This is a genomic window from Streptomyces mutabilis (assembly GCF_014649815.1).
In the GTDB taxonomy this organism is placed as follows: Bacteria; Actinomycetota; Actinomycetes; order Streptomycetales; family Streptomycetaceae; genus Streptomyces; species Streptomyces mutabilis.
This window is the reverse complement of sequence record NZ_BMTT01000001.1, coordinates 1-225,312: the sequence shown is the minus strand read 5'-3', so window position 1 is coordinate 225,312 and position 225,312 is coordinate 1. Positions and strand designations below refer to the sequence as shown.

Below are 225,312 nucleotides of genomic sequence, written 5' to 3'. Positions count from 1 at the left end.
GCCTCCCGCAGGCCGTCCGGCAGCCGGAAACGGGCCGTGGCGGTCCACGTGCCCCGCCCGTCGCCCTCGTCGTCCACACGGTGCGTGCCCAGCGGCTCTCCGTCCAGCCAGGCCATCAGGAGCCCTCGCGCGCCCGTGCCGCAGGACAGGGAGACCGACTCCAGGCCCGCGGCGCCGGTGAGCCGGCCCCGGTACCAGACGTCGCCGTAGTGGAAGCCGTAGTCGTCGGCGAAGAGCACGGGCTGCCCGTCGGGCACGGGGGTCGTGCTGAACGACGTCTTCCGGTCGGCGGCCGTCCACCCCGAGTCGTCGTAGCCGGGCCTGGACTCGGGGTTCTCGGCGCGGCGTCGCCAGCCGTCCAGCGCGGGCAGGACCAGCTCGGGCACACCGGGCAGGGACCGGGCGGCGTACAAGCTGTGGGCCCGGCCGAGCGACGTGCTCAACCGGCTGCCGTTCCAGGTGACGTCCGTGATGCCGGGCGGCGCCCACACCTCCAGCCCGCACTCCTCGACGGTGTCCCCGGTCAGCCGGATCGTGTGACCGTCCAGGGCGGCGTCGCGCAGCAGCGCCGGGCCGTGCACGAGCACCCGGCCCGACGGGGTCTCGTACGGCCACAGCCGCAGGGAGGCGGCGTCGTCGGCGAGGAGCAGGATCATGGTGCGGTCGGTCTTGCCGCTGCGGATCCGGAGCCGGGTCAGCCTGTCCTCGGCGAGTTCCACCGTGACGTGCAGCTTCCCGCGGTCGTACGCCCAGGCTGCCTCCTCGTCCAGCCGGGTCGGCCAGGGCTCGTGCGGGCAGTCCAGCACCAGGTGCGCCATCTCCCCGGCCCGGCCCACGAAGGCGGCGATGTCCAGCTTGCCGACGCTCATGGAGAGCATGGGCTGCATGTTGGAGTACGCCAGTTTCCGGCCCGCGCCCAGGTGCAGCCCGGTGGCGAACAGTTTGGCGTCCCGGCCGGGGACGGTGACCTCCACGTCGGTCCCGCCCATCGGGAGTTTCGAGGTGACGTCGGCGGTGGAGTCGTTGCGCACCACGTACGCGTGTGTGCCGGTGTCCGGGTTGACGAGGTGCCGAACCCGCAGGCGGGCGTCGGCGGCCCTGACCCCGGCGGCCTCGTCCAGCCGCGTGAAGTCGGGCACGTTGCGCAGGAGCTGCCCGAGCTGGTGGAGCGGTGCCGTCCTGTCCGTGGGCCGGCGTGCCTCGTCGATCCCGGCGGTGGGGTCGTAGGCCGGGTCGGGCGCGGACGGCGCGGGCAGCCAGCCCCAGGAGGTGCCGCCGAACGCGGTGTGCACTTGGTGCAGCGTGACCCCGTCCGCGAGGTGCGCGAGGTGGACCCGCCGTGCCTCCGCGGCGTCCCGGGTCCGCTCTGCCTCGCCGCGGGCGACGGGGCCGTCGGAGGGCAGCAGGGGTACGTCGATCCCGTCGGCGCGGAGCTTCTCGCGCAGGTGGGCCCGCTGGGCGCGGTGCGGGGCGTCGAGGCGGTAGAGCAGGAGGGTGCCGGTGCCGCGGGTGTACTGGTGCCGGGCGGCGACCGCGTTGACGTGGCTCAGCCACTCGTCGGCGTGGCGCAGGTAGGCGGGGTCGGCGGTCCGGGCGTCGGCCCCGGTGGCCGTCAGCCAGCCGGGCAGGCCGCCGGCGTCCACGTCCGCGCCGATGTACGGGCCGGGGTCCAGGACGACGTACATCCGGGTCTCGGCGGCCGTGCGCAGGAACAGGTCCAGGTCGCGGACGCCGGTGAAGTCGTACGCGCCCGGCGCGGGGGAGTGCAGGTTCCAGGCGAGGCGGGCGCTGACCGCGTTGTAGCCGTACGCCCGCATCTTCTGCAGGACGTCCCGCCACAGGGACGGGCTCGGCAGCCGGAAGGGGTGCATCTCGCCGGACCACAGGGCCAGGCGCCTGCCGTCGACCAGCAGGGAGTACCGGTCCAGCGTGACGTGGTGGCGCTGTCCGTCGGCGCCGGGCGGGCCGGGCGGCGGGCCGGTGGGTACGGTGCCGCGGGCGCCGGAGCGGGGCAGTGCCTGGCTGCTCACGCTGCCGCCGAGCGCGAGACCGAGGACGGTGGTGCCCGTGAGGGTGCTGAACGCTCGTCTGCTGAGCCTGCTGAGCTCCAAGGGAGCCTCTCCTGTTGCCGTGCTTGCGGTGCTTCGCTGCCGGGCCATTCTGCACAACCGGAGCGGTGCTGCGGTAAATGGCCAAAGTGTGACCTGTTCGCGTCCGGCGGCCGAACATACGATGCGACCGCATCATGAATGACATGTGCACAACAGGTGTGCAGGGCATTCAACTACCTCCGGGCGGCCATCGCCGGCCGCATCCACCCCCCACTGACCGGGATGGGAGACCCATGGCCACCGGCCTGCTCCTGAGCGGCACGATCGCCGCGCTCCTCACTTCCGCGCTGCCCGCGCAGCACCAGCCCTCCGGCGGGTTCGAGGACCCGCCGCCGGACAAGATCGTCATCAAGGTCGCCACGGTGAACGGCTCCGGCTGCCCGCAGGGCACGGCGGCGGTCGCCGTCTCGGAGGACAACACCGCCTTCACCGTGACCTACAGCGACTACCTCGCCCAGGCCGGCGGCGACTCGCCGCCCACGGCCTTCCGCAAGAACTGCCAGCTCAACCTGCTCGTGCACGTCCCGCAGGGCTTCACCTACGCCGTGGCCAGCGCGGACTACCGCGGTTTCGCCGCCCTCCAGGACGGCGCGAAGGGTACCCAGCGGGCCTCGTACTACTTCCAGGGCTCCCCGAACACGGAGTACCGCACCCACCCCTTCGACGGCCCCCTCAACGACAACTGGCAGGCCACCGACAGCACCGACTGGGCCCAGCTGGTCTGGGCGCCCTGCGGAGTCCAGCGCAACTTCAACATCAACACGGAGCTGCGGGTGAGCACGGGGACCTCCGACCCCGCCGAGGTGAGCTTCATGACGATGGACTCGACGGACGGGGACATCAGCACGGTGTACCACCTGGCGTGGAAGGAGTGCCCCGAGTCCTGACCGCCCGCGGACAGGTGTCGCCTCCCCCGACGGGGGAGGCGGCATGGGTCCGGCGCGACCGCGGTGAAGTACGGCCGGTCCGGAGCCGACGGGCTGAAGCAGCCCCGCGGCATCATGGAGCCCAACGGCTTCAGTAGTCGACGGCCACGTGGTGACCCTCGTGAACGAGGTGGAGGGCCACGTCGACGAGACCTGCTTCCACTGGCTCGGCGGGACGCGTGGGTGGCGGCGCCCCCACGCATGAGCACTTCCACACCGAGTCCGCACCCCCGACGGCAACGACTACGGCGTGGACCCGCTCAGGCAGCACCGGAAGAACGAACCACTGACCCGGCCGCCGACGCGGTCACGACCCGCTCGGCCGGCACACGAGCGGCTTGTCCAGTTCGGCGCACGGGCGGTGGCCCTTGGAGCGGATGATGTCCTTGCCGACCTCGTTGGCGAGGTAGCGCAGGAAGCCCGCGGCGATCGAGTCCGCCGGCGGCTCGCCGTACGTGTAGGCGATCTCGGTCTCCCAGAAGGGGTACGCACCCTGGTCGGCGCCCTCCAGTGTCGCCGGGTAGCCGTCGATGCGGACCTGCCGCACGTCGTCGCGGGCGACGGCGGAGCCGACCTCGCTGTGACCGAGGGCGCCGGGGGTCGAGGCGACGGCGTCCAGCAGTTGCGGTGTGCCGCCGACCTCGCAGCGGCCGGGCCTGCCGGTGTCCAGGCTCCGGCAGTCGTTCGTGGTGACCGCGGGCAGGGGCCGACCGTCCAGCACCCGCTGCTCCAGGGCGGTGCGGGTGCCGGAGCCCGGGTGGCGGCTGACCAACTGGATCGGCAGGTTCTCGCCCTTCACCTGCCGCCAGTTGGTGATCTTCCCCGCGTAGATGTCCCGCACCTGCTTCAGGGACAGGTCCCGCACTCCGGTGTCCTCGCTCACCACCAGGGTGAACAGCGACAGGGCGACCGGTCTGGGCAGCAGTTGCGGGCGGCCGTCGGACTTGGGGCCGTCGCTGAAGGCGAGCCGGTCGCCGAGCCCGCCGTCCTCGCCGAGCTCGGCGTCGTCGCCCGCCGTGGCGAGGGAGTCCAGGCCGGGGACGCTGCCCCTGAACGAGTCGTCGGTCAGCGGTATCCGGGCTTCGGGGCAGGTCTTCGTGTACTGCTGGGCGGCGAGTTCCAGCACGGGCTTGAAGGCCGTGGAGCCCGACAGGTGCAGCGTGCCCTCGGCGCAGTCCAGCGGGGCGGCGACCGCTTCGTCGCCGCGGGCGAAGGTGGACACGGACTGGGCGACGCTCACCAGTACGAGGAGGGCGAGCAGCCAGCGGACCGGCCGTGAGGCGAAGGGGTAGTACTCGGTCCTCTTGATGGTCCCGCCGCGCACCCCGCCGACGACGCCCGCGGTGATCTCCGGGCCGGTGAGGTCGTCCCTGGAGGTGTTGGGCAGGCGGTCCAGGACCGCCAGCACCTTGTAGTGCGCACGGCGGTTGAGCTTCACCTTGGGGAGCGTGATGACGCCGTCCGTGGCGCCCAGGCCCGCGGTGCCCGGTTCGAAGAAGTCACGCAGCATGGGGTGGCTGCACTCGGTCACGACCATGCCGACCACGCGGCGGCCCGGGAACGCCGCGCGTATGCCCACCGGGTCGTCGACGCGAGCGACGTAGTCCTCCTCGACGATCGGGGACCAGCCGACGTTCTCGATGCGCAGCAGGACGACCGACGGATCCTCCAGGTCGACGCCGTCCCACTGCATGCGCTGGAGCACTCCGGCCTGCGGCCCGGTGGAGGTGCCCGAGTCCCGGGCGCTGGTGTCCATCTGGACGCGGTAGCCGAGCCGTTTGCGTCCCGCGAGGAAGAACTCCCACAGGGCGGCGATCACGGGCACGGCGAGGCCCAGCACGGCGATCACCGACTCCCACGGGACACCGCTCATGACCGACTCCCCCCGGCGTCGCACTTGGCTGGAGAGGCCATGTTGTACGGGCGCGCCTCGGACGGGGAGTCCCGGTGCTGACCATCCGTCAGGAATTCACCGGTGTGTCACCTGTGGCACGGGGTGTTTTCCGGACGTTGGTTGCCGTTGCTGCGCGGGCCATTGACGCGCACGGGGTTCGACCCTACGTTCCCGTCCGAAAAGGCGATCGCTGTTCGAAATCCAGAACAACTTCCTGCAGGAGTCCGTACAGGAAGCAGATCCAGTCCGTACAGGAACCGGAACAGGAGCGTCCCTCACATGAGTCGCAGACGAACCGCCCTACTCGCCCTCCCCGCAGCCGCCCTGCTCGCGCTCGTCCCCACCACGGCGTCGGCCTACCCCGGCCCGGGCGTGGTGACCGGATCCGTCGTCACCCACGACCCGACGATGATCCGCACGTCCTCCGGCCAGTACCTGCTCTACGCCACCGACGACGGCATCACCAGCAAGACCTCCAGTGACCGCACCGCCTTCGCCGCCGGAGCGGACGCGTTCCCCACGCGGCCGAGCTGGTGGAGGAACTACTCCAGCGTGATGGAGGCCTGGGCGCCCGACATCTCGCACCACGGCGGCAGGTACCTGATGTACTACTCCGTCTCGAAGTTCGGCGAGAACACCTCCGCCATCGGGCTGGCCGTCTCCACCACCGGACTGCCGGGCAGCTGGGCCGACCACGGCATCGTCTACACGTCGAACACGTCCAGCGACTACAACGCCATCGACCCCAATCTCTTCGTCGACGACGACGGCAAGTGGTGGCTGTCCTTCGGGAGTTGGTGGACCGGCATCAAGATGATCCGGATCGACCCGTCCACCGGCAAGCAGCTCGCCTCCGACACCGCCCGGCGCTCCCTCGCCTCCCGGCCGTCCGGCACCAAGGCCGTCGAGGCGCCGTACATCGTCAAGCGGAACGGGTACTACTACCTCTTCGCCTCGTACGACACCTGCTGCGCCGGCACCAGCTCCACGTACAAGATCAAGGTGGGCCGGGCGACCAGCGTCACCGGGCCGTACTACGACCGCAACGGAGTCTCGATGATGAACAACGGCGGTACCCCCGTGCTCGAGTCGCACGGCAGCGTCATCGGCCCCGGTGGGCAGTCGATCATGAACGACGTCGACGGCGACCTGCTCGTCTACCACTACTACGACGCCAACGACAACGGCGCGCCCAAGCTCGGCCTCAACCTCCTGGACTGGAGCAGCGGCTGGCCCGTCGCCTACTGAGCGCCGGGGCGGCGGCGGTCAGCCCGTGCGGCCCATGCTCGCCGGGCCCGGCCGGCTCCGCGAGGCCGGCCCGCCCGCCGCCGGCACCGACTCCAGGCCGTCGGTGCCCCGGACCTGGGCGGCCGTCAGGCCACCGCGGGCCGGGACACCGGGCGGGGTGGGGCCGGCGGGCACGGAGTGCGGGGCGGCGGCAGCCGGGGCCGTGGCGGGCGCGGGCTGCGGGACCGGTACCGGTATCGGCACCGGGCCGACGGCCGCCGCCGGGCCGACGGGCACCGCGGCGGGGGGCGGTGTGCCGGTGCCGGCGGCGGGGGCGGCGGCGAGCCCCGCAGGACCGGCGGGCTGAGCGGCGAGCGCCCGCATCCCGGCCCCGTTGGTCTCGCTCACCAGACGGTCCACCGCCGCCGTGCCCGAGCTGTAGCCGGTCCCGGTGGCGGGCTCGGGCACGGCGGCTCCCCTCCTGGACCCGTAGAGCACCTGTTCCAGGCCGGACACCAGGCGACGCACGTCCACCTGGGGGCGCACCACGAGACGCAGGAAGCGGCTGGACGAACCGATCTTGTTGCCGCATTCACGGACCAGGACCCGGTGCTCGGTGAGCATCCGGTCCCGGACGACGGTGCCCTCGGCGCCCACGGGGAGGCGCACGAAGAGGAAGTTGCCCTGGGAGGGATAGACGGTCAGACCGGGAAGCGCGGACAGGTGACCGGCCATCTCCAGGCGGTCGCGGCGCACCTGGTGCAGGCTCAGCGCGTACTCCGGCCCGTGGTCGCGCAGCATGAACACCACGTGCTCCGCGAAGGAGTTGAGGTTCCACTTCGGCAGCATGGCGCGCACCCGGCCCGCCAGCGCCGGGTTGGCGACCAGGTAGCCGAAGCGGATGCCGTGCAGGCCGAAGTTCTTGCCGAGGCTGCGAAGGACGACGACGTTGGGGCGCAGCATCGCCTCCTGCACGACGCTGGGTTCCGCCTCCGCGTCGGCGAACATCAGGAAGGACTCGTCGATCACGACGAGGTCCCGGTCGGCCATCGCGTCCATGAACTGCACCAGCGCATGCTTGCGCAGATAGCCGCCGTCGGGGTTGTTGGGGTTGCAGATCACCACTGCCCGCGTCCCCCGGGCCCGGATGAACTCGGCGTACCGCGCGAGGTCGAGGGCGAAGCCACCGGACTCCTGGAGCGGGAACATGTCGACCCGCTTGCCGGTCCCCATCGGCTGGTCGGTCCAGCGTCCGAAGGTGGGGACGGGCACGGCGAGGGACTCGCGGACCAGCAGATGGTCGATCCAGGTGATCAGCTCGGTGGACCCGTTGCCCATCGCCACGCACTGCGGGGGCAGTCGCAGCAGGCCGCACAGCTCGGCGGTGATGGTGTCGGCGCCGCTCGGGTAGTACGTGATGATGTCGCGCAGCCGGCCGGCCATCTCGTCGAACATGGCCGGGGTGGGGAAGTACGGGTTGCAGGGGATGCAGAAGTCCACCGGCCCCGCGCCCGCCTCGCCACCGCTCTCCCGCGTCAGCGCCGCCATCGACGGGCTGTGCGCCGCGGTGCTGCGGAACAACGAGGTGACGTTGCCGGACAAGTGGACCTCCGTCTGCGGGCGGCCCGCGCGGGGGAGCGCGGGCCGCCCTTACATACGGAGGAGCGGCGCAGGGTGTTCAACGCGTGTGAAGAAGGTGTGCCCTCACGCGTCGAACGAGTGGACCGTCGTCGTCCGGTAGGTCTGCCCGGGCCGCAGCACGGTCGACGGGAACGACGGCTGGTTCGGCGAGTCCGGGAAGTGCTGCGTCTCCAGGCACAGGGCGTCACCCTGCCGGTAGAGCGAGCCGCCGGTGCCGGTCAGGGTGCCGTCGAGGAAGTTGCCCGAGTAGAACTGCAGACCGGGCTGGTCGGTGGCGATGCGCAGGGTGCGGCCCGAGGCGCCGTCGCGCAGGGTGGCGATGTGCTCGGGGCGCTCGGTGATGCCCTTGTCCAGCACCCAGTTGTGGTCGAAGCCCTTGGCGGTGACCAGCTGCGGGTGGGCGTCGCGGATGTCCCGGCCGATCGGCTTGGCCCGGCGGAAGTCGAAGGGCGTGCCGGACACCTTCGCCAGCTCGCCCGTCGGGATGAGGCCCGCGTCGGTGGGCGTGTAGCGGGACGCCGCGATCGACAGCTCGTGGTCCTCGACGGTGCCGCTGCCCTCGCCGGCCAGGTTCCAGTAGACGTGGCTGGTGAGGTTGACGACGGTGGCCTTGTCGGTGGTGGCCTCGTAGTCGATGCGCCACTCGCCGCGCCGCGTGAGGGTGTACGTCACCTTCGCCTTCAGCGTGCCGGGGTAGCCCATCTCGCCGTCGACGCTGGTGTAGTGCAGGACCAGGCCGACGTCGGAGCCCTCGGTGAACGGTTCGACGTCCCACACCCGGTAGTCGAAGCCCAGGGCGCCGCCGTGCAGGGAGTTCTCGCCGTCGTTGACGGAGAGCTGGTACTCCTTGCCGTCCAGGGTGAAGCGGCCCTCGGCGATGCGGTTGCCGTACCGCCCGATCAGGGCGCCGAAGTGCGGGCTGCGGGCCACGTAGTCGTCGAGGTTGTCGAAGCCCAGCGAGACGTTGGCGTAGCGGCCCCGGCGGTCGGGGACCTCCAGGGACTGGACGACGCCGCCGTACGACAGCACCTTCATCCGCGTGCCGCCGTTCTCCAGCGACCAGCGGTACACCTTCGTGCCGTCGGCGAGCTTGCCGAAGAGCTCCTTCACCGGCTTCCTGCCTCCCGTGGCGTGTGCCGTGCCGCCGAGCGTGGTGGCGGCGATGCCCGCGGCCGCGGCGGATGCCATGACCGTGCGTCTGCTCAGTTCCATGTGCGGCTCCTCTGCTCCCGTGAGAAGAAGCGGGCCCCGCCTCTCGATCAGGCGGGGCCCGGGGTGACCTACGAACCGACCCTGCGCTTGTTCCACACGTCGAACCCGACCGCCGCCAGCAGCACCGCGCCCTTGATGACCTGCTGCCAGTCGGTGCCGATGCCGACGAGGTTCATGCCGTTGTTCAGCACACCCAGGACCAGACCGCCGATGATCGCGCCGAGGACCGTGCCGACACCGCCGCTCATCGACGCGCCGCCGATGAACGAGGCGGCGATGGCCTCCAGCTCGAAGTTGAGGCCGGCCTTGGGGGAGGCCGCGTTGAAGCGGGCGGCGAAGACCAGACCCGCCAGGGCCGCGAGCATGCCCATGTTCAGGAAGACCAGGAAGGTGACCTTCTTGTCCTTCACGCCCGACAGCTTGGCCGCGGGCAGGTTGCCGCCGATGGCGTAGATGTGACGGCCGATGATCGCGTTGCGCATCAGGTAGCCGAAACCGACGACCAGCACACCCAGGATGAGCAGCACGATCGGCGCGCCCTTGTAGCTGGCCAGCAGCAGCGTGACGACGAGGACGGCGGAGACCAGCGCGACCAGCCTGAGCAGGAACAACTTGGCCGGCAGCACCTCCAGCGCGAACTCCTGCTGACGCTTGCGGTCGCGGACCTCCTGGTAGACCACGAAGGCGATCAGCGCGAAGCCCAGCAGCAGGGTGAGGTTGTGGTAGTTGGTGTCGGGGCCGACCTCGGGCAGGAAGCCGTTGGCGATCTTCTGGAGGTCCTTGGGGAACGGGCCGAGGGTCTGGCCCTCCAGGAAGATCTCGGTCAGCCCGCGGAAGAGCAGCATGCCCGCGAGAGTCACGATGAACGACGGTATGCCGAGATAGGCGATGAAGAACCCTTGCACCGCCCCCGCGGCGGCGCCGATGGCCAGGCACAGCACCACCGCGAGCGGCCAGGGCAGATCGTTCTCCACCATCAGTACGGCGGCCATCGCGCCGATGAACGCGGTCAGCGAGCCCACCGACAGGTCGATGTGGCCCGCGATGATGACCAGCATCATGCCGATCGCGAGGATCAGGATGTAACTGTTCTGCAGCACCAGGTTGGAGACGTTGCGCGGCAGCAGCAGGTCACCGTCCGACCAGACGGCGAACAGCGCCACGATCAGGCCGAGGGCGATCAGCATGCCGTACTGCCGCATGTTGCGGCGCATGCCGTCGAGCATCAACTGCCACAGGCCGCCGCCGGCGGCCGAACCACCCTTTCCGGGCGGCGCCGGGGCCGGGGTCTTGGCGGTCACGTCCGTGCTCATCGGGATACCTCTTTGTCCTTCGTCATCTGACGCATCAGCGCTTCCTGCGAGGCCTCGGCCCGCGAGAACTCACCCGTCAGCCGCCCCGCGGCCATCGTGTAGATGCGGTCGCACATACCGAGCAGCTCCGGCAGCTCGGAGGAGATGAAGACGACCGCCTTGCCCTGTGCGGCCAGCTGGTCGATGACCGTGTAGATCTCGTACTTGGCGCCCACGTCGATGCCGCGGGTGGGCTCGTCCAGGATCAGCACCTCGGGACCCGCGAAGATCCACTTGCTGAGGACGACCTTCTGCTGGTTGCCGCCGGACAGCTTGCCGACCGGTTCGAAGACGGTCGGCGCCTTGATGTTCATGGACTTGCGGAAGTCCTCGGCGACCTGCCGCTCCCCGTGCTCGTCGACCACACCCCGCTTGGCGACCTTGCCCAGGGCGGTCAGCGAGATGTTCCGGTTGATGGTGTCGATGAGGTTGAGGCCGTAGTGCTTGCGGTCCTCGGTGACGTAGGCGATGCCGTGCCTCACCGCCTCGGGGACGGACTTGGTGCGGATCTCCACCCCGTCCTTCAGGACGGTGCCGCCCGCGTACCGGCCGTATGTGCGGCCGAAGACGCTCATCGCCAGTTCGGTGCGGCCGGCGCCCATGAGCCCGGCGATGCCGACGATCTCGCCGCGCCGGACCTCGATCGACACGCCGTCGACGACCTTGCGCTGCTGGTCGATGGGGTGGTGCACGGTCCAGTCGCGGATCTCCAGGGCGGGTGCCGCACCCTCCTCAGGGTGGTGCGGGGTCCGGTCCGGGAAGCGGTTCTCCAGGTCCCGGCCGACCATCCCGGAGATGATCCGGTCCTCGGTGGTCTCCGCGGCCTTCACGTCCAGCGTCTCGATGGACCGGCCGTCGCGGATGATCGTGACCGAGTCGGCCACCCGGCGGATCTCGTTCAGCTTGTGCGAGATGATGATCGAGGTCATGCCCTGTTCCTTCAGCTGAAGGATCAGGTCGAGGAGCTTGCCGCTGTCCTCGTCGTTGAGCGCCGCCGTCGGCTCGTCGAGGATGAGCAGCTTCACCTTCTTCGACAGCGCCTTGGCGATCTCCACCAACTGCTGCTTGCCCACGCCGATGTCCGCGACGCGGGTCTCCGGGTGCTCGTCGAGACCGACCCGGCGCAGCAGTTCGGTGGCGTGCCTGAGCGTCTCGTTCCAGTCGATCAGGCCGCGCTTGGCGTGCTCGTTGCCGAGGAAGATGTTCTCGGCGATGGACAGGTACGGCACCAGCGCCAGCTCCTGGTGGATGATCACGATGCCGTGCTGCTCGCTCGCCCGGATGTCCCTGAACCGGCAGGTCTCGCCCTCGAAGAGGATGTCCCCCTCGTAACTGCCGTGCGGATGGACGCCGGAGAGCACCTTCATCAGGGTCGACTTGCCGGCGCCGTTCTCCCCGCAGATGGCGTGGACCTCGCCCTGGCGGACGGTCAGCGTGACGTCCGACAGCGCTTTGACACCGGGAAAGGTCTTGACGATCGAGCGCATTTCCAGGACGGGTCCCGCCATGGTCGTGCCTTCCAATCCTTGTGGGGGCCCGGTTACTTGAGGTCGTCCGCGGTGTAGTAGCCGCCCTCGACGAGGACCTTCTCGTAGTTGGACTTGTCGACGCTGACCGGCTGGAGCAGGTAGGCGGGCACGACCTTGGCACCGTTGTCATAGGACTTGGTGTCGTTGACCTCGGGCTCCTTGTCGTTCAGGACCGCGTCGACCATGTTCGAGGCGACCTTGGCGAGCTCGCGCAGGTCCTTGTATACGGTCTGGGTCTGCTGGCCCGCGATGATCGACTTCACCGAGGCGACCTCGGCGTCCTGGCCGGTGACGACCGGCATGGACTTGTCGCCGGAGCCGTAACCGTCCGACTTCAGGGCGGAGAGGATGCCGATGGAGATGCCGTCGTAGGGCGAGAGCACCGCGTCGACGCGTGCGCTGCGGTAGCTGGAGGTGAGCAGGTCGTCCATGCGCTTCTGCGCGGTGCCGCCGTCCCAGCGCAGCGTGGTGACCTGGTTGAGGTCGGTCTGCTTGGAGCGGACGACGAGCCGGCCGTCGTCCATGTACGGCTTCAGGGCTTTCATCGCGCCGTTGAAGAAGTACTTGGTGTTGTTGTCGTCGTTGGAGCCGGCGAACAGCTCGATGTTGAAGGGGCCCTTCTTGCCCGCCTTCAGGCCGAGCTTGTCCACGATGTACGAGCCCTGCAGCTCGCCGACCTTCTCGTTGTCGAACGAGGCGTAGTAGTCGACGTTCTCCGTGCCGAGGATCAGCCGGTCGTAGGAGATGACCGGGATGTCGGCGTCCTTGGCCTGCTGGAGGACGTTGCCCAGGGACTTGTTGTCGATCGCGGCGATGATCAGGGCGTCCACCCCCTGCGTGATCATGTTCTCGATCTGCGAGACCTGCTGGTCCGGGTCGTCCTCGCCGTAGACGAGCTTCGTCTCGTAGCCCTTGGACTTCAGTTCCTTCTCGACGTTGGCGCCGTCGGCGATCCAGCGCTCGGAGGACTTGGTCGGCATCGCGATGCCGACGGTGGCGCCTTCGGCGCCGCCCTTGTCCTCCTCGCTGCCGCCCTCGCTGTTCTGGCCGCAGGCGGTCAACGTGAGGGCGAGGGAGGCGGCGGAGGCTATGGCAGCGAGTGCGGCTCTGCGGTTGCGCATGGTCATCATCCTTGATGTGGGTGCAGGGCTCGGTCTGGTGGTGCCAGAACGCAAAATCACTGAGGAGGGGAACGACCGAAAGAGATGTGTGGGATTGTGCGCGGTCGTGTCTTCTTCTGAGAAGGGAGTTTCCGGAATGTTATGACGAGATCTCGAACCGGTTGAGCGGGCCGGGCAGCCGCGAGCCGAGCGGGGCCATGTCGCCGCCCGCCCCGTGCCGGGCGAGCAGGTCGAGGGCGAGCCGGCCGCGCCGCACCCGCTCCTTCGCGGTGGCCAGCGTCAGTTCCCGCAGGTGATGGCCGTACGGATAGATCCCGGGCGCCTTGGAGAGGCCGAACTTCAGGTACAGCGGGGCGCCGCGCCGGATCAGCTCGGCGATCTCGTACATCCGGACGTAGCCGCCGAGGTCGTCGGGAGCCTCGATGTACATGTCCATCGGCGCGGCCGAAACCCGCCGTATTTCGGTCAGGTGGTCCGGCGTCAGGTCACTGGGCACGTTGATGGAGTCGGCGCCGAGGCGCTCGTACACCGCGTACGAGGCCGGGTTGACCGGCCCGACCAGCGCCGAGAGCTTCAGCGTGGTGTCGGCGGGGATGATGCCGGCCGTCCGCGCCCGGTGCAGCGTCCACAGCACGCCCTCGTCGGCGATGAGCAGGCACTTGACGCCCAGTTCCGTGGCGCGGACGGCGTCCTCGACGCACCCCGCGACCGCGTCGTGGCCGCGGGCGCGCAGACCCGCGCCGCCCGAGTCGGTCCGGGTGGAGCCGCCGATGTCCCAGGTGCCGCGCGGGCCGGTGAACAGGCAGAGCTCGATGTCGCGTTCTGCGGTGGCCTCGACCATCTCGGTGATCTCGGCGTCGGTCAGCATCCACACGCCGCTGCCCTGGCTGATCCGGTGGATCGGCACGTCCAGTCGTGAGGACTCCTTCAGTACCACCCCCAGCGCCTCCGGCCCCTCACAGGAGGGGATCTCGGTGCGCCAGCGGCCGCCGCCCGGGAAGGAGTGCGGGGAGGCGTCGGTGGGATCGAGGGCGGGCGCGGCCAGGCCGAGTGCGGTGAGCGCCTGCTCACCGGGCCTGCGTGCGGCGGCCTTGGCGGAAGCGTCGGTCACAAGCGTTCCTTAGGTTCGGTACGCCGGAGTCCGCGTCCGTACGTCGTGTTCGACATGTCGGACAGGGTTCGCGGCGTGAGGTACGAAAAGCCTCGAAGTGGATGTACGCCGGTACGGAGGCCGTCAGGTCGCCCCCGTACCGGCGTACGGCTCAGGGACGGCGTCAGGGATGCAGCAGCACCTTGCCGACCTTCGGATCGCCGGAGCCCACCAGGTCGATGGCCTGGGGGAACTCGGCGAGCGACAGTTCGTGCGTCACCAGTGGCCGCGGGTCGAGCAGACCGGCCGCGAAGACCCGCACCGTGTGCGCCCACGCGTCCGGCGGCGCCCCGAAGACGGTGTGCACCTCCAGTTGACGCACCACCAGGTCGGTGGGGTCGAGCCCGTCGGCGCCCGGCGCCGGGATGCCGGTCAGGACCAGCCGCCCGCCCCGGCGCAGCAGCGAGGCGGCGGTCCGGGCGGCACCGGCCGAACCGGCGGTCTCGATGACGACGTCGAAGTCGTCCGGAAGGAGCTGGTCCTTGGTCCGGAAGCCGGTCGCGCCGTACTGCCGCGACAGCGCCTCCCGGTCCCCCCGCGTGCCGACGACCAGCAGTTCGCCGGGGGAGGCGGCGCGCAGGAACTGCACGGCGAACATGCCGAGCGTCCCGGTGCCGACGACGGCCACCCGCTCTCCTGGACGGGCGTTCGCCTTGAGCGCGGCGGCGGCGATGCAGGCGGCGGGCTCCAGCAGTGCGGCGGCGGTGAGGTCGGCGTCGTCCGGCAGGACGTGCAGCAGACGGGCGGGCAGGGTCAGCGTGGGTGCCATGGCGCCGGGCTGGGTGAAGCCCGTCTCCTCGTAGCCGGCCGTGCACAGCGTCGTCTCGCCCGCGTGACAGCGGTCGCACACCTGGCAGTTGCGGAAGCCCTCGCCGACCACCTTGCGCCCGGCGAGGGACGCCGGCACCCCGGCGCCCACCCGCTCCACGGTCCCGGACCACTCGTGCCCCGGGGTGAGCGGGTAACGCACGTACCCCTCGGGCCGGTTGCCCTGCCAGACCTCGCGGTCGCTGCCGCAGATCCCGGCCGCGTGCACACGCACCAACGCCTCGCCGGGGCCGGGTTCGCGCGGCTCGTGGGGGACGATCCGGTGCTCGCCCGGCGCCTCGACGAGGACCGCGCCGCTCACGCCCCGGTCCCCTTGGGCTTGCGCTGCTCCCAGCCCTCGGCCCACAGGTCGAATCGCGCCTGCTGCTGCGGGAACTCGGCCGCCGCATCGGTGTCCAGCTCGACCCCGAGGCCGGGCGCGTCGGACAGGTGGAAGCACCCGTCCTCCGGGTCCACCTGCGGCGCGCCCTTCACGACCTTCTTGATCTCCGCGTCCGCGAAGTCGTTGAAGTGCTCCAGGATCTTGAAGTTGGGGGAGGTGAAGCCGACCTGGAGGGAGGCGGCGGTGAGGACGGAACCGCCCACGTTGTGGGGCGCGACGAGCATGTAGTGCGTCTCGGCGGTGGCGGCGAGCTTGCGCGTCTCCCAGATGCCGCCGATGTGACCGACGTCGGGCTGGATGATGTCCACGGACTGGTCCTCGAACAGCTCGCGGAACTCGATCCGGTCGTGGATGCGCTCCCCGGTGGCGACCGGGATGTCGACCTTCCCGGCGACCTTCCGCAGCGCCTTGAGGTTCTCCGGCGGGACCGGCTCCTCCAGCCAGGCAGGCTTGAAGGGCGCGAGCTCACGCGCGAGCCGGACGGCGGTGGAGGGCGAGAAGCGGCCGTGCATCTCCAGCATCAGTTCGGCGTCCGGCCCGATCGCGTCCCGCACGGCCTCGATGAGGGAGACGGCGTACAGGGTCTGCTCGTGGTCGAGCTCGAAGTGACCGGTGCCGAACGGGTCGATCTTCAGCGCCCGGTACCCGCGATCCATGACGCCCTGCGCGGCCTTGTGGTACGCCTCCGGGGTCCGCTCGGTGGTGTACCAGCCGTTGGCGTACGCCTTGACCTTGTCGGTGACCTTGCCGCCCAGCAGCTGCCAGACCGGGACGCCGAGGGCCTTGCCCTTGATGTCCCAGCACGCCATCTCGACGACCGCGATGCCGGACATCACGATCTCGCCGGCGCGGCCGTAGTCGCCGTACTTCATCCGGCGGACCAGGTCCTCGACAGCGAACGGGTCGGAGCCGAGAATGTGGTTGGCCTCGGCCTCCTTCAGGTATCCGAGGAGCGCGTCGGTGTGCCCCAACATCCGGGTCTCGCCGACTCCAGTGATCCCCTCGTCGGTGTGCACCTGGACGTACGTCAGGTTGCGCCACGGCGTCCCGACCACGTGTGTGCTGATTCCGGTGATGCGCACGGCAGTTGCCCTCCGGTCTGTTCGATATTTCGACACTCGTTCGAAATGCTGGCGTGACAGTAAGGAGAGTGCGGTCGGAGTGTCAATGGGTCGGACACATAACGGTTTCGGCAGTTTCGAAAGCGCGGTGCGGAGTGCCTTCGGCCGCTTTCCCACACAACCTTCACAGCCACGTCTAGGAACGCGCCCACCCCGGAACTTAACCTTCCCGCGTCATGGACTACTGCCACCCGTGCCGACGGCACCTCAACGGCGCCCTCGCCTGCCCGGGGTGCGGCACACCCGTCGAGGAACCCCGCGCCGCCGAGCCGCACTTGACGGAGGCCGAGGAGGCGCCGCCGTCGCGCGTCGAGGAGGCGCGGGCGGCCGACGGGCGCCCTTCCGGCGGGCGGGGCAGTCGCCGCGACCGCAAGGCCGCCGCACACCGCCGGCGCCGCCGCCGGGTCCTGTTCGTCACCGCCGGTTTCGTCCTGGCCGCCGGCGGACTCAGCCTCGCGGAACTCGGCCTGGACGCCCCGGGCTCCCCGCCGAGGCCGGCGGCGGGCGGCGAGTCCACGGACGGCGAGGCGACGCGGGAGGTGGGGGAGACGTCCGCCGTACCGGCCGACGCGACCTCGGGTACGGCCACCGCGACCACCGCCTCGGGCACACCGTCACCGGACGCCTCGGCGTCGGGCTCGGCTTCGGCATCGGCGTCGGCTTCGAAGTCCCCGTCGGCGACGGAGCCGGAGACGGCCGAGGAGACGGACGGCCCGTCGCAGCCCCCGGCCTCCGCACCCGACGCGCCCGGCACCCCGGACCGCCCGACGGCACCCCCGGACGACCCGCCCCCGACCACGGCCCCCACCCCGTCGACCTCACCGGACCCGACCCCGACGGAAACCTGCGACCGCTTCCTGTGGTGGTGCACGTAAGCGTTCCGCGTGCCCTGTCATCGGTGCGACCCCGGGCGATGGTGTGTCCCGACGCTTTGGACGAGGCCGTGGCTCGCCGGCGGCGGACGGCGCCATGACTACGCCAGTACGAGCGAGCCGGTCCGTCCGGACCTCCTCGCCGGCCGCTGATCGGACCCACGGGGTGCCGGTCAGTCGAGGCTGAACGGCTGCTCGGGCTCCCATTCGTTCTCCAGCCATCCGTCGGGAGCCGGCTCCAGAGGCAGTGGCCCGGGCATCCGGTGGCCGTCGCGGCACTCACGGAACGGGCCGTGCACGGGGTCGAGCAGTGCCCGCCAATGCGGGTCGAGGTGGTGGAGGCGCCAATGGGACATGCCGGTCCCCGGTTCCCACCGCAGGACCTCCCAGGTGTGCCAGATGGCCTGCAGGCGACTCACCGCGTCGGCATGGGCCCACCAGCGCGGGCACCAGATCTGCCCGGACTCCTCGGACGGGTGCAGGAGCCGGGGCGCCAAGAGCCCCGTGACGAACTGCTCGAGGTTCTGGAAGACGGGAGTGTCGCCCCGCGGCTCGTCGGCCGTGGCTCCTTCCCCGTCCTGCCCGTCGGCGGGCCGGTGGTCCGGCGCTGTGGTCATGCGGCTTCCCTTTCCGTGTGCGCTGTCGTCAGACCGCTCCGCGGTGCCACGCCGTCGCGGCCTCCACAGGGCGGCCGAGCCGGATGTGGACGTCGGTCAGCACCTTCAGAGCCGTGTGGAGGCCGCCGATCCCTTCCGGCCAGTTCTCCTGGGCCGCCAGCCGGGCGACCCGCACCGCTTCCCTGGCGGGTGCGAGGGCGCGGACGTTGTCCCGGTACGGGCGTCCGCGCGCACAGACCAGGAACATGAGGGCCTGCCGGCGCAGCAGTTCGGCACGCGTGGCGGCGGAGCGGTCGGTCCACCCGGCCAGGGAGCTGAAGACCTCCTCCGCCTCCAGCGCCGTCCGCCAGGCCGAAGCCCTGTGGCCCGCTCTGCTGCGGGCCATGGCGAGCTGGCGGAGGTCGCCGAGCAGTTCCGTCTCCTGCGCCGCCCGGTCGGTCTCGAGGAGCGGACGCCTGACGGCGACGGCGCGTTCGGCTGCCCGCACGGCCCGGGACCAGTCGCCGATCCGGTGCGCCGCGCGTGCCAGCCGGGAGCAGATGTCGGCGAGCATGGCGCGGTGCGGCTCGGGGTCGGAGCGTACGAGCTGTTCGTACAGTTCGCGGCCTTCTTCCAGCAGGGGAATCGCGTGGCGCGGGAGAGCGTTGCGCTCGTAGCTCACGCCGAGGTCGTACAGGCACAGGGCGAGGTCCGTGCGGGAGTCGGTGCGCCGGGTGAGGTCGAGCGCCTCCCGCAGCAGGATGCGCCGGGTGATGTTCTTCTCGATGGCGCCGTACAGGTCTCCGTAGCGTTTGAGCGCCCGGGCGAGGCCGGGGGTGAAGCGGTCGGGGTTCTCCCGGACCAGTTGCCGGCGGATCCGCACCGCGTCTCGCTGGACCTGAATGGCGACTTTCGTACGGTCCAGCTTCTCCAGGGCCCAGCCGAGGTTCTCCAATGTCCAAGCCTGGTCGGACCGGTTGCTCCGGGTGAGGGGGCGGGCGGTCCGCTCGTACGCCGAGAGGGCCTGCTCGTAGTGGTCGACGGCGACTTCAGTGTGGTCCAGGACCTCGTACAGGTAGGCCAGGGCCCCCAGTGAGCTGCCCAACTCGGGAAGGAAGACGCCGGGCCTGCGCGCGGTCAGCCGTCTGCGCAGCTCGACGGCCTCGCGGAGCGGCGGGAGCGCGTCGGACGGCCTGTCCAGCGCCCGCAGGTCCCAGGCGAGGTTGTGCAGCAACTGCGCCAGGTGGGGTCCGTGGACCTCGAGGAGGCCGTCGGCGAGCGGACGCAGCAGACCGATGGCCTCTCGCTCCAGGTCCATCGACTCCTCGTACCTGTCGAGGTCGCTGAGGTCGACCGCCAGCGAGAGCAGGCAGTCGGCGAGGTCGGCGGTGTGGGCGTCGGGGTTGCCCCGCGTGAGTGCGCGGAGCGTCGCGACGGCCTCCTCGTCGTGGGCCCGCGCGGCCTCGTACTGGCCCATGCGCCAGAAGCTGAGCGCGTGGTCGCGCAGGTTCCTGGCATGGAACGCGGAGTGCAGGTCGGGGCGCCTGCGCACCAGCCTCCGGCTGAGCCCGAGCGCCTCGCCGGCGAGCCGGTCGGACTCCTCGAGCCGGTCCAGGTTCCAGAGCACGGCGGACTGCAGCCGGACCGCCTCCGCACGGTCGCGTTCGGAGGCGTCGCCGTTCTCCCAGGAGGTCAGCGCGTCGAGGAGACCGTGCGCCGTGTTCACCGCGTCCAGCGCCTCGTCCAGGTGACCGGTGGCCAAGGCGCACCGGGCCAGTTCCAGCCAGGACCGCGCGAGGTCGGACCGGGCTGCGGGGGGCACCGGCCCGTCTTCGCCCGCCGAAGCCCGACGCAGGGCCACGGCTGCGCTCGCGGCCTTGTAGGCCCGCTCCCACTGGCCCACGCCCCGGCACCGCAGCGCGAGGTTCTGCCAGGCCCAGGCGCGGTCGCCGCGTGCCACGGGGTCGTTCAGCGCGGACAGCGGCTGGTTCACGAACTGGCAGGCGCGGTGGAGGTCCTCCGCGACGCGCAAGGCGTAGCGGCTGAGCACATGAGAGGTCTCGGGGAGGGCGTCCGAGTGCGCCCGCAGCACCGGTGCCGGTACGGACGCCGCGTCCAGCACCTCCTCCAGGCGGCGCAGTACGGCGCCGGCCTCGCCCCTGCGCCCGGCGTTGGCGTGCAGCACGGCCGAGCGGGCCAGGACGTCCAGGGTCCGTACGCGTTGGGCCTGCGAGGCACGGGCGAACAGCGCGGGCAGCAGCCGTTCGTTCTCGAGAACCCGGCGCGCGGCCTGGTACTCCGCCAGCCGGTCCGGGTGCAGTTGCCCCCAGAACTGGCCGTCCGAGGCCGGATAGAGGCGACGCAGCCAGCGGGACAGCTCGGCCGCGATCCCGGCGCCTTCGGCCCCGGCCGCCGCGAGTGCGGGCAGGGCCAGCACCGTGGCCAGGGCCTCCTCCTCGTGCGCCGCACCGCACAAGGTCGCCACGGCCACCGCGTCGCGCAGCAGGGACAGACGGCCGCCGTCGCCGTGCGGGCCCGCCCCCAGCGGCAGCCCGGAGGCCGTGCTCTCCCAGTAGCGCTCCTCGTGGCGCAGGAGGAGCGGCAGCGGCTGTTCGGCGTCCTCCAGGGGCGCGGGCCCGTGCTGGAGCAGCGCGGTCAGCACGTCCATCTGCACGGTCAGCGCCGAGTCGTGGCCCGGGCCGGGCGGGCCCAGTGGCCGTGCGGCCGCGGCCGCTGCCCGCCAGTCGACGGCGCCGGACTCGGGCATCTGGCCGAGCATGCGTGAGAAGTCCCGCACGGCCGCGTCGACGGCCCGCTCCCGGGCGTCCGCGCTGTCGCTCAGCGCGGTCAGCTTGATCTCTTTCGCCGTGGCGAGCAGTTCGTGTCCGTGATGGCCGGCGCCGTGCGCCTCCGTCAGCCAGGTGCCGACGGACCGGGACAGGAGCAGCACCCGCGCCCTGCGCCGGGACTGCTGCAACTGCTCCAGCACGCGGTGGATCAGCCGGGGCTGGGTCTCGGCGTAGTCGATGACCAGCAGCAGGTGGTGCGGCGACTGGACATCGCGCAGGACCTCGAACCCGGGGCCCACCGCGTCCCCGGGCCGGTCGGGCGGCTCGCGCAGCAGCTGGCCCGCGACCCAGCCGCGGGCGCGCGTCCGTTCCATCAGCTCACGCGCCAGCCGGGTCTTGCCCTGCCCGGCGGGCCCGGTCAGCACGCGGACCTCCAGCCGTCTGCCGCCCTCGCGTGCACACCAGTCGAGCAGTTCGGCCAGCTCCTTCTCACGGCCGTGGAAGGCGACCGCTTCGGCGTCCGCGCGCAGCAGCATGGACGGTGAGCGCAGGTCGCGCTCCGGAGGGGCCGGGTGCAGCAGCGGGGCCAGTTCCACGGCCTCCAGCTGGGGCACGATCGAGGTCGCGTCCCGGACGGCGGTCCGGAAGGCCTCGTCCGCGAGCAGGTCCTGGCTGCGGGTGGCGGTCAGCCGGCTGCCGCCGCCCTCGGCCTGCCGGTCGGCGCACACGACGCCGAGCAGCAGGCGGTCGCTGAAGACGGCGGCGCCGGACATGCCGGACCAGGGCGAAGGGCCGCCGGATCGGGCCGCGGTCCCGGGCAGGGGCTCGTTGCTGAGCAGTTCGTAGCGGCGTGTGGTCCCGCCGGTCAGTGGAGGGACACGGGCGCTCAGCTGCTCGGCGGCACGGCCCGCCGGGCCCCGTTGCGCCCGGGGGAAGCCGAGGGCCGTGACCTGAACGGGCCTCGCCGTGACGCATCGGCCCCAGCGCTGCGGATGGGGGTCCTTGCCGTCCTGGAAGGACCCGGGGGGCGCCCAGCCCGGGCCTGTGGTGCCGTCCTCGGCGTCCTCGATGTCGAGGAGCGCCGCGTCCACCACGTCGTCCAGCCGGAACCATCGCACGCGTGCCCGGTGTTCCGCGGGCGCCGCCTCGGGCAGCCGCACCCCGATCCGCGCCGAGTCCCAGGGGCCGTCCGCGTCACCCAGCAGGTGGGCGGCGGTCAGCGCGAGCCGCGGGGCGACGAGGTAACCGGTGCCGAAGGCCGACCTCTCGTGTCCGGCCCGCCGGGTGCGGATCTGCACCACGCGATCAAGCTCCACGGCGCGTCTCCGCCCAGGTCAGTCCTCGTCGCCGATGGAGACGTCTCCGGGGCCGTCCTGCCCGCGCAGCTCGGGGGTGAGGTGCAGCGTCACCCGCTGGGCCGTCCGTGCCGACCGCTCGCGTCGCGCATCGGCCTCGGCGACGCCGAAGCGCAGCCTGCCGGAGCCGTCCTTGGTGCGGACCAGCTCCACCTCAAACTCCGCGGTGATCTCTCCCAGGACGAACCGCAGCTGTGATCCCCGGGCCCGCTGCTGGGCCTCGGTCAGCTGTCCGCGCAGCAGCTCGATGGCGTCGGCCAGGTCCAGCCACTCCCCGTCGGTGCCGTAGCCGTCGCCCGCCATGTCACTGCCCCCCGCGTGGCCGCGTCCGTGGTCCGTCCCAACACCATAGATCAGCACAGGAGTTGCAGGAAGGGGAGCATGGGACGTGGCGCGTCCGCCGGTACCTGCCGGGAGAGCCTCCCGGCCACCGGGCTCCCCGTCTCACCGGCAGTACCCAGTCCTGCGCACCCTCCGGGTCGTCCACGGTGACGGGGGCGGTCCGGTCGAGGTGACGGTCATGGTGAAGGCCGGGCCCCTCTACGAGTTGCGGTACGAATCCGAAGCGGGCTGAGGGTCAGCTCTCCGCCGAGTCCTCCCCGAGCATCCTCCGCAGCGCGTCCCGCAGGGCGACCCGCTCCTCCTCCGACAGCCCCGCCAGCGGCTCCCGCGCGAACCGCAGTGACTCCCGCAGGCCCCGGGCCACCCGCCGCCCCTCGTCCGTCGCCGCCGCCACCTTCACCCGCCGGTCGCCGGGATCGGGCCGCCGCTCGACCAGGCCCCGCGCCTCCAGCCGGTCCACGATCCCGGTCACGTTCGACGGCTCGCACTTCAGCTTCTGCGCCAGCTTCCGCATCGGCAGCGGCTCCAGCGACAGCAGGCTGAGCAGCTTGGCCTGCGCCCCGGTCAGGGCGAGTTCCGCGGCGGCCCCCTCGTAGTCGGCGTGGAAACGGGCCACGACCTCGCCGATCAGCTCGACGACTTCGAGGGTGAGTGCGTCGGGTCGACGGGACGTGTCGCGTGGTGTGGCCATGGAATCCAGGGTACCCATTTGTTTGACAACCTGAAATGTTCAGTCGCATGGTTGTTTCAGGACCTGAAACAACTGCGTCGACCGCCAGACCCCCTTCCCGCCCCAGGAAAGGCCCACCATGACCGACTCCCCCTCCCTCCCCACCGTCAACCGCGAATGGCACCTGGACAGCCGCCCGGTCGGCTGGCCCGAGCCCGAGGACTTCTCCCTCGTCGAGGCGGAGCTCCCCACCCCGGGCGAGGGGCAGGTCCTCGTGCGCAACCTGTACGTCTCCGTCGACCCCTACATGCGCGGCCGCATGAGCGCCGCCAAGTCCTACGTCGCCCCCTATGAGCTGGGCAAGCCGATGCAGGGCGGTGCGGTCGGCGAGGTCGTCGCCTCCAACACCGAGGGCATCGCCGTCGGCGATCACGTCCTGCACTTCTTCGGCTGGCGCGAGTACGCCGCCGTGGACGCGAAGAACGCCGTCAAGGTCGACCCGGACGCGGCGCCGCTCTCGACGTACCTGGGCGTGCTCGGCATGACGGGGCTGACCGCCTACGCCGGTCTGCTGCGCACCGCCGCCTTCAAGGAGGGCGACTCCGTCTTCGTCTCCGGCGCCGCGGGCGCCGTCGGCAGCCAGGTCGGGCAGATCGCGAAGCTCAAGGGCGCCTCCCGTGTCATCGGCTCGGCCGGCTCGGACGAGAAGGTCAAGCTGCTCGTCGACGAGTACGGCTTCGACGCCGCCTTCAACTACAAGAACGGCCCGGTGAGCGAGCAGCTGCGCGCCGCCGCCCCGGACGGCGTCGACGTCTACTTCGACAACGTGGGCGGCGACCACCTGGAGGCCGCCATCGGCTCCCTCAACCGGGACGGCCGCATCGCGATCTGTGGCGCGATCTCCGTCTACAACAACACCGAGCCCGCCCCCGGCCCGAAGAACCTCGCCCGCCTGATCCAGACCCGCGGCCGCATCGAGGGCTTCCTCGTCGGCGACCACTACGACCTGCAGCCGCAGTTCGTCCAGGAGGTCGGCCCCTGGGTCCGCTCCGGCGAGCTGAAGTACCGCGAGACGGTCGTCGAGGGCATCGAGAACAACCTGGAGGCGTTCCTCGGGGTCCTGCGCGGCGACAACACCGGCAAGATGATCGTCAAGCTGTGAGACCCCTGCGGGGGAGGAGCGGCCTTCACGGAGTTTCCGGCATGCGGTAGCGTCTTTCCGAAATCCGTCGTGGTCGTGGGCGCGAGTCACGGCGGACCGAGGAGGAAGACAACCGCATGCCCATTCAGCAGTCCGAGGTCCTCTACACCGCCGTCGCCACCGCCGAGAACGGCCGCGACGGCCGGGTCGCCACCGATGACGGCAAGCTCGACGTCGTCGTGAACCCGCCCGAGGAGATGGGCGGCAGCGGGGCCGGCACCAACCCGGAGCAGCTGTTCGCCGCCGGGTACAGCGCCTGCTTCCAGGGCGCGCTCGCCGTCGTGGCCCGCCAGGAGGGCGCCGACGTCTCCGGCTCGACCGTCACCGCGAAGGTCGGCATCGGCAAGAACGACGACGGCTTCGGCATCATCGTCGAGATCTCCGCCGAGATCCCGACGGTGGACGCCGCCACCGCGCGGTCGCTGGTGGAGAAGGCGCACCAGGTGTGCCCGTACTCGAAGGCCACCCGCGGCAACATCACCGTGACGCTCGCCTGACCGCCGGCCCGTCGCGCAGGACTCACCGGAGGCCGCACCCGCAGACACCGGGCGCGGCCTCCGGCGCGATCCTGCGGCCCCCGCCCGGCCGGTAGAGTTCCGCCCATGCGCGATCTTGGGGCGGGATTCGGTCATCTCCTGAAGGGCCAGCGCTGGGTGGCCCGGCACGGCAAGAGCTACGGCTTCGGGCTCGTCCCGGGTCTCATCACCCTGGTCCTGTACGTGGCGGCGCTGGTGTCGCTGGCGCTGTGGGGCACCGACTTCGTCGCCTGGGCGACCCCCTTCGCCGACGACTGGTCCACCCCCTGGTCCGGCCTCTTCCGCGGCTTCCTCACCGCCGTCCTCTTCGCCCTCGCCCTGCTCCTGGCCGTCCTCACCTTCACGGCGGTCACGCTGCTGATCGGCCAGCCCTTCTACGAGAGCCTCTCCGAGCGCGTCGACCGGGACGTCTCCCCGGACGGCACCGCTCCCGAGTCGGACCTGCCGCTCATGCGCGAGCTGTGGATCTCGGGCCGCGACAGTCTCCGCGTCCTCCTGCGCGCAGCCGTATGGGGCGTACTGCTCTTCGCCCTCGGCTTCATCCCGGTCGCCGGCCAGACGGTGGTCCCGGTGGTCGGCTTCTTCGTCACCGGCTTCTTCCTCACCGAGGAGCTGACCTCGGTCGCCCTCCAGCGCCGGGGGGTCGAAGTGCGCGACCGGCTCGCCCTCCTGCGCTCCCGCAAGCTGCTGGTCTGGGGCTACGGCACCCCGCTGGCCGTGGCCTTCCTCGTCCCCTTCGTCGCGGTGTTCCTGATGCCGGGAGCGGTCGCCGGCGCCACCCTCCTCGCCCGCGAACTGCTGGGCGAGGAGACCCGGGACGGCGGCGACGACCGGTCCGACGGCGGCTCCGCCGACCCGGCGGTCAGCTCCGGCCCGGCCGCTCCGCCTCCGATGCGCTGACCGCCACGGCCACGATCGACCGCACCTGCGCCACGATCTCCAGCCGATTCCGCACGAACGCGGGGTCGGTGACCGCCCCCGTCGCGGGGTCGGTGTTCCCGTCCCCGAACTGCAGCACCGGCGTGTGCACGTGCCCGCCCGGCAGCGTGCCGTGGAGCCCGAGGCGGTCCCGCAGCAGGGTCGCCCGGTAGGCGATCTCGTTCGACAGGTAGTCCCCGCCGCCGCCCGCACGGGCCGTCGACCCCGGCGTCGGTCCCTGCGGCCGCACGACCGGCTCGGTGCCGCCCGCCGGGATCTCCGTCACGCTCGTGTTGTCGTACACGGGGAACCGGCCCGTGTCCGCGGCGGTGATCGCCTCGTACGGCAGGGTCGTGGTCGTCCACTGCGGCTGCGAGGCCGGGTCGGCCACCGGCACCGCCTCCGTGCGGGAGACGTTCTCGTTGTCCGGGAAGCCGCCCCGCCAGGCCCCGTTGGTCCGCTCCACGTCGAACCGCCCGACCCGCCCCTGGCTCACCGTCGTGAACAGGTCCACGCGAGGCAGAAGCGGCCTCAGCGCCTCCTCCACCGCCCCTTGCGTGAAGTCCCGCCAGCGCACCGGGAACACGGCCGTCTCCACCCGCGCGGGACCCGCCTCCGTCTGGATCACGGTGCCGTCCAGCGCGAGCGCGGCGGCGCCGGACGGGTTCGATATCCGGATGTCGCGGTCCAGGGTGAACGGGTCGAAACCGGTGAGCAGGACCCGCTCCAGGCCCTTGCCCCGCTGCCCGTCGCCGGGCAGGTCGATGTCGGTCTGGCCGCGCGAGGTGCCCTCCAGCACCGTGAGCAGCGCGTCCCGCTGCCGCTCGGTCAGCCGGAACTGCGGGTCCCAGGTGCGCAGTTCGCGGGTCATCCCGAGCCGGGCCCAGTACAGCGGCCGGTCGTCGTCCCGGCTGAGGTCCCCGCCGGCGGGCCCGCGTCCCTGCACCCGGTCCACCGCCCGCCGCCACAGCGCCGAGCCCTCGCGCGCGACGAGACGGCGGGCCTCCCGGTAGGAGTCGGCCCGCCCGAGTCCGCGGGCGAACGCCGGTGCCACCCCGGTGAATCCGGAACGCCGCAGGATCTCCTGGGGCACTTCGCCGTCGAGCCGTCGCTCCTCGACGGTGGGAGCGGGGGCGGTGACGGCGGCCGGGGGAGCCGCCGTGGCCGTCGCGGGGGTGACGAGTCCCGCCACCAGGGCCAGTCCGAGTACGCCGGTCCGAACGCGTATGTCTGTCAAGGGAGTCCAGGCCTTCCGTCGCCGTGGAGTGCGCTGCGGTCGCGGCAGTATCGCGTGACGGAGGGGACGCGCGCTACGGCGACCGGCGCATGGGCGTTTGTGAAGGGTTCGTACGAACTCCGGTTCGGACGCTCGATCACCGGCCACCGGATCCCGGCGGCGATTAACGTCTGGGACGGGCCGCCGCGCGACGGCGTGCCCCCCGCGCACAGCCCCGGCCCGGGACCTGACGGCCGGGCCGGGGCGCAGTACCTCTTCGCAGGCCCCGCCGCGGCGGCTACCGTACCGAGAAGCCGTACACCGTCTCCGAGCGGAACACCTCACCCGGCCGCAGCACCGTGCTGGGGAACTCCGGCCGGTTCGGGGAGTCCGGGAAGTGCTGCGTCTCCAGCGCGACGCCGTCGCCGGGGGCGAAGGGCTCGCCCAGGTGGTCGGCGGTGTACAGCTGGAGGCCCGGCTCGGTCGTCGCCACCGTCAGCACCCGCCCCGATGCCGGGTCGTACAGCTCGGCGACCTCCACGGCGGTGTCCGTCACGCCCTTGTCCAGGACGAAGTTGTGGTCGTAGCCCGAGCCGACCTTCCGTGCCCGCCGGAAGTCGAAGCGGGTGTCCGCCACGTCCTCCAGAGCGCCCGTCGGGATCAGGTCGGCGTCGACCGGTGTGATCCGGGAGGCGGCCAGCCGCAGCTCGTGCCCGCCCGCGTGCCCGGACCCGGGGCCGCCGAGGTTGAAGTAGCTGTGATTGGTCGGGTTCAGCACGGTCGGCGCGTCGGTGACCGCCTCGTACACGATCCGCAGCGCGCCCGTCGCGCCCAGCGTGTACGTCGCCGACATCTCCACCCGGCCCGGGAAACCCTCCTCGCCGTGCGGGCTGACCCGGCTCAGCCGGACGCCGTCCGCGACCGGCGCCACGTCCCACACCCGCTTGTCGAAGCCGCGCTCGCCGCCGTGCAACGAGTTCGGCCCGTTGTTGAGCGCCAGCGCGTACGTCCGCCCGTCCAGCGGGAAGCGCCCGCCCGCGATGCGGTTGGCGTACCGTCCGACGAGCGCGCCGAAGTAGGGCTCCGGGTGCGTCACATAGCCGTCCAGCTCGGTGAACCCCAGCACCACGTCGGCGCTGTTCCCGTCCCGGTCCGGGACCTCGGCCGACTGCACGATCCCGCCGTACGACAGGACCCGCACCCGTACGCCGGCCCGCTGAAGGGTCCAGCGGTGGACGGGCGTGCCGTCGGAAAGTGTGCCGAAGAGTTCGTTCATGTGCGGAACTCTAGGACACCGCCCAGGTGGGACCGGGTCAAGGCTTCTTCGCGGTCACCGCGCGGTAGGCGATCTCCGCCAGCCGTGCCTGGCCGTCCACACTCGGATGGAACCAGTCCCAGTGGCTCAACTGGTCGGTGCCGAACCGGAACTCGTGCACCGCCCCGCCGTCGGTGCGGCACCGCCGGTCCTTCGCGCAGACGTCCCGCAGCACCGCGTTGTAGTCCTCCACCCGGCCCCGCACGGTGTTGCGCCGCAGGGTCGCCGCCGAGTCCAGCGCGTCCGCGTCGCCCAGCATCGACGGGCAGATGCCCAGCTTCCACACCTGCTTGCCCAGCGGATTGGTGCGTCCCTGGGACCACAGCCGCTTCAGGTCCGGGATGCTCGCCACGAACACCTGCGCCTTCGGCAGCTTCTCGCGCAGGGTGCCCATGGCCTCCTCGAACTGGGCACGGAAGTCGGCCACCGACGTCATCGCCGAGGTCGTCGCCCGGCAGGCGTCGTTGGCCCCGACCATCACCGCGACCAGCTCCGGCTTCCGCGCCGCCGCCCGCTCCATCTGCGCCGTCAGATCGGCCATCCGGGCCCCGGTGACGGCGTAGTTCCAACTGTGCTCGGCCGCCTCCGCCTTCCCCAGGAGCCGTACGGCGAGGCTGTCGACCTCGGCGCTGCTCCCGGTGGCCCACGAGACCTCGGGGCAGTCCGACAGCACCGTGCACGCGTCGAAGCCGCGCGTGATGGAGTCGCCCACGGCGGCGACCGACTCCGGGCTGGTGTCCCACACCGGAGCGGGCTTCGTGCGCTTCGAAGCGGAGCCGGACGGGTCGGGGGCGCCGCCCACCGCGTCGCAGCCGGTCACGCCCACGACGGCCGCGGTCAGCACCGCGGCGGCGCGCACGGTGAGTGCGGCACGCGAACGGCGGCGGACGCGCCGCGTCGCCACCTCCCGCTCCGGGCCCTGCCCCATGTCGGTCCCACCCCTCGCCTCGTGCCACCAGTGTGCTCAACCCATGACACCGCGCGAGGGTTCCCGGGGGCGGCGATGCAACGTCTCACACCCGCACAAGCGTCCTGCCGGGTGAATGGCGGAGGTTTGTCGGCACCGGGACCGACGGTACGTCACACTCCACGTCCCGGCGCACGGTAGCCTCGCCATCAACGTGGCCCGACCGGCCGCGGGCCGTTCCACCTGTTCCGAGATGTCCCGCTCAGCCCGGAGGTTCCGGTGACGACACGTGGAGTCCTGTACGTGCACTCCGCGCCGCGCGCGCTGTGCCCGCACGTCGAGTGGGCCGTCGCCGGGGTGCTCGGCACGCGCGTCAGCCTGGACTGGATCCGGCAGCCGGCCGCGCCCGGCACCTGGCGTTCGGAGTTCTCGTGGCAGGGCCAGGCCGGCACCGCCTCCAAGCTCGCCTCCGCGCTGCGCGGCTGGCAACTGCTGCGCTTCGAGGTCACCGCGGAGCCGTCCGCGAACGCCGAGGGCGAACGCTACAGCTGCACCCCCCACCTCGGCATCTTCCACGCCGTCACCGGCATTCACGGCGACATCCTCGTCCCCGAGGACCGGCTGCGCGCAGCCCTGACCCGCTCCCGGCACGGCGAGAGCGACCTTGAGTCCGACATCGCCAAGCTCCTCGGCAAGCCCTGGGACGACGAGCTGGAGCCCTTCCGCTACGCCGGCGAGGGCGCCCCGGTGCGCTGGCTGCACCAGGTGGTCTGATCCGGGACGCCGTAGGAGTCATGGGAAAGGGCCCCACCGGTCGGTGGGGCCCTTTCAGGTACGTGCGATGGTGGCTCAGAACGTCCGGAACGCCAGCACCACGTTGTGGCCGCCGAAGCCGAACGAGTCGTTCAGCGCGGCGATCCGGCCCTCGACCGGCAGCTTCCGGGCCTCGCCGCGCACGATGTCGGCGTTGGCCTCGGCCTCCGGGTCGAGGTTGTCGACGTTGATCGTCGGCGGCGCCACCCGGTGGTACAGGGCGAGGACCGTCGCGACCGACTCCACGCCGCCCGCGCCACCGAGGAGGTGACCGGTCATCGACTTGGTGGCGGAGACCGCCATGTGGTCGACGTCGTCGCCGAGGACCTTGCGCAGCGCCTTCAGCTCGGCGATGTCACCGGCCGGCGTCGAGGTGGCGTGCGCGTTGACGTGCACGATCTCGGCCGGGTCCAGGTCGGAGCGGTCCAGCAGGTTCTGCAGGGCGTGCGAGATGCCGCGGCCCTCCGGTTCCGGCTGCACGATGTCGTGGCTGTCGGCGGAGACTCCCTGACCGACCGCCTCCGCGTAGACGCGGGCACCGCGCGCGGCGGCGTGCTCGGCGGACTCCAGGACGAGGACGCCGGCGCCCTCACCGAGGACGAAGCCGTCACGGCCCGTGTCGAAGGGACGCGAGGCGCCCTGCGGGTCGTCGTTGTTCTTGGACATCGCCATCATGTTGCCGAACGCGGCGATGGGCAGCGGGTGGATCGCCGCCTCCGTGCCACCCGCGACGACGACGTCGGCGCGGCCGGTGCGGATCATCTCGATGGCGTAGCCGATGGCCTCGGCACCCGACGCGCAGGCGGAGACCGGCGTGTGCACGCCCGCGCGGGCGCCCACGGCCAGACCCACGTTGGCGGAGGGGCCGTTCGGCATCAGCATGGGGACGGTGTGCGGGGAGACGCGGCGGACGCCCTTCTCCTTGAGCACGTCGTACTGGTCGAGCAGGGTCGTCACGCCGCCGATGCCGGAGGCGATGACGGCGCCGAGCCGGTCGGGGTCGACCGTGCCGCCCCCACCGGGCTCGCCGGCCTTGCCGGTGAAACCGGCGTCCTTCCAGGCCTCCTGCGCGGCGATCAGCGCGAACTGCGCCGAGCGGTCCAGCCGGCGGGCCTGCGGACGCGGGATGACCTCGGAAGGGTCGACGGCGGCCGGTGCGGCGATGCGGACGGCCTGGTCGGCGGCCCACTCCTGCTCCAGGGGCTTGGCGCCGGACTTGCCGGCGACCAGGCCCTCCCAGGTCGAGGCTGCGTCGCCACCCAGCGGTGTGGTTGCGCCGATACCGGTGACGACCACGGTGCGCTTGGTCGAGCTCACGGGAATTCTTTCTCCAACGGGATACGGATTCGTACGGCGCCACCGCCGGGTGGCGGGGCAGTCAGCCCAGAGTCAGTGACCGCAGGTCACTTCTGGTTCTTCAGGATGTACTCGGTCGCGTCGCCGACCGTCTTGAGGTTCTTGACGTCGTCGTCCGGGATCTTGACGTCGAAGCGCTCTTCGGCGGCGACGACGACCTCGACCATGGACAGCGAGTCGACGTCCAGGTCGTCGGTGAAGGACTTGTCCAGCTGGACGTCCTCAACCGGGATGCCGGCGATCTCGTTCACGATCTCCGCGAGACCGGCGACGATCTCTTCCTGAGTGGCGGCCATGGTGGCGCTCCTTCGTTGATGTTCCAGAGGGTGTGGCTCTTGTGTTCCGCTCCGGACCGCATGATCCGGCACGGAGTGCCTAGGGGAGGGTAACGACCGTCGCGGCGTAGACGAGACCCGCCCCGAAGCCGATGACGAGTGCGGTGTCGCCGCTCTTCGCCTCGCCGGTCGCCAGGAGCCGCTCCATCGCGAGCGGAATCGAGGCGGCCGAGGTGTTGCCGGTGGTGCGGACGTCACGGGCGACCATGACGTGCTCCGGCAGCTTCAGTGTCTTCACCATCGAGTCGATGATCCGCACATTGGCCTGGTGCGGGATGAAGACGTCCAGGTCGTCCGGGCTGATCCCGGCCGCGTCCAGCGCCTGCTGGGCGACCTTCGCCATCTCGAACACGGCCCAGCGGAACACCGCCTGGCCCTCCTGCGTGATCGCAGGAAACTTGACGTTGCCCTCCCTGTCGAGGGGCAGCTCGGAGACGTCGCCGATCCGGAAGCGGTCCCAGGGGACCGTCTGCTTGATCGTCTCGGACTTGTCGCCCTCGGAGCCCCAGACGGTCGGGCCGATCGCTGGCTCCTGCGAGGGGCCGACCACGACCGCGCCCGCGCCGTCACCGAAGAGGAAGGCCGTGGCCCGGTCCTCCAGGTCGGTCAGGTCGGAGAGCCGCTCCACGCCGATGACCAGGACGTACTCCGCGGAACCCTCGACGATCATGCCCTTGGCCAGCGTCAGACCGTAGCCGAAGCCCGCGCAGCCCGCCGAGATGTCGAAGGCGGCGGCCTTGTCCGTGCCGAGCTTGTCGGCGATCTCGGTGGCGACGGCCGGGGTCTGGCTGAAGTGCGACACGGTCGACACCACCACGGCGCCGACCTGCGAGGCGTCGATCCCGGCGTCCGCGATCGCCTTGCCGGACGCCTCGATCGACATCGCGGCGACGGTCTCCTCGGGACCCGCCCAGTGGCGCGTCTCGATGCCGGAACGCGAGCGGATCCACTCGTCGGACGAGTCGATCGTCTCGAGGATCACCTCGTTCGGCACGACCCGGGTCGGGCGGTAGCCGCCGACACCGAGGATGCGCGCGTACGGGGCGCCCTTGCTGGGCTTGATCTTCGACATGCTCTCGCGCTCCTTGTCAGGCCTGCTGGGCGTGCTCGGCGACGAGCTCACGGGCCGCGTCCAGGTCGGCGGGGGTCTTCAGGGCCAGCGTCTGCACACCGGGCAGCGCACGCTTGGCCAGGCCGGTCAGGGTGCCGCCGGGGCACACCTCGATCAGCGCGGTGACGCCGAGCTCCTGGAACGTCTCCATGCACCGGTCCCAGCGGACCGGGTTGGCGACCTGCCCGACCAGGCGCTCCAGCACCTCGGTGCCGGAGGCGACGGCCTGCCCGTCCTTGTTGGAGACGTACGTCACCTTCGGGTCGGCGGGCGTGAGCGCCTTCGCGGCCTCGGCGAGCTTGTCCACCGCTGGCGCCATGTGGTGCGTGTGGAAGGCGCCGGCCACCTTCAGAGGCACGACCTTGCGCACGCCCTCGGGCTTGTCCTCGTTCAGCGCGGCCAGCTGCTCCATGGTGCCGGCCGCCACGATCTGACCGGCGCCGTTCACGTTCGCCGGGGTGAGGCCGAGCTTCTCCAGGTGGGCGACGCTCACCTCGGGGTCGCCGCCGAGCAGCGCCGACATGCCGGTCTCCGTGACCGCGGCGGCCTCCGCCATGGCCAGGCCCCGCTTGCGTACGAGGGCCAGCGCGGCGGTGTCGTCGAGGACTCCGGCGAACGCGGAGGCGGTGATCTCGCCGACGCTGTGTCCGGCGACCGCTCCGGGCGCGATCTCGGAGATGTCACCGAGTGCCGCGGCGGACAGCAGGCCCGCGGCGACCAGCAGCGGCTGCGCGACGGACGTGTCACGGATCTCGTCCGCGTCGGCCTTGGTGCCGTAGTGGGCGAGGTCGAGTCCGATGGCCTCGGACCACGCGGCGACGCGGTCGGCGGCGCCGGGCAGGGCGAGCCAGTCAGTCAGGAAGCCGGGCGTCTGGGCGCCTTGGCCGGGAGCGACGAGTACGAGCACTCTCACACTCTCTCTTGAGGACGGGCGCGGCCGCCCGTGGGGACAGGGACGAAGAACACGAGGGGGTTTTGTAGGGGTCCGACAAAAGTTTAGAGTTGCGGATCTCCATCGGCCAGACGCCCCAGGATGAGCGCGATCCGCAGTGTGAACGCAGACCGTACATCAGACGGTGACCATCCGGTGACGTCAGTCACACGTCGGAGCCGGTAGCGCACGGTGTTCGGGTGAACGAAGAGCATCCGGGCGGCCCCTTCGAGGCTGCTCGCCTGTTCGAGATAGACGCTGAGTGTCTCCAGCAGTGCCGCGCCGGCTTCCTCCAGCGGTCTGTAGATCTCCTCCACCAACTGCACGCGGGCCGAAGGGTCGGAGGCGATCGCGCGCTCCGGCAGCAGATCGTCCGCCAGCACCGGGCGCGGGGCGTCCTGCCAGGCGGTGCAGGCCTTGAGGCCGGCGGCGGCGGCCTGCGCCGACCGGGTCGCGGCCAGCAGGTCGGGCACCACGGGACCGGCCACGACGGGCCCCTGCGCGAACGGCCCGATCAGCGACTTGGCCACGGCGAGCGGGTTGTCGCTGCCGCCCGCGATCACCACCAGCCGGTCCCCGAGCACCCCCGTCAGCACCTGGAGCTTGGCGTGCCGGGCCGCGCGCCGGATGGCCTCCACGGTCAGCTCGGAGTCCCCGTCGGGCGCGGTGCCCAGCACGACGCACACGTGCTCGGGCGAGTTCCAGCCCAGCGCGGCCGCCCGGGACACGGCTCCCTCGTCGGCCTCCCCACTGAGCACGGCGTTCACCACCAGTGACTCCAGCCGCGCGTCCCAGGCACCGCGTGCCTCGGCGGCCTGCGCGTACACCTGGGCGGTCGCGAAGGCGATCTCCCGGGCGTACACGAGCAGCGCCTCGCGCAGCATCGACTCGTCACCGGGCGCGGCGACCTCGTCGATGGCGGACTCCATCACCTCGATGGTGGTCCGCACCATCTCCACGGTCTGGCGCAGGGTGATCGCCCGGGTCAGCTCGCGCGGCGCGGTGCCGAAGACGTCGGTGGAGATGGCCTGCGGAGCGTCGGGGCGCCGGAACCACTCGGTGAAGGCGGCGATGCCCGCCTGGGCGACCAGCCCGATCCAGGAACGGTTCTCCGGTGGCATGGCCCGGTACCACGGCAGTGTCTCGTCCATGCGCGCGATGGCCTGCGCGGCGAGCGATCCGGAGGACTGCTCCAGCCGCTTGAGGGTCGCGGTGTGCGGATGGACGGCGCGCGCCGCGGGCTCTGGCTTGCTGGTTTCGGGTTCGGGCACGGGACAAGACTGCCTTATCGGGACGGACGCGTGTCGCCGGGGCCGTGCTCGACGGCTCGGACCCTCCTCGGGCACGCGGCGCGCCGCGACTACGGTGGACGACGTGATGGACGTACGGCGCGCCGGCGAGCGCTACCCCGGAGGCGACGCGGCGGCGGGCATCGAGTCGCGGCACGCCTTCTCCTTCGGCCCGCACTACGACCCCGACAACCTCCGGTTCGGGTCACTGATCGCCTGCAACGAGGAGCGCCTCGCGCCCGGCGCCGGCTTCGACGAACACCCGCACAGCCACACCGAGATCGTCACGTGGGTGGTGGAGGGCGAGCTGACCCACCGGGACACCGCGGGCCACGAGACGGTCGTCCGCGCCGGTGACGTCCAGCGCCTCAGCGCGGCGGGCGGCGTGCGCCACGTCGAGCGCAACGACGGCCCACTGCCCCTGACCTTCGTCCAGATGTGGCTGGCCCCGCGCGAGCCCGGCGGCGACCCCGCCTACGAGATCGTCCGCGGCATCGCCGACTCCACCCCGTACGCCGTCCCGGAGGCCGGCGCGATGCTCCACGTACGGCGGCTGGGGGCGGGGGAGCGGACGGCGGTGCCGGACGGGGCGTGCGTGTACGTGCACGTGGTGCGGGGCGAGGTGACGCTGGACGGGGAGGACCTGCGCCCCGGCGACGCCGCCCGCCTCACGGACGCCGAGGGCGTGGACGCGGTGGCGGGGGCGGCGTCCGGCGCGGAGCTGCTGGTGTGGGAGATGGCGGCTCGCTGACGCGGCGGGGACCGCGCGTCAGGTCAGCGGGTGTGTGAACGGACCCGCCGCCCTCTCGAGGGCCGCGAGGGTGATCTCCGGCCCTCGTGCTCCACGCCCCACCTCAGCCTTCAGCCCCGTGCCTGAGCCAGCACCGCGTCCGTGAAGGGCGGCCACACCTCGACCGCCCACGGCCCGAAGGCGCGGTCGGTGAGGGCGACGCAGGCGAGCCCGGTGTCCGGGTCGACCCACAGGAACGTGCCGGACTGGCCGAAGTGACCGAAGGTCCGCGGCGAGGACGACGCGCCCGTCCAGTGCGGGGACTTGGAGTCCCGGATCTCGAAGCCGAGGCCCCAGTCGTTGGGGTTCTGGTGGCCGTAGCCCGGCAGGACGCCCTTCGTGCCCGGGTACTGGACCGTCATCGCCTCGGCGACCGTGCGCGGGTCCAGCAGGCGCGGCGCCTGCACCTCGGCGGCGAAGCGCAGCAGGTCCTGGACCGTCGAGACCCCGTCCTTCGCCGGGGAGCCGTCGAGGGTGGTGTCCGTCATGCCCAGCGGTTCCAGCACCGCCTGCCGCGCGTACTCGGCGAACGGCATGTCCGCCGCCTTCGCGATGTGGTCGCCGAGCTGCTCGAAACCGGCGTTGGAGTAGAGCCGGCGCTCCCCGGGCGGGGCGGTCACCCGGTGCTCGTCGAAGGCCAGGCCCGAGGTGTGGGCGAGCAGGTGCCGGACCGTCGCCCCGGGCGGTCCCGCGGGCTCGTCCAGCTCGATCGCGCCCTCCTCGTACGCGACGAGGGCCGCGTACGCCGCGAGCGGCTTGGTGACCGAGGCGAGCGGGAAACGCTGCCCGGCGGGGCCGTGGGTCCCCAGGACCGTGCCGTCGGCGCGTACGACGCCCGCCGCGGCGGAGGGGACCGGCCAGTTCTCGATCAGCGCGAGGCTCTGCAAGGACATGGCGTCGAGCCTAAGCGCTCAGAGCGTCAGCTCCAGCAAGGGGTCGGGCTTGAGCTCGAAGCCCATCGAGACGTACATGGACTCGGCCTGCGCGGACGCGGTGAGGCGGACCCGTCGGGCGCCGTGCTCGCGGAACCACTCCAGCAGCGCCTCCATGCAGGCGCGCGCGTACCCGCGGCGGCGCGCGTCCGGATCGGTGGCGACGCTGAACACGTAGCCGTCGGTGCCCCGCGGGTTGCCCGCGCCGCCGATGCGGTAGTCGAGCGTGCCGGCCACCAGTGCCGCGAGCGACCCCGGGCGCTCCGGATGATCCACGACGAACGCGGCGAAGTCACCGTCCGGCCGGGCCAGCCTGGCGCGCAGCACGGGCAGGGACTCGGCGTGCCAGTCGGTGGAGGGCTCGGACCTGGCCAGCGAATCGATCATCACCTGACGCAGTCGGAGCACGTCCTCCGCGTCCTCGGGCAGCGCACGGCGTACGAGGGTCGTGCCGGGCATGCTAATCAGCCACGGCCCAGGGCGGCCGCCGGTTTTCCGCCGCTCACGCTTGCTTGGAGTGCACTCCAAGGTCATAGCGTGTGGCACATGACGGTGATGCAGACCACGGCCGGGACCCTCGCGCGGAACGCCACCAGCACGGACATCTGCTCCGCCCCGCCCCGGCGTCACCCGCGCCCCGACGGGCAGGACCGCTACACCATCAGCGAGGTCGTCGCCTTCACCGGGCTGACGGCCCACACCCTGCGCTGGTACGAGCGGATCGGTCTGATGTCCCACATCGACCGCTCGCACACCGGGCAGCGCCGTTACAGCAACCGCGACCTGGACTGGCTCGACTTCGTCGGCAAGCTCCGCATGACCGGCATGCCGGTCGCCGACATGGTGCGCTACGCCGAACTGGTGCGCGAGGGCGAGAGCACCTACCCCGACCGGCGACAACTGCTGGAGTCCACGCGCCGCGACGTGCTGGCGCGGATCGCCGAACTCCAGGACACCCTCGCCGTACTCGACCGGAAGATCAGCTTCTACGGGGACGCCGGACGTGCCCGTGAAACGGAGAGCACCTGATGACCGACAGCACCATCCCGACGGCGCGGCTCGGCGACGGCGGCCCCGAGGTGGGCGTCCAGGGCCTGGGCTGCATGGGCATGAGCTTCGCCTACGGCCCCACGGACGCCGACGCCTCGCGGGCCACCCTGGAGCGGGCACTCGAACTCGGCGTCACCCTCTACGACACCGCGGACGCCTACGGAGCGGGGGAGAACGAGCGGTTCCTGTCGCCGTTCGTCAAGGCCCACCGCGACGAGGTGGTCATCGCGACGAAGTTCGCCCTGTCCATCCCGCCGGACGACCCGACGAAGCGGATCATCCGCAACGACGAGCCGTACATCCGCCAGGCCGTCGAGGCGAGCCTGCGCCGCCTGGACGTCGACGTGATCGACCTCTACTACATGCACCGCCGCGACGTGAACGTGCCGATCGAGGAGACCGTCGCCGTCATGGCCGACCTCGTGCGCGAGGGCAAGGTCAAGCACCTCGGGCTGAGCGAGGTGACCGGCGACGAGCTGCGGGCCGCACAGGCGGTGCACCCGATCGCGGCCGTGCAGTCGGAGTGGTCGCTGTTCAGCCGGGACATCGAGGCGGGCGTGGTACCGGCGGCCCGCGAACTGGGCGCGGCCCTCGTCGCGTACTCGCCGCTCGGCCGGGGGTTCCTCACGGGATCCTTCGCCGACGCGGAGCAGGATCTGACGGTCGGCGACTTCCGCCGTCAGCAACCTCGCTTCACCGGCGACAACGCGGCGGCCAACGCCGCGCTCCTCGCCCCGGTCCGCACGGTCGCCGAGGCCCACCGCGCCACCCTGGGCCAGATCGCCCTGGCCTGGGCCCAGCAGCGGGCGGAGGTGCACGGCCTGCCGGTGATCCCGATCCCGGGCACCCGGAAGCCGACGCGGGTGGAGGAGAACACGGGGGCGACGCGGATCGTCCTGACGGACGACGAGCTGTCCCTGCTGGAGCCCATCGCGGGCAAGGTCGCGGGCGACCGCTACGCGGACATGACGTTCACTTCCGCCGGACGGGAGTAGACGCGTCACAGTTCCGCCAGCAACTCAGCCTTCTTCGAAGAGAACTCCTCGTCCGTCACCAGCCCCGCCTGATGCAGCTCCCCCAGGTGCCGTATCCGCTCCGCGATGTCCGCCGGATCCCGCCGGGCCGCCGGCACCGGAACCGGCACCGGGGCGTCCGCGCCCCGTTCCCGCACCGCCGCCAGCACCGCGGCGGCGAACGGCAGCGACTCGTGCACCGGCCCGTACCCGAGCCCGAACACGACCGCCGCGGGATCCTGGTCGGCCTGCGCAACAGCCGGTGCGACCGAGGCGGACGCGTCCCGCGGCAGCAACCGCAGGTACCCCTCGAACAGCTCGGGGGAGCGCCACTCCACCCCGCCGAGGTCGGCGACCGGGAAGCTCTGGTCGCCGGCCTTCCACTTCGCCGACGACGCGCCCGTCCAGGACCACCGGAAGGACACCGACGTGCCGTCGAAGGACGCCTTCCCGTCGTACGCCTTGAAGTGCAGCGGTGCCTCGGGCGCGGCCACCAGGTACCGCTCGGTCTTGCCGGACTCGCTCAGCAGTCCCCGCAGCTCGTCGGCGTAGTACTCCGCGAGCGTCTCCCGCTCGGCGGGCAGCACCAGGCGGTACGGGTCGCCGCTCTCCTTGAGCTGCCCGGCCGCCGCCTCCATCAGCGGGTCGGCACCCGGGCGCGGCTCGGCGCGCAGCACCACGGTGCCGCGTCTGCCCGGCGTGAGCGTCACGCCGGCGAGCGCTTCCAGGGGTACGCGGCGTTCCCCCAGGGCCTGGAACAGCTTGGGTGTTCGAATCCCCCGTTCGTAGCGGATGAGCACGGAGTCGGACTCGAACTCCCAGGCGGCATGAAATCCGGCCAGTACGTCACCCATGCGGCTCATCGTATGCGGCACGAGCTCTTCCGTCCCCTCCCCGTGCAAACCGGAGTATCTGCACCTCTACGCGCGTCAGGCGGCCGCCGCTTCGGACAAACCCGCCCGGCATGTGCCGTTCTCACCGGCGCAGGCGACCGTGCGGTACGCGCCGACGCCGATTTCCGCGAAGTTCCGCAGGCTCTCCGTGCCCGGCACGAAGTAGCCGCTGTGTCCCTGGGCGCCCCGCGCGGACAGCACCCGCGCTCCGAACCCCGCGGACACCGGGTCGGCACCGTGCCCGAGGCCGCCGACCTCCATGTACGGCACCTCCTGGATCCAGTCGTCGGCGTCCCGCATCGCCCACACGCGGGCGGAGGTGCCCAGGTGGGCTGCCTTCTCGACGCGCATGCCGGGGCTGCCGGCCACCGCTATGTCGGTCACCCGGCCGGGCAGTCCGCCGGCGGCGAGGCCGCAGACCACCGATCCGTAGCTGTGGCAGAAGAGGGAGACCGGTCCCCGGCCGGGAAGCGCCCGCAGCAGGGCGTTCAGCCGGACGGCCCCGATTTCGGCGCGGGTCGCCGTGGCGGCCTCCATGCCGAGGCCGCTGGGGGAGGTGTAGTCGGCCCAGGCGATCACGGCCGTACGCGTGCCCGGGCTCGCCCTGTGCTCGGCCGCGTACAGGGACTCGCCCATGCCTGCGGGCGCCGAGTACTTGCGGACGGTGCGCTGGAAGGTGAGCAGCTCGGTGTCCACGCCGGGCACTACGACGGACACCCGGTCGGCGCGGTTCAGGTTCCCGAACACCTCGGCGACCTTGCCCGAGCCCGCCGGGTCGAAGGCGAGGATGCGGCGGTCCGGGGCCAGCAGCGAGTCGTAGCGTTGGGCGCGTCGGCCCGCCTCGCGCTGTCCGGACAAGGACAGGCGCTCGTCGTGCATCCGCAGTCGCTCCACCGCGCGCGCCTTGCGCAGCGCCGCGCGGTTGGCGAGGTAGCGCAGTTCGACGGGGGCGCCGTTCATGTTGCCGACGGCGAGGGGGTAGCGGCGGGCCAGGCTCCGCCGTTGCCAGTCCGAGAGCGAGGCGAAGAAGCGGGCCAGCCGGGCCGGGGCCGCCTGCGCGTCGGGCAGCCGGCGGCCGTCGATCCGGCCGTGCTCCCAGGCCGTGACCGACGCTTCGAGCGCCGCGGGCCCCCGCTGGTTGCGCAGGGCGGTCCAGCCGGTGGTCGCCAGCATCACGAACACCACGGCCAGGGCGAGCAGTGCGCGCCAGACGTTGAGCTGTGGGGAGGTGTCGAAGGAAGTCACTGGGAGGACACACTAGGAGAACGAGACGGTCTCGCGTGAATCCAGTGACACGGATCACGTTTCGATCTCCCGCTACGGGGATGGGTCCGTCCGTCCGGCGCCGGGGGCGCCGCGCCAGTCGCCGGTGAGCGCGGGCACCACGTGATCGAGGTAGGCGGTGGTCAGTTCGCGCAGCGCCGCGAGCCCGCCGTCGTCCCGGGTCGACCAGATCCGTTCGGTGACCCGCATGACCGCTCCGAAGACGGCCACGACCACGCGTGGCCGGGGGTCGGCGTCGACGTCGACGTTCTCGCGGTGGGCGACGACGCGGGCGATCTCCTCCTCCAGCTCCGTCGCACGCCGCAGGTGTGCGGCGAGCAGGGCCGGCGTCGACTCGATCACCCGGTAGAACCGCATGTGCAGCTCGAGCGGGACGAGCTGTTCGACGGCCTCCCCGATCGTGTCCCAGGTCTCGACGAGGGCCTGCCGCATCGCGTCCAGCGGCGCCTCCTCGGGCGGCCGACGGCGTACGGCGTCGACGAAGTGCGACTCCGCGAGCCGGGACACGAAGAAGGCCGCCTCCTCCTTGCTGGCGAAGTAGCGGAAGAAGGTGCGCTGCGAGACCTCGGCCGCCTCCGCGATGTCGTCCACGGTCGTCGCCTCGTAGCCCCGCTCGGTGAACAGCTCGAGGGCGGAGCGCAGCAGGGTGTCCCGGGTGCGCTGCTTCTTCCGCTCGCGCAGCCCCTGCGCGGGTGCCGTCTCCACCGTCTTCAAGAGGTCGCTCCTCGGGCTCGCTCCGGCGTGTCGCCGCGCGGTCGTCTCCGCAGTTCAGGCTAGCCGCAGATGACGGGTCAGTTACCGACCGGGGAAACCGTTTGTCAACTGTCAGCGGCTGTCATTAGCCTCGCCGGTATGACTAGTCAGACCACCATCGACAAGGCGGAGCCGGGGGACGGACCGTCGGCCCCGGCGCCGGCCACGGGGCTGCGCGGCCACCCATGGGTCACCCTCGTCACCGTCGCGGTCGGGGTCATGATGGTGGCCCTCGACGGCACCATCGTGGCCATCGCCAACCCGGCCATCGGCAAGGACCTGGGCGCCAGCTGGTCCGAGCTGCAGTGGATCACCAACGCCTACTTCCTCGCCCTCGCGGTCTCCCTGATCACCGCGGGCAAGCTCGGTGACCGCTTCGGCCACCGGCAGACCTTCCTCATCGGCGTGGCAGGCTTCGCCGCCTCCTCCGGTGCGATCGGGCTCTCCGACAGCATCGCCGCGGTCATCGTCTTCCGCGTCTGCCAGGGCCTGTTCGGCGCCCTGCTGATGCCGGCCGCGCTCGGCCTGCTGCGGGCCACCTTCCCGGCCGAGAAGCTCAACATGGCCATCGGCATCTGGGGCATGGTGATCGGCGCCTCCACCGCGGGCGGCCCGATCCTGGGCGGTGTGCTGGTGGAGCACGTCAACTGGCAGTCGGTGTTCTTCATCAACGTGCCGGTCGGCATCCTCGCCGTGGTGCTCGGCGTACTGATCCTCCTGGACCACCGGGCCGAGAACGCCCCGCGCTCCTTCGACGTCGTCGGCATCGTCCTGCTGTCCGCCTCGATGTTCTGCCTGGTGTGGGCGCTCATCAAGGCGCCCGAGTGGGGCTGGGGTGACGGTCGGACCTGGCTGTTCATCGCCGTGTCGGTGGTGGGCTTCGCCCTCTTCTCCTTGTGGGAGACCAAGGTGAAGGAGCCGCTGATCCCGCTGGCGATGTTCCGTTCGGTGCCGCTGTCGGCGGGTGTCGTCCTGATGGTCCTGATGGCCATCGCCTTCATGGGCGGCCTGTTCTTCGTGACGTTCTACCTCCAGAACGTGCACGGCATGAGCCCGGTCGACGCCGGCCTGCACCTGCTGCCGCTCACGGCCATGATGATCGTCGCCTCGCCGCTGGCCGGTGCGATGATCACCAAGTTCGGCCCGCGCGTGCCGCTCGCGGGAGGCATGGTGTGCACCGCGACCGCCATGTACGGCATGTCCACGCTCGGGACGGACACCGGCAGCGTGGCGATGTCCGTCTGGTTCGCGCTGCTCGGTCTCGGTCTCGCACCGGTCATGGTGGGCGCCACCGAGGTCATCGTGGGCAACGCCCCGATGGAGCTGTCGGGCGTCGCGGGCGGCCTCCAGCAGGCGGCGATGCAGATCGGCGGCAGCCTGGGTACGGCGGTCCTGGGTGCCGTGATGGCCTCCAAGGTCGACAGCGACCTCGCTGGGAACTGGACGGACGCGGGCCTGCCCGCGCTCACGCCGGCCCAGGAGGAGCTGACGGCCCAGGCCGTGCAGCAGGGGATCGCACCGGTGCCCGAGGGGACCCCGGAGCAGATCGCCGCGAAGATCACCGACGTCGCGCACGACACCTTCGTCTCCGGCATGAGCCTGGCGTCGCTCGTGGCCGCCGGTGTCGCGGCCGTGGCCGTGCTGGTCGCCTTCCTCACCAAGCGCGGTGAGAACGCCGAGGCCGGTGCGGGCGTGGGCCACATCTGAGGAAGTCCGGTCCGTTCCCGGCCGTGTTCGCCTATCCGGGTGACAGGGCCGGGGAACCCTCCCCTCCGGTCGACCTCGCAGGTCACAGTGGGTCAAGTCCTCCGCAGGGCACGGAGGGCGAGATGCTGCGGCGCGCTGCTGGAGGGGGGCAGCGCGCAGGCAGCACGTTCGCGGCAGGCGTGAGCCGCCGTTCGGGGGTACCTGAACTCCACGAGGGGTTCAGGGAGTTGATGATGGCGACCTTCGGCACCGGATCGCGCAGGCACCCCCGCTCACGTGGCCGGACGTGGTCACGGACCGGGCCGGATCGCGCGACCCTCGCCGTCGTCGGACTCGGCTGCGCGATCGCCGGCTTCTTCGCGCTGGGGATCGTCCTCGGTCCCGCCGCGATCGTCTGCGGCCGTGATCGCTCTGGTCCTGGGCGCCATCGACACGGTCCTGGCCGTCCTGTGGCTCATCGGAGCGGCGCCCTCGGGTCACGGCATCCTCTGACCTCCGTCCCCTCGGGGAGCCCCGCGCCTGCGCTACTCCCCAGTGGCGGAGGCAGAGCTTCGGGCAGGGGCGGGGCCGGGCACGGACGCGGGAGCGGGGACAAGGCCGGGGGCCGCCGTCCCCCTCAGCTCCGCGACCTCCACCCGCAAAGCCCGGACCTCCTGCGCCAGTGCCTCGATCGCCTCGGTCTGCCGCCGCTCCTCCACGTCGTCCTTCTCGAACCGCGCGATGAACCACGCCGCGATGTTCGCCGTCACCACACCGAGCAACGCGATGCCGGACAGCATCAGCCCGACGGCCAGCAACCGCCCCAGCCCGGTCGTCGGCGCGTGGTCCCCGTACCCCACGGTCGTCATCGTCGTGAACGACCACCAGACCGCGTCCCCCAGCGTGCGGATGTTCCCGCCGGGCGCGTCCCGCTCGACGGACAGCACCGCGAGCGAACCGAACATCAGCAACCCCACCACAGCCCCGGCGACATACGTCGTCAGCCGGATCTGCGTGGCCATCCGCGCGCGCCGCCCGACCAGCAGCACGGTCGAGACCAGGCGCAGCAGCCGCAGCGGCTGGAGCAGCGGCAGCAACACCGCGCACAGGTCCAGCCAGTGCGTGCGGACGAACCGCTTGCGGTCCCCGGTGAGTCTCAGCCGCACCAGGTAGTCCACCGCGAACGCTCCCCACACCAGCCACTCCGCCACCGCGCACGCGCGGGTCAGGGGGCCGCTCGCGGAGCTGTTCACGATGGGCACCGCGTACGCCACGGCGAAGAGCACGGCCAGCGCCAGCAGCGGCCGCTGGGTGCGCCGCTCCCACCGCTCCTGTGCCGTCCGCCCCTCGAGACCCTCGTCCGTGACGTCCTTCTCCGTACGCGTCATGGCCGCATCGTAAGGAGGCCGTGGAACGGCCGGGGCGGCGGAGCCGAAACCCCACCGCCCCGACCGCCGCCGTGTACGTGCCTACGCGTCGCCGCCCGCGACCCCCGGGTCGGCCGCCGCCACGTCGAGCAGCCGGTACCGGTCGATCGCCTGCTTCAGGACCGATCGGTCGACCTTTCCCTCCCGCGCCAGCTCGCTCAGCACCCCGACCACGATCGACTCCGCGTCGATGTGGAAGAAGCGCCGGGCGGCCCCGCGCGTGTCCGCGAAGCCCCAGCCGTCCGCGCCCAGCGACTGGTACGTCCCCGGCACCCAGCGCGCGATCTGGTCCGGCACCGACCGCATCCAGTCCGACACGGCCACGAACGGCCCCTGTGATCCGGCCAGTTTCCGCGTCACGTAGGGCACCTGCTGCTCCTCCTCGGGATGCAGCAGGTTGTGCTCCTCGCACGCCACCGCGTCGCGCCGCAGCTCGTTCCAGGAGGTCGCCGACCAGACGTGGGCGCGCACGTTCCACTCCTCGGCGAGGATCCGCTGCGCCTCGACCGCCCACGGCACCGCGACCCCGGAGGCCAAGATCTGTGCCGGGATCGAACCGTCCGTCGCCTCACTGAAGAGGTAGACACCCTTGAGGATGCCCTCGACGTCCACGTTCTCCGGCTCGGCCGGGTGCTGGATCGGCTCGTTGTAGACGGTGAGGTAGTAGAAGACGTCCTCGCCGTGAGGGTGCTCCTCGTCCGCGCCGTACATCCGCCGCAGCCCGTCCTTGACGATGTGCGCGATCTCGAAGCCGAAGGCGGGGTCGTACGCCACGCACGCCGGGTTGGTCGAGGCCAGCAGCTGCGAGTGGCCGTCCGCGTGCTGCAGGCCCTCGCCGGTCAGCGTCGTACGCCCCGCGGTCGCGCCCAGCACGAAACCGCGCGCCAGCTGGTCGCCCATCTGCCAGAACTGGTCGCCGGTCCGCTGGAAACCGAACATCGAGTAGAAGACGTAGACCGGGATGAGTGGTTCGCCGTGCGTGGCGTACGCCGAACCGGCCGCGATCAGCGAGGCGGCGCAGCCGGCCTCCGAGATGCCGTCGTGCAGCATCTGCCCGTTCGGCGCCTCCTTGTAGGCGAGCAGCAGGTCCCGGTCCACGGACTCGTACTGCTGCCCGAGCGGGTTGTAGATCTTCGCGCTCGGGAAGAACGAGTCCATGCCGAACGTGCGGTACTCGTCCGGCGCGATCAGCACGAACCGCTTGCCGATTTCCTTGTCCCGCAGGAGGTCCTTGAGCAGTCGCACGAACGCCATGGTCGTCGCGATGGACTGCTGGCCCGACCCCTTCTTCACGGTCGCGTACGTCCGTTCCTCCGGCATCGGGAGCGGCTTGGAGCGCACGACCCGGGTCGGCACGTAGCCGCCGAGACTCACCCGGCGGTCGTGCATGTACTGCATCTCCTCCGTGTCCCGGCCCGGGTGGTAGTACGGCGGCGGACCGGACTCCAGCTCCTTGTCGGAGATCGGCAGGTGCAGCCGGTCGCGGAAGCGCTTGAGGTCGTCGACCGTCAGCTTCTTCATCTGGTGCGTGGCGTTGCGACCCTCGAAGTTCGGCCCGAGCGTCCAGCCCTTGATCGTCTTGGCGAGGATGACGGTCGGCTGGCCCTTGTGCTCCAGCGCCGCCTTGTACGCCGCGTAGATCTTCCGGTGGTCGTGACCGCCGCGCCCCAGGTGCAGGATCTGGTCGTCGGTCATGTTCTCGACCATCGCGCGCAGTCGGTGGTCGTCGCCGAAGAAGTGCTCGCGGATGTAGGCGCCGGACTCGGTGGCGTACGTCTGGAACTGGCCGTCCGGGGTGGTGTTCATGCGGTTGACCAGCACGCCGTCGCGGTCCTGGGCGAGCAGCGGGTCCCAGGTGCGGTCCCACACCAGCTTGATGACGTTCCAGCCGGCGCCCCGGAAGACCGACTCCAGCTCCTGGATGATCTTCCCGTTGCCGCGCACCGGGCCGTCGAGGCGCTGGAGGTTGCAGTTGACCACGAAGGTCAGGTTGTCCAGGCCCTCGCGGGCGGCGATGGACAGCTGGCCCAGCGACTCGGGCTCGTCCATCTCGCCGTCGCCGAGGAACGCCCACACGTGCGACCTCGAGGTGTCCGCGATGCCGCGGGCCTGCATGTAGCGGTTCATCCGCGCCTGGTAGATCGCGCCGATCGGGCCGAGGCCCATCGACACCGTCGGGAACTCCCAGAAGTCCGGCATCGACCGCGGGTGCGGGTACGACGACAGCATGTACGGCGCCTTGGACTTCTCCTGCCGGAAGCCGTCCAGGTGCTGCTCGGTCAGCCGGTCCAGCAGGTAGGCACGGGCGTAGATGCCCGGTGAGGCGTGCCCCTGGAAGAAGACCTGGTCGCCGCCGTCGCCCCCGTCCTTGCCCCGGAAGAAGTGGTTGAAGCCCACGTCGTACAGGGACGCCGAGGAGGCGAAGGTCGCGATGTGGCCGCCGACACCGATGCCGGGCCGCTGGGCGCGCGAGACCATCACGGCGGCGTTCCACCGGGTGGCGTTGAGGATCTTGCGCTCGATCTCCTCGTTGCCGGGGAAGAACGGCTCGCTCTTGGTCGGGATGGTGTTGACGTAGTCCGTGCTGCGCATCTCGGGCACGGCCACGCGCTTCTCGCGGGCCCGCTCGATCAGCCGCAGCATCAGGTAGCGGGCCCGCTCCCGGCCGCGCTCGTCGACGGCGGCGTCGAGGGAGTCGAGCCACTCCTGCGTCTCCTCCGGGTCGAAGTCAGGGACCTGACTCGGGAGGCCGCCAATGATGATCGGACTGCGATCACTGCGATCGGATGCGGATGCCACGCTGTTCCTTCGCTGTCGGAGGGCCACTTTGCCGGATGCTGCCTGATGCCGGATGCTGCCTGTGTCTGCGCCGATTCCCCGCCGGAACCCCATCGTGTACCTCGAGGGGGCAAACGTCATCTGTACCGTGGGGTAACCGGTTCCCCCATGGGAGCCGGGGCACGTTCATTCGAGTCTCGTACCCACACATGGTTGCCAAATACGCAAACAGGGCAGATAGGTGTGGTGTACGTCACCTTCGGTCTGGACGGCATGGCTGGAGTTGCGGCGACACAGCCGGGATCGTCACCGTTTCGGCGGTCCCAGTCGCCGGGTACTTGCGCGATCCGTCCCGCCCGTGTGGACTACGGCCAAGCTTCGCGCACGCGCGTGGCTGAAGACATCTACCGAAACATGATCAGGAGGCAACCCGTGAGCGCGACCGCGGACCACGCGGAGGAGCGGACTAACCCTGCCGCCAGGCTGGGTTTCCAGCCCGGGCAGGTGGTCCAGGAGATCGGCTACGACGACGACGTCGACCAGGAGCTCCGCGAGGCCATTGAGAGCGCCGTCGAGGGCGAGCTGGTGGACGAGGACTACGAGGACGTGGCCGACGCCGTCGTGCTGTGGTTCCGTGACGACGACGGCGACCTGACGGATGCGCTGGTGGATGCCACCACGTACATCGAAGAGGGCGGGTCGATCCTCCTTCTGACGCCGAAGACCGGCCGTCCGGGGTACGTCGAGGCCAGCGACATCTCGGAGGCTTCGACGACGGCCGGACTGACGGCGTCCAAGAGCGTCAGCGTCGGAAAGGACTGGAGCGGCAGCCGGCTGGCGACGCCCAAGGCGGCCAAGTCCAAGCGGTAGCCGACCGGGCTCCGCATCACCGGGCCCCGGACGGGCCGGCCGCCGTCGGCCCGTCCGCGGGTCCGCGATGACCCCTGCGTAGGGTGTTTCCAGCGAACCACCCTTCGAAGGGACGAACAGGACATGACGATCCAGGTCGGCGACAAGGCCCCCGACTTCGAACTCAAGGACAATCACGGCGCGACCGTCCGGCTGTCCGACTTCCGCGGCCGGCAGAACGTGGTGCTGCTCTTCTACCCGTTCGCCTTCACCGGCGTGTGCACCGGCGAGCTGTGCGAGGTACGCGACAACCTGCCGCAGTTCTCCGACCGCGACACCCAGGTGCTCGCCGTCTCCAACGACTCCATCCACACCCTGCGCGTCTTCGCCGAGCAGGAGGGCCTGGAATACCCCCTGCTGTCCGACTTCTGGCCGCACGGCGACGTCTCGCGCGCCTACGGCGTCTTCGACGAGGACAAGGGCTGCGCCGTCCGCGGCACCTTCATCATCGACCGGGAGGGCGTCGTCCGCTGGACCGTCGTCAACGGCCTGCCGGACGCCCGCGACCTGACCGAGTACGTGAAGGCGCTCGACACCCTGTGACCGCCGGCCTGTGACCGGCACGGTGTGAACCGACACCTTGCGGTCTGTAGGCCGCAGGGCCTGCGGGGGGCGGGAACCCGTCACTAGGATCGAATCGTTGATCCGATATCCACGCACTACGGGGCTTCCCGCCCCTGGACACCAATGGAGGACTCGTGGGAGTCAGCCTCAGCAAGGGCGGCAACGTATCGCTGACCAAGGAGGCCCCCGGCCTCACCGCGGTCATCGTCGGTCTGGGGTGGGACATCCGCACCACGACCGGTACCGACTTCGACCTCGACGCCAGCGCCCTGCTGCTGAACAGTGGCGGCAAGGTCGCCAGCGACGCGCACTTCATCTTCTTCAACAACCTGAAGAGCCCGGACGGCTCGGTCGAGCACACCGGCGACAACCTCACCGGTGAGGGCGAGGGCGACGACGAGCAGATCAAGATCGACCTGGCCAACGTCCCCGCCGACATCGAGAAGATCGTCTTCCCGGTCTCGATCTACGACGCCGAGAACCGCCAGCAGTCCTTCGGTCAGGTCCGCAACGCGTTCATCCGCGTCGTCAACCAGGCCGGCGGCGCCGAGATCGCCCGGTACGACCTCAGCGAGGACGCCTCCACGGAGACCGCCATGGTCTTCGGCGAGCTGTACCGGCACGGCGCCGAGTGGAAGTTCCGCGCCATCGGCCAGGGCTACGCGTCCGGCCTGCGTGGCATCGCCCAGGACTTCGGCGTCAACGTCTGAGCGACCTGCACCGCCGGGGCGTGAGCCTCGACAGTCCGGCGCCGCACGGTTTACGTGCGGCGCCGGACGCGCAGGAAACCCGAGAACCATCACCCGGGGAGGGATCACCATGGGCGTCACGCTCGCCAAGGGAGGCAACGTCTCCCTGTCCAAGGCCGCACCGAACCTCACGCAGGTACTGGTCGGGCTCGGCTGGGACGCGCGTTCCACCACCGGAGCACCCTTCGACCTCGACGCCAGCGCCCTGGCGTGCGGCGGCGGCCGGGTGCTCGGCGACGAATGGTTCGTCTTCTACAACCAGCTCAAGAGCCCGGACGGCTCGATCGAGCACACCGGCGACAACCTCACCGGCGAGGGGGACGGTGACGACGAGTCGGTGCTGGTCGACCTCTCCGCGGTGCCCGACCGGTGCGACAAGATCGTCTTCCCGGTCTCGATCCACCTGGCCGACGAGCGCGGCCAGACCTTCGGCCAGGTCAGCAACGCCTTCATCCGGGTCGTCAACCAGGCCGACGGCCAGGAACTCGCCCGCTACGACCTCAGCGAGGACGCCTCCACGGAGACCGCGATGATCTTCGGAGAGCTCTACCGCCACCAGGGCGAGTGGAAGTTCCGTGCGGTCGGACAGGGGTACGCGTCGGGGCTGCGCGGCATCGCTCTAGACTTCGGAGTCAACGTTTCGTAAAGCCGCGTACGGCGCGGGGGAGCCCCGTACACACACGATTGGGTAGCCAGTGGTTCTGAAAACCTTCGGGTGGTCGTTCGCGGTCACCGCGCTCGGCCTGGTGGCCGCGATCTTCTACGGGGGGTGGGCCGCCTTCGGAGTGGTGGCGATCCTGTCCATCCTGGAGATCTCGCTGTCCTTCGACAACGCGGTGGTCAACGCCGGGATCCTGAAGAAGATGAATGCCTTCTGGCAGAAGATCTTCCTCACCATCGGCATCCTGATCGCCGTCTTCGGCATGCGCCTGGTCTTCCCGGTCGTCATCGTCGCCGTCAGCGCGTCCCTCGGCCCGATCGAGGCCGTCGACCTCGCCCTCACCGACCAGGACCGCTACCAGGAACTGGTGACCGACGCCCACCCGTCGATCGCCGCCTTCGGTGGCATGTTCCTCCTGATGATCTTCCTCGACTTCATCTTCGAGGACCGTGACATCAAGTGGCTGGGCTGGCTGGAGCGCCCGCTGGCCAAGCTGGGCAAGGTCGACATGCTGTCGGTCTGCATCGCCCTGATCGTGCTGCTGGTCTCCGCCATCACCTTCGGTGCCCACGCCCACCAGCACGGCGGCACCCACGCCGACAAGGCGGAAACGGTCCTGCTCTCCGGTATCGCCGGTCTGATCACCTATCTGGTCGTCGGCGGCCTCTCCGGCTTCTTCGAGGACAAGCTCGAGGAGGAGGAGGAGCGCGAGCACGAGGCCGAGGAGGCGGCCGAACGCGCGGGCAAGCCCAAGTCGGCCGTCAAGCTGGCCGGCAAGGCGGCGTTCTTCATGTTCCTCTACCTGGAGGTATTGGACGCGTCGTTCTCCTTCGACGGCGTCATCGGCGCCTTCGCCATCACCAACGACATCGTCCTGATGGCCCTGGGTCTGGGCATCGGCGCCATGTACGTCCGTTCGCTCACGGTCTACCTGGTCCGCGAGGGCACCCTCGACGACTACGTCTACCTGGAGCACGGCGCCCACTACGCCATCGGCGCCCTGGCGATCGTCCTCCTGGTGACCATCCGGTACGAGATCAACGAGTTCATCACCGGCATGATCGGTGTCGTCCTGATCGGCGCCTCCTTCTGGTCCTCGGTCCGCCGCAACAAGCGGCTCGCCGCGGCCGGGGGAGAAGGCGGCAAGGAGAGGGCGGAAGTCTCCTCCGGGGTGTGAAACCCTTCTGTTCCCGGGCCGGGCTCGCTCCCGGTGCGCCCGCACCTCTGGTGTGAACACGGCCCGGGTGAGGGAACGCTCTGTGCGGGGCGGCCGACGAGGACGACTCCTCGGAGCCGCCCCGTCGGCGGTCCGCGGCGGGTGCGAGTGAACGTGGGGGCGGAAATGGGCTTCTTGGACGGTCTGAGGCGCGGTCGCGAGTCCGAGTTCGACTCGGGCAGCGCGGCGACCAACTCCATCCAGCTGACCAAACGGCACAGCCAGGTCTCCCTGACCAAGCAGGGCGCGGCGACCGGCAACCTCCGCATCAACCTCTCCTGGCGGATGCGGACCTCGGACATCATGGGCACCCAGCGCGAGAGCCTGCTGCGCCACCCCTTCAAGGCGCTCAAGCCGCCCGAGGTCGTCGGCCACAGCCGAAGCATGGTCAACGTCGACCTCGACCTCGGCTGTCTCTACGAACTCCAGGACGGCACCCGCGGGGTCGTCCAGCCGCTCGGCGGCTTCCTGGGCGACGTCAACGGCCCGCCGTACGTCAAGCTCAGCGGCGACGACCGGTTCGGCTCGGCATCCGGCGAGACGATATACGTCAACCTGGACCACAAGGACGCCATCAAGCGTCTGCTGCTGTTCGCCTACATCTACGACCAGACCCCGGCCTTCGACCGCACGCACGCCATCGTGACGCTCTACCCGAGCAACGGGCCCCGCATCGAGATAGGCCTCGACGAGCGCCATCCCCAGGCCCGGTCCTGTGCAGTCCTGATGATCGAGAACGTCAAGGACGAGATCCTCGTCCGCCGCGAGGTGAAGTTCGTGTACGGCTTCCAGGGGGAGCTGGACCGGCTCTACGGGTGGGGCCTGCAATGGGGCCGTGGGCACAAGAGCAAGGCGGAGCGGTAGGACTCCGGCCGTAACCGCACGGGTTCGGCGCGGAACGCGCCGGTGCGGTGCCTACCGTCCGATGAACTGCGGCCCTTGGGGCGGCAGCCGGAAGTCCGGGTCGGGTGCCCCGGAAACCGGCGGCGGATAACCGTAGCCGGACTGCGCCCCGGTGGCCCCCGCCGAGGCGGGGGCCTGCGGGTACCCGTACGCGGGCCGACCGGCCGGTTGCGGGTACCCGTAGGCCGGCTGAGCCGCGGGCGGCTGCTGCGGGTAGCCGTACGCGGGCTGTGCCGGGACCCCCGCGGGCTGTTCCGGGGGCAGCGGGCGGGAGACCTCCGGGAGGGGCTGGACCGTCGTCGGCTCCTCGGGGCCGACCGTCGGGGCGGCGGACGGGGGAGGCGGGGCGGCAGCGGGCGGCGACGACTGGACGGGTGTGTGCGGGGGCGTCTCGGGCCGGGGTGCCGACATGGGGCCGTCCGACCCTTCCGACTCGTCCACCGAGATGCCGAAGTCGGTCGCCAGGCCCTTGAGCCCGTTCGAATATCCCTCGCCCAGCGCCCGGAACTTCCAGCCCTCCCCGCGCCGGTACAGCTCGCCGCAGATCAGCGCCGTCTCCTGGCCCGTCTCCGGCTTGACGTCGAAATACGCCAACGGCTGCGCGTCGGCGGCCGTGGCGTCGTACAGCAGGATGCGCAGGGACGTGACGCGGTCGAAGGAGGCGCCGTCCGCCGAAGCGACCAGCAGGATCCGGCCCACCGAGGCCTCGAGCCCGGTCAGGTCCGTCTGGATCGTGTCGGTCAGGCCCTCGGCGACCCGCTTCTTGCCGAGCCGCCAGACCTGGCCCGAGGGATGCCGGGGCTGGTTGTAGAAGACGAAGTCCTCGTCGGAACGCACGCGGTCGTCGGGCCCCAGCAGCAGTGCGGAGGCGTCGACGTCGGGCACCCCCTGCCCGGGAGTCCAGCGCAGCACGGCGCGTACCGTGGTGGCTTGGAGCGGGACGTTCGATCCCTTCAGCATCGCGTGCGTCATGCCGTCATCCTGCCCTCTCGGTCCTGGTCACGACAACGCGGGGGCGGGTACTCGGATCGTGTCTCCCGCCCCCCGGGTCGCCGCCGTCGACACGGCCGGGTTACCTGGTATTCATGCCCGGTGGGAACCGTCGACATGGTCACGTACGTACTATTACCGGCCACCTTGGACAGTTCACAGGTCGCCCAGAGAGCACGGGGGAGTATTCATGCGTCATTTCGGACAGATCGCCCCTGAAGTGCGGAAGCGTCTTTTCCACCAGGAGCCCTGCACCTTCACGGCGGACTCCCCGGCCCGACTGCTGTCCACGGCCCTGGGTGCGACCCTCTACAGCCCGGCCACCCGGCCCAGGCTCGCCGACGACATCCTCAAGCAGGCCGCTCGCGGTGTGGTGTCCATGGTGCTGTGCCTGGAGGACTCGATCGACGACGCCGACGTGCCGGTGGGGGAGGAGAACCTCGTCCGCCGGCTCAACGACCTGGCGAAACGTTCCGACATCGACGTCCCCCTGTTGTTCGTCCGGGTTCGCACCCCTGAGCAGATACCCGACCTCGTACGGCGCCTCGGTCCCGCGGTCCGGCTGCTGTCCGGATTCGTACTGCCGAAGTTCACCGAGACCCGCGGCATGCCCTTCCTGGAGGCGCTCTCCGCCGCCGAGGCCGCCACCGGGCACCGGCTCTTCGCCATGCCCGTGCTGGAGTCGCCCGACCTGCTGTACCGGGAGTCCCGGGTGCAGACGCTGGAGGGCATCTTCCGCGCCGTCGACAAGTACCGCGACCGCGTGCTCGCCCTGCGCCTGGGCGTGACCGACTTCTGCTCCTCCTACGGGTTGCGCAGGGGCCCCGACATGACGGCGTACGACGTCCAGATCGTCGCCTCCGTGATCGCCGACGTGGTGAACATGCTGGCCCGGGCCGACGGCACCGGATTCACGGTGACCGGCCCGGTGTGGGAGTACTTCCGCGTCCAGGAGAGGATGTTCAAGCCTCAACTTCGGCAGAGCCCCTTCCTCGAAGTGGAGGCCGTGGAACTCCGCTCCAAACTCATCGAGCACGCCATGGACGGCCTGCTGCGAGAGATCTCCCTGGACCGCGCCAACGGGCTGTTGGGCAAGACCTGCATCCACCCCTCGCACGTCCTCCCCGTGCACGCGTTGTCCGTGGTCAGCCACGAGGAGTTCACCGACGCCCAGGACATCCTGCGCCCGGAACGCGGCGGTGGGGGTGTACTGAGGTCGGCCTACACGAACAAGATGAACGAGGTGAAGCCCCACCGCGCCTGGGCCGAGCGGACGCTTCTGCGCGCCGAGGCCTTCGGTGTGGCCAACGAGGACATCGGCTTCGTGGAACTGCTCGCCGCCGGCCTGTCCGACTGAACGCCCCGCCGGACCGAACGCAAGGAATCCATGACCGACGCAAGGGCCCACACACCGGTGGACAACGGGAGGCACGAGTACATGATCGAGAGGGCGCGCGCCGACGAGCGCGCCGGAGTCTGGTCCGGCAACTGGGTCGCCGAGCGGCTCGGCGTCGAACTCGCCGGCGACGACACACTGCCCGGCCTGCTGGGACTCGCCCTGCGCCGCAACCCCAAGCGGGCGCACCTGCTCGTCTCGAACGTGCTCGGCAAGCACGTCCCGCAGTCGCCTTCCGTCGTCCACGGCCACGGCGTCGCCCTCGGCCGCCGCGTCCGCGACCTGCTCGGTGCCGAGGCCGCCGCCCGCGCCGTCGTCCTCGGCTACGCGGAGACCGCCACCGGTCTCGGCCACTCGGTCGCCGACGGCCTCGGCCCCGCCCCGTACCTGCACTCCACCCGCCGCCCGGTCGCCGGGGTGGCCCGCGCGGGCGGCTTCGAGGAGTCCCACTCGCACGCGACCTCCCACCTGCTGCTGCCCGAGGACCCGGCGCTGCTGGCCGGCGACGGGCCGCTGGTCCTCGTCGACGACGAGTTCTCCACCGGCAACACGGTGCTCAACACCGTCCGCGCCCTGCACGAGCGCTATCCCCGCAAGCGGTACGTCGTCGTGGCCCTCGTCGACATGCGCTCGCCCGCCGACGCCGGTCGCCTGGAGGACTTCGCCCGGGAGATCGGCGCCCGCGTGGACCTGGTGACGGCCGCCTCCGGCACGGTCCGGCTGCCGGACGGTGTGCTGGAGAAGGGGCAGGAACTGGTCGCCCGGTACGAGGCGCTCGCCGCCGGGCCGACCCCTGGCAGGGGGAGCGGCGAGGTGCCCGGGCCCGCGGAAACCTCCCGCGGCGTCGCCGCCGGAGCCACCGCGCCCGTCCCGGGCCGCGCGGGAGAGTCCGCGCGGCGTGCCGTCGGGCTCGAGCCGTCCACCTCGTCCGTCTCCGGCTCCGTCGCGCGCGTCGACCTGGACTGGCCCGCGGGAGTACCGGACGGCGGACGGCACGGGTTCACCGCGGACCATCGGCACAGGCTGGAGGCGGCCCTGCCCGGCATGGCCCGGCGGATAGCGGGGGCGCTGCCCGCCCAGGCCCGGCGCGTCCTCGTTCTCGGCTTCGAGGAGCTGATGTACGCCCCGCTGCGCCTGGCCCACACCCTGGAGCAGACGGTCGACGCCGAGGTGCGCTACTCCACCACGACCCGCTCTCCCGTCCTCGCGGTCGACGACCCCGGCTACGCGATACGCACCCGCCTGGTCTTCCCCGCGCACGACGAACCCGCCGACGGCCCCGGCGAGCGCTACGCGTACAACGTCGCGGGCGCCGGCTTCGACGCCGTCGTCGCCGTCGTCGACTCGGCCGCCGACACCCCCGCACTGCACGCGTCCGACGGACTGCTGGCCCGGCTCGCCGACCACACCCCGCACGTCCTGCTCGCGGTCGTGCCGTCGTACGTCCCGCAAGCCCCGCACGCCCCCGAAAGGCCACCCATGCTGTCCGAGCCCCTGCGCGGCCCCGACTTCTCCTCGTACGCCCCCGACGAGGTCGGCTGGCTGCTCCAGGACCTCTCGGACGTGACGCTGGAAGCTCCGACCGAGGAACGCGAGGAGGCCATCCAGAGCGGCGGCGCCCACTACGCGGAGTCGCTGCCCGTGGAGTACCAGCCCAGCGAGCAGTACCAGGAGCTGTTCCGCGCGGCGCTCAAGACGTCCGCCGCCCGGCTGGCCCGGGCCGTCGGCGCCGTCACCGAGATCGTGCTCACCGAGCGGTCCCCCCGCCCCGTCCTCGTGTCCCTCGCCCGAGCGGGCACACCCGTCGGCATCCTGATGCGCCGCTGGGCGCGGTTCCGTCATGGTCTCGGCCTCCCTCACTACGCGGTGTCGATCGTGCGGGGCCGCGGCATCGACGCCAACGCGCTGCGCTGGCTGGCCGACCGTCACGACCCCGCCGACGTCGTCTTCGTCGACGGCTGGACCGGCAAGGGCGCCATCACCCGCGAACTCGCCGCCGCCCTGCGCGATTTCGAGGCCACCGACGGCATCGCTGGCTTCGACCCGGAGATCGCCGTGCTGGCCGATCCAGGCTCCTGCGTACGCACCTACGGCACCCGCGACGACTTCCTCATCCCCTCCGCCTGCCTCAACTCGACCGTTTCCGGCCTGATATCCCGCACCGTGCTCCGGGCCGACCTGGTCGGTCCGCACGACTTCCACGGCGCGAAGTTCTACCGCGAACTCGCCGGTGCCGACCTGTCGACGGCCTTCCTCGACGCCGTCACCGCCCGCTTCGCGGATGTCGCCGACGCGGTCGGCGCCCAGGCCAAGAACCTTCTGTCCGTCGACCGCGCCCCCACCTGGGAGGGCTGGGCCGCCGTCGAGCGCATCAGCGAGGAGTACGGCATCGACGACGTCAACCTCGTCAAGCCCGGCGTCGGCGAGACCACGCGCGTGATGCTGCGCCGCGTCCCGTGGAAGGTGCTGGCCAGGGCCGGCGCGGGCGCCGACCTGGACCACGTGCGCCTGCTGGCCGAACAGCGGGGCGTACCCGTCGAGGAGGTCGCCGACCTCCCCTACACCTGCGTCGGACTGATCCACCCCAAGTACACGCGGGGCGCGACCGGCGCCGACGGCAAGGCGGTGGCGCTCTGATGCCGGTGCTCGTCGCGAGCGACCTCGACCGCACGCTCATCTACTCCGCCGCCGCGCTCGGGCTGACGATGCCCGACCCGCGGGCACCCCGATTGCTGTGCGTGGAAGTCTACGAGAGCAGACCCCTGTCCTACATGACCGAGACGGCCGCCGGGCTGCTGACCGACCTCGGCGACACGGCGGTCTTCGTACCGACGACCACCCGCACCCGCGAGCAGTACCAGCGCATCAACCTCCCCGGCCCGCCCGCGAAGTACGCGATCTGCGCGAACGGCGGCCACCTGCTGGTGGACGGCGTCTCCGATCCCGGCTGGCACGCGCGGGTGACCGCACGGCTGGCCGACGAGTGCGCTTCGTTGCCCGAGATCCGCGACCACCTGATGAACACCGCGGACCCCCTGTGGGTGCGCAAACACCGGGTCGCCGAGGACCTCTTCGCCTACCTCGTGGTCGAGCGCGAACTGCTGCCCGAGGACTGGGTGAAAGAACTCGCCGTGTGGGCCGAGAACCGTGGCTGGACCGTGTCCCTCCAGGGCCGCAAGCTCTACGCCGTCCCCAAGCCGCTCACCAAGAGCGCCGCCGTGCGCGAGGTCGCCCGCCGCACCGGCGCCGATCTCACACTCGCCGCCGGTGACTCCCTCCTCGACGCGGACCTGCTGCTCGCCGCCGACCGGGGATGGCGCCCCGGTCACGGTGAGCTGGCCGACTCGGACTGGACCGCTCCGGCGATCAGTGCCTTGCCCGAGCGTGGTGTGCTGGCCGGTGAGCGGATCCTCCGGGAGTTCCTGCACGCGGCGAGTCCGGCTCGCTGACCCCGCCGTCGCGGCCCCCGGCACCGTCCCCGGTACCGGGGCGGCCTTCGTCGGCCGGCGGCCGTATGCCCTGTCCATTGCCGCGTCCGCGACCCCGCCGACGTTGTCCGGCCCCCGGCCGCAGCAGACGCATGACGATGAAGGCCAGCAGCGCCAGGGCGGCGAGCGCGAGGATCACCTTCGAGTACGTGGAGGCGATGCTCGAGACCTCGGCCCAGTTGTCGCCGAGCGCGTAACCCGCGAGTACGAACACGGTGTTCCAGATCGCGCTGCCCAGCGTGGTCAGGGCGAGGAAGACGGGCAACCGCATCCTCTCCACGCCTGCCGGCACGGAGATCAGGCTCCGGAAGATGGGGATCATCCGGCCGAAGAAGACCGCCTTGGTCCCGTGCTTCTGGAACCACGCCTCCGTCTTCTCTATGTCGGACACCTTCACCAGCGGCAGCTTGCCCGCTATCGCCACCGTGCGGTCCCGGCCGAGCAGTGCGCCGACCCCGTACAGAGCGAGCGCGCCGATGACCGAACCCGCCGTCGTCCACAGCAGGACGGCGATCAGGTTCATCCGGCCGGAACTCGCCGCGAACCCCGCGAGCGGCAGGATCACTTCGCTCGGCAGGGGAGGGAAGAGATTCTCCAGCGCGATGGCCAGGCCGGCGCCCGGGGCGCCGAGCGCGTCCATGAGGTCGTTGATCCACTGCGGTGCCGCACCGCTGTCCGCGGCCGTCTGCGCTGCGATGGCTGTCATGCCGACCACGGTAGAAAATCGCAGCTGAAGGGAGCCTGAGGAAGACCGCAGGATCGACTGCGGTGAACCGCACGCGGAAATTGCGGTTTTCCGCAATGTGCGCCGGTTCGTCGCCCGGCTAGCCTCGCGATCATGCGAGACATGGCGCGACGTGTGGCGCGGTGCGGGGTGGGCCTCATCATGGGGACCGCCACGGCCGCCGTCGGGCTGCTCTTCGCCCTGCTGGCCGGTGCGGCACTCCTGCCGGTGGCGGCGTGGCCGGCCGCCCGCCGCGCCGTACTGCGCCCGGTCCTCGCGGGCGCGCGGATACTGGCGGGGCTGGAGCGGACCCGGCTGGCGATGTGGCTGGACCTCCGCATCACGCCCGCGCACGAGGACGTGCGGGCCCTGCGGTACGTGGCCTGCCGCTGGGCACTGGGCGTCCTGGGCGGCGTGGTGATGCTGACGGCAGCGATCGGCCTCGGGTACGGCACCTTCGGGATATACGGATGGCTCCTGCTGGACGGCATACGCGACCCCGGTTCGTTCGTCCTCGGCAGTCTCGGCGGCTTCTTCCTCGTGTTCCTCGCCGTGCAGGGAATACTCGGCGTGGTGGGACTGGAGGGTCAGCTGGCGCGCCACTTCCTCGGGCCGCGGCACCAGGACGAGCTGGAGCGGCGCATCGCCGAGCTGGCCGCCAGCCGCGCCGCCGTGGTCGACGCGGTGAACGACGAGCGGCGCCGCATCGAGCGTGACCTGCACGACGGCGTGCAGCAGCGCCTCGTCGCCCTCGGCATGCTGCTCGGCCGCGCCCGCCGCAGCCAGGACGCCGACCGGCACGACCGGCTCCTGGGCCAGGCCCACGACAGAGCCGCCGCGCCCTGGACGAGCTGCGCGAGGTGGCCTGGCGGGTCTACCCGACCACGCTGGACGAGGCGGGTCTGCGCGCGGCCCTGGAGACGGTCGCCGAGCGGGCGTCCGTGTCCGTCGGGGTGGAGTACGACCTGGTGGAGGAATCCGACCAGGCTGTGGCGACCGTCGCCTGCTTCGTCGTCTGCGAGGCCGTCACGAACGCGGTCAAGCACGCGGCGCCCACCCGGATAAGCGTCGCGGTCGGAGCTGAGGAGCAACGGATGTACGTGAGCGTGCGGGACGACGGCTGCGGTGGGGCGAACGCCGCCGGCAGCGGACTGTTCGGGCTCGCCCGGCGCGTCGCCGCTCTCGACGGAAGCCTCAGCGTGGTCAGCCCGCCCGGCGGGCCCACCCTCGTGGCCGCGGAGCTGCCGTGCGGCTGATCCTCGCCGAGGACTCGACCCTGCTGAGGGAGGGTCTGGTGCGGCTGCTGACGAAGGCGCAGCGCCGGGACGGGCGATGTGCCCGGGTCAGCCGCAGCATCCTCCGCCGCAGCAGCCGCCACCGCCACCGCCTCCGCCACCCGGGGCGGGAGCGGGTGCGGACCCGGAGGACGAGCCGCCGACCGCGACCGTCGACAGCAGCTTCACCGTGTCGTCGTGGCCCGCCGGGCAGGCGGCGGGGGCGGAGGACTCGGCCATGGGGCGGCTCAGTTCGAAGGTGTCGCCGCAGCTCCGGCAGCGGTACTCGTAGCGAGGCATGGGCACAGGTTAACCGGCCGGACGGCCCGTTCCGCCGGGAAGAGCCGGAGAACCGGTCGGGCACGGTCGCGTGACCGGCCACGGGCATCAGGCCGCTGGTCAGCGACCGGAAGTCGGCCGTTGATCAGTGACCGGCACCGCGCTCCTCGCGGATCCGGGAGACCACATGGACCACCGCCTGCCGGACTTCCTCGGTCTCCGTGAGGAAGTGCCAGTAGTCGGGGTGTCGGCCCTCCAGCGTGGCGATCGCCCGTTCCAGCCGCGCCACGGCGTCGTCCAGCGGGCGCGCGTGACGGGGGTCCGGGGTGTTGCGGCCGGCCATGGCCAGGCGCTGGGCGTCCCGGATGGCGAAACGGGTGCGCTCGATCTCCTGTTGGGGATCCTTCTGCACGGCGTTCAGCTGTCGCAACCGGTCGCCGGCGGCGGAGACGGCCTCGTCGGTCGCGTTCAGCAAAGCCCGCACCGTCGACAGCAGGGCGGTGGCGTCCGGCCAGCGCTGTTCGTCGCGGGCGGTCCGGGCCTCGGCCAGCTTCCGTTCGGCCTGCCGGACCGACTCGGCGGCCTGGTCCGGTACCTGCTGGAGATCCTGCCAGCAGGCGGCGGTGAACCGTCGCCGCAGCTCGCTCAGTACCGGTTCGACCTGCTCGGTACGGGTGGTGAGGGCCTGGGCGCGGGTGCGCAGGGAGACCAGCCGGTGGTCGATCTCGGCGGCGCGTTCGGGCAGCCGCTCGGCCTCCGCGCGGACCGACTCGGCCTCCCGGGTGACCCGCTCGGCCCGCTCCAGGGTCTGCGGCACGCCGTGTGCTCCGGCGCCCTGGTTCAGCCGGGTCAGTTCCGGGCCGAGGGCGGCGAGCCGGGCGGCGAGGTCGTCCGCCTTGAGCCGGGACTCGCGGGCCGCGTCCAGGGCGTTGGCGGCGGCGAGCAGAGCCTGTCGGGCGCGTTCGACGGCGGGCGCCAGGCGGGCCAGCTGGGTCTCGGCCTTGCCGAGCAGGGGGCCGAGCCCTTCGGCGAAGCGGTCCAGTTCCTGCTTGACGCGGCCGAGCTCGTTCTTGGCGGCGGTCAGTTCGGTGCGGGCGCGGGAGGCGGCCGACGCCTCCAGGTCGTCCCGGTCCAGGTCGTGGGCGTCGACGGCGTTGATGTACTGGTGGCTGACCTCGTCGATGCGCAGGCCGAGCGCCTCGAAGTCGGCGACCGCGCGCCGGGCGGCGGGGGAGGAGTCGACGGCCGCGATCGTCTCTATCGAGATCCGCAGGTCCCGCTGCGCGGTGTCCAGTTCGTAGAAGGCCGCCGCGGCGTCGTCCTTCGCGGCCTGTGCCTCGGCCCGCTGACTCTCGGCCCGCCCACCGAACCAGCGGCGCGTGCCCCCTCCGGCGAACGCGGCGGGAAGCGCGACAGCGGCGAGGAGCGGCAGGCCCACGAGGGCGAGCACGTCACGGACCACGCCCGGCTTGCGGCCGCGGGCGGAACGGTGCGGCAGGTGCCGTGCGCGCGGCACCATCGGTGAGTGCGGCTGCGATGGTGTCGCCGTCACATCCCTCTCCCGTGTCGTCCGTCCTGCCCGGGTTCATTCTCCCACCCGTTAGGGACGAACACACGGGCCGGTCAGTTCGCGGTTCGGACCGCGACTTTGCCGTCCTGGGTCCGCGCGTTCACCACGTGGGAGCTGGTGTCGTCCCGGGGCACGGACACATCGACCGCACCGTCGTCGCTCTCGGCGGACACCTTGTACGTCCCCCGGGGCAGGGCGACGCTCACGGAGCCGTCGTCGCTGCGGGTCTCCACCAGGTCCGGGACCACTCGCAGATCCAGGCGGACCGAGCCGTCCTTGGTCGAGGCCTCGACCCGGCGGGAGGAGACGTCCGCGCGCAGCGATCCGTCGTCGCTGTGCAGTTCCAGCGGTCCGGTGGAGTCGCTGACGCGCACGGACCCGTCCGCCGTACGGATCTCCAGCGCTTCCCGGAAGCCCTGGGCCCGCACGCTGCCGTCGTCGGACTTCACCTTGACGGCGATACCGCGCGGCACCTCCACGCGGTGCTTGCTGGCACAGTCGGCGACCACGCCGGAGCAGTGCGTCCGCAGCTTCAGCCGGTCGCCGTCCATGTTCCAGGTCACCTCGGGGTCGGAGCCGATGGCGACCGAGCCCTGGAACCACCGGGTCACCTCGACCTTGCCGGACGCGTTGCCGTCGGCGGCGATGATCTCCAGCCCGGAGTCGTCGGCGTCGATGGTGAGGGTGTCGCCCTGGAAGGCGAAGGTCCGGTGGTCGGGGTCCTTGTCGTCCTCCGCGGAGGCACAGGCGCCGAGGCCCGCGACGAGGACGGCGACGGTACCGGCGGCGGCGAGCACGCGGGCCGGAAGGATGTGGCGGGACATGACGATTTCCCCCAAGGACGGACGACGAGGCGCCGCCGGGTGGATCCGCGGTGCGGGGCCGGTGCGGCGAGACTCTTCGACCGTACGCAGCGGTGGGCCCCGGCGGGATCCGGGCCGCTCCCGGATCGGGGGTGGGGTTAACCCCCGCTCCTGCCCCGTCCTCGCTCCTGCCCGTCCCCGGTCCTGTCCCGCGACCGCCCCTGCCCGCACCCGTTCGCGCTCCCGCCGCGCTGCGCGGACCCCCACGTGTCGGCGCCCACCGCCCGGCCCCCCATACGCGTTGCCGCACACCGCCTGGGGCCATGTAGGCTGTCCACTCGTCCTGGGTGCGTAGCTCAGGGGTAGAGCGCCTGCCTTACAAGCAGGATGTCGGCGGTTCGAAACCGTCCGCGCCCACCAGGACCGGCGCCGCTGTCGTCGGTGTGAGGCCCCCGGAGCATCCTCCGGGGGTCTTTCGCGTGCGCCCGCTCGGTGCGGTCCTCAACGATCCGGTGATCCGCCTGCTGCCGGTGCGAAATCGTTCAGGCATCCTCGGGTGGGGTTTCGCGGTCCGGGGCGGAGTGTGCGCGTTTCAGTTCGGAACGGGCGGTCACCTGGTCGGGGCCCGTGATCTGCGACCAGTAGCGGTGGGTGGTGACGAAGACGGCCAGTTCGCGTTCGCGCTGCCGGAGCTTTTCCACCTCGGCCTGTTCGTCCGCCGACCAGCCGGGCGAGGCCGGGCGTTCGACCTTGCGCCAGCCGTTGTCGTCACTGAAGCCGTCGAGCGGTTCGACGGACCAGGGGAGTCTCCTCAGCAGGGCCGACAGCTCGGCCCGGACCTGATGCAGTTCCTCCTGGCCGGCGAGGAGGTCACTGGGGAAGTCATAGGTCGTAGCCACGAGCCAATGATACGCCTGTTCGAATTTGAGGCGTGCGTTCCCTTCAGTGGTTCACGCGAAAGGATGGCCCGCGGCCGCTTGGCGTCTTCGTCGTCGCCCTGCGCTCATCCGCCGCCGGGCCGACTGCCAGACCCCTGCCCTACCGTGAAGAACATGGACGGCGTGGAAAAGCGGGCCGGTGGGGGAGGGGACCGGGTGTGCCTGGTGCCCTGGGCGGAAGGGGACCTGTGGCTGCTGCGCAGGACCAACGTCCCCGAGATGACCGCGCACCTGGGCGGCCCGGAGACCGAGGAGCGGCTGGCGGTGCGACACCGGCGGTACGTCGAGTCGGAGCCGGGGCGGATGTATCGGATCACGCTGGCGGACGGTGGCGAGACCGTCGGCTCGATCGGGTACTGGCAGCGGACCTGGCGGGGCGCGGAGGTCTGGGAGACCGGGTGGGCGGTGCTGCCGGAGTCCCAGCGGCGCGGGCTGGCCGCGCGGGCGGCGCGTGCCGTGGCGCAGGCCGCCCGCGCCGCCGGTCCGCACCGGTATCTGCACGCGTTCCCGAGCGTCGGTCACGCCGCCTCCAACGCGGTCTGCCGCCGGGTCGGCTTCACGTTGCTCGACCAAACCGACTTCGAATATCCGAAGGGCCACTGGATCAGGTCGAACGACTGGCGGGTGGACCTGAAGAGGGGAGACTGAGGCCATGTGCCGCAGCATCAAGACACTGCGTCCGCCCGTGCTGGCCGAGGAGGCCACCGAGGACGAGATCAGGGCCGCGGCCCTGCAGTACGTCCGCAAGGTCTCCGGTTTCCGCGCGCCGGCCGCGCACAACCGGGAGGTCTTCGAACAGGCCGTGGAGGCCGTCGCGGGAGCCACGGCCGAACTGCTCGCCGGCCTGGAGATACGGGGAGGCGCCGGCGCGCGGCGTGCCTCATGACGCCTTGAGGCCCGCCCGGTCCACCCCGGTGTGCCGGTGCTACGGACACGCCACGGCTGCCACGCGGCATTGCCGGGCGGCGTGTCGCCGCGCGCCGCGCCGAGCGGCACGGTGCCGCCGGACGCCCGGACCCCCGATAGGGCCCGCTGGGGGTCAGGAGGGTTCTGTCGCCCGGGGCTGGCGGCGCATCAGGTACGCGGCCACCGCCCCCGCGCCGAAGAGTGCCGCCAGGGACACCCCGGTGGCCAGCCAGGTCGCGCCCAGCCACTGGCTGCCGAAGTAGCCGAGGGCCACGCTGTAGACGGCCCAGGCCAGTCCGGCGAGGGCGGACCAGGGGAGGAACTCGCGGATCCGGCGGTGTGCCGTACCGGCGACGAGGGAGACGACCGAGCGGCCGGCCGGAGCGAAACGGGCGAGTACGACGAGGGCGCCGCCGCCTCGGGCGAGTGCCCCGCCGAGACGGTCCTGCGCCGTGGTCAGCCGCCGGGAACGGGCGATCGCGCGGTCCAGACGCGGTCCGCCGCGCCACGCGAGACGGTAGACCGCCAGGTCGCCGAGGACGGAGGCGGTCGCCGCGCAAAGGATCAGCACCAGGATGTCGGGGACGTCCTGCGGAACACGCCCGGCGGCCGCCGCACCGGTACCCGCTGCCGCCGCCGCACCGGAGCCCGCTGCCGCCGCCGTGGCCGCAGCGATCACCAGCACGCCGCTCGGCAGCACCGGCAAGAAGATGTCGAGGAGCACGGAAGTGGCCACCAGCGCATAGATCCATGGGCTGCTGACCAGCGAACCGATACTTCCGAGACTTTCGACCACCACAACTCCCCGTTACTCCCCCGTGGGCCGGGCCATGCCGCGGAATGCGGGGACGGCAGGAGCGGCCGATGACAGCCATACAGCGTACGCCCGGGGTGTGACAGACGGTTCACAGGGGGCTTGGGTGTTGGGCACGGAACGTTCACCGGGAGGGGATGTTCACGTCGCCGTTCACGTCCCCGGGGGCTGCCCGGGGACGCGGAGACGGTTCAGGCCGCGACCGGGGTCTGCCGCTCCGCGGCTGCCTCCTCCTGCTCGGACGTGCGCCGGGCGAACAGCCGGTCCAGGCCGAGGGCGCCGGAGCCGGTGAAGGTCAGCAGCAGGAAAGCCCAGCAGAACATGGCCGACGCCTCGCCGCCGTTCTCCATCGGCCACAGGGCGTCCGGCTGGTGCACCTTGAAGTACGCGTAAGCCATGGAGCCCGAGGAGACGAGCGCGGCGGCGCGGGTGCCGAGGCCCAGCAGGACGAGGCCGCCGCCGACCAGCTGGATCACGGCGGCGTACCAGCCGGGCCAGGTGCCCGCGTCGACCGTGCCGCCGGTGCCCGACGCGCCGCCCAGGACCCCGAAGAGGGAGGCGGCGCCGTGGCAGGCGAAAAGCAGGCCGACGACGATGCGGAACAGGCCGAGGGCGTAGGGCTGGGCGCTGTCGAGGCGTCCGGACATGTGGGGGGTGCTCCTTCGGTCGGGCCGGCCGGGGACGGGCCGGTGGGGACGGAACCGAGTGGGCTGCCCACGTTAGGTGAGCCTAACGAGTACTTGCAAGTTCAACATTTGGCCATGGCATGGCAGGTGGTCACCGTCATGCCGCGTCCGCCGCAGCAGGTGGGAGCGCTCCCACGGCTGGATCGAGGCCTGTCGGCATGACTGGTTCCCTACCCGGCCCCGCCCTGGGCCCTACGCCAGCTCCCTGTCAGTGACCAGGTGCAGGGCGGTCGCCCCGTCGCGTTCCGCCCGGGCCTGCTCGAGCCGCAGCCGGGCCGACCGCCCCCGCAGGGTCAGCGTCATGATCTGGTTGCCGAACCACGGCCCGCCGGTCCTGCGCCAGCCGACCGCCGGTGCCGCGCAGCGTCCGTGCCGGGCGATGCGCCGCCCGAGGGCGCGCGCCCAGGCGCTCCAGCCGAAGCGGAAGCCGAGGCGGATGGAGAGTGGTACCGAGTTGTGCACCGGTGAGCAGGTCAGCTGCGCGACGTGGGAGTCGGGTGCGCGCCCCGGCCAGGACGGCTCGGCCACGTACGCGTGGTGGACGTCACCCGACACCACGCTCACCGTCGCGGGCGCCTCCCGCCCCGTACCGGCCTCGGCGATCAGGTCCGCGAGGGCGTCGAAGGAGGACGGGAAGGCCGCCCAGTGCTCCAGGTCGGCCCCCCGCCGGATGCGCTCCCCGACCCGTGCCCAGCGCGCACCCCGTTCGCCGGCGCACATCGCGGCGTTCCACGCCTCCACGTCGTGCACCAGGTGAGGCAGCAACCAGGGCAGGGAGGTACCGATCAGCAGGTGGTCGTACGCGCCTCCCCGCTCGCCGGCGGGCGCACCCTCCCGCCCGCCGGCGCGCGAACCCTCCGTCTCACCGTCGCCCGCGTCCACCCCCTCGCGGTCGCCCCGCCCGTCGAGGACCTGCTCGCGCAGCCAGGCGGCCTCACCCGGGTCGAGCATGGCGCGGCGGTCCTCCTTCAGAACGCGAGCCGCGCGGGAGTCCACCATCAGCAGCCGTACGCGGCCGAAGTCGCGCCGGTAGCTCCAGCGGACGGAGGCCGGGTCGGCGTCGGCCCGTGCGGCGAACGTGCGCAGCGCGTCGGTGCCGTCGGGGGCGTCGCGGACGGCGGCGTAGAGGGGATCGGTGGCCAGCTCCTTGGGGGAGAGGTTGCCCAGCTGCTGGTACACCCAGTAGGACATCAGCCCGCTCAGCAGCCGCTCCCGCCACCAGTCCGTTGCCCGCATGTCGGCGAGCCAGGCCTCGGAGGTGTTCCAGTCGTCGATGACGTCGTGGTCGTCGAAGATCATGCAGCTGGGCACGGTGGACAGCAGCCAGCGCACCTCGGGGTCGAGCCACGACTCGTAGTAGAGGTGGGTGTACTCCTCGTAGTCCGCGACCTGGTCGCCCGGGGGTTCGGCGAGGTCGCGGCGGCCGGAGATCCATCGGCGTGTGGCGTCGGAGATCTCGTCCGCGTAGACCTGGTCGCCGAGCAGGAGCAGCACGTCCGGGCGCGCGGCCTCCGGGTCGGCCGCGATGCGGGCGGAGAGGGTGTCCAGCGCGTCCGGCCCGACCGGGTCGTGACCGCCGGCCGGCGGCGCGGCCCAGCGGCAGGAGCCGAAGACGATGCGGGTGCCCTCGTCCGCCGGGGACGTGGCGATCACGGAGGGCGGGAAACGGGAGTCGGGCGGCGGCCACACGCGTGTGCCGTCGAGGAGCACTTCGTACTCCGTCGCCGTACCGGGTGTCAGGCCGCTCACCGGGATCAGTGCGTAGTGGTGGCCCGCGATGTGGAACGTGCGGCTCGTGCCCCGGGCGCCGTCGGCGCAGCGAACCTCGGCGGTGCAGGGCCGGTCGCTCTCGACCCACACGGTCGCGGACGAGCCGTCGGTGTATCTCAGCAGTGGTCCCAGGCGTAGTCCGGCCATGGTGATGCCCTCCTCCGTCGCCCCGTACGGTACGGAACGACGGAGGACGGCGGGATGGTTCCGCGCCGAACACGCCGTGACGGGCTCGCGGTGTCCGAGCACGTGGCCGCCTGCGCGGTCACCGGGGCGTCAGCAGCTCGCGAGCTGGTTCTGCAGTGCCGACTTCTCCGCGGAGTCGACCGAGAGGTCGTAGTAGTACTTCACCTGGACCCAGGCGCGGACGTACGTGCAGCGGTAGGCGCTGCGCGAGGGCATCCAGGTGGCGGGGTCCTGGTCGCCCTTGGACTGGTTGACGTTGTCGGTGACCGCGAGGAGCTGGGGGCGGGTCAGGTCGTTGGCGAAGGCCTGGCGCCGGGAGGTGGTCCAGGAGCCGGCGCCGGAGTCCCAGGCCTCGGCGAGTGGGACGAGGTGGTCGATGTCGACGTCGGAGGCGGCGGACCAGGTGGCGCCGTCGTAGGGGGAGTACCAGCTTCCGCTGGTTGCGGCGCAGGAGGAGTCGGTGACGACGCCCGAGCCGTCGCGCTTGAGGACGGTCTCGCGGGTGTTGCAGGTGCCGGACTGCGTGATCCAGTGCGGGAAGAGGTCGCGGTCGTAACCGGTGCGGCTCTCGGTCTCCACGGTGAGGGAGGCGAGGTAGGAGCGGGCGGTGGCGGCGCTGACCGGGGTGGGGAGGGCGGCGGAGGCGGCCGGGCCGTTGAGCAGCCCGGCCGAGGCTATGAGGCCGGTGAACGCGGCGAGGAAACCGAGCCGTCGACGCGCGTAGAACTTCGGCATGCGAACTCCCTTGAGATGTGGGGGTGTTGGGGCGCGAGCAGGGGAATGCTCGCGGCGCCGCATGGCGCACAGGTGTGCGGCCGGTAAGAAGTTAGTGACGTGTGCATGGCACGTCTACAGGTGCGGCAGGACTCGTGACGAACGTCCCGGGACCGTCGCCCCCTCGGCCCGCCCGCGGGGGTCGCGTACTATGGACGGCGCAGAAGGGGAGTAGCTCTTCGCCGGACCGTCGACACACTGCTCAGCTCGCCTGAGCCGGCGCCCGGAGGCGGACCTCGTGCGCGGGGCCGGCCAGCGAGACCTTCGGCAAGCAGTGCACGCCCGTGCCGTACGGCGGGGGCGTCCGTGTGCTGTCGTGCCGAGGTGTCCGCAGTGCAGGATCAGCACTCTCGGTGGGGCGGCCCCGACCGATAGAGGATTCCTTGATCAGTCTGACCGTGACGGCGCTCGTCTTCGGCGTCGTCTTCCTCGCCGAACTGCCGGACAAGACCGCGCTCGCCGGCCTCGTCCTCGGCACCCGCTACCGGGCCTCGTACGTCTTCGCCGGCGTGGCCGCCGCCTTCCTGCTGCACGTCGTGCTCGCGGTCGCGGCCGGCAGTGTGCTGACCCTGCTGCCGCAGCAGATCGTGCACGCGCTGACCGGCGTGCTGTTCCTGGGTGGCGCCGCCGTGCTGCTGATGAAGAAGGACGAGGACGACGAGGAGATCCGCAAGCCGGAGGACCAGTCCTTCTGGAAGGTCTCCGGGGCGGGTTTCATGCTCATCCTGGTCGCCGAGTTCGGCGACCTCACGCAGATCATGACCGCGAACCTCGCGGCCCGCTACGACGACCCGCTCTCCGTCGGCCTCGGCGCGGTGCTCGCGCTGTGGGCGGTGGCCGGGCTCGGCATCGTCGGCGGGAAGGCCCTGATGAAGCGGGTGCCGCTGCGGCTGATCACCAAGGTCGCGGCGCTGCTGATGCTGGGTCTCGGCGTGTGGAGCCTGTGGGAGGCGGTCGCCGGCTGAGCGGGGCGGCGGGTGCGTTCCGGACGGTGGACGGGCGGGCCGGTGGACGGGCGGGCCGGTGGCGCGCGGAGGGGGCGGCGTGCGAGCTGAACGGTTGGTGAACGTTCCGCCGGGGTGGTGGCGCGAGCCCCCAACCGTTTTGTACCGTGGAGGAACAAAGTGGCTCCCGCCCGTTCACCCTGACCGGCGGGCGGGGCCGCCTTGTTTCCTCCTCGCGCCTTGGAGTCCGCCGATGACGGCCACCGCCACCACCGTTCTCACCGCCCGTGCCCTGCTGCTGGACATGGACGGCACCCTCGTCAACTCGGACGCCGCCGTCGAGCGCGTCTGGCGGCGTTGGGCCGACCGGCACGGTCTGGACGGCGACGAGGTCATGAAGGTCGTCCACGGACGCCAGGGCTACGCCTCGATGGCGCTGCTGCTGCCGGACCGGCCGATGGAGCAGAACCACGCCGACAACGCGCGCATGCTCGCCGAAGAGACCGCCGACACCGAGGGCGTCGTCGCGATCCCGGGTGCGCCGGAGTTTCTGGCCTCGCTGCGCGGTCTGCCGCACGCCCTGGTGACCTCGGCCGACGTGCGGCTGTCCACCGCGCGGATGGCCGCCGCCGGGCTCGCCCAGCCGGACGTCAGGGTCACCGCCGAGTCGGTCGGCGCCAGCAAGCCCGACCCCGAGGGCTTCCTCAAGGGCGCCGCCGAGCTGGGCGTCGACCCCGCCGACTGCATCGCCTTCGAGGACTCCGGCGCGGGTATCGCCGCCGCCCGTGCCGCCGGGATGCGGGTCGTGGGCGTCGGTCCGCGCGCCGGCCTCCACGGGCCGGACGTGGTCGTGGAGGACCTGACGCGGGTACGGGTGGAGGCCGGCGCGGACGGCTCGCTGCGGCTGCACATCGGCTGACGGCGGAGTATGCGCCTCGGGGGCGTTGCCGGGGTGCCCGACCGGACGCCGGCCGCGGGTCGTGTGCGGGTGCGGTCGCGGTCGCGGTCGCGGTTTCCGTGTGACGGTGCCTACGGCGCTCACGGCTTGCGCAGGACGCGGGCTCACGGCCCCCGGGGCAAGGCCGCCTACGGCTCCCGCGTCTCCGACTCCAGCATGCGCCGGGTGTCCTGCCCGTAGACTCCGAGCTCGTCGGAGCGGACGCCGCGGGTCCACTGGTAGGTGCGGACCGAGTCCTCGACCTGGTGGTCGTAGTCGCCGTCGATGTCGCCGTTGTAGAGGTACAGCTGGGTCAGTCGCTGCTGGAGTTCGACCACCTCGGAGCCCTGGTCGCCGCGGTGCAGCGTGGGGCCGCCGGCACGGTCCCGGTCGCGGTCGTCGCCCTCGGACTCCTGGGTGGGCGCGCCGGGAGGGGCGGTCGCGGCGGACGGTGACGTCTCGGCCGACCGGGACGGCGAGGCGCTGGGCGCCGACTCCGACTCCGACGTCGACGTCGACGGCGAGGGTGACGGGCTCGTGCTCGTGGACTCCGAGGCGGACGGGGACGGGAGCGCGGAGGTCTCGGAGGCGGACGGCGAGTTCGATCCGGGAGCGGAGGGCACCGCACTGGTCGACGGGTCCGGCACGCTCGCCCTGACCTCCTCCGGCGGCGCGCCGTCCCGCGAGGGTGCCTCGTAGGAGAACAGACCGCTCGCGAACCCGGCGGCGCCCCCCACGACCACGACCGCTGCCACGGCACTCATCAGCACGCCCCTGCGCCGCCCGCGCGGCGGACGCCCGTCGGTGCCGTCAGCGCCGAGTTCCACGGGAGTGGCGGGGGCGGTAGGCGAGGCGGCCGAGGTTTCGAACAGGCTCAGGTCGTGCGCGCGGGGCGCACCGGTCGAGGGCGCCAGCGGCGTGGGCAGTACAGAGGTCGCCTCCGTGGCCGGGACCGGCGGCTGCCCGGCACCGACGGCGCGCAGCGTCATGGTGGCGTCGGGGTCAGGCGTGCTGGACGGGGCGGGCACGGACGGGGGTGTCGCGCCCTGCGGAGCCGTGGCGCCCGGCGATCCGCCCGCCGACGCGGCGGACGAGGGCGAGCCCGACGAATCGGCACCGGGCGAAGGAGCGCCGGGCGAAGGAGCACCCGGCGAAGGAGTACTCGCCGAAGGAGCCCCCGGTGAGTGCGCACCGGACGAGGGCGCGCCGTTCGCGGCCGCTCCTGCCGAGGGGCTCACCTTGGAGGATGCCCCGTCCGCAGTCGCCCCGTCCGCAGTCGCCCCGCCTGAAGGCGCCCCCTTCGACGGCGCCCCGCCCGCAGCACCGCCTTCCGAAGGCACCCCGTCGCCACAGACCCCCGTCTCCCGCCCCCGTGCCCCCGCGTCCCCGGTGCCGTCCAGTTCGACGTACGGACGTATACGCAGCGGGTCGAAGTCCTCGGCCGCTGCCGCCTGTGCCGTACGGGCGTCGCGAAGGGCGTCGGAGGCTCGCGTTCCGCAGGCGCAGGCGGGCGTGTTGTCCGCCTCCCGGGGGGTGCCGCACTCCGGGCACGAGTGCTCCGAGGGCCGCTCGCGCGACGTCTGTCCCCGCCGTTCCGGCTGTTCCCGCTGCTCCACGCGTTCGTCCCTCCCTTCGCGACTCCCCTCGCGAACTCCACAGATTATGCAGATCTTCTCCATACTTCCGCGCGCGCGCCCCCGGAAGCCCGGCTTCCCCCAGGACTGCCCCGGCCGTAACTGGTTGACCAGGATGAAGGGTGCGCGACCGTACCCGTGAGTGATCCATGAGACACCCGAGGAGGTCTTCATGGCCCAGGACGTGCGCGAGGCGACGGGCCCGATGCGGCCCGCGGGAAACGAGGAGGGGCGGGAGCAGGTCCCCGGCGGCGTGCTCGTCTCGATCGGAGCTCTGCTCCTCGGCATGCTGCTCGCCGCCCTCGACCAGACCACCGTGTCGACCGCGCTGCCCACCGTCGTCAGCGACCTGGGCGGCCTGGAGCACCTGTCATGGGTGGTCACCGCGTCGCGGCGGGAGCGCCCGCACGACCACCGGCGTGTGCCGACGCCGGCCGGCTGACCGCGGGCCGGGGCGGAGGCCGTCCGTTCGGCGCGAGCGGAGGTCGATCGGCGCCGTCGGCCCGGCCCGCTTCCCGTCCCGCCCCCGTCAGGCGGCGCCCGCCAGCCGCTTCGCGAACCAGTGCTCGGCATACGGCTCTTCGTTGTGCGGCTCGGTCTCGGTGTAGCCGAGGCGCGCGTACAGGGCACGGGCCTCGACGAGGTCACCGCGCGTGTCGAGCACCATCCGCGAGGCCCCGAGCGCCCGTGCAGCGTCCTCTGCGGCCCGTACGAGCAGCGCGGCGCCGCCCCGGCCGCGCATCCGCTCGTACAGGAACACCCGGGTCAACTCCGCGGTGTCGGCGTCCAGCAGCCGTACGCCCGCCGTGCCCGCCGCCTCACCGCCGTACCGGGCGACCAGCAAGCGGCCCCGGGGCGGGGCGAGGTCGGCGCCGGACTGGGCGGCGATCTCCCGCTCCAGCTCTCCGGGGTCGGTTCGCCGTCCCTCGTACAGCAGGTACCAGCGGTCACTGACCTCCGTGCAGTACGCGCGCCACAGGGCGGCGGCGACGGGGGAGTCGTACGGTTCCGGGGCGACGGTCCAGGCCATGCCCGCATTCTCGGGACGGGCGGGCGTCCTGCGCGAGCGAATTCTCCCACCGACGCGCCGTTCCCGCACCCCGTGCGCCGTTTGACCGGAATCTGAGGGGCAACCCGAACGGCGAGCCGGCCCGCCGGGAGAGCCGGTCGGGCCGATAACCCGGAAGGCACTCATGTCCACAGGCGTGATCATCGCTCTGATCGTGATTGTGGCGGCCGTGCTCGTCGTGGCGGCCGTCCTGGCCCTGCGCGCGCGGGGCCCCCAGCACGGCGGAAGCCTGAAGCGGCGCTTCGGGCCCGAGTACGACCGGGCCGTGGCCCGGCACGACGGAGACACCAAGGCGGCCGAGCGGGAGCTGGCCGACCGCGTGGAACGACACGGGTCGCTGCGCGAACGGCAGCTGGAGCCGGCCGAGCGCGAGCGCTTCGAGGCGCGCTGGACGGCGGCCCAGGAGCGTTTCGTCGACTCCCCGCGGGAGGCGGTCGGCGAGGCGGACCGGCTGCTCGCGGAGCTGGCCGCAGCCCGGGGCTTCCCGGACGGCGGACAGTACGAGGAGCAGCTCGCGGCCCTGTCCGTGCACCACGCCCACCACGTCGACGGCTACCGGCGCGTGCACCGCGTGACGCACGCGCGCGTGGACGGCGCGCAGGACGCGGGCGCGGGCACGGAGGAGATGCGCGAGGCCGTGGTCGCGGCCCGCGCGCTGTTCGAGGACCTGGTACACCCGGCCCGCCACCACGACGGAGGGCGGCACCGGGCCGGAACGGACGGCGACGGAGCGGCGCCCGCCACCCGCGCGCACCACTCCTGGTCGTTCAGCAAGAGCCGGCCGAAGGAGAGTTGAGGCACATGTCCGACGTGACCCGGCAGCCCGGCGGCACCCCCGCCGAGCAGGAGACGCAGTACCCCGGCGCACGCGGTGCGGCCGTCCCGGACACCGGCCGGGCGGCCGAGACGCCCCCGGCTCCCGGAGCCCGGGCGGACCACGCAGCGGGCGCCCGCGCCGACACCACCCCCGGCGCGCGGGCCGACGGGGCGGCACTCCCCCGGCCCACCGGCGAATCCACCACCCCGACCGGCACCCCGACCGGCGTCACGGGGGCGGTCCACGGTGGCGGCGCGCTCCTCCCGCACGAGGCGTGCGACGAGCTCGGGCAGCGGCTCCAGCACGCGGTGGCCGGCTTCGTCGACGCGCCGCGCGCCAGCGTGGAGGAGGCGGACCGCGTCCTGGAGGAGATCACCGCCCGCTTCACGGACGCCGTGGCGCACCGCCGGCGCACCCTGCGCACGTCCTGGCACGACACCGGCCCGGGCGACCGCGCGACGAGCACCGACACCGAACAACTCCGCCTCGCCCTGCGGGACTACCGCGAGCTGGCGGACCGCCTGATGCGCCTGTGACCGACGGGCGTCACCGCTCCGCCCGGCGCTCCCGCCACTGCCGTACGACCTCTTCGACGTCGTAGGGCTTGAGACCCAGCGGGGGGCCGGGCGGCGGCTTGAACATGACGTCGCGGATCTTGACGTTGATCTCCTCGACGATGCGGCGCACCACCCGTTCCGACGGGGCGTTCGCCGCCGCCTCCAGGGCGTCCTCCGCCTCCTTGCGCAGCGCGAGGGTCGGGGGCAGCACGGAGAAGCCCTCACGGGCCATCTTCCGCTTGACCCACCAGAGTTCGTCGTAGGTGCCGTCCATCTCGCCGGGCAGGGGTTCGCCCGCGCCGGGCAGGTCGGCGAACTCGCCCCGCTTGTCCGCCTCACGGATCTGTTTGTCGACCCAGGACTCGAAGTCGACGCCAGGTGGCTTTCGCTCGGTCATGACCTCATTGTGCCGGACACGGCACCGGCGGCCGACTTATCATGCGGCGGCGATACGTCAACGTGGGACGTCTCTGAAGGAGCGCACGTGCTCGAACTCACCATGGCCGCCGTCACCGCGGCGGACGCGGGCGCCACGGCCGGCATGCAGATGGCCGAGGCGCCCAGCGAGCCGGGAGCGGTGCTGCGGGTGGGCAGGGACAAGTCCGTGTGCCGGCTGTCGACGCCGGACGACTGGCTGTTCGTTTCCCGGGTCCACCTGGAGTTCCGCTGCGGAACCGGCGGCACGTGGCAGCTGACGTGGCTGCGCGGCTCCCAGCCCGACCCCTCCTCGGAGGTCCGGCTCACGTTCGGCGGCCACACGCGGCCCGTGTCCTACGGCGGCACCGTGCCGCTGCCGAGGGGCGGGAGCGGCGACATCGTCGTCCAGGACCGCACGGAACCGCGCAGCGTCAACGTCGGCTTCCACCACGAGGCCTGAGCGCGCGCCTTCCCCACGTGGCCCATGAGCGCGCGCCGCCCTCACTGCAGCACGCGGGCCAGCGCGAAACCGTCGTAGCCCTTGCTGCCGACCGTCTGGATCGCCGTACCGCTCAGCCGCGGGTGGCTGCCGATCATCTCGATCGCGGCACGGCTGCCGCGCACGTCGTCGCCGGTGTCACCGGCGTCGGCCACGCGGCCGCCGCGGACCACGTTGTCGACGACGATCAGGCTGCCGGTGCTGGTGAGCCTCAGGGCCCACTCCAGGTAGTGCGGGTTGTTGCCCTTGTCCGCGTCGATGAAGACCAGGTCGAAGGGCGACGGGTTGTCGTCGGCGAGCTTCGGCAGCGACTCCAGGGCCGGGCCCACGCGTACGTCGACGAGGGCGTCGAGGCCGGCGCGGGCGATGCTGCGGGTGGCGACCTCGGCGTGCCGGGCGCTGTACTCCAGCGTGACCAGGCGGCCGTCGGCGGGGAGGGCGCGGGCCAGCCAGATGGTGCTGTAGCCGCCGAGGGTGCCGATCTCCAGGATGGTGCGGGCGCCCTGGATCTGCGCCAGGAGCTGGAGGAGCTTGCCCTGGGTGGCGGTGACGTTCACCGGCGGCAGCCCGGCGGCGTCGCTTTCCCGCAGGGCGGCCTCCAGGGCGTCGTCGGCGGGGGAGAGCTGGGCGGTGAAGTAGGCGTCGACGTCGTCCCAGAGCTGCGAGTCGCTCATGCGGGGCCTCCCGTGTGCGTCGTTAGCTTTTCTAAGTAGGTGCGCTAACGAAGATAACCGGGGGACGGTGTGCGCCGGGGCGTTCCGACGGGCGTGTTTCGGTCGAGCGGGGTGGGCGGGTGGGCGCTGTCCGCACCCGCCACAGGTCCCGTCCTACGCGCCCTCGCGCGCGTCCACCGCCGGGGCTGAGCCCGGCAGCGGCTGTCCAGCCGACTCCGACATGAACCACACCGCCACGCCGCCGACGACGGCCGCGGCCATCATGTAGTAGGCGGGCATCATCATGTCGCCCGTCGCCCCGATCAGTGCCGTCACCACCAGCGGCGTCGTCCCGCCGAACAGGGACACGGACACGTTGAAGCCGATCGACAGCGAGCCGTACCGCACCCGCGTCGGGAAGAGCGCCGGCAGTGCGGACGGCATCGACGCGGTGAAGCAGACCAGCAGCAGGCCCAGCGCGGCCATGCCCAGCCCCACCGCCCACAGGCTGCCGTCACGGATCAGCAGCAGCGCCGGCACGGACAGCAGCAGGAACCCCGCGCAGCCCGCCGCGATCACCGGACGCCGCCCGACCCGGTCGGTCAGCGCGCCCGCGAAGGGCTGGACGACCATCATCAGCGCCATCACGGCCAGCACCACGAGCAGCCCGTGCGTCTCGTCGTACTTCAGTTCGCTCGTCAGGTAGCTCGGCATGTACGACAGCAGCATGTAGTCCGTGACGTTGAAGACCAGTACCAGGCCGACGCAGAGCAGCAGCGCCTTCCACTGCCCGGTGACCATCTCCCGCAGCGGCACCTTCACCCGGGCCGCCTCCGACTTCTCGACCTCGGCCGCGAACGCCGGCGTCTCCTCCAGCCGCATCCGCAGGTACAGCCCGATGATGCCCATCGGCCCCGCGATCAGGAACGGTATCCGCCAGCCCCACGACGTCAGGTCGCCGTCCGACAGCAGTGCCGTCATCAGCGTCACCAGACCCGCGCCGCCGATGTACCCGGCCAGCGTGCCGAACTCCAGCCAGCTCCCCAGGAACCCGCGCCGCTTGTCCGGCGCGTACTCGGCGATGAAGGTGGAAGCGCCCGCGTACTCACCCCCGGTGGAGAATCCCTGCACCAGCCGTGCGACCAGCAGCAGCACCGGCGCCCAGACGCCGATGGTCGCGTACGAGGGGATCAGGCCGATGGCGAACGTACCCGCCGCCATCATGATCATCGTCAGGGCGAGGACCTTCTGCCGCCCGACCCGGTCCCCGAGCGGACCGAAGACCATGCCGCCGAGCGGCCGGACCAGGAACGCCGCCGCGAAGGCGCCGAACGCCGACAGCAGCTGCGCCGTCGGGTTGCCCGACGGGAAGAAGACCTTGCCCAGCGTCACGGCGATGTAGCTGTAGACGCCGAAGTCGAACCACTCCATCGCGTTGCCGAGCGCCGCCGCCTTGACGGCACGCCTGACGAGCGCGGGATCGGTGGCGGTGGGCGTGCCGTCGGCACGGGAGGGGTGTGGCGCGGACGGTGCGGGGGTCGTGCGGGACGGATGAGCGACGATGGGGGCGGCCGACAACGCTTCGCTCGCCTACCTTTCGACGGGAACAGGGACGCCCCGACCCGCACGGCGGCACTGTCGCCGGGCCGGAAGGAACCCGCGGCCACTCGGCCACGGGCAGAAAGGCGACCATAGGCGCTGACGCGCCGCTTACGCCCGGTATGCACTTCGTTGCCCAATGCATCAAAAGGGTGTGCACGCAGGGACGTCCGCGCGCCACGGAGCGCTCCTTCCCTGCGTGACCTGTGATCCTTCTCGCTCCCAGAAGAGGCAACCGGCCCTCTCCCGCACTATCGTCGTTCGAACAAACGGCTGGAAGGCGGACGAAACCCGGGCAGGAGAAAAAACACGGCGAAAAGCGAACGGCGGTCAGGTTGAGTGGGGGTTACCTGCGTCTCCCCCCGGGGGGTGGTGCGAGCCTCATAGGGTTCGCAAGGACGACACATCGCGTGCACGGGCGCGATGCGAACGGGGCGGGAGGCCGACGGGGCGTGGCGAATGCGGAGCACAGTGGGCGACCGGCGGAGGCTTTCGGAGCCCGGGCCGTCGATGCGACCAGGGCGCGGATGCGCGTGGCCCGCCTCGGCCTGTGGCTGGTCGCCGCCATCCTCGCCGTCCGGCAGCTGGCCGCGGTCCTCAGCACCCCGAGCGGAGAACGGCTGACGGACCTGGAGACCTGGGTCGGGGAGCACGGTGTCCTGCACGTGGAGGGCTCGCTGTACGAGTCCACGCAGTTCACCGGCACACCCTTCGTCGGCCTGGTACTCAAACCCTTCACCCGCGCCGCCGAGCAGGCCCTCGGCTGGGGCTGGACCTTCGGCTCACTGCTGCTGGTCGTCGCGCTCGGCCTGGTCGCCGCCCGAGCCCTGCCGCGGCCGGTGGGACGCCGCACGGCGCTGCTGGCGGCGCCGGTCGCCGTGAGTCTGCTGATGCTGTCCCTGCCGGTGCGCAACGCCCTGTGGCTCGGCCAGACCAGCATCCTCCCCGTCCTGCTCGTGCTGCTGGGCTGCTTCGCCGTACGGGGGGAGCACGCCGACCGTGTCGGCGGCGTACTGATCGGCGTCGCCGCCGCCTTCCAGCCCACCGTGCTCCTCTTCGTGCCCCTCCTCTGGTTCACCGACCGCAGACGCGCCGCCGTGTCCACCGGCGTCACGTTCCTCGCCTGCACCGCCGTCGCCTGGGCGGCGATGGCGCAGGACTCGTACACCTACTGGGTCCACCACATGGCCGGCGTGGGCCTGGGCGGCGAGGCCGACGACCTCGCCAACCAGTCGCTGCACGGCGCCCTGCTGCGCCTCGGCCTGAACGGCCCGCTGGAGATCGCCCTGTTCCTCCTGCTCGGCGCGGCCGTCGCCGTCCTCGCCCTGCGCCGCGCCGTGCGCTACGCCCGCGACGGCCAGCTGCTCCTCGCCGTCGCCGTCACCGGCTGCGCGGCCGTCGTGGTGTCCCCGGCCACCTGGCAGCACCAGTTGCTGTGGGTGCTGCCCGCGCTCGTCGGCCGGGTCGGCAAGCGCGCCTCCGACCGCCTGGTGTGGCCGGTCGCCGTCGTCCTCGTGATGACGCTGCCCGCGAAGATGATGCTGCCGAACATGGCGGCCCTGTACCCGCTGCGCGACAACATCGTCCTGCTCGCGGCGCTGGCCGCGGCCGTCGCCGTGCCCTTCCTGCCGCGCACCTCGCCGTACTTCGACAACCCGGTCCCCACGAGCTACGCCCCGCCCGTCCCGGCCCGCTTCAAGCACGTCCCCCTCCTCCCCTTCCTGCGCCGGGTCCTCACCCGCCCCAACCTCCTCCTGGAACTGCTCCTCATCCGGGTCACCTACGCCGCCTACTCCCGGGTCCGCCTCGCGGCGACCGGCGGCAGCAACTCGGCGGGCCGGGCCCGCGCGGAGGAGCACGGCTGGCAGATCCTCGACATCGAGCGCTTCCTGCACCTCGACATCGAGCACGCGATCAACCACGCCGTGGTGAAGATCGGCTGGCTGCGGGACTTCTTCGACTTCTACTACACGTCGTTCCACTTCGTCGTCCCGCTGGCCGTCCTCGGAGTCCTGTACTGGCGCCGCCCGGTCGACTACCGCTGGGCCCGCGCGTCCCTCGGCTTCACCACGCTGCTGGCCCTGGTCGGCTTCTGGCTGTACCCGCTGGCGCCGCCGCGCCTGATGCCGGGATTCGGGATCATCGACACGGTGCACGGCGTGCAGGACTTCTCCAAGCCGGACTACGGCACGCTGACCCACGTCACCAACCAGTACGCGGCGATGCCGTCGCTGCACTTCGGCTGGTCGCTGTGGTGCGGGGTGGCGATCGCGGTCATCGCCCCGAAGCTGTGGATGAAGGCCCTCGGTCTCCTGCACCCCCTCTTCACCGCCGCGGCGATCGTGGCCACCGGCAACCACTGGGTGCTGGACGCGGTGGGCGGCGCGGCGGTCGTGGCGGCGGGCTTCGGCCTGGCGTACCTGTTCCAGGGCCCGAGGGCCCGGGTGACCACGGCGGCGGCCGAGGAGACGGCGGCGGCGAAGGGCGCGGCCGCCGTCGCGGACACGGTCGCAGACAAGGAGGCCGCCCCCGTCCCGTCCCCGGCCAAGGACACGGAGGACGCGGTGGACAGGGCGGACAGGGCGGACACCGAGGACGCTTCCCCGCGCGCCGAAGACCTCAGCAGCGGCGCCCCGTCCCCGGTGAAGGACCGTAACGGGAGCTGAGCCGGTACTCGCCGGGTGCCTCGACCGTCAGGCGGGTGAACTCGCCGTCCCGGGCGAGGCACCCGCCGTCGGCCCGCAGCCACGGCGACCAGGCGACCCGCACGGTCACCGAGCCGGGCCGGTCCACGCGCAGTACCAGGTCGGCACCGGAGGTGGCCACGACGGTGCCGGGCTCGGAGACGAGCGGTACGGCGTCCCGCACGCGGAACACCCGCCAGTGCTCGTCCTGCCAGACGGGTTCCAGCCAGTCGGGCCGCAGCTCCGGGTCCCGCACGAGGGCCGCCTCGGCCTTGGCGGACCCGTCCGGCTCGGCCAGCGGAAGCACCACGAAGCCGACCGCCCAGCGGTCCAGCCAGTCCCGGTAGGCGGTCGCGGAGAAGGTCCCGTCGTAGAAGAGGCGGCCGCGTTCCACGTCGAGCTGCCGGTTCCAGCCGCGGGCCAGGTTGACGTGCGGGGCGAGCCCGGCGGCCTCGCGGTGGTCGCGGGCGGGCACCACCTCTACGCGGCCGCGGTCGGCGCCGAGCCCGTCCAGCGCCCGTACGACACCGTCCGTCTCGACGGCCCAGGCGGGCACCGCGGTGTACTCCGTCAGGTCGTCGGCGGTCTTCTTCCCCGTCCACCCCACGGAGAAGACGAGGGCGACGATCAGCAGACCGCACGCGCTCCGCCGCGCCCGGTCCGTGCCGAGCAGGGCCGCGAGCAGCGCCGGGGGTGCGAAGTACTCCGCGAACCGCTCGACGTTCGTGCCGATGGGGGAGGCGACGGCGTACGTCAGCACGATGCCGGCCGCGTACACGCCCCCGCTCCACCGCGCGACCCGCCAGGCACGCGGAGCCAGCACGGTGACGGCGAGGCCGAGCGCGACCGGCGGCCATATTCGGCCCGCCGGCATCGGCTGCTCCCCGTCGAAGGGGAACAGCAGCGTGGTCAGCCCGACGACCGCGGCGGGCGGCACGAGGAGCACGAGGGCGCGCCCCCAGTCCCGTACGAGCAGGAACCCGGCCCCGACGACGGCCAGGAACAGCCCGGCCACCGGCGACGCCATGGTGGCCAGCGCCGCGTACCCGGCGGCGAGCACCAGCCGCCGCGCCCGGACCAGGAACACGCAGGCCGCCAGTCCGAAGGCGAGGCCGAGCGCGAAGGTGGTGCGCCCCGAGGCGACGTTGCACCACAGGGCGAGGGAGGCGAGCAGGGCGACCCACGGGGGCCTGCGCACGCCGGTCCGCGTGATCAGCACGGCCGCCAGCCATGCGGCGGCCAGCCCGGACAACGCGGTGACCGTGCGCACGCCGAGCGCGGCCATCAGGTACGGCGAGATGACGCTGTAGTTGGCGGTGTGCACCCCGCCGTACCAGAACAGTCCGTAGGCCGAGGATCCGTGCCGTGAGACGAAGTCGGTCCAGGCCTCCTGCGCGGCGAGGTCACCCCCGCCGGTGGCGAGAAACACCCACCACACCGCGTACAGCGGGATGGTGGGCAGCGTGACGAGCAGGGGCACGCGATGCCGGCGTCCGAAGGCACGCAGGGCATCGCTCGGGCGTCTCTCCCGGCGCCGCTCGGGGCTCGGGAGGGTCGTCAGGGCGGCAGGGGCCACGGTCGGGTTTCCGTTCGGTGTCATCGAGGTGCACGGCGGGGGCACGTGCGAAGACGATGATTCGAACGGAAACGTTGATCGGGTCCCGGCCGGATCAGTGGGCGGCGGTGGCGGCCCAGTCGACGAAGGCGGCGAACGCGGCGGGGGCCAGGGGGATGATCGGCCCCGCCGGGTTCTTGGAGTCGCGGACGGCGACGGCGGGGTGGCGGGGGAGGTCGGCGACTTCGAGGCAGTTGCCGCCCTGGTCGCCGCTGTAGCTGGACTTACGCCACTGGATCTCCGCCGCTGTCGCCTTGCTCTCCATGGCTTTCCTCCATCAAGCTCCGGATGAGCTCCGCCGATTCTCTGAGGGAGAGCGCGGAGGCCTGGAGATGATCGTATCGGAGTGAGCAGTCCTTGACGGTGTTCGGATTGGCGGTCGGATGCCCGCTTCCATATCCCTCGGTATAGACGATGGACGGGTCCCTCGCGAAACGGTAGACGTCGAACGAGCCTTGTAGCCCCGCGTGTGCTCCTGCCGAGAAGGGCAGGATCTGGATGTTGATCCGTGGGGTGCTCTCGAAGGCCAGCAGGTGGGCGAGTTGGTCCCGCATGACGCTCCGGCCGCCGATCGCCTGGCGCAGCGCGGCCTCACTGAGCACGGCCCAGAAGACCGGCGGCTCTTCCTTGTCGAAGATGTTCTGGCGGGCGATCCGGACGGCGGTGCGGTCGTCGAGGTTGCTCCGGTCCAGTGCGCCCAGGACAGCACGCGCGTAGGCCTCGGTCTGCAGCAGACCGTGGATCATGTGCGTCTCGAACGAGTAGATCTCGGTGGCTCTCGCCTGCAACTCGGCCACTTGTTGGAACCAGGCCGGCTGTTGGCTGCGCATCACGAGAGTGACCAGCCGGGACAGCAACCCGCCCGTCCCCAGCGCCGCGTCGACACGCTCGCTGAACTCCGGCGTCGGCAGTTTCCGCGCCGTCTCGATCTGACCGACGAGCGACCCGGTGTAGTTGACGATGTCGCCCAGCTGCCGCTGCGTCAGTCCGGCGGCCTCGCGGTGGCGACGCAGCTCGAAGCCGTAGTAGTCGAGCGGCGAGGCACCCGGGTCCAGGACGTTGATGTGGGTCACGCACAGCCCCCTTCGCGCACAACTCGGTCCACTGGGGCACCGGTTGTATCCGTTCCGTAGCCCACCGTAGTCGTCCGGCGTCAGGCTCGTGCCGTGAACGATTACTTTCCCTCGGTCCTCGTGGGCCACCGCCCGGCAGACCAGTACCGGATGAGTTTCACGGCCGGAGCGCACTCGGCGCGGCACGTGAGGCGCATCGTGCGTTCGTACCTGCGCCAGTGGGACCTCGCCGGGCTGGCCGACGCGGTGGAACTCGGCGTGACCGAACTGCTGGCCAACGTCGTACGTCATGTCCCGGACCGCCGCTGCACGCTGCTGTTGCAGCGGCGGGCGGACGGCGGCGGGGTCCGGGTGGAGGTGGCGGACGGGAGCCCCCGGCAGCCCGTACCGGTCGCGCCGGTGAGGGACGACTCGGAGTGCGGCCGGGGCCTGGTGCTGCTGGACGCGGTGGTGGACGAGTGGGGTGTGGCGCCCGGCCTCGGGGACGGCAAGACCGTGTGGTTCGAGTGCGGTGGGGCGTCCCCCGCCCCGGAAGCGGGGGACGTCCGGTGATCACACCGCTGCGGTGTGCCCGGTGATCGGGCAGGCGCCGGCCGATGCCGTGGCTGCCGCCGTACCGAAGGAGGCGGTCCTGGCGGTGGGCGCCGTACCGCCGATCTGCTGGAGGATCTCGTCGGAGAGCAGGTCCTCCTTGCCCTTGAGGGCGTCGGCGACCTTGAGGTCGGTGTTGAAGACCATCTCGGCGGCGATGTTGTCCTGGACGATGCGGGCCAGGTTGTCGAGGGCGACGAAGATCGGGTCCGAGGGGGTCTCCACGGTCGGCAGGTCGATGAGGTGGGTGTCCACCTTCGCCTGGTTCATGGTGCGGCGGATGATGATGGACGCCTGGTTCAGCTCGGCCGTGGTCCAGATCGACAGGACCGTGACGTAGAGGTCGCTCCACGCCTTCTCGCCGATCAGCGTGCGCCACCGCTTCATGAGACCTTCGATGCCGGTGATCTGCGCGGTGGCGGCGAAGGTCATGTTGACGCGGATGGACGGGTAGACCGCGGCGGCGAACCGGTTGAAGGACACCATGTCGAACGACTCGGCCGTGACGGAGGCGTCGATGAACTTGACGGCCTCACTGAGGATCTTGTCGCAGGAGTTCTCCAGGTCCAGGGGGAGGTTCGCGGTGCCGAGCTTGGTGTGTGCCGTCCGGAGCGTGGATGCGAAGGCGTTCAGCGGGGTGATCCAGCCCTTGTCGCCCGGCGCCTTGGTGACGACCATGTCGAGATCGTGCGGGTCGATGCGGTCCGCGTTGGGGATGTTGGGGACCTGGTCGCTGAGGTAGGCGGCGAGTACCGAGAAGACGCCCAGCGGTACGTGGGCGATCGACTTGGCCAGTTCGAAGTACTCCGGGATCGGGTCGACGGTCTCGACCTGTGTGCCGTTGTTGATGAGGGTGAAGCGTCCGCCGACCGCGTTGTTGGAAACGACGATGACGGGACTGAGTTGCGTCGTCAGTTCGCTCTTGAGCGTCGCGTAGTTGGCGCGCATCCTCGCGTTGACGGCGCGTATCGCGTCGCGTGCCGCCTTCTCGTCGGTCGCGGTGGCTCCCGCGGTGGCCGCCGAGGCGGTGGAGGCCGATTGGCCGGTGAACAGCGTTGCCGCCCCGACGGCCGACGCGGTACCCAGAAATCCTCTACGTGTTGCCATGCCCCGTCTTTCTGCTTGCTTCGTGAGTGAAAGTGCCGTTTGGCGATGTGGGGGGGCGTGGGGGGAGTTCAGGGTGGGGGGATTTCAGGGTGGGGGTGGGTCAGAGCCTGAGGCCAGGCCAGGTCAGGCCAGGGTCAGGTCAGGTCAGGGACTTCTGCGACGGCACGACGACTCCGTAGAGGTCCTGGACCGTGGCGAGTGCCGCCTCGTGGACCTGCTGTGCCGGGATGCCGTTCGGGTTGCCCTCCAGGGGCAGCGGCCGGGTGGCGGAGGCGTCGGCAACCACGGTCGGAGCGTTGCCGTTGAGGAAGGCGCCCTGAGCGGTGAACAGGGTGCACATGTTCGTCATGAACCCGGCGATGATGACGTTCTTGTTGCCGGCCTTCTTGACCTGCTCGGCGAGATCCGTTCCGTGGAACGCGTTGGGGACGCTCTTCTCCACGACGGGCTCGCCCTCGGCCGGCTTGAGCGCCGGAATGATCTGGCCCGCCTGCGACTTCAGGTCGTAGCCCTTGTCGACGATGTGGATGACCGGGGTGCCGGCCTTGCGGGCCCGCTGCAGCAGCGCTTCGGCGTTGTCCACCGCCGGCTTCCAGCCGTCGAGTTCCATCACACCGGAGGTGTAGGTGTTCTGGTAGTCGACGAGGATGAGCGTCGCGTCGGAGAGCGTGGCCGGGGTATCACCGAGTTCGTTGAGCTCGCGCAGCGTCGTCGTGTCCTTCGCGACGTTCGTCGCGGTGGTGGCGGAGGCCGACGGCTCGTCCTTGGCGGTGGCGGCCTCGGAGTCACCGCCGCACGCGGTGGCGGTGACCGAGAGGACGGCGGCGGCGGCGAGCGCGACGGCCGGACGGAGCAGCTTCATCAGGAGATCTCCTTCTGCGACGGAACGACGACCCCGTACAGGTCGGCGATGGTGGCGAGGGCGCTGAGGTGCACCTGGCGGGCGTCCAGTTCGGTGCCCGCGACCGGCAGCGCGCGGGTGGCGCAGGCGTCGGCGACGACCGTGGGGCGGTTGCCGCGCAGGAAGGCGCCCTGGGCGGTGAAGGCCACGCACATGTGCGTCATGAAGCCGGCGAGGACGAGGTCGGTGTTGCCGGCGGCGTCGACATGCTGGTCGAGGTCCGTGCCGACGAACGCGTTCGGCGCCTTCTTGACGACGACGGGCTCACCGTCGAGCGGTGCGACGCCCGGGTGGATCGAGCCGATCTCGGCGCGGATGTCGTAAGGGGTGCCCTCGCCGCCGTCGTTGACGACGTGGACGACCTTCGCGCCCTCCTGACGGGCCCGCGCCAGCAGTCGGGCACCGGCGTCGAGTGCGTCCTGCCAGCCGTCCAGCTCCATCACGCCGGTCGTGTAGGTGTTCTGGTAGTCGATCAGGACCAGGGTCGAGCCGGCGAGCTTCGCGGGGGTGTCGTCGAAACCGTTGAGCTGGCGCAGGGTCGTTCTCGGCATGCGAAACCGCCTCATGTGGCTTGTCGGGAAAGGCAGTTCACCGGCTCGGTGACCTGCGCCTATGACGCTACGGACCACCTGCGGTGTCGGCAATGTCGTCTAACATGCAGAAACCGACACCGGTGTCGCCGAGCGTGGGGGGTTCCTTGCACACCGTCAGCCGACTGATCGCCATCGTCCTCTTCGAAGACGTCGACCTGCTCGACGTCACCGGACCGCCGGAGGTGTTCTCCCTCGCGCGACGGGAGACGGACGAGGCGGCGGGCTACGACGTCGTCCTCGCCGCCGAGACCATGGACCCGGTCACCACCGGCGCGGGGGTCCGGGTCCTGCCCGACGTCACCTTCGACGAGCTGTCCGGGCGGAGCATCGACACCCTGATCGTGCCCGGCGCGGTGGAGGTCGACGGTCAGCGCGCCGTCCATCCGCGCACCGACCCCGCCGTGGTGGACCGGGTGAGGCAACTGGCCGAGCGGACCCGACGGGTCACCTCCGTCTGCGTCGGGGCCCACATCCTCGCCGCGGCCGGACTCCTCGACGGCAAGCGCGCCACCACCCACTGGTCGACGGCGCAGCAGTTGGCCGCCGATCACCCGGCCGTCGAGGTCGACGCCGACCCGATCTTCATCCGCGAGGGCGATGTCTGGACCGGCGCCGGCATCAGCGCCTGCCTGGACCTTTCCCTCGCCCTCATCGCCGACGACCTCGGGGAGGCCGTCGCGCTGCGTGTCGCCCGGCAGCTCGTGATGTATCTGAAGCGGCCCAGCGGGCAGAGCCAGTTCAGCGTTCCCCTGGAGCAGGTCTCCACGACGCGGCGCATCGAGGACCTCCGGCACCACATCATGCGCCACATCGCCGAACCGCTCACGGTCGCGGACCTCGCCGCGTGCGCCCATGTCAGCGACCGGCAGCTCACCCGGATCTTCAAGAACGAACTCGGCACGACACCGCACGCCTACATCGAGTCGGTCCGCGTCGAGGCGGCGCGCCGACAGCTCGAATCCACGGACGCCACCTTGGAACGTGTCGCCACCGCCTGCGGTTTCGGCACCGTCGACACCCTGGTGAGGGCCTTCCGCCGCCGACTCGACACGACCCCGACCGAGTACCGCCGCCGCTTCAGGACCGGCACGATCGCCCATATGTAGCCCGTTTCGTCCGGATCGGCGGGACGCGGCTCGGTGCGCCCGTTGTCAGACGCTGCCGACGGCAACACCGCCCATGGACGCCATCCGCACCACCCCGCCGCGGCCGGTCGACGTGACCGCGCTCTTCCCCCGACGGGCCGTGGCCGCAACTCGCCCGCGTACCGCCCGCGAGGAGCTCTACTGTTCCGGGCCTTGCCCGCCGTGGGCCCGGACTCGGGCAGCACGACGGCTGCCCCGCCCACGGGGTCCCCCCACTCGCGCCCAGCCGTGAGCACTCCACCTCCCGCTGTCCTCGCCGCGCTCATCCGAGCGCGTGGGTGACACTCGCCTCCTCGGTGTTCACGCCTTTCCCGTGGGGCCGTACTGCGCGGCCGTCGCCCCTGTCGCCAAGGCCCAGTCGTTAAGTGGGGCGGCTCACCTCGTCGGCCTTCTCGAACGTGACCGGCGCCTCGAACGCCGCCCGGCGGGTGGCCCGGCGCAGCGCCTTCAGGAGCGGGGTGCCGAGGGTGAGGGTCAGGGCCACCGTCACGGCGGCGCGGCCTCCGTCCCAGCCGAGGGACGTGGCCAGGCAGTACGCGAAGAAGCGGGCCAGGTTGTCGGGGATCGACGCGTCCGGGTCGAAGGCGATGTTCGAGGCGAGCGTGTTCATGAAGGTCCAGCCAGCGAGGTTCATGACCGTGCCGTAGGCGAAGGCGGCCAGGAAGCCGTACGCGGCCAGCATGAGCAGTTCCGCCCGGTCGCGCAGCCGGTCGGGGCCGGGCAACAGGCCCGCGCCCATCGTGAACCAGCCCATCGACAGCATCTGGAACGGCATCCACGGACCCACCCCGCCGGTGAGCAGCGCGGACGCGAACATCGTGACCGAGCCGAGGACGAAGCCGAAGCCGGGGCCCAGGACCCGGCCGCTGAGGACCATGAGGAAGAACATCGGCTCCAGGCCGGCCGTCCCCGCGCCGATCGGGCGCAGTGCCGCGCCCGCCGCCGCCAGGACGCCCAGCATCGCCACCGCCTTGGGGCCGAGGCCCGACTCCGAGATCGTCGCCGCCACCACGGCCACCAACAGCACCAGCAGGCCCGCGAACAGCCACGGCGCGTCCTGCGCGTGCGCGTTCAGGGAGGCGTCCGGCGGGGCCAGGAAGGGCCAGCCGAAGCCCGCCGCACCGACCGCGCTGACCAGCGCGAGCGCGGCGACGGAGCGCGGGCCGAGGCGGACCGCGCGGGCCTGGCGGTCGTGCGGTGAGGACGGCCCCGTCATGCCAACGCCTCCCGTACCTGCGCGACCGTGAGCCACTTCCGAGGCGCCAGCACCTTGGCGACCTGCGGCGCGAAGGACGGCGAGGCCACCACCACGTCCGCCGCCGGGCCGTCGGCGATCACCTCGCCCTCCGCGAGCAGCACCACGCGGTGGGCCAGCTCGGCCGTCAGCTCCACGTCGTGCGTGGCGAGCACGATCGCGTGTCCCTCGGCGGCCAGGGAGCGCAGGACGCCGGCCAGCCGGGCCTTCGCCGCGTAGTCCAGGCCGCGCGTCGGCTCGTCCAGGAGGAGGAGGGGAGGGCGGGCGGTCAGGACGACGGACAGGGCGAGCGTGAGGCGCTGGCCCTCGGACAGGTCGCGGGGGTGGGTGTCGTCGGTGACGCCGGGGAGCAGGTCGGTGAGCAGGGTGCGGCAGGTGCCGGGGGGCGCCTCCGCGTCCCGGTCGGCGGCCTGGCACTCGGCGGCGACCGTGTCGGCGTACAGCAGGTCGCGCGGCTCCTGCGGGATCAGGCCGACCCGGCGGACGAGGTCGCGGGGGGCCGTGCGGTGCGGTACCGCGCCACCGGTCCGGACGGAACCGGAGGACGGTTCGACCAGGCCGACGAGTGCGGAGAGGAGGGTCGACTTCCCGGCGCCGTTGCGGCCCATCAGGGCGACCGTCTCGCCCGGGGAGACGGTCAGGTCGACGTGGCGCAGCGCCTGGACCCGGTCGCGGCGGACGGCGAGGGAACGGACCTCGGCTGCGTACGGCGAGGCGGCGGCGGGCGTCTCCACCCGCTTTCCGCGCCGCCACCGACGGGAGGGGGCGGGCCGGAGCGCGGGGGGCGCCGGCCGCGAGGCGGCCGGTGCGGCCGGTGGGGTGCGGTCCGGGATCTCCCGGTCGGCCAGCCGGTCCCGCAGCGGGGCCGCACGGCGGCGGGCGTCCCGGATCGTCAGGGGCAGCGGGGACCAGCCCGCCAGCCTGCCCAGGTCCACCACCGGGGGGTACACCGGGGACACGGCCATCACCTCCGCCGGGGGACCGAGCAGCGGGGGCTCCCCCGGGGCCGGGAGCAGGACGACCTGGTCGGCGTACTGGATGACCCGCTCCAGTCGGTGCTCGGCCATCAGGACCGTCGTACCGAGGTCGTGGACCAGGCGCTGGAGGACCGCCAGGACCTCTTCCGCCGCCGCCGGGTCCAGGGCGGAGGTCGGCTCGTCCAGGACCAGCACCTCCGGGTGCGGGGTGAGGACCGAGCCGATGGCGACCCGCTGCTGCTGGCCGCCGGAGAGCGTGGCGATGGGGCGGGACCGGAGGTCGGAGAGGCCCAGCAGGTCCAGGGTCTCCTCGACGCGGCGGCGCATCACGTCCGGCGGCAGGCCCAGGGACTCCATGCCGTAGGCGAGTTCGTCCTCGACGGTGTCCGTCACGAAGTGGGACAGCGGGTCCTGGCCGACCGTGCCGACGACGTCGGCGAGTTCGCGCGGCTTGTGGGTGCGGGTGTCGCGGCCGGCGACCGTGACCCGGCCGCTCAACGTGCCGCCGGTGAAGTGCGGGACGAGGCCGCTGACCGCGCCGAGGACGGTGGACTTGCCGACTCCCGAGGGCCCTGCGAGCAGGACCAGTTCGCCTTCCGGGACCGCGAAGTCGATGCCCCGGACGGTGGGTTCGGTCGCACCGTCGTACGTGACCGACACGTCCTCGAAGCGGATCACGACGGCTCCTTCACAGCGGTCTCGGGCGTGGGGGTGACGAACGCGGGGAGCAGGCCGATCAGTACGGCCGCCGCCGGCCACAGGGGGAGGGACGGCGCGACCAGCGGGACCACGCCCGGGTGCAGCGCCGCCGGGTCGCGGGCGGCGGCGAGGAAGAGCAGGGCCGCGACGGCGGCGCCGGACGCGGTGACCAGCCAGGCGCGGGCGTCCCAGCGGTCCGGGCGGTAGCGGGTGCGCACGGTCCGGCGGCCACCGAGCCACAGGCCCCCGAGAGCGGCGGCGACTCCGGCCACGAGGACGGGGACGCCGTACGTGCCGCCCGCGGCCGTCAGCAGCCCGTACGTCCCCGCGCAGACGCCGAGCAGGCCCGTGAGGGTGAGCGCGGCGGTGGTGCGGCGTACGGCGGCCGGGACGTCGGCGGTACGGCCGTAGCCGCGGGCGTCCATCGCGGCGGCGAGGGCGACGGAGCGCTCCAGGGCGCCCTCCAGTACGGGCAGTCCGACCTGGAGCAGGCCGCGTACGCCCCTGTCCGGGCGGCCCCTGAGGCGGCGGGCGGCGCGCAGGCGCTGGATGTCGGCGATGAGGTGCGGGGCGAAGGTGAGGGCGACGACGACGGCCACACCCATCTCGTACAGGGCGCCGGGGAGGGACTTGAGGAGGCGGGAGGGGTTGGCGAGGGCGTTCGCGGCCCCGACGCAGATGAGGAGGGTGGCCAGCTTCATCGCGTCGTACAGGGTGAAGGCGAGGCCCTCGGCGGTGACCCGGCCTCCGAGGCGGATGCCCTGGGCCCAGTCGGGGAGGGGGACTTCGGGGAGGGTGACGAGGGTGTGCGTGCCGGGGATGGGTGAGCCGAGGACCGTGGTGAAGAGGAGGCGGATGAGGAGGACGGCGAGGGCGAGCTTGACGAAGGCGCCGTAGGAGCGGGACCACGGCGCGTGGGGGCGGCGGGTGACCACGACGTAGGCGGAGACGGCGATGAGGAGGGCGAGGAGGAGCGGGTTGGTGGTGCGGGTGGCGGCGGTGCCGAGGGCGAGCGCCCAGAGCCACCAGGCGCCGGGGTGGAGGGCCCCACGACCTCCCGCGGGCCGCGGCGCTTGTGCGGCGCCGTTGCCCGTGGGCTGAGCGGGCTGCCCGTTACGGGGCATTCCTGCGCCGCCTCGCCTGCCAGGTCGCCGCTCCGGCCAGGGCCGCCACGATCGCTGCGCCCGCATAGAGGCCTACCGACGGGCCGTCGGATTCGTCCTCCGCGGCCTTCCGGTCCGACGGCTCGGTGGGCGTCGGCTCCCTCTCCGCCGGGACCTGCTCCCCGCACCCCGACTTCGGATACCCCGCGATCGCGCAGAGCAGGGCGCTGTTGTCGTACCTGAGCGAGCCCGCCGCGGCGGCCAGGGCGTCGGCCGTCGTCGCGTCGGGGGAGACCCGGGCGCAGGCCGTGCGCGGGGCCGGCGGCGTCTCGCCGGACGGGGCGTCGGAGGCCGTACCGAAGTCGAGGACCAGGGCGACGCGCTTGGTGCCGTCCTCGGCCGGTGTACTCGCGCAGATCGACGCGAACTCCGCCGTGCCGCGGGGCTGGGCCGCGTCGCCGGAGTTCACGCTCACCGCGAAGCGGAAGCCCTGGACATCGCCGTCGGAGGGGCGGGCGAGGGACGGGCCCTGGGTGGCGTAGACCCACTTGTCGCCGTCGCGGTCCCAAGAGGACCAGTAGCGGTAACCGGCGGCCTGTACCTGGCCCGCGCTCCCGATCAGCAGGAACGCGGCCAGGAAGAGGAGTACGACGCGGCGGGTCACGGCTGCTGCTTCTTGTTGCGGCCGCTGAGCAGGAAGCCGATGCCGATGCCGAAGGCCAGGCAGACGCCGACGAACCACCAGACGCCGAAGCCGGAGTCGTCCTTCTTCTCGTCCTCGTCCGCGGCCTTGGCGCTCGCGGTGGCGGTGTCCTTAGCCGCCGCCCCCTGCGGAGCCGGCCCCGTCGCGTTCAGCTTCTCCACCAGGTCCGTGCCGCCGAAGGCGCGCGGGTCGGCGCCCGTGGCGTGCGCGGCGAGGATCAGCTGGGCGTAGGCGGCCGGGCCGCTGCCCTCGGCCCACTTCGCGGCGTTCTTCTCCAGCCAGGCCAGCGGCTTCGCCGCCTTGTCCGCGCCGCCCTGCGCGGCGAGCGCCACGACCGCGTCGGCGGTGTTGCCGTAGTCGGGCTGTTCGGCGGAGCCGCCGAGAGCCGACTTGAGGTGACCGTCCTTCGCGAGGGCGTCGGCGAGGTACGCGGCGCCGTTCGCGGCGGCCTGCTCGCGGGTGGGCTCGTCCGCGTCGGTGCAGCCGGCGCCGCCGGCCTTCTCGCCGGCCTCGGTGACCAGGCCCTTGCCGAGCGCGCCGAGGACGCCGGCGGCCGTGGCGTCCGCGTTGGCGAGCAGCTTGCCGTCCTGGTTCGGGTACCCGAAGGCGCCGCCGTCCTCGGCGCAGGGCAGGGCGGAGGCGAGCAGCGCGTCGTACGGGGACTTGCCGGCCTTCCTGACCTTCTCCGGGTCGGTCTCCGTGGCGGTCAGGGCGCCGATGACGACGGAGGTGGAGTTGGCCTCGCTGGGCCCGCCGGGGGTGTAGCCCCAGCCGCCGTCCTTGTTCTGCACGGACTTCAGCCAGGCCAGGGCGGACTCGACGACGTCACCGTGGCCGCCCACGGCCCACAACGCCTGGACGGCGGCGGCCGTGCTGTTGGTGTCGACCATGGTCTTGGCGTCGCAGGCCTTGGCCGGGTCGGCGCGGAAGGGGGCGAAGCCGCCGTTGTCGCACTGCTGGTCCGTGAGCCACTTCACGGCCTTCGGTGACGGGACCACGCCCGCCGTGTCCTGCGCGAGCAGCGCGAGGGACTGGCGCCACACGCCGTCGAACTGCGGGTCGGCCGACCCGTACAGCCCGGACGGACCGGACGCCGACGTGGACGGTGACGGATCGGCGGCGACCGCGGGCGCGGCGACGCCGATCACGGCTATGGCGGCCAGAACCGTGGCGCTGCTGCGACGGCGGACGTTCATGAGCGGCGGGTGCCTTTCCCTGTGCGGGGCCGGACAGCACGGGGCACCCCCGGCGGCTCGGCCCCGTATGCCTCGACGGTGCCCGTGCACGGCGGGCGCCGGGCACGTGAGCCGGTCACGTCCGCGCGGGGCAGTCCGGCTCACCGTCCCAGGAAGGCGGCCTCGACGGCCTCGTGGGGGCGGCTCACGGTTGCGGGTCAGCGCCGGAATTGCACCGGCTTCCCCCCGTACGGGTGTGATGACGACGCGGCCACTTTACCCGGAGGCAACCGGACCGGACCCGTGCGCTCGCTCACGCTCCTCCGCCCCCGTCGCAGGGGGCTCCCCGGCCCCCGTCACGTCGATCAGCCGGCACGCCGTCTCGATGTCCACCCCCACCTGGGCGATCGACGCGCGTCCGGAGAGCCAGGCGATGAGGGTCGAGTGCCAGGTGTGCTCGATGACGCGGACCGCCGAGAGCTGCTCGGCGGTGGGACGGTCCAGGCCGCCCATGGCGTCCAGGATGATCGCCGTGGTCCGGCGGGACACCTGGTCGACCTCTGGGGAGACGCTGCGGTCGGCGAAGGTCAGGGCGCGGGCCATCGCCTCGGCCAGCCGGGGTTCGCGCTGCAGGGCGCCGAAGGCCCGCATCAGGGTCTGCGCCACCCGGACCGCGGCCGTCTCCCCGGCCGGCGGGCTCTTGCGCAGCGTCCCGTGCAACTGCTCCAACTGGTCCTGCATGGTCGCGACCAGCAGGTGGACCTTGGACGGGAAGTAGCGGTACAGCGTGCCGAGGGCGACCTCGGAGGACTCCGCGACCTCGCGCATCTGCACCGCCTCGAAGCCGCCCCGGCAGGCGAGCCGGGCGGTCGCGTGCAGGATCCGGCGGCGACGCGCCCGCTGCCGCTCGGTGAGGGGCGGGGCGGGGGAGCGGTGCGCGGGGCCGGACCCGGCCGCTTCCGGGTTGTCCACCTCGGTCACCTTCTCCCCGCCGTCAGGCCCGGCGCCGTGTCCGGCGCGGTCTCCGGCGCCGGGGCGCGCCGTGGCGTGAATCACCTGATCCACTCGTCGCAGCGCCCCTACCTGCCGGTAGATTCGGAGCCTCTGAACGATCAAGTCTGAAACTTGTTCTAGATTAACGTCCCGGCATAGTGTCGCGGGACAGCGCAGTGAGAAGGGGGCCAGGGTGACCGCTGAGGCCAGTGGGACGGGTCCCCGTCCGGAGCCCGCCGCTGACGGCTTGCGACCGCTCCGCATCGCGCTCCTCACCTACAAGGGAAACCCGTTCTGCGGCGGCCAGGGCGTCTACGTCCGCCACCTCTCACGCGAACTGGCCCGCCTCGGCCACCGGGTCGAGGTGATCGGCGCCCAGCCCTACCCCGTGCTCGACGACGGCCCGGACCACGGCCTCGGGGACCGGCTCTCCCTCACCGAGCTGCCCAGCCTCGACCTCTACCGCCAGCCCGACCCCTTCCGCACCCCGAAGCGCGACGAGTACCGGGACTGGGTCGACGCGCTGGAGGTCGGCACCATGTGGACCGGCGGCTTCCCGGAGCCACTGACCTTCTCGCTGCGCGCCCGCCGCCACCTGCGCGCCCGCCGCGGCGACTTCGACGTCGTCCACGACAACCAGACGCTCGGCTACGGGCTGCTCGGTGACGTGGGCGCCCCCCTCGTCACCACCGTCCACCACCCCATCACCGTGGACCGGCAGCTCGAACTGGACGCCGCCGAGGGCTGGAAGCGGCGGTACTCCGTACGCCGCTGGTACGCCTTCACCCGCATGCAGAAGCGCGTGGCGCGCCGGCTGCCCTCCGTGCTCACCGTCTCCGGCACCTCACGTCAGGAGATCATGGACCACCTCGGCGTACGCGGCGACCGCATCCACGTCGTCCACATCGGCGCCGACACCGACCTCTTCTCGCCCGACCCGTCGGTGCCGAAGATGCCGGGCCGGATCGTGACCACGTCCAGCGCGGACGTGCCGCTCAAGGGCCTGGTCTTCCTCGTCGAGGCGCTGGCGAAGGTGCGCACCGAGCAGCCCGCCGCCCACCTCGTCGTCGTCGGCAAGCGGCCGGCCGAGGGGCCCGTCGCCCAGGCGATCGAGCGGTACGGCCTCGAGGACGCCGTCGAGTTCGTCAAGGGCATCTCCGACGCCGAACTGGTCGACCTGGTGCGTTCGGCCGAGGTCGCGTGCGTGCCCTCCCTGTACGAAGGGTTCTCGCTGCCCGCCGCCGAGGCCATGGCGACCGGCACGGCGCTGCTGGCCACCACCGGCGGGGCCGTCCCGGAGGTCGCCGGACCCGACGGGGAGACCTGTCTCGCGGTGCCGCCGGGCGACGCGGGCGCGCTGGCCGCCGGACTGAACCGGCTGCTCGGCGACCGGCAACTGAGGGCCCGGCTCGGCGCGGCCGGACGCGAGCGCGTGCTGCGGCACTTCACCTGGGCCCGCGCCGCCGAGGGCACGGCCGCCCGCTACCGCGAAGCCATCGGTCCCTCGGCCACCGTCCCCGCCACCACCCCCACCAGTGACACCGGCGTCTACCCCGAAAGCAGGGCCACGTGCTGACCGTCGACTTCTCCCGGTTCCCGCTCGCCCCCGGCGACCGCGTCCTGGACCTCGGCTGCGGCGCCGGCAGGCACGCCTTCGAGTGCTACCGGCGCGGCGCCCGCGTCGTCGCGCTGGACCGGAACGCGGAGGAGATCCGCGAGGTCGCCAAGTGGTTCGCCGCGATGGAGGAGGCCGGCGAGGCCCCGGCCGGCGCCACCGCCACCGCGATGGAGGGCGACGCGCTGGCCCTGCCCTTCCCGGACGAGTCCTTCGACGTCGTCATCATCTCCGAGGTGATGGAGCACATCCACGACGACAAGGGCGTCCTCGCCGAGATGGTCCGCGTCCTCAAGCCCGGCGGACGCATCGCGATCACCGTCCCGCGCTACGGCCCCGAGAAGGTCTGCTGGACGCTGTCCGACGCCTACCACGAGGTCGAGGGCGGTCACATCCGCATCTACAAGGCCGACCAGCTCCTCGCCCGCATCCGCGAGGCCGGCCTCAAGCCCTACGGCACCCACCACGCGCACGCGCTGCACTCGCCGTACTGGTGGCTGAAGTGCGCCTTCGGCGTCGACAACGACAAGGCGCTGCCGGTGCGGGCGTACCACAAGCTGCTGGTCTGGGACATCATGAAGAAGCCGCTGGCGACGCGCGTCGCCGAGCAGGCGCTGAACCCGCTGATCGGCAAGAGCTTCGTGGCGTACGCCACCAAGCCGCACCTGCCGCCGGTGGACGCCGCGTGACGACCTCGCGCACGCCTCGCACCGAACACCTCGTCCTGCCCGGCGTCCTCACCGAGGCCGAGGCCGCCGCGACCGTCCGCGGCATCCTCGCCGTACAGCGCGAGGACGGCGCGATCCCGTGGTTCCGCGGGCACCACCTCGACCCCTGGGACCACACCGAGGCGGCGATGGCCCTGGACGCGGCCGGCGAACACGACGCCGCCGAGCGGGCCTACGAGTGGCTGGCCCGGCACCAGATCCCGGACGGCTCCTGGTACGCCGCCTACGCCGACGGCGCCCACGACGACGTCACCGACCGGGGCCGCGAGACCAACTTCGTCGCCTACGTCGCCGTCGGCGCCTGGCACCACTACCTCGCCACCGGCGACGACACGTTCCTGGACCGGATGTGGCCCGTCGTCCACGCGGCGGTCGAGTTCGTGCTGGGCCTCCAGCAGCCCGGCGGACAGATCGGCTGGCGGCGCGACGACGACGGCACCGGCGCCACGGACGCGCTGCTGACCGGCAGCTCCTCCGTCCACCACGCGCTGCGCTGCGCCCTCGCCATCGCCGAACAGCGTGAAGAACCGCAGCCCGACTGGGAGTTGGCGGCCGGCGCGCTCAGGCACGCGATCCGCCGCCACCCGGAGCGGTTCCTGGACAAGGACCGCTACTCGATGGACTGGTACTACCCGGTGCTGGGCGGCGCGCTGACCGGCACGGAGGCCAGGTCCCGCATCGCGGAGAGCTGGGACCGCTTCGTGGTCCCCGGTCTCGGCGTGCGCTGCGTCGTCCCCAACCCGTGGGTGACCGGCGGCGAGTCGGCCGAACTCGCCCTCGCCCTGTGGGCGATCGGCGAGTCCGACCACGCCCTGGAGATCCTCCAGTCGATCCAGCACCTGCGGGACGCGGACAGCGGCCTGTACTGGACGGGTTACGTCTTCGACGACGACGCCGTATGGCCGCGCGAACTCACCACCTGGACGGCCGGCTCGCTGCTCCTCGCCGTCGCCGCGCTGGGCGGGCACGAGGCCACCTGCCAGGTCTTCTCCGGCGACCGGCTGCCGAGGGGGCTGGACCCGGACTGCTGCGTCTGAAGGCCGCGCCGCCGGGCGCGGCTCAGTGCCGGTGGAGGCGGTTGGCGACGGCGTGGCCGACGAAGAGGTAGACAACGGCGGCCAGTCCGTAGCCGGCGACCACGCGGGCCCAGGCCTCGTCGAACGTGAACAGGTCTCGTGACCAGCCGGCCAGCCAGTTCGCGGCGTCATGGACGAACCGCACCAGGTCGTTGGCCCGGTTCGCGTCCAACAGGTACATCAGGATCCACAGTCCGAGGATGACGGCCATGATGTCCGCGATCACCGCGACGGCCGTTCCGGCGGAGTTGGAGCCACTGCGACTTCGAGGGGACATGCCTTCCGCCTGACCCCGGATGTCCGTTCGAAACCAACGGCGACGGCCCCTCGCCCGGAAGCTCCGGTGGGCGAGGGGCCGTTGACGTCGGACGGCTGGCGGGCGCGGTCAGCCGCGCTGGATGCCCGAGGTGTCCTGCAGCACGCCCCGGCGGCCGTCCTGCGTCTGCGCGACCAGGTTGGCGCCGCGCTGCTCGACCGCCAGGTACCAGGTGCCCGGCGCGAGTTCGGCGATCGGCGTGGGGTTGCCGTCCTCCGCGAACAGCGGACGCGGCACCGGCACGGCGAACCAGAACGGCGAGAAGTCCCCGGCCGGCTGCGCCTGCTGCGGGGCCTGGGCCTGCTGCGGGGCCTGCGGCTGCGGCTGGCCGCCGCCGAAGGACTGACCCGGCTGACCCGGCTGACCGGGCTGCCCCGGCTGGGCACCGTACGGCTGCTGCTGCGCGCCCGGGTAGCCGTAACCACCCTGCGGCTGGCCGCCGTAGGGCTGCGGCGCGGCCGGACGGGCGGCGGGGATCAGGGAGCCCTTGAGGGCCGGGACCAGCGGCGTGGCGACGGCCGCGACGGCCATGACCACAGTGGCGACGAGGGCGAGGATCAGGCCCAGGCCGGCGCCGAGATCGCTGGTGAAGCCCCCGTCGCCGTCGAAGGCGCCCGCCGGGTCGAAGATGTTGCCGAGCGCGCTCCAGGCGGCGAAGAGCGTGAACGCGACACCGAACTGGCCGAGGTCCAGCCCCGCCACCTTCTTGGGCTGCGGCAGGGCGCGGGCCACGATGATGAGCGCGGTGCCGATGATGCCCGCGAGGACGACACCGAGCACGACCGCCCCACTGCCCCACAGGCTGGGAATGTCGGCGTCGTCCGGAGCGCCGTCGATCGAGTAGATGTCGAGGAACGACGCGATGAACAGCAACACCGCTGCTCCGATCACCACGCCGTCGCCTCGAGTGAGGGAGCGGATATTCACTTCAGGTCCTTCGTAGGTCGTCTCGTCGTCGGTAGAGGCGTCGCTGTCACCATGTCGCCGTCAGGGTCCGGAGTGAAGCGCGGGGGTGGCCCCTCATCGTACGGATGACACTATCGTTCAGGCGTCGGGCCTGTCCCCGGGGATCCGCGCGCTGATCACTACCCGCGCAGGAAACTCACGATTCCCTCAGACATCCCTTGCGCTGCTTTCTGCCGCCAGTCGCCGCTGGTCAGCAGCGCCGCGTCTTTGCCGTCGCGCATGTTGCCGCACTCGATGAACACCTTGGGAACCGTTGACAGATTGAGACCGCCCAGGTCCGTGCGCGTGACCAGGCCGGTGCCGCCGCCGACGTAGTTGGAGGGGGCGCTGCCCGTCACGCGGACGAAGCCGCCCGCGATGCGCTGACCCAGTTCGGCGGAGGGGGCGACGATGGCCCGGGTGTCGGCCGCGCCGTCGTGCACGGAGCCCGGCAGGATCACGTGGAAGCCTCGGTTGCCGTCCCCCGACCCGTCGGCGTGGATCGAGATCGCGGCGTCGGCCTTCGCCTCGTTGCCGATCCGGGCCCGTTCGTCCACGCAGGGGCCGTACGGACGGTCGTCGTCCTGCGTCAGTTCCACGGTCGCGCCCTGCTCCTCCAGCAGCGTGCGCAGCCGGTGGGCGACGTCCAGGGTGAACTTCGCCTCGGGCCAGCCCGCGTCGGTGGCCGTGCCCGTCGTGTCGCACTCCTTCCAGTGCGTGCCGACGTTCACCTTGCGGTTGATCTCGGACGCGTGCCGGAAGTTGCCGGGGTTGTGGCCCGGGTCGATGACGACGACCTTCCCCTTGAGGGGGCCGTTCGCCCCGGCGGGCGCGGACCTCGAGGCGGAGGGCGACGGCTTCCTCGGGGTGGGCGAAGGGGAGGTGCCCGTGGGCGCCTTGGGGCCGGCGCTCGGGGAGGCCGGACCGTCCGAGGACGGTGCCGCCGACGTTCGCGCACCGCTCGCGCGGTCCGCACCGCCGCCGCCCCCGTCGTCCGGGCCGGCGACCGCCGCGTACACCCCCCAGCCGAGCAGCGCGCCGGGGACGAGCGCGGCGATCGCCACCGTCAGCGGGCGGCGCAGCGGGGAGCGGCGGGGCTGGGGTGGTTCGAAGTCCGGGCCTGTGTACGACACGTCAGCGACTCTAAACCGCGCCCTCAGATCCCCGTGCCCGTTCGCCGCAGGACGCGCAGTGAGTCGGTCACGGAGTCCTCCGTGAACGCGCCGGACGCGAGGGCCCGGAGGTAGACGCGGTACGGGGCCTGGCCGGTGAACTCGTCGGCCGGGTCCGGGAAGACGTCGTGGATGACCAGGAGGCCGCCGTCGGCGACGTGCCGGGCCCAGCCCTCGTAGTCGGCGCCCGCGTGCTCGTCGGTGTGGCCGCCGTCGATGAACACGAGGCCGAGGGGTGAGCCCCAGACCGACGCCACCTGGGGCGAGCGGCCCACCAGGGCCACCACGTGCTCCTCCAGCCCGGCCCGGTTGAGGGTGCGGCGGAAGGTGGGGAGGGTGTCCATCACGCCCAGTTCGGGGTCGACCGTCTCCGGGTCGTGGTACTCCCAGCCCGGCTGCTGCTCCTCGCTGCCCCGGTGGTGGTCGACGGTGAGCGCGGTGACCCCGGCCCGGCGGGCTGCGTCGGCGAGCAGCACCGCGGAGCGTCCGCAGTAGGTGCCGACCTCCAGCAGCGGCAGCCCGAGCCCGCCGGCCTCCACGGCCGCCGCGTACAGCGCGAGGCCCTCGTGCGTGGGCATGAACCCCTTCGCGCCCTCGAAGGCGGCCATGATCTCCGGCGTGGGTGCTGCCGCGGGCATGCGGGTCCTCTCGGTGGTACGTCCGGCGTGCGGCCCCATGCTGCCGCACCCCCCGCCGCGCGTTGCGGCAGGGGGTGCGGGCGGACCGGTGCGGTGGGGTGCGTGCGGTGCGGGTCAGGCGGTGACCGTCTCGCCCGGCAGGGACAGGTCCAGGTCGACCGGGCGGTGACCGGTGTGGGTCGCCGAGTGGGCGAGCGGGCCGTGGCCCGCGGCACGGGCGGCCAGGACGTACGGCCCCTCGGCGGGGACCGCGAGGGCGTAGCTGCCGTCACCGGCGGAGAGCGTCGCGCCCGCCTGGCGGCCGTGCCGGTCGATCAGCGTGACCTTGGCACGGGCGACGGGGACGCCGTCGGTGGTCAGCACCCGGCCGCGGAAGCCGGCCAGCGCCTGCTCGGCACGGGCCAGGTTGGCGTCCTCCTCGCTGCTCGCGCGCAGTTGCGTGGTGGACTCCGGGCGGCGGCGGGGGAGGAAGAAGGCCAGGGCCAGGCCCACGGCGACCGCGGCGGTGGCGATCAGGAACGAGACGCGGAAGCCGTGCATGGTGGGGACGGCGACGCCGCCCACGTCGTTCGCCGTGTTGGCGAGCACCATGCCGATGACGGCGCTCGACACCGACGTACCGATGGACCGCATCAGGGTGTTGAGGCCGTTGGCCGCGCCCGTCTCCGAGGCCGGGACCGCGCCGATGATCAGCGCGGGGAGGGAGGAGTAGGCGAGGCCGATGCCGGCGCCGATCAGCACCGAGGTGACGACGGTCTGCCAGGCGGCGTTCATCAGGCCGAGGCCGCCGCCGTAGCCGACCGCGATGATCAGCAGGCCGATGATCAGGGTGGTGCGGGGGCCGTAGCGGGCGGACAGGCGGGCGTAGACCGGCGCGGTGAACATCATCGTCAGGCCCAGCGGGGCCACGCACAGGCCCGCGACGACCATCGACTGGCCGAGGCCGTAACCGGTCTCCGAGGGCAGCTGGAGGAGCTGGGGCAGGACGAGCGAGATGACGTAGAAGGAGACCCCGACCATGATCGAGGCCAGGTTCGTGAGCAGGACCTCGCGGCGGGCCGTGGTGCGCAGGTCGACCAGCGGGGCGGCGACGCGCAGCTCCATCAGGCCCCACAGGAGCAGGATCACTACCGCGGCGGCGAACAGGCCCAGCGTGGTGGGCGAGGACCAGCCCCAGTCGCTTCCCTTGGTGATCGGCAGGAGAAAGAGGACCAGGCCGGCCGACAGACCGAGCGCACCCGGCAGGTCGAAGGAGCCCTTCGCGCGCAGCGGGGACTCGGGCACGACGAGGAGGGTCAGGGCGATGGCGAGGACGCCGAGGCCGGCGGCGCCGTAGAACAAGGCGTGCCAGTCGGTGTGCTGCGCGACCAGGGCCGCGGCGGGCAGCGCCAGACCGCCGCCGACACCGATCGAGGAGCTCATCAGCGCCATCGCCGAGCCCAGCCGCTCGCGCGGCAGCATGTCGCGCATCAGGCCGATGCCGAGAGGGATCGCGCCCATCGCGAAGCCCTGGAGGGTACGGCCGACGATCATCGGGAGCAGGGCGTCGGTGAACGCGCTGACCAGCGCGCCCGCCACCATCACCGACAGGCTGAGGATCAGCATGCGGCGCTTGCCGAACAGGTCGCCGAGCCGGCCCATGATCGGCGTGGCCACGGCTCCGGACAGGAGCGTGGAGGTCAGGACCCAGGTGGCGTTGCTGGACGAAGTGTCCAGGAGTCGGGGCAGGTCCTTGATGACCGGGACGAGCAGGGTCTGCATCACCGCGACGACGATGCCCGCGAAGGCGAGCACCGGGACGGTGGCTCCGGTCGCTCGCCGGGCGGGTTCGTCGGTCGTCGTGGGGGACACGGACATTGAGTGGGGCCTCCAGGCCGGGAGTCGGCGCATGCGTCTGAATCTGGTCTGCGTCTGTCGTCTAGGTGTGTGCACACTGAACCTCGTGCGCCGGGGCAACTATTCCGTTGCTTCGAGTCCCTAACTAATTCTTGACCTTCTCTTGGGAACCCGCCTACGCGCGGTTCACCTTCCGGTCGCCTAGGACTCCGGTCCTAGGACGGGACGGGCACCAAATGCCGATGCAAGGGGCGGACTCGGGTTGAGACCATGACACCCATGCTCGAAGCCATCGGCACCTCTGCCACCGCCCGAATCTCCGCCCGCCGCAGCCCTCCTCCCACCTGGCTGGTCGTCGCGCTCGCCTGCGCCGGACAGTTCCTGGTCGTCCTCGACGTGTCCGTCGTCAACGTCGCCCTGCCGTCGATGCGGGCCGATCTCGGCCTGAGCGCGCAGGGCCTGCAGTGGGTGGTCAACGCCTACGCCATCGCCTTCGCCGGCTTCATGCTGCTCGGTGGGCGGGCCGGTGACCTCTACGGGCGCAAGCGGATGTTCCTGGTCGGGCTCGGCCTGTTCACGCTCGCCTCGCTGGGCGGCGGGCTCGCGCAGGAGGGCTGGCAGCTGCTGCTCGCACGGGCCGTGCAGGGGCTGGGCGCGGCGGTGCTGGCGCCGTCGACGCTGACGATCCTGACCGCGGCGGTGCCGGAGGGCGCGGCGCGGGCGCGGGCGATCGCGACCTGGACCGCCGTGGGCGCGGGCGGCGGCGCGGCGGGCGGTCTGGTGGGCGGCGTCCTGGTGGACGGGCTGTCGTGGCGCTGGGTGCTGCTGATCAACGTCCCGGTGGGCGCGGTGGTGCTGGCCGGCGCCGTGCTGTGGCTCACCGAGAGCCGGGCCGGTGAGCGGCGGCGCCTCGACCTGCCGGGCGCACTGCTGGTGACCGCCGGTCTGGCCGCACTGGCCTACGGCATCTCGCAGACCGAGTCCGCGGGGTGGGCGGCGACGGTCACGCTCGTGCCGCTGCTCGCCGGGCTGCTGCTGCTCGGGCTGTTCCTGCTCGTCGAGGCGCGGACGGCGGCGCCGCTGATGCCGCCGGGGCTGCTGCGGCTGCGGTCGGTGGCGTCGGCGAACGTGGCGATGCTGGTGTCCGGCTCGTCGATGTTCTCGATGTGGTTCTTCATGACCCTGTACGCGCAGAACGTGCTGGGCTACTCCCCGCTGGAGGCCGGTCTCGCCCTGGTGCCCAGTTCGCTGGCGGTGGTCCTCGGGTCGAAGCTCGCGCCGCGGTTCATGCGGCGGATCGGGGCGCGGCACGTGGCCGTGCTGGGCACGCTGGTGGCGGCGGCCGGCTTCGGCTGGCAGTCGACGATGACGGCGGACGGGGCGTACGTCACCGCGATCATGATCCCCGGGGTGCTGATGATGCTGGGCGCGGGCCTGGCGGCGACTCCGCTGGCCTCGCTGGCCATCTCCGGGGCGGCGGCCGGGGACGCCGGGCTGGTCTCCGGGCTGATCAACACGTCCCGGACGATGGGGGGGTCGCTGGGGCTCGCGGTGATGTCGACGATCGCGGCGGCCCGGACCGGGGGAGAGGAAGCGGGGCCGGCCGCGCTGACGGACGGATACGCGCTGGTGTTCCGTACGGCGGCGGTCGTGCTGGTCGCCGGGGCGGTGCTGATGTGGGCGTGGCTGCCGGCGGGGAAGCGGGAGGAGAAGGGGGCGGACACGGGGGCGGTGTGAGCGGGGCGGCCGGTCAGACCCAGCCCTGCCGGGCCTCGCGCAGGGCTCCGGCCGCGGTCTTGCCGATGGCCGCGGCGAGGTGGTTGCGGACCGTCGGCCCGGACAGGTGCGGGCTGCCGGCGATGTCGGTGACGGCCGCGCCGTCGGCACCGGTCCGCAGCGCGTCGCACTCGCGGGCGGTGAGCGGGTTCCGGCCGGCGCATGAGCGCGGCGGCGGCGAGCGCGGGGTGCGGCGCGTCGGTCCCGCAGGGGTGACGCCACGGAGACGGCCGCGGCGGGCGACAGACGCTGTCGTCCGGGGCTCGGCAGGACGGACCTCACGGGTGGCCGGCGTCTGTCACGGGTCGACGGCGTCCCGTACGGTCGGGGCAGTCCGTGATCAACCGGGTCGAACAGGAGAGCCATGCCCATCGACGCAGCCGAGGCGCTCGCCGCCGCACCCCGCGTGCGGGAGATCGTCTGGGACCACAAGGACGTCCAGCTCTACCACCTCGGCATCGGCGCCGGCCTGCCCGCCACCGACCCGGGTGAACTGCGCTACGCCCTCGAGTCCCGGCTGCACGTGCTGCCCAGCTTCGCCACGGTCGCGGGCGGCGGCGCACCCGGCGTCACCGGCGCACTGTCCGGGCCCGGCGTCGATGTCGACCTCGCCCGCGTCCTGCACGGCGGGCAGCGGCTGCGCCTGCACCGGACCGTTCCCGCGCGGGGCCGGGCTCGCGCGGCCTCACGCGTGGTCGCCGTGTACGACAAGGGCACGGCGGCCGTCCTCGTCCTGCGCACCGACGTCACCGACGCGGACGGTCCGCTGTGGACCGACGAGGCCGAGGTCTTCGTACGCGGGGAGGGCGGCTGGGGCGGTGAACGGGGACCGTCCGGCCGTCCGGGGCCGGTGCCGGACGGGGCGCCGGATCACGTGGCCGAGCGGGCCGTACGCGAGGACCAGGCCCTGCTCTACCGGCTGTCCGGCGACTGGAACCCCCTGCACGCCGACCCGGAGTTCGCCGCGCGCGCCGGCTTCGAGCGGCCCGTCCTGCACGGGCTGTGCAGCTACGGCGCCACCCTCAAGTCGGTCGTGGACACGCTGCTGGACGGCGACGTGAGCCGGGTGCGGGAGTACCGGACGCGGTTCACCGGGGTCGTGTACCCGGGGGAGACGCTGCGGGTGCGGATGTGGCGGGCGATGGCGCCGGAGGGGGGCGGGACGGTGCGGGCGGACGTGAGCGTGCGCGAACGAGGCGATGCGGTCGTGCTCGCCGACACCGTGGTGCGGTACTCGCCGACACCCTGACGCGGTGTGCGTGACGGCCAACGGCTCCGGCCCGGTCCGTCGGATGTGACGGACCGGGCCGGAGCCGCTCGCTGTACGTGTCCCGCGGCCGTCAGGCGGCCGCTTCGGACTCCTCGGCCGGCTTGCGGTGGCGGCCCCGCGGAACCTGGGCACCGTCCTGGCTGGACACCGGTCCCCGGTGCCTGCCGTGGCCGGTCCCGGTCTCGGATACGTCGGCGCCGTCGGCCTGCATGGGCTGGGTCGTGCTGGCGTCGTTCATCGGAAGGAATTCACCCCGTCAACATGATCTTTCCTACAGCCGGGCGAGTCTAACCGGCACCCCGCGGGCCGAATCCAGGCGACCGTGCCAACCGGCACTACTTCGTTACAAGCCGTGCCAGCGGGGCCTGTTGCAGCGGTACGGGGCGCGGTGGGGACGGAGCCGGGGCGTCCGGTTCCGTCACCTCCGACGCGTCCTCCACACCGGGCGCGAGTGACTGCTCGGGAGCCGGTGCGGGGGGCTCGGCAGGAGGCGACGACTCCGCCCTCCCCTCCCTCGTCCGCACGCTGCCCGCGTCAGGTGGCGCGGGCAGCCGCGCCACCCCGCACGGCGACTGCGGCGTGGCGCACGGCAGCCGCAGCTCCCCGTCCGCGGTCCACAGCCCGGCGCCGGTCAGCCACCCCGCGGGCGCCGGAAGGTGACGCACCCGCCGTTCGTCGGGCCGCCACACCGCGACCCAGCTGCCGAGCGCGCCGTCCACGCGCAACGCCACCGCGCACCGTTCCGGCGTCAGCGCCTGACCCGGCTGGATCGCGAACGGCGTCACCACGCAGTCCGGCAGCCGCAGGCACTGAGGGAAGCGCACCGGCAGGGTGCTGCCCAGCACCCCCCAGCCCAGCCGGTCCTGCCCCGGCGAGGGCGCGTCCGAGCGGATCAGCACCAGCCCGCTGTCCGGGTCGGCCAGCAGTAGCCGGTCGTCGCTGTCCGCGGCGATCTGCAGCAGCGGGGACACCTCGCCGTCCCGCTCCAGGTCCAGTACGACCGCCTTGGTGCGCCCGTCCGTCTCCCGGTCCACGGCCAGTATCCGGCCCGTGCGGTCCAGCCAGACCCCGCCCGAGCAGCGCCCGGGAATCTCGGCCAGCCGCTCGGGCCCGAACGCGCCGCCCGCCACCTGCCACAGCACCGTCGAGCGGAAGCCGGTGGCGAGGGCGTACGCACGCTCCCCGCCCGGGGCCGGGGGCAGCAGCCGCAGCACGGTGGTGTCCGCCGGGCACTCGACCGCGCCGAGCGGCAGTTCGCCGGTGCCGGGTCCGGTCGGGTACAGCAGCGAGAAGAAGTGCCGTCCGGCCGCCACGCGGTGGACCAGGACCCGCCCGTCGCCCATCGGCTGCACCTCGGTGCCGGGCTCCTCCGGCTGGTTGCCGGGCAACGGCACCGCGTACGGTTCCGGACCGTCCAGGGTCCAGCGCTCCGGGTACCAGCAGTCCCCGCGACGGGCGAGGCGTGCGGCGTAGGCGCCCTCGGCGGTGATGCTGCAGCCCGCCGGTGGCGGGCCGTCGTTCCCGGGCGCCGCAGAAGGCTCGATAGCACAGGCTGTCATCGTTCGGTCACCTCCAGCGACGAAGCTAGTTTTCGTACGCGCGGGCGGGGGACCGGCGAGAGTCCGCATCACACGTACGTGTGGCACAGGAACGATTCGCCTGAGGGGCGTGCGGGGTGTGTGCTGTGCCCGGCCGGGGCGGGAGCCGGGGAACCGCCGCGGGTACGACGGCGCAGTACAGGCAGGTAGCCTTGCACCCGTGCCCCGTCTGTCAGAAGTCATCGCCGCGCTGGAGAGCCTGTGGCCCGCCGAGCGGGCCGAGTCCTGGGACGCGGTCGGCACCGTCGTGGGCGACCCCGACCAGGAGGTCTCCCGGGTCCTGTTCGCCGTCGACCCGGTCCAGGAGATCGTCGACGAGGCGGTGGAACTGGGCGCCGACCTGCTCGTCACCCACCACCCGCTGTACCTGCGGGGGACGACGACCGTCGCGGCCTCCACCTTCAAGGGCCGCGTGGTGCACACGCTCATCAAGAACGACGTCGCGCTGCACGTCGCCCACACCAACGCCGACACCGCCGACCCGGGTGTCTCCGACGCGCTGGCCGGCGCCCTCGGCCTGCGCGTCGGAGGGCCCCTGGTGCCGGACCCGACCGACCCGCACGGGCGTCGGGGCCTCGGCCGCGTGTGCGAGCTCGAGCACCCGCTGACCGTGCGCGAGCTCGCCGCCCGCGCCGCGGAGCGGCTGCCCGCCACCGCGCAGGGCATCCGCGTCGCCGGTGACCCGGAGGCCGTAGTCCGCACGGTCGCCGTCAGCGGCGGCTCCGGCGACAGCCTCTTCGACCTCGTGCGGGCGGCCGGCGTCGACGCGTTCCTCACCGCGGACCTGCGCCACCACCCGGTCTCGGAGGCCCGCGCCCACAGTCCCCTCGCGCTGCTCGACGCGGCGCACTGGGCCACCGAATGGCCCTGGTGCGAGCTGGCCGCGGCCCAGCTCGACGAGATCTCCGACCGTGAGGGATGGGACCTGAGGGTCCACGTCTCCAGAACGGTCACCGACCCCTGGACCGCCCACGCGGCGTCCGCCCCGACCTCCGACGCAATGGGAGCCCCCAACTGAAAGCCGAGTCCGCCGACCAGATCCGACTTCTGGACGTCCAGGCCCTCGACGTCCGCCTCCAGCAGCTCGCGCACAAGCGCAGGTCCCTGCCCGAGCACGCCGAGATCGAGTCGCTGACCAAGGACCTCACGCAGTTGCGCGACCTGCTCGTGGCCGCCCAGACCGAGGAGAGCGACTGCGCCCGCGAGCAGACCAAGGCCGAGCAGGACGTGGACCAGGTGCGCCAGCGCGCCACCCGCGACCAGCAGCGCCTGGACTCGGGCGCCGTCACCTCCCCGAAGGACCTGGAGAACCTCCAGCGTGAGATCGCCTCCCTCGCCAAGCGGCAGGGCGACCTCGAGGACGTCGTCCTGGAGGTGATGGAGCGCCGCGAGTCCGCGCAGGAGCGGGTCGCCGAGCTGACCGAGCGGGTCGGTTCCGTGCAGGGCAAGCTCGACGACGCCGCCGGGCGCCGGGACACGGCCGTCGGGGAGCTGGACGCCGAGGCGGCCTCGGTGACCAAGGAACGCGAGGTCATCGCGGCCTCCGTCCCCGCCGACCTGCTGAAGCTCTACGACAAGCTGCGCGAGCAGCAGGGCGGCGTCGGCGCGGCCAAGCTGTACCAGCGCAGCTGCCAGGGCTGCCGCCAGGAGCTGGCGATCACCGAGCTGAGCGAGATCCGCTCGGCGGCGCCCGACACGGTCGTACGCTGCGAGAACTGCCGCCGCATCCTGGTGCGCACGGCGGACTCGGGCCTGTAGGGAGCCGGTTCGGTGGCAGTTCCGGTGGCGGAGGCGGGTGCCGGTCTGGTGCGGGAGTTCGTGGTCGAGGCCGACGGCGGGTCGCGGGGCAACCCGGGGCCCGCGGGCTACGGCGCGGTGGTGCTGGACGCGGCGACGGGGCAGACCCTGGTCGAGGCGGCCGAGTACCTGGGCGTCGTCACGAACAACGTGGCCGAGTACCGGGGCCTGCTGGCCGGTCTGCGCGCGGCGCGGGAACTGGACCCGGACGCGACCGTGCACGTCCGGATGGACTCCAAGCTCGTCGTCGAGCAGATGTCGGGCCGCTGGAAGATCAAGCACCCCGACATGAAGCCGCTGGCGGCCGAGGCGGCGCGGATCTTCCCCGCCGGGCGGGTGACGTACGAGTGGATCCCGCGCGCCGGCAACAAGCACGCCGACCGCCTGGCCAACGAGGCGATGGACGCGGGAGCGCGCGGCGAGCAGTGGTCGCCGTCGGCGTCGACTGCGGAACTGGACGCCGGGCGCTCCGCCGGTGCCCCTGGCGCGGGGGACGCCGACGCACGGACGCGTACCGGCGCCGCGGATGCCGCCGGTACCGGCGGCGGGCTCGCCGCGGCGGGCGCTGAGGGAGTCGCCGCCGACCCCGGGGCGGCGGGTGCTGCGGGTGCTGCCGCGGCGGGTGTAGGGGAAGCCGTCGTCGCACCTACTGCGGCGGGCGCCGGGGAAATCACCGCCGACGACCCCACCGCCGCAAGCACCGCGCCAGCCGCCGGCTCCGCGCCAGCCGCAAGCACCGCCCCAGCCGTCGGCAACGCCACCGGTCCCGCCGGTCCCGCCGGCATGGAAGCCGCCACGGCCGCCGACGTCCGGGCCGCGAAGACCGTGGCCTCACCCGGCTGGGGACCCCCCGACATGGGCGCCCCCGCCACCTTCGTCCTGCTCCGGCACGGGGAGACGCCCCTGACGCCGCAGAAGAGGTTCTCCGGGAGCGGCGGCAGCGACCCGTCCCTGTCGGCCGCCGGCCGCGAGCAGGCCGAGAAGGTCGCCGCGAGCCTCGCCCGGCGCGGCACGATCCAGGCGATCGTCACGTCCCCCCTGGCCCGCACCCGCGAGACCGCCGGCATCGTCGCCGCCCGCCTCGGCCTGGAGGTGACGGTCGAGGAGGGGCTGCGGGAGACCGACTTCGGCGCCTGGGAGGGGCTGACCTTCGGCGAGGTGCGCGAGCGTCACCCCGACGACCTGACCGCCTGGCTGTCCTCGCCGGACGCGGAGCCGACCGGCGGCGGCGAGAGCTTCGCGGCGACCGGCGCCCGTGTCGCCGCCGCCCGGGACAAGCTGGTCAGGGCGTACGCGGGCCGCACGGTCCTGCTGGTCTCCCACGTCACGCCGATCAAGACGTTCGTCCGCCTCGCCCTGGGTGCCCCGCCCGAGTCGCTGTTCCGCATGGAGCTGTCGGCGGCGTCGCTGTCGGCGGTGGCGTACTACGCGGACGGCGGCGCGAGCGTCCGCCTGTTCAACGACACGTCCCACCTGCGCTGAGCGAGGCCGCCGCACGGGCCAGCGCCTCGACCCGTCCCCAGTCCCGGCCGGTCACCGCGTCCTTGGGCAGCATCCAACTGCCCCCGACGCAGCCGACGTTGGGCAGCGCGAGGTAATCCGGCGCGGAAGCCGGCCCGATGCCCCCCGTCGGGCAGAAGCGGGCCTGCGGCAGCGGGGCGGCGAGCGCCTTGAGGTAGGCGGTGCCGCCCGCGGCCTCGGCCGGGAAGAACTTCATCTCCCGCACCCCGCGCTCCAGCAGCGCCACCACCTCCGACGTGGTCGACACCCCCGGCAGGAACGGCACCCCGGACGCCCGCATCGCCTCCAGCAGCGCATCGGTCCACCCCGGGCTCACCAGGAACCGCGCCCCGGCCGCCACGACCTCCCCCACCTGTCCCGGCGTGATGACCGTGCCCGCGCCGACCACCGCGCCCGGCACTTCTGCGGCGATCACCCGGATCGCGTCGAGCGCGACCGGCGTCCGCAGCGTCACCTCGATCGCGGGCAGCCCGCCGGCGACGAGCGCCCGGGCGAGCGGCACCGCGTCCGCGAGATCGTCGACGACCACGACCGGGACGACCGGGGCGAGGTCCAGCACGGAGGCGGGGGAGGAGGAGGGCAGCGGTGAACTCATGCCCTCATCGTGCCGTCGAGGAGTATCAGGTGCAACGCGCGTTGCGCTGCGTGCAACGGGTGCTCCGGTCCCTTCAGTGGACCTCCGCCACCAGCACGTCCAGCGCCCACGGCTTCCCCGCCTTCGCGGGAGCCTCCGCCTCCACCTCGTACCCGAGATCACGCAGCGCCTCGACCAACTCGGCGGGCCCGGCCGGAGCACTCCCGGACGTCAGCAGGCTCCGCACGATGCGCCCCTTGGTCGCCTTGTTGAAGTGGCTGACCACCTTCCGGGTGGGCGCGTGCAGCACCCGCACGGTCGCCGTCCGTCCGGCGACCTCCCCCTTCGGCTTCCAGGCCGTCGCGTACGCCGCCGAGCGCAGGTCCAGCACCAGCCCGTCACCGGCCGCGTCCGGCAGCACCTCGGCCATCGGCGCCCGCCAGTAGGCGCCCAGCGCGCCGAGCGCGGGCAGCTTCACGCCCATCGAGCACCGGTAGGAGGGAATCCGGTCGGTCACCCGCACCGCGCCCCACAGCCCGGAGAACACCAGCAGCGAACGCGCGGCCCGCTTCCGCGCCGCCGTGTCGAGCGAGGCCAGGTCCAGGGCGTCGTACAGCACACCCGTGTAGATCTCGCCGGCCGGTCGCGCCCCGGCCGTGCGCAGCTCCGCGTTCTTGGCGACCTCGCCGCGCAGCCCCTCGCTCAGTCCGAGTACCTCGCGCGCCTTCTCCTCGTCCCCGGCGCACAGCTCGACCAGCTCACCGAGGACGGTCTCCCGGGCGGGGGTCAGCCCGGGGAGCGACAGCGACTCCGGCTTCAGCGGTGCGCCCCGGCCGGACGCGGCCTTCCCCTCGGACGGCGGCAGCAGGACAAGCACACGTACTCCTTCACATCGAGCTCTGGCCCTCGGTCAGGGTACGGCGTGGCCCTCCCGTGCCTGGTCGACGGCCCGTACGAGCTCCCCGGGATCGTCGGCGTGCAAGCGCACGACACGTACCTCGTGCCGCCGCCCGAAGAAGGCGGCATGGGTGACGGGCTCGATGAGTTCGAGGGTGACGGAGGTCTGAGCCCCCACGGCGAGATCGAGCTCACCCTCCGTCCGCTCCTGCGTCGTCCGCAGCTCCCGGCGCACGGACGCGATCCGCTCCAGCGGTATCCGCAGGTCGACGTGGACGGCCCGGCGGATCCGCAGCGTGCCGCCGACGGGGTCCAGGACGTGCGGCCGGACCACGGAAGCGGCGTGCAGCCCGATCACGACGACGATGGTGTACACGTCCAGGACCAGCACCACGTGGTGCACGGTGGGCCAGTCCCGCAGCAGCACGGACATCATCATGGTCTCGATCACGCACACGAACGCGAACCCGAACATCATCGCGCCCTGCCCCCGTGCGTACCCGAAGGCCGTACCGCCGGGCACCGTCCCGTGGGTCCGCCGGCTCGCCCACAGCACCAGACTGGCCAGCAACCGCAACTCGTGCCGGACCATGAGCCAGGCAATCCTCGCGAAGCGCGGGCCGCTCACGACCGCCCCCGCGCGACGATCCCCAAGGCCAGCCGGATCGCCTCCGCCTGCCCCGGAGCGAAGTCGGCGTACATGGCGCGCAGGAAGCTGTGGCCGGAGTCGAGCTCGACGCCCTCCTCGGGCAGCATCTGGGCGGGCAGGCACTCGGCGAGCACCCGGGCCGCCTCCGCCACCCGCGGATCATCGACGTCGACGTCCGCCAGCTCGTCGAGCAGCGCGTACGCCCGATGCGCCTGTGCCACCGCCTCCGGTGTACCCAGGGCGCCACGCAGCGCGGCCAGCAGCCCCTCCCGGTCCTCCGGCGCCGTCGTGCTCTCCAGCAGCGCCAGCATCTCGCGGTCCCGTACGGCCATGGGGGAGCCGGAGACGTCCCCCATCCCCGCGAACAGCTCGGCCAGCTCCGGCGAGACCGGCCCCTCGGCCGGCAGCCCGCCCTCCGCCGCCAGCAGCGCCCGCAGCCGCGCGCGGCGCTCCCGGATCGCCGCCTCCTGCCGCGCGAGGTCCGCGTCCAGTTCCTCCAGCACCTCTGCGAGATCCTTCCCGGCCTCGTCCGCGAGCACGTCCCGCACCTCCGCGAGCCCGAGCCCCAGCTCGGTCAGCCGCCGGATCCGGGCCAGCACGACGACGTGCCGCAGGGTGTACGTCCGATAGCCGTTGGCCAGCCGTTCCGGTTCGGGCAGCAGGCGCTGGTGGTGGTAGTGCCGCACGGTCCGCGTGGTGACGCCGACGACGTCGGCGAGTTCTCCGATCCGCATGGCTCCAGTGGAGACGTTGACGTTGCGGCAGGGTCAAGCGGGACGAGGGTCCGGCTTCCGAACGGCGCCGCCGGTCCTGTGCCGCGATCGAGGGAACGGTTTCCGATCTCACGGGCAGGTGATCAGCCAGAACCCCAGCCTGGCGAGCGACCGGAGGGGGGCGTGACCTGACTGCCATGGCACACGCACCGATCACGCGGGACCTCCTGCTGGACCTTCTCTGAGCCCGTCCGCAGGTCACCCGCCCGCCCGGTACCATGGTCGACACGGCAGACGAGCCGGGCGGGCGGCCGCGTGGAGTCCCTTGCGGGACTTCCCGAGGAACGTCCGGGCTCCACAGGGCAGGGTGATGGCTAACGGCCACCCGGGGTGACCCGCGGGACAGTGCCACAGAAAGCAGACCGCCGGAGGCTTCGGTCCCCGGTAAGGGTGAAACGGTGGTGTAAGAGACCACCAGTGCCCAGGGCGACCTGGGCAGCTAGGTAAACCCCACCCGGAGCAAGGTCAAGAGGGGCGCCGTGAAAAGCGCTCTGCGCGGACGATCGAGGGCTGCCCGCCCGAGTCCGCGGGTAGACCGCACGAGGCCGGTGGCAACGCCGGTCCTAGATGGATGGCCGTCGCCGGCGGGACCGCGAGGACCCGCCGGAACAGAACCCGGCGTACAGCCCGACTCGTCTGCCCCCTCCTCCGGCGCGCGGCCGGCCCTCACTCGAACGCCGGCACGAGCCGCTCCGCGATCAGTCGCAGCCGCGTGTCCACGTCCGCCGCCTCCGGCAGGTCCCGCCCCGTGAACGCCTTCACCGGAGTCGCCGACCGCCTCTCGGTCGCGGGTACGCCCGAGGAGTGCCGGGAGAAGATCGAACGGGACATCGCCCCCAGCGGCGTGATGTCCGGGGCGGTTAGTCCGATGCCGCGGGCCAGGTCGCCGGCGGCGATCGCGTCGATGACCGGCGTGAACCCGGCACGGTCGACGCCACTGCGGAGGAGGTTGTTCCTCCGGTACTCGGCGCCCGCCCTTCCCGCGGTTGTCCAGAGGGCGGACGGTCGAAAGTTTCGGGTGAGTGGGTCGGCATTTCTGGTGCAGAGGTCGTCCTTTGTCCTGTGAGGCGACCCCGATGGTCGTTGAACTGCGCCTGAGCAGTGAAGTGGGTTGATGTGCGGTCGACGAGGGGAGGGCGAAGCTTTCGAAATATTTACCGAAACTGTTGACGCTTGACGAGTGCAGGCCAACACTGGCGCCGTTGTTCGAACCGTGCAGGACCTCCAGGAGAGGAAGCACCCCCCATGAACCTGCTCGCACAACCGGGGCGCCGCAGAAGCGGCCCCCTCACGCTGCTCGTCAGGAGCGCCTGGGCCGTCGCGCTGGCCGCCCTCGCCGCCATGATGCTGCCGGGCACCGCCCACGCCGGCACGGTCGTCACGACCAACCAGGAGGGCACCAACAACGGCTACTACTACTCGTTCTGGACCGACAGCCAGGGCACCGTCTCCATGGACATGGGCTCCGGCGGCCAGTACAGCACCTCCTGGCGCAACACCGGCAACTTCGTCGCCGGCAAGGGCTGGAGCAACGGCGGACGCCGGACCGTGCAGTACTCGGGCACCTTCAATCCGTCCGGCAACGCGTACCTGGCCCTCTACGGATGGACGTCGAACCCGCTCGTCGAGTACTACATCGTCGACAACTGGGGCACCTACCGGCCCACGGGCGAGTTCAAGGGCACCGTGACCACCGACGGCGGCACCTACGACATCTACAGGACGACGCGTTACAACGCGCCCTCCGTCGAAGGGACCCGCACCTTCGACCAGTACTGGAGCGTGCGTCAGTCCAAGCGGACCGGTGGCACCATCACCACCGGCAACCACTTCGACGCCTGGTCGCGGGCAGGGATGCCGCTGGGCAACTTCAGCTACTACATGATCATGGCCACCGAGGGCTACCAGAGCAGCGGCAGCTCCGACATCACGGTCGGGGGGACCAGTGGCGGCGGTGGCGGTGGCGGCGGTGGCGGCGGTGGGTGCACCGCGACGCTGTCCGCCGGGGAGAAGTGGGGGGACCGGTACAACCTCAACGTGTCCGTCAGCGGGTCCAGCGACTGGACCGTGACGATGAACGTGCCGGCCCCGGCGAAGGTCATGTCGACCTGGAACGTCAACGCCACGTACCCCAGTGCGCAGGTGCTCACCGCCCGTCCCAACGGCAACGGGAACAACTGGGGGGCCACCATCCAGGCCAACGGCAACTGGACCTGGCCGTCGGTCTCCTGCAGCGCGGGCTGACCCGGACACGGAGGAGAGAGGAGGAGCCGCTCCCATGAGAACGAGATCCCGTCCGCCCCTGCGGTCCCTGGTCACCGCCGTCTCCGTCGCCGCGCTGGCCGCCGCCGGCACCGTCGCCGCCGACGCCGCGCCCGCGCGGGCCGCCGCCTGCAACGGCTACGTCGGGCTGACCTTCGACGACGGCCCGTCCGGCAGCACCGGGGCGCTGCTCGACGCGCTCAGGCAGAACGGGCTGCGGGCCACGATGTTCAACCAGGGCCAGTACGCGGCCCAGAACCCGTCCCTGGTCCGGGCGCAGGTCGACGCCGGCATGTGGGTCGCCAACCACAGCTACACCCATCCGCACATGACCCGGCTGAGTCAGGCGCAGATGGATTCGGAGATCTCCCGGACGCAGCAGGCCATCGCGAACGCGGGCGGTGGCACGCCGAAGCTCTTCCGCCCGCCGTACGGCGAGACCAACGCCACGCTGCGCGCGGTCGAGGCCAAGTACGGGCTGACCGAGGTGATCTGGGACGTCGACTCGCAGGACTGGAACAACGCCAGTACCGACGCGATCGTGCAGGCCGTCTCCCGGCTGGGCGACGGCCAGGTCATCCTCATGCACGACTGGCCCGCCAACACCCTCGCGGCGATCCCGCGCATCGCGCAGGCCCTTGCGGGCAAGGGCCTGTGCTCCGGCATGATCTCGCCGCAGACCGGGCGTGCCGTGGCCCCCGACGGGGGCGGCGACGGCGGCGGAGGTGGTGGCGGAGGGGGTTGTACCGCGACCTTGTCCGCCGGGCAGCGGTGGGGGGACCGGTACAACCTCAACGTCTCGGTGAGCGGGTCCAATGACTGGACCGTGACGATGAACGTGCCGTCCCCGGCCCGGGTCATGTCGACCTGGAACGTCAACGCCAGTTACCCCAGTGCCCAGGTGCTGACAGCCAAGTCCAACGGCAGCGGCAACAACTGGGGCGCCACCATCCAGGCCAACGGCAACTGGACCTGGCCGACGGTCTCCTGCAACACGGGCTGAGCCCGGACCAGATGGGCCGAGGGGTCCGGGGGCGGGTGTGCCTCCCGGGCCCCCTTCCTCCCCGCGGGCGCGCCGGGGCGAGGGCGGGCGCCGCGTCAGCACCAGCGGGTGCCGGGGCAGTTCCAGCCATCGCCTCCGCCGGACGAGCCTCCGGAGCTGCCTGAGCCGTCCGGCAGGCCGTTCGGGAAGGTGCTACTGCGGTCCCGGTCGCCGGGGAACGGGTCGCTGTAGTCCGGGTCTCCGTCGCCGTCCCGGTCCGGCAGGTTCGGCTCGTCGCCGTCCTCACGGTCCGGATTCGGGCAGCCGTTCTCCGGATCGGTTAGTTCCAGGGTCACCCGGTCGTCGACGGTGACGTCCCCGCCCTCGGCCGGGTCCGTCGCGCACACCCGCCAGTCGTCGTACTCGCCCTCGTCGGGCAGCTGGTCGTTGAGGTACGCCGTGTCCGCGCGTACGTCCTCGGCCGGGACGATTCCGAGATCCACGACCTCCTTCTGCGCCGTCTTCCAGGTCTTCCAGATCAAGTCCGGCATCTTCGGCCAGGGGATCGCTCCGCCGTCCGTCCGGGGACACGGGGCGCCGGTCTGCACCGCGCCGAAGTCGATCGTCTTCGTGCCGGCCGACGTCCAGCCGGTCCGCTGGAAGCAGACGGTCCAGTTGAGCCGCAACATGATGCTCTTGTCCTGGTCGGACGCGTCGTGCTCGTCGACGCCGAACCCGGCTGCCTCGGCCGCCTCCCGCGCCTCGTCCAACGGCATGCCCCGGTAGTCCACGGCCTTCGGGCGGGGCTTGGGCGCCGGTTCGCTGTCATCCCCGGCCGTCGGTGAGGGTGACGCCGAGGTCAGGGCATCAGCCGCACCTCCCGTCGCCCTGCCCTTGCCGTCCGCCTCCGCCTCCGCCACCGTGCTCGGCGCCCCGTCCTTGGGCGGATCCGGTAGAACCGCGCCGAGCAGCGCCATGGCGCCGACGGTGGCCGCCACCTTCACGCCCTTCTGCCAGGGGCTGTCCGTCCAGACCAGGACGATCGCGGCGATCAGGATCACGAAGCCCAGATACTCGTTGACCAGGCCGAACAGCGGCACGGCGAGGACGGAGCCGACGCGGGCCGGAGTGGTCAGCCACCAACGAGTACCGGGAGTCGCCGGGCCGGGGAACGGCGGAGGCGTGGGAGGAGCGGGCGGGCGGTGCATGGGCGGGGCCTCCGACGGAGCAGGGTCATGACGGACCCGCGAGGTCACTCCGGCCGTCTGTCGAGCGACCGCATCGTACAGAGTCGCTGTGGCGAGGCCCGCCCTGCGCCCCCAAGGAACGGCCCGCCACCCGCGCCAGATGCCGCTCGAACACCTCCCGCGCCTCGGGCGTCAGCGTGCGCAGTGCCACCATGGCCGTGATCACGACGTCGCACAGCTCCGCCTCGACGTCGTCCCACGTGTGGGTGACTCCCTTGCGCGGGTTCTGGCCGGTCGCGCCGATCACCGCCTCGGCAACCTCGCCGACCTCCTCGGACAGCTTCAGCATCCGCAGCAGCAGGCCCTCCCTGCCGCCGACGGGCTGGTCCGCCTCCAGCCACTTCCACAGGGCGTCGATGGTGGTCCACAGGTCGGTGCGGGTGGCGGGGGCGGTGCCGAGGTCGTCGTCGCTCATGGCGGGCAGCCTGCCACGGAGGGCGGGCGGTACGTCAGTCGAACAGGGGCTCCTGCTGCCCCTCCGCCGCCTTCCGTACCCGCTTGTTCCGCGCCCCGACCACCACCGCCGTGGCCGCCGCCGTCACCGCCAGTGCGGCCGGGACCATCCAGTTCCGGTTGACCGCGTGACCGAGGGCGTGGTCGAGGGAGAGACGACCCGGACCCGAGACCGCGAGGCCCGCCGCCGTCAGGCCGAGGGACACCGCGTACTCGTAACCGCCGGCCTGGGCGAAGAAGCCGTTGGGGGCGTGGACCGCGGCGGCGCCGGCCATCGCGCCGGCCGCGGCGGCGCCCGCGGCGGGGGTGGCGAGGCCCAGGGCCAGCAGCGCCCCGCCGCCCGCCTCCGCGAGGCCCGCCGCGGTGGCACTGGCCCGGCCGGGCGCGTAGCCCATGGCCTCCATGGCCTGACCGGTCCCCTCGATGCCGCCACCGCCGAACCAGCCGAGCAGCTTCTGCGCGCCGTGCGCGGCCAGGACACCGCCGGTGCCCAGCCGGAGCAGCAGCAGGCCCAGATCACGCCGGTCATGACAGTTCACGTCGACTCCCTCGCGGACGGCGGTTGATCACACCACTCACCACCGTCGCCCGCGGGTGCCGCGCGGGCCCCTCGCGGGTGCCATTGGAGTGAAGGGCGGGAGGGCGGGGAGCCCGCGGTCGGGTGGCGGGGGATCGCCGGCGGTGTGACTCTGGCCGGCATGACGATTCAGACCACGCGACTGAGCGACCCGGCCGTCCGCGCCTTCGTCGCCGCCGTCAACGCGCACGACCGTGACGCCTTCCTGGCCACGCTCGCGCCGGACGCCACCATGGCCGACGACGGGGACGACCGGGACCTCGCCCAGTGGATCGACCAGGAGATCTTCTCCTCCAACGGGCACCTGGAGGTCGACAACGAGTCGAACGGCGGACGTGCCCTCATCGCCCGCTACCGCAACGACACCTGGGGCGAGATGCGGACTCGGTGGAGCTTCACCGTGGGTGACGACGGCCGGATCGCGCGGTTCGAGACCGGGCAGGCGTGAGGGGAGGGGGCGCGAGGGCGGCAGCCGCAAGACGCGGCAGCCGTTCCGCCCCCCCCCGCCGGCGCGTCTCCCGCCCCACGCGGGAATTCACCCCAGCCGGTGCCGCGGAACGGCTGCCGCCTCCCCCCTCGGGATGGCTCGCGGAGCCGCACGGAAGGCTTGGTCGCCAAGTGTGAAGCTCCTGTGAAGGAGAGTTGAGCATAAGTCCGCCACCGGCCGCAATAGTGCGGACTTCGATATTCCGATTGTGTGGATCGAGGGGCGACTTCCCGTGCCCCCTCCTCAGCCGCGACCCACGTACGGCATCGCCGTCGCCATGACCGTCGCGAACTGCACGTTCGCCTCCAGCGGCAGCTGCGCCATGTGCCGCACCGTGCGCGCCACGTCGGCGACGTCCATCACGGGCTCGGGTGCCGTCTCCCCGTTGGCCTGGAGCGCGCCGGTCTGCATGCCGGCCGTCATGTCGGTCGCCGCGTTGCCGATGTCGATCTGGCCGACCGCGATGCCGTAAGGCCTGCCGTCCAGCGACAGTGACTTGGTCAGACCGGTCAGCGCGTGCTTGGTCGCCGTGTACGCCACCGAGTGCGGGCGCGGGGTGTGTGCCGAGATCGAGCCGTTGTTGATGATCCGGCCGCCCGGCGGGTCCTGCTCCTTCATCTGCCGGTACGCCGCCTGCGCGCACAGGAACGCGCCGTTGAGGTTGGTGTCCACCACGTGCCGCCAGGCCTCGTAGGGCAGCTCCTCGACCGGCACCCCGCCCGGGCCGAACGTCCCTGCGTTGTTGAACAGCAGGTCCAGTCGTCCGAAGCGGTCGCGCACGGCGGCGAACAGGGCCTCGACGTCCCCGGGGCGGGACACGTCGGCGCGGACCGGGAGCACTGACGCGCCCTCCGGTGCCCGTGCCGCCGTCTCCTGCAGCCTCTCAGGGCGCCGGCCCGCCAGGGCCACCGACCAGCCGGACGCGAGCAGTTCGACGGCGACCGCCCGGCCGATGCCGGAACCGGCTCCCGTCACGAGGGCTACCTTCTGCGCGCCGGTGTTCTCCTCGGCGGCGGTTCTCACGGTGTTCATGAGTCGGCAGCGTACGCGTGGCCGAACATGCGGAACTCATGCGTCCGACATGGGATCGCCATGTTCGCGCCAAGACAATGTCGTCCCCGGCCATTCGAATGCCCCCTGCAACCACCGCAAGGGGAGGAACGGATGACACCCGCGAACCACCAGGGCCCGACCCGGTCCGGGGCCACGCCCTCGCACGCGCCCGAACTCCGCGCCGCCGCCCGGCACCTGGGCCGCCGTCGCTTCCTGACCGTCACCGGCGCCGCCGCCGCGCTCGCCTTCTCCGTGAACCTGCCGTCCGCCGGCACCGCGAGCGCCGCCGAACTCGACCCGGCGCAGCTCACCGACGACCCCTTCACCCTCGGCGTCGCCTCCGGCGACCCGCAGCCCGACTCCGTCCTGCTGTGGACGCGCCTGGCCCCCGTCCCGTACCGGGCCGACAGCGGGCTGCCCGCCAAACGCGTCGACGTGTCCTGGGAGTTGGCGCTCGACGAACGCTTCCGCCGCGTGGTCAGACGGGGCCGGGCCACCGCGCACCCCGAGTTCCACCACACCGTGCACGTCGAGGTCGACCACCTCGCGCCCGGCCACGTCTACTACTACCGCTTCCGCGCGGGACGGTACGTCAGCCCGGCCGGCCGCACCCGGACCGCGCCCGCCCAGCGCAGCCGGGTCTCCGACCTCACCTTCGGCCTGGTCTCCTGCCAGCGCTACGACCAGGGCCACTACACGGCGTACAAGCACCTGGCGCAGGAGGACGTGGACGTCGTCTTCCATCTCGGCGACTACCTCTACGAGTACGCCGTGAACTCCAGCGGCGGCTCCCGCGCCTACCCCGCGGGCACCCTGCCGGACCTCTTCAACCGCGAGACGGTGACGCTGGAGGACTACCGCCTGCGGTATGCCCTCTACAAGTCGGACCCCGACCTCAGGGCCGCGCACGCCGCGCACCCGTTCGTCGTCACCTGGGACGACCACGAGACCGAGAACAACTACGCCGACGAGACGCCCGAGAACAGCGTCCCGCCGGAGGAGTTCCTCATCCGCCGCGCCGCCGCCTACCGGGCCTACTGGGAGAACATGCCGCTGCGCCGCCCCCAGCTCCCCGACGGCCCGGACCTCAAGCTCTACCGCCGCCTCCACTGGGGCCGGCTCGCCCAGTTCGACGTCCTCGACACCCGCCAGTACCGCTCGAACCAGGCCCACCGTGACGGCTGGCAGTTCCCCGGCCCCGAGTCCGAGGACCCGAGCCGCACCCTGACCGGCGAGGCCCAGGAACGCTGGCTGATCAACGGCTGGCACCGGTCCGACGCCCTGTGGAACGTGGTGCCCCAGCAGGTCACCTTCTCCCGGCGGTTCAACTCGACCAGCACCCCGTCCAAGGTCTCCATGGACTCCTGGGACGGCTACCCGGCCTCCCGCGAGCGGGTGCTGGCCGGCGCGCAGGCCGCCGGCGTGGAGAACCTGATGGTCCTCACCGGCGACGTGCACGTCCACTACGGCTTCGACATCAAGCGGGACTTCGACGACCCCGGCTCCCGGACCCTGGGCACCGAGATCGTCACCACGTCCGTCACCAGCGGGCGCGACGGCTCCGAGAAGCCCGCCAACTGGGACACCCTCATGGCCGCCAACCCGCACCTGAGGTTCTTCAACGGGCTGCGCGGTTACACGACCGTCTCGCTCGGCCGGGAGCTGGCGCGGGCCGACTTCAAGACGGTCTCCCACGTGACCACCGAGGGCGCGCCGCTCACGACCGCCGCCTCCTTCGTGACCGAGGTCGGGGAGCAGGGGCTCAAGCCGGCGTGACCGCGCGCTCCTCGCCGGGGTAGCGGACGCCGACGCGGTCCCGGATCACGTCCAGCGTCCGCATCACGGCCAGTGTGCCGTCCAGCGGGACCAGCGGGGACTCGGCCTCACCGGCGTGCAGGGCGCGCATCACCTCCCGGGCCTCGTGCTTGAGACTGGCCCGGGGCCCGTCGGCCGGGTCCGCCCGGAATTCCTGAGGCTCCTTGCCGTCGCGGTGCAGCACGAAGTGGTCCGGGAAGAAGAAGCCGTACGGGACGTCGATGCGGCCCTCGGACCCGGTGACCGACGCCGAGTTGGGCGTGCCGCCGGTGATGGAGCAGTGCACGGAGGCGAGCGCGCCGCCGTCGTAGGAGAGCAGCGCGCCCGTCTGGAGGTCGACGCCCTCCTCGGAGAGCACCGCCCGCGCGACGACGTCCGACGGCTCGCCGAGCAGCAACTGCGCGAACGACACCGGGTACACACCCAGGTCGAGCAGCGCGCCGCCTCCCTGCGCGGGGTCGCGCAGCCGGTGTGCGGGCGGGAAGGGGCCCGCCAGCCCGAAGTCCGCCTGCACGCTGCGGACCTCGCCGATCGCGCCGTCGTCGACCAGCGCCTTCAGGCGCCGGACCAGCGGGTTGCAGTACATCCACATCGCTTCCATCAGGAAGCTGCCGCCCGCGCGGGCGAGCGCGACGAGTTCCTCCGCCTCGCGCACGTTCAGCGTGAACGGCTTCTCGCACAGCACGTTGCGCCCCGCCTCCAGGCACAGGCCGGCGGCCGCCCGGTGCGCCGAGTGCGGGGTGGCGACGTACACCACGTCGACCTCCTCGTCCCGGGCGAGCGTCTCCCAGTCGCCGTACGCCCGGGATATCCCGAACCGCTCCGCGAACGCCTTCGCCGACGCCTCCGTCCGCGAGGCCACCGCCACGACCTCCGCGTCCGGCAGATCGACCAGATCCGCCGTGAACGTCGCCGCCATCCCACCGGTCGCCAGAATCCCCCAGCGCACCTTCTGCCCGGTCACCGCTGACACCCTGCCCCACCCTCGCTCAGGTCGTTCGAGTTTGTTCGTTCAAGACCGTACGAGCTGAGAGCATAGGTGCCGGATCTGCAGAAGAGGGAGGGGCACATGCCCGAGCGCGGGCCGTCCACACCGCACGCACCGCAACCGATCACCCCACAACCGAACACGCCGCACCCGCCGCACACGGCCGGACCGGGAACGGGACCGGCCGTCGGCTCGCTGCCCGACGACCGTGGCAACCGCGGCGCGCGCCGCACCGGACTGCTCGTCACCCTCCTCCTCGGCGGGCTGACCGCGACGCCGCCGCTGGCGATGGACATGTACCTCCCCGCGCTCCCGGAGGTCACCCGGTCCCTGAGCGCGCCCGCCGCCACCGTGCAGCTCACGCTCACCGCCTGCCTGGCCGGCATGGCGCTGGGACAGCTCGTGGTCGGGCCGATGAGCGACAAGTGGGGCCGCCGGCGGCCGCTGCTGACCGGCCTCGCCGTGTACGTCGTCGCCACCGCGCTGTGCGCGCTCGCGCCGACCGTGGAACTGCTGGTCGCCTTCCGGCTGGCGCAGGGACTCGCGGGGGCCGCCGCGATCGTCATAGCCCGGGCGGTCGTGCGCGACCTCTATGACGGTGTGGCCATGGCCCGCTTCTTCTCCACCCTCATGCTGATCTCCGGGGTCGCCCCCGTCGTCGCACCGCTCATCGGCGGACAGATCCTGCGGGCGACGGACTGGCGGGGCGTCTTCGTCGTGCTCACGGTCGTCGGCATCGCGCTGGGCGCCGTCGTGTGGGCCAAGCTGCCGGAGACGCTGCCGGAGGGGGAGCGGCACGAGGGCGGCGTCGGCGACACGCTGCGCGCCATGCGCGGGCTGCTCGCCGACCGCGCCTTCACCGGCTACATGCTCGCGGGCGGGTTCGCCTTCGCCTCGCTGTTCGCCTACATCTCCGCGTCGCCGTTCGTCATCCAGGAGATCTACGGGGCGTCGCCGCAGACGTTCAGCCTGCTGTTCGGGATCAACTCGATCGGGCTGGTCGCGGTCGGGCAGATCAACGGCAAGATCCTGGTCGGGCGAGTGCGTCTGGACCGGGTACTGGTCCTCGGCCTGCTGATCGTCATCGTCGCCGCCACCGCCCTGCTGCTGATGTCCCTCGGCGTCTTCGGCGAGGTCGGGCTCGCGCCGGTCGCCGCGGCGCTGTTCGTGCTGATGTCGGCGATGGGCATCAGTCTGCCCAACACGCAGACGCTCGCGCTGATGCGGGTGAAGAAGTCGGCCGGCTCCGCCTCCGCGCTGCTCGGCACCTCCTCCTTCCTCATCGGCGCCGTCGCCTCGCCGCTGGTCGGGATCGCGGGGGAGGACACCGCCCTGCCGATGGCCGTGGTGCAGCTCGTCGCGGCGGTGGTGGCGCTCGCCTTCTTCATGGGGATGTGCCGTCGCCCTTCGGAGGGAGAAGAGAGCTGAGCACACCGAGACTGCGCAGCGGCACCCCGGAGCGGGCCGGGCTCGACCCCGAGCAACTCCGCCGTGTCGTCGAGGAGGTGCACGGCCTCACCACCGGGGAGCGGCCCTGGGCGGCGGGCGCCGTCGTCGCCGTGGGGCGGGGGCCCGTGCTCGCCGTGGAGGAGGCGGCGGGCTGGGCCGTGCGCTACTCGGCCTACGACGCGCGCGCGGACGCGGGCGTGGAACTGCCCGAGCGCTCCCGGGTGCCCATGAGCGTCGGTACCCCCTTCGACCTGGCGTCCCTGACGAAGCTGTTCACGGCGGTCGCCGCCGTGCAGCAGATCGAACGGGGCACCCTCGGCATCGACTGGGAGGTCGGGGCGTACCTGCCGGACTTCCGGGCGGCGGCCGTGCACGGGATCACGGTGCGGCAGCTGCTCACGCACACCTCCGGGCTGCGCCCCGAGCTGCCGCTGTACGACTGTGCCGACGACGAGGAGCGGATGCGGCGGCTGCGGGCGGAGCCGCCGGTGGGGGTGCCGGGGACGTACTGCTACTCGGACCTGAACATGCTGCTCCTCCAGCACGTGCTGGAGCGCATCACCGGCCGCGCCCTCGACGTCCTCGTCCGCGACGGGATCACCCGGCCGCTGGGCATGGCGGCGACGCGCTTCGGGCCGTGCCCGGGGGCGGCGGCGACGGAGGACCAGCGGCGGCCGTGGGCCAAGGCGGACCGGGGGATGCTGCGGGGGGTCGTGCACGACGAGAACGCGTGGGCGCTGGGCGGGGTGGCGGGTCATGCGGGGCTGTTCTCGACGGGGCGGGACCTGGCGGTCTTCTGCCGTGCGCTGCTGGCGGGCGGCTCGTACGGGCCGGCGCGCATCCTCGGCCCGGACTTCGTGGAACTGCTGCTGACCGGGCCGGGGCTCGGCTTCGCCCTCGACCAGCCGTGGTTCATGGGGGAGTTGGCGGGGCGGGGGGCGGCCGGGCACACCGGGTTCACGGGCACGATGCTGGTCCTCGACCGGGCGACGGACACGTTCGCGGTTCTCCTGGCCAACACGGTCCACCCACGGCGCCGGCCGCCGGACAACGGGCCGCGGGCGGGGCTGGGGACGCGGGTGGCGCGGGCCGTACGGGTCGCCTCCGGCGGTTGAGCGCCCTCCCTGGCCGCCGGCGCCGCAGGCACCCCGCCCAACCGCCGGAGGCAACCGCGCCCCATACAATGCGCCGAGTGAACGACCCCGCCGAAACCCTGCGTGCCGCCCTCGCCGAGCTGGTCGACGGGCTCCCGCCCCGCCAGGCCGCGCAGGCCGTGGAGCGGCTGATCGCCAACTACCGCGGGGCCACCCCCACCGACGCCCCCATCCTGCGCGACCGCGCGGACGTCGTCGCCTACGCCGCCTACCGCATGCCCGCCACCTTCGCCGCCGTACGCTCCGCGCTCGCCGCGTTCGCGGACGCCGTGCCCGGGTGGGTACCCGGCGGCCACGTCGACGTCGGCGGCGGGACCGGCGCCGCTACCTGGGCCGTCAACGACACCTGGCCGGGTGCCCGCCCGGTGACCGTGCTCGACTGGGCCGAGCCCGCGCTCGCCCTCGGCCGGGAGATCGCCGCCGCCCTCCCGGCCCTGCGCGACGTCCGCTGGCAGCGCTCCCGGATCGGAGCGGCGCTCACCGTGGAGAGCACCGATCTCGTCACCGTCTCCTACGTGCTCAACGAGCTGACCGGCCCCGACCGCGCCGCCCTCGTCGACGCCGCCGCCTGGGCCGCGCGGGCCGTCGTGATCGTGGAGGCCGGGACGCCGGACGGGTACGCCCGGGTCATCGAGGCCCGCGACCGGCTGATCGCCGCCGGGTTCCGGGTGGCCGCCCCCTGCCCGCACAGCGCCGCCTGCCCCATCGTCCCCGGCACGGACTGGTGCCACTTCGCGGCGCGGGTCAGCCGTTCCTCCCTGCACCGACAGGTCAAGGGCGGCTCCCTCGCCTACGAGGACGAGAAGTTCAGCTACGTCGCCGCCACCCGGCTCCCCGTCGAACCCGCTCCCTCCCGGGTGGTCCGGCGCCCGCAGATCCGCAAGGGCCAGGTCCTGCTCGACCTGTGCGAGCCCGACGAGCAGCTGCGCCGCCGGACGGTCACCAAGCGCCACGGCGACCTGTACAAGGACGCCCGCGACGCCGACTGGGGCGACCCCTGGCCCTCTCCGGAGGCCAACCAGCCCACGCAGTAGGGTCGTTGACCGAAGGAGGGGGCATGGCAGCACCGCTCACCGGGCGCGGGGAGACCGTCGCCCGTACCGTCTCCGCCGCGCTCACGGCGACGCGGCAGCTCACCGGCGGTCTCGGTACGGCGCTGCTGGCGCTCCTCGTCGCGTGCGGGCTCGCCCTCACAGCCGTGGCCTGCCTGGTGGGCGTGGGCCTGCTGATGGCGCCGACCGCGCTGCGCGCACTGCACGCCCTGGCCGCGCGGGAACGGGAGCGGCTGGGTCGCTGGGGCGAGCAGGTCGTGGCCCCGGACGCGCCGTCGAACGGGCTGCGCCGCGCCCTCGCCGATCCGGTCACCCGGCGTGAGGTGCGCTGGGTGGTCCGGCACGCCACCCTGGGGCTCCTGCTGGGGCTGCTCGGTGTGCTGCTGCCGATCTGCGCCGTCCGGGACACCACCTTCCCGCTGTGGTGGCTGGTCCTCCCGGGGGACGCCACGACCACGTCCGTGGGGATCGGCACCGCCCACTCCTGGTCGGACGCCCTCGCGGCGGCGCTGCTGGGGGCGGGCTGGGTCGCGATCCTGCTGGGGCTGGGTCCGGGAATGGCGCGGCTCCAGTCCGGGCCGGGACGGCGGTTGCTGGCGGCGGGGCCGGGAGTGGACCTGTCGTTGCGGGTGGCGGAGTTGACGACGACGCGGGCGGCGGCGCTGGACGCGCACGCGACGGAGTTGCGGCGGATCGAGCGGTCGTTGCACGACGGTGCGCAGAACCGGTTGGTGTCCGTGACCGTGTTGCTGGGTGCGGCGCGTCGGATGGCGCACCGGGATCCGGTGGGGGCGGAGGAGTTGCTGGAGCGGGCGCAGGTGGCGGCGGAGGAGGCGTTGGCGGAGTTGCGCGGGGTGGCCCGGGGGATCCTGCCGCCGGTGCTGGCGGACCGGGGTCTGGCGGGGGCGTTGTCGGGGCTGGCGGCGGACTGCGCGGTGCCGTGCCGGATCGAGGCGCGGGTACCGGGGCGGTGCGCGGCGTCGGTGGAGGCGACGGCGTACTTCGTGGTGGCGGAGGCGTTGACGAACATCGCGAAGCACAGCGGGGCCCGGCGGGCGTCGGTGACGGTGCGCGGGAGCGGGGGGCGGTTGCGGGTGGTGGTCGAGGACGACGGGCGCGGTGGCGCGGACGAGGGCGGCGGCACGGGGCTGACGGGCATCCGGCGCCGGGTCGCGGCACATGACGGCTCTCTTCGCCTGGACAGCCCGCCGGGCGGACCTACGACCCTGGAAGTGGACCTGCCCTGTGGAACCTGAAGTGGACCGCGCCCTGCGGATAGTGATCGCCGAGGACGACCCGCTGCTGCGCGAAGGGCTCGCCCTGCTGCTGCGCGCAGAGGGCCTGGACGTGGTGGCGACCGCGGACACCGCCGAGTCGGCGCTCGACGCCATCGACGCGCACGAGCCCGATGTGGCCGTCCTGGACGTACGCATGCCGCCCACCCACACCGACGAGGGCGTCCGCGCGGCCGTCGAGGCCAGGCGCCGGCGGCCCGCGACGGCCGTCCTGGTGCTGTCCGCGTACGTCGAGCAGTCCTTCGCAACCGATCTGCTGACCGGCGGGGTGGGCGGACTCGGCTACCTGCTCAAGGAACGGGTCGGGCGGGTCGAGGAGTTCATGGACGCGCTGCACCGGGTCGCGGCCGGGGGTACCGCCATCGACCCGGAGGTCGTCGCCCAGCTGTTCACCCGGACCCGGCAGGACACCCGCCTGGAACGCCTCAGCCCGCGCGAGCGGGAGGTGCTCGCCCTGATGGCCGAGGGCCTGGGCAACGGCGCCATCGCCGCGCGGCTGGTGGTCACCGACGGCGCGGTCCACAAGCACATCCGCAGCATCTTCGCCAAGCTCGACCTGTCCCCGGCCGACCGGGTCGACCGGCGGGTGGCCGCCGTCCTGCACTACCTGGAGAACGCGCGGGCCCAGCCCCGCTGACCGCTGGGGTGCAGCGGGCCGTACCCCGGCCCGGGGGCGCCCCTTCGGGCGGCACCGTCCGGTGTCGGCCGAAGGGGCGTCCGGCTCCTCACGCACCCTGTTCGCTCGCGGCCCGGTCCTCCTGTCGGCGTTGTCCGCGCTGTCGTTCCTGGAGCTTGCGCAGCAGTGCCCGCTTCTCGGCGCGCGGGTCCGGGGCGCCGCCGATCCGGCCGCCCCGGTCGCCGCCGCGCAGGGCGTCGCGGCCGAGCTTTCGACGGGCACCGCCGACGCCCAGCATGTTTCCGGCTCCACCTCGGGTCATGGGATCCCCTCTCCGCGGTTACTGGATCAGTACGAGACGTTGGATCAATGCGAGACGGTGCGTCTCGTTTCGTCTCGGTCCACTGTCCGGCGAGACGTACCGTCTTGTCAACCTGATAGATTCGAGCCATGGCCGCCTCGAAACCCACCCACGCCCCCGCCGCCGACAAGCCGCACCCCGACGTCAGCCGCCGCAGTCAGCGGTCCCGCCGGGCCATCTACGACGCGGCCCTCGCGCTGGTCGCCGAGGTCGGGTATCCGAGGACGACCATCGAGGGAATCGCCGCCCGCGCCGGCGTCGGCAAGCAGACGATCTACCGCTGGTGGTCCTCCAAGGCGGACGTCCTGCTGGAGGCATTCCTCGACCTCGGCGACCGGGCCGTGCAGGCGGCCGGGGAGGAGGGCGTCGGCATCCCGGACACCGGTGACCTCGCGGCCGACCTCAAGAGCGTGCTGCGTGCCACCGTCGACGAACTGCGCGACCCGAAGTTCGAGGCCCCCTACCGCGCCCTCGCCGCGGAGGGCGTGGTCAACGAGCAGCTCGGGCGGGCGTTCCTGACCGAGCTGCTCGAGCCGTCGCTCCAGCTGTTCGTCGACCGGCTGCGCTCGGCCCAGGACGCCGGTCACCTCCGTGCGGACCTCGACCCGCGCATCGCGCTCGAACTGTTCGTCTCGCCGCTCGCCCAGCGCTGGCTCCAGCGCACGGCCCCGATCTCCCACGGGTACACCGACACGCTCGTCGACTACGCACTGCACGGGCTCGCGCCGCGCTGACCGCAGACCGACCGGCGAAAACCGGCCGAACAACCCTGACCAGGGAAGTTTGTCCCTTCCCGGCCCCGAAGCGCGGAATGGTGCGACCATAGGGCATGCTGGTGCGCACGACGGCGAGGCGAGGGGATAGATGAGAGCGGAGTTCGGCGGTCGGAGCGGTCTGCAGGGCAAACTCTCCCAGTGGCTGCGCGGACGCCGCCCCAAGGAGGCCGCCGGTGACGGTGGCCGGGAGGATCTGCTGCTCGCCGCCGCCGACGCGGGACTGCCCCTGGCGCCCGCCGCGCACCCGGCCGGATACCGCTGCTCCTGCGAGCGCGTCGGCTGCCCCACCCCCGCCCGGCACCCGGTGTCGTTCGCCTGGCAGACCCAGTCGACGACGGACCGCTCGCAGATCGAGCGCTGGGCCCGCCACCAGCCCGAGGCCAACTTCATCACCGCGACCGGCATGGTGCACGACGTCCTGGACGTACCTCTGGAGGCCGGTCGCGAGGCGCTCGGGCGGCTGCTCGACGCCGGTGTCGAGGTCGGCCCGGTCGCCGAGAGCGACGACGGCCGCATGCTGCTGTTCACCCTCACCCGGGGCACCCCCGAGGACGAGGACGAGTGGTGGCCCTGCGAGCTGGACTGCCACCCCGAGACGATGGACGAGCATCCCGGCCTGCGCTGGCACTGTCGCGGTTCCTACGTGCTCGTACCGCCCGCCCGGCTGCCCGGCGAGGACCGCACGGTGTACTGGGTGCGCGGCCCCGAGCACCCGCTGCCGGACCCGCTGACCCTGCTGGAGACCCTCACCGACGCCTGTGCCCGGCACGCCGGCGCGGAGGGCGACCACGCGGGCGCCGCCTGGCCCCTGCGCCGCTGAGCGGGGCCGGCCTACGGCGGGGCGGCTACTCGCCCTTCGCCGACGTCAAGCCCTGGACCCGGCCCACCACGGACACCGGGCCGTCCGCCGGGTCGAGCCCGATCTGGTTGGAGACGAACTCCATCGTCAGCGACTGCTTGATCTCGCCGTCCGTCAGCGCCAGCACGTCCTCGTTCGGCGTCGGCACGGACACGCCCTGCGCCGCCGTCTGCTTCTCGTAGTGGCGCGTGCTGAAGAACACCGCCGCCCCGCCGTCCTTCGTGCGCAGCGCCAGCGGCGCGTAGTCGCCGTTCGTCAACGGCTCGTCGATGTACTGGGTGACCAGGCCGGGGCGCTTCGACCGCTTCTGCCGCAACTCGCGCCAGGCACTGGTGTGGGCGCCGTCCGCGAAGCCTTGCCCGCCGTCCTTCAGGTACGCCGTGTAGTCCTTGCTCAGGTCGCCGGGCGGGGTGGCCACGTCGGCGGAGTTCGCGGGGACGGCCTCGGCCCAGCCGTCCGCGTCGGTCCTGAACTCCGGCACCTTGCCCGGGGCGACCAGCGTCAGGTACGCCGCCTGCCAGGTCTCGTCCAGGCCGTGCCGGGTGAACACCAGTAGCCAGCGCGTGTCGCCGCCCTTGTTGCCCTTGGCGTCCGCGACGAACCAGCGCGGCCAGCCCGCCTTCTTGGGGATCGTGAACTCGGCGTCCGTCAGCTCCAGCGGCGTGTGCGACGGGTTGCCGTCCGGGTGATTGGCCCGGCCCGCCTTCAGCCGTGCCGAGTCGATGGCGGCGAGGGCGCCCGTGGTGTGCCCGGCGTCCAGGGAGGTGTCGTACGCCTTGTCGGCCGCGTTGTACGCGGCGGTGAACTGCTCGAGCGCCTTCGCGGCCTCGGCCCGGGTGGCCGACGGGAGCACCTCGCGCTCACCGTGCACCACCACGCAGCCGCTCGCCGTCAACGACAAAGCGGTCGCCGAGGCGGCTATGAGCGCCTGCTTGCCAAACCTGCGGGGCCTACGAGGGCCGCGATCCCAGCTCATCAGGTTCCTTCACCTTCCCCTTCCCGGAGGCGAACCCTACCGGGGCGAAACGGCGCCCGGACGCCGGGACGGGGTACCGCGGCCTCTCCGTGACCTCGCGTCACGGGTCGCGGCGCCGGAGGACCGGAACGGCCCCCGTGCGCGGGCGCGGCAGCACCTCCACCGGCTGGTGGCAGACGTCGGAGAGCACTCGCCGCCTTGCCGTACGACGAGGCCCCCACGCCGGTCCGGCCGCTCGACGACGATGCTTGAATGCCCCGGTGACCAACTACGACGTACTGCGCGTCTTCTGCGCGCCGAACGGCGGATACGGCAACGAGCTCGGCGTGGTCCGGGACGGCTCCGTGCTGCCGGACCCGGCGGGGCGGCAGGAGCTGGCCGCCGAACTCGGCTTCAGCGAGACCGTGTTCGTCGACGACCCCGAGCGCGGCGTCGTCGACATCTACACGCCGACCCTGCGCCTGCCGTTCGCCGGGCACCCCTGTGTCGGCACCGCCTGGCTGCTCGACGTGCCCGAACTAGTCACCCCGGCCGGGGTGGTGGGCGCCCGGCTGGACGGCGAGTTCAGCTGGATCGAGGCCCGCCCCGAGTGGGCCCCGCCGCGCACCCTGCGCCAGTACGACACCGCCGCCGAGGTGGACGACCTGGCGGTGCCGCCGCCGGGCGAGCGAGGCGAGATGGGGGTCCCCCCGGACGAAGCCTGGGGGAGGGTGTACGCCTGGGCGTGGGAGGACGAGGCGGCCGGGCGGGTGCGGGCCCGCGCCTTCCCGGGGCGCGGCGACGGCATCGACGAGGACGAGGCGACCGGCGCGGCGGCGCTGCTGCTCACCGAGCGGCTGGGCCGGGCCCTGAACATCACCCAGGGGGCCGGCTCGCAGATCCTGACCGCGCCGCAGCCCGAGGGCTGGGTCGAGATCGGCGGCCGGGTGCGCCTGGAACGGTGACGGGCGCCGCTCACCCCGGGAGCGCGAACCCGCCGCTCACGCGGAGAGCGGGAACTCCTCGCCCAGGGCCCGGAAGACCGCCGTGTTCAGGGCGAAGGCCCGCTTGCACTCGGCGACGACCCGCTGCTTCTCCAGGCCGTCCGCGCGGATGCCGTCCAGTAGCTCCCGGTACTCGCGCTTGAACGCGGCCGGGTTGGTGATCTCCTCGAAGACGTAGAACCGGACCCCGTCGCCCTTCCTGGCGAAGCCCCACGTCCGCTCCGCCTTGTCACGGATGATCTGGCCGCCGGACAGGTCGCCGAGGTAGCGGGTGTAGTGGTGGGCGACGTACCCGGCCGGCCAGTCCTCGGCGCACTCGCGCACCCGGGCCGCGTACTCCTCGGTCGCGGGCAGGGCGGTCAGCCCCGCGCACCAGTCCGCGCCGCGCAGGTGCGCCAGGTCCCGCTCCAGCGAGGCCAGCCGCATCAGCTCCGGCCGCACGAACGGCCCGGCGACCGGGTCCGACGCCAGCCGGCCGGCCCCGGTCTCCAGGGCCTCGTAGACGAACCACAGCTGCTCGGTGTAGCGCGCGTAGGCGTCGACGCCGAGCCGCCCGCCCAGCAGGTCGCTCATGAAGGTCGAGGTCTCCGCCTCCACGTGCTGCTCGTGGGAGGCGGTGCGGATGAGCGTCGAGAAGGAGTCCATGCCTGATTTTCTGTGGTTAGGTTCACCTAAGTCAACAGTTTGCCGACGGCCTGTCGGTAAGGTCTACCCGGACGCGGAACGGCCCGCCCTCCGAGGAGAGCGGGCCGTTCCGGTGGCGGTACCAGGGGTCGGTCAGGGAAGAGTCAGGATCTCGGCCCCGGAATCGGTCACCACCAGCGTGTGCTCGAACTGCGCCGTCCGCTTGCGGTCCTTCGTCACGACCGTCCAGCCGTCGTCCCACATGTCGTACTCGTGCGTCCCGAGCGTCAGCATCGGCTCGATCGTGAAGGTCATACCGGGCTGGATGACGGTGGTGGCGTGCGGGCTGTCGTAGTGCGGGACGATCAGCCCGGAGTGGAACGACGAGTTGATCCCGTGCCCGGTGAAGTCCCGTACCACCCCGTACCCGAACCGCTTCGCGTACGACTCGATGACCCGGCCGATGATGTTGATCTGCCGTCCCGGCTTGACCGCCTTGATCGCGCGGGCCAGCGACTCCCGGGTCCGCTCGACCAGCAGCCGGCTCTCCTCGTCCACGTCGCCGACCAGGTACGTCGCGTTGTTGTCGCCGTGCACGCCGCCGATGTACGCCGTCACGTCCAGGTTCACGATGTCGCCGTCGCGCAGTACCGTCGAGTCCGGGATGCCGTGGCAGATGACCTCGTTGACCGAGCTGCACAGGGACTTGGGGAAACCGCGGTAGCCGAGCGTCGACGGGTAGGCGCCGTGGTCGCACATGTACTCGTGCGCCACCCGGTCCAGCTCGTCCGTGGTCACGCCGGGAGCGATGAGCTTCGCGGCCTCCTCCATCGCCCGTGCCGCGATCCGCCCGGCGACCCGCATCGCCTCGATCGTCTCGGGCGTCTGCACCTCCGGTCCGGTGTACGGCGTCGGCGCGGGCTTGCCGACATACTCGGGCCGCCGGATGTTTCCGGGTACGGGACGGGTGGGAGAGAGCTCCCCAGGTACGAGCAGCGACTGGCCAGAAGACATGACAGCGAGTCTAACCAGGGGCATGCGAGACCATGTCCCTGGCGAAAGGAGCCGGTCATGGCCCTGTTCAAGAAGCGCACGGTCGGAAAACCGGGCGAGTGGTACTACTGCCTGGAGCACAAGAAGGTCGAGGAGGGCCCGGAGTGCCCGGCCAAGAACCGCTTCGGCCCGTACGCCTCCCGCACCGAGGCCGAGCACGCGATGCGGACGGCCCGCGAGCGCAACCTCGAGTGGGAGAACGACCCCAAGTGGCACGACGGCCCGGCCGGACGCGCGGACGAGGACTGACGGTCAGCCCTCCACGGTCGCGGACCCGGCCCCGCTCCCGGCGGCGGCTGCGCGCTCCTTGCGCAGCCGCACCGCGTGCTCGTTCGTCCGCACGTCGAACCGCATCATCGTCGGCAGGCACAGCGCCAGCAGCGCCACCGCGCCCGCGCACAGCAGCCCGCCCGACCACACCGACGCCCGCACCCCGGTGAGTGCCGCCATGCCACCGGCGCGGACCTGGCCGAGCTGCGGGCCCACGGAGTACGACAGCAGCTCGATACCCGCGAGCCGGCCGCGCAGCTCGTCCGGGATGGTCTGGTTCCACATCGCCCCGCGGAAGACGCCGCTGACCATGTCGCAGGCACCGGCGAGGACGAAGCAGAGCAGCACCAGCCACACGTTCCCCGCGATTCCCGCGGCGGCGATCGCGAGGCCCCACCCGGCCGCCGCCAGCACCACCATCCGCCCGTGCCGGTGCACCCGCGACGTCCAGCCGCCGCTGAGGCCGACCAGCAGCGAGCCTGCGGGGATCGCCGCGTACATCAGCCCGAGCGACCACTCGGCGTCCAGCTCGTCCGCCAGGAACGGCAGCAGCGCGAGCGGCATCGCCAGGAACATCGCGGCCAGGTCGACCGCGTACGTGCCCAGCAGCTCCTTGCGGTGCCACGCGTACCGGGCGCCCTCCGCGATCGCCGCCCACGACGGCCCGCGCGCCCCGTGCGAGGCGGGGGAGGCGGCGAGGCCGGCCACCAGGAGGACGGAGACCAGGAAGGTGAGCAGGTCGACCGCGTACGCCCACCCCAGCCCCGCGTACGCCACCACCACCCCGGCCAGCGCCGGGCCCGCGATCCCGCCCACCTGCCAGCGCACCGCGTTCAGCGAGGCGGCGGCCGGCAGGTGCTCGTGGGCCACGATGCGCGGGATCAGCGAGTCCAGGGCCGGGCGCTGCACGGCCGCGAGCGCCGAGGTGAGCGCGGCGATCACGTACAGCGGCCAGACGGCTGGGCTCGGCATCAGCGCGTTGACCAGCAGCGCGGCGGACAGCAGACCCTGACCGGCCTCCGTCCGCACGATCAGCTTCCGCTTGTCCCAGGCGTCGGCCAGGGCACCCCCGTACAGCCCGAACACCACCAGCGGTACCAGCTCCACGGCGCCGATCGCGCCCACGGCCGCCGCCGACCCCGTCAGCTCCTTGATCTGCACCGGCAGCGCGACCAGCGTCAGGAAACTCCCGAAGTTCGTGATCAGGCCGGAGAGCCACAGCCGCCGGAAGTCCCGCGAGGCCCGCCAGGGCGAGAGGTCGGGCAGCAGGGCGCGCAGACCGGTGGGCCCGGCGTCGGGCTCGGGAGCGTCGTGGGTCACGAGGGGTCATCGTCGGCCGGGGCACGGGCGTGGGCAACCGGTTTTCCGGGCGCCCGCCTCCGTCACCAGCGCGACGGAGGCGGGGCCGTCAGGTGGTCGGCCAGGCGGGAGAGGCGGTCGCGGAAGCGGCGGGGGCCCCGCGGGGGCGGCACCGCGTTCTCGCCGGCCGCCGCGCTGACCAGGTGCTGCACCGTGTCCAGGTCCAGCTCGGCGCCGTCCGGCACGGACAGGGCCTCGTGCGCCATGGCCGTCAGCTCCCGCTCGCCGCTGCCCAGGGCCAGCACCGTGGCGCCGGCCCGGCGGGCGTCGTGCACCCGTTCCAGGAGCGGGGCCCCGGGGTCGTCGGGCGTCACCACGAGCAGCGTCTCGCCGCGCCGGGCCGCCGCCAGCCGTCCGAGGCCGACCGCCAGGTGCGCCGGGTCCGACGGCCGCGCGTCGTGCCGTACGAGGGTGGGGGCCAGCTCCGGAGTCCCCGACCAGGCGGCCTCGTCCACCAGGTGCGCCGCCAGGTGCCAGGGCTCGTACTCGGCGGTGCCCACCAGCAGCAGCCCGCCCCCGTGCGGCACCACGGACCCCCTGAGCGCCCCCGCGAACCTCCGGGTGGCCCCCAGCCACTCGGTCCCGGCGAGCACTTCCCGCAGCAGCGCGACCCGTACGGCGTCCATGCGCCCGCATCCTGCCGCAACCCGGCCCGCGCGGTCCGGCGTTCGCCCGGGATTCGCCCGACCCGGGGACGGCCGGGGACGACCGGGGACCCGGTCCGGTGACGTCCGGCACCGGGCGGGACCTCGGCCCGTGCGGCGGCCGGGACGGACGTAGGGTCGGCCCATGACCTCTACCGACAGTGCTGCACCGAAGGCCCCCGCCAAGGACCCCTGGGACCTGCCCGACGTATCCGGGCTGGTCATCGGCGTGCTCGGCGGCACCGGCCCCCAGGGCAAGGGCCTCGCCTACCGCCTCGCCAAGGCCGGCCAGAAGGTGATCGTCGGCTCGCGCGCCGCCGAGCGCGCCGAGGCCGCCGCCGAGGAGATCGGCCACGGCGTCGAGGGCGCCGACAACGCCGAGACCGCCCGCCGCAGCGACGTGGTGATCGTCGCCGTGCCGTGGGACGGTCACGGCAAGACCCTGGAGTCCCTGCGCGGGGAACTGGCCGGCAAGCTCGTCGTCGACTGCGTCAACCCGCTCGGCTTCGACAAGCGGGGCGCCTACGCGCTCAAGCCCGAGGAGGGCAGCGCCGCCGAGCAGGCGGCCGCCCTGCTGCCGGACAGCCGGGTCACCGCCGCCTTCCACCACCTCTCCGCCGTCCTCCTGCAGGACCCGGAGATCGACGAGATCGACACCGACGTGATGGTGCTGGGCGAGGAGCGGGCGGATGTGGAGATCGTCCAGGCCCTCGCGGGCCGCATCGCCGGCATGCGCGGCGTCTTCGCCGGACGGCTGCGCAACGCCCACCAGGTCGAGTCCCTGGTCGCCAACCTGATCTCCGTCAACCGCCGCTACAAGGCACACGCCGGGCTCCGCGTCACCGACGTGTGAGGCGATGGGGGACACTGGTGGGTGCCGGCCGCGCCGGCGCAGTACCCGCACGTGTCCCCCGACAGGAGCCCGCCCCATGCCCCGCCTCGCCCTCTACGCCCTGGTCGTCTGCGTCCTCGCGGTGGCCGCCGCCGTCGTCTCCTTCGTGCAGGGCAGTGTCGTGATCGGCGTCGTGTGGGTGCTGCTGTCCGGTGTGTCGTCCAACATGTGCTGGTACTACGTCAAGCGGGGCCGCGACGCCCGGCGTGCCACGTCCGTCACGGGCTGACGGTGCACAGCTCGTCCGTCTGCCAGAAGCGGTACAGCTCGAAACCGCAGTAGGTGTCGATCTCGCCGATCCCGAGGGAACGCAGGATCGCGTCGATCGCGTCGAAGAACACGCCGTTGACCGCCGGGATCCACAGCAGCGCGAACACGATCAGCAGTCCGAACGGCGCCAGCGGCTCCACCTGCCGCCGCACGTTGTACGACAGCCAGGGCTCGATCACCCCGTAGCCGTCCAGGCCCGGCACCGGCAGGAAGTTCAGGATCGCGGCCGTGACCTGGAGCAGCGCCAGGAAGGCCAGCGCCAGCCGGAAGTCGCGCGGTACGCCGTCCAGCGCGTCCAGCCAGAACGGCGCCGTGCAGACGATCGCGAACAGCACGTTCGTCAGCGGCCCCGCGGCCGAGATCAGACTGTGCCGCCAACGTCCCCGGATGCGCCCGCGCTCGATGAAGACGGCACCACCGGGCAGACCGATCCCGCCCATGATCACGAACAGCACCGGGAGCACGATGCTCAGCAGGGCGTGCGTGTACTTCACCGGGTTCAGCGTGAGGTAGCCCTTCGCGCCGACCGAGATGTCCCCGCTGTGCAGGGCGGTGCGCGCGTGCGCGTACTCGTGCAGGCACAGCGACACGACCCAGGCGCCCGTCACGAACAGGAACACGGCCACGCCCGGCTGCTCGGCGAACCCGGTCCAGGTGGCCCAGCCCGTGACCGCGGTGACGGCGACGATCCCGAGGAACACGGGACTGATCCGCCGGTCGCTCCGGTGGACGGGGGCGGTGGTCATGGGGCTCCCTGGGCTTTTCGGCGTGCGGACCCGGCCGGCGGGACCCGCGGGGACTGCCCGACCGTACCGGGCGCACCGGGAGAACGTCTCGCGGTCGGCGGGAGGTTCCGGGCGAGGCCGGCCACGGGGCCCCGCGGACCGGTGGCCCCGCGGCTTCCGGCACGTGTTCCCCGCGTTCCGTCGACCGTCCCGTTCCCGGTGGTCCGTCGCCGGTCCTGCGTTCTCGCGGTCCGTCGCCCGTCCGTGCCTCGCCCGTCCGCGCCTCGCCCGGTCCGTCGGCTGCGCCGCGTCCCGCGGCCCGCCGGCCCCGCGTCCCCGGCGACCGGCAAGCCCACACGCCGCACCGGCAGAACCTCGTGACCGGCTCCGACGGCAACGGGGACAATGGACCCCGTGCGCTATCGCATCCTCGGCACCACACAGGTACTCCGCTCCGACGGCACGGCCGTCCCGGTCGGCGGGGCGCGGCTGCGCGCACTGCTGACCGTGCTCGCGCTCAGGGCCGGCCGCACCGTGCCCGCGGGACTGCTGGTGGAGGAGGTGTGGGCCGGCGACCCGCCCGCCGACGCGCCGGGCGCGCTGCAGGCGCTGGTCGGGCGGCTGCGCCGGGCCCTCGGGGCGGACGCGGTCGTCTCGGCCGACGGCGGCTACCGGCTCACCGCCGGCCCCGAGGACACCGACCTGCACCGCTTCGACCGGCTGGCGGGCGAGGGCACCCGCGCCCTCGCCGACGGCGACCCCGCCAAGGCCGCCGCCGTGCTCGACGACGCCCTCGGCCTGTGGTGTGCCCCCGCCCTCGCCGACCTGCCCGACCGCACCGCGGAGGCGGCCCGTTGGGAGACCCGGCACCTGGACGTCCTGCGGGCCCGCCACACCGCCGCGCTGGACCTCGGGCAGGCCGAGCACTCCCTGCCCGAGCTCACCGCGCTGTGCGACGGCCACCCCCTGGACGAGCCGCTCCAGGCCCTGCGGCTGCGCGCCCTGCGCGACACCGGCCGCACCGCCGAGGCGCTGGCCGCCTACGAGGACGTACGACGGCTGCTCGCGGACCGGCTCGGCGCCGACCCCGGCCCCGAACTGCGGGCACTGCACGGACAGTTGCTGAATCCCGGCCCGCCCGAGAGTCCCACCGGACCCGCGCCCTTGGCCGGACCGCCGGGGACGCCCGCCGCGCCCACCGGACCTGAGGGCTCCGCCGCGCCGGACGCCTCCGCCGAACTCACGCCGTCCGTCGCGGGCGCCGCCTGTCCGGCGTCCGCCGGCTCCGCCGGTGCCGCCTCCCCGTCCGCCGGTACCGGTGTGTCCGCCGCCCACCCGTCGGCACAGGCCCACCCCGCGGCCCCCGCCCGCACCACGTCGCCCGCCGCTTCGGCCTCCGCCGGCCCCACGGCGCCGCCGGGCCCTGAGGCCCAGGCTTGCGCCACCGTGTCGGCGCCCCGCCCCCGCGGCAACCTGCGAGCCCGGCTCACCTCCTTCGTCGGCCGGGACGCCGACCTGGCCGCCCTCCGCGCCGACCTGGCCGCCACCCGCCTCGTCACCCTCCTCGGGCCCGGCGGCGCCGGCAAGACCCGGTTGTCGCAGGAGGCCGCCGAGGGCGCCGGCGACCCGGCACGGGACGGTGCCTGGCTGGCCGAACTCGCGCCCGTCGACGGCCCCGACGCCGTGCCGGAGGCCGTGCTGACCGCGCTGGGCGCCCGCGAGACCGTGCTGTACGGCGCCGGCGCGGAGGAGATGCGGGCCGTCGCCGCCACCGACCGGCAGGCCACCGCGGTCGAGCGCCTCGTCGAGCACTGCGGCCGCCGCCACATGCTGATCGTCCTGGACAACTGCGAGCACGTCGTCGACGCCGCCGCCCGCCTCGCCGAGGAACTGCTCGCCCGCTGTCCGAACCTCACCGTCCTCGCCACCAGCCGGGAACCCCTCGGCGTACCGGGGGAGCTGCTGCGCCCGGTGGAGCCGCTGCCCGAACCGGCCGCGCTGCGGCTGCTCGCCGACCGGGGCGCCGCCGCCAGCCCCGGCTTCCGCCCCGACGCCGACGAGGAGACCGCGGACGCCTGCGCCGAGATCTGCCGCCGCCTCGACGGACTGCCGCTCGCCATCGAACTGGCCGCCGCCCGGCTGCGGATGCTGACCCCGCGCCAGATCGCCGACCGCCTCGACGACCGCTTCCGCCTGCTCACCTCCGGCAGCCGCACCGTCCTGCCCCGCCAGCAGACCCTGCGCGCCGTCGTCGACTGGTCCTGGGACCTGCTCGACGAGGAGGAGCGGGAGGTGCTGCGCCGCCTGTCCGTCTTCGCGGGCGGCTGCGACCTCGCCGCCGCCGAGGCCGTGTGCGGGCCCGCCGCCCTGGACGCGCTCGGCTCCCTCGTCGACAAGTCCCTGGTCGTGGCCGCGCCGTCCGGGAGCGACGGGATGCGCTACCGGCTCCTGGAGACCGTCGCCGAGTACGCCGGCGAACGCCTCGACGAGTCCGGCGGCCGACCCGCCGCCGAGCGCGCACACCTGACGTACTACCGGGAACTCGCCCGCACCACGGACCCGTTGCTGCGCGGCCCGCGACAGCTCGCCGCCATCGAGCGGCTGGAGCGCGAGTACGAGAACCTGCGCACCGCCCTGCGCCACGCCATCGCCGAGCGCGACGAGCAGGAGGCGCTCAGCCTGTCCCTGTCGCTGGTCTGGTACTGGCAGATGCGCGACATGCGGGTGGAGGCGCGGAACTGGTTCAGCGAGGTCATGACCCTCGGTCCGGACCCGTTCGCCGAGCCGGTCCGCCGCGCCGAGCCGGTGTGGGAGCGGTGCACGTCCGCCCCGCCCCCGATGACCGGTGAAGTGCTCGCCGAGGCCCGCCGAGGCGTCCACCTGGCCCATCTCGCCTGCATGGACACCGAGCTGGACGCCTGGCAGAGCCCGGCGGCCAAGCGGAAGCTGCGCGCCATCGCCGTCACGTACGAACCGGGCATGCCCCAGACCTGCTTCCCTCCCGGCCTGCTCTGGTTCTTCGCCGTGATGCTCTCCGGCGACATGGTGCGGCTGCGCGAGATCATGGACGGAGCCGTGCGCACCTGCCGCGAGACGCCGGGATACGACTGGGCGCTGGCCGGCAGCCTCCAGATGCGCGCCAACTTCCTCGCCAACCGCACCGAGTGGGCGGGCGACGCCACCAGTGACGCCGACGAGGCGCTGGAGATCTACCGCCGCCTCGGCGACGCCTGGGGCACCGCCGAGGCCCTTGCCGCCCGCGCCGAGGCCCGGGAGCGCAAGGGCGAGTTCCAGCTCGCCGCCGCCGACTACCGGGCCGCCGCGCAGCACGCCGAGCGGCTCGGCGCGCACGCCCACGTCGACGTCCTGGAGGCCCGCCTCGGCAGTGTGCTGCTGGAGGCGGGCGAGGGCGAGGAGGGTGAGCGCATCCTGTACGCCGTGATCGACCGCACCGACGGCGCGGGGCACAGCGGCGCCATGCCGGCCGCCCGGCTCTTCCTCGCCGGCTGGCTCGGCATGACCGGCCGGACCGCCGAGGCACGGGTGCAGCTACGGCTGCTGCGCCGGGACTTCGCCATCTCGCACTTCATCGTCTTCGACGCCTTCATCCTCGCCGCCGAGGCGTGGATCGCGACGCTGGAGGACCGGCACGAGGAGTGCCTCGACAAGGTCCGCAAGGCGCTGGAGCGGGCCGAGGACCCGCTGTCCGCGGCCATCGCCCCGCACATGCGCTCCGGCTGCCTGACCATCGCCGCGATGGCGCTGGCCCGCGTGGACGGCGGGCGCCGGGCCGCCGACGCCGCGCGCTGCATCGGCGCCGCCGACGCGATGCTGCCCCCGGAGCACGTCTCGATGGGCCTGGAGCGGGACGCACGCGCCCGGGCCACCGGGCGGGTCCGCGAGGTGCTCGACGCCGAGGCGTACCACGCCGCGTACGCCGAGGGCGACGGCCTCTCCCCGCGGGAGGCCCTCGTCCTCGTCTGACCCGGGACCCGCGGCCGTCCGTGCCGGCCCGGTCAGGTCTTCGTACGGAACTTGTGGATGGCGACCGGCGCCATCACCGCCGTGATCGCCACCGACCAGGCCAGCGTGATCCACAGGTCGTGCGCGACCGGGCCGCCGACCATCAGTCCGCGCGCCGCGTCGGCGAGCGTGGACAGCGGGTTGTAGTCGGTGAAGGCCTGCAGCCAGCCCGGCATCGACTGCGTCGGCGCGAAGATCGAGGAGCCGAACTGGAGCGGGAACAGCACCAGGAAGCCCATCGCCTGCACCGACTGGGCGTTTTTGAGGATCACGCCCAGGGTGATGAACACCCACATGATCGACGAGGCGAACACCGCCGACAGGCCCACGGCCGCGAACAGACCGCCCCAGCGCTCGATGTCGAAACCGACCAGGACGGCGACGACCATCAGCACCGTCGTCGCGAACAGCATCCGCAGCATCTCCACCGCGATCTTCGCGAAGAGCACCGAGCCGCGCCCGATCGGCAGCGACCGGAAGCGGTCCATGACGCCGGAGTTGAAGTCCTGGCTGAACCCGGTGCCGACGCCCTGGGACAGCGTCATGCTCATCATCGCGATCATGCCGGGGATCACGTACTGGACATAGCCGTCCTGGCCGCCGCCCAGGGCCTGGCCGATCGACCCGCCGAAGACGTACACGAACAGCAGGGTGAAGACGACCGGCATCAGCACGGCGTCGAACATCGACTCCGGGTCCTGGCGGATCCACAGCAGGTTGCGGCGGACCAGGGCGCCGGTGTGCCGCACGTGCCCGCGCAGCGAGATCCGGGCGTCGGGAGTGGGTGCGGGTGCGGGAGTGGGGGTCAGGGTGGCGGCGCTCATACGGCGACCTCCTCGCGGGTGTCGGCGGGCGCGGGGTCCTGCGGGGCACTGGCGCGGTGGCCGGTGAGCGACAGGAAGACCTCGTCCAGGCTGGGCAGTTCGGTGGTGACGGAGGAGACGGTGATGCCGCGCGCGGTGACCGCGCCGACCACCGCGGTCAGCTGCTCGTCGCTGAGGATCGGCACCAGGACGGCACCGCGCTCCGTGTCCACGGTGGAGCTGGCGAGCCCGGTGATGCCCAGCTCGTCCAGGTGGGAGGCGAGCGGGCGGAGCTGGAGCGGGTCGGCCGGGCGGACCCGCAGGGCGCGGCCGCCGACCTTGGCCTTCAGCTCCTCGATGCCGCCGTTCGCGATGACCTTGCCGCGGTCCACGACGGTCAGCTCGGAGGCGAGCTGCTCGGCCTCCTCCATGTACTGGGTGGTGAGCAGCACGGTGACGCCGTCGCCGACCATGCGCTTGACCTCGTCCCACACCTCGTTGCGGGTGCGCGGGTCCAGACCGGTCGTGGGTTCGTCCAGGTACAGCACCGCCGGATTTCCGATCATGGAGGCGGCGAGGTCGAGGCGGCGCCGCATGCCGCCCGAGTAGGTCCTCGCGGGCCGCTTGGCGGCCTCGGTGAGCGAGAACCGCTCCAGCAGTTCGTCGGCCCGCCTGCGGGCGTCCTTGCGGGACAGGTCGAGCAGGCGCCCGATCATGTAGAGGTTCTCCCGGCCCGGGAGCTTCTCGTCCACGGACGCGTACTGCCCGGTGAGACCTATCACGCGCCGCAGCTGCCGCGGCTGCCGTACGACGTCGTAGCCGGCGACGTGCGCCCGGCCGGCGTCGGGCGTGATGAGGGTGGACAGGATGCGGACGAGGGTGGTCTTGCCGGCCCCGTTCGGTCCGAGCACACCCATCACGGTGCCCTCGCGCACATCGAGGTCGACGCCGTCCAGTGCCTTGGTCTCGCCGTAGTGCTTGACCAGCCCCCGCACGGTGACCGCGCTGCCCGCGGTCCGGGGGCTGTCGTCGATTCGCTTCATGCCGACGACGTTGTCAGCCTCTGCCGACAAACCGCCGACATCCCGCCGACAGCACGGTGCGGGCACCGACATCCCACCGACACCGCCGAGACGGGGACCGGCCCCGCCGACGGGGGAAGATCGGCGGGGCCGGTGTGTGGTGCCGCGATGGCTCAGTGGACGGAGTGCTCGTCCTGCGGGAACGTTCCGCCGACAACGTCCTCGGCGAAGGACTTGGCCGCGTCGCCGATGACCTGGCGCAGGTCGGCGTACTTCTTCACGAACTTCGGCACCCGGCCGCCGGTCAGCCCGAGCATGTCGGTCCACACCAGCACCTGGGCGTCGGTGTCGGGTCCGGCGCCGATACCGACCGTCGGGATGTGCAGCGACCGCGTCACCTCGGCGGCCAGCTCGGCCGGTACCAGCTCCAGGACGACCGCGAAGGCGCCCGCGTCCTGCACGGCCTTGGCGTCGCGCAGCAGCTGCTGGGCCGCCTCCTCGCCCCGGCCCTGCACCCGGTAGCCCATGGCGTTGACGGACTGCGGGGTGAGGCCGATGTGCGCCATCACCGGGATGCCGGACTCGACCAGCAGCTCGATCTGCCGGTGCGAGCGCTCGCCGCCCTCCAGCTTGACCGCCCCGACCCCGGCCTCCTTCACCAGCCGGGTCGCCGAGCGCAGCGCCTGCACCGGGCCCTCCTGGTAGGAACCGAAGGGCAGGTCGCCGACGACCAGGGCACGCGAGGTGCCGCGGACGACGGCCGCGGACAGCATGGTCATCTCGTCGAGGGTGACCGGCACGGTGGTGTCGTAGCCGAGGTGACAGTTGCCCGCGGAGTCGCCGACGAGCATGACCGGGATGCCGGCCTCGTCGAAGACGGACGCGGTCATCGCGTCGTAGGCGGTGAGCATGGGCCACTTCTCGCCGCGCTCCTTGGCGGCGGCGATGTCCCGGACGGTGATACGACGGTTGCTCTTGCCCCCGTACAGCGCCTTGCTCCCGTCGGCAGGGCGGCTCTGTGGCGTCTGGGCAGCCGAAAGCTGCGTCATGGCAACGGCTCCTTCAAGTCATCTCGAGGCGCCCTCACGGCGTCCCCGGATCCCTTCCATGGTGGCACTTCCCGCGCCCCGGCGGCTAGGGGACCCTCCTCCCGGCCCCCGATCCGTCGTGCCGAGTGGGGCGAATGTGATCGTTCTGTCACAGAGCGGTCCAGGAGGGCGGGGTTCGGAACTCCGGACGGGGACTCGTACGTCCTCGTGCCCGTACGGCCGTCGAGGGACGGCAGGAAAGGAACCGATCATCCCCTAGGGTGCTGAGTCACGGGGGGCGACGGTGTGCACGGCAGGCAGTGAGGCGACGGTATGGCGCAGCAGGCGTACATCACGGAGACGGACGACGACTCGGGGCCCGAGCGCCGGACCACCCGGATCCGGCGCCTGTACGACCGGGCCGTCACCGGTTGGCGAGGCGACCGGCGGATCTGGCGCCGGGGTCTGATCACCGCGACGGTGGCGGTCGTCCTGGCGATCGTCATGGCGGCCCACTCCCACATCCCGAACGCCATCGGCAACCTCGGCAGCCTCACCGAGACCTTCCTGCCGTGGTTCGGCCTGCTGATCCCCGTCCTGCTGGTGATCGCGCTCGCCCGCAAGTCGGCGACGGCGCTGATCGCGCTGGTACTGCCGGTGAGCGTGTGGCTCAATCTCTTCGGCGGCCTCCTCTTCGACAAGACCGGCTCCGGCGGCGACCTCACGGTGGCCACGCACAACGTCAACGCCGACAACGCCGATCCGGCCGGCACCGCCCGCGCCGTGGCCGCCTCCGGAGCGGACGTGATGGCTCTGGAGGAGCTGAAGGCGACCGCGGTGCCGACGTACGAGAAGGCGCTGGAGGCGAAGTACCCGCACCACGCCGTCGTCGGCACGGTCGGGCTGTGGAGCAAGTACCCGCTCAGCGACGTTGAGGCCGTCGACATCGAGCTGGGCTGGAAGCGCGCCATGCGCGCCACCGTCGCCACGCCCTCCGGGCCGGTCGCGGTGTACGTCGCCCACCTGCCCTCCGTACGGGTGAAGCTGGAGGCCGGCTTCACCGCCCGGCAGCGGGACAAGAGCGCCAACGCCCTCGGCGAGGCCATCGCCGACGAGAAGCTGGAGCGCAAGATCCTGCTCGGCGACCTCAACGGCACCATGAACGACCGCGCCCTCACCGCCATCACCTCCCAGATGCGCTCCCCGCAGGGCGCCGTCGGCGACGGCTTCGGCTTCAGCTGGCCGGCGGCCTTCCCGATGGCCCGCATCGACCAGATCCTGGTCTCGGGCGTCGAGCCGACGACCAGTTGGACGCTCCCGGCCACCGGCAGCGACCACCTCCCGATCGCCGCACGTGTGAGGGTCGACACAGAGGCGCAGTGAAAGTCCCTGCTCAGCCCCATCTGAGCGGCTGCCGGAAACCCGCGCGTCACCTGGCGGAATACTCGCCCTGAGAGACTTTGTTCCGTACGGGAACATAGCGAAGCGTCCCGTACGCACACCTCCGCTCTCGAAAGGCGAGACCTTCATGCCCCTGGCCCTGCTCGCCCTTGCCGTGGGCGCCTTCGGCATCGGTACCACCGAGTTCGTGATGATGGGCCTGCTGCCCGATGTCGCGGACGACCTGAACATCTCGATCCCCAGCGCCGGCCACCTGGTCTCGGCGTACGCGCTCGGCGTCGTCATCGGCGCCCCGCTGCTCGCGGCGGCGACCGCGCGGATGTCCCGCCGCACGGTCCTGATCGCGCTGATGGCCCTCTTCGTGGCCGGCAACGCGCTGTCCGCGTTCGCCCCCGGAGAGGTCTCCCTCCTCGCCGCCCGCTTCGTCAGCGGCCTGCCGCACGGCGCCTTCTTCGGCGTCGGCGCGGTGGTCGCCACCGGCATGGTCGCGCCGGAACGCAAGGCCCGCTCCGTCTCCCTGATGTTCCTGGGCCTCACCGTCGCCAACATCGTCGGCGTCCCCGCCGCCACCGCCATGGGCCAGCAGCTCGGCTGGCGGGCGACCTTCCTCGGCGTGAGCGCGATCGGCGTCGTGGCGATAGCGGCGCTGGTCGCCCTGATCCCGCGCGAGAACGCGCCCGCCCCCACCACGGGCCTGCGCGGCGAACTGGCCGCCCTGCGCTCCGTCCCCGTCTGGCTCGCCCTCGGTACGACGGTCGCGGGCTTCGGCGCGCTCTTCGCGGCGTACAGCTACATCACGCCGATGCTCACGGACGCCGCCGGCTTCGCCGAGGCCAGCGTGACGCTGCTGCTGGCCCTGTTCGGCGTCGGCGCCACCGCGGGCAACCTGCTGGGCGGCCGGCTGGCCGACCACTCCCTGCGCGGCACCCTCTTCGGCGGCCTGGTCTCCCTCGTCCTGGTCCTGGCCCTCTTCCCGCTCCTGATGCGCTCGGAGGTGGCGGCGGCCGGCGCGGTCGCCCTGCTCGGCATGGCCGCCTTCATCACCGGCTCCCCCCTCCAGCTCATGGTCATGGAGAAGGCCGCGGCGGCCCCCTCTCTCGCCTCCTCGGCCAACCAGGCCGCCTTCAACCTCGCCAACGCCGGCGGCGCCTGGATCGGCGGCCTCGCCCTGGCCGCGGGCTTCGGCGTCACCTCCCCGGCCACGGCGGGCGCGGGGCTCGCGGTGCTCGGGCTGGCGGTCGCGGGCGCGGCGTGGGCGGTGGACCGGCGCCGGGGCGCCGACGCCGCGGTGTCCGGGCGGGAGCGTGTCGTCGCGGGGCACGTGCCGGAGGAGGCGGAGGCGGTACGGCGGTGACGGCTGGGGTGCCGATGCCGGCGCCCCTGTTCCCCTCCCGTCCAGTTCTGTTTCCTTCCGCCCTCGGTTCGGCGCGGTCCTTCAGCACCTCGGAGAAGTCGTAGTCGAACCCCTCGTTCGTCCGGTCCGAATGCTGCGCGGGGATGCCGGGCCGTGGAAATCCGCGTGCGAAGCCCGCATGCCCGGTGTGAGGATGCGGGGCATGACCGCCCTGGTCTCCGCCCCAGCCCGCCTCGGTGCAACTCGCCTGCCCGGCGGGCGTCTGCTCGGCTGGGCCGAGTGGGGCCCACCCGACGGCGTGCCGGTCCTGCTCTGCCCCGGCGCGGCCACGAGCCGCCGGCTCGGCTTCGGTGCCGGCGTCGTGGAGGCGCTCGGCGTCCGCCTGGTCTCCGTGGACCGCCCCGGACTGGGCGTGTCCACGCCCGCCCCGGGCCGGACCTTCGCCGACTTCGCGGCCGACGTGCGGGCGCTGTGCGGCCTGCGGGGCCTGGGAGTTCCCGCCGTGGTGGGCAATTCGCAGGGCGCCCCGTTCGCCCTGGCCTGCGCGCAGGCCGGTGCGGCCGCCGCGCTGTCCCTGGTCTCGGCCGCCGACGAGGTGGCGGCACCCGAGTTCGCCGCCGCCCTGCCGACGGAGCTGCGCGTCCTGACCGCACGGGCCGTGCAGGACGCGTCCGGTGCCGAGGAGTTCTTCGCCCGCTTCGACGCGGACGCGATGTGGAGCCTGGTCACGGACGGCAGCCAGGACCGCGACCTCGCCGTGTACCGGGACCGCGACTTCTCGGCCGCCTACCGCCGCGCCCTGGCCGAGGGATTCGCCCAGGGCGCGGCGGCCGGGTACGCCCGTGACACGGTCCTCGCGATGGGTCGGTGGCCGTTCGCCCTCGACCGGATCACCGTTCCGGTGGACATCTGGTACGGCGAACACGACACCGGTCACTCACCCGACCGGGGCGCCTTCCTCGCCACCCGCATCCCCGGCGCCCGCCGCCGAGTCGTCCCCGGTATCGGCGGCGCCCTGCTGTGGACCCACGCGGAGGCCGTCCTGACCTCGCTGCTGGGCCGTCACCCGGTGGCGTGACGGAGCCGGTTCCGGGCCTCGATCCCAACTCGTGGACGGAGCCGGGCCTTTCGTCGGGCTCGGCCTGTGAACGGTGCGCGGACTTCTGCTCATCGCGCCTCACCGAAGGCTCTGAGATGGGGAGTCGAGCCCGTACGCAACGCTGCTCGTCGCGGACGCCGCCCGTGCGGCGAGGGCTGATGTACCACGGCGGAGCAACGGGGCGGCGGTTCCAGGTCGCTTCTGTCATCCGCCCCTCTGCCCGGGGGAGCGTGCGGTGGGACGGCCACAACTCGGCCAGCTACCCAACGTACTGCATTCGTCACCCTGCGAATTCGCGCTCCTCGTCGAACAATAGCTGGCCAAAACGTGTCATAAGCGACTAAGTGGCCACCCGAAAGAAGACGGACGGTCACGTGAGACGCCCGGTCCCGGCAACCCGCCGGGCCATCCGGGACACGGGGACCGCACGCAGGACATGCGACGAGGAGCACCGCCGATGAGTGAGTCCGTACAGACCGGAACCGGGGCCACCAAACAGAAGGCGAGGACAGAGACGTCCGCCACGGCCGACCAGGCCAAACAGGCCGCGAGCCAGGTGGCGGGAACGGCCGCGGAGCAGGCCCGCTCCGTGGCGGGCGAGGCACGCCAGCAGGCGGGCACGGTCCTGGAGGACCTGCGGAGCCGTGCGATGGGCGAGGCCGAGGAGCAGGCCAAGCGCGCCGCAGGCCAACTGCGTCAGTGGGCGAGCGACCTCTCGGGTCTGGCCGCGCACGCACAGGACGATTCTCCGGCCCGAAGCCTGGTGGTCCACGCGGCGGACCGAGGCAGCAAGGCCGCCGACTACCTGGACGAGCGGGGCGTCGACGGAATCGTCGGTGACCTGCGGCAATTCGCCCAGCGGCGGCCCGGCGCCTTCCTGGGCGCGGCACTGCTGGCCGGGCTGGCCGCCGGCCGGCTGCCGAAGGCGGCGGGAGCCGCCTCCCAAGCCGACGAGGCCGGGCCGGGCGGCCCCGCCACGACGACCGACCGCGGTGTGGCCGAGGGTGGCCCGACGGAACCGCGGTCCGTGTCGACCGGCTCCCCGGCGATCCCCGCGGAGGAGACCCCCGCGCCGCCGTCCGTGCCGCCGACCGTCGGGCACCTGCTCCCGGGCCGTGGACATCCGGAGGTGTGAGATGGCGACCATCTCTCCCCTCCGAGGCACGGGAGCGCACCAGGAGCCCCGGGAGCAGGACCGGTCCATGAGCCACCTGCTGTCCGCGGTCACCGCGGATCTGCAGACCCTCTTCCGGCAGGAGGTCGAGCTCGCCAAGGCGGAAGTGAGGGACGAGGCGAGCCGGGCCGGGAAGGCCGCCGGAATGTTCGGCGGCGCCGGTTTCGCGGGCTACATGGTCCTGCTCTTCGTCTCACTGGCCGCGATGTTCGGCCTGGCCAACGCCATCGACGGCGGTTGGGCGGCCCTCATCGTCGCCGTGCTCTGGGGCATCGCCGCCGCCGTGCTCTACCTGAAGGGCCGGGAGCGGATGAAGACCGTGTCGCCGAAACCGGAGCGAACCGTCGAAACCATGAAGGAGAACGCGGAATGGGTACGTCACCCGACCAGATGAGGGCCGAGATCGAGGCCACCCGCGGCCGGCTGGCCACGGACGTGGACCGGCTCGCCGACCGGACCAGTCCCCGGCGCGTGGCCCGGCGCCGCAGCGCACGGATGCGCGGCGCGGTGTCCGGCATGCGCGAGCGTGTCATGGGCACGGCCTCGTACGCGGCACACGGCGTACGGGACACCACGCAGTCGGCGGCCGGTTCGCTGCAGGAGGGAACCGGGCGGGCGGTCGATTCGGCCCGGGACGCGGCGGGACAGGCCGCCGGTACCGCGCGCGACGTGGCCGAGCAGGCGGGACACGCCGTGCAGCAGACGCCCGACATGGCCCGCAGCCAGACCCAGGGCAACCCCCTGGCGGCCGGCGTGGTCGCTTTCGGGGTCGGGGTGCTGGCCTCGTCGCTGCTGCCCACTTCCCGCATCGAGCGGCGGAAGGCCTCCGAGCTGATGCAGAGCGAGGCCATGGAACCGGTGAAGCAGGCCGCCGCCGAGTCCGCGCAGCACCTGAAGGAAGGCGCGAAGGAAGTGACCCAGGAGGCGGCCGCGGACATGAAGGACACCGCGACTCAGGCCGCCCGCACCACCCAGGAGGAGGCACGCGGGCAGGGCGGCAAGGTGACCGAGCAGGCCCGGGACTCCGGCCGGCAGCTCGCGGACGAGGCCCGGCACCGTGCCGGGCCCGGCTGAGAACCCCTGCCCACCGAGGAAGAACCCCCGCCCTTCGGCTGCTGCGGGCCGAGGGCGGGGGTCCGCACGTCCGGCGCCGCCTTTGCGGCTCGTGGGGCCGACGCGGTGGTCAGCGGCTGAGGAGGAGGATCAGGACGACGGTCGCCACGGCGCTGAGGATCAGCGAGCCGATGCATCCGATCCGGTTGCTGAAGAAGAAGAACATGGGCCCCGGGTACCCACACCGCCGGACGCTCACCCGTCGCGGGTGGTGACCGGCGCACGGACAGGAGGACGGGGTCCCGAACCGAGCCGGTTCGGAACCCCGTCCTCCTGCAGTCAGCGCACGTCGGCCGTGCGACTCAGGCCATGGTCGTGTGCGCCTGGCCCTGCGCCGTGGCACCGCCGAGGGCAGCCTCGGCGCCCAGGCCGGTGCCGACGGAGAGCGGGCCGACCTCCGCGTAGAGGCCGGCGCCGAAGTTGCCGCCGGCCGTCATGACGGCCGCGCCGGCGTCGACGCCGATGTTGCCGCCGGACACCTGGTCCAGGTCCGCGTCGGAGATCTCAGCCGTCTCGACCTGGGGGACGAAGTTCATGGCAGGTCTTTCCTTTCGTGCCAAAGACAATGGGAGCGGTGAGGCACGCACACCCGCGCTCCGGGTGGGGGATCCGGAGCCGGTCACCGGCGTGCCGCGCACTGATCAAAGCACGGTGGTGAACGGCCGACCATCCGCGCGCCGTTGACGGCTCACTCTCAGCGCCGCCGCGTTCATCAGTGTGCGAATGCGGTCAGGGAAAGGGCCCGCATCTTCACGTTACCTGCCGGTTATGAGGGTCCCCGGGGGCGCGACGCACACCGTCGGCCCGGTCCGGCTCCGCCATCGCCCTCCCGTGCGACCGTGCGATGAACGGTGTGCAGGTTCGAGGGAGTTTTGGCGGCGGCCCCGGGCCGAATCCCGGCTCGGGGAGAGTGACACATCAGGAGTGACACATCAGCGCGGGCCGGCTGTCCTCGACCGCCGGCCCCCTCCGTCACCGCAGCGGGACGCGCCCGCCGAACCGCGCACTAACACCGGCAGCGACTTCCGCAGCTCGAACGCCGTCACGTGCGACCGGTACTCCTCCACTTCCTGCCGCTCGTTGTGCAGGAAGAGGCGTCGGGCCGGAGCAGCCTCGTGCGACCGCCGCCGGCGCATTGCCGCGCAAGCCCGGCCACGGCAAGCGCGTGAGCCGGCACCGCCAGCGGGCGCAGCATCCGGCGCTGTCGTCACGAAGGAGCTGCCTCATCACCTGACCGCTGGCGCCCCGGCAGCAGGACCCACGTGTTCGAATCCGCGTCTCAACCGACCGACCCGGCCGACGCCGACCGCGTCACCGCCGCCCTGTCCGCCGCCTTCGACGCCGGCCCGGCGCGCCAGTACCCCAGCCGCGACGGCCGGCGCGCCCGCCCCTACGTCACCGCCGACCACCGGCCCGAGCCGGGGCGCCGGACCAGGCGTACGCGCTCGCCCTCGGCATCATCAGCGAGATCGGCTGGACCGCCGCCCGCGCCCGCGCGCCCCTGCACGGCCAGTCCGTCGGCCGCGAGTGCCGGCACCGCAAGGCAGCCGTCTCGGACCGATCACCCTGGACGACGAGCAAGCGGCGTGTCACGCGTGGGCGCCGTCACCACCGAGCCCGCCCGCCCGTCTCGCCCCCCGTGGGCTGCCGCGTGGTGGCAAGCCGTGTGCGTCGGCTGTCACCCTGGCGGCGCCGACCTGACCGTGGTCGACCCCGACGACGCGAATGCCATCGCATGGGCCCGCACATCGCTGCGTCGGCAGAAGATCAGCGATCTGTTCGACGCCCTCGTAGCCGTCGTGCCGCTGCCCACCGAGGTGGACGCCCCCGCCTGGGCTCCGACGTCTCCGTCCCGTGTTCCCCTACGACCCGGACGCCACCGCGCCCACCTGGGGACGGCTCCTGGCGCGGGTCCGGCCGGACAACCCCGAGGCCCGTCGCCGCCCTGCAGGAGTGGTGCGGCTACGACCTGTCCGGCCACACCGGACCAGCGGGAGATCCGTCTCATGGTCGGTCCTCCCGCTCCGGCAAGACCATCATCGCCCCCCGATTCACCGTCCTCGACAGATGACCGTGTCGTGGCCGGGCCGGGAGACCCCAACCTCACCGGCCGGCTCGCCGCCGAAGTGCCCGGCATCATCAACTGGGCCCTCGACGGCCTAGCCCGCCTGGGAATCGCGGGACGGGATCACGGGACCGTCGTCCAGCCGCGAAGCGGTCACCACCATGCAGGACACCGCCTCGCCCACGTCCGCGTTCGTCCGCGAGCGCTGCGTCACCGGCCCGAGGGCCGTCCTGCCTGGCGCCCGGCTCAAGGACGGTCATTGGGGTAGGCGCCGCCAGTCCCCGTGCCGCGGTGGGTTCCCGTGTCGTGCGTCTTGCGCCGACGAGGGATGAGACCGAGCAGACCCAGAAGACCAGTGAGGCCCCAGAGCCCCCATCCTCCGTCGTCGTCCTTGTTGTTGTCGTCCTCCTGCGCCTGGCTCTGAGCGACTTGGACTGAGGTTGCCTGAGCCCCAACCGGCGCGTGCGCTTCCGCGGTGACCGCAGCCGGTCCCGCGAGGAGAGCGGCGGTCAGAAGAGCACCGACTGTCGTGCGACGCATAGTTCCTCCTTGTGTGACCCGTGAACGGGGTCTTGCTACCCATATCGGGTGACGCCGGAGTGTCGTGCAACACCAGCGGGCACAGGAGCGCCGCCTGAAGCGTGGTCGAGCCCATCTTCTCGGGCCGTTCTCGGGCCACACGACCAGCCGGACCGTTGAGCCGAACGGGTGACCCCTCGGTCCCTCCGGTCTCAGCTCCCCCGGGCGTGAAGCACCCCAGCCCCCACTCACCCTGCTCCCATCCCGGCCGCCGTCGGCCCACACGCCGTGGACCGCCGCGTCTGTCGGCTCTGGGTCGGCGGCAGTGGATGGGAGCACACCACGCGCACCCCAACGTGCCCGCAGTGGGCGACGGCGCCCCGTCCATCCCGGTGTCGGCCGACACACCATGGGGCCGACGGTCCACGACCGTCGGCCCCAACCGCTGAATCAGCGGAAAGCTACTTCTGACCTGCCCCTACAGCACCGGCAGCGACTTCCGCAGCTCGAACGCCGTCACCTGGGACCGGTACTCCTCCCACTCCTGCCGCTTGTTGCGCAGGAAGAAGTCGAAGACGTGCTCGCCGAGGGTCTCGGCGACCAGGTCGCTGCGCTCCATCAGGGCCAGCGCCTCGCCGAGATTCTGGGGAAGGGGCTCGATGCCCAGCGCGCGGCGCTCCGAGTCGGACAGGGCCCAGACGTCGTCCTCGGCGCCCGGCGGGAGTTCGTAGCCCTCCTCGATGCCCTTGAGACCGGCGGCGAGCAGGACGGCGTAGGTCAGGTACGGGTTGGCGCCGGAGTCGATGGAGCGGACCTCGACGCGGGCCGAGCCGGTCTTGCCGGGCTTGTACATGGGGACGCGGACCAGGGCCGAGCGGTTGTTGTGGCCCCAGCAGATGTAGGAGGGGGCCTCGCCGCCGGCGCCGGCCGTGCGCTCGGTGCCGCCCCAGATGCGCTTGTAGGAGTTCACCCACTGGTTGGTGACCGCCGAGATCTCCGCCGCGTGCCGCAGCAGGCCCGCGATGAAGGAGCGGCCGACCTTGGAGAGCTGGTACTCGGCGCCCGATTCGTAGAACGCGTTGCGGTCACCCTCGAACAACGACAGGTGCGAGTGCATGCCCGAGCCGGGGAACTCCGAGAACGGCTTCGGCATGAAGGTGGCCTGCAAGCCCTGCTCCAGCGCGACCTGCTTCATGACCAGGCGGAACGTCATGATGTTGTCGGCCGTGGAGAGCGCGTCCGCGTAGCGCAGGTCGATCTCCTGCTGGCCGGGGGCGCCCTCGTGGTGGGAGAACTCCACCGAGATGCCCATCGACTCCAGCATGGTGATCGCCTGGCGGCGGAAGTCCATGCCGATGTTCTGCGGGGTGTGGTCGAAGTAGCCCGAGTTGTCGGCGGGGGTCGGCACCGTGCCGTCGACCGGCTTGTCCTTCAGCAGGAAGAACTCGATTTCCGGGTGGGTGTAGAAGGTGAAGCCCAGGTCGGAGGTCCGGGCCAGGGCGCGCTTGAGGACGTAGCGCGGGTCGGCGAAGGACGGGGAGCCGTCCGGCATCAGGATGTCGCAGAACATGCGGGCCGTGCCGGGGGCCTCCGCGCGCCAGGGCAGGACCTGGAAGGTGGAGGGGTCCGGCTTGGCGATCATGTCGGACTCGTAGACCCGGGCGAAGCCCTCGATCGCGGAGCCGTCGAAGCCGATGCCCTCGTCGAAGGCCTGCTCCAGCTCGGCCGGGGCCACGGCGACGGACTTGAGGAAGCCCAGTACGTCCGTGAACCACAGGCGTACGAACCGGATGTCGCGCTCCTCCAGCGTCCGGATCACGAACTCCTGCTGCTTGTCCATCTTCCGCTTCCCCATCCTCGCTGGTCAGGCCGCCTGTCTCCGGTACGGCGGGAGGCGGCCCCGCACCCGAGCATCACACCACAGCACGGTTTCGTACGCGTTGCGGACCTCGATCGGCCCACCGGCCCTCCCCGCAGCGTAGAGGCCACCTGTTCGATCGGGCCATTCCTGGGCTTCCACGGCGACGGATCCTGTGATCTCCCTACGATTCAGCCCTCCTCCGCCCTTACGATCAGCGGACTCCACCGTCACCCTGTTCCCAGAAGGGCACACCCCATGGGTTCCGCCAAGAAGAGCAGCAACCAGGCGCGACAGGCCCGCATAGCCGAGATGCGACGCGCCGAGGAGGCCCGCGAGCGCCGGAACCGGGTCCTCACGATCGCGGTCAGTGCCGTGGTCGTCGCAGGTCTCGTGGTCGGCGGGGTCTTCCTCGTCCGGTCGCAGTCCGACGACTCGTCCTCCGGCACCGCCTCCGACGGCAAGACCTCCGGCAAGTTCGTCACCGGCGAGGACGGGGTGCGCACCTGGGAGGGGAACCTGGGCCGCAACCACGTCACCAAGAAGGTGTCCTACCCCGCGGAGCCCCCCGTCGGCGGCGACCACAACCAGGTCTGGATGAACTGCGACGGCGACGTCTACACCAAGCCGCTGAACAACGAGAACGCGGTGCACTCGCTGGAGCACGGCGCCGTGTGGGTGACGTACACCGACAAGGCCCCGAAGGCCGACGTGGAGGAGCTGGCGGAGAAGGTGAAGAAGACGCCGTACTCGCTGATGAGCCCCAACGACGAGCAGCAGGACCCGATCATGTTGACCGCCTGGGGCCACCAGCGCACCGTGACGGGCGCCGACGACCCGAACGTCGACGAGTTCTTCGAGAGGTTCGTCCAGGGCGAGCAGACCCCGGAGCCGGGGGCCGCGTGCACCAACGGGCTGTCGCAGTGACCCCGAGGCGGGCCGGCTGGATCGCGGGGGCCGCCGCGGCGGCCCTCGTCGCGGCCGGCGGCATCACCTACGCGGTCGCCGGCGACGACGGCGCGGGCCGGGTCCCGTCGGCCGACTCCGCGGACGCCGGGTTCGCGCGGGACATGGCCGTGCACCACCAGCAGGCCGTGGAGATGTCGTACATCGTGCGCGACCGCACCGATGACGAGGAGGTGCGGCGGCTCGCGTACGACATCGCGCAGACCCAGGCCAACCAGCGGGGCATGATGATCGGCTGGCTCGACCTCTGGGGGCTGCCGAAGGTCTCGTCCGACCCGCCGATGACCTGGATGGGGATGGGCGGCATGCCCTCGGCCGGGGAGGGCTCGTTGATGCCGGGCATGGCCACCGACGCCGAGATGGAGAAGCTGGGCACCCTCAGCGGCCGGCCGGCCGAGGTCTACTACCTCCAGCTCATGACCGAGCATCACCAGGGCGGCGTCCACATGGCCGAGGGGTGCGCCGAGAAGTGCACCGTCGGAGTGGAGAAACGGCTGGCCCAGGGGATGGTGGAGTCGCAGGAGTCGGAGATCCGGCTGATGGCGGACCTGCTGAGCGAGCGGGGTGCGAAGCCACGGTCGTGAGGTCACGAGGTGCTTGGGGTGAGGCCGCGGACATCGGGCGGAAACCGGTACGTCACCCCATAGTGTCGTTCTGACGATTACACTGGCTGCGTGCCCCGCCTACGCCTCGCCCTGAACCAGATCGACTCCACCGTCGGCGACATCGACGCGAACGCCGAGTCGGTGCTCCGCTGGACCCGGCACTCCGCCGGGCAGGGAGCGCACCTGGTGGCGTTCCCGGAGATGGTGCTGACCGGGTACCCCGTCGAGGACCTGGCCCTCAGGCCGTCCTTCGTGGAGGCCTCCCGCGCCGTCCTGCGCTCCCTCGCCGCGCGCCTCGCCGACGAGGGCTTCGGCGGGCTGCCGGTGGTCGTCGGACACCTCGACCGCTCCGCGACCGCCCGGCCGAAGTACGGCCGGCCGGCCGGCGCCCCGCAGAACGCGGCGGCCGTGCTGCACGGCGGCGAGGTGGCCCTGACCTTCGCCAAGCACCACCTGCCGAACTACGGCGTCTTCGACGAGTTCCGCCACTTCGTGCCCGGCGACACCATGCCGGTGGTGCGGGTGCGCGGCGTCGACGTGGCGCTGGCCATCTGCGAGGACCTGTGGCGGGACGGCGGCCGGGTGCCGGCGGCGCGTTCGGCGCGGGCCGGACTGCTGCTCTCCGTCAACGCCTCGCCGTACGAGCGCGACAAGGGCGACACCCGGCTGGAGCTGGTCCGCAAGCGCGCCCAGGAGGCCGGCTGCACCACCGCCTACCTCGCGATGACCGGCGGGCAGGACGAGCTGGTCTTCGACGGGGACTCGATCGTCGTCGACCGGGACGGGGAGGTGCTGGCCCGGGCGCCGCAGTTCACCGAGGGGTGCATGGTGCTGGACCTCGACCTGCCCGCCGCCGACGCGGACGCGCCCACGGGCGTGGTGGACGACGGGCTGCGCATCGACCGGGTCGTGCTGTCCGAGGAGCCGGCGCCCGCGACCGCCGCCGGTGAGCCGTGGCTGTCCGGCGGGCACGCGGAGCGGCCGGACGACGACGAGGAGGTCTACTCGGCCCTCGTCGTCGGCCTGCGCGCCTACGTCGCGAAGAACGGCTTCCGCTCGGTGCTCGTCGGCCTCTCCGGCGGCATCGACTCCGCCCTCGTCGCTGCCATCGCCTGCGACGCGGTCGGCGCGGAGAACGTGTACGGCGTCTCCATGCCGTCGAAGTACTCCTCCGAGCACTCCAAGGACGATGCGGCGGAGCTGGCCCGGCGCACCGGGCTCGACTACCGCACCGTGCCGATCGAGCCGATGTTCGACGCGTACACGGGGGCGCTGGAGCTCACCGGACTGGCCGAGGAGAACCTCCAGTCGCGGCTGCGCGGCACGCTGCTGATGGCGATCTCCAACCAGGAGGGTCACCTGGTCCTCGCCCCCGGCAACAAGTCGGAGCTGGCGGTCGGGTACTCGACGCTGTACGGCGACTCGGTGGGCGAGTACGGCCCCATCAAGGACGTGTACAAGACGTCCGTCTTCCGCCTCGCCGAATGGCGCAACCGCGCCGCCGCGGCCCGCGGCCAGGCCCCGCCGATCCCCGAGAACTCGATCACCAAGCCGCCGAGCGCCGAACTGCGCCCGGGCCAGGTCGACATGGACTCACTGCCGGACTACCCGGTGCTGGACGCGATGCTCGAGCTGTACGTCGACCGGGACCGGGGCGCGGACGAGATAGTCGCTGCCGGCTACAACCGCGAGCTGGTGACGAAGACCCTGCGCATGGTCGACACCGCCGAGTACAAGCGGCGCCAGTACCCGCCGGGCACCAAGATCTCCCCGAAGGGCTTCGGCAAGGACCGCAGGCTGCCGGTCACCAACCGCTGGCGGGAGCGGGTGTGACCGGCACGCCGCCGGCTAACCCTGGCGCTTCAGGTCCGCCAGCACCTTGTGCAGCGGCTCCGTCTCCCGGCGGCGGTACTCCTGGACCGCCCAGCCGTTGCCGTCGGGGTCCTTGAAGTACATGAACGTGGCGCCGTCGTCCGGTGCGTACTGCACCGGCTCGGAGACCTCCAGGCCGCGCCCGACCAGCTCCGCGTGGGCCGCCTTGATGTCGGTGACGCAGAGCTGGAGGCCCTGGTACGAACCTGGTTCCGGCTTGGTCTGCCCCTGGGCCATGTCCCAGATCGCGTCGCCGAGGGCGATCGAGCAGCCCGAGCCCGGGGGCGTGAGCTGGACGATGCGCATCCCCGGCATGACCTCCTGGTCGATGTCGACGTGGAAGCCGACCTTGTCCCGGTAGAAGTCCCGTGAACGGTCGATGTCGCTCACGGGCAGCGGGATCACTTCGAGGGTGAAGTCCATGACGTGACTCCTTCGACTTCCTTGTCGATGACGGTGTCTGTCAGCAGGTGGCGGCGCGTGTCAGCAGGCGTCAGTAGTGGTACCGGGCCTGGACGATGACCAGGACATCGTCGCCCGGTTTGTACACCAGACGGTGTGTGTCGTCGATGCGGCGTGACCAGTAGCCCGACAGGTCACCCTTCAGCGGCTCCGGCTTGCCGATGCCCTTGAAGGGGTCTCGTGCGATGTCGGTGATCAGTTTGTTGATCCGTCTGGTCACTTTCCGGTCGCTCTCGGCCCAGTGGACGTAGTCCTCCCAGCCGTGCGACGTGAAAGCGATCCTCACGCCCGCTCCGCGTCCGGGTCGATCAGCTCGCGGTGCCGTGCCTCGCCGGCCTCGGCCTCCGCGATCGAGTCGAGCAGACGGCGGGCGTTCCTCGGTGACCGCAGCAGGTGCACGGTCTCCGTCCACGCCGTGAAGTCCTCCTCGGACATCAACACGGCGTTCCCCTTGCGGGAGGTGATGTGCACCGGGGCATGGTCTTCGTTGACCTGCTCTATCAGCGGGAACAGGTTCTGACGGGCTTCGCTGGCGGTGATGGACATACCGGTGCCTCCCTTCGCGGCTTGTACAAGATATCGTACGAGTCCGGAGCGGGCCACCGGAAGCCCGGTTACGCTCAGGGCTGTACCACCCCCCTTGAACCCACAGGTCCGACAGGAGGCCGAGATGACGGCGCCGGGGCGCAGGAGCAGTACCTTCACGCGGCTGCTGCGGCACGGCTTCACCGGCCCCTCGGCCGCCGAGCGGCTGCTGGACGGCGTGGAACTGGCGCCGGTCCGCGACGACCCGGTCCTGCTGGAGGCCCTCGGCGCCACCGCCGATCCCGACCTCGCCCTGCACGGACTGGTCCGTCTCCTGGAGGCGCAGCCCGACCCCACCGCCCGGCGGGAACTGCTGGACACCCTGATAGCGGCCAAGCCGCTGCGCGACCGGCTCCTCGGGGTGCTCGGCGCCTCCGAGGCGCTCGCCGACCACCTCGCCCGGCACGCCGGCGACTGGCAGGCCCTCGTCACCTACGAACCCCGCGACCTGCACCGCGGTGTGGAGGACTTCGAACGCGGCCTCGCCGAGGCCGACGACCCCGTCTCGCTGCGCGTCGCCTACCGGCGCTGTCTGCTGTCCATCGCCGCCCGCGACGTGTGCGGCACCATCGACGTCGCCGAGACCGCCGCCGAACTGGCCGACCTCGCCACCGCCACCCTGCGGGCCGCCCTCGCCCTCGCCGAGGCCGCCGCGCCCGAGGACGCCGCGCTGTGCCGGCTGGCGGTGATCGCCATGGGCAAGTGCGGCGGACACGAGCTGAACTACGTCTCCGACGTCGACGTCATCTTCGTCGGCGAGGCCGCGGAGGGCGCGGACGAGCCCAAGGCGCTGCGGGCCGCGACCGCGCTCGCCTCGCACATGATGCGGATCTGCTCCGAGACCACCGTCGAGGGCTCCATCTGGCCCGTCGACGCCAACCTCCGCCCCGAGGGCCGCAACGGCCCACTGGTGCGCACCCTCAGCAGTCACGTCGCCTACTACCAGCGCTGGGCCAAGACCTGGGAGTTCCAGGCGCTGCTCAAGGCCCGCCCGGTGGCCGGCGATCCCGGCCTCGGCGCCGAGTACGTCGCCGCCCTCCAGCCCCTGGTCTGGCAGGCCGCCGACCGCGACAACTTCGTGCCGGACGTGCAGAAGATGCGCCGCCGGGTGGTGGAGAACATTCCCGCCGCCGAGGTCGACCGCCAGCTCAAGCTCGGCCCGGGAGGTCTCAGGGACGTCGAGTTCGCCGTGCAGTTGCTCCAGCTCGTGCACGGCCGCGCCGACACCTCTCTGCACAGCGGCACGACACTGGACGCGCTGGACGCCCTGGCCGCGGGCGGCTACGTCGGCCGGGCGGACGCCGCCCAGCTCGACGAGGCGTACCGCTTCCTGCGCTCCATGGAGCACCGCATCCAGCTCCACCGGCTGCGCCGCACCCACCTCGTGCCCGAGGACGAGGCCGACCTGCGCCGCCTCGGCCGCTCCCTCGGCCTGCGCACCGACCCGGTGACCGGGCTGCTGCGCGCCTGGAAGCGGCACGCCTCCGTCGTACGGCGGCTGCACGAGAAGCTCTTCTACCGGCCGCTGCTCGACGCCGTCGCCCAGCTGGCGCCGGGGGAGGCCCGGCTCAGCGCGGAGGCGGCCCGCGAACGGATGGTCGCCCTCGGCTACGCCGATCCCGCCGCCGCGCTCCGGCACCTGGAGGCGCTGGCGTCCGGCGTCACCCGCAAGGCGGCCATCCAGCGCACCCTGTTGCCCGTGCTGCTCGGCTGGTTCGCCGACTCCGCCGACCCGGACACCGGACTGCTCAACTTCCGCAAGGTCTCCGACGCGCTCGGCAAGACGCCCTGGTACCTCCGGCTGCTGCGGGACGAGGGCGCGGCGGCCGAGAACCTCGCCCGCGTGCTCTCCGCCGGACGGCTCGCCCCCGACCTGCTGATGCGGGCCCCCGAGGCCGTCGCGCTGCTCGGCGACGGCAACGCCGGGGGACTGGCGCCACGGGGGCGGCTGCAGCTGGAGCAGGAGACGCTCGCCGCGGTCCGCCGCGCCGACGGTGCCGTCCAGGCGGTCACGGCCGTGCGCGGAGTACGCCGCCGGGAGCTGTTCCGAACGGCCGCCGCGGACATCGTCGGCTCCTACGGCACCGAGGCGCAGCCCGTCGAGGCCGACCAGGGCGCCCTGGTGGACCGGGTCGGCGCGGCCGTGTCCGACCTGACGGCGGCGACCCTGGCGGGCACGCTCCGAGCGGTCGTGCGCGAGGGCTGGGGCGACACCCTGCCGACCCGGTTCGCGATCATCGGCATGGGCCGCTTCGGCGGCCACGAACTGGGCTACGGCTCGGACGCGGACGTGCTCTTCGTGCACGAACCGCGGGACGGGGTCGACGAGCGGGAGGCGGCGGACGCCGCGAACAAGGTCGTCGCCGAGATGCGCCGCCTGCTCCAGGTGCCCAGCGCCGACCCGCCGCTGCTGATCGACGCCGACCTGCGGCCCGAGGGCAAGTCCGGGCCGCTGGTGCGCACGCTCAAGTCGTACGAGGCGTACTACCGGCGCTGGTCGCTGGTGTGGGAGCGGCACGCGCTGCTGCGGGCGGAGTTCGTGGCCGGCGACACGGATCTGGGACGGCGGTTCACCGAGCTGGTCGACCCGCTGCGTTACCCGGCGGGCGGGCTCGACGACGACGCGGCGCGTGAGATCCGGCGGCTCAAGGCCCGGATGGAGTCGGAGCGGCTGCCGCGCGGCGCCGATCCCAAGCTGCACGCCAAGCTGGGGCCGGGCGGGCTGTCCGACGTCGAGTGGACGGTGCAGTTGATGCAGCTGCGGCACGGGCAAGCGGAGGCGGGGCTGCGGACCACGCGGACCCGGGCGGCACTGGCGGCCGCGTGCCGGGCCGGCCTCGTCTCCGAGGAGCACGCCGAGACGCTCGACGAGGCATGGGTGCTGGCGACGCGGGTGCGCAACGCGGTGATGCTGGTCAGGGGGAGGGCGGGGGACACCTTCCCGACCGATCCCCGGGAGCTGGCGGCGGTGGGACGGTACCTGGGGCACGGCCCGGGGCACGCCGGGGACATGCTGGACGAGTACCGGCGTACGGCGCGCAGGGCGCGGGCGGTGGTGGAGGAGCTGTTCTACGCGTAGGCATCCCTAAGCCCGCGTAGGCAACCACGCCCTCCGCCGCTCAGCCCCCGGCACCACCTTGGGCAACGCATGCGGCAACGCCCCGTACCAGACGAAGGCCACCCCGTACCCGAACCCCAGACACAGCACACCCCCCACCGCGTCCAGCCAGAAGTGGTTGGCCGTCGCCACGATCACCACCAGCGTCAGCACCGGATACACCAGCCCCAGCACCCGCACCCACGGCACCGACGCCAGCGCGAAGATCGTCAGCCCGCACCACACCGACCACCCGATGTGCATCGACGGCATCGCCGCGTACTGGTTGGACATGTTCTTCAGGTCGCCGGACGCCATCGAGCCCCAGGTCTCGTGGACCATCACGGTGTCGATGAAGTGCCCGCCGTTCATCAGCCGCGGCGGCGCGAGCGGATACAGGTAGTAACCGACCAGGGCGACGCCCGTCGTAGCGAAGAGGACCAGCCGGGTTGCCGCGTAGCGCCCGGGATGGCTGCGGTACAGCCACACCAGAACACCGAGCGTCACCACGAAGTGCAGTGTGGCGTAGTAGTAGTTCATGCCGACGACCAGCCAAGTCACCGAGTTCACGGCATGATTGACCGACTCCTCGACGGCTATGCCCAGTTGCTGCTCGACGTTCCAGATCCAGTCGGCGTTGCGCAGGGCCTGGCCCCGCTGCTCGGGCACCGCGTTGCGGACGAGCGAGTACGTCCAGTAACTGAGCGCGATCAGCAGTATCTCGAACCACAGCCGGGGCCGGCGCGGTGCGCGAAGACGGCGCAGCAGGCCCTGCCCCGTCTCCTCCGTGACGGGGTGCGGAACGCTCTCTTCCTGGCGTTCCGGAGTCCTCACGGTCACGTCACCCATGGGCATGAAGTCTGCCAGAAAAGCCCTGTCCCACCGATCATCCCCCGGGAGGATCCGGGCCGCATCCGGCCACTACGGGTCGGGCGCCGGTCCACTACGGGTCGAGCGCCCGGCGACGAAGGGCAGGGATCAGGACCGGCCGCGCTCGCCCGGCGCCGACGCCGTCGAACCGCGCACCACCAGCTCCGGCATGAACACGAACTCGCTGTGCGGCGCGGGCGTCCCGCCGATCTCCTCCAGCAGCGTGCGCACCGCCGCCTGCCCCATCGCCGGAACCGGCTTGCGGACGGTCGTCAGCGGCGGGTCGGTGAAGGCGATCAGCGGCGAGTCGTCGAAGCCGACGACCGAGATGTCCTTGGGCACGTCCAGGCCGAGCTGCCGGGCCGCCCGTATCGCGCCCAGCGCCATCATGTCGCTGGCGCAGACCACGGCCGTGCAGTCGCGCGCGATGAGCGCGGTGGCCGCCGCCTGACCGCCCTCCAGGGTGTAGAGGGAGTGCTGGACCAGCTCCTTCTCCACCGTCTCGGCGCTCAGATCCAGTTGCTCCTGGATCGAGCGGACGAAACCCTCGATCTTGCGCTGCACCGGCACGAACCGCTTCGGCCCGAGGGCCAGTCCGATGCGCGTGTGGCCGAGCGAGACGAGGTGCGTGACCGCGAGGCTCATCGCGGCGCGGTCGTCGGGGGAGATGAACGGCGCCTGCACCTTCGACGAGAAGCCGTCGACGAGGACGAAGGGCACGCCCTGCGCGCGCAGCCGCTCGTAGCGCTGCATGTCGGCGGTGGTGTCGGCGTGCAGGCCGGAGACGTAGATGATGCCCGCGACGCCCCGGTCGACCAGCATCTCGGTCAGCTCGTCCTCGGTGGAGCCGCCCGGCGTCTGGGTGGCGAGCACCGGGGTGTATCCCTGCCGGGTCAGCGCCTGGCCGATGACCTGGGCCAGTGCCGGGAATATCGGGTTCTCCAGCTCCGGGGTGATCAGGCCCACCAAGCCCTCGCTGCGCTGCCGCAGCCTGACGGGGCGCTCGTAGCCCAGCACGTCGAGGGCGGCCAGTACGGACTGGCGGGTGGTGGCGGCGACGCCCGGCTTCCCGTTGAGGACGCGGCTGACCGTCGCTTCGCTCACCCCCGCCTGGGCAGCGATGTCGGCAAGCCGTGTGGTCACAGGGGTGGACTGTACCTGTCGGCCGCGCCCTTGCACACCGATCGGGCGCCGTGGGCGGCCCGTCGGACGGCCCGGCGCCGGCTGCTGCGTCATCGCGCTCCCTCGAGAAAGTGGCGGCAAGAGCTTGCAGAGTCTTGCACAACCGACCCGATACCGCTCGTCCTCCCTGATCAAACCGCTCCGGCCCGTTAAGCAACCGTCTCGTCACGGTCGTCGGGAGGTCACGTCCGGATAACTTCGGGGATCTCTTGCACTTTTTTGCTGCAAGACCTTTCGCGCCGCTTACAACGCTGTTACGTTCACGTCGCCCGACGGCGCCAACGACGCGGTCGGTGTCGGCAGGAGCGGCGGACGGGCCCGCACCCTGCACCACACGGGCTTTCACCCTCAAGGAGAACTCATGCGGCGTGGCATAGCGGCCACCGCTCTGGTGGCGTCCCTCGCCCTCGCGGCGACGGCGTGCGGCGGGGACGGCGACGGCGACAGCGAGTCCGGCGGACCGGTCACCATCACCTACTGGGACACCTCCAACGCGACCAACGAGGCGCCGACCTACAAGGCCCTGGTCAAGGAGTTCGAGGCCGCCAACAAGGGCATCAAGGTCAACTTCGTCAACGTGCCGTTCGACCAGGCGCAGAACAAGTTCGACACCGCAGCCGGTGCCTCGGGCGCCCCGGACGTGCTGCGCACGGACGTCGGCTGGACCGCCGCCTTCGCCAAGAAGGGCTTCTTCCTGCCGCTGGACGGCACCGAGGCCCTCGCCGAGCAGGACAAGTTCCGGCCCGAGCTGATCGAGCAGGCCAAGTACGAGGGCAAGACCTACGGCGTCCCGCTGGTCACCGACACCCTCGCCTTCGTCTACAACAAGGAACTGTTCGAGAAGGCCGGCGTCGAGGTCCCCAAGACGTGGGACGACCTGAAGAAGGCCGCCGCCACCGTCAAGGACAAGACCGGCGTCGACGGCTACTGGGCCTCCACCGCCGGCTACTACGCGCAGCCGTTCCTCTACGGCGAGGGCACCGACACGGTCGACGTCGACGCCGAGAAGATCACCGTCAACTCGCCCACGGCGAAGAAGGCGTACGGCACCTGGCTGAGCCTGTTCGACGGCAAGGGCCTGCACAAGGCCGACACCACCGCCGACGCCTACGCCCACATCCAGGAGGCGTTCGTCAGCGGCAAGGTCGCCTCGATCATCCAGGGCCCGTGGGAGATCACCAACTTCTACAAGGGCTCCGCGTTCAAGGACAGGGACAACCTCGGCATCGCCACCGTCCCGGCCGGCTCCACCGGCAAGGCGGGCGCCCCGACCGGCGGCCACAACCTCTCGGTCTACGCCGGCTCGGACGAGGCCCACCAGGAAGCGGCGCTGAAGTTCGTGAAGTTCATGACCTCGGCGAAGTCCCAGGAGACCGTAGCCCTGAAGAACTCCACGCTGCCCACCCGCGACGACGCCTACACCGCCGAGGTCAAGGCCGACCCGGGCATCGCCGGCTTCCAGACGGTCCTGTCCGCCGCCCAGCCGCGCCCGGCGCTGCCGGAGTACAGCTCCCTGCTGACCCCGCTGGACGACGAGCTGCCGCAGATCGCCGGCGGCAAGAAGTCCCTGGACGAGGGCCTGGGTGACGTCGAGACCGCGATCGCCAAGCTGGTGCCGGACTTCGCCAAGTGAGTCCGCGTGGCCGCCGGGTCCCCACCGGAGGGGAGGGACCCGGCGGCCACCGGCCGTGCGCCGCACTCCCGGCCTTCTGACTTCCCGACCTTCCCGATGCTCCCGAAGGTGTCGAACCATGACAGTCGCCATCGACCGCGCGACCGGCAAGCGCCGCGGTGACCGCACCCCGCGGCCCGGCCTCGGCCGGCGTCTGAAAGACGGCTACCAGAAGCACTGGTACGCCTACGCCATGATCGCGCCGGTGGCCGTCGTGATCGGCGTCCTCGTGCTGTACCCGCTGGGGTACGGCCTGTACCTCACCCTCACCGACGCCAACAGCCTGAACACCGCGCGCACGATCGGCGTCAACGAGATCGAGGCCACCTACGAGTTCGTCGGCCTGGACAACTACGCCGACATCCTGTGGGGCCCGACGGCGTACGACCGCTTCTGGTCGCACTTCATCTGGACCATCGTGTGGACGGCGGTCTGTGTCGGCCTGCACTTCTTCATCGGGCTCGGCCTCGCCCTGCTGCTCAACCAGAAGCTGCGCGGGCGCACCTTCTACCGGCTGATCCTGGTCCTGCCGTGGGCCGTTCCCACCTTCGTCACCGTCTTCGGCTGGCGCTTCATGCTCGCCGACCAGGGCATCATCAACTCCGCCCTGGACTGGCTGCACCTGCCGACGCCCGCGTGGCTGGAGGACACCTTCTGGCAGCGGTTCTCCGCGATCATGGTGAACACCTGGTGCGGCGTGCCGTTCATGATGGTCTCGCTCCTCGGCGGCCTGCAGTCCATCGACAACAGCCTCTACGAGGCCGCCGAGATGGACGGCGCCAGCGCCTGGCAGCGTTTCCGCTACGTCACCCTGCCCGGCCTCAGGTCGGTCAGCTCCACGGTCGTCCTGCTCGGCATCATCTGGACCTTCAACCAGTTCGCCGTGATCTTCCTGCTGTTCGGCAACACCGCCCCCGAGGCGCAGATCCTGGTCACCTGGGCGTACCAGCTCGGCTTCGGACAGCAGCCGCGCGACTTCGCGCAGTCCGCGGCCTACGGCATCCTGCTGCTGGCCATCCTGATCGTCTTCACCTCCTTCTACCGCCGCTGGCTGAACCGCAATGAGCAGCAGCTCGCGATCTGAGGCAGGAGCCACCATGAGCACCACGACCGTCCCGGCGTCCGCTCCGGCCGAGCAGGCCGGCACCGCGCCCGCCGTCCAGCCGCGCAAGGTGCGCTCCCGCGGCGAGCGCAGCCGCGCCGCCTCCCTGGCCTCCCACGGCATCCTGACCGTCGCGAGCCTCATCGCGCTCTTCCCGGTCGCCTGGCTGGTCTACCTGTCGCTGGGCCCGGACAAGAACGACTACCTGCACCCCGAGCGCATCTGGTCGAAGATGACCTTCGACAACTACACGTACGTGCTCCAGCACACGCAGTTCTTCGACTGGCTGAAGAGCTCGCTGGTCGTCTCGCTGGGCACCACGGTCATCGGCGTCATGGTCGCCGCCACCACCGGCTACGCCGTCTCGCGGATGCGCTTCCCGGGCTACCGCAAGCTGATGTGGGTCCTCCTGGTCACCCAGATGTTCCCCATCGCGGTGCTGATCGTGCCGATGTACCAGATCCTGTCCGATCTCCGGCTCGTCGACAGCTACCTCGGCCTGATCCTCGTCTACTGCTCGACCGCGGTGCCGTACTGCGCCTGGCTGCTCAAGGGCTACTTCGACACCATCCCGTTCGAGATCGACGAGGCCGGACGCGTCGACGGACTGACCCCGTTCGGCACCTTCTTCCGGCTGATCCTGCCGCTGGCCCGGCCGGGCCTCGCGGTGGCCGGCTTCTACAGCTTCATCACGGCCTTCGGCGAGGTCGCCTTCGCCTCGACGTTCATGCTGAGCGACACGAAGTACACCTTCGCGGTCGGTCTGCAGAGCTTCATCAGCGAGCACGACGCGCAGCGTCACCTGATGGCGGCCACCGCCGTGCTCGTGGCGATACCCGTCTCCGCGTTCTTCTACCTCGTGCAGAAGAACCTGGTGACCGGCCTCACCGCCGGCGGCACCAAGGGCTGACGCCCGGCCGGGAAAACGTCCGGCCGCGGTGCCCATCCGACCCCGCAGCACCGCGGCCGGCCACCCCCCCACCCATGCCTCCACGACCACAACCCCGTCTCATCCCAAGGACGACATGAGCCAGCAGCCTTCCGCCGCACCGGCCCCCACCTCCGCCACCGCCACCGTCGCGCGGCGCCGCGACTGGTGGCGGGAGGCGGTCATCTACCAGGTGTATCCGCGCAGCTTCGCCGACAGCAACGGCGACGGCATGGGCGACCTGGAAGGTGTCCGCACCCGTCTGCCGTACCTGCGCGACCTGGGCGTGGACGCCGTGTGGCTCAGCCCCTTCTACGCCTCCCCGCAGGCCGACGCCGGCTATGACGTCGCCGACTACCGGGCCGTCGACCCCATGTTCGGCAACCTGCTGGACGCCGACGCGCTGATCCGCGACGCGCACGCGCTGGGCCTGCGCATCATCGTCGATCTGGTCCCCAACCACTCCTCCGACCAGTACGAGTGGTTCAAGCGGGCCCTCGCCGAGGGCCCCGGCTCCCCGGCCCGCGACCGCTACCACTTCCGTCCCGGCAAGGGCGAGAACGGCGAACTCCCGCCCAACGACTGGGAGTCCATCTTCGGCGGCCCGGCCTGGACCCGGGTGACGGAACCCGACGGCACCCCCGGCGAGTGGTACCTGCACCTGTTCGCCCCCGAGCAGCCCGACTTCAACTGGGAGCACCCGGCCGTCGGCGACGAGTTCCGCTCCATCCTGCGCTTCTGGCTGGACATGGGCGTGGACGGCTTCCGCATCGACGTCGCGCACGGCATGGTGAAGGCCGAGGGCCTGCCCGACCTGGGAAACCACGAACAGCTGAAGCTGCTGGGCAACGATGTCACGCCGTTCTTCGACCAGGACGGCGTCCACGACATCTACCGCCAGTGGCGGCGCATCCTCGACGAGTACAGCGGTGAGCGCATCTTCGTCGCCGAGGCATGGACCCCCACCGTCGAGCGCACCGCCAACTACGTCCGCCCCGACGAACTGCACCAGGCTTTCAACTTCCAGTACCTGGGCACCCACTGGGACGCCGAGGAGCTGCGCACGGTCATCGACCGCACCCTGGACGCCATGCGCCCGGTCGGCGCCCCGGCCACCTGGGTCCTGTCCAACCACGACGTCACCCGCCACGCCACCCGCTTCGCCAACCCGCCCGGCCTCGGCACCCAGATCCGCCTGGCCGGCGACCGCGAACTGGGCCTGCGCAGGGCACGCGCGGCCACCCTACTCATGCTGGCGCTGCCCGGTTCGGCCTACGTCTACCAGGGCGAGGAGCTGGGCCTCCCGGACGTCGTCGACCTGCCGGACGAGGTGCGCCAGGACCCCGCGTACTTCCGGGGCGCCGGCCAGGACGGCTTCCGCGACGGCTGCCGGGTGCCGATCCCCTGGACGCGCACGGGATCCTCGTACGGCTTCGGCGACGGCGGCAGCTGGCTGCCGCAGCCGGCGGGCTGGGGCGAACTGAGCGTCGAGGCGCAGACCGGCGCGCCCGGCTCCACCCTGGAGCTGTACCGCGCCGCGCTGGCGGTCCGCCGCGAGCAGCCCGACCTGGGCGCGGGCGACGCGGTGGAGTGGCTGCGCGCGCCCGAGGGCGTCCTCGCCTTCCGGCGGGGGGAGTTCGTGTGCGTCGCCAACACCACCGGCGAGTCGGTGGCGGTTCCCGCGTACGGGCGGGTGCTGCTGGCCAGCGGTGAGGTGACCGAGGCGGACGGCGAGGCGAAGGTGCCGGCCGACACGACGGTGTGGTGGTCGCGGGCCTGACCGCCCGCGGTGAGGGGCCCGTCGCCGCGGGCCCCTCACCGCGTCATCCGTCGCGCCGAGCCCACCGGGCGGCCCGGACCGTCCCCTCCTCGATGGCCTTGCGGGGCAGGCCCAGACCCAGCGAGGTCTCCAGGGCGTGGAAATACAGTTCGAACTCGTCGGTCACTTCGGGGTGGTCCAGCTCGGCGCGGCGTACGGCCCGGTTGAGGAAGTCGAGTCGCCCGCCCCGGACGTACGGGGTGCGGCCCCGGTCGTAGTAGATCAGCTCGATGATTCCGTCGTCGTCGACGCGGCGGCCGTCTCTCGTGTAGTCGAAGGTGTAGATGGCCTTCGCGGAGCAGGCGCTCAGCCGCACGGTCTCCGTCACGGCGGGCGGGGCGAATGCTTCCCTGGCGGCCGGGGGGACGGGAGCCGTCTCGTGGTACATCAGGAACGCCCAGTCGCCCGCCTGCCCGAAACAGCAGCTGTCCCAGCCCGTGTCCCAGTAGCCGCGGGTGGCGCCGGTCAGGTCGGCCAGGCGGGTCCCCGCGGCGACGTGCTCGGGGTCGGCTCCGTACAGCAGGGCGATCCGCTCGGCGCTGACGTTTCCGCCGCGGAAGAACTCGATGTTGGTGTAGGGGGCCTGCTCGCGCCACGGGCCGGCGATCCAGGCGAACCCCTCCAGCGGGTCGTGGCCGCAGGGCGGCGCCGGTTCCGTACCGTCCGGGCCGCCGCCGCGGAACCTGCGGCCCCAGTCGGCGTCCATCCGGTCCATCAGCGCGGCCTGGCCGGTGACCGTCCCGTCGAGCCCGCGGACGGCCTCCTCGGCGAGGCAGTACAGCGCCTCGTCGAGGCCCCGGGCGACGAAGACCTCGTCGTAGGGGCCGCTGAAGCCGCACACCGTGCCGTCCTCCTCGAGGACCAGGTAGAGACCGGCGCCGCCCCCGCCCTGCACGTGGGCCTCGTACTGCTCGTACGTGCCGGTGGGCGGGAGCATGGCGTCGTCGAGCAGGTCGGTTCCCGCTGCCAGCCGGTGCCATGCCTGCCTGAGCGCGTCCTCGGTGATCTGCATGGGTGCAGTATGCGACCGGGCACCGACAGCGCCCCGGGGGCGGCGTCCCGTGGAAACTTCCGGCCTCGACTTCGCACCGACCGCTGCCCTTTGGGTCGGTGAACCCTTAACATCTGCGTCACCGCAAGGTTTCTGAAGGTTTCAGCAAGAGCCTTCAAGCTGCCTTCAGGCACCTTGGGCTCCCCACAACGCCTTCGACGATGAAGGAAACCCCACATGGCACGCAGAGCCCTCACGGGGGCCGTCGCTCTGGCGGCGGCCACCCTTGTCATGACCCCGACGTCCGCGCAGGCTTCCCCGCCCGGCGACAAGGACGTCACCGCCGTCCTCTTCGAGTGGAACTTCGCCTCCGTGGCCGAGGAGTGCACGACCACCCTCGGCCCCGCCGGCTACGGCTACGTCCAGGTCTCCCCGCCCGCCGAGCACATACAGGGCGGGCAGTGGTGGACCTCGTACCAGCCCGTCAGCTACAGGATCGCCGGCCGGCTCGGCGACCGCACCGCCTTCGAGACCATGGTGGACACCTGTCACGCGGCCGGTGTGAAGGTCGTCGCCGACGCCGTGGTCAACCACATGTCGGCGGGCAGCGGCACCGGCACCGGCGGCTCCTCGTACGGCAAGTACGACTACCCGGGCCTCTACTCCTCGGCCGACTTCGACGACTGCCGCTCGGAGATCGACAACTACCGGGACCGGTACAACGTCCAGCACTGCGAACTGGTCGGCCTCGCCGACCTCGACACCGGCGAGGACCACGTCCGCGGGAAGATCGCCGGGTACCTGAACGACCTGCTCTCCCTCGGCGTCGACGGTTTCCGCATCGACGCGGCCAAGCACATCCCGGCGGCCGACCTCGCGAACATCAAGTCCCGGCTGAGCGATCCGGGCGTGTACTGGAAACACGAGGTCATCCACGGCGCCGGAGAGGCCGTCCAGCCGGGCGAGTACACCGGCAGCGGCGACGTCCAGGAGTTCCGCTACGCCTACGACCTCAAGCGCGTCTTCAACAACGAGAACCTCGCCTACCTGAAGAACTACGGCGAGGGCTGGGGTTACCTGAGCAGCGGCGTCTCCGGTGTCTTCGTCGACAACCACGACACCGAGCGCAACGGCTCCACGCTCAACTACAAGGACAACGCCACCTACACCCTGGCCAACGTCTTCATGCTGGCCTGGCCCTACGGCGCCCCTGACGTCAACTCCGGCTACGAGTGGTCGAACCACGACGCCGGACCGCCGAACGGCGGTCGGGTGGACGCCTGCTGGCAGGACGGCTGGAAGTGCCAGCACGCCTGGCCGGAGATCAAGTCGATGGTCGCCTTCCGCAACGCCACCGGCGGGCAGGCCGTCACGGACTGGTGGGACAACGGCAACGACGCCATCGCCTTCGGGCGCGGCAACAAGGGCTACGTCGCCATCAACCACGAGTCGGGCGCGATGACCCGCACCTACCGGACCTCGCTGCCGGCCGGGACGTACTGCGACGTCCAGAGCGGCAAGCCGGTGAGCGTGAACGGCTCCGGCCAGTTCACCGCGACACTCGGCGCCGACACCGCGCTCGCGCTGTACGCGGGCAAGTCCGCCTGCTGAACGGACGTACCGGGCGAGGGTCGTGAGAGATCGTGAAAGTTCTTTCCGTTGCTTTCACGACCCTTGCCGCAACTCTTGCGTCGGCGCTACCGTCTCGCCGGGGTCGGACCCGATCGAGCCGTCATCGCAAGGAGCTCACGCCGTGATACCGAGAAGGCCGGTGCCTGTCGCGCGCCGCACCGCACGAGCGAGACGGGTCGCGGCCGTCACCGTGGCCGCGCTCGCCGCAGCCCTCCTCCCGCCCCTCGCCGCGCGGGCCGACGCCCCGCCCCCGCCCCCGTCGGACGCGAAACTCGCCAAGGCCGAGGCCCGTCACGACCTCACCCGCGAGCAGTTCTACTTCGTCCTGCCGGACCGTTTCGCCAACGGTGACACCCGCAACGACAAGGGCGGTCTGACCGGCAGCCGCCTCACCACCGGCTACGACCCCACCGACAAGGGCTTCTACCAGGGCGGCGACCTCAAGGGCCTCACCCAGAAGCTCGACTACATCAAGGGCCTGGGCACCACCGCCATCTGGATGGCGCCCATCTTCAAGAACCAGCCCGTGCAGGGCACCGGCGAGAACGCCTCCGCCGGCTACCACGGCTACTGGATCACCGACTTCACCCAGGTCGACCCGCACTTCGGCACCAACCAGGACCTGAAGAACCTCATCTCCGAGGCGCACGCCGCGGGTATGAAGGTCTTCTTCGACGTCATCACCAACCACACCGCCGACGTCGTCGACTACGAGGAGAAGTCCTACGACTACCTCTCCAAGGGCGCCTTCCCGTACCTGACGAAGGACGGCGAGCCCTTCGACGACGCCGACTACGCGGACGGCGAGCGCCGCTTCCCCCGCGTGGACTCCGGCTCCTTCCCGCGCACGCCGACCGTCCCGGCCGACAAGCGCGAGCTCAAGGTCCCGTCCTGGCTCAACGACCCGGCGATGTACCACAACCGGGGCGATTCCACCTGGGCCGGCGAGTCCACCACGTACGGCGATTTCTCCGGTCTGGACGACCTGTGGACCGAGCGTCCCGAGGTCGTCAGCGGCATGGAGAAGATCTACCAGCGGTGGGTCAAGGACTTCGACATCGACGGCTTCCGCATCGACACCGTGAAGCACGTCAACATGGAGTTCTGGACCCAGTGGGCCACCGCGCTGGACGCCTACGCGGCCAAGAAGGGCCGGGACGACTTCTTCATGTTCGGCGAGGTCTACTCCGCCGACACCGCCGTCACCTCCCCGTACGTCACCCAGGGCCGCCTGGACTCCACGCTGGACTTCCCCTTCCAGGAAGCGGCCCGCGCCTACGCCTCCCAGGGCGGCAGCGCACAGAAGCTCGCCGCCGTCTTCGGTGACGACTGGAAGTACACGACCGACAAGGCCAACGCCTACGAACAGGTCACCTTCCTCGGCAACCACGACATGGGCCGCTTCGGCACCTTCCTCAAGCAGGACGACCCGGAGGCCGGCGACGCCGAGCTGCTGAAGAAGGCCCGGCTCGCCAACGAGCTGATGTTCCTCGGCCGCGGCAATCCGGTGATCTACTACGGCGACGAGCAGGGCTTCACCGGCGCCGGCGGCGACAAGGACGCCCGCCAGACCATGTTCGCCTCCCGCACCGCCGACTACCTGGACGACGACCGGCTCGGCACCGACCGCACCCATGCCGAGGACGCCTACGACACGGGCGCGCCCCTGTATCGGCAGATCAGCACTCTCGCGGCGCTCCGCAAGGCCCACCCCGCCCTCGCCGACGGGGTCCAGACCGAGCGGTACGCGGCCGACGGCGCCGGCGTCTACGCCTTCTCCCGCACGGACGCCACCAGCGGCACCGAGTACGTCGTCGCCTTCAACAACGCCGAGGAGGCCAGGACGGCGACCTTCGCGACCGGCTCCGCCGACATGACCTTCCACGGCGTCTACGGCACCGACGACCAGGTGAAGTCGGACGCCGACAAGAAGGTCACGGTCACCGTCCCGGCCGGGTCGGCGATCGTCCTCAAGGCCGCGGGCCGCCTCGCCGAGCCCGCCACCGAGCCGACGGTCACCCTCACCGCCCCCGACCCGGGCGCCACCGGCACCGTCGAGCTGACCGCCGACGTCACCGGCGGACAGCTCAACCGCGTCGTCTTCGCCGCCCGGACCGGCGGCGGCAAGTGGCGCACCCTCGGCTCCGCCGACCACGCCCCCTACAAGGTCACCCACACCATCGCCGGGGAGACTCCCGCCGGCACCGCCCTGCGCTACAAGGCGGTCGTCGTCGACTCGGCGGGCCGTACGGCGAGCGACACGGCCGCTTCGGCCACGGGCACCCCGCCCGCCGAACAGCCCCCCGCCGCCGCCTCCCGGGACTACGCGATCGTCCACTACAAGCGCGAGGACGGGAACTACGACGACTGGGGCCTGTACGCCTGGGGCGACCTGGCCGAGGGGGAGGCCACCGAGTGGCCGAAGAGCCACCCCTTCATCGGACGCGACGCCTACGGCGCCTTCGCCTACGTCAAGCTCAAGCCCGGCGCGTCGGACGTCGGCTTCCTCGTCATCGACGAGGACGGCGACAAGGACGTCGCGGCCGACCGCACCATCGACGTCACACGGACGGGCGAGGTGTGGATCGAGCAGGGCAGGGAGCAGGTCGTCACGGAGCGGCCCGAGTACCCGGCCCAGGACACCGGCAAGGCCGTCCTGCACTACCACCGCGCCGACGGGAACTACGACGGCTGGGGCCTGCACGTCTGGGGCGGCGCCGCGAACCCCACCGACTGGTCGAAGCCGCTGACGCCGGTCAGGACTGATTCCTACGGCGCGGTCTTCGAAGTACCCCTCACCGAGGGTGCCACCAGCCTCAGCTACCTCGTCCACAGGGGTGACGAGAAGGACCTGCCCACCGACCAGGCCCTCGACCTCAAGGCCAAGGGACACGAGGTGTGGCTGGTGAGCGGAGAGAAGGAGTACCTGCTGCCGCAGCCGGCCGGTTCGGCGGCGGCCGTCGACCTCACCACCGCCGAGGCGGTCTGGATCGACCGGAACACCGTCGCCTGGAACGGCTCCGCAGGCGCCGCCTCCACCCAGCTGCTCGCCTCCCGCGACGGCTCAGTCAAGGCCGGGAACGGCACCCTGACCGCCGACGACGGGACGAGCTGGCTCCGCCTGACCCGGACCACCCTCACCGACGCCCAGAAGGCGAAGTTCCCGCACCTCAAGGAGTACACCGCCTGGTCCGTGGACCCGCGCGACCGCGACCGGGTCCGCGAGGCCCTGCGCGGCCAGGTCGTCGCCTCCCAGCGCGCCGCCAACGGAGCCGTGCTCGCCGCGACGGGTGTGCAGACCGCCGGCGTCCTGGACGACCTCTACGCGGCCGACGCGACGAAGGCCGACCTCGGGCCGGTCTTCCGCCACGGCCGCCCCACCCTCTCCGTGTGGGCGCCGACCGCACAGGACGTGAAGCTGGAGATCGGCGACCGCACGGTCCGCATGCGACGCGACGACGACACCGGCGTCTGGTCCGCAACCGGCCCCCGCTCCTGGAAGGGCGAGCCCTACCGCTACGTCGTCAAGGTGTGGGCTCCCGAGGCCGCCCGGGTCGTCACCAACAAGGTCACCGACCCCTACTCGCTCGCCCTGACCACCGACTCCGAGCGCAGCCTCGTCGTCGACCTGGACGACCGCTCCCTCGCCCCGCGCGGCTGGGAGAACTACCGCAAACCCGAGGCCGTGCCGCTCGGGGACGCCCAGATCCAGGAGCTGCACATCCGCGACTTCTCCGTCGCGGACCGCACGGCGGACCCGGACCACCGGGGCACCTACCGCGCCTTCACCGACAGGAAGAGCGACGGCTCGAAGCACCTGCGCGAGCTGGCCGAGGCCGGCACGTCGTACGTGCACCTGCTGCCGGCCTTCGACATCGCCACGATCCCGGAGCGCGAATCCGACCGGGCGACCGTCGACTGCGACCTCGCCGCGCTCCCCGCCGACTCCGATAAGCAGCAGGAGTGCGTGGCGAAGGCGGCGGCGAAGGACGCCTACAACTGGGGCTATGACCCGTACCACTACACGGTCCCCGAGGGTTCCTACGCCACCGACCCGGACGGCACCGCCCGCACGGTCGAGTTCCGCGAGATGGTCAAGGCGCTGAACGACGACGGCCTGCGGGTCGTCATGGACGTCGTCTACAACCACACGGCGGCGAGCGGCCAGGCGAAGACCAGCGTCCTGGACCGGATCGTCCCCGGCTACTACCAGCGGCTCCTGCCCGACGGCTCGGTGGCGAACAGCACCTGCTGCGCCAACACCGCCACCGAGAACACCATGATGGGCAAGCTCGTCGTCGACTCGGTCGTCACCTGGGCCAAGGAGTACAAGGTCGACGGCTTCCGCTTCGACCTCATGGGCCACCACCCGAAGGAGAACATCCTCGCGGTCCGCGAGGCGCTGGACGAGCTGACCCTGAAGAAGGACGGCGTCGACGGCAAGAAGATCATCCTGTACGGCGAGGGCTGGAACTTCGGCGAGGTCGCCGACGACGCCCGCTTCACGCAGGCCACCCAGAAGAACATGGCCGGCACCGGCATCGCGACCTTCTCCGACCGCGCCCGCGACGCCGTGCGCGGCGGCGGCCCCTTCGACGAGGACCCCGGCGTCCAGGGCTTCGCCTCCGGCCTGTACACCGAGCCCAACGGCTCGGCGGCCAACGGCACCGAGGCCGAGCAGAAGGCCCGCCTCCTGCACTACCAGGACCTGATCAAGGTCGGCCTGACCGGCAACCTCGCCGGCTACACCTTCACGGACACCGACGGCAAGGAGGTCAAGGGCTCCGAGGTCGACTACAACGGTGCCCCCGCCGGATACGCGGAGGCCCCGGGCGACGCCCTCGCCTACGCCGACGCGCACGACAACGAGTCCCTGTTCGACGCGCTCGCCTTCAAGCTGCCCGCCTCGGCGACCGCGGACGACCGGGCCCGCATGCAGGTCCTCGCCATGGCCACCGCCGCCCTCTCCCAGGGACCGGCGCTCTCCCAGGCCGGCACCGACCTGCTGCGCTCCAAGTCGCTGGACCGCAACTCCTACGACAGCGGCGACTGGTTCAACGCCATCCACTGGAACTGCGCCGACGGCAACGGCTTCGGCCGCGGCCTGCCCCCGGCCGCAGACAACCAGGACAAGTGGCCGTACGCCAAGCCCCTGCTCGGCACGGTCGAGGTCGGCTGCCCGCAGATCACGGGCGCCTCGGCGGCCTACCGGGATTTGCTGAAGATCCGCACGAGCGAGCGGGACTTCTCCCTCACCACGGCCCAGCAGGTCCAGTCCCGCCTGTCCTTCCCGCTCTCCGGGAAGGACGAGACGCCCGGCGTGATCACCATGCGCCTCGGTGACCTGGTGGTCGTCTTCAACGCCACCCCGGAATCGCGGGAGCAGCGGATCGAGGCGGCGGCCGGGACCGGCTACCGGCTGCACCCGGTGCAGGCGGCGGGCGCGGACCCGGTGGTGAAGGAGTCCGTGCACGCGGCGAAGACCGGCACCTTCACCGTGCCGGGCCGTACGGTCGCCGTGTTCGAGCGGGCCGGCTGACGGTCGCATGACTGCGGTTAGGGTGAGCCCTGCTGTTCACCGCAACGGGAGGGCTCATGCCGCAGATCACCGTCGACTACTCCGCCTCACTCGCGGACGACTTCGACCGGCCCGCCTTCGCGCGGGCCCTGCACGGCGCCGTAGTGGAGATCGCGGCCGCCAAGCCGCCGGCGTGCAAGACACAGTTCCGCCCCACCGAGGACACCACGGTGGGCCCCGACACCGAGGGGCACGCCGTCGTGCACGTCACCCTCGGGCTGCTCGCGGGGCGCACGGACGAGACCAAGGCGCGGCTGACCGAGGCCGTCCTGGAACTGCTGCGGCAGCACGTGAAGCCGGGCGACGGCCTCGCCCTGCACGCCTCGGCGGAGGTCCGCGACCTCGATCCGTCCTACCGGAAGTTCGAGAGCTAGGCGGCCAGTGAGGACAGCCGGCCGACCAGATCCACGAACGGGCCGTCGGCCGGCTCGTCCGCCACCACGCGGCGCAGCAGCGCGCCCATCTCCTCGTCCTGGGCGGCGCTCACCGCCGTCAGCGCGGCGAAGTCGTGCACGAGCTGGACCTCCAGCTCGGCCCTCGGGATACGGCGCCCGTCCAGCCAGATCAGGGCCGTCGACTCGGCCAGCGAAATCCAGGAGCGGACGACCAGTTCCAGCCGGGCGGGCGGATCGCTGACGCCCAGGTGCGCGAGTATCTGGTCGTACGCGGCCTGCCGTACGGAGGCCACGAGTGCGTTCGTCCGTGACGATCCGACCGCCGGACCGCCGCGCATCAGCGCCGAGAAACCGGGGCCGTGCTCGTCCACGAAGTCGAAGTAGCGGCCCATCACGCGCAGCAGCCGCGCACCCAGCGGGCCCTGGGCCGGCTCCACGAACCGGGCGGCGAGATCGTCCGCCGCGCGCTGCAACGCGGCCTCGTACAGGCTGAGTTTGCCCGGGAAGTAGTGGTAGACCAGCGGGCGCGAGATGCCCGCGGCCGACGCTATCTCGTCGATGGAGACCTCGTCGGGCGAGCGGCGGCTGAACAGTTCGAGGGCGACGCCGATCAACTGCTGCCGTCGTTCCTCGACGCCCATTCTGCGGCGTACCCCGGTAGTCATACGAACACCTTACCGATCGAAATCGGCCCCCGAACGGGCCGGATCGGGCAGAGGTGTTCCGCGCCTCCCGGGCTACCGCAGTCCGCTGATCGACCGGCCGTTCCGCAGGGTGCCCTTCAGCTCGGCCTGCGCCCCCTGCTCGCCCTTCGCCGTCAGCAGGTTCCCGTCGGCGGAGCCGCTGATGCCGCCCGTCGCCTCGACCGACCGCGTGTCGCGGTCGCCGGCGGCGAGCAGGTACCAGTGCCCGCCCTCCGACTTCCACAGCACCCCGGCCAGCACGTGCGGGTCGCGCTCGCCGCACGCCGGCACGTCCTGCGCCTTCGCGGCCACGGCGCCCTGGGCCCCGCCCGGTGTGCGGAACTGGGCCAGTACCCGCGCCCCGCCCCCGCGCCAGGTCTCGGCCCGGGTGCACACCCAGGCCGCCGAGCCGCTGGAGTCGGGCAGCGGCTGCGTCGCGAACCGCCACGCGTTCACCGACCGCACGCCCTGGCCGCGCACCGCGCCGAGCGAGCAGGCGTACGGCGCCCAGTCGGCCCGTGCCTCGGCGCCGGAGACGTCCTTCGCCGAGCCGGGGCGGCCCGTGGTCAGGCGGGCCGGGACCAGCTCACCGAGGTCGGTCGCCAGGCGGGTGTCCGAGCCGTCGGTCAGCTCCAGCACGTTCCAGGACGCGCACGCCCCGGACTGCTGCTGCACGGGGCTGGCCAGCGGCGGCGAGGTCACACCGTCGGACAGCGTCAGGGCGCGGGCGGCGGAGCCCGGTTCGGCGAGGTCCCGCACGGCCGCCTTGGTCACCCAGGGCGCCGTCAGGTAGCGGACGTTGCCGTCGGCCCGGCCCAGGACCACCGCACCGGCCTCGGAGCGGCCGGCGCCGTCGGTGCGCGCGAAGTCCAGGGCGGCGCCCGCCGTGCCGTCCTGCGGCTCGGCGTACCGGGCCAGACGCAGACCGTCGTGCAGGATCACCACGCGGGCGTTGTCGACGGTCCCGGCGTACAGCAGCTGGGGCGGGCCGGACGGGCCGCCGGTCGGGGTGCCGGGCGTCGCCGAGACCGCCACGCTCCCGCCCGGCCGCGCCCACACGGCGAGGGCCCGGCGGAGCAGCTTCTCGTCACCCGTGAGGTCGCCGCGCGCCGGCCACACCGAGAAGTCGGTGCGCGCGGAGGTCGTCCACGCGGCGGGGGCGACCCGCGTCAGTTCGGCCGGGTCCAGGGCCGCCTCGGCCGCCGGGTTCTGCGCGTACGACGGAGCGGCGGCACCGTCCGGCCCCCAGCCGCCGCCGGGCACGCCCAGCAGCGCCCCGCACACCACCAGGGCCGCCCCGGCGGCCAGCGCGGCCCTCGTGTGCTGACGGCGACGCATCAGGTCGGTCGGCCGGGCCTGCAGGGAGCAGGGGTCGAACTCGGGGGAGGCAAGCAGCGCGTACTGCGCGGGCACCCCGTCGGCCTCCCGCAGGGCGGCCTCCGCGTCGGAGACTCCGGCGGTTTCGAGCAGCTGCCGTACGTCATCGTCGGGGAGCGTCTCCAGGCCCCGCAGCACGTAGGCCGCACGGCCCGGTGCGGAGAGCGCGGACAGGCACTGGTCCAGGGCGAGTTCGTCGGCGCCGCCGGAGCGCGGGAAGAGCTTGAGGCCCCGCACCTGGGGCAGCAGCGGCGGCAGCTGGGCCCGCTTGGGCCACGCACGCCGCTTGAGCGGGCGGCCGGCCTCCAGCGCCGCACGGACGACGCGCAGGCGGACCAGCGCGTAGCCGGGGTCCACGTCGCGGCCGGTCGGCTGGGCCGGGATCGCGGGAGTCGTCGTCCGGTTCCGGGGCAGGGCGCGCTGGGTGAGGGAGTGTGCGGACAGGACGCGGCCTCCCCGGCCGAGACCGGGCGGCAGCATCAGGTAGGCGAGCCGGACCAGGCGCGGGTAGTGCTCGACGAGCGCGGCCTCGGCCTGCTCGACGTCGACGACCGGGTCGGCCGGGGAGGCGGAGGACGGTGCGGGGCGCGGGGCGACATCCTGTGACTGCACGTTCAGCTGAACGAGCGAATCGGTGGATGGTCACCATGCCCAGGTCAGTCCTCGGGTTCCACCAGCGCTCGTGCGTAGGCGGCCATCGAGCGCCGGTAGCGCGGCAGATGGGGCGCGAGCGCGCCGAGCACCAGCGCCAGGCCCTCACGGTCGCGGCCCATGCTCGACAGGCACAGGGCGAGCGTGGCGCGCACGGCGTCGTCCAACTCGTCCGACGGAGCGAGTAGTTCGGGCGACAGCAGCTTGACGCCCTCCTCCGGTTCGCCGATGTTCCGCAGCGAGCTGGAGAGCTGGATCTTCGCCCGGCGGCCCTTGTAGCGGCTGCTCCCGCCCAGCCCGCGCTCCAGCGCCTCGCGGTACAGCGGCACGGCACGGTCGGAGTGGCCCGTGGAGTCCCAGGCGCAGGCACGCTCGAACAGGCCGAGGGGGCTGTCCGCCGGCAACTCGTCGGCGAGGGCGTCGATCACCGCGCGGAAGTCGGCGGCGCCGTCCTCGGCGTAGTCGTCGATCGTCGCCCAAGCGGCGGTCACGCGGTCTTCCCAGTCCTGGTCCACGGCGCCACTCTCGCACGGGCGTACGCGCGACGACACCGGGATTTCTGAGTGGTTCCCGCCCCGCGGCCGTATCGATCGGGGAGAGCCCCTCTCCGGGGCTCCGTGCGGCACGTCGCCGGAACGGACCGGAGGAACACATGAGGCTGACCCGACCGATGCTCGCGCCGGCCGCGGCGGTGGCGGTACTGGCGCTGACGGGCTGCGGCTCCGACGGGAGGGACGAGGCGGCCGTCCCGGAGACGGCGACCGGCAGCCTGGAGCACCTGGCCGCCGAGGTGAAGTGCGATCCCGACATGCAGACGGACGCCGACACCATGCGCCAGGCCATCTGCCGCGAGGGAGCGGAGAAGTACGTCCTCGTCACCTTCACGACCGACCGCGGCCAGCGCGAATGGATCAACACCGCCAAGGACTACGGCGGCCACTACCTCGTCGGCCGCAAGTGGGTCGCCGTCGGCCACCAGGACGTCATGGCCGGCCTGCGCGGCCGGCTCGGCGGCACCCTGGAGCAGGGTGCGCGGCACGGTGGCGGCACCCACTCGGCCGGTCGCGGGGAGCACGACGGGCACGCGGGCCACGGTTGATGACCACAGGCCACAACGGCCGGGAGGGCCGGTGACGGATCTCCGTCACCGGCCCTCCCCGTGGGGTGACGCGGAGACTACTGGCAGTCCTCCCCGCTGTTGATGCAGTCGACCACCTCGTTCATCAGGTCCTCGTCCATGACGTTGATGAAGTCGTTGTGATCGGTGATCGGCTTGTGCAGCTGCTCCGGGAAGCTGTCCACCGCGTACGGGTTCCGCACCTGGCCGTTCTCGACGGTCGGCGTGGGGATGTCGTACACCAGGCGGACCCGGAGCTGGGGGATGGCCTGGAAACCGTTCGGGCAGCCGCCGTCCTCCTGGACGAACGCCATGTGGTCCCGGTGGTTGGCGCTGTCGATGTTCCGGCCGTCCCAGCAGCTCTGGAAGTTGGACGTGCGCACCACCTGGCTGCCCTCGGGGCACAGCGGGTACTTGTCGGTGACCTGCCGGTCCTCGAAGCCGGTGCAGCTCCACGAACTGTTGGCGTTGGCGTCGCCGTTGGTGAAGGACTTGGCGTCACCGGTGATGACGCGCAGGAACTTCGGCATGGCGACCACGTCGCCCTGCTGGTTGCCGACGAACCTCAGCTCCGCCTGGGCCGGCTTCAGGATCCGGCCGACGTTGCCCTCGGTGCCGCCGCCCAGCTCGTTGGCGTCGAGCTCCTCGGTACCGTCCTGGAGGCGCAGCACCGGCCAGTAGTACGTGGACCTGTCGCCCTGGTTCCGGCACGAGGTGTCCGCGTCGGCCAGGTCCTCGTCGCTGGAGAAGGCGTCGTTGTCCTGGTTGCCGACGTAGTCGTGCACGTGGTGCGCGCCGTTGTCGACACCGGGTGCGGCGATCAGGTTGTCGCTGTTGAACAGGTTGTTCTCGTTGACACCGCAGTTTGTGGTGAAGGTGCCGGTGGAACCGCCGTCGCCGTCGGCGGCCAGACCGTTCTCGCTGTCGCGGGAGTTCGGCTCGACGTCGTCGATGTCGATGAAGTCGTCCGCCACCGGGCCCGCGGCGCCGTTGCCGTTGTCGTCCTGGTTCTGACCGCCGTCCTGATCCTGGCCGTCGTCGTCCTGGCCGTCCCCGTTCTGCGGCTGCTCCGCGGGCTGGCCCTGGCAGCCGGCCAGCTGGTCCAGGCTGTCGTCGGCCCGGCCGCCGGCCCGGTCGATCTCCAGCTGGATCCGGTCGATGATCGCCTTCCGCCGGTCCTTGAGCGGGCCGAGGATGGTGTTGCGCACGAACTGAGGATCACCTGCCTGCGCGCGCCGCGTGGTGGCGAGCCGTTTGTAGGCATCCGTGATCTGGCTGTCCATCGTGGCCAGTTCGTCGTCGACCTCACCCCGCGCGCGGTCCGGTACGCCGGACAGCTGCTGGCCGACGTCGGGACAGTCGATCGTCGCGACCTGCGCCGCGGCCGACCTCGTCCGATTGTGGGCCGGATTCTCCTCGTGCGCCGAGGCATGGAAGTCGGCCCAGACCAGCCCGCCCCCGCCGACCGCCAGGGCCGCCGCCCCGGCTACGACCTTGGTGGCCAGCGGCGTACGGCGTTTTCTCGTGTTGCGTCCCATGGAACTCCTCTTTGACTTCCTTGCGGGGCATCGAGGGCGCCCGACAGGAGTGAAGCGGCTCCCTTCCATACGGAGGCCGTTCCAGGGGTGTTCACCCGCCTGCGGAATTGACGGTCGCATGCGGTGGGTGGGATCAGCGGCCGCGGTCCAGATACGCCAGAACCGCCAGCACACGGCGGTTGTCGTCGTCCGAGACCTCGAGGCTCAGCTTGGCGAAGATGTTCGCGGTGTGTTTCGCGATCGCCCGCTCCGTGACGACCAGCTTGCCCGCGATCGCCGCGTTGGTCCGGCCCTGCGCCATCAGCTCCAGCACCTCCAGCTCCCGGGGGGTGAGCCGCTCCAGCGGCCGGTCCGCCGCCGCACGCCGGCTCAGCAGCTGCTGGATGACCTGCGGGTCCATCGCCGTACCACCCGCCGCCACCCGCCGTACGGCGTCCACGAACTGCTCCGCGTCGAACACCCGGTCCTTGAGCAGGTATCCCACACCGCCGTTGCCGTCGGCGAGCAGCTCACGCGCGTACAACTGCTCCACGTGCTGGGACAGGACCAGCACCGGCAGCCCCGGCCGCTTGCGGCGGGCCTCCAGGGCGCACTGCAGGCCCTCGTCGGTGAGCGTGGGCGGCAGGCGTACGTCGACGACTGCGACGTCCGGCTCCAGTTCGGCCAGCGCCCGGGACAGTGCGGGGCCCGTCTCGACGGCAGCGGCGATCTCGAAGTCGTGGGCCTGAAGGAGCCGGACCAGCCCGTCGCGCAGCAGGAACAGGTCTTCGGCTAGGACGACGCGCAAGGGATCTCCACGGTGACCATGGTGGGGCCGCCCGCGGGTGAGCTGACGGCCAGGACGCCGTCGAATGTACCCAGTCGCCGCTCCACCCCGGCCAGTCCGGACCCCGCGCCGATCACCGCGCCGCCCTTGCCGTTGTCGGTCACGGAGACGCGCAGCCGGCCCTCGGCGAGGTGCATGTCGATCCAGATCCGGTCGCCGCCGGAGTGCTTGACGGCGTTGGTGAGGATCTCGCTGACCGCGAAGTACGCGGCGGACTCCACCGGCGCCTCAGCGCGGCCGGGCAGGTCCACGTCGGTCTCCACGGTGACGGGCAGCCGCAGCGCCAGGGCGCGCACGGCGTCTCCCAGGCCGCGTTCGGCGAGGACCGGGGGGTGGATGCCCCGCACGAGTTCACGCAGCTCGGTCAGGGCGTCGGCGGAGGACCGGCGGGCCTGGGCGAGCAGTTCCCGGGCCTTCGCCGGGTCCTTCTCCAGCAGCGCCTCGATGGTGCCGAGGTCCATGCCCATGGCGACCAGCCGGGCCTGCGCCCCGTCGTGCAGGTCGCGCTCGATGCGGCGCAGTTCGGCCGCGGAGGTGTCGACGGCGTCCCGCCGGGTCTCGGTCAGCACCCGCACGCGCTCGGCGAGCTCGACCTGGTCGGAGCCGAGGACCGCGCCGGTGAGCCGGAAGTGCGCGTTCAGCAGGAGCGGGGCCAGCCAGTGGGCGGCGACGAGGAGGACGGCGCCCAGGGCGGCGGCGTACAGGCCCGAGGTCTGGTCGGTGACGTGCACGAAGCCGTACCAGTAGCCGTCGGACCAGACCCGCCACAGCCCTGCCGCGATCGCGAACCCCTCCAACGGGTAGAGCGTGAGCACGAAGGCCAGCAACGCGGTGACGAAGCCCGCGGTCATGTCGACCGGCAGCCACAGGAGGTCCCGTCAGGTCGCCGGGTCACCGAGCATCCCGAAGGTGCGCCCCCAGGGGTTGGCGTTCTCGGGCAGCGGCCGGTACGCCCGCTGGATGCGGACCCCTGCCCACTCCGCGGCGAGCACCCGTCGCCAGTCCGCGAACATCCGCACGCCGCTCAGCACGTACGGCGTGGTGACGATGCCGATCCCGATCGGGATCAGGGCGAGGGACACCAGGGTCAGGCAGAAGCAGAGCACCGCACCGGGCAGGGTGATGAGCGTCAGTGCCAGTCCCCGCACGGCCGACAGCGCCATGTTCCGCGTCCGGTTCGTCCGGGGCCCGCGGTCGCCGCTCTTCGTCTCGATGTTCATGCCGTCAGTCTCACCGAGCCGACGGCACCGGTCACGGGGCGGGGCCCCCGGGCAGGAGGTGGTGCCAGGTACACCGTTCCTGTTCAGTGTGCAGGAGTGGGTCTTGGACCCATGCCTGTGCACTGCGGGCACCCCGAACGGTGTTGGGTGTCCTGGTCGCCCGCTTTCGCTCCGTGTCCGGTGGCACGGATCGTGTCCGTGGTCCGGGAACACGGGGGCGGGGTCCCTCACGCCCGGGAGCACGTCGGTCGGCCTGGGCGGTCCGATGCCCGCATCCATCGCTCTGGTGGGTGCGGGGCGGTGCCGTCCGACGCCGGACCGGAAAGCCCTGGGCGCGTCGCCCGATCGCGATGCTCGCCGCATCGTGCCGGGTGGTCTTGCGGGTGGAGGTGGTGAGGGGTTCCTGCCAGTGCTGGGCGCCCCACTTGCTTGTGTAGGCGGGGTCGACGGCGATGACGGTGATGTCGGTGGCGTCGGCCATGGAGGTCAGGCGGGCCCGCAGCCGACCGGTGGGCATGCCGGAGATCAGCTGCCTGAACCGCTTCCGCCCGCCGTGTTCACTCCTGCCCCCGGTGCGCGAACCGGACCCGGCCGGTGAGGACGTACCGGCAGTGCGCCGCGTTGGCCAGATGGGCGAACGGAGCCGGGAGGCGGATGCTGACTGGGCCGACCGCGTTGCCGCGCACCGGGCGGTCGCCTACCAGCATCCATCACGACGTCCAGCGTGACCGCTGGTACGTCACCGCGTCCTGGCAGCAGGTCACGGGACGCGAGCGAGCCCAGATGCGCGCCGACCTGTCGCAGCACCTCCACGTCTCTGGCGGTGAGCTGCTTGAGCCGGGTCCGCACCGCTACTCCCGACGGTCCCGGCACGACGAACGGCGCCGCAAGCTGCCGCAGACCACCCACCCCTCACCCCCGCTCAGCCGTGACAACCGCTGCACCACACACAACGACGACCACCACCACAGGTCACGCATTCGACAGACGTACCTTCGTTCACCCGGACGCGAAACGATCCGACCTCACCCACGTACTCGCTCACGCATCCCAGAGCACACTGATACGCAGCCATCAGCCGGCAGTTCCGACCCCCGTCGGCTGCGGCTGCGGCGCTTTACCGGTCGTCCCGGGCCCGGTCGGTGGCGAGGGCCTTCGCCTCCGTCTCCCCGTCCAGGCCGACCGGCGGACGGTCCGGGCGCCGGGGTGCCGTGCCGCCGATGCTCCGCAGCCAGGACCAGGTGTCGGTGACCGTGTCGCCGACCGGGCGGCAGCTCAGGCCCGTGGCCAGGGCCCGGGAGACGTCGGCCTGGTGCAGCGCCTCGTGCAGGTCGCTGTCCGGCGGTGTCCACACCGGCAACTGGGTCCACGGCTCGATCCCGGCGGCGAGGACGGCTTCGGGGTCGGTCCAGCGCAGCTCCGCCGCGCCTGCGGTGACCCTCGCGCAGGCTTCGAGCAGTGCGCCCATGGTGGCGTGGCCCGACGGGGAGATCAGGTTGTACGGCCCGCTCAGCTTCCGCTGGACCGCCCCGAGGATCCAGTCGGCGAGGTCGCGGACGTCGATGTACTGGAGGGGCAGGTCCCGGGGGCCCGGCGCGAGCACCGGGCCGCCGTCGGCGACGCGGTTCAGCCACCACGGCAGCCGCCCGACGTTCTCGTACGGGCCGAGGATCAGACCGGCCCGGACGAGCACCGAGCGGTCCGCGCCGAAGGCGTCCAGGACGGCCAGTTCGGCGCCCCGCTTGTCCCGGGCGTAGTGGCTCTGCCCGGCGTCCGCCGACGCGCCCTCGACCAACGGTGCGTCCTCGGTGTACCCGGCGGGCGGCGCCCAGGCGTACACCGAGCAGCTCGACACGTACACGTACCGGCCGACGCGGCCCCGCAGCGCTCGCGCCGAGTCCCGCACCGCGCGGGGCGCCGCCGACCAGGTGTCGACGACGGCGTCCCACGTGCCGTCGGCCAGGGCGGCGAGCCCGTCGGGTGCGGTGCGGTCGCCGTGCAGTGCGCGCACCCCGGGCGGCGGGGCGTGCCGCCCGCGGTGGAGGACCGTCACCTCCCAGCCGTGTCCGAGCGCCGCCTCCACCACGGCCCGCCCCACGAATTCCGTACCGCCCAGCACCAGTAGTCTCATACTCGCCACTGTGCCCGCCCTGGCCGGTCCGCGGAACGGCTGTCTGCCGACAGCAGAGGTCAACGTCCCGTCGGCGGGGAGTACTCGTAGCCGACGCGGCGCACGGTCTGGATCGTCCGCCGGTGCTCGGCACCGAGCTCGCGGCGCAGCCTGGCCACGTGCACGTCGACGGTCCGTCCGTCGCCCACGTGGCCGTACCCCCACACGGTGGTGACCAGCTGGTCGCGGGTGTGCACCCGGTGGGGATGCGCGACGAGGTGGGCGAGCAGCTCGAACTCCAGGTAGGTCAGTTCCAGTTCACGTCCGGCCACGGCTGCGGTGCGGCGGGCCGTGTCGATCCGTATGAGCGGGTCGTCGCCGACCGGGACGTGGGCGCCGTCCAGGCCGTCCCGGGTGCCCGCGGAGGACGGGCCGGGCTTGCCCGGTGGCGGGACGGGCGGCTGCCGGTCGGCCGGGACGAGCACCAGGTACCCGACCATCGGCGCTCCCAGCCGGGTTCCTGGCGTGCCCAGCCGGTCAGGAGGTCCGCCACGCGGTCGCGCTCGTAGAGGTCGGTCCCGAAGAACAGGTTCTCGGCGGCCCGGTACTCCAGCCGGTAGTCCCCGCCGTTCTCGTGCCACACCTGCGCGAACTCATCCGGGACGTCCGGTATCCGCTGGACGATCAGTAACCGGTCGCCGGCGCCGCCGATCCGCGCCACCAGTTCGCGCAGCCGGGTCGCCGGAATCCGCGCGTGCGTCTGCCAGTTCTCCGTCTCGACCTTGATGGCGAGGTCCCCGTCGATCTCCATGCCCTCACGATGCCAGGCTCCACTGACAAGGCGGTCACGAGCCCGGTCACGGCGGCAGCGCGAAGGGGCGTCCACCACCACGGTGGACGCCCCTTCGCGCGAGTCGAGGCGGGATCAGACCTGGCCGGCCTTCTCCAGCGCGGTGCAGCAGGTGTCGACGAGCAGGCGGGTCACCACGTACGGGTCGACGTTGGCGTTGGGACGGCGGTCCTCGATGTAGCCCTTGCCGTCCTTCTCGACCTGCCACGGGATGCGGACCGAGGCGCCGCGGTCGGAGACGCCGTAGGAGTACTCGTTCCACGGGGCGGTCTCGTGCAGGCCGGTCAGGCGGTCGTCGATGCCGGCGCCGTAGTTCTTGACGTGGTCCATCGGCTTGGAGCCCTCACCGAGGGACTCGCAGGCGGTGATGATCGCGTCGTAGCCCTCGCGCATCGCCTTGGTGGAGAAGTTGGTGTGCGCGCCCGCGCCGTTCCAGTCGCCCTTGACCGGCTTGGGGTCGAGGGTGGCGGAGACCCCGAAGTCCTCGGCGGTGCGGTAGAGCAGCCAGCGGGCCACCCACAGCTGGTCGGAGACCTCCAGCGGGGACAGCGGGCCGACCTGGAACTCCCACTGGCCCGGCATGACCTCGGCGTTGATGCCGGAGATGCCGAGACCGGCCTTCAGGCAGTTCTCCAGGTGGGCCTCGACGACGTCGCGGCCGAAGATCTCGTCCGAGCCGACACCGCAGTAGTAGCCGCCCTGAGCGGCGGGGAAGCCGCCCTCGGGGAAGCCGAGCGGGCGGGCGCCCTTGAAGAAGGTGTACTCCTGCTCGATGCCGAAGATCGGCTCCTGCGCGGCGAACCGCTCGGAGAGCTCGGCCAGCGCGGCGCGGGTGTTGGTCGGGTGCGGGGTCATGTCCGTGTCGAGGACCTCGCACAGCACCAGGATGTCGTCACCGCCGCGGATCGGGTCGGGGCAGGAGAAGACCGGCTTGAGCACGCAGTCCGAGGAGCTGCCTTCGGCCTGGTTGGTGGAGGAGCCGTCGAAGCCCCAGATCGGGAGGGCGTCCAGGCCGGCGGGGGCGTCCGTGATGATCTTCGTCTTGGAACGGAGCTTGGCCGTCGGCTCGGTGCCGTCGATCCAGATGTACTCGGCCTTGAAGGTCACGGGGACACATCCTTCGGGTGGGTCTGGGCGCACTGCGGGTGCTGCGGCGCTGCGGCACCGGGGCGCCGCTCTACTGCCGTGCAGCGTGCCAACCGGCGATTTCCCGTCCGTTGCCCGATTGTGAACCCCGTGTTACCCGGGGGCGGTGTGGCGCGTCTCTCATCCGGCTCCCGGTCCAGCTGCTCCCCGCGGGCAACAGCAGGACCATCGCGGACCGGGACCGGGACCGGGCCTCAGGAGGTCCAACGGGACAGGGCGTCCCTGACCGCCTCGTCGGTGCGGCCCACTACGGCGGTTCCGTCGTCCGCCGTGATGATCGGGCGCTGGATCAGCTTCGGGTGCTCGGCGAGCGCCGCGACCCACCGGTCGCGTGTCGCCTCGTCACGGGGCCAGTCCTTGAGGCCGAGTTCCTTCGCCGCCGCCTCCTGGGTGCGGGTGATGTCCCAGGGTTCGAGGCCGAGCCGGGTGAGCACCGCGCGGATCTCGTCCTCGCTCGGTACGTCCTCCAGGTAGCGGCGGACGGTGTAGTCGGCGCCCTCCGCATCGAGCAGGCTGATCGCGCTTCGGCACTTCGAACAGGCCGGATTGATCCAGATCTCCATGCCGCACACGGTAGCCCGAGCCGTGCGGAAACCCGTTCGCCCCGTGCGCCACAGTCACCCCGAAAACCCTTGTGGCCAGGGGCTTTTGTCAGTGGTGGGCAGTAAAATAGAAGCAGTGTTCGAGGGTGTCGCCGGGAGGTCCGGACGGCGCCCTATGACCGCGACAGGAGGATGCCCGTGCCCGCTGCCGCACTGAAGCCGAAGCCCACCCAGTCCACCGCCAAGCGGCCCGTCCTGCTCGACCTGCCCTACGAGCCCGTGGAGAAGCGCCCGCTGCCGGCGGGCCGTCCCCGCGAGTGGTACATCACGCACAACCGCCGGCTCAAGGCGATGCGGCTCGCCATCGCCCTGCTCGACTCCGGCGTCTACCTGCCGAACCAGGCACGCAACGAGAGGATACGCAGCGCCGCGCAGACCATCGGCGTCCACCCGCCGTCGGACACGACGTGCCACATGGTGCGGGCGTTGATGCGGTACGCGCGGTGAGCGGGGCGCCGGGCGCCTTCCTTCTCGGCGCCCGGCGTCGCGGCGCCGGAGGGTCCAGGGGGCGAGCTAGTAGGGCGCCCGGAAGTTGATGTATCCCAGCAGGACGATCACCGCGGCCACGCAGCCGAGCACCACCGCGGTGGAGACCCACGACGACCGGCGCCGGGACCCCACGTGCTCGGGATCGGCGCGGAAGGGAACCGGTCCGGGCGGGTTCTCCTTCCAGCGCGCGGCGAGCATCCGGGCGCGCGCGGAGGGCTCCTTCTGCTCGGCGCCGTCCGCCCACTTCAGGTCGAACTCGCGGTTCTCGTCGTCCCGCTCGGACATGTCCGGTCCCTCTCCCCGTCCCCTGACTCGAACAACCGTGTTAGTGCACATGATCCCACCCGCGGTTCCCGGTGTGAAGTTTTCCGGCCGACGACAGCGCCCCCGCCCCCGCCGGGCAGGCAGGGGACGGGGGCGCCGGACGGACCGGGCGTCGATCACACGTCGAAGTACATCTCGAACTCGTGCGGGTGCGGACGCAGCTGCAGCGGCGCGATCTCGTTCGCGCGCTTGAAGTCGATCCACGTCTCGATCAGGTCCGGCGTGAACACGTCGCCCTGGAGGAGGAACTCGTGGTCGGCCTCCAGGCGGTCCAGGACCGCGCCCAGGGAGGTCGGGACCTGCGCCACGTTGGCGTGCTCCTCGGGAGCCAGCTCGTAGAGGTCCTTGTCGATCGGCTCGGCCGGCTCGATCTTGTTCTTGATGCCGTCCAGGCCCGCCAGCAGCAGGGCCGAGAAGGCCAGGTACGGGTTGCCGGAGGCGTCCGGCGCGCGGAACTCGACGCGCTTGGCCTTCGGGTTCGAGCCCGTGATCGGGATACGCATCGCGGCCGAGCGGTTGCGCTGCGAGTACACCAGGTTCACCGGCGCCTCGAAGCCCGGCACCAGGCGGTGGTAGGAGTTCACCGTCGGGTTGGTGAAGGCCAGCAGCGACGGGGCGTGCTTGAGGATGCCGCCGATGTAGTAGCGGGCGGTGTCGGACAGGCCGGCGTAGCCCTGCTCGTCGTAGAAGAGCGGCTCGCCGCCCGACCACAGCGACTGGTGGACGTGCATGCCCGAGCCGTTGTCACCGAAGATCGGCTTCGGCATGAAGGTCGCGGTCTTGCCGTTCTTCCACGCCACGTTCTTCACGATGTACTTGAAGAGCTGGAGGTCGTCGGCGGCGGCGAGCAGCGTGTTGAACTTGTAGTTGATCTCGGCCTGGCCGGCGGTGCCCACCTCGTGGTGCTGGCGCTCGACCTTGAGGCCGGAGCGCTCCAGCTCCAGGGAGATCTCGGCGCGCAGGTCGGCGAAGTGGTCGACCGGCGGGACCGGGAAGTAGCCGCCCTTGTAGCGAACCTTGTAGCCGCGGTTGTCCTCCAGCGCACCGGTGTTCCAGGCGCCGGCCTCGGAGTCGATGTGGTAGAACGACTCGTTCGCGCTGGTGGCGAAGCGCACGGAGTCGAAGACGTAGAACTCCGCCTCCGGACCGAAGAACGCCGTGTCGGCGATGCCGGTGGAGGCGAGGTAGGCCTCGGCCTTCTTCGCCACGTTGCGCGGGTCACGGGAGTACTGCTCGCCCGTGATCGGGTCGTGGATGAAGAAGTTGATGTTGAGCGTCTTGTCCCGGCGGAAGGGGTCCACACGCGCGGTCGACAGGTCGGGGCGCAGGGACATGTCGGACTCGTGAATGGCCTGGAAGCCGCGGATCGAGGACCCGTCGAAGGCCTGCTCGTCGTCCGGGTCGAACGCCTCGGCGGGCAACGTGAAGTGCTGCATGACGCCCGGCAGGTCACAGAACCGGACATCGACGAACTTGACGTCCTCGTCCGCGATGAACTTCTTGGCGTCGTCGGCGTTCTGGAACATCCAGCTCCTCCTACTCCCGACCGTCCCGCCGGGGTGGTAGATCGTTCGTGCGGCCAGTGCGGGTGGCACACGCTTCGTCGACCCTAGGGACGGGTGATTTCTCGGGCGTGACCCATTTGTTTCGCAGAAGTTAACCGGCTCCATTCCAGCCTAGGCCTCATCCGGGCCCGTCACACCCGGCCGTGCGCCCCTCTCGTCCCCTTTCGCGTACCCCCCGCCGCCGGCCGTTCACGGGCCCAGTACCGTGGACGGGTGGACAACAGGCAAGCAATCGGGTCGTGGCTTTCCGGACCGCGCGCGGCCATCGAAGGGTCCGGCGCGGACCTCGGGTACCGGGGCGAGCAGCTCGGCCTGCCCGAGGACGGACCGGGCTCGATCGCCCGCCCGGGCCGGCGGATCGGCGCCCTGGCCGTCGACTGGGCCCTGTGTCTGCTGATCGCATACGGCCTGATCACGGACGGCTACGGTCAGGCGACCAGTAACTGGGCCCTGCTGATCTTCTTCGTGCTGAGCGTGCTGACCGTCGGCACGATCGGCTTCACCCCGGGCAAGCGCCTCTTCGGCCTGCGCGTGGTGGACCTGGCCACGGGCCGCCCGAGCCCGCTGCGCGCCCTGCTGCGCTCGGTCCTGCTGTGCGTCGCCCTCCCGGCCCTGATCTGGGACCGCGACGGACGCGGCCTGCACGACCGGCTGGCGCGCACCGTGGAGGTGCGGGTCTGACGCGGAGCGCGGTACGCGGCACGGGGGCGGCACGCGACAGCGACCGCGGTACGCGACTGCGCAACCGCGCGCGCTCACGGCGATCGCCCGCACATACGGCGATGGGGCGCCCGGATCTTTCCGGGCGCCCCATCGCCGTACCGGCGTATCGAAGTCCTGCGGGTCAGCGCTGCCTGGGGTTGCCGCCCTTGGGCATCCGCATGCCCTTCGGCATCGGACCCTTGGGCAGCGGCATGTTGCTCATCAGGTCGCCGAGCGCGCGCAGCCGGTCGTTGGTCACGGTGACCTGCGGGCCGGACAGCACGCGGGGGAGCTTGAGCATGGTGGTGCGCAGCTTCTTCAGCTCCACCTGGCCCTCGCCGGTGCCCACGACCAGGTCGTGCACGGGCACGTCGGCGACGATGCGGTTCATCTTCCTCTTCTCGGCGGCGAGCAGGGACTTCACCCGGTTCGGGTTGCCCTCCGCGACGAGCACGATGCCGGCCTTGCCGACCGCGCGGTGCACGACGTCCTGGTTGCGGTTCATCGCCACCGCGGGCGTCGTCGTCCAGCCCCGGCCGATGTTGTCCAGCACGGCCGCGGCCGCGCCCGGCTGGCCCTCCATCTGGCCGAAGGCCGCCCGCTCGGCCCGGCGCCCGAAGACGATCGCCGTCGCGAGGAAGGCGAGCAGCACGCCCAGGATGCCGAGATAGATGGGGTGACCGACCAGGAAACCGATCGCGAGGAAGACACCGAAGACGACGATGCCGACACCCGCGAGCACAAGACCGATCTTCTTGTCGGCCTTGCGGGTCATCTTGTAGGTCAGGGCGATCTGCTTCAGTCGCCCGGGGTTCGCAGCGTCCGCTGCAGGTTCCTTCCTCGCCATGGCACGAAGTCTACGTGTCCCCGACAGCGCGGACGACGGCAGTGCCCGCCCGGGGCCGACGGAGGGGAGTCGCGGTGGGGCCGGGGCGCGTTCTCAGGGACGGCCGGCGACGGACTGGCGCAGCACGCGCTCCGTCTCGATCCGGTCCTTGGCGCGGCGGCGGTCCTCCAGCACGGAGGTCCACGCGTTGCGCCGGGCGGTGCGCTGGCCGCCGCTCATCAGCAGCGACTCGACGGCCCGCAGGGCGGTGGTGAACGACGGGATGGCGGTGGCGCGAACGGGCGCGGCCTGCATCGTGGAGGTCCCCCCTCGGTACGGCTCCGGGTACGGAGACGGGTGTACGGGCGTGATTCCAGGGTCACTGATTGGTGTTACCAGGGCGTGACCCGCCGGTCAAACGGACATGAAGCGGTGATGCCGGGGGACGCAACGACACCGCGGCCCCGACCGGTGCCCTCATCTGCGGGGACGGTCGGGGCCGCGGAACATCGGCCACTACAGCGGGTAGCGACTTGTGCGTGAATTCACACAGTCGCCGGACGGTGCTTGGGGCGGCGGCTCAGACGGTGGCGGCGCGGCGCTGCTCCATGGCCATCCCGTACAGCCGTCCGGCGCGGTACGAGGACCGCACCAGCGGGCCCGACATCACACCGGAGAAGCCGATCTGCTCGGCCTCCTCCTTCAGCTCCACGAACTCCTGCGGCTTGACCCAGCGCTCCACGGGGTGGTGGCGCACGGACGGGCGCAGGTACTGCGTGATGGTGATCAGTTCGCAGCCGGCCTCGTGCAGTTCCTTCAGCGCCTCGCTGATCTCCTCGCGGGTCTCACCCATGCCGAGGATCAGGTTGGACTTGGTGACCAGGCCGAAGTCACGGGCCTCGGTGATCACCTTCAGGGAGCGCTCGTAGCGGAAGCCGGGGCGGATGCGCTTGAAGATGCGGGGGACCGTCTCGACGTTGTGCGCGAAGACCTCGGGGCGGGATTCGAAGACCTCCTGGAGGAGCTCCGGCACCGCGTTGAAGTCCGGGGCGAGGAGCTCCACCTTGGTGCGGCCGGCCTCGCGGTCCGCCGTCTGCCGGTGGATCTGGCGCACCGTCTCGGCGTACAGCCACGCGCCGCCGTCCGGGAGGTCGTCGCGGGCGACGCCGGTGATGGTGGCGTAGTTCAGGTCCATGGTGACCACGGACTCGCCGACGCGGCGGGGCTCGTCGCGGTCGAGGGCCTCGGGCTTGCCGGTGTCGATCTGGCAGAAGTCACAGCGCCGGGTGCACTGGTCGCCGCCGATGAGGAAGGTCGCCTCGCGGTCCTCCCAGCACTCGTAGATGTTGGGACAGCCGGCTTCCTGGCAGACCGTGTGCAGGCCCTCGCTCTTCACGAGGTTCTGCATCTTGGTGTACTCGGGGCCCATTTTCGCCCGGGTCTTGATCCACTCGGGCTTGCGCTCGATGGGGGTCTGGCTGTTGCGGACCTCCAGGCGCAGCATCTTGCGTCCGTCGGGTGCGACTGCGGACACGACCGGCTCCCTAGCGATTGATTCTTCGGCGTTCTTCAGGGTACGCCCGTTGATTTGTTGGTCGGCGGTGGTGCCGGCCTCGCTGGGGGCTGCCGCCCCCAGGTCCCCGCTCCCGGCCTGAACGGCCTCCTCCCCAAACGCCGGACGGGCTGCGTTTATGCCGTCGGCGGCCCAGTACGGTGATGTCCGATAGTCACGCCGACGCCTTCTCGATCACCCGCGGCTTCAGCTCCGCGTTCTCCAGGACGTCCCGCAGGTGGCGTTCCGCGACCGGCAGGACCTCCTCGATGGTCACGTCGCGGCCGAGTTCGTTCGCCAGGGAGGCGACGCCCGCGTCGCGGATGCCGCACGGGATGATCCGGTCGAACCACTTGTTGTCCGGGTTCACGTTGAGGGCGAAGCCGTGCATGGTGACGCCCTTGGCGACCCGGATGCCGATGGCGGCGATCTTGCGGTCCTCGCGGCGCTGGCCGGCGTTGGAGGGCGCGTAGTCGGGGCCGTTCAAGCGGGGGTCGAACTCCTCGTCCGTCAGGCGCGGGTCGAAGTCCAGGGAGAGTCCGCCGAGCGCCGGGCGCTGCTCCACCGGGTCGCCCAGGACCCACACCCCGCTGCGGCCCTCCACCCGGCTGGTCTCCAGGCCGAACTCCGCGCAGGTGCGGATCAGGGCCTCCTCCAGTCGCCGTACGTGCGCCACCACGTCCACCGGGCGCGGGAGCTTCTGGATCGGGTAGCCCACCAGCTGGCCCGGCCCGTGCCAGGTGATCTTGCCGCCGCGGTCCACGTCGATCACCGGCGTGCCGTCCAGCGGACGCTCGCTGTCCTCGGTGCGCCGGCCGGCGGTGTAGACCGGCGGATGTTCGAGGAGCAGCACGGTGTCGGGGACCTCGTCGGCGAACCGCGCGGCGTGCACCCGGCGCTGCTCGTCCCACGCCTCCTGGTACTCGACGCGATCGGCACCGAACCCCATTCGGACGAACCGCAGCTCACTCACGGCAAGTGCCTCCCTGGAAGGTCGTGAGGCACGAAGCGTGCCCACGCCACTGTACGACCGCTCGCTCGTCGTCAGCCGGGCGGGCAATCCTCACACGATCGGATGAATGCCGGTCGAAGTGTGCGATCGGCTGCTTACTCTCCGCTACATTCGCGCCGTTCACGAGGCCATAAGGGCTGCTCACAGGCGCTCCGGGCACATCGAACGGCCCGGAAGGCAGGAGACCGCACCGCACCATGACGGAACGACCCGCGCAGCGCACCCCCAACCGTCAGCTCGCCGCGCTCATCGCCGAAGCGGGGTTCTCGAACGCGGGTCTCGCGCGTCGCGTCGACCAGCTCGGACTCGAACACGGCCTGGACCTGAGATACGACAAGACGTCCGTCACCCGGTGGCTGCGCGGCCAGCAGCCCCGCGGCACCACACCGGCGCTGATCGCCGAGGTCTTCACCCGGCGCCTCGGCCGCCGCCTCAGCGCACAGGACCTCGGCCTGGACGCCTGCGCGCCCGTCTACGCGGGGCTGGAGTTCGCGGCCACCCCGGAGGAGGCCGTCGACATCGTGGGCGGGCTGTGGCGCAAGGACTCCGGCAGCCACGCCGAACTGCGCAAGATCGCCTTCACCCCGGCCGGCCTGGTCGTGCCCAGCCGGGACTGGCTGATCGGGCGGGCCGACGAGAAGGTGGCCCGCGCCGAGGTACCCGTCCGCATCCCGGCCCAGGGCCGGCCCGCCACCGCCAGGGTGCCGGTGCCGCTCGACCCGTCCCGCCGCCGGGCCCCGGCCGCCGAGCGCGGCCCCGGCCAGAAGGTCACCGGCGGCGACCTCGCCGCGCTGCGGTCGGTCGGCGAGCTGTTCCGCAGCCTGGACGACCGGTACGGCGGCGGGCACGCCCGGCAGGCCCTGGTGCGCTATCTGGAGCACGAGCTGGAGCCGATGCTGCGCGGCGCCTACGGCGAGCAGACCGGCCGCCGCCTGTTCGCCGCCGCCGCCGACCTGACCCGGCTCGCGGGCTGGACGTCGTACGACATCGCCGCGCACGGCCTCGCCCAGCGCTACTTCGTCCAGGCGCTGCGGCTCGCGCAGGCGGCGGGGGACCGGGCGTACGGCTCGTACGTGCTGGTCACCATGAGCCGCCAGGCCGTCTACCTGGGGCACGGGCGGGAGGCCGTGCAGCTCGCGCGGGTGGCGCAGCAGGGCGTGGGGACCTCCGCGCCGCCGGTCGTGCAGACGCTGCTGCACGCCGCCGAGGCGCGGGCGCACGGCATCCTCGGCGAGGTGCGGGCATGCACCGCCTCGCTGGTCCGGGCCGAGCGCGCTCTGGAGGCCGCCCGGCCCGGCGACGAGGTGCCGCACTGGGCGCGCTTCTTCGACGAGGCGCAGCTCGCCGACGAGTTCGGGCACTGCCACCGCGACCTGCAGCAGTTCCGCGCCGCCGCCCAGTACGCGGAGCGGTCACTGCTGCTGCGCGCCCCCGTCTACGCCCGCAGCCGGCTCTTCTGCCGAGTGGTCCTCGCCACGGCCCGGCTCGGCCTCGGCGAACTCGACCAGGCCTGCCAGCTGGCCGCCGAGGCGGCCGGGCAGGCGGCCGAGATGAGGTCGGCGCGGGCGGCGGAGTACGTCCGCGACTTCGAACGGCGGCTGGAGCCGTACAGGGACGCGGCACCGGTACGGGGGTACCGCGACAAGGTCGCGGCACTCGGGTAGCCGGGCGGGGCCCCGACCGCACGGGTCACCGGCCGGACGGGTTCCCGACGGCACGGGTGAGCAGCGGGCGGGGCCCTGACCGCGCGGGTCGGTAGCCGGGTGGGCTCCGACCGCACGGGCCGGTGCGGCTAGGCGGCGGCGCCGGCCGTCGGGGTCGGGTCCGCCGCGTGTATCGGCCTGGCCGCCCCCAGGTCCGTCAGGATCGCCGCCGAGGCCCGGTGGGCCGAGTGCAGGGCGCCCTGGATGCCACTGGTGTCGCGGTGGTCGCCGCACACGTACAGGCCGGCCAGCAGCCGTACCGGCCTGCGCGGGTCGTGCGGCGGGCGCATCGCGGGCACCGCCTCGGGCGTGTGGTGCACGGCGAGGGTCTCCCAGCGGGTGGTCGGGGTGCCGTAGAGGCGGGACAGATGGATGCGTACGGCGGTGTCGACGTCGGGCGGGGGAGCGCCGAGGACAGTGGACGAGACGAGGGCGCGCCCGGCCGGTGCGCGGGACGGGTCGACGTTGCTGACCACCGCCGTGTGGGCGACCGGGCCGCCACGGTCCGCGTCGAGCAGCAGGGCGGTGCCGGTCGTGGGCGGTTCGTCCGTCGTGTGGTGCACCAGCGTCACCGGGTGGAAGCCCGGCACCCGGAGGCCCGGCAGCAACTCGGCCGCCGCCCGGGCGTCGGTCGCCACCAGGACGGCCCGGCAGCGGATGACACCGTGCTCGGCGGTGGTGACGGCGTTGGTGGCGACCGAGGTGACCCGGACGCCGGTGCGCACGGTGCCCGGCGGCAGGCCCCGCGCCAGCAACTCCGGCAGCGCCTCCGCACCACCCTCGGGCAGCCCGAGCCGCCCGCAGGCGAATTGCCGCAGCGCCAGGTCGGCGCACCGGCTGGAGGTGGTCAGGTCCGGGTCGGACAGCAGGGCGGCGAGCAGCGGACGCAGGAAACCGTCGATCGTGCGGGCCGGCAGCCCGCGGACCGCCAGCGCCTGGGCCGCGGACAACTCCGGACGGGCCAGCAGCCGTTCGGCGGGGGTGCCCGCGAGACGGGCCAGCGCGGCACCGAGCCGGGCCTGGTCGACGGCCGTGCCGAGCGGGGCGCCCGCCCGGGCGCGGGAAGCGGGAACGGGCCTTCCGGTAGTCACGGCCGCGGAGACCAAGCGCCGGGGCGCGGGAACCGAGCGGGGGGCGCTCGCCAGGGCGCGCACAGCGTGGAGTGCGCCCCTTGCGCCCCGCGCACCCGCCGGGACGCCCGCCCTGTGGTGACGGCCCTCGCTGTGCAGCAGTACCCCGGGGGCGAAGGGCAGCAGGGCGAGGCCGTCCAGCCCGGGGGTGAGGCGCAGTCCGGGGCACGCCGTCGACAGCGGTTGCCCGATTCTGTCGATCCGGAAGCCGTCGACCTTCTCCGTCGCCGACCTGCCGCCCACCGCGTGGGCGGCCTCCAGGACCGTGGTCGTCACTCCTTGGCTGGTCAGCCGATGCGCCGCGGCGAGTCCGGCGATCCCGGCCCCCACGACGACGACGTCCGCCTGGTACGCGGGCTCAAGCACGTGCCCCTCCTCGAGGTTGCGCGGCCGCTGGAGACGTCATGCCCCCAACCGGCTTGAGGGATACCCGAGTTCGATTCGAGGTTAGGGCCGGAAACGGTCAACGGGAATCGCACGGGGGCAGGGCACGGTCGCACGGTGGTCGCATATGGAGGTCATGTGGTGCTCGAACGGGCTCACACGGTCCTGAGTGGTCACACGGCGCCGCGCCCCCCGCAGCGCCGCGGACCGTTCACAGCGCCGCCCGGATCGCCCCGTCGATCTCCGGGAACGCGAAGCGGAAGCCCGACTCCTGGAGGCGGGCCGGGAGGACCCGTGCGCTGCCCAGGACGTCGCCCGCCATCTCGCCCAGCACCGCGCGCAGGACCGGCGCGGGCACCGCGAAGGGCGCCGGGCGGTGCAGCACCCGACCCATCGCCACGGTGATCTCACGGTTGGTCACCGGGCGCGGGGCCGTCAGGTTGAACGGGCCGGACAGGTCCTCGCGCTCCATGAGGTGCCGGATCGCCGCCACCTCGTCGTGCAGGGACACGAAGGACCAGTACTGGGAGCCGTCGCCCAGCCGCCCGCCGAGCCCCGCCCGGAAGAGCGGGAACAGCCGGCCCCAGGCCCCGCCCCGACGGGAGACGACCAGGCCCGTCCGGACGAACACCGTCCGTACGCCCGCGTGCCGGGCGGGCGCCGCGGCGGCCTCCCACTCCACGCACAGGGACGGCAGGAAACCCTCTCCCGCGGGTGCGCCCTCGTCCACGGGCCGGTCGCCGGTCTCCCCGTAGTAGCCGATCGCGCTGCCGTTGACGAGGACCCGCGGCGGCTGCTCCATCGAGGCGACGGCCTCGGCGAGTGCCGTCGTGCCGTGCACCCGGCTGCTGCGGATCCGCGTCTTGTACGCGTCGGTCCAGCGGCGGTCCCCCACCCCGGCCCCGGCCAGGTTGACCACGGCGTCGCACCCGGCGAGCCCGGCCGCGTCCACGCGCCCGCCCTCCGGGTCCCACCGGACCTCGTCCGCGCCCCGGGGCTGGTGCCGTACCAGACGCACCACCTCGTGGCCGTCCGCGGTAAGGGACCGCACCAGTGCGCCGCCGATGACGCCGGACGCCCCGGCCACCGCGACACGCGAGCGCGCCCCGCCCATCCGTCCATCGTCCATGCGCCCATCCTGCCGCGCGGCCCCGGAATCCGCTGGACCGGGCCGCCCGAACGCGTCGTACAGTGACCGTCATGCCAGCCCCGCACATACGTCGCGCCAGGCCCGAGGACGAGCAGCCACTGCGCCGGATCGATTTCGAGACCTGGTCCCACGTGCACGCCGTCTCGCCCCCGCCGGGAGAGGACGACCCGTTCTTCCGCGACGTCTGCGGCCCCGACGCCCACCTGGTCGCCGAGCTCGACGGCACCGTCGTCGGCTACGTCCGCCTCGGCTTCCCCACCCCGCTGGCCTCCAACGCCCACGTCCGCCAGATCCGCGGCCTCTCCGTCGCCGACGCGGCGCGCGGTCGCGGCGTGGGGCGGGCGCTGGTGCGGGCCGCCGTCGAGGAGGCCCGCGAGAAGGGCTTCCGCCGTATCACCCTGCGGGTCCTCGGCCACAACACCGCCGCCCGCAAGCTCTACGAGTCGGAGGGCTTCGTCGTCGAGGGCGTGCAGCCCGAGGAGTTCCACCTCGGCGGCCGGTACGTCGACGACGTGCTGATGGGGCAGATGCTGACCGGTCCCTGAGCGGGCGCCGTCACCGTCTCGGGCACGCACGCTCACGACGTGACCGGCTCGCCCGTGTCCACCGCCTCCGTCGCCTCCGCCGCGCGCCGGGCGTCCTCGGCCACCTCGTCGGCCGTCAGCACGTATCCGGTCCGGGCGTCGGAGGTGGAGCGGGCGAAGACCACGCCGTACACCCGGCCTTCGGTGGTCAGCAGCGGGCCGCCCGAGTTGCCGGGGCGGACCGTGGAGCGGATCGAGTAGATCTCCCGGGTGACGCTCGCGTCGCTGTAGATGTTCTGGCCGGTGGCCCGGATCCGGTTCGCCACCGTCGCCGCCCGCAGGTCCAGGTCGCCGTCCTGCGGGTACCCGGCGACCACCGCCGCGTCACCGCGCTCCGCGTCGTCGTCGAACCGCAGGACGGGCGCGGACAGGTCCGGCACGTAGAGCACGGCCACGTCCTTGCCCGGGTCGAAGAGCACCACCCGCGCCCCGTACGCCGGTCCCACCCCGCCGACCCGGACGGTCGGTTCGTCGATGCCGGCCACCACGTGGGCGTTGGTCATCACGTGCTCCGGCGCGTAGACGAAGCCGCTGCCCTCGCGGCCCTGGTCTCCGGCGACGCCCTCCACCTTCACCGTGCTGAACTTGGCCGCGTCGGTGGCCGCGGCCGTGACGCTGTCGCCGGACGGCTCGGCGACCTGGGCGGTCGACTCGTGCTCGAAGGGGTTGAAGACCTGCGGGAACCCCGCCTCGGCCAGCGCGGACGTCGCCCCGGAGAACCACGCCGGAGTGGTGTCCGGCATCGCCCGCTGCACCGCGCCCAGCACCGTCGAGCCCCGGATCGCCGAGGTCAGCAACGACGACGAGGAAGCCGCCAGGACGCTCGCCGCCACCCACGCCACGATCAGCGCGGCCGCCGCGTTGGCCACCGCGCCGCCGATGCCGTCGGCCACCCTCAGCGGACCCGCGTCCAGCTCCCGGCGCAGCCGCAGCGCCAGCCGTCCCGCCAGTTCGTGGCCCACCACCGCCGGCAGCAGCACCGCGACCACGGCGGTCACCGTCGCCGCCGTCGAGCCCGGCGACACCAGGTCCGTCACCCACGGCAGGAGCCACACGCCGATCACCGCGCCGCCCACGAAGCCGGCCAGCGAGACACAGCCGGCCACCAGTCCGCGACGGTAGCCGGAGGCCGCGTGGGCCAGCACCACCAGCGCCAGCACGATGTCGAGCAGGTCCACGCGAGCCGCCTTTCTGCCGGACCCTGGGCCGGGCCCCAAAACCCCGAGTACGTGCCGGACGAGCCCCGCGATCAGAGCCCGGGGCCAACCGGAAAACGTCGCGGACCGGGACGATGGTTCCACCAGGTGGCACAGCACCCGTCGCGGGCGGGTCGGATGCGCCGGACAGTGGGACCATGCGTGTCTTCCGAGGGCCGCGCGGGGCCCGGCGACGGCGTGCGGCTCCCCTGCCCGGCGCGGCCCGCGGGCGCGACGGGGCGGCGCGGGCGCCCGGCACGGCGCGCGTGTCCGGCGGGGCGGCGCGGGTGTCGACCGCGGCCCGTGTGCCGGGCCCGGTGCGGGCGCTGCTCGGATGCCTCCCCGGCCTCGCCGCCGTCCTGGCGCTGGCGCTGTGCGCGATCGGGGTGGACAGGGCCGCCACCACGGGCCCTCGGCAGGCCGCCGCCGACCGGTACACCGCGCCCCGGCCGACCGTCGTGCCCCGGTCGGTCTGGCTGGGCGGGGACGCCCGCGCACAGCCGCCGCCGCGCTACGACGACAAGGTCCTCGCCGTCTTCGTCCACCACACGGACACGCCGAACGGCTACGACTGCGCCGACGTGCCGGCCATCCTCCGCGGCGTCTACTCGGGTCAGACGGGCGGGCGGGACTGGGACGACATCGGCTACAACTTCGTCGTCGACCGCTGCGGCACCATCTACGAGGGCCGCGCCGGGGGCATCGACCGCGCCGTCACCGGCGCCCACACCCAGGGCTTCAACCACCGCACCACCGGGATCGCCGCCCTCGGCACCTTCACCGTCGGCGTACCCGTGCCCGACGCGCTGACCGACGCGATCGCCGCGCTGGCCGCCTGGAAACTCGGCGGTGCCGGCACCGACCCGCGCGGGAAGGTCCGCCTGGTCTCCAGCAACGGCCTCAGCCGGTACGCCGCCGGCGCCACCGCCACCCTGCCCGCCGTCGCCGGCCACGACGAGGGCTACCAGACCAGCTGCCCGGGCGAGGCCCTCAGCGCCCGCCTCCCGGACATCAGGAACACGGCGGCCCGGCTCCAGGGCCGGCCCGGCTGACCACGTGACGACCGGCCCGGCTCACGGGAACGGCACAGCGCGCGCCCAGCCCGCCCGGAGGCGCGCCGCCTACGGTCGCCGCAACGATCCGACGGGAGGTGGGGACCGTGAGCGACAGCCGCGGCGGGACCGAGCGGGCGCGCACCCGGGGTCGGACCCAGGCGTACCTCCCGTCGGACACCGGCCGCCGCCGTACGCTCCGAGGCCGACGTGCGGGCGGCGGGCCTCAGCCCTGCCCGAACCGCTCCCACAGGCGGGGGAACCGCGCGGCGAGGGCCCGGTCGTCCTCCAGGTCGACCGGGGTGCCCAGCGGCTCCGCCGGCGCCGGTGCGATGCCGAGGTCGGGGGCCACGGTGCCGGTGAGCTGCTCGTAGGCCTCGTCGGCCGCGTAGCCGAGCTCCTCGCCGTCGCCGTCCAGCTCCTCGTCGAAGTCGTCCAGCAGCTCGGCGAGCGCGTCGGGCTCGTGCACCGCGCCCTCGTACACCTCGCGGCCCTGGCCGATCAGCCAGCACCGGAAGAAGTCGAAGGCGTCGTCGCTCGCGCCGCCGAGCAGGATCCAGGCGGCGCCCCACAGGTCCCAGGTGCAGGCCCGGTTGTAACGCGCCTCGAAGTGGCGGGCGAAGTCGAGCACCAGGTCCGGGTCCAGCCCGAGGAGCCGCTCCACGAGCAGGTCCGCCTGGTCCTCGGGATCGCCGTCGGCGCCCTGCCGGGTGGCGTCGATCAGCTCCCAGAACTCCGTCTCGTCCATCACGGGTCCAGCATCGGCCCTGGGCGGGTACGGCGCACGCGGAGGCAACGGATCGTTATCCGCCGGCCTGGTCCCCGTCGGCGTACAGACCCGCCAGCCGCCGCGCGTCCCGGGCGAACCGTTGCCGCAGGGCCGGTGGCGCCAGCACCTCCACCTCCGGTCCGAGCCCCCTGAGCTGCGTGTGCGCGACCTCCTCCGACTCCACCGGCAGCGTCACCGTCACCCACCCGTCCGCGTCCGGCGCCTCCGCACTCGCCAGCGCCTCCCGGGCGGACAGCGCGTCGACGGCGTACGGCAGTCCCCGTACGCCCTGGGCCGACAGCCGGACCACGACCTGGGCCCGCAGGATCGACCGCGCGAACTGCTCGGCCCGTTCTGCCCAGAACGCGGGCAGGTCGAAGCCGTCGTCCCGCGCGAAGCGCTCCTCACCCGCCTCCACCGCCGTGAACCGGTCGATGCGGTACACGCGGAAGGGCCCGTCGCCCGCGGCCCGCGCGACCCTGGCGCACAGGTACCAGACGCCGGCCTTCAGCACGAGCCCGTACGGCTCCAGCTCCCGGACCACCTCCTCCGCCCCGCGCCGGTAGCGGGCGGCGACGAGCCGGTCGTCCCAGACCGCGTCCGCCACCGCCGGCAGCAGTTCGGGCGTCTCCGGCTCCCGGAACCAGTTCGGCGCGTCCAGGTGGAACCGCTGCGCCGCCGTGCGGGAGGCGTCCCGCAGGGAGGGGAGCAGCGCCGCCGACACCTTCAGACGGGCCGCCGACGCCGCGTCCTCCAGGCCCATCTCGCGCAGCGCCCCCGGCACCCCGGACAGGAACAGCGCCTCCGCCTCGCCCCGGGCCAGCCCGGTCAGCCGGGTGCGGTAGCCGCCGATGAGCCGGTAGCCGCCCGCCCGCCCACGCTCGGCGTACACCGGCACCCCCGCCTCCGACAGCGCCTGCGCGTCCCGCGTCACCGTCCGCTCCGACACCTCCAGCTCGCGGGCCAGCTCGGCCGCGGTCATGGTGGGGCGGGACTGGAGGAGCAGCACCATCTTGATGAGCCGGGCAGCGCGCATCCCCACATCATGCAGGAGAACGCGGAAGGCCCCCGCCGTGGCGGGGGCCTCCTGACGCGTCATGCCCGATCCCTACAGGCCGTAGCGCTCGCGCGCTTCCTTCACGGCCGTCGCCTTGACCTCGCCGCGCTTGGCGAGCTGGGCCAGGGCCGCGACCACGATGGACTCGGCGTCGACGCCGAAGTGGCGTCGGGCGGCCTCACGGGTGTCCGACAGACCGAAGCCGTCGGCGCCCAGCGAGGACCAGTCCTGCTCCACCCACTGCGCGATCTGGTCCGGGACCTGGCGCATGTAGTCGGAGACCGCCAGTACCGGGCCCTCGGCGCCCTGGAGCGCCCGGCGGACGTACGGCACCCGCTCCTCGCCGCGCAGCAGCGCCGCGTCGGCCTCCATCGCGTCCCGGCGCAGCTCGGTCCAGGAGGTCGCGGACCACACGTCGGCGGCCACACTCCACTCCTCGGTGAGCAGCTTCTGCGCCTTCAGCGCCCAGTGGATCGCCGTGCCGGAACCCAGCAGCTGGATGCGCGGGGCGTTCGCGGCCGGGGCCAGGCCCGCCGACTCCGCCGTGTTGAAGCGGTACAGGCCCTTGACGATGCCCTCGTCCACGCCGGCGACGGACGGCTTGGCCGGCTGCGGCAGCGGCTCGTTGTAGACCGTCAGGTAGTAGAAGACGTTCGGGTCCTCGCCCGGGGCGGCCTCGCCGTACATCCGGCGCAGACCGTCCTTGACGATCGCCGCGACCTCGTAAGCGAACGCCGGGTCGTACGTCAGCGCCGCCGGGTTGGTCGCCGCGATGGCGGGGGAGTGACCGTCCGCGTGCTGGAGGCCCTCACCGGTCAGCGTGGTGCGGCCGGCCGTGGCGCCGACCAGGAAGCCGCGGCCGAGCTGGTCGCCGAGCTGCCACATCTGGTCGGCCGTGCGCTGCCAGCCGAACATCGAGTAGAAGATGTAGAACGGGATCATCGCCTCGCCGTGCGTCGCGTACGACGTCGAAGCGGCGATGAAGTCGGCCATCGAACCGGCCTCGGTGATCCCCTCGTTGAGGATCTGGCCGTTCTTGGCCTCCTTGTAGTACATCAGCTGGTCGCGGTCGACCGGCTCGTACGTCTGGCCCTTGGGCGAGTAGATGCCCAGGGACGGGAAGAGGCTCTCCATGCCGAAGGTGCGCGCCTCGTCGGGGACGATCGGCACCCAGCGCTTGCCGGTCTCCTTGTCGCGGACCAGGTCCTTGACCAGGCGGACGAAGGCCATGGTGGTGGCCACGCTCTGCGAGCCGGAGCCCTTGTCGAAGGAGGCGAACGCCTTGTCGGCGGGCGCGGGCAGCGGCGCCAGCGGGTGCACCCGGCGGGCCGGGGCCGGGCCGCCGAGGGCGGCGCGGCGCTCCTGGAGGTAGCGGACCTCGGCAGAGTCGGCGCCCGGGTGGCCGTAGGGGACCACGCCGTCGACGAAGTCGCTGTCCTTGATCGGCAGACCGAGCAGGTCCCGCATGTCCTTGAACTCGTCCACCGAGAGCTTCTTCATCTGGTGGTTGGCGTTCTTGGACGCGAAGCCGCGGCCGAGGGTGTGGCCCTTGACCGTCTGTGCCAGGATCACGGTCGGCGCGCCCTTGTGGGCGAGCGCGGCCTTGTACGCGGCGTAGACCTTGCGGGACTCGTGACCGCCGCGCGAGTAGTGGAAGCACTCGAGGATCTTGTCGTCGGACAGCAGCTTGCCCATCTCGGCGAGCTGCGGGTCCTTGCCGAAGAAGTCCTCGCGGATGTAGGCGGCGTCGCGCGTCTGGTACGTCTGCACCTGCGCGTCGGGCACCTCGCGCAGGCGGCGTACGAGCGCGCCCGTGGTGTCGAGCTGGAACAGCTCGTCCCAGGCCGTGCCCCACAGGGACTTGATCACGTTCCAGCCGGCGCCGCGGAACTGGGCCTCCAGCTCCTGGACGATCTTGAAGTTGGCGCGGACCGGACCGTCGAGGCGCTGCAGGTTGCAGTTGATGACGAAGGTCAGGTTGTCCAGGCCCTCGCGGGAGGCGAGGGTGAGCGCGGTGGTGGACTCCGGCTCGTCCATCTCGCCGTCGCCGAGGAACGCCCACACGTGGGAGTTCGTCAGGTCCTTGATGCCGCGGCTGGTCAGGTAGCGGTTGAAGCGCGCCTGGTAGATCGCGGAGATCGGGCCGAGGCCCATCGACACCGTGGGGAACTCCCACAGCCAGGGCAGGCGGCGCGGGTGCGGGTAGGACGGCAGGCCGTTGCCGCCGGACTCGCGGCGGAAGTTGTCGAGCTGCTCCTCGTTCAGGCGGCCGTCGAGGAAGGCGCGGGCGTAGATGCCGGGGGAGGCGTGGCCCTGGACGTAGAGCTGGTCGCCGGAGCCGTCACCCTCCTTGCCCTTGAAGAAGTGGTTGAAGCCGGTCTCGTACAGCCAGGCCGCGGAGGCGAAGGTGGCGATGTGGCCGCCGACGCCGTACTTGCTGCCGCGGGTGACCATCGCCGCCGCGTTCCAGCGGTTCCAGGCGGTGATCCGCTGCTCCATCTCCTCGTCGCCGTCCACGGTGGGCTCGGCGGAGGTGGGGATGGTGTTGACGTAGTCCGTCTCGAGGAGCTTCGGCAGGGCGAGGCCGGCGCCCTCGGCGCGCTCCAGCGTGCGGCGCATCAGGTACGCGGCACGGTGCGGCCCGGCCGCCTTGGTGACGGCGTCCAGGGAGGCCTGCCATTCGGCGGTCTCCTCCGGGTCGCGGTCCGGGAGCTGGTCGAGCTCGCTCGGCTGGATGGCTTTGGGGTCGGTCATGTCGCCGCCTTCCTCAGTCGAAGGGGGTTCCCTCATCGGTAAGGGGATCGGGGGTGCCCTTGGTCTTTGGCAGGACAGGGCGGTGGGCTTCGGTGGAAGCCCGACGGTGACTGTAACTCCGTGATCGATGATCGATCAAAGGGTTGAGGGGCAAAACCTCTCGATACCGAGAAAGTCGGCACGGGGTGCCTCCGGCGGTGGCACGGGGTGACGGTACCGTCGGGGATTCGTGCAGGTGAGACGGGGTGAGCGCGGATGAGCCCGGGGCCCGGTACTTCGGCGGGTGCGGGTCCGTCGTGGCTGGTCGCGCGGTTCCCCGCGCCCCTGGACGGCTGCGCCGTTGATCAGGGGCGCGGGGAACCGCGCGGAACCCGGGCGAGGAACTACGCGCGGGGGGCGCAGCCCAGGACGTGGGCCTTCACGATCTCCGGGATTCGCGGGTCCCGGTGTCGGAAGGCGGCGACCAGCTCCTCGTGCTCCTCCGCGTACGACTGCTGCACCGTCCCCAGCCACCGTATCGACAGCGCCGTGAAAACCTCGATGCCCAGCCCCTCCCAGGTGTGCAGCAGCACCGAGTTGCCCGCCGCCCGCACCAGCTCCCGGTGGAAGCCCACCGTGTGCCGGACCTGGGCCGTCCCGTCGGAGGCGCGGTCGGCCTCGTAGAGCGCGGCGACGTGCGGTTCGAGGGCCGAGCAGTCCTCCGCCAGCCGCTCCGCCGCCAGCTCGGCGGCGATCGCCTCCAGACCGGCCCGTACCGGGTAGCTCTCCTCCAGGTCGGCGGCGGTCAGGTTCCGCACCCGTACGCCCTTGTTCGGGGCCGACTCGATCAGCCGCAGCGACTCCAGCTCGCGCAGCGCCTCCCGCACCGGCGTCTGGCTGACCTCCAGCTCGGTGGCGATCCGCCGTTCCACGATCCGTTCGCCCGGCTGCCAGCGTCCGCTGATGATCCCTTCCAGGATGTGCTCGCGGATCTGTTCCCGCAGCGAGTGGACGACGGGCGCGGTCATGGGAGCTCCTTCGGGAGGGGCCCCTTCGGCCCCCTGGGGCGTTGACGTTGAGAAACAATACGGCCGTCGCGGCGGGCGGGAAGGGCGCACGGGGGCGCTTCCACGCAGGTGAGACGAGACTTACACAGCGTGCCCCGGACGGAGCGGGGCGGCGGCCCGGCCCGGAACACGACGGTGCCCCCGCCCGGGAAGCTCTTGGGCGGGGGCACCGTACAGGTCCTCTGGCAGGGGAATTACAGGCCGAGCTCGACCTCGAACTCGCCCGCCTCCAGGATCGCCTTGACCGCCGTCAGGTAGCGGGCGGCGTCGGCGCCGTCCACCAGGCGGTGGTCGTAGGACAGGGTCAGGTACGTCATGTCGCGGACGCCGATGACCGGGCCGTCCTCCGTCTCGATGACGGCCGGACGCTTGACCGTGGCACCGATGCCGAGGATGGCGACCTGGCCCGGCGGCACGATGATCGTGTCGAAGAGCGCGCCGCGCGAACCGGTGTTGCTGATGGTGAAGGTCGCGCCCGCCAGCTCGTCCGGGCTGATCTTGCCGGCCCGCACCTTGCCCGCCAGGTCGGCGGTCGCCTTGGCGATGCCGGCCAGGTTGAGGTCACCGGCGTTCTTGATGACCGGGGTCATCAGGCCCTTCTCGGAGTCCACCGCGATACCGATGTTCTCGGTGTCGAAGTAGGTGATGGTCCCCTCGGCCTCGTTGATCTTGGCGTTGATCGGCGCGTGCGCCTTCAGCGCCTGGGCCGCGGCCTTGACGAAGAACGGCATCGGCGAGAGCTTGACGCCCTCACGCGCCGCGAACGCGTCCTTGGCGCGGGCGCGCAGCTTCATCAGACGGGTGACGTCGACCTCGACGACCGACGACAGCTGGGCCTGCTCGTGCAGCGCCTTGACCATGTTGTCGCCGATGACCTTGCGGATGCGCGGCATCTTCACGGTCTGGCCACGCAGCGGGGAGGCCTCCAGGGTGGGGGCCTTCTTCGCGGCGGCGGCCGGGGCGGCAGCGGCGGCGGGTGCCGGAGCGGCGGCCTTCGCGGCCTCGGCGGCGGCGATGACGTCCTGCTTGCGGATGCGGCCGCCGACGCCGGTGCCCTGGACGGTGGACAGGACGACGCCGTTCTCGGCGGCGAGCTTGCGCACCAGCGGGGTGACGTAGGCGCCGTCGTCCACCGGCTGGGCGGCGGCCGGGGCGGCCGGGGTCGGCTCGGGCGCCGGGGCGGTCTGCTGCTGCGGAGCCGGGGGCGCGGGGGCCTGCGGCGCCGGAGCGGCGGGGGCGGCCGGAGCCGGGGTGGGCTCGGGCTGGGCCGGGGCGGCCGGAGCCGGGGCGGGCTCGGGCTGGGCCGGGGCGGCCGGAGCCTCCTGCGCGGGGGCGGCGGCCGGAGCGGCACCCGCCTCGCCGATGACGGCGAGCTTGGCGCCGACCTCGGCGGTCTCGTCCTCGCCGACCACGATCTCCAGCAGGGTGCCGGAGGCGGGCGCCGGGATCTCGGTGTCGACCTTGTCGGTGGACACCTCGAGCAGCGGCTCGTCAGCCTCGACGCTGTCACCGACCGACTTCAGCCAGCGGGTGACGGTGCCCTCGGTGACGGACTCGCCGAGCGCGGGCAGGACCACGTCCGTGCCCTCGGCGGAACCGCCGCCGGCGGACGCCTCGGCGGTGGGAGCGGGCGCCGGGGCGGCCTGCTCGGTGGACGGGGCGGCCGGGGCGGGCTCGGGAGCCGGCTCGGCGACCTGCTGCGCCTGCGGGGCGGCCTCGGCGGCCGGGGCGCCGGAGCCGTCGTCGATCAGCGCCAGCTCGGCGCCGACCTCGACGGTCTCGTCCTCGGCGACCTTGATGGAGGACAGCACGCCGGAGGCGGGCGCCGGGATCTCGGTGTCGACCTTGTCGGTCGAGACCTCGAGCAGCGGCTCGTCGGCCTCGACACGCTCACCCTCGGCCTTCAGCCAACGGGTGACGGTGCCCTCGGTGACGCTCTCGCCGAGCGCCGGAAGGGTTACGGAAACCGCCATGGTTTCGGTTGCTCCTTACGAAATTGCGGAAGTCTGTGTCGTCGCGCCCAGTGACCGAGGGAGGTCAGTCGTGGGAGTGCAGCGGCTTGCCGGCCAGCGCGAGGTGGGCCTCGCCCATCGCCTCGTTCTGCGTCGGGTGGGCGTGGACCAGCTGAGCGACCTCGGCCGGCAGCGCCTCCCAGTTGTAGATCAGCTGTGCCTCGCCGACCTGCTCGCCCATGCGGTCGCCGACCATGTGGACGCCGACCACGGCACCGTCCTTGACCTGGACGAGCTTGATCTCGCCCGTGGTCTTCAGGATCTTGCTCTTGCCGTTGCCCGCCAGGTTGTACTTCAGGGCGACGACCTTGTCCGCACCGTAGATCTCCTTGGCCTTGGCCTCGGTGATGCCCACGGAGGCGACCTCCGGGTGGCAGTACGTCACCCGCGGCACGCCGTCGTAGTCGACCGGGACGGTCTTCAGGCCGGCGAGCCGCTCCGCCACCAGCATGCCCTCGGCGTAGCCGACGTGCGCGAGCTGGAGGGTCGGGACGAGGTCACCGACGGCGGAGATGGTGGGGACGTTGGTCCGCATGTACTCGTCGACGAGGACGTAGCCGCGGTCCATGGCGACCCCGGCCTCCTCGTAGCCCAGGCCCTGCGAGACCGGGCCGCGGCCGATGGCGACGAGCAGAACCTCGGCCTCGAACTCCTTGCCGTCGGCGAGGGTGACCTTGACGCCGTCCTGGGTGTACTCCGCCTTCTCGAAGAAGGTGCCCAGGTTGAACTTGATGCCCCGCTTGCGGAAGGCGCGCTCCAGCAGCTTGGAGCTGTTCTCGTCCTCGACCGGCACGAGGTGCTTGAGGCCCTCGATGATCGTGACGTCGGTGCCGAAGGACTTCCACGCGGAGGCGAACTCGACGCCGATGACGCCGCCGCCCAGTACGATCGCGGACTTCGGCACGCGGTCGAGCTTCAGGGCGTGGTCGGAGGAGATGATCCGGTCGCCGTCGATCTCCAGGCCCGGCAGCGACTTCGGCACGGAGCCGGTCGCCAGCACGACGTGGCGGCCCTGGATCCGCTGACCGTTGACGTCCACCGAGGTCGGGGAGGACAGCTTGCCCTCGCCCTCGATGTACGTCACCTTGCGCGAGGCGATCAGACCCTGCAGGCCCTTGTACAGGCCCGCGATGACGTCGTCCTTGTACTTGTGGACGGCCGCCATGTCGATGCCCTCGAAGGTGGCCTTCACACCGAACTGCTCGCTCTCGCGGGCCTGGTCGGCGATCTCACCCGCGTGCAGCAAGGCCTTGGTGGGGATGCATCCGTTGTGCAGGCAGGTACCGCCGACCTTGCCCTTCTCGATCAGGGCGACGTCCAGGCCCAGCTGCGCCCCGCGCAGCGCCGCGGCGTAACCACCGCTGCCACCGCCGAGGATCACTAGGTCGAAAACGGTGCTGGCGTCGTTCGCCACGTCACGTCCTCCATGCATGTGCGCCACGCCGGTCTCCAGTGACCGGTCGGCGGCTGGTGTCCGGCCGCTCTTTGCTCTCGGCCCTTAGGTGGGGCCCTGTCCTGCCGAGCCCCATCTTCGCACTTGTAGGGGACCGACGGGACGTGGGGCCGGTGTGTGAGACGCCCCACGTTCACTTGTAGCGAAGGGGGCGGAGACGCCCTCAGGGGCGCGCGGCTGTTTCGACCTGCGGCTCCGCCGCGTGGGCGCCACCGGCCGGTCCAGTCGGCCGCCGACGCGGGACAACGCCGACAGGGGCGCGGGGAACTGCGCGACCGGCCACAACGGACCTGTGGTTCGCCACGGTCACCCGCACCCCGGACCCCTCAGGCGCCCCTAGCCCAGGTCACCCGAAGACGCCAGCTCGGCGATCCGCACCAGCGTCCGCACGGCCGTCCCCGTACCGCCCTTCGGCGTGTACCCGAACGGCCCGCCCTCGTTGAACGCCGGACCCGCGATGTCCAGGTGCGCCCAGGCGATGCCCTCGCCGACGAACTCGCGCAGGAACAGGCCGGCCACCAGGCCGCCGCCCATCCGCTCGCCCATGTTGGCGATGTCGGCGGTCGCCGAGTCCATGCCCTTGCGCAGGTGCTCCGGCAGCGGCATCGGCCACGCCGGCTCGCCGACCTCCTCCGACGCCTCGTGCACCGCGGCACGGAACGCGTCGTCGTTCGCCATGATCCCGTACGTCCGGTTGCCGAGCGCCAGCATCATCGCGCCGGTCAGGGTCGCCACGTCGATGATCGCGTCCGGCTTCTCCTGCGAGGCCGCCCACAGCGCGTCGGCGAGCACGAGCCGGCCCTCGGCGTCGGTGTTGAGCACCTCCACCGTCTTGCCGCTGTACATGCGCAGCACGTCACCCGGGCGGGTGGCGGAGCCCGACGGCATGTTCTCGGCCAGCGCCAGCCAGCCGGTCACGTTGACTTCCAGGCCCAGGCGCGCGGCGGCGACGACGGCGGCGAACACGGCGGCGGCACCGGCCATGTCGCACTTCATCGTCTCGTTGTGCCCGGCCGGCTTCAGCGAGATGCCGCCCGAGTCGTAGGTGATGCCCTTGCCGACGAAGGCGAGCGACTTCGTCGCCTTGGACGAGGTGTACGACAGCTTCACCAGCCGCGGACCTGCCGCCGAACCGGCGCCGACGCCCAGGATGCCGCCGTAGCCGCCCTTGGTGAGCGCCTTCTCGTCGAGCACCTGCACCTTGATGCCGTGCTCCTTGGCGGCGGCCTGCGCCACCGCGGCGAACGCCTCGGGGTTGAGGTCGTTCGGCGGGGTGTTGATCAGGTCGCGGGCCCGGTTCAGCTCCTCGGAGACGGCCGCGGCACGCTCGATCGCCGCCTTGTACGCCTTGTCCCGGGGCTTGCCGCCCAGCAGCGCGGCCTCGGCCAGCGGGGCCTTGCCGTTCTTCGCCTTGGCGTCCTTGCCGGTCGACTTGTAGGCGTCGAACGAGTACGCGCCGAGCAGCACGCCCTCGCCGACGGCGCCGGCGTCGGCGGCCTCGGCGAGCGGCAGGGCGAAGGCGGCCTTCTTGGAGCCGGTGAGCGCGCGGGCGGCCACGCCGGCGGCCCGGCGCAGCGCCTCGGCGTCGAAACCGGCGTCCTTTTCGGGCTCGGCGCCCAGACCCACCGCCACCACGACGGGTGCCTTGAAGCCGGACGGCGCGGGCAGCTTCGTCACCTCGCCCTCGGCGCCGGAGGCACCGAGGGTCTCCAGGACGCCGGCGAGCCGGCCGTCGTACGCCTTGTCCACGGCCTCGGCGCCCGGTGCGACGACCGGTCCCTCGGCGCCCTTGGCGACACCGATCACGATCGCGTCGGCCCGCAGGCCGGGCGCCGCGGCGGTGGAGAGAGTGAGAGCAGTCACGGTGGTGAAATCTCGCTTCCGTATGAAGTCCTGTGCGGCCGAATGCGGGTGGGTCGACCGGGCCCGACAACCGACCCTAGATCCCTCCTGCGATGCGGTCCTTGCCTGGGCAGGCAAACACCGGGCACGAGCCTACGCTCGCGGCCCCGTCCGCTCCCTCCCGCGCCCCGCGCTTTCCGCGCCGCCGACGGCGTACGAGATCATCGCGGTACGCCGTCCCCGCCCCCCTGGAGCACGCCCCGTGAGACGCCCGGTCCTGCTGACAGCCCTTCTCCTGCTGCTCGCGGGCTGCTCCACGGCGTCCCCCGGCGACGAGCCGGACGGCGCCGGCCACTGGCGGCCGCGCCCGGGCACCGCCTGGCAGTGGCAGCTCAGCGGCAAGCTGGACACCTCAGTCGACGTGCCGGTCTACGACGTCGACGGCTTCGACCACACCGAGGCGACGGTGGCCGGGCTGCACCGCGACGGCCGCAAGGTCATCTGCTACGTCTCCACCGGCGCGTGGGAGGACTTCCGCCCCGACGCGGCCGAGTTCCCGAAGTCGGTACTGGGCGAGGGCAACGGCTGGGAGGGGGAGCGCTGGCTGGACATCCGCGCGACGGACGTCCTCGAGCCGTTGATGGCCGAGCGGATCGACATGTGCCGCGACAAGGGCTTCGACGCGGTGGAGCCGGACAACATGGACGGCTACAGGAACGACACCGGCTTCCCGCTGACCGCCGACGACCAGCTCCGCTACAACCGGCTGATCGCGAGGCTCGCCCACGACCGGGGCATGGCCGTCGGCCTGAAGAACGACCTGGACCAGATCCCGGAACTGGTCGACGACTTCGACTTCGCGGTCAACGAGCAGTGCGCCCAGTACGGCGAGTGCGCCGACAACAAGCCGTTCGTCGACGCCGACAAGGCGGTCTTCCACGTCGAGTACGAGCTGCCGACCGAGCGGTTCTGTGCCGAGTCCCGTGAGCTGGGGCTGAGTTCGATGCTGAAGAAGTACGAGCTGGGGGTGTGGCGACAGGGCTGCTGAGGCCGGGGCGGGTCTCGTGTCAGCCGAGGACGAGAACGACGAGGGCGGTGGTGGCCGCCGTCTCCGCGACCCCGCCGAAGACGTCGCCGGTGACCCCGCCGAAGCGCCGCACGCAGTGGCGCAGGAGGAGTTCGGCGGCGGCGACGGCGCACAGCACGGCGAGCGCCGCACGGACCGCGTCGTGCGGTCCGAGGAACGCGCCCGCCCCCGCTGCGGCCGCCATGACGACGGCGGTGACGGCCGTCGCGCCACCCGCCGGCACCACCCCGGCGACCGCCGCGCCCAGTCCCTCCGGGCGGGCGGCGGGCACCCCGCCGCGGGCGGCGAGGGTCAGCGCCAGCCGGGCGGCGGTCGCCGAGACCACGGCGGCGAGCGCGCCCCGCGCCCAGGAGTCGTCGTACGCCTGCGCCAGCGCGGCCACCTGGGCGAACAGCACGAGCACGAGGGCGAGCACGCCGAACGGCCCGATGTCCGACTGCTTCATGATCCGCAGCGCGTCGTCGGCGGGCTTGCCGCTGCCCAGCCCGTCCGCGGTGTCGGCCAACCCGTCCAGGTGCAGACCGCGGGTCAGCACGGCCGGTACGGCGGCGGTGGCGACGGCGGCGAGCAGGCCGCCCGCGCCCAGGAGCAGCAGCAGGAGTCCGGCCGCCGCGGCCGGGACGCCGACGGCGAGACCGGCCAGCGGCGCGCACAGCATGCCGCCGCGGGCTGCCTCGCGGTCCCAGCGGGTCACCTTGACCGGGAACACGGTGAGGGTGCCGAAGGCGAAGCGGAGGCCGTCGGGGGAGGGGGTCCTGAGCACCGGCGCAGACTACCCGGCGGTCATCGGGGCGTCGGAGCGGCCCGGGGATAAAGTGCGCATATGGGAGATTGGTGGCAGCGCAACATCATGGAACCGGGGAAGCTGCCGCTGCTCCTCGCTCTGGGGGCGTTCGTGCTGACCTTCGTGGTCACGCGGGTGATCACCCGGCTCATCCGGGCGGGCAAGGGGCCCTTCGGCAACGTCAAGGCGGGCGGGGTGCACGTGCACCACGTTGTTCCGGGGGTCGTCCTCACCGTCGTCGGCGGGTTCGCCGCCGTCGCCGGGGGCCGGCACGGGTTCGGCTCCGCGCTCGCCGCGGTGGTCTTCGGGATCGGGGCGGGCCTCGTGCTGGACGAGTTCGCGCTGATCCTGCACCTCGACGACGTGTACTGGAGCGAGGCGGGGCGCCAGAGCGTGGAGGTCGTGGTCGTCACGGCGGCGCTGGTGGGGCTGGTCCTCGCCGGGTTCACGCCGTTCGGCGTCGACGGCATGTCGCAGGACGAGTTGCAGGACCGGGCGAACGTCATCGCGACCGTCGCGGGGAACTTCTTCTTCTCCCTCCTCGCCCTGGCCAAGGGCAAGGCACGGCTCGCGGTCTTCGGCGTGATCGTGCCGCTCGTCGCCCTGGTCGGCGCGGTCCGCCTGGCGCGGCCCGGCTCGTTCTGGGCCCGCCGCTTCTACGCCCGCAGGCCGCACGCCCGCGCCAAATCCCACCTACGGGCCTACCGCCACGACCGCCGCTGGTCCGGCCCGCGCCGGGCCGTCCAGGACTGGATCGGGGGACGCCCGGACGCGTAGACCTCCGGTGGTGGTGCGGGGTGCTTGCGGCGGCCTGTGCGGGTTGGACGGGGTGCGGGTGCCTGCGGCGCCGCTGCGGGCGGGTTGGGTGGGGGTGCGGGTAGCGCGGTCGGTTCGGTGGTGGGCCGGGGCCACGCCGGGGGTGTCCGTCCTCGGAACGGCGCGGAATCGGTCCGTTAAGGGCGTGAACGGCGCGGACGCGCCAACCGCTGCGGGCGGACGCCCCCCGACACGCCCCCTTCCCGCCGTACGCGGCCGTCCGTCCGCGCGGGTACGCAGTCCCGCCGCAGCTGCGGGCAGTCGTGCCTCCCCCAGTGCCTGAACGGCCTGGGAGCTGCCCCCACGGGCGGGCGCAGCGGCACCCCGCTCCACCGGGCCGCGACCACCCACCCCGCGCCCACCCCACGCCGGGTGACACGTGAACGCCTGGCTGCGGAGTCCACCGCTACGCCAGGCTCCCCGCAACGCCGGACCGCGACAACCCCGGCCACCCCCACGCGGGGCTCCCGCCGAACCCCGTCACCCTTCCCCGCCGGAGACCTCCGGCAACTCCGCCGCCAACGCCGCCGCGGCCTGCACCAGCGGGAGCGCCAGCACGCCCCCCGCCCCCTCGCCCACCGTCACGCCCTGGGACAGCAGCGGCTCCAGAGCCATCCGGTCCAGCGCCTTGGCCTGGCCCGGCTCCCCGCTGTCGTGCGCGGCCAGCCACCAGTCCGGCGCCCGGAAGGCGATCCGCTGCCCGACCAGCGCGCAGGCGGCCGTCACGACGCCGTCCAGGATCACCGGCACCTTCCGCACCGCGCTCTGCAGCAGGAAGCCCGTCATCGCGGCGAGGTCGGCTCCGCCCACCGTCGCGAGGAGCTGCAACTGGTCCCCGAGCACCGGCCGGGCACGGCGCAGCGCGTCGCGGATCGCCGCGCACTTGCGCATCCAGGCCAGGTCGTCGATCGCCAGACCACCCCGCCCCGTGACGACCGACGCGTCGGTGCCGCACAGCGCTGCGACCAGCACGCCGGCCGCGGTGGTGCCGCCCACGCTCACGTCGCCCAGGACCACCAGATCCGTACCGGAGTCGGCCTCTTCGTCGGCCACCGCCATGCCCGCCCGGAAGGCGGCCTCCGCCTCCTCCGGGGTCAGCGCGTCCTCGACGTCGATGCGGCCGCCGCCGCGCCGCACCCGGTGCCCCGCGACCTCGGCGGGCAGCGTCTGCGGGTCGCAGTCCAGGGCCATGTCGACCACCCGCACCGGTACGCCGAGACGCCGGGCGAGGACCGACACGGGCCGGCCGCCCTCCAGCACCTCGCGCACCAACTCGCCCGCACCGCCTGCGGGCCGTGCCGACACGCCCAGTTCGGCGACCTTGTGGTCACCGGCGAAGAGCACCACCCGGGGGCGTTCGACCGGCCGCACAGGCACGGCGGACTGCGCCGCGGCCAGCCACTCGCCCAGGTCGTCCAGGCGGCCCAGCGATCCTGGCGGCACGACCTGACGCTCCCGCCGCGCCTCGGCATCGCGGCGCACCCCGCCGTCCGGGCGCTCGATCAGATCGGTGAAGTCGTCGAGATTCAGCGAGCTCATTCGCCGAACAGTACCGGCCCTGGTCGAACGCGACGGCGGGCCCGTCGGCACCGCGCCCGGGTGGCGTCGCTCCCCGCCGGACAGCGATCACCTACGTAACGTTTTGCCTGGTTTGTCGTTCGTTCTCCTCCTCGTGCGTCGGGAGCCGCCCATGTCCGCACCCCCCGTCCCCTCGGCGTCGCCCCCGGGGCCCCCGGTTCCCCCCGTCCCCGCGTACGGGCCGCACCGCGCGGACTGCCCCTGGTGCGGCTCCCGGCGGCTGCGTTCCCGCCTGCTCGGCGAGGGACCGCGACGGGCCGCACCCGGTCGCTCCGTCCTCGAACGCTGCCTGGACTGCCGGTACGGCTTCCGTAACCCGCCGCTCACGCCGGGACCGGAACACCCGGTCGTCCGGGGCGGCGCCCGCCTCCGGCAGGGGTCGGCCGCCCGTGCTGTGTTCCGCCGCTGCCCCGAGCCCGAGAGCTGGCTGGACGTGGGGACCGGCGACGCCGACTTCCCCCACGCCGCCCGCGCGTACTTCCCGTACACCTCGTTCGACGGCCTGGACCCCACGCACCGGGTGCTGCGCGCCCGCGCCGTCGAGCGGGTCGAGGAGGCGTTCGTCGGCCGGCTGACGGACCCGCACATCCAGGCCCGGCTGCGGGGCCGCTACGACGTGGTGAGCCTCCTGCGGCAACTGGAACGCGTTCCGGACCCGCGTACCGAACTCCGCGCCGCCCTCCACGTCCTGCGCCCCGGCGGTCACCTGCTCGTCGATGTCACGGACCCGCGCCGCCCGCTCGCCCTCCCGGCGGGCCTCCACGCCGAACTGGCGGAGCTGGGCTGCACGGTGCTGACCGGCGCACGGAGCGGACGCGTCATCGCGCGCAAGGACGCCTCAGCCGCGTAGCACCAGGGCCTGGCCCGCCACCACCAGCAGCACCTGCTCGCACTCGTCGGCGAACGCCGCGTTCAGGCGGCCGAGCTCGTCCCGGTAGCGGCGGCCGGACGCCGTGGCCGGGACGATGCCCGAGCCCACCTCGTTCGACACGGCGACGACGGTGCGCCGGGTGGCGCGCGCCGCCTCCGTCAGGTCCCGCACCCGGTCGCGCAGCGCCCGTTCGCCGCCGTCGGCCCACTCCGCGTCGTCCCACGCCCCTACGGCGTCCATCGCGTCCGTCAGCCACAGGGACAGGCAGTCGACCAGCAGCGGTGGCCCGTCGTCCTTGAGCAGCGGAACCAGGTCGCAGGTCTCCACGGTGCGCCAGGAGCCCGGCCGCCGCTCCCGGTGCGCGCCGACCCGGGCCGCCCACTCGGTGTCCCCGCCCCGGGTGCCGCCGGTCGCGACGTACACCACCTCCGGGAAGGACTCCAGCCGGCGCTCGGCCTCCACCGACTTGCCCGAGCGGGCGCCGCCCAGCACCAGGGTGCGGCGCGGTACGTCGGGCACGTCCTCGTAGGCGCCCACCACCAGCGTCGTCCCGTCCGGGACCGCTCGTGCCCCGGCCGCCGCGAGGCGCCGGGCGAGTTCCCGGCCCGGCGGCACGTCGTGGCCCAGGTGGACGGCGACGACGTCCGTGGTGGCGCCCGCCGCGCCCACCGCGCGCAGCCTGGCCAGGGCGTCCGGGCGGCCCACGACGTCCGCGAGGACCATGTCGTACGGCTCGGCCGGCTCCTCCAGACCGGCCGGCGCGCACCCCGGCGGCAGGTAGAGGAGCCGCTGCCCGTCCGGGCCGGTCACCGCGTACCCGGTGCCCGGCGCGTCCATCGCGACCGCACGCACCCGGTGCCCGGTCAGCAGCGCCAGCTCCCGCCCGTCCGGCACCCGCCCCGGCTGCGGCAGCCCGGCCGGCACCTCCACCGCCGGCCCGTCGTGCGGGTGGGACAGCAGCGCCTGCCGTACGCCGGTCAGGGAGCGGCCGGCACGGGCGGCGGCGAACGCGGCGCCGGGGGTGAGGTCCAGCAGCAGCGCCCCGTCCACCAGCAGCGCGGTCGCCGCGCGCGCGTTCTCGCCCTGCGCGGCGGCACAGGCCGCGCAGGGACAGTCGGGGCGGGGGAGTCCCGCGGGGGCACCGGTGCCGAGCAGAGTCACGTCCACGCACCGATTTTCCCCGGTGAGCCGGTGGTGTGCGCGCCCGAGGCCCCCCAGGGGCGCGGCGGGCCCGGGCGGCTGTCCTCCGGGTCTGCTACGACGCGACCGGCTCAGCGCATAGGCTGCGGGCGGAGGCCGGACCAAGATCCGGCTTCCGTTCTGCATGTGCTCACATCTTGGAGGCGTACATGGCGGCATGGACGTGGCGGTTCGAGACGGCCGACGGGACGGAGGTCCAGCCGGCGGTGCAGCCCGAGGAGTTCACCACGCAAGGGGACGCCGAGTCCTGGATCGGGGAGCACTGGAAGGACCTCCAGGAGGGCGGCACCGACCAGGTGCGGCTGTTCGAGGACTCCACGGAGATCTACGGTCCGATGAGCCTGCACGCCGAAGAGGCCCAGGAGTCGGCGGAGGGCTGAGTGGCGGGGCGGGGTCCGACCGCCCCGCCCCCTCACTGCTCGCCCAGGGTCACCTCGGCGGTGCGCTCGTCGCCGTCGCGGGTGTACGTCACCTTCGTCCGGTCGCCCGGCTCCATCGACGCCAGCGCCTCGGCCAGTGAGGTGATCGTGGTGACGTCGGTGTCGCCCAGCCGGACGATGACGTCGCCGGGCCGCAGCCCCGCGTCGTCGGCGGCCCCGCCGTCGCTCACCTCGACGACGGCCGCGCCCGCGGGCCGGTAACCGTCGTCGACGACCGTGCGGACGGTGATGCCGAGCGCCGCCCGGCCCGAGTCGGTCACCCGTCCGTCCCTGACGATCTGGTCGGCCACCGTCCTCACCATCGACGCCGGGATGGCGAACCCGATCCCGGGCGCCGCGCTGTCGCCGAGGCCGGGGTCGGTCGCGGCCAGCGTGGGGATGCCGATCACCTGACCGTCGAGGTTCACCAGGGCGCCGCCGCTGTTGCCGGGGTTGATGGCCGCCGACGTCTGCACCATGTTGCCGATCGTCGCCCCCGTGCCGCCGCCCTGGCGGCCCTCGGTGACGGTCCGTCCGACCGCCGACACGATGCCCTGCGTCACGCTGGAGGACAGCCCGAGCGGCGAGCCCATCGCCAGCACGATCTGTCCGACCTCCACCTTCGCGGAGTCACCGAAGCGGGCCGCCTTCATGCCCTCGGGCAGCCGGTCCAGCTTGATGACGGCGAGGTCCTGCTCGGGGTAGGAGGAGACGAGTTCGGCGGCGAGGGACTCCTCGGTGCGGGCGGTCGTCACCCGGAAGGTCCTGCCGTCCCCGACGACGTGCGCGTTGGTGACGACGTGCCCCTTGTCGTCGTACACGACCCCGGAGCCCAAAGAGTCGCCCGCCTGGATCTGCACGACCGACGGGAGGACGTCCTCGATAACCCGCTGGTAGTCGGCCTGGAGGTCGTTGGCCGCGGCCGGTGCGGCTGCCCGGGCCGTCTCGGCCACCGGTCCGTCCGGGGAGGCGGGAGCGGGACCGGAGCAGCCGGTGAGCAGCAGCAGCGCGCAGACCGGCCCGGCGACGGCTCCGAGCAGCCCCGGCAGACGGGTACGGGAAGCGTCCATGCCCCGAGTCTCACCGTGCCCGGACCCCCCGGCTTGCGGTGGGCACCCGAACGGGCGCCACCGAGCCTCCGGGGGGGGGCGGGTGCTAGCCCCAAGGCCGTGAAGTTATGGCTCGGGTGGGGTTGTCCAGGGAGTCGTAAGGTGCGGTTTCGCCG

The 225,312-nt window shown here is 72.3% G+C and carries 204 protein-coding genes, 1 tRNA gene, 1 other RNA gene and 7 pseudogenes (1 of these 213 only partly in view); 87 read left to right on the top strand and 126 right to left on the bottom strand.

Annotation, left to right across the window (positions count from 1 at the left end; all coding sequences use genetic code 11):
* Positions 1-2,159 carry the 5' portion of a beta-galactosidase gene (locus IE142_RS01050; RefSeq protein ID WP_191883943.1) on the bottom strand. Its footprint begins 637 nt before the window's first position, so the window shows 2,159 of its 2,796 coding nt (coding positions 1-2,159); it begins with the start codon at positions 2,157-2,159; its stop codon lies beyond the left edge, outside the window.
* 185 nt (positions 2,160-2,344) lie between these two features.
* Between IE142_RS01050 and IE142_RS01045 the strand changes: the two genes are divergently transcribed.
* On the top strand, positions 2,345-2,998 hold the full coding sequence (locus IE142_RS01045) for a DUF4360 domain-containing protein (RefSeq protein WP_191883942.1): 654 nt from the start codon (positions 2,345-2,347) through the stop codon (positions 2,996-2,998).
* A gap of 346 nt (positions 2,999-3,344) precedes the next feature.
* Here IE142_RS01045 and IE142_RS01040 read toward each other — a convergent pair whose 3' ends face one another.
* Positions 3,345-4,910: a substrate-binding domain-containing protein gene (locus tag IE142_RS01040; protein ID WP_191883941.1), complete on the bottom strand. Its 1,566-nt coding sequence runs from the start codon at positions 4,908-4,910 to the stop codon at positions 3,345-3,347.
* 300 nt (positions 4,911-5,210) lie between these two features.
* Between IE142_RS01040 and IE142_RS01035 the strand changes: the two genes are divergently transcribed.
* Positions 5,211-6,179 carry an arabinan endo-1,5-alpha-L-arabinosidase gene (locus IE142_RS01035; protein ID WP_191883940.1) on the top strand — a complete coding sequence of 323 codons (969 nt, stop codon included), beginning with the start codon at positions 5,211-5,213 and terminating at the stop codon, positions 6,177-6,179.
* 18 nt (positions 6,180-6,197) lie between these two features.
* On the opposite strand, the gene IE142_RS01030 is transcribed toward IE142_RS01035, so the two are convergent.
* The 8 genes from IE142_RS01030 to IE142_RS00995 form a co-directional block, all read right to left on the bottom strand.
* Positions 6,198-7,760, bottom strand: a complete 1,563-nt coding sequence (locus IE142_RS01030; RefSeq protein WP_191883939.1) for a pyridoxal phosphate-dependent aminotransferase — start codon at positions 7,758-7,760, stop codon at positions 6,198-6,200.
* Positions 7,761-7,862: 102 nt separating this feature from the next.
* Positions 7,863-9,011 (bottom strand): aldose epimerase family protein, encoded by a 1,149-nt coding sequence (locus tag IE142_RS01025; protein ID WP_191883938.1) that lies wholly within the window; start codon positions 9,009-9,011, stop codon positions 7,863-7,865.
* A gap of 68 nt (positions 9,012-9,079) precedes the next feature.
* Positions 9,080-10,324: a multiple monosaccharide ABC transporter permease gene (mmsB, locus tag IE142_RS01020; protein WP_191883937.1), complete on the bottom strand. Its 1,245-nt coding sequence runs from the start codon at positions 10,322-10,324 to the stop codon at positions 9,080-9,082.
* Positions 10,321-11,871 (bottom strand): multiple monosaccharide ABC transporter ATP-binding protein, encoded by a 1,551-nt coding sequence (gene mmsA, locus IE142_RS01015; RefSeq protein WP_191883936.1) that lies wholly within the window; start codon positions 11,869-11,871, stop codon positions 10,321-10,323. The genes mmsB and mmsA overlap by 4 nt, the downstream gene beginning before the upstream one ends.
* A gap of 32 nt (positions 11,872-11,903) precedes the next feature.
* Positions 11,904-13,013, bottom strand: a complete 1,110-nt coding sequence (chvE, locus tag IE142_RS01010; RefSeq protein WP_191883935.1) for a multiple monosaccharide ABC transporter substrate-binding protein — start codon at positions 13,011-13,013, stop codon at positions 11,904-11,906.
* A gap of 139 nt (positions 13,014-13,152) precedes the next feature.
* Positions 13,153-14,124: a glycosyltransferase family protein gene (locus IE142_RS01005; RefSeq protein ID WP_191883934.1), complete on the bottom strand. Its 972-nt coding sequence runs from the start codon at positions 14,122-14,124 to the stop codon at positions 13,153-13,155.
* A 163-nt stretch (positions 14,125-14,287) separates the two neighbouring features.
* Positions 14,288-15,292: a zinc-dependent alcohol dehydrogenase gene (locus IE142_RS01000; RefSeq protein ID WP_191883933.1), complete on the bottom strand. Its 1,005-nt coding sequence runs from the start codon at positions 15,290-15,292 to the stop codon at positions 14,288-14,290.
* A complete protein-coding gene (locus tag IE142_RS00995) occupies positions 15,289-16,455 on the bottom strand; it encodes a mandelate racemase/muconate lactonizing enzyme family protein (RefSeq protein ID WP_191883932.1) in 1,167 nt (388 codons plus the stop codon). The genes IE142_RS01000 and IE142_RS00995 overlap by 4 nt, the downstream gene beginning before the upstream one ends.
* Positions 16,456-16,670: 215 nt before the next feature.
* On the opposite strand from IE142_RS00995, the gene IE142_RS00990 reads away from it, so the two are divergent.
* Positions 16,671-17,369 (top strand): SCO2400 family protein, encoded by a 699-nt coding sequence (locus tag IE142_RS00990; protein WP_191883931.1) that lies wholly within the window; start codon positions 16,671-16,673, stop codon positions 17,367-17,369.
* A 170-nt stretch (positions 17,370-17,539) separates the two neighbouring features.
* On the opposite strand, the gene IE142_RS00985 is transcribed toward IE142_RS00990, so the two are convergent.
* The 3 genes from IE142_RS00985 to IE142_RS00975 are packed head-to-tail and all read right to left on the bottom strand — an operon-like array spanning position 17,540 to position 22,409.
* Positions 17,540-17,983, bottom strand: coding sequence for a DUF4913 domain-containing protein (locus IE142_RS00985; protein ID WP_191883930.1), 444 nt, complete (start codon positions 17,981-17,983; stop codon positions 17,540-17,542).
* A 28-nt stretch (positions 17,984-18,011) separates the two neighbouring features.
* A complete protein-coding gene (locus IE142_RS00980; RefSeq protein WP_191883929.1) occupies positions 18,012-22,067 on the bottom strand; it encodes a tetratricopeptide repeat protein in 4,056 nt (1,351 codons plus the stop codon).
* Positions 22,068-22,085: 18 nt separating this feature from the next.
* Positions 22,086-22,409: a trypco2 family protein gene (locus IE142_RS00975; RefSeq protein ID WP_191883928.1), complete on the bottom strand. Its 324-nt coding sequence runs from the start codon at positions 22,407-22,409 to the stop codon at positions 22,086-22,088.
* A gap of 154 nt (positions 22,410-22,563) precedes the next feature.
* Here IE142_RS00975 and IE142_RS36240 point away from each other — a divergent pair.
* Positions 22,564-22,680, top strand: a pseudogene (locus tag IE142_RS36240) (GntR family transcriptional regulator); the annotation flags it as partial.
* A 3-nt stretch (positions 22,681-22,683) separates the two neighbouring features.
* Here IE142_RS36240 and IE142_RS00970 read toward each other — a convergent pair.
* Positions 22,684-23,139, bottom strand: a complete 456-nt coding sequence (locus IE142_RS00970; protein WP_191883927.1) for a MarR family winged helix-turn-helix transcriptional regulator — start codon at positions 23,137-23,139, stop codon at positions 22,684-22,686.
* Positions 23,140-23,257: 118 nt separating this feature from the next.
* Between IE142_RS00970 and IE142_RS00965 the strand changes: the two genes are divergently transcribed.
* From IE142_RS00965 to IE142_RS00955, 3 genes are all read left to right on the top strand, one after another.
* Positions 23,258-24,280 carry an NADP-dependent oxidoreductase gene (locus IE142_RS00965; protein ID WP_191883926.1) on the top strand — a complete coding sequence of 341 codons (1,023 nt, stop codon included), beginning with the start codon at positions 23,258-23,260 and terminating at the stop codon, positions 24,278-24,280.
* A 116-nt stretch (positions 24,281-24,396) separates the two neighbouring features.
* Positions 24,397-24,816, top strand: coding sequence for an organic hydroperoxide resistance protein (locus tag IE142_RS00960; RefSeq protein WP_043373382.1), 420 nt, complete (start codon positions 24,397-24,399; stop codon positions 24,814-24,816).
* Between the two features lie 105 nt (positions 24,817-24,921).
* On the top strand, positions 24,922-25,755 hold the full coding sequence (locus IE142_RS00955) for an EI24 domain-containing protein (RefSeq protein ID WP_191883925.1): 834 nt from the start codon (positions 24,922-24,924) through the stop codon (positions 25,753-25,755).
* On the opposite strand, the gene IE142_RS00950 is transcribed toward IE142_RS00955, so the two are convergent.
* The 3 genes from IE142_RS00950 to IE142_RS00940 form a co-directional block, all read right to left on the bottom strand.
* Complete coding sequence (locus IE142_RS00950; RefSeq protein ID WP_191883924.1) at positions 25,718-27,010, bottom strand: pyroglutamyl-peptidase I; 1,293 nt, start codon at positions 27,008-27,010, stop codon at positions 25,718-25,720. The two genes, IE142_RS00955 and IE142_RS00950, sit on opposite strands and share 38 nt — an antisense overlap.
* A gap of 277 nt (positions 27,011-27,287) precedes the next feature.
* A complete protein-coding gene (locus IE142_RS00945) occupies positions 27,288-28,265 on the bottom strand; it encodes an aldose epimerase family protein (RefSeq protein ID WP_191883923.1) in 978 nt (325 codons plus the stop codon).
* A 37-nt stretch (positions 28,266-28,302) separates the two neighbouring features.
* A complete protein-coding gene (locus IE142_RS00940) occupies positions 28,303-29,232 on the bottom strand; it encodes an SGNH/GDSL hydrolase family protein (RefSeq protein WP_191883922.1) in 930 nt (309 codons plus the stop codon).
* A gap of 258 nt (positions 29,233-29,490) precedes the next feature.
* Here IE142_RS00940 and IE142_RS00935 point away from each other — a divergent pair, with 258 nt between their 5' ends.
* On the top strand, positions 29,491-29,985 hold the full coding sequence (locus tag IE142_RS00935) for a DUF3145 domain-containing protein (protein WP_191883921.1): 495 nt from the start codon (positions 29,491-29,493) through the stop codon (positions 29,983-29,985).
* A gap of 75 nt (positions 29,986-30,060) precedes the next feature.
* On the opposite strand, the gene IE142_RS00930 is transcribed toward IE142_RS00935, so the two are convergent.
* The 5 genes from IE142_RS00930 to fasR all read right to left on the bottom strand — a co-directional run bounded on the left by IE142_RS00930 (position 30,061) and on the right by fasR (position 35,028).
* Entirely contained in the window at positions 30,061-31,341 is a 1,281-nt protein-coding gene (locus IE142_RS00930) for a beta-ketoacyl-[acyl-carrier-protein] synthase family protein (RefSeq protein WP_191883920.1), read from the bottom strand.
* Positions 31,342-31,427: 86 nt separating this feature from the next.
* Positions 31,428-31,676, bottom strand: coding sequence for an acyl carrier protein (locus IE142_RS00925; RefSeq protein WP_043373398.1), 249 nt, complete (start codon positions 31,674-31,676; stop codon positions 31,428-31,430).
* A 79-nt stretch (positions 31,677-31,755) separates the two neighbouring features.
* On the bottom strand, positions 31,756-32,787 hold the full coding sequence (locus tag IE142_RS00920) for a ketoacyl-ACP synthase III (protein ID WP_191883919.1): 1,032 nt from the start codon (positions 32,785-32,787) through the stop codon (positions 31,756-31,758).
* A 16-nt stretch (positions 32,788-32,803) separates the two neighbouring features.
* Positions 32,804-33,733, bottom strand: a complete 930-nt coding sequence (locus IE142_RS00915) for an ACP S-malonyltransferase (RefSeq protein ID WP_191883918.1) — start codon at positions 33,731-33,733, stop codon at positions 32,804-32,806.
* A gap of 89 nt (positions 33,734-33,822) precedes the next feature.
* Complete coding sequence (fasR, locus tag IE142_RS00910; protein WP_043373405.1) at positions 33,823-35,028, bottom strand: fatty acid biosynthesis transcriptional regulator FasR; 1,206 nt, start codon at positions 35,026-35,028, stop codon at positions 33,823-33,825.
* 106 nt (positions 35,029-35,134) lie between these two features.
* Between fasR and IE142_RS00905 the strand changes: the two genes are divergently transcribed.
* Positions 35,135-35,797, top strand: coding sequence for a pirin family protein (locus tag IE142_RS00905; RefSeq protein WP_191884414.1), 663 nt, complete (start codon positions 35,135-35,137; stop codon positions 35,795-35,797).
* A gap of 110 nt (positions 35,798-35,907) precedes the next feature.
* On the opposite strand, the gene IE142_RS00900 is transcribed toward IE142_RS00905, so the two are convergent.
* Together IE142_RS00900 and IE142_RS00895 are read right to left on the bottom strand one after the other, a co-directional pair.
* On the bottom strand, positions 35,908-36,729 hold the full coding sequence (locus tag IE142_RS00900) for a serine hydrolase domain-containing protein (protein ID WP_191883917.1): 822 nt from the start codon (positions 36,727-36,729) through the stop codon (positions 35,908-35,910).
* An 18-nt stretch (positions 36,730-36,747) separates the two neighbouring features.
* Entirely contained in the window at positions 36,748-37,227 is a 480-nt protein-coding gene (locus IE142_RS00895; protein ID WP_191883916.1) for a GNAT family N-acetyltransferase, read from the bottom strand.
* 87 nt (positions 37,228-37,314) lie between these two features.
* Between IE142_RS00895 and IE142_RS00890 the strand changes: the two genes are divergently transcribed.
* On the top strand, positions 37,315-37,797 hold the full coding sequence (locus tag IE142_RS00890) for a MerR family transcriptional regulator (protein WP_191883915.1): 483 nt from the start codon (positions 37,315-37,317) through the stop codon (positions 37,795-37,797).
* Positions 37,797-38,813, top strand: coding sequence for an aldo/keto reductase (locus tag IE142_RS00885; RefSeq protein ID WP_191883914.1), 1,017 nt, complete (start codon positions 37,797-37,799; stop codon positions 38,811-38,813). The genes IE142_RS00890 and IE142_RS00885 overlap by 1 nt, the downstream gene beginning before the upstream one ends.
* Before the next feature lie 5 nt (positions 38,814-38,818).
* On the opposite strand, the gene IE142_RS00880 is transcribed toward IE142_RS00885, so the two are convergent.
* The 3 genes from IE142_RS00880 to IE142_RS00870 form a co-directional block, all read right to left on the bottom strand.
* Positions 38,819-39,685, bottom strand: coding sequence for a DUF4429 domain-containing protein (locus tag IE142_RS00880; RefSeq protein WP_191883913.1), 867 nt, complete (start codon positions 39,683-39,685; stop codon positions 38,819-38,821).
* 75 nt (positions 39,686-39,760) lie between these two features.
* Positions 39,761-40,969 carry an alpha/beta hydrolase gene (locus tag IE142_RS00875; protein ID WP_043373422.1) on the bottom strand — a complete coding sequence of 403 codons (1,209 nt, stop codon included), beginning with the start codon at positions 40,967-40,969 and terminating at the stop codon, positions 39,761-39,763.
* 72 nt (positions 40,970-41,041) lie between these two features.
* Positions 41,042-41,722: a TetR family transcriptional regulator gene (locus IE142_RS00870; RefSeq protein WP_370466218.1), complete on the bottom strand. Its 681-nt coding sequence runs from the start codon at positions 41,720-41,722 to the stop codon at positions 41,042-41,044.
* Positions 41,723-41,860: 138 nt separating this feature from the next.
* On the opposite strand from IE142_RS00870, the gene IE142_RS00865 reads away from it, so the two are divergent.
* The gene (locus IE142_RS00865) at positions 41,861-43,468 is read left to right on the top strand and encodes an MFS transporter (protein ID WP_191883912.1); all 1,608 of its coding nucleotides are present in this window, start codon (positions 41,861-41,863) and stop codon (positions 43,466-43,468) included.
* Between the two features lie 230 nt (positions 43,469-43,698).
* Positions 43,699-43,960: pseudogene (locus tag IE142_RS00860) on the top strand (small hydrophobic protein).
* A 32-nt stretch (positions 43,961-43,992) separates the two neighbouring features.
* Here IE142_RS00860 and IE142_RS00855 read toward each other — a convergent pair.
* Both IE142_RS00855 and aceE (IE142_RS00850) read right to left on the bottom strand, forming a co-directional pair.
* The gene (locus tag IE142_RS00855) at positions 43,993-44,835 is read right to left on the bottom strand and encodes a potassium channel family protein (protein WP_191883911.1); all 843 of its coding nucleotides are present in this window, start codon (positions 44,833-44,835) and stop codon (positions 43,993-43,995) included.
* Between the two features lie 81 nt (positions 44,836-44,916).
* A complete protein-coding gene (aceE, locus tag IE142_RS00850; RefSeq protein ID WP_191883910.1) occupies positions 44,917-47,673 on the bottom strand; it encodes a pyruvate dehydrogenase (acetyl-transferring), homodimeric type in 2,757 nt (918 codons plus the stop codon).
* A gap of 411 nt (positions 47,674-48,084) precedes the next feature.
* Between aceE (IE142_RS00850) and IE142_RS00845 the strand changes: the two genes are divergently transcribed.
* The 6 genes from IE142_RS00845 to IE142_RS00820 all read left to right on the top strand — a co-directional run bounded on the left by IE142_RS00845 (position 48,085) and on the right by IE142_RS00820 (position 52,615).
* The gene (locus IE142_RS00845; RefSeq protein ID WP_043373435.1) at positions 48,085-48,522 is read left to right on the top strand and encodes a DUF3052 domain-containing protein; all 438 of its coding nucleotides are present in this window, start codon (positions 48,085-48,087) and stop codon (positions 48,520-48,522) included.
* A gap of 123 nt (positions 48,523-48,645) precedes the next feature.
* Positions 48,646-49,104, top strand: coding sequence for a peroxiredoxin (locus tag IE142_RS00840; protein ID WP_191883909.1), 459 nt, complete (start codon positions 48,646-48,648; stop codon positions 49,102-49,104).
* A 155-nt stretch (positions 49,105-49,259) separates the two neighbouring features.
* Complete coding sequence (locus tag IE142_RS00835; protein ID WP_043373440.1) at positions 49,260-49,835, top strand: calcium homeostasis/redox stress adaptation protein; 576 nt, start codon at positions 49,260-49,262, stop codon at positions 49,833-49,835.
* Between the two features lie 109 nt (positions 49,836-49,944).
* Positions 49,945-50,520, top strand: coding sequence for a TerD family protein (locus tag IE142_RS00830; protein ID WP_191883908.1), 576 nt, complete (start codon positions 49,945-49,947; stop codon positions 50,518-50,520).
* 49 nt (positions 50,521-50,569) lie between these two features.
* Positions 50,570-51,712 carry a DUF475 domain-containing protein gene (locus IE142_RS00825; protein ID WP_191883907.1) on the top strand — a complete coding sequence of 381 codons (1,143 nt, stop codon included), beginning with the start codon at positions 50,570-50,572 and terminating at the stop codon, positions 51,710-51,712.
* 165 nt (positions 51,713-51,877) lie between these two features.
* Positions 51,878-52,615: a TerD family protein gene (locus IE142_RS00820; protein WP_191883906.1), complete on the top strand. Its 738-nt coding sequence runs from the start codon at positions 51,878-51,880 to the stop codon at positions 52,613-52,615.
* A 51-nt stretch (positions 52,616-52,666) separates the two neighbouring features.
* Here the strand turns inward: IE142_RS00820 and IE142_RS00815 are convergent, their stop codons facing one another.
* A complete protein-coding gene (locus IE142_RS00815) occupies positions 52,667-53,626 on the bottom strand; it encodes a TerD family protein (RefSeq protein WP_191883905.1) in 960 nt (319 codons plus the stop codon).
* Positions 53,627-53,834: 208 nt separating this feature from the next.
* On the opposite strand from IE142_RS00815, the gene IE142_RS00810 reads away from it, so the two are divergent.
* From IE142_RS00810 to IE142_RS00800, 3 genes are read left to right on the top strand one after another with little or no spacing between them, the layout of a single operon-like run.
* The gene (locus IE142_RS00810) at positions 53,835-55,001 is read left to right on the top strand and encodes an HpcH/HpaI aldolase/citrate lyase family protein (RefSeq protein ID WP_043373452.1); all 1,167 of its coding nucleotides are present in this window, start codon (positions 53,835-53,837) and stop codon (positions 54,999-55,001) included.
* Between the two features lie 30 nt (positions 55,002-55,031).
* Complete coding sequence (locus tag IE142_RS00805) at positions 55,032-57,677, top strand: phosphoribosyltransferase (protein ID WP_370466217.1); 2,646 nt, start codon at positions 55,032-55,034, stop codon at positions 57,675-57,677.
* Positions 57,677-58,489 carry an HAD family hydrolase gene (locus IE142_RS00800; protein WP_191883904.1) on the top strand — a complete coding sequence of 271 codons (813 nt, stop codon included), beginning with the start codon at positions 57,677-57,679 and terminating at the stop codon, positions 58,487-58,489. The genes IE142_RS00805 and IE142_RS00800 overlap by 1 nt, the downstream gene beginning before the upstream one ends.
* On the opposite strand, the gene IE142_RS00795 is transcribed toward IE142_RS00800, so the two are convergent.
* Entirely contained in the window at positions 58,407-59,234 is an 828-nt protein-coding gene (locus IE142_RS00795; protein WP_191883903.1) for a DedA family protein, read from the bottom strand. The genes IE142_RS00800 and IE142_RS00795 overlap by 83 nt on opposite strands.
* Positions 59,235-59,366: 132 nt before the next feature.
* On the opposite strand from IE142_RS00795, the pseudogene IE142_RS00790 reads away from it, so the two are divergent.
* Positions 59,367-60,508 (top strand): annotated as a pseudogene (locus IE142_RS00790) (sensor histidine kinase).
* An 87-nt stretch (positions 60,509-60,595) separates the two neighbouring features.
* Here IE142_RS00790 and IE142_RS00785 read toward each other — a convergent pair.
* From IE142_RS00785 to IE142_RS00775, 3 genes are all read right to left on the bottom strand, one after another.
* Entirely contained in the window at positions 60,596-60,826 is a 231-nt protein-coding gene (locus IE142_RS00785; RefSeq protein WP_191883902.1) for an FmdB family zinc ribbon protein, read from the bottom strand.
* A 124-nt stretch (positions 60,827-60,950) separates the two neighbouring features.
* Complete coding sequence (locus IE142_RS00780) at positions 60,951-62,357, bottom strand: coiled-coil domain-containing protein (RefSeq protein WP_191883901.1); 1,407 nt, start codon at positions 62,355-62,357, stop codon at positions 60,951-60,953.
* Positions 62,358-62,428: 71 nt separating this feature from the next.
* Positions 62,429-63,199, bottom strand: a complete 771-nt coding sequence (locus IE142_RS00775) for a DUF4097 family beta strand repeat-containing protein (protein WP_191883900.1) — start codon at positions 63,197-63,199, stop codon at positions 62,429-62,431.
* 324 nt (positions 63,200-63,523) lie between these two features.
* On the opposite strand from IE142_RS00775, the gene IE142_RS00770 reads away from it, so the two are divergent.
* Positions 63,524-63,598, top strand: a tRNA-Val gene (locus IE142_RS00770).
* 122 nt (positions 63,599-63,720) lie between these two features.
* On the opposite strand, the gene IE142_RS00765 is transcribed toward IE142_RS00770, so the two are convergent.
* Positions 63,721-64,077 (bottom strand): DUF8825 domain-containing protein, encoded by a 357-nt coding sequence (locus IE142_RS00765; RefSeq protein WP_191883899.1) that lies wholly within the window; start codon positions 64,075-64,077, stop codon positions 63,721-63,723.
* Between the two features lie 153 nt (positions 64,078-64,230).
* Between IE142_RS00765 and IE142_RS00760 the strand changes: the two genes are divergently transcribed.
* Positions 64,231-64,764, top strand: coding sequence for a GNAT family N-acetyltransferase (locus IE142_RS00760; RefSeq protein ID WP_229830103.1), 534 nt, complete (start codon positions 64,231-64,233; stop codon positions 64,762-64,764).
* A 4-nt stretch (positions 64,765-64,768) separates the two neighbouring features.
* A complete protein-coding gene (locus IE142_RS00755; protein WP_100049056.1) occupies positions 64,769-65,002 on the top strand; it encodes a DUF2277 domain-containing protein in 234 nt (77 codons plus the stop codon).
* Positions 65,003-65,155: 153 nt separating this feature from the next.
* Here IE142_RS00755 and IE142_RS00750 read toward each other — a convergent pair whose 3' ends face one another.
* From IE142_RS00750 to IE142_RS00735, 4 genes are all read right to left on the bottom strand, one after another.
* Positions 65,156-65,818 (bottom strand): DedA family protein, encoded by a 663-nt coding sequence (locus tag IE142_RS00750; RefSeq protein WP_191883897.1) that lies wholly within the window; start codon positions 65,816-65,818, stop codon positions 65,156-65,158.
* A 209-nt stretch (positions 65,819-66,027) separates the two neighbouring features.
* A complete protein-coding gene (locus IE142_RS00745; protein ID WP_191883896.1) occupies positions 66,028-66,483 on the bottom strand; it encodes a DoxX family protein in 456 nt (151 codons plus the stop codon).
* A 231-nt stretch (positions 66,484-66,714) separates the two neighbouring features.
* Complete coding sequence (locus tag IE142_RS00740; RefSeq protein ID WP_191883895.1) at positions 66,715-68,439, bottom strand: alkaline phosphatase D family protein; 1,725 nt, start codon at positions 68,437-68,439, stop codon at positions 66,715-66,717.
* Between the two features lie 129 nt (positions 68,440-68,568).
* Positions 68,569-69,213 (bottom strand): HNH endonuclease family protein, encoded by a 645-nt coding sequence (locus tag IE142_RS00735; protein ID WP_191883894.1) that lies wholly within the window; start codon positions 69,211-69,213, stop codon positions 68,569-68,571.
* A gap of 422 nt (positions 69,214-69,635) precedes the next feature.
* Between IE142_RS00735 and IE142_RS00730 the strand changes: the two genes are divergently transcribed.
* Both IE142_RS00730 and IE142_RS00725 read left to right on the top strand, forming a co-directional pair.
* A complete protein-coding gene (locus IE142_RS00730) occupies positions 69,636-70,217 on the top strand; it encodes a TMEM165/GDT1 family protein (protein ID WP_043373478.1) in 582 nt (193 codons plus the stop codon).
* A gap of 232 nt (positions 70,218-70,449) precedes the next feature.
* Positions 70,450-71,115, top strand: coding sequence for an HAD-IA family hydrolase (locus IE142_RS00725; RefSeq protein ID WP_191883893.1), 666 nt, complete (start codon positions 70,450-70,452; stop codon positions 71,113-71,115).
* 167 nt (positions 71,116-71,282) lie between these two features.
* On the opposite strand, the gene IE142_RS36235 is transcribed toward IE142_RS00725, so the two are convergent.
* Positions 71,283-72,161, bottom strand: coding sequence for a peptidoglycan-binding domain-containing protein (locus IE142_RS36235; protein WP_229830102.1), 879 nt, complete (start codon positions 72,159-72,161; stop codon positions 71,283-71,285).
* 778 nt (positions 72,162-72,939) lie between these two features.
* On the opposite strand from IE142_RS36235, the pseudogene IE142_RS00715 reads away from it, so the two are divergent.
* Positions 72,940-73,155: pseudogene (locus IE142_RS00715) on the top strand (EmrB/QacA family drug resistance transporter); the annotation flags it as partial.
* 141 nt (positions 73,156-73,296) lie between these two features.
* On the opposite strand, the gene IE142_RS00710 reads toward IE142_RS00715, so the two are convergent.
* Positions 73,297-73,797: a GNAT family N-acetyltransferase gene (locus IE142_RS00710; RefSeq protein ID WP_191883891.1), complete on the bottom strand. Its 501-nt coding sequence runs from the start codon at positions 73,795-73,797 to the stop codon at positions 73,297-73,299.
* Positions 73,798-73,960: 163 nt separating this feature from the next.
* Here IE142_RS00710 and IE142_RS00705 point away from each other — a divergent pair, with 163 nt between their 5' ends.
* Together IE142_RS00705 and IE142_RS00700 are read left to right on the top strand one after the other, a co-directional pair.
* Entirely contained in the window at positions 73,961-74,632 is a 672-nt protein-coding gene (locus tag IE142_RS00705; RefSeq protein WP_191883890.1) for a hypothetical protein, read from the top strand.
* Between the two features lie 5 nt (positions 74,633-74,637).
* Positions 74,638-75,189 carry a hypothetical protein gene (locus IE142_RS00700; protein ID WP_191883889.1) on the top strand — a complete coding sequence of 184 codons (552 nt, stop codon included), beginning with the start codon at positions 74,638-74,640 and terminating at the stop codon, positions 75,187-75,189.
* 10 nt (positions 75,190-75,199) lie between these two features.
* On the opposite strand, the gene IE142_RS00695 is transcribed toward IE142_RS00700, so the two are convergent.
* Positions 75,200-75,607, bottom strand: a complete 408-nt coding sequence (locus tag IE142_RS00695; protein WP_191883888.1) for a DnaJ family domain-containing protein — start codon at positions 75,605-75,607, stop codon at positions 75,200-75,202.
* An 87-nt stretch (positions 75,608-75,694) separates the two neighbouring features.
* Here IE142_RS00695 and IE142_RS00690 point away from each other — a divergent pair, with 87 nt between their 5' ends.
* Complete coding sequence (locus IE142_RS00690) at positions 75,695-76,087, top strand: hypothetical protein (protein WP_191883887.1); 393 nt, start codon at positions 75,695-75,697, stop codon at positions 76,085-76,087.
* 41 nt (positions 76,088-76,128) lie between these two features.
* Here IE142_RS00690 and IE142_RS00685 read toward each other — a convergent pair whose 3' ends face one another.
* Both IE142_RS00685 and proP read right to left on the bottom strand, forming a co-directional pair.
* The gene (locus IE142_RS00685; protein WP_191883886.1) at positions 76,129-76,800 is read right to left on the bottom strand and encodes an O-methyltransferase; all 672 of its coding nucleotides are present in this window, start codon (positions 76,798-76,800) and stop codon (positions 76,129-76,131) included.
* Positions 76,801-76,953: 153 nt separating this feature from the next.
* The gene (gene proP, locus IE142_RS00680; RefSeq protein ID WP_191883885.1) at positions 76,954-78,357 is read right to left on the bottom strand and encodes a glycine betaine/L-proline transporter ProP; all 1,404 of its coding nucleotides are present in this window, start codon (positions 78,355-78,357) and stop codon (positions 76,954-76,956) included.
* 473 nt (positions 78,358-78,830) lie between these two features.
* Here proP and IE142_RS00675 point away from each other — a divergent pair, with 473 nt between their 5' ends.
* Positions 78,831-81,044, top strand: coding sequence for a bifunctional glycosyltransferase 87/phosphatase PAP2 family protein (locus IE142_RS00675; RefSeq protein ID WP_191883884.1), 2,214 nt, complete (start codon positions 78,831-78,833; stop codon positions 81,042-81,044).
* Here IE142_RS00675 and IE142_RS00670 read toward each other — a convergent pair.
* From IE142_RS00670 to IE142_RS00660, 3 genes are all read right to left on the bottom strand, one after another.
* On the bottom strand, positions 80,998-82,662 hold the full coding sequence (locus tag IE142_RS00670) for a DUF8823 domain-containing protein (protein WP_370466212.1): 1,665 nt from the start codon (positions 82,660-82,662) through the stop codon (positions 80,998-81,000). The two genes, IE142_RS00675 and IE142_RS00670, sit on opposite strands and share 47 nt — an antisense overlap.
* A gap of 70 nt (positions 82,663-82,732) precedes the next feature.
* Complete coding sequence (locus tag IE142_RS00665) at positions 82,733-82,942, bottom strand: DUF397 domain-containing protein (RefSeq protein ID WP_191883882.1); 210 nt, start codon at positions 82,940-82,942, stop codon at positions 82,733-82,735.
* On the bottom strand, positions 82,902-83,750 hold the full coding sequence (locus tag IE142_RS00660) for a helix-turn-helix domain-containing protein (RefSeq protein ID WP_191883881.1): 849 nt from the start codon (positions 83,748-83,750) through the stop codon (positions 82,902-82,904). The genes IE142_RS00665 and IE142_RS00660 overlap by 41 nt, the downstream gene beginning before the upstream one ends.
* A 93-nt stretch (positions 83,751-83,843) precedes the next feature.
* On the opposite strand from IE142_RS00660, the gene IE142_RS00655 reads away from it, so the two are divergent.
* A complete protein-coding gene (locus IE142_RS00655; RefSeq protein WP_229830101.1) occupies positions 83,844-84,302 on the top strand; it encodes an ATP-binding protein in 459 nt (152 codons plus the stop codon).
* On the opposite strand, the gene IE142_RS00650 is transcribed toward IE142_RS00655, so the two are convergent.
* The 3 genes from IE142_RS00650 to IE142_RS00640 all read right to left on the bottom strand — a co-directional run bounded on the left by IE142_RS00650 (position 84,303) and on the right by IE142_RS00640 (position 86,900).
* Positions 84,303-85,448, bottom strand: coding sequence for a hypothetical protein (locus tag IE142_RS00650; RefSeq protein ID WP_229830100.1), 1,146 nt, complete (start codon positions 85,446-85,448; stop codon positions 84,303-84,305).
* A gap of 139 nt (positions 85,449-85,587) precedes the next feature.
* On the bottom strand, positions 85,588-86,310 hold the full coding sequence (locus IE142_RS00645; RefSeq protein WP_191883880.1) for a cysteine hydrolase family protein: 723 nt from the start codon (positions 86,308-86,310) through the stop codon (positions 85,588-85,590).
* On the bottom strand, positions 86,310-86,900 hold the full coding sequence (locus IE142_RS00640; protein WP_191883879.1) for a cysteine hydrolase family protein: 591 nt from the start codon (positions 86,898-86,900) through the stop codon (positions 86,310-86,312). Before IE142_RS00640 ends, IE142_RS00645 begins: the two co-directional genes overlap by 1 nt.
* Before the next feature lie 146 nt (positions 86,901-87,046).
* Between IE142_RS00640 and IE142_RS00635 the strand changes: the two genes are divergently transcribed.
* Positions 87,047-88,048, top strand: a complete 1,002-nt coding sequence (locus IE142_RS00635; RefSeq protein ID WP_191883878.1) for a GlxA family transcriptional regulator — start codon at positions 87,047-87,049, stop codon at positions 88,046-88,048.
* Positions 88,049-88,448: 400 nt separating this feature from the next.
* On the opposite strand, the gene IE142_RS00630 is transcribed toward IE142_RS00635, so the two are convergent.
* The 6 genes from IE142_RS00630 to IE142_RS00605 all read right to left on the bottom strand — a co-directional run bounded on the left by IE142_RS00630 (position 88,449) and on the right by IE142_RS00605 (position 94,980).
* The gene (locus IE142_RS00630) at positions 88,449-89,303 is read right to left on the bottom strand and encodes an ECF transporter S component (protein WP_191883877.1); all 855 of its coding nucleotides are present in this window, start codon (positions 89,301-89,303) and stop codon (positions 88,449-88,451) included.
* The gene (locus IE142_RS00625) at positions 89,300-90,997 is read right to left on the bottom strand and encodes an ABC transporter ATP-binding protein (RefSeq protein WP_191883876.1); all 1,698 of its coding nucleotides are present in this window, start codon (positions 90,995-90,997) and stop codon (positions 89,300-89,302) included. The genes IE142_RS00630 and IE142_RS00625 overlap by 4 nt, the downstream gene beginning before the upstream one ends.
* Complete coding sequence (locus IE142_RS00620; protein ID WP_229830099.1) at positions 90,994-92,142, bottom strand: energy-coupling factor transporter transmembrane component T; 1,149 nt, start codon at positions 92,140-92,142, stop codon at positions 90,994-90,996. The genes IE142_RS00625 and IE142_RS00620 overlap by 4 nt, the downstream gene beginning before the upstream one ends.
* Positions 92,132-92,785 (bottom strand): SCO2322 family protein, encoded by a 654-nt coding sequence (locus IE142_RS00615; RefSeq protein WP_191883875.1) that lies wholly within the window; start codon positions 92,783-92,785, stop codon positions 92,132-92,134. Before IE142_RS00615 ends, IE142_RS00620 begins: the two co-directional genes overlap by 11 nt.
* Positions 92,782-94,020 (bottom strand): SCO2321 family membrane protein, encoded by a 1,239-nt coding sequence (locus IE142_RS00610; RefSeq protein WP_191883874.1) that lies wholly within the window; start codon positions 94,018-94,020, stop codon positions 92,782-92,784. The genes IE142_RS00615 and IE142_RS00610 overlap by 4 nt, the downstream gene beginning before the upstream one ends.
* 255 nt (positions 94,021-94,275) lie before the next feature.
* The gene (locus tag IE142_RS00605; RefSeq protein WP_229830140.1) at positions 94,276-94,980 is read right to left on the bottom strand and encodes a TetR family transcriptional regulator; all 705 of its coding nucleotides are present in this window, start codon (positions 94,978-94,980) and stop codon (positions 94,276-94,278) included.
* 205 nt (positions 94,981-95,185) lie between these two features.
* Between IE142_RS00605 and IE142_RS00600 the strand changes: the two genes are divergently transcribed.
* From IE142_RS00600 to IE142_RS00590, 3 genes are read left to right on the top strand one after another with little or no spacing between them, the layout of a single operon-like run.
* Positions 95,186-96,568 carry a glycosyltransferase family 4 protein gene (locus IE142_RS00600; protein ID WP_191883872.1) on the top strand — a complete coding sequence of 461 codons (1,383 nt, stop codon included), beginning with the start codon at positions 95,186-95,188 and terminating at the stop codon, positions 96,566-96,568.
* On the top strand, positions 96,562-97,296 hold the full coding sequence (locus tag IE142_RS00595) for a class I SAM-dependent methyltransferase (RefSeq protein ID WP_043373537.1): 735 nt from the start codon (positions 96,562-96,564) through the stop codon (positions 97,294-97,296). Before IE142_RS00600 ends, IE142_RS00595 begins: the two co-directional genes overlap by 7 nt.
* Positions 97,293-98,372, top strand: a complete 1,080-nt coding sequence (locus tag IE142_RS00590; RefSeq protein WP_191883871.1) for a prenyltransferase/squalene oxidase repeat-containing protein — start codon at positions 97,293-97,295, stop codon at positions 98,370-98,372. The genes IE142_RS00595 and IE142_RS00590 overlap by 4 nt, the downstream gene beginning before the upstream one ends.
* A gap of 22 nt (positions 98,373-98,394) precedes the next feature.
* On the opposite strand, the gene IE142_RS00585 is transcribed toward IE142_RS00590, so the two are convergent.
* The 5 genes from IE142_RS00585 to IE142_RS00565 form a co-directional block, all read right to left on the bottom strand.
* Entirely contained in the window at positions 98,395-98,688 is a 294-nt protein-coding gene (locus IE142_RS00585) for a hypothetical protein (protein WP_100046606.1), read from the bottom strand.
* 108 nt (positions 98,689-98,796) lie between these two features.
* Complete coding sequence (locus tag IE142_RS00580; RefSeq protein WP_191883870.1) at positions 98,797-99,654, bottom strand: hypothetical protein; 858 nt, start codon at positions 99,652-99,654, stop codon at positions 98,797-98,799.
* Between the two features lie 158 nt (positions 99,655-99,812).
* The gene (locus IE142_RS00575) at positions 99,813-100,805 is read right to left on the bottom strand and encodes an N-acetylmuramoyl-L-alanine amidase (protein WP_191883869.1); all 993 of its coding nucleotides are present in this window, start codon (positions 100,803-100,805) and stop codon (positions 99,813-99,815) included.
* Between the two features lie 23 nt (positions 100,806-100,828).
* A complete protein-coding gene (locus IE142_RS00570) occupies positions 100,829-101,482 on the bottom strand; it encodes a class I SAM-dependent methyltransferase (protein ID WP_043373547.1) in 654 nt (217 codons plus the stop codon).
* Between the two features lie 114 nt (positions 101,483-101,596).
* A complete protein-coding gene (locus IE142_RS00565) occupies positions 101,597-103,333 on the bottom strand; it encodes an MFS transporter (protein ID WP_191884409.1) in 1,737 nt (578 codons plus the stop codon).
* Positions 103,334-103,597: 264 nt separating this feature from the next.
* On the opposite strand from IE142_RS00565, the gene IE142_RS00560 reads away from it, so the two are divergent.
* Positions 103,598-105,055, top strand: coding sequence for an MFS transporter (locus IE142_RS00560; protein WP_229830098.1), 1,458 nt, complete (start codon positions 103,598-103,600; stop codon positions 105,053-105,055).
* Positions 105,056-105,068: 13 nt separating this feature from the next.
* On the opposite strand, the gene IE142_RS00555 is transcribed toward IE142_RS00560, so the two are convergent.
* Positions 105,069-105,215 carry a hypothetical protein gene (locus IE142_RS00555; protein WP_191884408.1) on the bottom strand — a complete coding sequence of 49 codons (147 nt, stop codon included), beginning with the start codon at positions 105,213-105,215 and terminating at the stop codon, positions 105,069-105,071.
* Between the two features lie 243 nt (positions 105,216-105,458).
* Here IE142_RS00555 and IE142_RS00550 point away from each other — a divergent pair, with 243 nt between their 5' ends.
* Complete coding sequence (locus IE142_RS00550) at positions 105,459-106,343, top strand: MaoC family dehydratase (protein ID WP_191883867.1); 885 nt, start codon at positions 105,459-105,461, stop codon at positions 106,341-106,343.
* A gap of 91 nt (positions 106,344-106,434) precedes the next feature.
* Here the strand turns inward: IE142_RS00550 and IE142_RS00545 are convergent, their stop codons facing one another.
* Positions 106,435-106,602, bottom strand: a complete 168-nt coding sequence (locus IE142_RS00545; protein ID WP_078948966.1) for a hypothetical protein — start codon at positions 106,600-106,602, stop codon at positions 106,435-106,437.
* 97 nt (positions 106,603-106,699) lie between these two features.
* Entirely contained in the window at positions 106,700-107,923 is a 1,224-nt protein-coding gene (locus tag IE142_RS00540; protein WP_191883866.1) for a hypothetical protein, read from the bottom strand.
* 199 nt (positions 107,924-108,122) lie between these two features.
* Here IE142_RS00540 and IE142_RS00535 point away from each other — a divergent pair, with 199 nt between their 5' ends.
* From IE142_RS00535 to IE142_RS00525, 3 genes are read left to right on the top strand one after another with little or no spacing between them, the layout of a single operon-like run.
* Entirely contained in the window at positions 108,123-108,980 is an 858-nt protein-coding gene (locus IE142_RS00535; protein WP_191883865.1) for a Nif3-like dinuclear metal center hexameric protein, read from the top strand.
* On the top strand, positions 108,977-109,720 hold the full coding sequence (locus IE142_RS00530; RefSeq protein WP_107489123.1) for a zinc ribbon domain-containing protein: 744 nt from the start codon (positions 108,977-108,979) through the stop codon (positions 109,718-109,720). Before IE142_RS00535 ends, IE142_RS00530 begins: the two co-directional genes overlap by 4 nt.
* 48 nt (positions 109,721-109,768) lie before the next feature.
* Entirely contained in the window at positions 109,769-111,241 is a 1,473-nt protein-coding gene (locus tag IE142_RS00525) for a bifunctional RNase H/acid phosphatase (protein ID WP_191884407.1), read from the top strand.
* Here IE142_RS00525 and eda read toward each other — a convergent pair.
* From eda to IE142_RS00505, 4 genes are all read right to left on the bottom strand, one after another.
* Positions 111,216-111,875, bottom strand: coding sequence for a bifunctional 4-hydroxy-2-oxoglutarate aldolase/2-dehydro-3-deoxy-phosphogluconate aldolase (gene eda, locus IE142_RS00520; RefSeq protein ID WP_191883864.1), 660 nt, complete (start codon positions 111,873-111,875; stop codon positions 111,216-111,218). The genes IE142_RS00525 and eda overlap by 26 nt on opposite strands.
* Before the next feature lie 73 nt (positions 111,876-111,948).
* Positions 111,949-112,731: a peroxide stress protein YaaA gene (yaaA, locus tag IE142_RS00515; RefSeq protein ID WP_191883863.1), complete on the bottom strand. Its 783-nt coding sequence runs from the start codon at positions 112,729-112,731 to the stop codon at positions 111,949-111,951.
* A 33-nt stretch (positions 112,732-112,764) separates the two neighbouring features.
* Complete coding sequence (locus tag IE142_RS00510; protein ID WP_191883862.1) at positions 112,765-113,343, bottom strand: hypothetical protein; 579 nt, start codon at positions 113,341-113,343, stop codon at positions 112,765-112,767.
* A 32-nt stretch (positions 113,344-113,375) separates the two neighbouring features.
* Positions 113,376-114,134 (bottom strand): MerR family transcriptional regulator, encoded by a 759-nt coding sequence (locus tag IE142_RS00505; protein ID WP_191883861.1) that lies wholly within the window; start codon positions 114,132-114,134, stop codon positions 113,376-113,378.
* Between the two features lie 274 nt (positions 114,135-114,408).
* Between IE142_RS00505 and rnpB the strand changes: the two genes are divergently transcribed.
* Positions 114,409-114,812: RNase P RNA component class A (rnpB, locus tag IE142_RS00500), an RNA gene on the top strand.
* 27 nt (positions 114,813-114,839) lie between these two features.
* Here the strand turns inward: rnpB and IE142_RS00495 are convergent.
* Positions 114,840-115,004: a hypothetical protein gene (locus IE142_RS00495; RefSeq protein ID WP_191883860.1), complete on the bottom strand. Its 165-nt coding sequence runs from the start codon at positions 115,002-115,004 to the stop codon at positions 114,840-114,842.
* Between the two features lie 414 nt (positions 115,005-115,418).
* On the opposite strand from IE142_RS00495, the gene xynA reads away from it, so the two are divergent.
* Both xynA and IE142_RS00485 read left to right on the top strand, forming a co-directional pair.
* Positions 115,419-116,417 carry an endo-1,4-beta-xylanase XynA gene (gene xynA / locus IE142_RS00490; RefSeq protein WP_191883859.1) on the top strand — a complete coding sequence of 333 codons (999 nt, stop codon included), beginning with the start codon at positions 115,419-115,421 and terminating at the stop codon, positions 116,415-116,417.
* 34 nt (positions 116,418-116,451) lie between these two features.
* Entirely contained in the window at positions 116,452-117,438 is a 987-nt protein-coding gene (locus IE142_RS00485; protein ID WP_191883858.1) for a polysaccharide deacetylase family protein, read from the top strand.
* Between the two features lie 95 nt (positions 117,439-117,533).
* On the opposite strand, the gene IE142_RS00480 is transcribed toward IE142_RS00485, so the two are convergent.
* Genes IE142_RS00480 through IE142_RS00470 form a run of 3 tightly spaced genes read right to left on the bottom strand, consistent with a single transcriptional unit; the run spans position 117,534 to position 119,656 of the window.
* On the bottom strand, positions 117,534-118,625 hold the full coding sequence (locus IE142_RS00480; RefSeq protein WP_191883857.1) for a PASTA domain-containing protein: 1,092 nt from the start codon (positions 118,623-118,625) through the stop codon (positions 117,534-117,536).
* A gap of 25 nt (positions 118,626-118,650) precedes the next feature.
* Entirely contained in the window at positions 118,651-119,079 is a 429-nt protein-coding gene (locus tag IE142_RS00475) for a MazG-like family protein (protein ID WP_229830096.1), read from the bottom strand.
* A 34-nt stretch (positions 119,080-119,113) separates the two neighbouring features.
* Positions 119,114-119,656 (bottom strand): DoxX family protein, encoded by a 543-nt coding sequence (locus tag IE142_RS00470; protein WP_191883856.1) that lies wholly within the window; start codon positions 119,654-119,656, stop codon positions 119,114-119,116.
* A gap of 159 nt (positions 119,657-119,815) precedes the next feature.
* On the opposite strand from IE142_RS00470, the gene IE142_RS00465 reads away from it, so the two are divergent.
* The gene (locus tag IE142_RS00465) at positions 119,816-120,142 is read left to right on the top strand and encodes a nuclear transport factor 2 family protein (RefSeq protein ID WP_191883855.1); all 327 of its coding nucleotides are present in this window, start codon (positions 119,816-119,818) and stop codon (positions 120,140-120,142) included.
* 282 nt (positions 120,143-120,424) lie between these two features.
* Here IE142_RS00465 and IE142_RS00460 read toward each other — a convergent pair whose 3' ends face one another.
* Positions 120,425-121,213 carry an SDR family oxidoreductase gene (locus tag IE142_RS00460; RefSeq protein ID WP_191883854.1) on the bottom strand — a complete coding sequence of 263 codons (789 nt, stop codon included), beginning with the start codon at positions 121,211-121,213 and terminating at the stop codon, positions 120,425-120,427.
* A 132-nt stretch (positions 121,214-121,345) separates the two neighbouring features.
* Here IE142_RS00460 and IE142_RS00455 point away from each other — a divergent pair, with 132 nt between their 5' ends.
* A complete protein-coding gene (locus IE142_RS00455; RefSeq protein WP_191883853.1) occupies positions 121,346-123,010 on the top strand; it encodes an alkaline phosphatase D family protein in 1,665 nt (554 codons plus the stop codon).
* Here the strand turns inward: IE142_RS00455 and IE142_RS00450 are convergent.
* Complete coding sequence (locus IE142_RS00450; RefSeq protein ID WP_191883852.1) at positions 122,997-124,013, bottom strand: Gfo/Idh/MocA family protein; 1,017 nt, start codon at positions 124,011-124,013, stop codon at positions 122,997-122,999. The two genes, IE142_RS00455 and IE142_RS00450, sit on opposite strands and share 14 nt — an antisense overlap.
* 105 nt (positions 124,014-124,118) lie before the next feature.
* On the opposite strand from IE142_RS00450, the gene IE142_RS00445 reads away from it, so the two are divergent.
* The 5 genes from IE142_RS00445 (at position 124,119) to IE142_RS00425 (ending at position 129,624) form a co-directional block, all read left to right on the top strand.
* Positions 124,119-125,465, top strand: coding sequence for a multidrug effflux MFS transporter (locus IE142_RS00445; RefSeq protein ID WP_191883851.1), 1,347 nt, complete (start codon positions 124,119-124,121; stop codon positions 125,463-125,465).
* Complete coding sequence (locus IE142_RS00440) at positions 125,432-126,601, top strand: serine hydrolase domain-containing protein (RefSeq protein ID WP_191883850.1); 1,170 nt, start codon at positions 125,432-125,434, stop codon at positions 126,599-126,601. Before IE142_RS00445 ends, IE142_RS00440 begins: the two co-directional genes overlap by 34 nt.
* A gap of 77 nt (positions 126,602-126,678) precedes the next feature.
* Positions 126,679-127,674 (top strand): small ribosomal subunit Rsm22 family protein, encoded by a 996-nt coding sequence (locus tag IE142_RS00435; protein WP_191883849.1) that lies wholly within the window; start codon positions 126,679-126,681, stop codon positions 127,672-127,674.
* 23 nt (positions 127,675-127,697) lie between these two features.
* Positions 127,698-128,948, top strand: coding sequence for a sensor histidine kinase (locus tag IE142_RS00430; protein WP_191883848.1), 1,251 nt, complete (start codon positions 127,698-127,700; stop codon positions 128,946-128,948).
* 13 nt (positions 128,949-128,961) lie between these two features.
* A complete protein-coding gene (locus IE142_RS00425) occupies positions 128,962-129,624 on the top strand; it encodes a response regulator transcription factor (protein ID WP_043377174.1) in 663 nt (220 codons plus the stop codon).
* A gap of 88 nt (positions 129,625-129,712) precedes the next feature.
* Here the strand turns inward: IE142_RS00425 and IE142_RS00420 are convergent, their stop codons facing one another.
* Positions 129,713-129,925: a DUF6243 family protein gene (locus tag IE142_RS00420; RefSeq protein WP_191883847.1), complete on the bottom strand. Its 213-nt coding sequence runs from the start codon at positions 129,923-129,925 to the stop codon at positions 129,713-129,715.
* Positions 129,926-130,053: 128 nt separating this feature from the next.
* On the opposite strand from IE142_RS00420, the gene IE142_RS00415 reads away from it, so the two are divergent.
* Positions 130,054-130,698 (top strand): TetR/AcrR family transcriptional regulator, encoded by a 645-nt coding sequence (locus IE142_RS00415; RefSeq protein WP_191883846.1) that lies wholly within the window; start codon positions 130,054-130,056, stop codon positions 130,696-130,698.
* A 130-nt stretch (positions 130,699-130,828) separates the two neighbouring features.
* Positions 130,829-131,560, top strand: a complete 732-nt coding sequence (locus IE142_RS00410; protein WP_191883845.1) for a bifunctional DNA primase/polymerase — start codon at positions 130,829-130,831, stop codon at positions 131,558-131,560.
* Between the two features lie 25 nt (positions 131,561-131,585).
* Here IE142_RS00410 and IE142_RS00405 read toward each other — a convergent pair whose 3' ends face one another.
* Entirely contained in the window at positions 131,586-132,575 is a 990-nt protein-coding gene (locus tag IE142_RS00405) for an SCO2278 family lipoprotein (protein WP_191883844.1), read from the bottom strand.
* 260 nt (positions 132,576-132,835) lie between these two features.
* On the opposite strand from IE142_RS00405, the gene IE142_RS00400 reads away from it, so the two are divergent.
* Positions 132,836-133,519 carry a PhzF family phenazine biosynthesis protein gene (locus IE142_RS00400; RefSeq protein WP_191883843.1) on the top strand — a complete coding sequence of 228 codons (684 nt, stop codon included), beginning with the start codon at positions 132,836-132,838 and terminating at the stop codon, positions 133,517-133,519.
* 36 nt (positions 133,520-133,555) lie between these two features.
* Here the strand turns inward: IE142_RS00400 and IE142_RS00395 are convergent, their stop codons facing one another.
* Together IE142_RS00395 and map are read right to left on the bottom strand one after the other, a co-directional pair.
* The gene (locus tag IE142_RS00395; RefSeq protein ID WP_191883842.1) at positions 133,556-134,203 is read right to left on the bottom strand and encodes a biliverdin-producing heme oxygenase; all 648 of its coding nucleotides are present in this window, start codon (positions 134,201-134,203) and stop codon (positions 133,556-133,558) included.
* Between the two features lie 132 nt (positions 134,204-134,335).
* Entirely contained in the window at positions 134,336-135,196 is an 861-nt protein-coding gene (gene map / locus IE142_RS00390) for a type I methionyl aminopeptidase (RefSeq protein WP_191883841.1), read from the bottom strand.
* A gap of 57 nt (positions 135,197-135,253) precedes the next feature.
* On the opposite strand from map, the gene IE142_RS00385 reads away from it, so the two are divergent.
* Positions 135,254-135,484 carry a hypothetical protein gene (locus IE142_RS00385; protein ID WP_191883840.1) on the top strand — a complete coding sequence of 77 codons (231 nt, stop codon included), beginning with the start codon at positions 135,254-135,256 and terminating at the stop codon, positions 135,482-135,484.
* Positions 135,485-135,487: 3 nt separating this feature from the next.
* Here the strand turns inward: IE142_RS00385 and IE142_RS00380 are convergent, their stop codons facing one another.
* On the bottom strand, positions 135,488-136,825 hold the full coding sequence (locus tag IE142_RS00380) for an MFS transporter (protein ID WP_191883839.1): 1,338 nt from the start codon (positions 136,823-136,825) through the stop codon (positions 135,488-135,490).
* A gap of 62 nt (positions 136,826-136,887) precedes the next feature.
* Entirely contained in the window at positions 136,888-137,490 is a 603-nt protein-coding gene (locus IE142_RS00375; RefSeq protein WP_043373616.1) for a hypothetical protein, read from the bottom strand.
* A gap of 163 nt (positions 137,491-137,653) precedes the next feature.
* Here IE142_RS00375 and npdG point away from each other — a divergent pair, with 163 nt between their 5' ends.
* Together npdG and IE142_RS00365 are read left to right on the top strand one after the other, a co-directional pair.
* Positions 137,654-138,361 (top strand): NADPH-dependent F420 reductase, encoded by a 708-nt coding sequence (gene npdG, locus IE142_RS00370; RefSeq protein ID WP_191883838.1) that lies wholly within the window; start codon positions 137,654-137,656, stop codon positions 138,359-138,361.
* A gap of 76 nt (positions 138,362-138,437) precedes the next feature.
* Complete coding sequence (locus IE142_RS00365) at positions 138,438-138,629, top strand: hypothetical protein (RefSeq protein WP_052839954.1); 192 nt, start codon at positions 138,438-138,440, stop codon at positions 138,627-138,629.
* Here the strand turns inward: IE142_RS00365 and IE142_RS00360 are convergent.
* On the bottom strand, positions 138,619-139,416 hold the full coding sequence (locus tag IE142_RS00360) for a site-2 protease family protein (RefSeq protein ID WP_191883837.1): 798 nt from the start codon (positions 139,414-139,416) through the stop codon (positions 138,619-138,621). The genes IE142_RS00365 and IE142_RS00360 overlap by 11 nt on opposite strands.
* A 384-nt stretch (positions 139,417-139,800) precedes the next feature.
* On the opposite strand from IE142_RS00360, the gene IE142_RS00355 reads away from it, so the two are divergent.
* On the top strand, positions 139,801-143,379 hold the full coding sequence (locus IE142_RS00355) for an AfsR/SARP family transcriptional regulator (protein ID WP_191883836.1): 3,579 nt from the start codon (positions 139,801-139,803) through the stop codon (positions 143,377-143,379).
* Positions 143,380-143,411: 32 nt separating this feature from the next.
* On the opposite strand, the gene IE142_RS00350 is transcribed toward IE142_RS00355, so the two are convergent.
* The 3 genes from IE142_RS00350 to panB all read right to left on the bottom strand — a co-directional run bounded on the left by IE142_RS00350 (position 143,412) and on the right by panB (position 146,292).
* Complete coding sequence (locus tag IE142_RS00350; protein WP_191883835.1) at positions 143,412-144,242, bottom strand: ABC transporter permease; 831 nt, start codon at positions 144,240-144,242, stop codon at positions 143,412-143,414.
* Positions 144,239-145,264: an ATP-binding cassette domain-containing protein gene (locus IE142_RS00345; protein ID WP_191883834.1), complete on the bottom strand. Its 1,026-nt coding sequence runs from the start codon at positions 145,262-145,264 to the stop codon at positions 144,239-144,241. The genes IE142_RS00350 and IE142_RS00345 overlap by 4 nt, the downstream gene beginning before the upstream one ends.
* Positions 145,265-145,416: 152 nt before the next feature.
* Complete coding sequence (gene panB / locus IE142_RS00340) at positions 145,417-146,292, bottom strand: 3-methyl-2-oxobutanoate hydroxymethyltransferase (RefSeq protein ID WP_191883833.1); 876 nt, start codon at positions 146,290-146,292, stop codon at positions 145,417-145,419.
* A gap of 312 nt (positions 146,293-146,604) precedes the next feature.
* Between panB and IE142_RS00335 the strand changes: the two genes are divergently transcribed.
* From IE142_RS00335 to IE142_RS00310, 6 genes are all read left to right on the top strand, one after another.
* Positions 146,605-147,654: an endonuclease/exonuclease/phosphatase family protein gene (locus IE142_RS00335; protein ID WP_191883832.1), complete on the top strand. Its 1,050-nt coding sequence runs from the start codon at positions 146,605-146,607 to the stop codon at positions 147,652-147,654.
* 145 nt (positions 147,655-147,799) lie between these two features.
* The gene (locus IE142_RS00330) at positions 147,800-149,026 is read left to right on the top strand and encodes an MFS transporter (protein WP_191883831.1); all 1,227 of its coding nucleotides are present in this window, start codon (positions 147,800-147,802) and stop codon (positions 149,024-149,026) included.
* 202 nt (positions 149,027-149,228) lie between these two features.
* Complete coding sequence (locus tag IE142_RS00325) at positions 149,229-150,104, top strand: alpha/beta fold hydrolase (protein WP_191883830.1); 876 nt, start codon at positions 149,229-149,231, stop codon at positions 150,102-150,104.
* 478 nt (positions 150,105-150,582) lie between these two features.
* Positions 150,583-151,260, top strand: coding sequence for a hypothetical protein (locus tag IE142_RS00320; protein ID WP_191883829.1), 678 nt, complete (start codon positions 150,583-150,585; stop codon positions 151,258-151,260).
* 1 nt (position 151,261) lies between these two features.
* On the top strand, positions 151,262-151,693 hold the full coding sequence (locus tag IE142_RS00315; protein ID WP_191883828.1) for a phage holin family protein: 432 nt from the start codon (positions 151,262-151,264) through the stop codon (positions 151,691-151,693).
* The gene (locus tag IE142_RS00310) at positions 151,669-152,373 is read left to right on the top strand and encodes a DUF3618 domain-containing protein (RefSeq protein WP_191883827.1); all 705 of its coding nucleotides are present in this window, start codon (positions 151,669-151,671) and stop codon (positions 152,371-152,373) included. The genes IE142_RS00315 and IE142_RS00310 overlap by 25 nt, the downstream gene beginning before the upstream one ends.
* A 341-nt stretch (positions 152,374-152,714) precedes the next feature.
* Here IE142_RS00310 and IE142_RS00305 read toward each other — a convergent pair whose 3' ends face one another.
* The 4 genes and pseudogenes from IE142_RS00305 to glnA2 form a co-directional block, all read right to left on the bottom strand.
* Complete coding sequence (locus IE142_RS00305) at positions 152,715-152,948, bottom strand: hypothetical protein (protein ID WP_043373649.1); 234 nt, start codon at positions 152,946-152,948, stop codon at positions 152,715-152,717.
* A 471-nt stretch (positions 152,949-153,419) separates the two neighbouring features.
* Positions 153,420-153,503, bottom strand: a pseudogene (locus IE142_RS38685) (glutamine synthetase); the annotation flags it as partial.
* A 1,220-nt stretch (positions 153,504-154,723) separates the two neighbouring features.
* Positions 154,724-155,017: a WGxxGxxG family protein gene (locus IE142_RS37605; RefSeq protein WP_368857223.1), complete on the bottom strand. Its 294-nt coding sequence runs from the start codon at positions 155,015-155,017 to the stop codon at positions 154,724-154,726.
* Positions 155,018-155,474: 457 nt separating this feature from the next.
* Positions 155,475-156,836, bottom strand: a complete 1,362-nt coding sequence (gene glnA2, locus IE142_RS00300; protein WP_043377176.1) for a gamma-glutamylpolyamine synthetase GlnA2 — start codon at positions 156,834-156,836, stop codon at positions 155,475-155,477.
* A gap of 276 nt (positions 156,837-157,112) precedes the next feature.
* Between glnA2 and IE142_RS00295 the strand changes: the two genes are divergently transcribed.
* The 3 genes from IE142_RS00295 (at position 157,113) to IE142_RS00285 (ending at position 160,258) form a co-directional block, all read left to right on the top strand.
* Entirely contained in the window at positions 157,113-157,781 is a 669-nt protein-coding gene (locus tag IE142_RS00295; RefSeq protein WP_191883826.1) for a thioredoxin-like domain-containing protein, read from the top strand.
* Complete coding sequence (locus IE142_RS00290) at positions 157,778-158,404, top strand: DUF305 domain-containing protein (protein WP_191883825.1); 627 nt, start codon at positions 157,778-157,780, stop codon at positions 158,402-158,404. Before IE142_RS00295 ends, IE142_RS00290 begins: the two co-directional genes overlap by 4 nt.
* A 90-nt stretch (positions 158,405-158,494) precedes the next feature.
* Positions 158,495-160,258, top strand: coding sequence for an NAD+ synthase (locus IE142_RS00285; protein WP_191883824.1), 1,764 nt, complete (start codon positions 158,495-158,497; stop codon positions 160,256-160,258).
* 15 nt (positions 160,259-160,273) lie between these two features.
* Here the strand turns inward: IE142_RS00285 and IE142_RS00280 are convergent, their stop codons facing one another.
* The 3 genes from IE142_RS00280 to IE142_RS00270 all read right to left on the bottom strand — a co-directional run bounded on the left by IE142_RS00280 (position 160,274) and on the right by IE142_RS00270 (position 161,305).
* Positions 160,274-160,720, bottom strand: a complete 447-nt coding sequence (locus IE142_RS00280; protein WP_107479872.1) for a VOC family protein — start codon at positions 160,718-160,720, stop codon at positions 160,274-160,276.
* A 70-nt stretch (positions 160,721-160,790) separates the two neighbouring features.
* Positions 160,791-161,045, bottom strand: coding sequence for a Txe/YoeB family addiction module toxin (locus tag IE142_RS00275; protein ID WP_043373662.1), 255 nt, complete (start codon positions 161,043-161,045; stop codon positions 160,791-160,793).
* Positions 161,042-161,305 carry a type II toxin-antitoxin system Phd/YefM family antitoxin gene (locus IE142_RS00270; protein ID WP_043373664.1) on the bottom strand — a complete coding sequence of 88 codons (264 nt, stop codon included), beginning with the start codon at positions 161,303-161,305 and terminating at the stop codon, positions 161,042-161,044. The genes IE142_RS00275 and IE142_RS00270 overlap by 4 nt, the downstream gene beginning before the upstream one ends.
* 124 nt (positions 161,306-161,429) lie before the next feature.
* Between IE142_RS00270 and IE142_RS00265 the strand changes: the two genes are divergently transcribed.
* Positions 161,430-164,423: a bifunctional [glutamine synthetase] adenylyltransferase/[glutamine synthetase]-adenylyl-L-tyrosine phosphorylase gene (locus IE142_RS00265; RefSeq protein WP_191883823.1), complete on the top strand. Its 2,994-nt coding sequence runs from the start codon at positions 161,430-161,432 to the stop codon at positions 164,421-164,423.
* A gap of 6 nt (positions 164,424-164,429) precedes the next feature.
* On the opposite strand, the gene IE142_RS00260 is transcribed toward IE142_RS00265, so the two are convergent.
* Complete coding sequence (locus tag IE142_RS00260; protein ID WP_191883822.1) at positions 164,430-165,290, bottom strand: phosphatase PAP2 family protein; 861 nt, start codon at positions 165,288-165,290, stop codon at positions 164,430-164,432.
* Positions 165,291-165,419: 129 nt separating this feature from the next.
* A complete protein-coding gene (locus IE142_RS00255) occupies positions 165,420-166,454 on the bottom strand; it encodes a LacI family DNA-binding transcriptional regulator (RefSeq protein WP_191883821.1) in 1,035 nt (344 codons plus the stop codon).
* 400 nt (positions 166,455-166,854) lie between these two features.
* Here IE142_RS00255 and IE142_RS00250 point away from each other — a divergent pair, with 400 nt between their 5' ends.
* From IE142_RS00250 to IE142_RS00235, 4 genes are all read left to right on the top strand, one after another.
* On the top strand, positions 166,855-168,126 hold the full coding sequence (locus IE142_RS00250; RefSeq protein WP_191883820.1) for an extracellular solute-binding protein: 1,272 nt from the start codon (positions 166,855-166,857) through the stop codon (positions 168,124-168,126).
* A 118-nt stretch (positions 168,127-168,244) separates the two neighbouring features.
* Positions 168,245-169,249: a carbohydrate ABC transporter permease gene (locus IE142_RS00245; protein WP_043373677.1), complete on the top strand. Its 1,005-nt coding sequence runs from the start codon at positions 168,245-168,247 to the stop codon at positions 169,247-169,249.
* 13 nt (positions 169,250-169,262) lie between these two features.
* Positions 169,263-170,177, top strand: coding sequence for a sugar ABC transporter permease (locus IE142_RS00240; RefSeq protein ID WP_191883819.1), 915 nt, complete (start codon positions 169,263-169,265; stop codon positions 170,175-170,177).
* A gap of 115 nt (positions 170,178-170,292) precedes the next feature.
* On the top strand, positions 170,293-171,975 hold the full coding sequence (locus tag IE142_RS00235) for a glycoside hydrolase family 13 protein (RefSeq protein WP_191883818.1): 1,683 nt from the start codon (positions 170,293-170,295) through the stop codon (positions 171,973-171,975).
* Between the two features lie 43 nt (positions 171,976-172,018).
* Here the strand turns inward: IE142_RS00235 and IE142_RS00230 are convergent, their stop codons facing one another.
* Complete coding sequence (locus tag IE142_RS00230; RefSeq protein WP_191883817.1) at positions 172,019-173,026, bottom strand: hypothetical protein; 1,008 nt, start codon at positions 173,024-173,026, stop codon at positions 172,019-172,021.
* A gap of 216 nt (positions 173,027-173,242) precedes the next feature.
* Here IE142_RS00230 and IE142_RS00225 point away from each other — a divergent pair, with 216 nt between their 5' ends.
* From IE142_RS00225 to IE142_RS00215, 3 genes are all read left to right on the top strand, one after another.
* Positions 173,243-174,616: an alpha-amylase gene (locus IE142_RS00225; RefSeq protein ID WP_191883816.1), complete on the top strand. Its 1,374-nt coding sequence runs from the start codon at positions 173,243-173,245 to the stop codon at positions 174,614-174,616.
* A 142-nt stretch (positions 174,617-174,758) separates the two neighbouring features.
* Positions 174,759-180,176, top strand: a complete 5,418-nt coding sequence (gene pulA / locus IE142_RS00220; protein WP_191883815.1) for a pullulanase-type alpha-1,6-glucosidase — start codon at positions 174,759-174,761, stop codon at positions 180,174-180,176.
* A gap of 56 nt (positions 180,177-180,232) precedes the next feature.
* A complete protein-coding gene (locus IE142_RS00215; protein ID WP_191883814.1) occupies positions 180,233-180,589 on the top strand; it encodes a 5-carboxymethyl-2-hydroxymuconate Delta-isomerase in 357 nt (118 codons plus the stop codon).
* Here the strand turns inward: IE142_RS00215 and IE142_RS00210 are convergent.
* The 3 genes from IE142_RS00210 to IE142_RS00200 all read right to left on the bottom strand — a co-directional run bounded on the left by IE142_RS00210 (position 180,586) and on the right by IE142_RS00200 (position 183,836).
* Positions 180,586-181,275, bottom strand: coding sequence for a TetR/AcrR family transcriptional regulator (locus IE142_RS00210; protein WP_191883813.1), 690 nt, complete (start codon positions 181,273-181,275; stop codon positions 180,586-180,588). The two genes, IE142_RS00215 and IE142_RS00210, sit on opposite strands and share 4 nt — an antisense overlap.
* 72 nt (positions 181,276-181,347) lie before the next feature.
* Positions 181,348-183,282 (bottom strand): hypothetical protein, encoded by a 1,935-nt coding sequence (locus tag IE142_RS00205; RefSeq protein WP_191883812.1) that lies wholly within the window; start codon positions 183,280-183,282, stop codon positions 181,348-181,350.
* 44 nt (positions 183,283-183,326) lie between these two features.
* Positions 183,327-183,836, bottom strand: a complete 510-nt coding sequence (locus tag IE142_RS00200; RefSeq protein WP_229830092.1) for a tetratricopeptide repeat protein — start codon at positions 183,834-183,836, stop codon at positions 183,327-183,329.
* Positions 183,837-183,973: 137 nt separating this feature from the next.
* On the opposite strand from IE142_RS00200, the gene IE142_RS00195 reads away from it, so the two are divergent.
* Entirely contained in the window at positions 183,974-184,420 is a 447-nt protein-coding gene (locus IE142_RS00195; RefSeq protein ID WP_191883810.1) for a hypothetical protein, read from the top strand.
* A gap of 77 nt (positions 184,421-184,497) precedes the next feature.
* On the opposite strand, the gene IE142_RS00190 is transcribed toward IE142_RS00195, so the two are convergent.
* From IE142_RS00190 to IE142_RS00150, 9 genes and pseudogenes are all read right to left on the bottom strand, one after another.
* Positions 184,498-185,976 carry a DUF1996 domain-containing protein gene (locus tag IE142_RS00190; RefSeq protein ID WP_191883809.1) on the bottom strand — a complete coding sequence of 493 codons (1,479 nt, stop codon included), beginning with the start codon at positions 185,974-185,976 and terminating at the stop codon, positions 184,498-184,500.
* Positions 185,977-186,109: 133 nt separating this feature from the next.
* Positions 186,110-186,763 (bottom strand): LuxR C-terminal-related transcriptional regulator, encoded by a 654-nt coding sequence (locus IE142_RS00185; RefSeq protein WP_043373705.1) that lies wholly within the window; start codon positions 186,761-186,763, stop codon positions 186,110-186,112.
* Positions 186,748-188,022, bottom strand: a pseudogene (locus IE142_RS00180) (sensor histidine kinase). The gene IE142_RS00185 and the pseudogene IE142_RS00180 overlap by 16 nt, the downstream one beginning before the upstream one ends.
* 31 nt (positions 188,023-188,053) lie before the next feature.
* Positions 188,054-188,587 (bottom strand): annotated as a pseudogene (locus IE142_RS39330) (IS200/IS605 family accessory protein TnpB-related protein); the annotation flags it as partial.
* Complete coding sequence (locus IE142_RS39325) at positions 188,580-188,729, bottom strand: hypothetical protein (RefSeq protein ID WP_440862263.1); 150 nt, start codon at positions 188,727-188,729, stop codon at positions 188,580-188,582. The gene IE142_RS39325 and the pseudogene IE142_RS39330, both read right to left, overlap by 8 nt.
* 410 nt (positions 188,730-189,139) lie before the next feature.
* The gene (locus tag IE142_RS00170; protein WP_191883808.1) at positions 189,140-190,153 is read right to left on the bottom strand and encodes an SDR family oxidoreductase; all 1,014 of its coding nucleotides are present in this window, start codon (positions 190,151-190,153) and stop codon (positions 189,140-189,142) included.
* A 59-nt stretch (positions 190,154-190,212) separates the two neighbouring features.
* Positions 190,213-190,773, bottom strand: a complete 561-nt coding sequence (locus IE142_RS00165; RefSeq protein ID WP_370466190.1) for a winged helix-turn-helix domain-containing protein — start codon at positions 190,771-190,773, stop codon at positions 190,213-190,215.
* A 284-nt stretch (positions 190,774-191,057) separates the two neighbouring features.
* Entirely contained in the window at positions 191,058-192,089 is a 1,032-nt protein-coding gene (gene glnII / locus IE142_RS00155; protein WP_043373714.1) for a glutamine synthetase, read from the bottom strand.
* Between the two features lie 233 nt (positions 192,090-192,322).
* A complete protein-coding gene (locus IE142_RS00150; RefSeq protein ID WP_191883807.1) occupies positions 192,323-192,691 on the bottom strand; it encodes an arsenate reductase family protein in 369 nt (122 codons plus the stop codon).
* Between the two features lie 177 nt (positions 192,692-192,868).
* On the opposite strand from IE142_RS00150, the gene IE142_RS00145 reads away from it, so the two are divergent.
* Positions 192,869-193,177 (top strand): hypothetical protein, encoded by a 309-nt coding sequence (locus tag IE142_RS00145; RefSeq protein WP_191883806.1) that lies wholly within the window; start codon positions 192,869-192,871, stop codon positions 193,175-193,177.
* A gap of 66 nt (positions 193,178-193,243) precedes the next feature.
* Here IE142_RS00145 and IE142_RS00140 read toward each other — a convergent pair whose 3' ends face one another.
* Complete coding sequence (locus IE142_RS00140; protein ID WP_191883805.1) at positions 193,244-193,504, bottom strand: SCO2583/SCO2584 N-terminal domain-containing protein; 261 nt, start codon at positions 193,502-193,504, stop codon at positions 193,244-193,246.
* Positions 193,505-193,659: 155 nt separating this feature from the next.
* Positions 193,660-195,069, bottom strand: coding sequence for a type I glutamate--ammonia ligase (gene glnA, locus IE142_RS00135; RefSeq protein ID WP_043373718.1), 1,410 nt, complete (start codon positions 195,067-195,069; stop codon positions 193,660-193,662).
* Positions 195,070-195,321: 252 nt separating this feature from the next.
* On the opposite strand from glnA, the gene IE142_RS00130 reads away from it, so the two are divergent.
* Positions 195,322-195,789 (top strand): RDD family protein, encoded by a 468-nt coding sequence (locus tag IE142_RS00130; protein WP_191883804.1) that lies wholly within the window; start codon positions 195,322-195,324, stop codon positions 195,787-195,789.
* Positions 195,790-195,952: 163 nt separating this feature from the next.
* Here the strand turns inward: IE142_RS00130 and IE142_RS00125 are convergent, their stop codons facing one another.
* From IE142_RS00125 to lipB, 4 genes are all read right to left on the bottom strand, one after another.
* Entirely contained in the window at positions 195,953-196,657 is a 705-nt protein-coding gene (locus tag IE142_RS00125; RefSeq protein WP_191883803.1) for a DUF4191 domain-containing protein, read from the bottom strand.
* A 93-nt stretch (positions 196,658-196,750) separates the two neighbouring features.
* Positions 196,751-196,951, bottom strand: coding sequence for an SCO2195 family GlnR-regulated protein (locus tag IE142_RS00120; RefSeq protein ID WP_043373722.1), 201 nt, complete (start codon positions 196,949-196,951; stop codon positions 196,751-196,753).
* A gap of 265 nt (positions 196,952-197,216) precedes the next feature.
* Positions 197,217-198,170: a lipoyl synthase gene (gene lipA, locus IE142_RS00115; protein ID WP_191883802.1), complete on the bottom strand. Its 954-nt coding sequence runs from the start codon at positions 198,168-198,170 to the stop codon at positions 197,217-197,219.
* A gap of 193 nt (positions 198,171-198,363) precedes the next feature.
* On the bottom strand, positions 198,364-199,161 hold the full coding sequence (gene lipB / locus IE142_RS00110; protein ID WP_191883801.1) for a lipoyl(octanoyl) transferase LipB: 798 nt from the start codon (positions 199,159-199,161) through the stop codon (positions 198,364-198,366).
* 236 nt (positions 199,162-199,397) lie between these two features.
* Here lipB and IE142_RS00105 point away from each other — a divergent pair, with 236 nt between their 5' ends.
* Positions 199,398-200,864: an NsdA family TPR-like regulatory protein gene (locus tag IE142_RS00105; RefSeq protein ID WP_191883800.1), complete on the top strand. Its 1,467-nt coding sequence runs from the start codon at positions 199,398-199,400 to the stop codon at positions 200,862-200,864.
* Positions 200,865-200,992: 128 nt separating this feature from the next.
* Here IE142_RS00105 and IE142_RS00100 read toward each other — a convergent pair whose 3' ends face one another.
* Both IE142_RS00100 and IE142_RS00095 read right to left on the bottom strand, forming a co-directional pair.
* Positions 200,993-202,399: an NAD(P)/FAD-dependent oxidoreductase gene (locus IE142_RS00100; protein ID WP_191883799.1), complete on the bottom strand. Its 1,407-nt coding sequence runs from the start codon at positions 202,397-202,399 to the stop codon at positions 200,993-200,995.
* A 229-nt stretch (positions 202,400-202,628) separates the two neighbouring features.
* The gene (locus IE142_RS00095) at positions 202,629-203,546 is read right to left on the bottom strand and encodes a TIGR01777 family oxidoreductase (protein ID WP_191883798.1); all 918 of its coding nucleotides are present in this window, start codon (positions 203,544-203,546) and stop codon (positions 202,629-202,631) included.
* A 71-nt stretch (positions 203,547-203,617) separates the two neighbouring features.
* On the opposite strand from IE142_RS00095, the gene IE142_RS00090 reads away from it, so the two are divergent.
* On the top strand, positions 203,618-204,112 hold the full coding sequence (locus IE142_RS00090) for a GNAT family N-acetyltransferase (RefSeq protein WP_191883797.1): 495 nt from the start codon (positions 203,618-203,620) through the stop codon (positions 204,110-204,112).
* A 32-nt stretch (positions 204,113-204,144) separates the two neighbouring features.
* Here the strand turns inward: IE142_RS00090 and IE142_RS00085 are convergent, their stop codons facing one another.
* Positions 204,145-205,329 (bottom strand): MarP family serine protease, encoded by a 1,185-nt coding sequence (locus IE142_RS00085; protein ID WP_191883796.1) that lies wholly within the window; start codon positions 205,327-205,329, stop codon positions 204,145-204,147.
* Positions 205,330-205,505: 176 nt separating this feature from the next.
* Between IE142_RS00085 and IE142_RS00080 the strand changes: the two genes are divergently transcribed.
* A complete protein-coding gene (locus IE142_RS00080; protein ID WP_229830089.1) occupies positions 205,506-206,399 on the top strand; it encodes a peptidoglycan recognition protein family protein in 894 nt (297 codons plus the stop codon).
* Between the two features lie 226 nt (positions 206,400-206,625).
* Here the strand turns inward: IE142_RS00080 and IE142_RS00075 are convergent, their stop codons facing one another.
* The 7 genes from IE142_RS00075 to IE142_RS00045 form a co-directional block, all read right to left on the bottom strand.
* Positions 206,626-207,147 (bottom strand): DUF4240 domain-containing protein, encoded by a 522-nt coding sequence (locus IE142_RS00075; RefSeq protein ID WP_191884405.1) that lies wholly within the window; start codon positions 207,145-207,147, stop codon positions 206,626-206,628.
* Positions 207,148-207,202: 55 nt separating this feature from the next.
* Complete coding sequence (locus IE142_RS00070; RefSeq protein ID WP_191884404.1) at positions 207,203-208,204, bottom strand: helix-turn-helix transcriptional regulator; 1,002 nt, start codon at positions 208,202-208,204, stop codon at positions 207,203-207,205.
* 72 nt (positions 208,205-208,276) lie between these two features.
* Positions 208,277-210,979, bottom strand: a complete 2,703-nt coding sequence (aceE, locus tag IE142_RS00065) for a pyruvate dehydrogenase (acetyl-transferring), homodimeric type (RefSeq protein WP_191883795.1) — start codon at positions 210,977-210,979, stop codon at positions 208,277-208,279.
* 383 nt (positions 210,980-211,362) lie between these two features.
* A complete protein-coding gene (locus IE142_RS00060; protein ID WP_191883794.1) occupies positions 211,363-211,986 on the bottom strand; it encodes a GntR family transcriptional regulator in 624 nt (207 codons plus the stop codon).
* A 233-nt stretch (positions 211,987-212,219) separates the two neighbouring features.
* A complete protein-coding gene (gene sucB / locus IE142_RS00055; protein ID WP_191883793.1) occupies positions 212,220-213,998 on the bottom strand; it encodes a 2-oxoglutarate dehydrogenase, E2 component, dihydrolipoamide succinyltransferase in 1,779 nt (592 codons plus the stop codon).
* A gap of 64 nt (positions 213,999-214,062) precedes the next feature.
* A complete protein-coding gene (gene lpdA / locus IE142_RS00050) occupies positions 214,063-215,451 on the bottom strand; it encodes a dihydrolipoyl dehydrogenase (protein WP_043373746.1) in 1,389 nt (462 codons plus the stop codon).
* A 375-nt stretch (positions 215,452-215,826) separates the two neighbouring features.
* Positions 215,827-217,353 carry a leucyl aminopeptidase gene (locus IE142_RS00045; RefSeq protein ID WP_191883792.1) on the bottom strand — a complete coding sequence of 509 codons (1,527 nt, stop codon included), beginning with the start codon at positions 217,351-217,353 and terminating at the stop codon, positions 215,827-215,829.
* A 241-nt stretch (positions 217,354-217,594) separates the two neighbouring features.
* Here IE142_RS00045 and IE142_RS00040 point away from each other — a divergent pair, with 241 nt between their 5' ends.
* Positions 217,595-218,380 carry an endo alpha-1,4 polygalactosaminidase gene (locus IE142_RS00040; protein WP_191883791.1) on the top strand — a complete coding sequence of 262 codons (786 nt, stop codon included), beginning with the start codon at positions 217,595-217,597 and terminating at the stop codon, positions 218,378-218,380.
* Between the two features lie 19 nt (positions 218,381-218,399).
* Here IE142_RS00040 and IE142_RS00035 read toward each other — a convergent pair whose 3' ends face one another.
* Entirely contained in the window at positions 218,400-219,182 is a 783-nt protein-coding gene (locus IE142_RS00035) for an adenosylcobinamide-GDP ribazoletransferase (protein ID WP_191883790.1), read from the bottom strand.
* 60 nt (positions 219,183-219,242) lie between these two features.
* Between IE142_RS00035 and IE142_RS00030 the strand changes: the two genes are divergently transcribed.
* The gene (locus IE142_RS00030) at positions 219,243-219,980 is read left to right on the top strand and encodes a hypothetical protein (RefSeq protein ID WP_191883789.1); all 738 of its coding nucleotides are present in this window, start codon (positions 219,243-219,245) and stop codon (positions 219,978-219,980) included.
* A gap of 519 nt (positions 219,981-220,499) precedes the next feature.
* Here IE142_RS00030 and cobT read toward each other — a convergent pair.
* Positions 220,500-221,558 (bottom strand): nicotinate-nucleotide--dimethylbenzimidazole phosphoribosyltransferase, encoded by a 1,059-nt coding sequence (cobT, locus tag IE142_RS00025; RefSeq protein ID WP_191883788.1) that lies wholly within the window; start codon positions 221,556-221,558, stop codon positions 220,500-220,502.
* Between the two features lie 151 nt (positions 221,559-221,709).
* Here cobT and IE142_RS00020 point away from each other — a divergent pair, with 151 nt between their 5' ends.
* Positions 221,710-222,447 carry a class I SAM-dependent methyltransferase gene (locus IE142_RS00020; protein ID WP_191883787.1) on the top strand — a complete coding sequence of 246 codons (738 nt, stop codon included), beginning with the start codon at positions 221,710-221,712 and terminating at the stop codon, positions 222,445-222,447.
* On the opposite strand, the gene IE142_RS00015 is transcribed toward IE142_RS00020, so the two are convergent.
* Positions 222,436-223,635 carry a bifunctional adenosylcobinamide kinase/adenosylcobinamide-phosphate guanylyltransferase gene (locus tag IE142_RS00015; RefSeq protein ID WP_191883786.1) on the bottom strand — a complete coding sequence of 400 codons (1,200 nt, stop codon included), beginning with the start codon at positions 223,633-223,635 and terminating at the stop codon, positions 222,436-222,438. The genes IE142_RS00020 and IE142_RS00015 overlap by 12 nt on opposite strands.
* 182 nt (positions 223,636-223,817) lie before the next feature.
* On the opposite strand from IE142_RS00015, the gene IE142_RS00010 reads away from it, so the two are divergent.
* On the top strand, positions 223,818-224,048 hold the full coding sequence (locus IE142_RS00010) for a hypothetical protein (RefSeq protein WP_043373763.1): 231 nt from the start codon (positions 223,818-223,820) through the stop codon (positions 224,046-224,048).
* 32 nt (positions 224,049-224,080) lie between these two features.
* Here the strand turns inward: IE142_RS00010 and IE142_RS00005 are convergent, their stop codons facing one another.
* Complete coding sequence (locus IE142_RS00005) at positions 224,081-225,157, bottom strand: S1C family serine protease (protein WP_191883785.1); 1,077 nt, start codon at positions 225,155-225,157, stop codon at positions 224,081-224,083.
* Positions 225,158-225,312: the final 155 nt, after the last annotated feature.

What these genes read in the sequence shown, in the direction of transcription:
- IE142_RS00140 (WP_191883805.1), bottom strand. Translation starts at nt 193,504, where the DNA reads ATGTCCGAGCGGGACGACGAGAACCGCGAGTTCGACCTGAAGTGGGCG.
- npdG (WP_191883838.1), top strand. Translation starts at nt 137,654, where the DNA reads ATGACCTCTACCGACAGTGCTGCACCGAAGGCCCCCGCCAAGGACCCC.
- IE142_RS00800 (WP_191883904.1), top strand. Translation starts at nt 57,677, where the DNA reads ATGCCGGTGCTCGTCGCGAGCGACCTCGACCGCACGCTCATCTACTCC.
- IE142_RS00945 (WP_191883923.1), bottom strand. Translation starts at nt 28,265, where the DNA reads ATGAACGAACTCTTCGGCACACTTTCCGACGGCACGCCCGTCCACCGC.
- IE142_RS00695 (WP_191883888.1), bottom strand. Translation starts at nt 75,607, where the DNA reads ATGACCGAGCGAAAGCCACCTGGCGTCGACTTCGAGTCCTGGGTCGAC.
- IE142_RS00705 (WP_191883890.1), top strand. Translation starts at nt 73,961, where the DNA reads ATGTCCACAGGCGTGATCATCGCTCTGATCGTGATTGTGGCGGCCGTG.
- IE142_RS00610 (WP_191883874.1), bottom strand. Translation starts at nt 94,020, where the DNA reads ATGAACGTCCGCCGTCGCAGCAGCGCCACGGTTCTGGCCGCCATAGCC.
- IE142_RS00900 (WP_191883917.1), bottom strand. Translation starts at nt 36,729, where the DNA reads ATGTCCTTGCAGAGCCTCGCGCTGATCGAGAACTGGCCGGTCCCCTCC.
- IE142_RS00670 (WP_370466212.1), bottom strand. Translation starts at nt 82,662, where the DNA reads ATGACACCGAACGGAAACCCGACCGTGGCCCCTGCCGCCCTGACGACC.
- IE142_RS00725 (WP_191883893.1), top strand. Translation starts at nt 70,450, where the DNA reads ATGACGGCCACCGCCACCACCGTTCTCACCGCCCGTGCCCTGCTGCTG.
- xynA (WP_191883859.1), top strand. Translation starts at nt 115,419, where the DNA reads ATGAACCTGCTCGCACAACCGGGGCGCCGCAGAAGCGGCCCCCTCACG.
- IE142_RS00375 (WP_043373616.1), bottom strand. Translation starts at nt 137,490, where the DNA reads ATGGACGCCGTACGGGTCGCGCTGCTGCGGGAAGTGCTCGCCGGGACC.
- IE142_RS00090 (WP_191883797.1), top strand. Translation starts at nt 203,618, where the DNA reads ATGCCAGCCCCGCACATACGTCGCGCCAGGCCCGAGGACGAGCAGCCA.
- IE142_RS00330 (WP_191883831.1), top strand. Translation starts at nt 147,800, where the DNA reads ATGCCCCTGGCCCTGCTCGCCCTTGCCGTGGGCGCCTTCGGCATCGGT.
- IE142_RS00970 (WP_191883927.1), bottom strand. Translation starts at nt 23,139, where the DNA reads ATGGCCACACCACGCGACACGTCCCGTCGACCCGACGCACTCACCCTC.
- IE142_RS00830 (WP_191883908.1), top strand. Translation starts at nt 49,945, where the DNA reads ATGGGCGTCACGCTCGCCAAGGGAGGCAACGTCTCCCTGTCCAAGGCC.
- IE142_RS00640 (WP_191883879.1), bottom strand. Translation starts at nt 86,900, where the DNA reads ATGCCGAGAACGACCCTGCGCCAGCTCAACGGTTTCGACGACACCCCC.
- IE142_RS00445 (WP_191883851.1), top strand. Translation starts at nt 124,119, where the DNA reads ATGCCCGAGCGCGGGCCGTCCACACCGCACGCACCGCAACCGATCACC.
- IE142_RS00865 (WP_191883912.1), top strand. Translation starts at nt 41,861, where the DNA reads ATGACTAGTCAGACCACCATCGACAAGGCGGAGCCGGGGGACGGACCG.
- IE142_RS00230 (WP_191883817.1), bottom strand. Translation starts at nt 173,026, where the DNA reads ATGCAGATCACCGAGGACGCGCTCAGGCAGGCATGGCACCGGCTGGCA.
- IE142_RS00335 (WP_191883832.1), top strand. Translation starts at nt 146,605, where the DNA reads ATGGCGCAGCAGGCGTACATCACGGAGACGGACGACGACTCGGGGCCC.
- IE142_RS00325 (WP_191883830.1), top strand. Translation starts at nt 149,229, where the DNA reads ATGACCGCCCTGGTCTCCGCCCCAGCCCGCCTCGGTGCAACTCGCCTG.
- glnA2 (WP_043377176.1), bottom strand. Translation starts at nt 156,836, where the DNA reads ATGGACAAGCAGCAGGAGTTCGTGATCCGGACGCTGGAGGAGCGCGAC.
- IE142_RS00020 (WP_191883787.1), top strand. Translation starts at nt 221,710, where the DNA reads ATGTCCGCACCCCCCGTCCCCTCGGCGTCGCCCCCGGGGCCCCCGGTT.
- chvE (WP_191883935.1), bottom strand. Translation starts at nt 13,013, where the DNA reads ATGCGCAACCGCAGAGCCGCACTCGCTGCCATAGCCTCCGCCGCCTCC.
- IE142_RS00225 (WP_191883816.1), top strand. Translation starts at nt 173,243, where the DNA reads ATGGCACGCAGAGCCCTCACGGGGGCCGTCGCTCTGGCGGCGGCCACC.
- IE142_RS00895 (WP_191883916.1), bottom strand. Translation starts at nt 37,227, where the DNA reads ATGCCCGGCACGACCCTCGTACGCCGTGCGCTGCCCGAGGACGCGGAG.
- IE142_RS00405 (WP_191883844.1), bottom strand. Translation starts at nt 132,575, where the DNA reads ATGAGCTGGGATCGCGGCCCTCGTAGGCCCCGCAGGTTTGGCAAGCAG.
- IE142_RS00815 (WP_191883905.1), bottom strand. Translation starts at nt 53,626, where the DNA reads ATGACGCACGCGATGCTGAAGGGATCGAACGTCCCGCTCCAAGCCACC.
- sucB (WP_191883793.1), bottom strand. Translation starts at nt 213,998, where the DNA reads ATGGCGGTTTCCGTAACCCTTCCGGCGCTCGGCGAGAGCGTCACCGAG.
- IE142_RS00650 (WP_229830100.1), bottom strand. Translation starts at nt 85,448, where the DNA reads ATGGCAACACGTAGAGGATTTCTGGGTACCGCGTCGGCCGTCGGGGCG.
- IE142_RS37605 (WP_368857223.1), bottom strand. Translation starts at nt 155,017, where the DNA reads ATGCGTCGCACGACAGTCGGTGCTCTTCTGACCGCCGCTCTCCTCGCG.
- IE142_RS00570 (WP_043373547.1), bottom strand. Translation starts at nt 101,482, where the DNA reads ATGCCCGCGGCAGCACCCACGCCGGAGATCATGGCCGCCTTCGAGGGC.
- mmsA (WP_191883936.1), bottom strand. Translation starts at nt 11,871, where the DNA reads ATGGCGGGACCCGTCCTGGAAATGCGCTCGATCGTCAAGACCTTTCCC.
- IE142_RS00925 (WP_043373398.1), bottom strand. Translation starts at nt 31,676, where the DNA reads ATGGCCGCCACTCAGGAAGAGATCGTCGCCGGTCTCGCGGAGATCGTG.
- IE142_RS00315 (WP_191883828.1), top strand. Translation starts at nt 151,262, where the DNA reads ATGGCGACCATCTCTCCCCTCCGAGGCACGGGAGCGCACCAGGAGCCC.
- IE142_RS00955 (WP_191883925.1), top strand. Translation starts at nt 24,922, where the DNA reads ATGCGCGATCTTGGGGCGGGATTCGGTCATCTCCTGAAGGGCCAGCGC.
- IE142_RS00195 (WP_191883810.1), top strand. Translation starts at nt 183,974, where the DNA reads ATGAGGCTGACCCGACCGATGCTCGCGCCGGCCGCGGCGGTGGCGGTA.
- IE142_RS00415 (WP_191883846.1), top strand. Translation starts at nt 130,054, where the DNA reads ATGGCCGCCTCGAAACCCACCCACGCCCCCGCCGCCGACAAGCCGCAC.
- IE142_RS00305 (WP_043373649.1), bottom strand. Translation starts at nt 152,948, where the DNA reads ATGAACTTCGTCCCCCAGGTCGAGACGGCTGAGATCTCCGACGCGGAC.
- IE142_RS00125 (WP_191883803.1), bottom strand. Translation starts at nt 196,657, where the DNA reads ATGGCGAGGAAGGAACCTGCAGCGGACGCTGCGAACCCCGGGCGACTG.
- IE142_RS00735 (WP_191883894.1), bottom strand. Translation starts at nt 69,213, where the DNA reads ATGCCGAAGTTCTACGCGCGTCGACGGCTCGGTTTCCTCGCCGCGTTC.
- IE142_RS00310 (WP_191883827.1), top strand. Translation starts at nt 151,669, where the DNA reads ATGGGTACGTCACCCGACCAGATGAGGGCCGAGATCGAGGCCACCCGC.
- IE142_RS00745 (WP_191883896.1), bottom strand. Translation starts at nt 66,483, where the DNA reads ATGTCCGGACGCCTCGACAGCGCCCAGCCCTACGCCCTCGGCCTGTTC.
- IE142_RS00630 (WP_191883877.1), bottom strand. Translation starts at nt 89,303, where the DNA reads ATGACGGGGCCGTCCTCACCGCACGACCGCCAGGCCCGCGCGGTCCGC.
- IE142_RS01025 (WP_191883938.1), bottom strand. Translation starts at nt 9,011, where the DNA reads ATGGAACTGAGCAGACGCACGGTCATGGCATCCGCCGCGGCCGCGGGC.
- panB (WP_191883833.1), bottom strand. Translation starts at nt 146,292, where the DNA reads ATGACGCAGCTTTCGGCTGCCCAGACGCCACAGAGCCGCCCTGCCGAC.
- IE142_RS00685 (WP_191883886.1), bottom strand. Translation starts at nt 76,800, where the DNA reads ATGAGCGACTCGCAGCTCTGGGACGACGTCGACGCCTACTTCACCGCC.
- IE142_RS00355 (WP_191883836.1), top strand. Translation starts at nt 139,801, where the DNA reads ATGGACCCCGTGCGCTATCGCATCCTCGGCACCACACAGGTACTCCGC.
- IE142_RS00395 (WP_191883842.1), bottom strand. Translation starts at nt 134,203, where the DNA reads ATGGACTCCTTCTCGACGCTCATCCGCACCGCCTCCCACGAGCAGCAC.
- IE142_RS00880 (WP_191883913.1), bottom strand. Translation starts at nt 39,685, where the DNA reads ATGGGTGACGTACTGGCCGGATTTCATGCCGCCTGGGAGTTCGAGTCC.
- IE142_RS00150 (WP_191883807.1), bottom strand. Translation starts at nt 192,691, where the DNA reads ATGGAGATCTGGATCAATCCGGCCTGTTCGAAGTGCCGAAGCGCGATC.
- IE142_RS00240 (WP_191883819.1), top strand. Translation starts at nt 169,263, where the DNA reads ATGAGCACCACGACCGTCCCGGCGTCCGCTCCGGCCGAGCAGGCCGGC.
- IE142_RS00885 (WP_191883914.1), top strand. Translation starts at nt 37,797, where the DNA reads ATGACCGACAGCACCATCCCGACGGCGCGGCTCGGCGACGGCGGCCCC.
- IE142_RS00070 (WP_191884404.1), bottom strand. Translation starts at nt 208,204, where the DNA reads ATGCGCGCTGCCCGGCTCATCAAGATGGTGCTGCTCCTCCAGTCCCGC.
- IE142_RS00420 (WP_191883847.1), bottom strand. Translation starts at nt 129,925, where the DNA reads ATGACCCGAGGTGGAGCCGGAAACATGCTGGGCGTCGGCGGTGCCCGT.
- IE142_RS00645 (WP_191883880.1), bottom strand. Translation starts at nt 86,310, where the DNA reads ATGAAGCTGCTCCGTCCGGCCGTCGCGCTCGCCGCCGCCGCCGTCCTC.
- IE142_RS00550 (WP_191883867.1), top strand. Translation starts at nt 105,459, where the DNA reads ATGCCCATCGACGCAGCCGAGGCGCTCGCCGCCGCACCCCGCGTGCGG.
- IE142_RS00480 (WP_191883857.1), bottom strand. Translation starts at nt 118,625, where the DNA reads ATGCACCGCCCGCCCGCTCCTCCCACGCCTCCGCCGTTCCCCGGCCCG.
- IE142_RS01040 (WP_191883941.1), bottom strand. Translation starts at nt 4,910, where the DNA reads ATGAGCGGTGTCCCGTGGGAGTCGGTGATCGCCGTGCTGGGCCTCGCC.
- IE142_RS00775 (WP_191883900.1), bottom strand. Translation starts at nt 63,199, where the DNA reads ATGTCCCGCCACATCCTTCCGGCCCGCGTGCTCGCCGCCGCCGGTACC.
- eda (WP_191883864.1), bottom strand. Translation starts at nt 111,875, where the DNA reads ATGAGTTCACCGCTGCCCTCCTCCTCCCCCGCCTCCGTGCTGGACCTC.
- IE142_RS00700 (WP_191883889.1), top strand. Translation starts at nt 74,638, where the DNA reads ATGTCCGACGTGACCCGGCAGCCCGGCGGCACCCCCGCCGAGCAGGAG.
- IE142_RS00920 (WP_191883919.1), bottom strand. Translation starts at nt 32,787, where the DNA reads ATGTCGAAGATCAAGCCCAGCAAGGGCGCCCCGTACGCGCGCATCCTC.
- IE142_RS00350 (WP_191883835.1), bottom strand. Translation starts at nt 144,242, where the DNA reads ATGAGCGCCGCCACCCTGACCCCCACTCCCGCACCCGCACCCACTCCC.
- IE142_RS00795 (WP_191883903.1), bottom strand. Translation starts at nt 59,234, where the DNA reads ATGACAGCCATCGCAGCGCAGACGGCCGCGGACAGCGGTGCGGCACCG.
- IE142_RS00215 (WP_191883814.1), top strand. Translation starts at nt 180,233, where the DNA reads ATGCCGCAGATCACCGTCGACTACTCCGCCTCACTCGCGGACGACTTC.
- IE142_RS00890 (WP_191883915.1), top strand. Translation starts at nt 37,315, where the DNA reads ATGACGGTGATGCAGACCACGGCCGGGACCCTCGCGCGGAACGCCACC.
- aceE (WP_191883795.1), bottom strand. Translation starts at nt 210,979, where the DNA reads ATGACCGACCCCAAAGCCATCCAGCCGAGCGAGCTCGACCAGCTCCCG.
- IE142_RS00560 (WP_229830098.1), top strand. Translation starts at nt 103,598, where the DNA reads ATGCTCGAAGCCATCGGCACCTCTGCCACCGCCCGAATCTCCGCCCGC.
- IE142_RS00385 (WP_191883840.1), top strand. Translation starts at nt 135,254, where the DNA reads ATGGCCCTGTTCAAGAAGCGCACGGTCGGAAAACCGGGCGAGTGGTAC.
- IE142_RS00465 (WP_191883855.1), top strand. Translation starts at nt 119,816, where the DNA reads ATGACGATTCAGACCACGCGACTGAGCGACCCGGCCGTCCGCGCCTTC.
- IE142_RS00965 (WP_191883926.1), top strand. Translation starts at nt 23,258, where the DNA reads ATGACCGACTCCCCCTCCCTCCCCACCGTCAACCGCGAATGGCACCTG.
- IE142_RS00120 (WP_043373722.1), bottom strand. Translation starts at nt 196,951, where the DNA reads ATGCAGGCCGCGCCCGTTCGCGCCACCGCCATCCCGTCGTTCACCACC.
- IE142_RS39325 (WP_440862263.1), bottom strand. Translation starts at nt 188,729, where the DNA reads ATGCTGGTAGGCGACCGCCCGGTGCGCGGCAACGCGGTCGGCCCAGTC.
- IE142_RS00190 (WP_191883809.1), bottom strand. Translation starts at nt 185,976, where the DNA reads ATGGGACGCAACACGAGAAAACGCCGTACGCCGCTGGCCACCAAGGTC.
- IE142_RS00105 (WP_191883800.1), top strand. Translation starts at nt 199,398, where the DNA reads ATGACGGAACGACCCGCGCAGCGCACCCCCAACCGTCAGCTCGCCGCG.
- glnA (WP_043373718.1), bottom strand. Translation starts at nt 195,069, where the DNA reads ATGTTCCAGAACGCCGACGACGCCAAGAAGTTCATCGCGGACGAGGAC.
- IE142_RS00805 (WP_370466217.1), top strand. Translation starts at nt 55,032, where the DNA reads ATGACCGACGCAAGGGCCCACACACCGGTGGACAACGGGAGGCACGAG.
- IE142_RS00455 (WP_191883853.1), top strand. Translation starts at nt 121,346, where the DNA reads ATGACACCCGCGAACCACCAGGGCCCGACCCGGTCCGGGGCCACGCCC.
- IE142_RS00905 (WP_191884414.1), top strand. Translation starts at nt 35,135, where the DNA reads ATGGACGTACGGCGCGCCGGCGAGCGCTACCCCGGAGGCGACGCGGCG.
- IE142_RS00460 (WP_191883854.1), bottom strand. Translation starts at nt 121,213, where the DNA reads ATGAACACCGTGAGAACCGCCGCCGAGGAGAACACCGGCGCGCAGAAG.
- IE142_RS00585 (WP_100046606.1), bottom strand. Translation starts at nt 98,688, where the DNA reads ATGTCCCCTCGAAGTCGCAGTGGCTCCAACTCCGCCGGAACGGCCGTC.
- IE142_RS00755 (WP_100049056.1), top strand. Translation starts at nt 64,769, where the DNA reads ATGTGCCGCAGCATCAAGACACTGCGTCCGCCCGTGCTGGCCGAGGAG.
- IE142_RS00365 (WP_052839954.1), top strand. Translation starts at nt 138,438, where the DNA reads ATGCCCCGCCTCGCCCTCTACGCCCTGGTCGTCTGCGTCCTCGCGGTG.
- IE142_RS01035 (WP_191883940.1), top strand. Translation starts at nt 5,211, where the DNA reads ATGAGTCGCAGACGAACCGCCCTACTCGCCCTCCCCGCAGCCGCCCTG.
- IE142_RS00810 (WP_043373452.1), top strand. Translation starts at nt 53,835, where the DNA reads ATGCGTCATTTCGGACAGATCGCCCCTGAAGTGCGGAAGCGTCTTTTC.
- IE142_RS00975 (WP_191883928.1), bottom strand. Translation starts at nt 22,409, where the DNA reads ATGGCGGGCGACGGCTACGGCACCGACGGGGAGTGGCTGGACCTGGCC.
- IE142_RS00665 (WP_191883882.1), bottom strand. Translation starts at nt 82,942, where the DNA reads ATGGAGAGCAAGGCGACAGCGGCGGAGATCCAGTGGCGTAAGTCCAGC.
- IE142_RS00620 (WP_229830099.1), bottom strand. Translation starts at nt 92,142, where the DNA reads ATGCCCCGTAACGGGCAGCCCGCTCAGCCCACGGGCAACGGCGCCGCA.
- IE142_RS00985 (WP_191883930.1), bottom strand. Translation starts at nt 17,983, where the DNA reads ATGACCACAGCGCCGGACCACCGGCCCGCCGACGGGCAGGACGGGGAA.
- IE142_RS00785 (WP_191883902.1), bottom strand. Translation starts at nt 60,826, where the DNA reads ATGCCTCGCTACGAGTACCGCTGCCGGAGCTGCGGCGACACCTTCGAA.
- IE142_RS00095 (WP_191883798.1), bottom strand. Translation starts at nt 203,546, where the DNA reads ATGGACGATGGACGGATGGGCGGGGCGCGCTCGCGTGTCGCGGTGGCC.
- IE142_RS00270 (WP_043373664.1), bottom strand. Translation starts at nt 161,305, where the DNA reads ATGTCCATCACCGCCAGCGAAGCCCGTCAGAACCTGTTCCCGCTGATA.
- IE142_RS00510 (WP_191883862.1), bottom strand. Translation starts at nt 113,343, where the DNA reads ATGGTCCGGCACGAGTTGCGGTTGCTGGCCAGTCTGGTGCTGTGGGCG.
- IE142_RS01045 (WP_191883942.1), top strand. Translation starts at nt 2,345, where the DNA reads ATGGCCACCGGCCTGCTCCTGAGCGGCACGATCGCCGCGCTCCTCACT.
- IE142_RS00710 (WP_191883891.1), bottom strand. Translation starts at nt 73,797, where the DNA reads ATGGCCTGGACCGTCGCCCCGGAACCGTACGACTCCCCCGTCGCCGCC.
- IE142_RS00295 (WP_191883826.1), top strand. Translation starts at nt 157,113, where the DNA reads ATGGGTTCCGCCAAGAAGAGCAGCAACCAGGCGCGACAGGCCCGCATA.
- IE142_RS00030 (WP_191883789.1), top strand. Translation starts at nt 219,243, where the DNA reads ATGGGAGATTGGTGGCAGCGCAACATCATGGAACCGGGGAAGCTGCCG.
- IE142_RS00265 (WP_191883823.1), top strand. Translation starts at nt 161,430, where the DNA reads ATGACGGCGCCGGGGCGCAGGAGCAGTACCTTCACGCGGCTGCTGCGG.
- IE142_RS00080 (WP_229830089.1), top strand. Translation starts at nt 205,506, where the DNA reads ATGCGTGTCTTCCGAGGGCCGCGCGGGGCCCGGCGACGGCGTGCGGCT.
- IE142_RS00345 (WP_191883834.1), bottom strand. Translation starts at nt 145,264, where the DNA reads ATGAAGCGAATCGACGACAGCCCCCGGACCGCGGGCAGCGCGGTCACC.
- IE142_RS00075 (WP_191884405.1), bottom strand. Translation starts at nt 207,147, where the DNA reads ATGGACGAGACGGAGTTCTGGGAGCTGATCGACGCCACCCGGCAGGGC.
- IE142_RS00840 (WP_191883909.1), top strand. Translation starts at nt 48,646, where the DNA reads ATGACGATCCAGGTCGGCGACAAGGCCCCCGACTTCGAACTCAAGGAC.
- map (WP_191883841.1), bottom strand. Translation starts at nt 135,196, where the DNA reads ATGTCTTCTGGCCAGTCGCTGCTCGTACCTGGGGAGCTCTCTCCCACC.
- IE142_RS00260 (WP_191883822.1), bottom strand. Translation starts at nt 165,290, where the DNA reads ATGGGTGACGTGACCGTGAGGACTCCGGAACGCCAGGAAGAGAGCGTT.
- IE142_RS00430 (WP_191883848.1), top strand. Translation starts at nt 127,698, where the DNA reads ATGGCAGCACCGCTCACCGGGCGCGGGGAGACCGTCGCCCGTACCGTC.
- IE142_RS00990 (WP_191883931.1), top strand. Translation starts at nt 16,671, where the DNA reads ATGGACTACTGCCACCCGTGCCGACGGCACCTCAACGGCGCCCTCGCC.
- IE142_RS00485 (WP_191883858.1), top strand. Translation starts at nt 116,452, where the DNA reads ATGAGAACGAGATCCCGTCCGCCCCTGCGGTCCCTGGTCACCGCCGTC.
- IE142_RS00855 (WP_191883911.1), bottom strand. Translation starts at nt 44,835, where the DNA reads ATGACGCGTACGGAGAAGGACGTCACGGACGAGGGTCTCGAGGGGCGG.
- IE142_RS00280 (WP_107479872.1), bottom strand. Translation starts at nt 160,720, where the DNA reads ATGGACTTCACCCTCGAAGTGATCCCGCTGCCCGTGAGCGACATCGAC.
- IE142_RS00960 (WP_043373382.1), top strand. Translation starts at nt 24,397, where the DNA reads ATGCCCATTCAGCAGTCCGAGGTCCTCTACACCGCCGTCGCCACCGCC.
- mmsB (WP_191883937.1), bottom strand. Translation starts at nt 10,324, where the DNA reads ATGAGCACGGACGTGACCGCCAAGACCCCGGCCCCGGCGCCGCCCGGA.
- IE142_RS00505 (WP_191883861.1), bottom strand. Translation starts at nt 114,134, where the DNA reads ATGCGGATCGGAGAACTCGCCGACGTCGTCGGCGTCACCACGCGGACC.
- IE142_RS00740 (WP_191883895.1), bottom strand. Translation starts at nt 68,439, where the DNA reads ATGGCCGGACTACGCCTGGGACCACTGCTGAGATACACCGACGGCTCG.
- IE142_RS00250 (WP_191883820.1), top strand. Translation starts at nt 166,855, where the DNA reads ATGCGGCGTGGCATAGCGGCCACCGCTCTGGTGGCGTCCCTCGCCCTC.
- IE142_RS00245 (WP_043373677.1), top strand. Translation starts at nt 168,245, where the DNA reads ATGACAGTCGCCATCGACCGCGCGACCGGCAAGCGCCGCGGTGACCGC.
- IE142_RS00540 (WP_191883866.1), bottom strand. Translation starts at nt 107,923, where the DNA reads ATGACAGCCTGTGCTATCGAGCCTTCTGCGGCGCCCGGGAACGACGGC.
- IE142_RS00360 (WP_191883837.1), bottom strand. Translation starts at nt 139,416, where the DNA reads ATGACCACCGCCCCCGTCCACCGGAGCGACCGGCGGATCAGTCCCGTG.
- IE142_RS00940 (WP_191883922.1), bottom strand. Translation starts at nt 29,232, where the DNA reads ATGGGGCAGGGCCCGGAGCGGGAGGTGGCGACGCGGCGCGTCCGCCGC.
- IE142_RS00005 (WP_191883785.1), bottom strand. Translation starts at nt 225,157, where the DNA reads ATGGACGCTTCCCGTACCCGTCTGCCGGGGCTGCTCGGAGCCGTCGCC.
- IE142_RS00210 (WP_191883813.1), bottom strand. Translation starts at nt 181,275, where the DNA reads ATGACTACCGGGGTACGCCGCAGAATGGGCGTCGAGGAACGACGGCAG.
- IE142_RS00760 (WP_229830103.1), top strand. Translation starts at nt 64,231, where the DNA reads ATGGACGGCGTGGAAAAGCGGGCCGGTGGGGGAGGGGACCGGGTGTGC.
- IE142_RS00495 (WP_191883860.1), bottom strand. Translation starts at nt 115,004, where the DNA reads ATGTCCCGTTCGATCTTCTCCCGGCACTCCTCGGGCGTACCCGCGACC.
- IE142_RS00170 (WP_191883808.1), bottom strand. Translation starts at nt 190,153, where the DNA reads ATGAGACTACTGGTGCTGGGCGGTACGGAATTCGTGGGGCGGGCCGTG.
- IE142_RS00475 (WP_229830096.1), bottom strand. Translation starts at nt 119,079, where the DNA reads ATGAGCGACGACGACCTCGGCACCGCCCCCGCCACCCGCACCGACCTG.
- IE142_RS00060 (WP_191883794.1), bottom strand. Translation starts at nt 211,986, where the DNA reads ATGACCGCGCCCGTCGTCCACTCGCTGCGGGAACAGATCCGCGAGCAC.
- IE142_RS00545 (WP_078948966.1), bottom strand. Translation starts at nt 106,602, where the DNA reads ATGAACGACGCCAGCACGACCCAGCCCATGCAGGCCGACGGCGCCGAC.
- IE142_RS00410 (WP_191883845.1), top strand. Translation starts at nt 130,829, where the DNA reads ATGAGAGCGGAGTTCGGCGGTCGGAGCGGTCTGCAGGGCAAACTCTCC.
- cobT (WP_191883788.1), bottom strand. Translation starts at nt 221,558, where the DNA reads ATGAGCTCGCTGAATCTCGACGACTTCACCGATCTGATCGAGCGCCCG.
- IE142_RS00320 (WP_191883829.1), top strand. Translation starts at nt 150,583, where the DNA reads ATGAGTGAGTCCGTACAGACCGGAACCGGGGCCACCAAACAGAAGGCG.
- IE142_RS00010 (WP_043373763.1), top strand. Translation starts at nt 223,818, where the DNA reads ATGGCGGCATGGACGTGGCGGTTCGAGACGGCCGACGGGACGGAGGTC.
- IE142_RS00235 (WP_191883818.1), top strand. Translation starts at nt 170,293, where the DNA reads ATGAGCCAGCAGCCTTCCGCCGCACCGGCCCCCACCTCCGCCACCGCC.
- IE142_RS00820 (WP_191883906.1), top strand. Translation starts at nt 51,878, where the DNA reads ATGGGCTTCTTGGACGGTCTGAGGCGCGGTCGCGAGTCCGAGTTCGAC.